Source organism: Agromyces solani, assembly GCF_058349925.1.
In genome coordinates this window covers 112,857-335,935 of sequence record NZ_JBYRER010000001.1, presented here as the reverse complement: position 1 = coordinate 335,935, position 223,079 = coordinate 112,857, and the positions used below count along the sequence as shown (strand labels likewise).

The 223,079-nt window shown below is 72.6% G+C and carries 211 protein-coding genes and 2 pseudogenes (1 of these 213 only partly in view); 102 read left to right on the top strand and 111 right to left on the bottom strand.

Features of this window, described 5'->3' with window-relative positions:
- The 3 genes from AC3RJ7_RS01625 to AC3RJ7_RS01615 form a co-directional block, all read left to right on the top strand.
- Positions 1–96, top strand: partial view of an alpha/beta hydrolase family protein gene (locus AC3RJ7_RS01625; RefSeq protein ID WP_491454113.1) — the final stretch only. Its footprint begins 630 nt before the window's first position; only the last 96 of its 726 coding nucleotides appear in the window; the start codon falls outside the window, past its left edge; the stop codon is at positions 94–96.
- 81 nt (positions 97–177) lie between these two features.
- A complete protein-coding gene (locus tag AC3RJ7_RS01620; RefSeq protein ID WP_491454112.1) occupies positions 178–1,779 on the top strand; it encodes a molybdopterin-dependent oxidoreductase in 1,602 nt (533 codons plus the stop codon).
- Between the two features lie 292 nt (positions 1,780–2,071).
- On the top strand, positions 2,072–2,662 hold the full coding sequence (locus tag AC3RJ7_RS01615; RefSeq protein WP_491454111.1) for a hypothetical protein: 591 nt from the start codon (positions 2,072–2,074) through the stop codon (positions 2,660–2,662).
- On the opposite strand, the gene AC3RJ7_RS01610 is transcribed toward AC3RJ7_RS01615, so the two are convergent.
- Together AC3RJ7_RS01610 and AC3RJ7_RS01605 are read right to left on the bottom strand one after the other, a co-directional pair.
- A complete protein-coding gene (locus AC3RJ7_RS01610; RefSeq protein ID WP_491454110.1) occupies positions 2,659–4,386 on the bottom strand; it encodes an amidase in 1,728 nt (575 codons plus the stop codon). The genes AC3RJ7_RS01615 and AC3RJ7_RS01610 overlap by 4 nt on opposite strands.
- Positions 4,383–5,417, bottom strand: a complete 1,035-nt coding sequence (locus AC3RJ7_RS01605) for an agmatine deiminase family protein (RefSeq protein ID WP_491454109.1) — start codon at positions 5,415–5,417, stop codon at positions 4,383–4,385. The genes AC3RJ7_RS01610 and AC3RJ7_RS01605 overlap by 4 nt, the downstream gene beginning before the upstream one ends.
- A 116-nt stretch (positions 5,418–5,533) precedes the next feature.
- Between AC3RJ7_RS01605 and AC3RJ7_RS01600 the strand changes: the two genes are divergently transcribed.
- A complete protein-coding gene (locus AC3RJ7_RS01600; RefSeq protein ID WP_491454108.1) occupies positions 5,534–6,172 on the top strand; it encodes a TetR/AcrR family transcriptional regulator in 639 nt (212 codons plus the stop codon).
- Between the two features lie 32 nt (positions 6,173–6,204).
- On the opposite strand, the gene AC3RJ7_RS01595 is transcribed toward AC3RJ7_RS01600, so the two are convergent.
- The gene (locus tag AC3RJ7_RS01595) at positions 6,205–6,600 is read right to left on the bottom strand and encodes an MmcQ/YjbR family DNA-binding protein (protein ID WP_491454107.1); all 396 of its coding nucleotides are present in this window, start codon (positions 6,598–6,600) and stop codon (positions 6,205–6,207) included.
- Between the two features lie 144 nt (positions 6,601–6,744).
- On the opposite strand from AC3RJ7_RS01595, the gene AC3RJ7_RS01590 reads away from it, so the two are divergent.
- Positions 6,745–10,425 carry a TM0106 family RecB-like putative nuclease gene (locus AC3RJ7_RS01590; RefSeq protein WP_491454106.1) on the top strand — a complete coding sequence of 1,227 codons (3,681 nt, stop codon included), beginning with the start codon at positions 6,745–6,747 and terminating at the stop codon, positions 10,423–10,425.
- A gap of 112 nt (positions 10,426–10,537) precedes the next feature.
- Here the strand turns inward: AC3RJ7_RS01590 and AC3RJ7_RS01585 are convergent, their stop codons facing one another.
- The gene (locus tag AC3RJ7_RS01585; RefSeq protein WP_491454105.1) at positions 10,538–10,996 is read right to left on the bottom strand and encodes a PPOX class F420-dependent oxidoreductase; all 459 of its coding nucleotides are present in this window, start codon (positions 10,994–10,996) and stop codon (positions 10,538–10,540) included.
- A gap of 162 nt (positions 10,997–11,158) precedes the next feature.
- On the opposite strand from AC3RJ7_RS01585, the gene AC3RJ7_RS01580 reads away from it, so the two are divergent.
- The 6 genes from AC3RJ7_RS01580 (at position 11,159) to AC3RJ7_RS01555 (ending at position 16,023) form a co-directional block, all read left to right on the top strand.
- Positions 11,159–11,392 (top strand): glutaredoxin family protein, encoded by a 234-nt coding sequence (locus AC3RJ7_RS01580; protein ID WP_491455208.1) that lies wholly within the window; start codon positions 11,159–11,161, stop codon positions 11,390–11,392.
- A 107-nt stretch (positions 11,393–11,499) separates the two neighbouring features.
- Positions 11,500–14,355 carry a helix-turn-helix transcriptional regulator gene (locus tag AC3RJ7_RS01575; RefSeq protein ID WP_491454104.1) on the top strand — a complete coding sequence of 952 codons (2,856 nt, stop codon included), beginning with the start codon at positions 11,500–11,502 and terminating at the stop codon, positions 14,353–14,355.
- Between the two features lie 97 nt (positions 14,356–14,452).
- Complete coding sequence (locus AC3RJ7_RS01570) at positions 14,453–14,776, top strand: hypothetical protein (RefSeq protein WP_491454103.1); 324 nt, start codon at positions 14,453–14,455, stop codon at positions 14,774–14,776.
- Positions 14,773–14,925 carry a hypothetical protein gene (locus tag AC3RJ7_RS01565; RefSeq protein WP_491454102.1) on the top strand — a complete coding sequence of 51 codons (153 nt, stop codon included), beginning with the start codon at positions 14,773–14,775 and terminating at the stop codon, positions 14,923–14,925. The genes AC3RJ7_RS01570 and AC3RJ7_RS01565 overlap by 4 nt, the downstream gene beginning before the upstream one ends.
- Positions 14,909–15,331 carry a PIN domain-containing protein gene (locus AC3RJ7_RS01560; protein WP_491454101.1) on the top strand — a complete coding sequence of 141 codons (423 nt, stop codon included), beginning with the start codon at positions 14,909–14,911 and terminating at the stop codon, positions 15,329–15,331. The genes AC3RJ7_RS01565 and AC3RJ7_RS01560 overlap by 17 nt, the downstream gene beginning before the upstream one ends.
- 98 nt (positions 15,332–15,429) lie before the next feature.
- Entirely contained in the window at positions 15,430–16,023 is a 594-nt protein-coding gene (locus tag AC3RJ7_RS01555) for a hypothetical protein (protein WP_491454100.1), read from the top strand.
- On the opposite strand, the gene AC3RJ7_RS01550 is transcribed toward AC3RJ7_RS01555, so the two are convergent.
- Positions 15,948–16,952 carry an LLM class F420-dependent oxidoreductase gene (locus AC3RJ7_RS01550; protein ID WP_491454099.1) on the bottom strand — a complete coding sequence of 335 codons (1,005 nt, stop codon included), beginning with the start codon at positions 16,950–16,952 and terminating at the stop codon, positions 15,948–15,950. The genes AC3RJ7_RS01555 and AC3RJ7_RS01550 overlap by 76 nt on opposite strands.
- Positions 16,953–17,047: 95 nt before the next feature.
- Between AC3RJ7_RS01550 and AC3RJ7_RS01545 the strand changes: the two genes are divergently transcribed.
- Entirely contained in the window at positions 17,048–17,392 is a 345-nt protein-coding gene (locus AC3RJ7_RS01545; protein ID WP_491454098.1) for a hypothetical protein, read from the top strand.
- 168 nt (positions 17,393–17,560) lie between these two features.
- Here the strand turns inward: AC3RJ7_RS01545 and AC3RJ7_RS01540 are convergent, their stop codons facing one another.
- Positions 17,561–18,763, bottom strand: coding sequence for a baeRF11 domain-containing protein (locus AC3RJ7_RS01540; RefSeq protein WP_491454097.1), 1,203 nt, complete (start codon positions 18,761–18,763; stop codon positions 17,561–17,563).
- 114 nt (positions 18,764–18,877) lie between these two features.
- The gene (locus tag AC3RJ7_RS01535) at positions 18,878–20,347 is read right to left on the bottom strand and encodes an FAD-binding oxidoreductase (protein ID WP_491454096.1); all 1,470 of its coding nucleotides are present in this window, start codon (positions 20,345–20,347) and stop codon (positions 18,878–18,880) included.
- Between the two features lie 305 nt (positions 20,348–20,652).
- Between AC3RJ7_RS01535 and AC3RJ7_RS01530 the strand changes: the two genes are divergently transcribed.
- Positions 20,653–21,702 (top strand): LLM class flavin-dependent oxidoreductase, encoded by a 1,050-nt coding sequence (locus AC3RJ7_RS01530; protein ID WP_491454095.1) that lies wholly within the window; start codon positions 20,653–20,655, stop codon positions 21,700–21,702.
- Positions 21,703–21,708: 6 nt separating this feature from the next.
- On the opposite strand, the gene AC3RJ7_RS01525 is transcribed toward AC3RJ7_RS01530, so the two are convergent.
- Positions 21,709–22,125 carry a transferase gene (locus tag AC3RJ7_RS01525; protein WP_491454094.1) on the bottom strand — a complete coding sequence of 139 codons (417 nt, stop codon included), beginning with the start codon at positions 22,123–22,125 and terminating at the stop codon, positions 21,709–21,711.
- A gap of 132 nt (positions 22,126–22,257) precedes the next feature.
- Here AC3RJ7_RS01525 and AC3RJ7_RS01520 point away from each other — a divergent pair, with 132 nt between their 5' ends.
- Both AC3RJ7_RS01520 and AC3RJ7_RS01515 read left to right on the top strand, forming a co-directional pair.
- Positions 22,258–24,024, top strand: a complete 1,767-nt coding sequence (locus tag AC3RJ7_RS01520) for an ABC transporter ATP-binding protein (RefSeq protein WP_491454093.1) — start codon at positions 22,258–22,260, stop codon at positions 24,022–24,024.
- Complete coding sequence (locus tag AC3RJ7_RS01515; protein WP_491454092.1) at positions 24,021–24,875, top strand: energy-coupling factor transporter transmembrane component T; 855 nt, start codon at positions 24,021–24,023, stop codon at positions 24,873–24,875. The genes AC3RJ7_RS01520 and AC3RJ7_RS01515 overlap by 4 nt, the downstream gene beginning before the upstream one ends.
- A gap of 179 nt (positions 24,876–25,054) precedes the next feature.
- Here the strand turns inward: AC3RJ7_RS01515 and AC3RJ7_RS01510 are convergent, their stop codons facing one another.
- Positions 25,055–26,023: an FKBP-type peptidyl-prolyl cis-trans isomerase gene (locus tag AC3RJ7_RS01510; RefSeq protein WP_491454091.1), complete on the bottom strand. Its 969-nt coding sequence runs from the start codon at positions 26,021–26,023 to the stop codon at positions 25,055–25,057.
- A 117-nt stretch (positions 26,024–26,140) separates the two neighbouring features.
- Between AC3RJ7_RS01510 and AC3RJ7_RS01505 the strand changes: the two genes are divergently transcribed.
- On the top strand, positions 26,141–26,941 hold the full coding sequence (locus AC3RJ7_RS01505) for a class I SAM-dependent methyltransferase (RefSeq protein WP_491454090.1): 801 nt from the start codon (positions 26,141–26,143) through the stop codon (positions 26,939–26,941).
- Between the two features lie 107 nt (positions 26,942–27,048).
- On the opposite strand, the gene AC3RJ7_RS01500 is transcribed toward AC3RJ7_RS01505, so the two are convergent.
- Positions 27,049–27,924 carry a sulfurtransferase gene (locus tag AC3RJ7_RS01500; RefSeq protein ID WP_491454089.1) on the bottom strand — a complete coding sequence of 292 codons (876 nt, stop codon included), beginning with the start codon at positions 27,922–27,924 and terminating at the stop codon, positions 27,049–27,051.
- A 165-nt stretch (positions 27,925–28,089) separates the two neighbouring features.
- Positions 28,090–29,064, bottom strand: coding sequence for an SMP-30/gluconolactonase/LRE family protein (locus tag AC3RJ7_RS01495; RefSeq protein WP_491454088.1), 975 nt, complete (start codon positions 29,062–29,064; stop codon positions 28,090–28,092).
- A 167-nt stretch (positions 29,065–29,231) separates the two neighbouring features.
- Between AC3RJ7_RS01495 and AC3RJ7_RS01490 the strand changes: the two genes are divergently transcribed.
- The 8 genes from AC3RJ7_RS01490 to mnhG all read left to right on the top strand — a co-directional run bounded on the left by AC3RJ7_RS01490 (position 29,232) and on the right by mnhG (position 37,772).
- Positions 29,232–30,515 carry a sensor histidine kinase gene (locus AC3RJ7_RS01490; protein ID WP_491454087.1) on the top strand — a complete coding sequence of 428 codons (1,284 nt, stop codon included), beginning with the start codon at positions 29,232–29,234 and terminating at the stop codon, positions 30,513–30,515.
- Entirely contained in the window at positions 30,512–31,168 is a 657-nt protein-coding gene (locus tag AC3RJ7_RS01485; protein WP_491454086.1) for a response regulator, read from the top strand. The genes AC3RJ7_RS01490 and AC3RJ7_RS01485 overlap by 4 nt, the downstream gene beginning before the upstream one ends.
- 96 nt (positions 31,169–31,264) lie before the next feature.
- A complete protein-coding gene (locus tag AC3RJ7_RS01480) occupies positions 31,265–34,357 on the top strand; it encodes a Na+/H+ antiporter subunit A (RefSeq protein ID WP_491454085.1) in 3,093 nt (1,030 codons plus the stop codon).
- Positions 34,354–34,884, top strand: coding sequence for a sodium:proton antiporter (locus AC3RJ7_RS01475; RefSeq protein WP_491454084.1), 531 nt, complete (start codon positions 34,354–34,356; stop codon positions 34,882–34,884). Before AC3RJ7_RS01480 ends, AC3RJ7_RS01475 begins: the two co-directional genes overlap by 4 nt.
- Positions 34,881–36,479 carry a Na+/H+ antiporter subunit D gene (locus AC3RJ7_RS01470; protein WP_491454083.1) on the top strand — a complete coding sequence of 533 codons (1,599 nt, stop codon included), beginning with the start codon at positions 34,881–34,883 and terminating at the stop codon, positions 36,477–36,479. Before AC3RJ7_RS01475 ends, AC3RJ7_RS01470 begins: the two co-directional genes overlap by 4 nt.
- Positions 36,476–37,150, top strand: coding sequence for a Na+/H+ antiporter subunit E (locus AC3RJ7_RS01465; protein ID WP_491454082.1), 675 nt, complete (start codon positions 36,476–36,478; stop codon positions 37,148–37,150). Before AC3RJ7_RS01470 ends, AC3RJ7_RS01465 begins: the two co-directional genes overlap by 4 nt.
- Complete coding sequence (locus tag AC3RJ7_RS01460; protein ID WP_491454081.1) at positions 37,147–37,419, top strand: MrpF/PhaF family protein; 273 nt, start codon at positions 37,147–37,149, stop codon at positions 37,417–37,419. Before AC3RJ7_RS01465 ends, AC3RJ7_RS01460 begins: the two co-directional genes overlap by 4 nt.
- Positions 37,416–37,772 carry a monovalent cation/H(+) antiporter subunit G gene (gene mnhG, locus AC3RJ7_RS01455; RefSeq protein WP_491454080.1) on the top strand — a complete coding sequence of 119 codons (357 nt, stop codon included), beginning with the start codon at positions 37,416–37,418 and terminating at the stop codon, positions 37,770–37,772. The genes AC3RJ7_RS01460 and mnhG overlap by 4 nt, the downstream gene beginning before the upstream one ends.
- 5 nt (positions 37,773–37,777) lie before the next feature.
- Here the strand turns inward: mnhG and AC3RJ7_RS01450 are convergent, their stop codons facing one another.
- From AC3RJ7_RS01450 to paaA, 11 genes are all read right to left on the bottom strand, one after another.
- Complete coding sequence (locus AC3RJ7_RS01450) at positions 37,778–37,900, bottom strand: hypothetical protein (RefSeq protein WP_491454079.1); 123 nt, start codon at positions 37,898–37,900, stop codon at positions 37,778–37,780.
- Positions 37,901–38,048: 148 nt separating this feature from the next.
- On the bottom strand, positions 38,049–38,546 hold the full coding sequence (locus tag AC3RJ7_RS01445; protein WP_491454078.1) for a hypothetical protein: 498 nt from the start codon (positions 38,544–38,546) through the stop codon (positions 38,049–38,051).
- Entirely contained in the window at positions 38,543–40,195 is a 1,653-nt protein-coding gene (locus AC3RJ7_RS01440; RefSeq protein ID WP_491454077.1) for a hypothetical protein, read from the bottom strand. Before AC3RJ7_RS01440 ends, AC3RJ7_RS01445 begins: the two co-directional genes overlap by 4 nt.
- 125 nt (positions 40,196–40,320) lie before the next feature.
- Complete coding sequence (locus AC3RJ7_RS01435) at positions 40,321–40,596, bottom strand: hypothetical protein (RefSeq protein ID WP_491454076.1); 276 nt, start codon at positions 40,594–40,596, stop codon at positions 40,321–40,323.
- A gap of 170 nt (positions 40,597–40,766) precedes the next feature.
- Complete coding sequence (locus tag AC3RJ7_RS01430; protein WP_491454075.1) at positions 40,767–43,952, bottom strand: NPCBM/NEW2 domain-containing protein; 3,186 nt, start codon at positions 43,950–43,952, stop codon at positions 40,767–40,769.
- A gap of 240 nt (positions 43,953–44,192) precedes the next feature.
- A complete protein-coding gene (locus AC3RJ7_RS01425; protein WP_491454074.1) occupies positions 44,193–44,984 on the bottom strand; it encodes an enoyl-CoA hydratase/isomerase family protein in 792 nt (263 codons plus the stop codon).
- A 138-nt stretch (positions 44,985–45,122) separates the two neighbouring features.
- Positions 45,123–46,232, bottom strand: coding sequence for a 1,2-phenylacetyl-CoA epoxidase subunit PaaE (gene paaE, locus AC3RJ7_RS01420; protein WP_491454073.1), 1,110 nt, complete (start codon positions 46,230–46,232; stop codon positions 45,123–45,125).
- 146 nt (positions 46,233–46,378) lie between these two features.
- Positions 46,379–46,882, bottom strand: a complete 504-nt coding sequence (gene paaD, locus AC3RJ7_RS01415) for a 1,2-phenylacetyl-CoA epoxidase subunit PaaD (protein WP_491454072.1) — start codon at positions 46,880–46,882, stop codon at positions 46,379–46,381.
- Positions 46,883–46,914: 32 nt separating this feature from the next.
- Complete coding sequence (gene paaC, locus AC3RJ7_RS01410; protein WP_491454071.1) at positions 46,915–47,811, bottom strand: 1,2-phenylacetyl-CoA epoxidase subunit PaaC; 897 nt, start codon at positions 47,809–47,811, stop codon at positions 46,915–46,917.
- Positions 47,808–48,113: a 1,2-phenylacetyl-CoA epoxidase subunit PaaB gene (gene paaB / locus AC3RJ7_RS01405; protein ID WP_231429794.1), complete on the bottom strand. Its 306-nt coding sequence runs from the start codon at positions 48,111–48,113 to the stop codon at positions 47,808–47,810. Before paaB ends, paaC begins: the two co-directional genes overlap by 4 nt.
- Positions 48,113–49,096 (bottom strand): 1,2-phenylacetyl-CoA epoxidase subunit PaaA, encoded by a 984-nt coding sequence (gene paaA / locus AC3RJ7_RS01400; protein ID WP_491454070.1) that lies wholly within the window; start codon positions 49,094–49,096, stop codon positions 48,113–48,115. Before paaA ends, paaB begins: the two co-directional genes overlap by 1 nt.
- Before the next feature lie 147 nt (positions 49,097–49,243).
- On the opposite strand from paaA, the gene paaI reads away from it, so the two are divergent.
- The 4 genes from paaI to AC3RJ7_RS01380 all read left to right on the top strand — a co-directional run bounded on the left by paaI (position 49,244) and on the right by AC3RJ7_RS01380 (position 52,208).
- Positions 49,244–49,675, top strand: a complete 432-nt coding sequence (gene paaI / locus AC3RJ7_RS01395) for a hydroxyphenylacetyl-CoA thioesterase PaaI (protein ID WP_491454069.1) — start codon at positions 49,244–49,246, stop codon at positions 49,673–49,675.
- Positions 49,676–49,750: 75 nt separating this feature from the next.
- Positions 49,751–51,052, top strand: a complete 1,302-nt coding sequence (paaK, locus tag AC3RJ7_RS01390) for a phenylacetate--CoA ligase PaaK (RefSeq protein ID WP_491455207.1) — start codon at positions 49,751–49,753, stop codon at positions 51,050–51,052.
- 104 nt (positions 51,053–51,156) lie between these two features.
- Positions 51,157–51,786, top strand: a complete 630-nt coding sequence (locus tag AC3RJ7_RS01385; RefSeq protein WP_491454068.1) for a TetR/AcrR family transcriptional regulator — start codon at positions 51,157–51,159, stop codon at positions 51,784–51,786.
- Positions 51,787–51,833: 47 nt separating this feature from the next.
- Positions 51,834–52,208: a SpoIIAA family protein gene (locus tag AC3RJ7_RS01380; RefSeq protein WP_491454067.1), complete on the top strand. Its 375-nt coding sequence runs from the start codon at positions 51,834–51,836 to the stop codon at positions 52,206–52,208.
- 33 nt (positions 52,209–52,241) lie between these two features.
- Here AC3RJ7_RS01380 and AC3RJ7_RS01375 read toward each other — a convergent pair whose 3' ends face one another.
- The 7 genes from AC3RJ7_RS01375 to AC3RJ7_RS01345 all read right to left on the bottom strand — a co-directional run bounded on the left by AC3RJ7_RS01375 (position 52,242) and on the right by AC3RJ7_RS01345 (position 59,687).
- Positions 52,242–52,469 carry a hypothetical protein gene (locus tag AC3RJ7_RS01375; RefSeq protein WP_491454066.1) on the bottom strand — a complete coding sequence of 76 codons (228 nt, stop codon included), beginning with the start codon at positions 52,467–52,469 and terminating at the stop codon, positions 52,242–52,244.
- A gap of 91 nt (positions 52,470–52,560) precedes the next feature.
- Positions 52,561–53,010: a DUF2871 domain-containing protein gene (locus AC3RJ7_RS01370; RefSeq protein WP_491454065.1), complete on the bottom strand. Its 450-nt coding sequence runs from the start codon at positions 53,008–53,010 to the stop codon at positions 52,561–52,563.
- Between the two features lie 155 nt (positions 53,011–53,165).
- Positions 53,166–55,253 carry a phenylacetic acid degradation bifunctional protein PaaZ gene (gene paaZ, locus AC3RJ7_RS01365; RefSeq protein ID WP_491454064.1) on the bottom strand — a complete coding sequence of 696 codons (2,088 nt, stop codon included), beginning with the start codon at positions 55,251–55,253 and terminating at the stop codon, positions 53,166–53,168.
- Positions 55,254–55,327: 74 nt separating this feature from the next.
- The gene (locus AC3RJ7_RS01360; RefSeq protein ID WP_491454063.1) at positions 55,328–56,221 is read right to left on the bottom strand and encodes a 3-hydroxyacyl-CoA dehydrogenase family protein; all 894 of its coding nucleotides are present in this window, start codon (positions 56,219–56,221) and stop codon (positions 55,328–55,330) included.
- Positions 56,218–56,979, bottom strand: coding sequence for an enoyl-CoA hydratase/isomerase family protein (locus AC3RJ7_RS01355; RefSeq protein ID WP_491454062.1), 762 nt, complete (start codon positions 56,977–56,979; stop codon positions 56,218–56,220). The genes AC3RJ7_RS01360 and AC3RJ7_RS01355 overlap by 4 nt, the downstream gene beginning before the upstream one ends.
- Positions 56,979–58,172 (bottom strand): thiolase family protein, encoded by a 1,194-nt coding sequence (locus AC3RJ7_RS01350; protein WP_491454061.1) that lies wholly within the window; start codon positions 58,170–58,172, stop codon positions 56,979–56,981. Before AC3RJ7_RS01350 ends, AC3RJ7_RS01355 begins: the two co-directional genes overlap by 1 nt.
- Before the next feature lie 198 nt (positions 58,173–58,370).
- Complete coding sequence (locus AC3RJ7_RS01345; RefSeq protein WP_491454060.1) at positions 58,371–59,687, bottom strand: MFS transporter; 1,317 nt, start codon at positions 59,685–59,687, stop codon at positions 58,371–58,373.
- A 166-nt stretch (positions 59,688–59,853) separates the two neighbouring features.
- Here AC3RJ7_RS01345 and AC3RJ7_RS01340 point away from each other — a divergent pair, with 166 nt between their 5' ends.
- Positions 59,854–61,983 (top strand): RecQ family ATP-dependent DNA helicase, encoded by a 2,130-nt coding sequence (locus tag AC3RJ7_RS01340; protein ID WP_491454059.1) that lies wholly within the window; start codon positions 59,854–59,856, stop codon positions 61,981–61,983.
- 6 nt (positions 61,984–61,989) lie between these two features.
- Here the strand turns inward: AC3RJ7_RS01340 and AC3RJ7_RS01335 are convergent, their stop codons facing one another.
- Positions 61,990–62,745: a hypothetical protein gene (locus AC3RJ7_RS01335; RefSeq protein ID WP_491454058.1), complete on the bottom strand. Its 756-nt coding sequence runs from the start codon at positions 62,743–62,745 to the stop codon at positions 61,990–61,992.
- A 95-nt stretch (positions 62,746–62,840) separates the two neighbouring features.
- Entirely contained in the window at positions 62,841–64,883 is a 2,043-nt protein-coding gene (locus AC3RJ7_RS01330) for a DEAD/DEAH box helicase (protein ID WP_491454057.1), read from the bottom strand.
- Positions 64,884–65,152: 269 nt separating this feature from the next.
- Between AC3RJ7_RS01330 and AC3RJ7_RS01325 the strand changes: the two genes are divergently transcribed.
- Together AC3RJ7_RS01325 and AC3RJ7_RS01320 are read left to right on the top strand one after the other, a co-directional pair.
- Positions 65,153–65,683 (top strand): GNAT family N-acetyltransferase, encoded by a 531-nt coding sequence (locus AC3RJ7_RS01325; protein ID WP_491454056.1) that lies wholly within the window; start codon positions 65,153–65,155, stop codon positions 65,681–65,683.
- Positions 65,684–65,778: 95 nt separating this feature from the next.
- Positions 65,779–66,906: a hypothetical protein gene (locus tag AC3RJ7_RS01320; RefSeq protein ID WP_491454055.1), complete on the top strand. Its 1,128-nt coding sequence runs from the start codon at positions 65,779–65,781 to the stop codon at positions 66,904–66,906.
- Between the two features lie 98 nt (positions 66,907–67,004).
- Here AC3RJ7_RS01320 and AC3RJ7_RS01315 read toward each other — a convergent pair whose 3' ends face one another.
- Genes AC3RJ7_RS01315 through AC3RJ7_RS01290 form a run of 6 tightly spaced genes read right to left on the bottom strand, consistent with a single transcriptional unit; the run spans position 67,005 to position 73,923 of the window.
- Positions 67,005–68,639, bottom strand: coding sequence for an ABC transporter substrate-binding protein (locus AC3RJ7_RS01315; RefSeq protein WP_491454054.1), 1,635 nt, complete (start codon positions 68,637–68,639; stop codon positions 67,005–67,007).
- Positions 68,640–68,677: 38 nt separating this feature from the next.
- Positions 68,678–69,496 carry an ABC transporter ATP-binding protein gene (locus AC3RJ7_RS01310; protein WP_491454053.1) on the bottom strand — a complete coding sequence of 273 codons (819 nt, stop codon included), beginning with the start codon at positions 69,494–69,496 and terminating at the stop codon, positions 68,678–68,680.
- A complete protein-coding gene (locus tag AC3RJ7_RS01305) occupies positions 69,493–70,455 on the bottom strand; it encodes an ABC transporter ATP-binding protein (RefSeq protein WP_491454052.1) in 963 nt (320 codons plus the stop codon). The genes AC3RJ7_RS01310 and AC3RJ7_RS01305 overlap by 4 nt, the downstream gene beginning before the upstream one ends.
- Complete coding sequence (locus AC3RJ7_RS01300) at positions 70,452–71,330, bottom strand: ABC transporter permease (RefSeq protein WP_491454051.1); 879 nt, start codon at positions 71,328–71,330, stop codon at positions 70,452–70,454. The genes AC3RJ7_RS01305 and AC3RJ7_RS01300 overlap by 4 nt, the downstream gene beginning before the upstream one ends.
- Positions 71,327–72,283, bottom strand: a complete 957-nt coding sequence (locus tag AC3RJ7_RS01295) for an ABC transporter permease (RefSeq protein WP_491454050.1) — start codon at positions 72,281–72,283, stop codon at positions 71,327–71,329. Before AC3RJ7_RS01295 ends, AC3RJ7_RS01300 begins: the two co-directional genes overlap by 4 nt.
- Complete coding sequence (locus tag AC3RJ7_RS01290; protein WP_491454049.1) at positions 72,280–73,923, bottom strand: ABC transporter substrate-binding protein; 1,644 nt, start codon at positions 73,921–73,923, stop codon at positions 72,280–72,282. Before AC3RJ7_RS01290 ends, AC3RJ7_RS01295 begins: the two co-directional genes overlap by 4 nt.
- A gap of 256 nt (positions 73,924–74,179) precedes the next feature.
- Here AC3RJ7_RS01290 and AC3RJ7_RS01285 point away from each other — a divergent pair, with 256 nt between their 5' ends.
- The 12 genes and pseudogenes from AC3RJ7_RS01285 to AC3RJ7_RS01230 all read left to right on the top strand — a co-directional run.
- Complete coding sequence (locus AC3RJ7_RS01285; protein WP_491454048.1) at positions 74,180–74,872, top strand: pyroglutamyl-peptidase I; 693 nt, start codon at positions 74,180–74,182, stop codon at positions 74,870–74,872.
- A gap of 7 nt (positions 74,873–74,879) precedes the next feature.
- Positions 74,880–76,163 (top strand): amidohydrolase family protein, encoded by a 1,284-nt coding sequence (locus AC3RJ7_RS01280; RefSeq protein ID WP_491454047.1) that lies wholly within the window; start codon positions 74,880–74,882, stop codon positions 76,161–76,163.
- The gene (locus AC3RJ7_RS01275; RefSeq protein WP_491454046.1) at positions 76,160–77,611 is read left to right on the top strand and encodes a dihydroorotase; all 1,452 of its coding nucleotides are present in this window, start codon (positions 76,160–76,162) and stop codon (positions 77,609–77,611) included. The genes AC3RJ7_RS01280 and AC3RJ7_RS01275 overlap by 4 nt, the downstream gene beginning before the upstream one ends.
- Positions 77,608–78,666: an aminopeptidase gene (locus AC3RJ7_RS01270; protein WP_491454045.1), complete on the top strand. Its 1,059-nt coding sequence runs from the start codon at positions 77,608–77,610 to the stop codon at positions 78,664–78,666. Before AC3RJ7_RS01275 ends, AC3RJ7_RS01270 begins: the two co-directional genes overlap by 4 nt.
- On the top strand, positions 78,663–79,427 hold the full coding sequence (gene allE / locus AC3RJ7_RS01265; RefSeq protein WP_491454044.1) for a (S)-ureidoglycine aminohydrolase: 765 nt from the start codon (positions 78,663–78,665) through the stop codon (positions 79,425–79,427). Before AC3RJ7_RS01270 ends, allE begins: the two co-directional genes overlap by 4 nt.
- Positions 79,414–80,706 (top strand): amidohydrolase family protein, encoded by a 1,293-nt coding sequence (locus AC3RJ7_RS01260; RefSeq protein WP_491454043.1) that lies wholly within the window; start codon positions 79,414–79,416, stop codon positions 80,704–80,706. Before allE ends, AC3RJ7_RS01260 begins: the two co-directional genes overlap by 14 nt.
- Positions 80,707–80,742: 36 nt before the next feature.
- Positions 80,743–81,771, top strand: a complete 1,029-nt coding sequence (locus tag AC3RJ7_RS01255; RefSeq protein ID WP_491454042.1) for a LacI family DNA-binding transcriptional regulator — start codon at positions 80,743–80,745, stop codon at positions 81,769–81,771.
- Positions 81,772–81,876: 105 nt separating this feature from the next.
- Positions 81,877–82,908 carry an alpha/beta hydrolase gene (locus tag AC3RJ7_RS01250; protein WP_491454041.1) on the top strand — a complete coding sequence of 344 codons (1,032 nt, stop codon included), beginning with the start codon at positions 81,877–81,879 and terminating at the stop codon, positions 82,906–82,908.
- A gap of 62 nt (positions 82,909–82,970) precedes the next feature.
- Entirely contained in the window at positions 82,971–83,951 is a 981-nt protein-coding gene (locus tag AC3RJ7_RS01245; protein ID WP_491454040.1) for a YihY/virulence factor BrkB family protein, read from the top strand.
- A gap of 122 nt (positions 83,952–84,073) precedes the next feature.
- Positions 84,074–85,327: a sensor histidine kinase gene (locus tag AC3RJ7_RS01240; RefSeq protein WP_491454039.1), complete on the top strand. Its 1,254-nt coding sequence runs from the start codon at positions 84,074–84,076 to the stop codon at positions 85,325–85,327.
- A complete protein-coding gene (locus tag AC3RJ7_RS01235; RefSeq protein WP_491454038.1) occupies positions 85,324–85,998 on the top strand; it encodes a response regulator in 675 nt (224 codons plus the stop codon). The genes AC3RJ7_RS01240 and AC3RJ7_RS01235 overlap by 4 nt, the downstream gene beginning before the upstream one ends.
- Before the next feature lie 81 nt (positions 85,999–86,079).
- A pseudogene (locus AC3RJ7_RS01230) lies at positions 86,080–87,174 on the top strand (acyltransferase family protein); the annotation flags it as partial.
- Positions 87,175–87,468: 294 nt separating this feature from the next.
- Here the strand turns inward: AC3RJ7_RS01230 and AC3RJ7_RS01225 are convergent.
- Positions 87,469–87,945 (bottom strand): hypothetical protein, encoded by a 477-nt coding sequence (locus AC3RJ7_RS01225; protein ID WP_491454037.1) that lies wholly within the window; start codon positions 87,943–87,945, stop codon positions 87,469–87,471.
- A 165-nt stretch (positions 87,946–88,110) separates the two neighbouring features.
- Positions 88,111–89,181 (bottom strand): YeiH family protein, encoded by a 1,071-nt coding sequence (locus AC3RJ7_RS01220; protein ID WP_491454036.1) that lies wholly within the window; start codon positions 89,179–89,181, stop codon positions 88,111–88,113.
- 71 nt (positions 89,182–89,252) lie between these two features.
- Here AC3RJ7_RS01220 and AC3RJ7_RS01215 point away from each other — a divergent pair, with 71 nt between their 5' ends.
- A complete protein-coding gene (locus tag AC3RJ7_RS01215) occupies positions 89,253–90,257 on the top strand; it encodes a LysR family transcriptional regulator (protein ID WP_491454035.1) in 1,005 nt (334 codons plus the stop codon).
- A 40-nt stretch (positions 90,258–90,297) separates the two neighbouring features.
- Here the strand turns inward: AC3RJ7_RS01215 and AC3RJ7_RS01210 are convergent, their stop codons facing one another.
- Both AC3RJ7_RS01210 and AC3RJ7_RS01205 read right to left on the bottom strand, forming a co-directional pair.
- Complete coding sequence (locus AC3RJ7_RS01210; RefSeq protein ID WP_491454034.1) at positions 90,298–91,095, bottom strand: ABC transporter permease; 798 nt, start codon at positions 91,093–91,095, stop codon at positions 90,298–90,300.
- Entirely contained in the window at positions 91,092–91,808 is a 717-nt protein-coding gene (locus AC3RJ7_RS01205) for an ABC transporter ATP-binding protein (RefSeq protein ID WP_491454033.1), read from the bottom strand. Before AC3RJ7_RS01205 ends, AC3RJ7_RS01210 begins: the two co-directional genes overlap by 4 nt.
- A gap of 95 nt (positions 91,809–91,903) precedes the next feature.
- On the opposite strand from AC3RJ7_RS01205, the gene AC3RJ7_RS01200 reads away from it, so the two are divergent.
- Positions 91,904–92,464, top strand: coding sequence for a helix-turn-helix domain-containing protein (locus AC3RJ7_RS01200; protein ID WP_491454032.1), 561 nt, complete (start codon positions 91,904–91,906; stop codon positions 92,462–92,464).
- Between the two features lie 21 nt (positions 92,465–92,485).
- Here AC3RJ7_RS01200 and AC3RJ7_RS01195 read toward each other — a convergent pair whose 3' ends face one another.
- A complete protein-coding gene (locus AC3RJ7_RS01195) occupies positions 92,486–93,160 on the bottom strand; it encodes a hypothetical protein (protein WP_491454031.1) in 675 nt (224 codons plus the stop codon).
- A 151-nt stretch (positions 93,161–93,311) separates the two neighbouring features.
- On the opposite strand from AC3RJ7_RS01195, the gene AC3RJ7_RS01190 reads away from it, so the two are divergent.
- Positions 93,312–93,917 carry an antibiotic biosynthesis monooxygenase gene (locus AC3RJ7_RS01190; RefSeq protein ID WP_491454030.1) on the top strand — a complete coding sequence of 202 codons (606 nt, stop codon included), beginning with the start codon at positions 93,312–93,314 and terminating at the stop codon, positions 93,915–93,917.
- 143 nt (positions 93,918–94,060) lie between these two features.
- Here the strand turns inward: AC3RJ7_RS01190 and AC3RJ7_RS01185 are convergent, their stop codons facing one another.
- Both AC3RJ7_RS01185 and AC3RJ7_RS01180 read right to left on the bottom strand, forming a co-directional pair.
- Complete coding sequence (locus AC3RJ7_RS01185; RefSeq protein ID WP_491454029.1) at positions 94,061–94,489, bottom strand: cupin domain-containing protein; 429 nt, start codon at positions 94,487–94,489, stop codon at positions 94,061–94,063.
- A gap of 111 nt (positions 94,490–94,600) precedes the next feature.
- A complete protein-coding gene (locus tag AC3RJ7_RS01180) occupies positions 94,601–98,437 on the bottom strand; it encodes a putative Ig domain-containing protein (RefSeq protein ID WP_491454028.1) in 3,837 nt (1,278 codons plus the stop codon).
- 74 nt (positions 98,438–98,511) lie between these two features.
- Here AC3RJ7_RS01180 and AC3RJ7_RS01175 point away from each other — a divergent pair, with 74 nt between their 5' ends.
- Positions 98,512–100,449, top strand: coding sequence for a LuxR C-terminal-related transcriptional regulator (locus tag AC3RJ7_RS01175; RefSeq protein ID WP_491454027.1), 1,938 nt, complete (start codon positions 98,512–98,514; stop codon positions 100,447–100,449).
- A 119-nt stretch (positions 100,450–100,568) separates the two neighbouring features.
- Here the strand turns inward: AC3RJ7_RS01175 and AC3RJ7_RS01170 are convergent, their stop codons facing one another.
- A complete protein-coding gene (locus AC3RJ7_RS01170) occupies positions 100,569–101,345 on the bottom strand; it encodes an IclR family transcriptional regulator (protein ID WP_491454026.1) in 777 nt (258 codons plus the stop codon).
- Between the two features lie 84 nt (positions 101,346–101,429).
- Here AC3RJ7_RS01170 and hutH point away from each other — a divergent pair, with 84 nt between their 5' ends.
- Both hutH and AC3RJ7_RS01160 read left to right on the top strand, forming a co-directional pair.
- Entirely contained in the window at positions 101,430–102,992 is a 1,563-nt protein-coding gene (hutH, locus tag AC3RJ7_RS01165) for a histidine ammonia-lyase (protein WP_491454025.1), read from the top strand.
- A 269-nt stretch (positions 102,993–103,261) separates the two neighbouring features.
- The gene (locus AC3RJ7_RS01160; RefSeq protein ID WP_491454024.1) at positions 103,262–104,857 is read left to right on the top strand and encodes a M23 family metallopeptidase; all 1,596 of its coding nucleotides are present in this window, start codon (positions 103,262–103,264) and stop codon (positions 104,855–104,857) included.
- 77 nt (positions 104,858–104,934) lie between these two features.
- Here the strand turns inward: AC3RJ7_RS01160 and AC3RJ7_RS01155 are convergent, their stop codons facing one another.
- Entirely contained in the window at positions 104,935–107,145 is a 2,211-nt protein-coding gene (locus AC3RJ7_RS01155; protein WP_491454023.1) for a winged helix-turn-helix domain-containing protein, read from the bottom strand.
- Between the two features lie 98 nt (positions 107,146–107,243).
- On the opposite strand from AC3RJ7_RS01155, the gene AC3RJ7_RS01150 reads away from it, so the two are divergent.
- The 3 genes from AC3RJ7_RS01150 to AC3RJ7_RS01140 are packed head-to-tail and all read left to right on the top strand — an operon-like array spanning position 107,244 to position 108,888.
- A complete protein-coding gene (locus tag AC3RJ7_RS01150) occupies positions 107,244–108,053 on the top strand; it encodes a CPBP family intramembrane glutamic endopeptidase (RefSeq protein WP_491454022.1) in 810 nt (269 codons plus the stop codon).
- Positions 108,050–108,673, top strand: a complete 624-nt coding sequence (locus AC3RJ7_RS01145; protein WP_491454021.1) for a CPBP family glutamic-type intramembrane protease — start codon at positions 108,050–108,052, stop codon at positions 108,671–108,673. The genes AC3RJ7_RS01150 and AC3RJ7_RS01145 overlap by 4 nt, the downstream gene beginning before the upstream one ends.
- Entirely contained in the window at positions 108,556–108,888 is a 333-nt protein-coding gene (locus AC3RJ7_RS01140; protein WP_491455206.1) for a CPBP family glutamic-type intramembrane protease, read from the top strand. The genes AC3RJ7_RS01145 and AC3RJ7_RS01140 overlap by 118 nt, the downstream gene beginning before the upstream one ends.
- 125 nt (positions 108,889–109,013) lie before the next feature.
- Here the strand turns inward: AC3RJ7_RS01140 and AC3RJ7_RS01135 are convergent, their stop codons facing one another.
- The 5 genes from AC3RJ7_RS01135 to AC3RJ7_RS01115 are packed head-to-tail and all read right to left on the bottom strand — an operon-like array spanning position 109,014 to position 113,237.
- Positions 109,014–110,336, bottom strand: a complete 1,323-nt coding sequence (locus tag AC3RJ7_RS01135; protein ID WP_491454020.1) for an ABC transporter permease — start codon at positions 110,334–110,336, stop codon at positions 109,014–109,016.
- Entirely contained in the window at positions 110,333–110,992 is a 660-nt protein-coding gene (locus tag AC3RJ7_RS01130) for an ABC transporter ATP-binding protein (RefSeq protein ID WP_491454019.1), read from the bottom strand. The genes AC3RJ7_RS01135 and AC3RJ7_RS01130 overlap by 4 nt, the downstream gene beginning before the upstream one ends.
- A complete protein-coding gene (locus AC3RJ7_RS01125; protein WP_491454018.1) occupies positions 110,989–112,050 on the bottom strand; it encodes an efflux RND transporter periplasmic adaptor subunit in 1,062 nt (353 codons plus the stop codon). Before AC3RJ7_RS01125 ends, AC3RJ7_RS01130 begins: the two co-directional genes overlap by 4 nt.
- A complete protein-coding gene (locus AC3RJ7_RS01120; RefSeq protein ID WP_491454017.1) occupies positions 112,047–112,646 on the bottom strand; it encodes a hypothetical protein in 600 nt (199 codons plus the stop codon). Before AC3RJ7_RS01120 ends, AC3RJ7_RS01125 begins: the two co-directional genes overlap by 4 nt.
- Before the next feature lie 24 nt (positions 112,647–112,670).
- Positions 112,671–113,237: a hypothetical protein gene (locus AC3RJ7_RS01115; RefSeq protein WP_491454016.1), complete on the bottom strand. Its 567-nt coding sequence runs from the start codon at positions 113,235–113,237 to the stop codon at positions 112,671–112,673.
- Positions 113,238–113,364: 127 nt separating this feature from the next.
- On the opposite strand from AC3RJ7_RS01115, the gene AC3RJ7_RS01110 reads away from it, so the two are divergent.
- The 4 genes from AC3RJ7_RS01110 to hutI all read left to right on the top strand — a co-directional run bounded on the left by AC3RJ7_RS01110 (position 113,365) and on the right by hutI (position 118,426).
- On the top strand, positions 113,365–114,021 hold the full coding sequence (locus AC3RJ7_RS01110) for a response regulator transcription factor (protein ID WP_491454015.1): 657 nt from the start codon (positions 113,365–113,367) through the stop codon (positions 114,019–114,021).
- On the top strand, positions 114,018–115,286 hold the full coding sequence (locus AC3RJ7_RS01105; RefSeq protein WP_491454014.1) for a sensor histidine kinase: 1,269 nt from the start codon (positions 114,018–114,020) through the stop codon (positions 115,284–115,286). Before AC3RJ7_RS01110 ends, AC3RJ7_RS01105 begins: the two co-directional genes overlap by 4 nt.
- Before the next feature lie 70 nt (positions 115,287–115,356).
- Complete coding sequence (gene hutU, locus AC3RJ7_RS01100) at positions 115,357–117,078, top strand: urocanate hydratase (RefSeq protein WP_491454013.1); 1,722 nt, start codon at positions 115,357–115,359, stop codon at positions 117,076–117,078.
- A 124-nt stretch (positions 117,079–117,202) separates the two neighbouring features.
- A complete protein-coding gene (gene hutI, locus AC3RJ7_RS01095) occupies positions 117,203–118,426 on the top strand; it encodes an imidazolonepropionase (RefSeq protein ID WP_491454012.1) in 1,224 nt (407 codons plus the stop codon).
- 86 nt (positions 118,427–118,512) lie between these two features.
- Here hutI and AC3RJ7_RS01090 read toward each other — a convergent pair whose 3' ends face one another.
- The 4 genes from AC3RJ7_RS01090 to AC3RJ7_RS01075 all read right to left on the bottom strand — a co-directional run bounded on the left by AC3RJ7_RS01090 (position 118,513) and on the right by AC3RJ7_RS01075 (position 121,628).
- On the bottom strand, positions 118,513–119,007 hold the full coding sequence (locus AC3RJ7_RS01090; protein ID WP_491454011.1) for a SixA phosphatase family protein: 495 nt from the start codon (positions 119,005–119,007) through the stop codon (positions 118,513–118,515).
- 189 nt (positions 119,008–119,196) lie between these two features.
- Entirely contained in the window at positions 119,197–120,129 is a 933-nt protein-coding gene (locus tag AC3RJ7_RS01085) for an arginase family protein (RefSeq protein WP_491454010.1), read from the bottom strand.
- 82 nt (positions 120,130–120,211) lie between these two features.
- Entirely contained in the window at positions 120,212–121,219 is a 1,008-nt protein-coding gene (locus AC3RJ7_RS01080; protein ID WP_491454009.1) for an NAD-dependent epimerase/dehydratase family protein, read from the bottom strand.
- Between the two features lie 139 nt (positions 121,220–121,358).
- A complete protein-coding gene (locus AC3RJ7_RS01075; RefSeq protein WP_491455250.1) occupies positions 121,359–121,628 on the bottom strand; it encodes a hypothetical protein in 270 nt (89 codons plus the stop codon).
- Between AC3RJ7_RS01075 and AC3RJ7_RS01070 the strand changes: the two genes are divergently transcribed.
- Positions 121,518–123,671 carry a copper-translocating P-type ATPase gene (locus AC3RJ7_RS01070; RefSeq protein ID WP_491455205.1) on the top strand — a complete coding sequence of 718 codons (2,154 nt, stop codon included), beginning with the start codon at positions 121,518–121,520 and terminating at the stop codon, positions 123,669–123,671. The genes AC3RJ7_RS01075 and AC3RJ7_RS01070 overlap by 111 nt on opposite strands.
- Positions 123,672–123,863: 192 nt before the next feature.
- Here AC3RJ7_RS01070 and AC3RJ7_RS01065 read toward each other — a convergent pair whose 3' ends face one another.
- The 3 genes from AC3RJ7_RS01065 to mobA are packed head-to-tail and all read right to left on the bottom strand — an operon-like array spanning position 123,864 to position 125,904.
- Positions 123,864–125,024: a molybdopterin molybdotransferase MoeA gene (locus AC3RJ7_RS01065; RefSeq protein WP_491454008.1), complete on the bottom strand. Its 1,161-nt coding sequence runs from the start codon at positions 125,022–125,024 to the stop codon at positions 123,864–123,866.
- On the bottom strand, positions 125,024–125,293 hold the full coding sequence (locus tag AC3RJ7_RS01060; RefSeq protein ID WP_491454007.1) for a DUF6457 domain-containing protein: 270 nt from the start codon (positions 125,291–125,293) through the stop codon (positions 125,024–125,026). Before AC3RJ7_RS01060 ends, AC3RJ7_RS01065 begins: the two co-directional genes overlap by 1 nt.
- On the bottom strand, positions 125,290–125,904 hold the full coding sequence (gene mobA, locus AC3RJ7_RS01055) for a molybdenum cofactor guanylyltransferase (protein ID WP_491454006.1): 615 nt from the start codon (positions 125,902–125,904) through the stop codon (positions 125,290–125,292). The genes AC3RJ7_RS01060 and mobA overlap by 4 nt, the downstream gene beginning before the upstream one ends.
- A 139-nt stretch (positions 125,905–126,043) precedes the next feature.
- On the opposite strand from mobA, the gene fdhD reads away from it, so the two are divergent.
- Positions 126,044–126,970, top strand: a complete 927-nt coding sequence (fdhD, locus tag AC3RJ7_RS01050; protein WP_491454005.1) for a formate dehydrogenase accessory sulfurtransferase FdhD — start codon at positions 126,044–126,046, stop codon at positions 126,968–126,970.
- Between the two features lie 2 nt (positions 126,971–126,972).
- Positions 126,973–129,336 (top strand): FdhF/YdeP family oxidoreductase, encoded by a 2,364-nt coding sequence (locus AC3RJ7_RS01045; RefSeq protein WP_491454004.1) that lies wholly within the window; start codon positions 126,973–126,975, stop codon positions 129,334–129,336.
- Between the two features lie 12 nt (positions 129,337–129,348).
- Here the strand turns inward: AC3RJ7_RS01045 and AC3RJ7_RS01040 are convergent, their stop codons facing one another.
- Positions 129,349–129,711 carry a heavy-metal-associated domain-containing protein gene (locus AC3RJ7_RS01040; protein WP_491454003.1) on the bottom strand — a complete coding sequence of 121 codons (363 nt, stop codon included), beginning with the start codon at positions 129,709–129,711 and terminating at the stop codon, positions 129,349–129,351.
- A gap of 200 nt (positions 129,712–129,911) precedes the next feature.
- On the opposite strand from AC3RJ7_RS01040, the gene AC3RJ7_RS01035 reads away from it, so the two are divergent.
- Together AC3RJ7_RS01035 and AC3RJ7_RS01030 are read left to right on the top strand one after the other, a co-directional pair.
- Positions 129,912–130,346 (top strand): YciI family protein, encoded by a 435-nt coding sequence (locus tag AC3RJ7_RS01035; RefSeq protein ID WP_491426490.1) that lies wholly within the window; start codon positions 129,912–129,914, stop codon positions 130,344–130,346.
- Positions 130,339–131,754, top strand: a complete 1,416-nt coding sequence (locus AC3RJ7_RS01030) for an RNA polymerase sigma factor (RefSeq protein WP_491454002.1) — start codon at positions 130,339–130,341, stop codon at positions 131,752–131,754. Before AC3RJ7_RS01035 ends, AC3RJ7_RS01030 begins: the two co-directional genes overlap by 8 nt.
- Positions 131,755–131,830: 76 nt before the next feature.
- On the opposite strand, the gene AC3RJ7_RS01025 is transcribed toward AC3RJ7_RS01030, so the two are convergent.
- On the bottom strand, positions 131,831–135,274 hold the full coding sequence (locus tag AC3RJ7_RS01025) for an efflux RND transporter permease subunit (RefSeq protein ID WP_491454001.1): 3,444 nt from the start codon (positions 135,272–135,274) through the stop codon (positions 131,831–131,833).
- Positions 135,275–135,410: 136 nt separating this feature from the next.
- Between AC3RJ7_RS01025 and AC3RJ7_RS01020 the strand changes: the two genes are divergently transcribed.
- Both AC3RJ7_RS01020 and AC3RJ7_RS01015 read left to right on the top strand, forming a co-directional pair.
- A complete protein-coding gene (locus tag AC3RJ7_RS01020) occupies positions 135,411–136,520 on the top strand; it encodes a hypothetical protein (protein ID WP_491454000.1) in 1,110 nt (369 codons plus the stop codon).
- Between the two features lie 101 nt (positions 136,521–136,621).
- Positions 136,622–138,172 carry a chaplin family protein gene (locus AC3RJ7_RS01015; protein WP_491453999.1) on the top strand — a complete coding sequence of 517 codons (1,551 nt, stop codon included), beginning with the start codon at positions 136,622–136,624 and terminating at the stop codon, positions 138,170–138,172.
- A gap of 279 nt (positions 138,173–138,451) precedes the next feature.
- Here the strand turns inward: AC3RJ7_RS01015 and AC3RJ7_RS01010 are convergent, their stop codons facing one another.
- Complete coding sequence (locus AC3RJ7_RS01010; protein ID WP_491453998.1) at positions 138,452–140,806, bottom strand: esterase-like activity of phytase family protein; 2,355 nt, start codon at positions 140,804–140,806, stop codon at positions 138,452–138,454.
- 208 nt (positions 140,807–141,014) lie between these two features.
- Positions 141,015–142,460 carry a MocR-like transcription factor YczR gene (gene yczR / locus AC3RJ7_RS01005; RefSeq protein WP_491453997.1) on the bottom strand — a complete coding sequence of 482 codons (1,446 nt, stop codon included), beginning with the start codon at positions 142,458–142,460 and terminating at the stop codon, positions 141,015–141,017.
- Between the two features lie 62 nt (positions 142,461–142,522).
- Between yczR and yczE the strand changes: the two genes are divergently transcribed.
- The gene (gene yczE / locus AC3RJ7_RS01000; RefSeq protein WP_491453996.1) at positions 142,523–143,170 is read left to right on the top strand and encodes a membrane protein YczE; all 648 of its coding nucleotides are present in this window, start codon (positions 142,523–142,525) and stop codon (positions 143,168–143,170) included.
- A 50-nt stretch (positions 143,171–143,220) separates the two neighbouring features.
- Here the strand turns inward: yczE and AC3RJ7_RS00995 are convergent, their stop codons facing one another.
- Positions 143,221–143,979: a MerR family transcriptional regulator gene (locus tag AC3RJ7_RS00995; RefSeq protein WP_491453995.1), complete on the bottom strand. Its 759-nt coding sequence runs from the start codon at positions 143,977–143,979 to the stop codon at positions 143,221–143,223.
- A 220-nt stretch (positions 143,980–144,199) separates the two neighbouring features.
- Here AC3RJ7_RS00995 and AC3RJ7_RS00990 point away from each other — a divergent pair, with 220 nt between their 5' ends.
- The 5 genes from AC3RJ7_RS00990 (at position 144,200) to crcB (ending at position 147,199) form a co-directional block, all read left to right on the top strand.
- Positions 144,200–145,111 (top strand): DUF4097 family beta strand repeat-containing protein, encoded by a 912-nt coding sequence (locus tag AC3RJ7_RS00990; RefSeq protein WP_491453994.1) that lies wholly within the window; start codon positions 144,200–144,202, stop codon positions 145,109–145,111.
- Positions 145,108–145,743, top strand: a complete 636-nt coding sequence (locus tag AC3RJ7_RS00985; protein WP_491453993.1) for a PadR family transcriptional regulator — start codon at positions 145,108–145,110, stop codon at positions 145,741–145,743. Before AC3RJ7_RS00990 ends, AC3RJ7_RS00985 begins: the two co-directional genes overlap by 4 nt.
- 125 nt (positions 145,744–145,868) lie before the next feature.
- On the top strand, positions 145,869–146,378 hold the full coding sequence (locus AC3RJ7_RS00980; protein WP_491453992.1) for a GNAT family N-acetyltransferase: 510 nt from the start codon (positions 145,869–145,871) through the stop codon (positions 146,376–146,378).
- A 9-nt stretch (positions 146,379–146,387) separates the two neighbouring features.
- Positions 146,388–146,822: a fluoride efflux transporter FluC gene (locus tag AC3RJ7_RS00975; RefSeq protein ID WP_491453991.1), complete on the top strand. Its 435-nt coding sequence runs from the start codon at positions 146,388–146,390 to the stop codon at positions 146,820–146,822.
- Positions 146,819–147,199, top strand: coding sequence for a fluoride efflux transporter CrcB (crcB, locus tag AC3RJ7_RS00970; protein ID WP_491453990.1), 381 nt, complete (start codon positions 146,819–146,821; stop codon positions 147,197–147,199). The genes AC3RJ7_RS00975 and crcB overlap by 4 nt, the downstream gene beginning before the upstream one ends.
- Before the next feature lie 51 nt (positions 147,200–147,250).
- Here crcB and AC3RJ7_RS00965 read toward each other — a convergent pair whose 3' ends face one another.
- The 4 genes from AC3RJ7_RS00965 to AC3RJ7_RS00950 form a co-directional block, all read right to left on the bottom strand.
- Positions 147,251–148,489 carry a Dyp-type peroxidase gene (locus AC3RJ7_RS00965; RefSeq protein ID WP_491453989.1) on the bottom strand — a complete coding sequence of 413 codons (1,239 nt, stop codon included), beginning with the start codon at positions 148,487–148,489 and terminating at the stop codon, positions 147,251–147,253.
- On the bottom strand, positions 148,489–149,022 hold the full coding sequence (locus AC3RJ7_RS00960; RefSeq protein ID WP_491453988.1) for a copper chaperone PCu(A)C: 534 nt from the start codon (positions 149,020–149,022) through the stop codon (positions 148,489–148,491). The genes AC3RJ7_RS00965 and AC3RJ7_RS00960 overlap by 1 nt, the downstream gene beginning before the upstream one ends.
- A gap of 19 nt (positions 149,023–149,041) precedes the next feature.
- Positions 149,042–149,728 (bottom strand): copper resistance CopC family protein, encoded by a 687-nt coding sequence (locus tag AC3RJ7_RS00955; protein WP_491453987.1) that lies wholly within the window; start codon positions 149,726–149,728, stop codon positions 149,042–149,044.
- Between the two features lie 103 nt (positions 149,729–149,831).
- Positions 149,832–150,443: a hypothetical protein gene (locus tag AC3RJ7_RS00950; protein ID WP_491453986.1), complete on the bottom strand. Its 612-nt coding sequence runs from the start codon at positions 150,441–150,443 to the stop codon at positions 149,832–149,834.
- Positions 150,444–150,534: 91 nt separating this feature from the next.
- Here AC3RJ7_RS00950 and AC3RJ7_RS00945 point away from each other — a divergent pair, with 91 nt between their 5' ends.
- The gene (locus tag AC3RJ7_RS00945) at positions 150,535–152,670 is read left to right on the top strand and encodes an APC family permease (protein ID WP_491453985.1); all 2,136 of its coding nucleotides are present in this window, start codon (positions 150,535–150,537) and stop codon (positions 152,668–152,670) included.
- Positions 152,671–152,702: 32 nt separating this feature from the next.
- On the top strand, positions 152,703–153,140 hold the full coding sequence (locus tag AC3RJ7_RS00940; RefSeq protein WP_491453984.1) for a DUF1801 domain-containing protein: 438 nt from the start codon (positions 152,703–152,705) through the stop codon (positions 153,138–153,140).
- Here AC3RJ7_RS00940 and AC3RJ7_RS00935 read toward each other — a convergent pair.
- Positions 153,137–154,312, bottom strand: coding sequence for an NAD(P)-binding domain-containing protein (locus AC3RJ7_RS00935; protein WP_491453983.1), 1,176 nt, complete (start codon positions 154,310–154,312; stop codon positions 153,137–153,139). The two genes, AC3RJ7_RS00940 and AC3RJ7_RS00935, sit on opposite strands and share 4 nt — an antisense overlap.
- A gap of 181 nt (positions 154,313–154,493) precedes the next feature.
- Here AC3RJ7_RS00935 and AC3RJ7_RS00930 point away from each other — a divergent pair, with 181 nt between their 5' ends.
- Positions 154,494–154,718: a DUF3073 domain-containing protein gene (locus AC3RJ7_RS00930; protein WP_491453982.1), complete on the top strand. Its 225-nt coding sequence runs from the start codon at positions 154,494–154,496 to the stop codon at positions 154,716–154,718.
- A gap of 127 nt (positions 154,719–154,845) precedes the next feature.
- Here AC3RJ7_RS00930 and AC3RJ7_RS00925 read toward each other — a convergent pair whose 3' ends face one another.
- Entirely contained in the window at positions 154,846–155,604 is a 759-nt protein-coding gene (locus AC3RJ7_RS00925; protein ID WP_491453981.1) for an LLM class flavin-dependent oxidoreductase, read from the bottom strand.
- Between the two features lie 14 nt (positions 155,605–155,618).
- A complete protein-coding gene (gene purM / locus AC3RJ7_RS00920) occupies positions 155,619–156,725 on the bottom strand; it encodes a phosphoribosylformylglycinamidine cyclo-ligase (protein WP_491453980.1) in 1,107 nt (368 codons plus the stop codon).
- Between the two features lie 90 nt (positions 156,726–156,815).
- Between purM and AC3RJ7_RS00915 the strand changes: the two genes are divergently transcribed.
- Positions 156,816–157,400 carry a zinc-binding alcohol dehydrogenase gene (locus tag AC3RJ7_RS00915; RefSeq protein WP_491453979.1) on the top strand — a complete coding sequence of 195 codons (585 nt, stop codon included), beginning with the start codon at positions 156,816–156,818 and terminating at the stop codon, positions 157,398–157,400.
- Positions 157,401–157,424: 24 nt separating this feature from the next.
- Complete coding sequence (locus AC3RJ7_RS00910; RefSeq protein WP_491453978.1) at positions 157,425–157,859, top strand: PaaI family thioesterase; 435 nt, start codon at positions 157,425–157,427, stop codon at positions 157,857–157,859.
- Positions 157,860–157,957: 98 nt separating this feature from the next.
- On the opposite strand, the gene AC3RJ7_RS00905 is transcribed toward AC3RJ7_RS00910, so the two are convergent.
- The 6 genes from AC3RJ7_RS00905 to AC3RJ7_RS00880 are packed head-to-tail and all read right to left on the bottom strand — an operon-like array spanning position 157,958 to position 164,892.
- Positions 157,958–159,643, bottom strand: coding sequence for a thiamine pyrophosphate-binding protein (locus AC3RJ7_RS00905; protein WP_491453977.1), 1,686 nt, complete (start codon positions 159,641–159,643; stop codon positions 157,958–157,960).
- Positions 159,640–161,388 (bottom strand): amidohydrolase, encoded by a 1,749-nt coding sequence (locus AC3RJ7_RS00900; protein WP_491453976.1) that lies wholly within the window; start codon positions 161,386–161,388, stop codon positions 159,640–159,642. Before AC3RJ7_RS00900 ends, AC3RJ7_RS00905 begins: the two co-directional genes overlap by 4 nt.
- Before the next feature lie 42 nt (positions 161,389–161,430).
- Complete coding sequence (locus tag AC3RJ7_RS00895) at positions 161,431–162,441, bottom strand: C-terminal binding protein (protein WP_491453975.1); 1,011 nt, start codon at positions 162,439–162,441, stop codon at positions 161,431–161,433.
- Positions 162,431–163,207 carry an amino acid ABC transporter ATP-binding protein gene (locus tag AC3RJ7_RS00890; protein WP_491453974.1) on the bottom strand — a complete coding sequence of 259 codons (777 nt, stop codon included), beginning with the start codon at positions 163,205–163,207 and terminating at the stop codon, positions 162,431–162,433. The genes AC3RJ7_RS00895 and AC3RJ7_RS00890 overlap by 11 nt, the downstream gene beginning before the upstream one ends.
- On the bottom strand, positions 163,204–163,989 hold the full coding sequence (locus AC3RJ7_RS00885; protein WP_491453973.1) for an amino acid ABC transporter permease: 786 nt from the start codon (positions 163,987–163,989) through the stop codon (positions 163,204–163,206). The genes AC3RJ7_RS00890 and AC3RJ7_RS00885 overlap by 4 nt, the downstream gene beginning before the upstream one ends.
- Positions 163,990–164,043: 54 nt before the next feature.
- A complete protein-coding gene (locus AC3RJ7_RS00880; RefSeq protein WP_491453972.1) occupies positions 164,044–164,892 on the bottom strand; it encodes a transporter substrate-binding domain-containing protein in 849 nt (282 codons plus the stop codon).
- A 211-nt stretch (positions 164,893–165,103) separates the two neighbouring features.
- Here AC3RJ7_RS00880 and AC3RJ7_RS00875 point away from each other — a divergent pair, with 211 nt between their 5' ends.
- On the top strand, positions 165,104–166,030 hold the full coding sequence (locus tag AC3RJ7_RS00875) for an Lrp/AsnC family transcriptional regulator (protein WP_491453971.1): 927 nt from the start codon (positions 165,104–165,106) through the stop codon (positions 166,028–166,030).
- Positions 166,031–166,081: 51 nt separating this feature from the next.
- Here AC3RJ7_RS00875 and pdxR read toward each other — a convergent pair whose 3' ends face one another.
- On the bottom strand, positions 166,082–167,476 hold the full coding sequence (pdxR, locus tag AC3RJ7_RS00870) for a MocR-like pyridoxine biosynthesis transcription factor PdxR (RefSeq protein WP_491453970.1): 1,395 nt from the start codon (positions 167,474–167,476) through the stop codon (positions 166,082–166,084).
- Positions 167,477–167,550: 74 nt separating this feature from the next.
- On the opposite strand from pdxR, the gene AC3RJ7_RS00865 reads away from it, so the two are divergent.
- Positions 167,551–168,060: a carboxymuconolactone decarboxylase family protein gene (locus AC3RJ7_RS00865; protein WP_491453969.1), complete on the top strand. Its 510-nt coding sequence runs from the start codon at positions 167,551–167,553 to the stop codon at positions 168,058–168,060.
- Positions 168,061–168,160: 100 nt separating this feature from the next.
- Entirely contained in the window at positions 168,161–169,618 is a 1,458-nt protein-coding gene (gene purF / locus AC3RJ7_RS00860; protein ID WP_491453968.1) for an amidophosphoribosyltransferase, read from the top strand.
- Positions 169,619–169,704: 86 nt separating this feature from the next.
- Here the strand turns inward: purF and AC3RJ7_RS00855 are convergent, their stop codons facing one another.
- Positions 169,705–170,061 (bottom strand): potassium transporter Trk, encoded by a 357-nt coding sequence (locus tag AC3RJ7_RS00855; RefSeq protein ID WP_491453967.1) that lies wholly within the window; start codon positions 170,059–170,061, stop codon positions 169,705–169,707.
- A 41-nt stretch (positions 170,062–170,102) separates the two neighbouring features.
- Positions 170,103–170,495 carry a sterol carrier family protein gene (locus AC3RJ7_RS00850; RefSeq protein WP_491453966.1) on the bottom strand — a complete coding sequence of 131 codons (393 nt, stop codon included), beginning with the start codon at positions 170,493–170,495 and terminating at the stop codon, positions 170,103–170,105.
- Positions 170,496–170,536: 41 nt separating this feature from the next.
- Between AC3RJ7_RS00850 and purD the strand changes: the two genes are divergently transcribed.
- From purD to AC3RJ7_RS00830, 4 genes are all read left to right on the top strand, one after another.
- Entirely contained in the window at positions 170,537–171,880 is a 1,344-nt protein-coding gene (gene purD / locus AC3RJ7_RS00845) for a phosphoribosylamine--glycine ligase (protein WP_491453965.1), read from the top strand.
- A 30-nt stretch (positions 171,881–171,910) separates the two neighbouring features.
- The gene (locus AC3RJ7_RS00840; protein WP_491453964.1) at positions 171,911–172,861 is read left to right on the top strand and encodes a phosphoribosylaminoimidazolesuccinocarboxamide synthase; all 951 of its coding nucleotides are present in this window, start codon (positions 171,911–171,913) and stop codon (positions 172,859–172,861) included.
- A 122-nt stretch (positions 172,862–172,983) separates the two neighbouring features.
- On the top strand, positions 172,984–173,403 hold the full coding sequence (locus tag AC3RJ7_RS00835) for a helix-turn-helix transcriptional regulator (RefSeq protein WP_491453963.1): 420 nt from the start codon (positions 172,984–172,986) through the stop codon (positions 173,401–173,403).
- A 10-nt stretch (positions 173,404–173,413) separates the two neighbouring features.
- Positions 173,414–173,827 (top strand): VOC family protein, encoded by a 414-nt coding sequence (locus tag AC3RJ7_RS00830; RefSeq protein ID WP_491453962.1) that lies wholly within the window; start codon positions 173,414–173,416, stop codon positions 173,825–173,827.
- A gap of 75 nt (positions 173,828–173,902) precedes the next feature.
- Here the strand turns inward: AC3RJ7_RS00830 and AC3RJ7_RS00825 are convergent, their stop codons facing one another.
- Genes AC3RJ7_RS00825 through AC3RJ7_RS00815 form a run of 3 tightly spaced genes read right to left on the bottom strand, consistent with a single transcriptional unit; the run spans position 173,903 to position 176,312 of the window.
- Complete coding sequence (locus AC3RJ7_RS00825) at positions 173,903–174,823, bottom strand: dihydrodipicolinate synthase family protein (protein WP_491453961.1); 921 nt, start codon at positions 174,821–174,823, stop codon at positions 173,903–173,905.
- A complete protein-coding gene (locus AC3RJ7_RS00820; RefSeq protein ID WP_491453960.1) occupies positions 174,820–175,710 on the bottom strand; it encodes an EamA family transporter in 891 nt (296 codons plus the stop codon). Before AC3RJ7_RS00820 ends, AC3RJ7_RS00825 begins: the two co-directional genes overlap by 4 nt.
- Positions 175,707–176,312 carry a helix-turn-helix domain-containing protein gene (locus AC3RJ7_RS00815; protein WP_491453959.1) on the bottom strand — a complete coding sequence of 202 codons (606 nt, stop codon included), beginning with the start codon at positions 176,310–176,312 and terminating at the stop codon, positions 175,707–175,709. The genes AC3RJ7_RS00820 and AC3RJ7_RS00815 overlap by 4 nt, the downstream gene beginning before the upstream one ends.
- Before the next feature lie 125 nt (positions 176,313–176,437).
- On the opposite strand from AC3RJ7_RS00815, the gene AC3RJ7_RS00810 reads away from it, so the two are divergent.
- On the top strand, positions 176,438–177,280 hold the full coding sequence (locus AC3RJ7_RS00810; protein WP_491455204.1) for a VOC family protein: 843 nt from the start codon (positions 176,438–176,440) through the stop codon (positions 177,278–177,280).
- A gap of 368 nt (positions 177,281–177,648) precedes the next feature.
- Here the strand turns inward: AC3RJ7_RS00810 and AC3RJ7_RS00805 are convergent, their stop codons facing one another.
- Together AC3RJ7_RS00805 and AC3RJ7_RS00800 are read right to left on the bottom strand one after the other, a co-directional pair.
- Positions 177,649–178,095, bottom strand: coding sequence for a hypothetical protein (locus tag AC3RJ7_RS00805; protein ID WP_491453958.1), 447 nt, complete (start codon positions 178,093–178,095; stop codon positions 177,649–177,651).
- A 150-nt stretch (positions 178,096–178,245) separates the two neighbouring features.
- Positions 178,246–178,635, bottom strand: a complete 390-nt coding sequence (locus AC3RJ7_RS00800; protein ID WP_491453957.1) for a DUF4190 domain-containing protein — start codon at positions 178,633–178,635, stop codon at positions 178,246–178,248.
- Positions 178,636–178,838: 203 nt separating this feature from the next.
- Here AC3RJ7_RS00800 and AC3RJ7_RS00795 point away from each other — a divergent pair, with 203 nt between their 5' ends.
- On the top strand, positions 178,839–179,537 hold the full coding sequence (locus AC3RJ7_RS00795; protein ID WP_491453956.1) for an MOSC domain-containing protein: 699 nt from the start codon (positions 178,839–178,841) through the stop codon (positions 179,535–179,537).
- Between the two features lie 75 nt (positions 179,538–179,612).
- Here the strand turns inward: AC3RJ7_RS00795 and AC3RJ7_RS00790 are convergent, their stop codons facing one another.
- Positions 179,613–180,269 (bottom strand): TetR/AcrR family transcriptional regulator, encoded by a 657-nt coding sequence (locus AC3RJ7_RS00790; RefSeq protein ID WP_491453955.1) that lies wholly within the window; start codon positions 180,267–180,269, stop codon positions 179,613–179,615.
- Between the two features lie 287 nt (positions 180,270–180,556).
- On the opposite strand from AC3RJ7_RS00790, the gene kynA reads away from it, so the two are divergent.
- The 4 genes from kynA (at position 180,557) to AC3RJ7_RS00770 (ending at position 184,325) form a co-directional block, all read left to right on the top strand.
- On the top strand, positions 180,557–181,435 hold the full coding sequence (kynA, locus tag AC3RJ7_RS00785; RefSeq protein ID WP_491453954.1) for a tryptophan 2,3-dioxygenase: 879 nt from the start codon (positions 180,557–180,559) through the stop codon (positions 181,433–181,435).
- A 3-nt stretch (positions 181,436–181,438) separates the two neighbouring features.
- Positions 181,439–182,452 (top strand): amidohydrolase family protein, encoded by a 1,014-nt coding sequence (locus AC3RJ7_RS00780; RefSeq protein ID WP_491453953.1) that lies wholly within the window; start codon positions 181,439–181,441, stop codon positions 182,450–182,452.
- A gap of 32 nt (positions 182,453–182,484) precedes the next feature.
- On the top strand, positions 182,485–183,708 hold the full coding sequence (locus tag AC3RJ7_RS00775) for a kynureninase (RefSeq protein WP_491455203.1): 1,224 nt from the start codon (positions 182,485–182,487) through the stop codon (positions 183,706–183,708).
- A gap of 221 nt (positions 183,709–183,929) precedes the next feature.
- A complete protein-coding gene (locus AC3RJ7_RS00770; RefSeq protein ID WP_491453952.1) occupies positions 183,930–184,325 on the top strand; it encodes a hypothetical protein in 396 nt (131 codons plus the stop codon).
- Between the two features lie 52 nt (positions 184,326–184,377).
- Here the strand turns inward: AC3RJ7_RS00770 and AC3RJ7_RS00765 are convergent, their stop codons facing one another.
- A complete protein-coding gene (locus AC3RJ7_RS00765; protein ID WP_491453951.1) occupies positions 184,378–184,794 on the bottom strand; it encodes a DUF1304 family protein in 417 nt (138 codons plus the stop codon).
- A 142-nt stretch (positions 184,795–184,936) separates the two neighbouring features.
- On the opposite strand from AC3RJ7_RS00765, the pseudogene purS reads away from it, so the two are divergent.
- From purS to AC3RJ7_RS00740, 5 genes and pseudogenes are all read left to right on the top strand, one after another.
- Positions 184,937–185,170: pseudogene (gene purS / locus AC3RJ7_RS00760) on the top strand (phosphoribosylformylglycinamidine synthase subunit PurS); the annotation flags it as partial.
- 113 nt (positions 185,171–185,283) lie between these two features.
- Positions 185,284–185,982 carry a phosphoribosylformylglycinamidine synthase subunit PurQ gene (purQ, locus tag AC3RJ7_RS00755; protein WP_491453950.1) on the top strand — a complete coding sequence of 233 codons (699 nt, stop codon included), beginning with the start codon at positions 185,284–185,286 and terminating at the stop codon, positions 185,980–185,982.
- A 748-nt stretch (positions 185,983–186,730) separates the two neighbouring features.
- Positions 186,731–187,396: a hypothetical protein gene (locus AC3RJ7_RS00750; protein WP_491453949.1), complete on the top strand. Its 666-nt coding sequence runs from the start codon at positions 186,731–186,733 to the stop codon at positions 187,394–187,396.
- Entirely contained in the window at positions 187,393–187,656 is a 264-nt protein-coding gene (locus AC3RJ7_RS00745) for a DUF559 domain-containing protein (protein WP_491453948.1), read from the top strand. Before AC3RJ7_RS00750 ends, AC3RJ7_RS00745 begins: the two co-directional genes overlap by 4 nt.
- 376 nt (positions 187,657–188,032) lie before the next feature.
- A complete protein-coding gene (locus AC3RJ7_RS00740) occupies positions 188,033–188,548 on the top strand; it encodes a tetratricopeptide repeat protein (protein ID WP_491453947.1) in 516 nt (171 codons plus the stop codon).
- Between the two features lie 16 nt (positions 188,549–188,564).
- Here the strand turns inward: AC3RJ7_RS00740 and AC3RJ7_RS00735 are convergent, their stop codons facing one another.
- Positions 188,565–189,050 carry a hypothetical protein gene (locus AC3RJ7_RS00735; protein WP_491453946.1) on the bottom strand — a complete coding sequence of 162 codons (486 nt, stop codon included), beginning with the start codon at positions 189,048–189,050 and terminating at the stop codon, positions 188,565–188,567.
- Between the two features lie 46 nt (positions 189,051–189,096).
- Entirely contained in the window at positions 189,097–189,831 is a 735-nt protein-coding gene (locus tag AC3RJ7_RS00730) for a flavodoxin family protein (RefSeq protein ID WP_491453945.1), read from the bottom strand.
- 142 nt (positions 189,832–189,973) lie between these two features.
- On the opposite strand from AC3RJ7_RS00730, the gene AC3RJ7_RS00725 reads away from it, so the two are divergent.
- A complete protein-coding gene (locus tag AC3RJ7_RS00725) occupies positions 189,974–190,519 on the top strand; it encodes an OsmC family protein (protein WP_491453944.1) in 546 nt (181 codons plus the stop codon).
- Positions 190,520–190,582: 63 nt separating this feature from the next.
- Here AC3RJ7_RS00725 and AC3RJ7_RS00720 read toward each other — a convergent pair whose 3' ends face one another.
- Genes AC3RJ7_RS00720 through AC3RJ7_RS00710 form a run of 3 tightly spaced genes read right to left on the bottom strand, consistent with a single transcriptional unit; the run spans position 190,583 to position 195,049 of the window.
- Positions 190,583–192,232, bottom strand: coding sequence for a GMC oxidoreductase (locus tag AC3RJ7_RS00720; RefSeq protein ID WP_491453943.1), 1,650 nt, complete (start codon positions 192,230–192,232; stop codon positions 190,583–190,585).
- On the bottom strand, positions 192,229–193,242 hold the full coding sequence (locus tag AC3RJ7_RS00715; protein ID WP_491453942.1) for a diacylglycerol kinase: 1,014 nt from the start codon (positions 193,240–193,242) through the stop codon (positions 192,229–192,231). The genes AC3RJ7_RS00720 and AC3RJ7_RS00715 overlap by 4 nt, the downstream gene beginning before the upstream one ends.
- A gap of 1 nt (position 193,243) precedes the next feature.
- Positions 193,244–195,049, bottom strand: a complete 1,806-nt coding sequence (locus AC3RJ7_RS00710) for an FAD-binding oxidoreductase (RefSeq protein ID WP_491453941.1) — start codon at positions 195,047–195,049, stop codon at positions 193,244–193,246.
- 20 nt (positions 195,050–195,069) lie between these two features.
- Here AC3RJ7_RS00710 and AC3RJ7_RS00705 point away from each other — a divergent pair, with 20 nt between their 5' ends.
- Together AC3RJ7_RS00705 and AC3RJ7_RS00700 are read left to right on the top strand one after the other, a co-directional pair.
- Complete coding sequence (locus AC3RJ7_RS00705) at positions 195,070–195,666, top strand: TetR/AcrR family transcriptional regulator (protein WP_491453940.1); 597 nt, start codon at positions 195,070–195,072, stop codon at positions 195,664–195,666.
- 56 nt (positions 195,667–195,722) lie between these two features.
- Positions 195,723–197,291 (top strand): glycerol-3-phosphate dehydrogenase/oxidase, encoded by a 1,569-nt coding sequence (locus AC3RJ7_RS00700; RefSeq protein ID WP_491453939.1) that lies wholly within the window; start codon positions 195,723–195,725, stop codon positions 197,289–197,291.
- 99 nt (positions 197,292–197,390) lie between these two features.
- On the opposite strand, the gene AC3RJ7_RS00695 is transcribed toward AC3RJ7_RS00700, so the two are convergent.
- Together AC3RJ7_RS00695 and AC3RJ7_RS00690 are read right to left on the bottom strand one after the other, a co-directional pair.
- Positions 197,391–198,860 (bottom strand): catalase, encoded by a 1,470-nt coding sequence (locus AC3RJ7_RS00695; RefSeq protein WP_491453938.1) that lies wholly within the window; start codon positions 198,858–198,860, stop codon positions 197,391–197,393.
- Positions 198,861–198,996: 136 nt separating this feature from the next.
- Entirely contained in the window at positions 198,997–199,425 is a 429-nt protein-coding gene (locus AC3RJ7_RS00690; RefSeq protein WP_491453937.1) for a Fur family transcriptional regulator, read from the bottom strand.
- Between the two features lie 137 nt (positions 199,426–199,562).
- On the opposite strand from AC3RJ7_RS00690, the gene AC3RJ7_RS00685 reads away from it, so the two are divergent.
- Positions 199,563–201,161 (top strand): AMP-binding protein, encoded by a 1,599-nt coding sequence (locus AC3RJ7_RS00685; protein WP_491453936.1) that lies wholly within the window; start codon positions 199,563–199,565, stop codon positions 201,159–201,161.
- Positions 201,162–201,164: 3 nt separating this feature from the next.
- Here AC3RJ7_RS00685 and AC3RJ7_RS00680 read toward each other — a convergent pair whose 3' ends face one another.
- Complete coding sequence (locus tag AC3RJ7_RS00680) at positions 201,165–201,698, bottom strand: adenine phosphoribosyltransferase (RefSeq protein WP_491453935.1); 534 nt, start codon at positions 201,696–201,698, stop codon at positions 201,165–201,167.
- A 117-nt stretch (positions 201,699–201,815) separates the two neighbouring features.
- Between AC3RJ7_RS00680 and AC3RJ7_RS00675 the strand changes: the two genes are divergently transcribed.
- Together AC3RJ7_RS00675 and AC3RJ7_RS00670 are read left to right on the top strand one after the other, a co-directional pair.
- Positions 201,816–202,328: a DUF3817 domain-containing protein gene (locus AC3RJ7_RS00675; RefSeq protein WP_491453934.1), complete on the top strand. Its 513-nt coding sequence runs from the start codon at positions 201,816–201,818 to the stop codon at positions 202,326–202,328.
- Between the two features lie 137 nt (positions 202,329–202,465).
- On the top strand, positions 202,466–203,290 hold the full coding sequence (locus AC3RJ7_RS00670; protein WP_491453933.1) for a shikimate 5-dehydrogenase: 825 nt from the start codon (positions 202,466–202,468) through the stop codon (positions 203,288–203,290).
- Positions 203,291–203,454: 164 nt separating this feature from the next.
- On the opposite strand, the gene AC3RJ7_RS00665 is transcribed toward AC3RJ7_RS00670, so the two are convergent.
- Complete coding sequence (locus AC3RJ7_RS00665; RefSeq protein ID WP_491453932.1) at positions 203,455–204,654, bottom strand: MFS transporter; 1,200 nt, start codon at positions 204,652–204,654, stop codon at positions 203,455–203,457.
- Between the two features lie 273 nt (positions 204,655–204,927).
- Here AC3RJ7_RS00665 and purL point away from each other — a divergent pair, with 273 nt between their 5' ends.
- From purL to AC3RJ7_RS00650, 3 genes are read left to right on the top strand one after another with little or no spacing between them, the layout of a single operon-like run.
- Positions 204,928–207,261: a phosphoribosylformylglycinamidine synthase subunit PurL gene (gene purL / locus AC3RJ7_RS00660; RefSeq protein WP_491453931.1), complete on the top strand. Its 2,334-nt coding sequence runs from the start codon at positions 204,928–204,930 to the stop codon at positions 207,259–207,261.
- A 43-nt stretch (positions 207,262–207,304) separates the two neighbouring features.
- Positions 207,305–207,823: an NUDIX hydrolase gene (locus tag AC3RJ7_RS00655; protein WP_491453930.1), complete on the top strand. Its 519-nt coding sequence runs from the start codon at positions 207,305–207,307 to the stop codon at positions 207,821–207,823.
- The gene (locus tag AC3RJ7_RS00650; RefSeq protein WP_491453929.1) at positions 207,810–208,217 is read left to right on the top strand and encodes a hypothetical protein; all 408 of its coding nucleotides are present in this window, start codon (positions 207,810–207,812) and stop codon (positions 208,215–208,217) included. The genes AC3RJ7_RS00655 and AC3RJ7_RS00650 overlap by 14 nt, the downstream gene beginning before the upstream one ends.
- Positions 208,218–208,274: 57 nt before the next feature.
- Here the strand turns inward: AC3RJ7_RS00650 and erm are convergent, their stop codons facing one another.
- From erm to AC3RJ7_RS00595, 11 genes are all read right to left on the bottom strand, one after another.
- Entirely contained in the window at positions 208,275–209,042 is a 768-nt protein-coding gene (erm, locus tag AC3RJ7_RS00645; RefSeq protein ID WP_491453928.1) for a 23S ribosomal RNA methyltransferase Erm, read from the bottom strand.
- Positions 209,043–209,240: 198 nt separating this feature from the next.
- Positions 209,241–209,783, bottom strand: a complete 543-nt coding sequence (locus AC3RJ7_RS00640) for a hypothetical protein (protein WP_491453927.1) — start codon at positions 209,781–209,783, stop codon at positions 209,241–209,243.
- Positions 209,784–209,835: 52 nt separating this feature from the next.
- Complete coding sequence (locus AC3RJ7_RS00635) at positions 209,836–211,002, bottom strand: alcohol dehydrogenase catalytic domain-containing protein (RefSeq protein ID WP_491453926.1); 1,167 nt, start codon at positions 211,000–211,002, stop codon at positions 209,836–209,838.
- Between the two features lie 11 nt (positions 211,003–211,013).
- On the bottom strand, positions 211,014–211,814 hold the full coding sequence (locus tag AC3RJ7_RS00630; protein WP_491453925.1) for a phosphonatase-like hydrolase: 801 nt from the start codon (positions 211,812–211,814) through the stop codon (positions 211,014–211,016).
- Positions 211,811–213,091, bottom strand: a complete 1,281-nt coding sequence (locus AC3RJ7_RS00625) for a TIGR03364 family FAD-dependent oxidoreductase (RefSeq protein ID WP_491453924.1) — start codon at positions 213,089–213,091, stop codon at positions 211,811–211,813. Before AC3RJ7_RS00625 ends, AC3RJ7_RS00630 begins: the two co-directional genes overlap by 4 nt.
- Positions 213,088–214,761, bottom strand: coding sequence for a phosphonate ABC transporter, permease protein PhnE (phnE, locus tag AC3RJ7_RS00620; RefSeq protein ID WP_491453923.1), 1,674 nt, complete (start codon positions 214,759–214,761; stop codon positions 213,088–213,090). The genes AC3RJ7_RS00625 and phnE overlap by 4 nt, the downstream gene beginning before the upstream one ends.
- A complete protein-coding gene (gene phnC, locus AC3RJ7_RS00615; RefSeq protein ID WP_491453922.1) occupies positions 214,758–215,621 on the bottom strand; it encodes a phosphonate ABC transporter ATP-binding protein in 864 nt (287 codons plus the stop codon). The genes phnE and phnC overlap by 4 nt, the downstream gene beginning before the upstream one ends.
- Before the next feature lie 42 nt (positions 215,622–215,663).
- A complete protein-coding gene (locus AC3RJ7_RS00610; RefSeq protein ID WP_491453921.1) occupies positions 215,664–216,590 on the bottom strand; it encodes a phosphate/phosphite/phosphonate ABC transporter substrate-binding protein in 927 nt (308 codons plus the stop codon).
- A 190-nt stretch (positions 216,591–216,780) separates the two neighbouring features.
- Complete coding sequence (locus AC3RJ7_RS00605; RefSeq protein WP_491453920.1) at positions 216,781–216,984, bottom strand: hypothetical protein; 204 nt, start codon at positions 216,982–216,984, stop codon at positions 216,781–216,783.
- A complete protein-coding gene (locus AC3RJ7_RS00600; protein ID WP_491453919.1) occupies positions 216,981–217,919 on the bottom strand; it encodes an SDR family NAD(P)-dependent oxidoreductase in 939 nt (312 codons plus the stop codon). Before AC3RJ7_RS00600 ends, AC3RJ7_RS00605 begins: the two co-directional genes overlap by 4 nt.
- Positions 217,920–217,932: 13 nt before the next feature.
- On the bottom strand, positions 217,933–218,265 hold the full coding sequence (locus AC3RJ7_RS00595) for a chorismate mutase (protein ID WP_491453918.1): 333 nt from the start codon (positions 218,263–218,265) through the stop codon (positions 217,933–217,935).
- A gap of 118 nt (positions 218,266–218,383) precedes the next feature.
- On the opposite strand from AC3RJ7_RS00595, the gene AC3RJ7_RS00590 reads away from it, so the two are divergent.
- Positions 218,384–218,575, top strand: a complete 192-nt coding sequence (locus tag AC3RJ7_RS00590; RefSeq protein WP_491453917.1) for a hypothetical protein — start codon at positions 218,384–218,386, stop codon at positions 218,573–218,575.
- A 37-nt stretch (positions 218,576–218,612) separates the two neighbouring features.
- On the opposite strand, the gene AC3RJ7_RS00585 is transcribed toward AC3RJ7_RS00590, so the two are convergent.
- The 5 genes from AC3RJ7_RS00585 to AC3RJ7_RS00565 all read right to left on the bottom strand — a co-directional run bounded on the left by AC3RJ7_RS00585 (position 218,613) and on the right by AC3RJ7_RS00565 (position 222,775).
- Complete coding sequence (locus AC3RJ7_RS00585; protein WP_491453916.1) at positions 218,613–219,941, bottom strand: FtsX-like permease family protein; 1,329 nt, start codon at positions 219,939–219,941, stop codon at positions 218,613–218,615.
- Positions 219,938–220,651, bottom strand: a complete 714-nt coding sequence (locus tag AC3RJ7_RS00580) for an ABC transporter ATP-binding protein (protein WP_491453915.1) — start codon at positions 220,649–220,651, stop codon at positions 219,938–219,940. The genes AC3RJ7_RS00585 and AC3RJ7_RS00580 overlap by 4 nt, the downstream gene beginning before the upstream one ends.
- A 95-nt stretch (positions 220,652–220,746) precedes the next feature.
- Positions 220,747–221,508, bottom strand: coding sequence for a hypothetical protein (locus AC3RJ7_RS00575; protein WP_491453914.1), 762 nt, complete (start codon positions 221,506–221,508; stop codon positions 220,747–220,749).
- Positions 221,505–222,410: an ABC transporter ATP-binding protein gene (locus AC3RJ7_RS00570; protein ID WP_491453913.1), complete on the bottom strand. Its 906-nt coding sequence runs from the start codon at positions 222,408–222,410 to the stop codon at positions 221,505–221,507. Before AC3RJ7_RS00570 ends, AC3RJ7_RS00575 begins: the two co-directional genes overlap by 4 nt.
- On the bottom strand, positions 222,407–222,775 hold the full coding sequence (locus AC3RJ7_RS00565; protein ID WP_491453912.1) for a GntR family transcriptional regulator: 369 nt from the start codon (positions 222,773–222,775) through the stop codon (positions 222,407–222,409). Before AC3RJ7_RS00565 ends, AC3RJ7_RS00570 begins: the two co-directional genes overlap by 4 nt.
- Positions 222,776–223,079: the final 304 nt, after the last annotated feature.

Sequence of the window (223,079 nt, the reverse complement as noted above, 5' to 3'; positions counted from 1 at the left end):
CCCGCCGCCGAGATCGGAGCGTCGCTGGCACCGCGGGCCGCGGCCTTCGTGCGGGCGAACACGCCGAACGCCCGACCGCGCGTCGAAGTGCCCTGACGACCGCCGCCGGGTCTTACGGTTCGTGAACGTCGCCCCGCGGGGGCGGCGCTCGAGGGCCGCCGAGCGTACGCTGGCGCCATGGCGAGCTCGCGCACCGTGTGGCCGTCGGCGCTCGCGGGTGCAGCGGCGGCGGTGTTCGGGGCGGGCCTCGGCGAGCTCGTGGCCGCCGTCGTCGCGCCCGAGTCGGGCCCGGTCGTGGTCGTCGGGGCGGCGCTCATCGACTTCGCGCCGTCGTGGGCGAAGGACACGGCGATCGCCCTGTTCGGCACGGCCGACAAGGTCGCGCTCGTCACCGGCATCGTGCTCGTGCTCCTCGCCGCCGCGTGCGCGGCGGGGGTGCTCGAGGCGCGCCGGCCCCCGTGGGGCAGCGCGGTGTTCGCCGTGTTCGGCATCGCCGGGGCGGTCGCCGCCGCGACCCGCGCGAACGCCCCGATGCTCGCGGTCGTTCCGTCGCTCGTCGCCGGCGGGGCGGCGATCCTCGCGTTGCGGGTGCTGGTTCGCAGGCTCGCCCCGACGCCCGACTCGGGCCGCGGGCAACCGGATTCCGAGACGTCGCCGCGCTCGCCGTCGACCCTCGCGGAGGAGCACTCGCCCGACGTCCCGTCGACCCGCGCGACGCGCCGCGCGTTCCTCGGGTGGGCGGGCGGCGCCACGGTGATCGGCGTGCTCGCGGCCCTCGGCGGGGCGGCGATCCAGGCCGGCGGCCGAGCCGTGAACGCGGTGCGCCAGGCGATCCGGCTCCCGACGCCGACGACCACGGCATCGATCCCGGCGGGCGCCGAACTCGGCATCGACGGGCTCGCCCCGGTCGTCACGCCGAACGGCCGCTTCTATCGCATCGACACCGCGCTCGCGGTGCCCGTGCTCGACCCGGCCGACTGGAGGTTGCGCGTGCACGGCATGGTCGAGCACGAGTTCGAGCTGACCTGGGACGAGCTGCTCGCGCTCCCCCTCGAGGAGAGCGTGACGACGCTCGCGTGCGTGTCGAACCCGGTCGGCGGCGACCTCATCGGCAACGCCGTATGGCTCGGCTACCCGATCCGCGAGCTCCTGGCCCGCGCAGGCCCGCTCGCCGACGCCGACATGGTGCTGTCGCGCAGCTCCGACGGGTTCACCGCGTCGACGCCGATCGAGGTGCTGCAGGACGAGCGCGACGCGATCCTCGCGGTCGGCATGAACGGCGAACCATTGCCGGTCGAGCACGGATTCCCGGTGCGGATGGTGGTACCCGGCCTCTACGGGTACGTCTCGGCCACGAAGTGGGTCGTCGACCTGCAGGTGACGCGCTTCGACCGGGCGCGCGCCTATTGGACCGACCGCGGCTGGAGCGACCACGGCCCCATCAAGCTCTCGTCGCGCATCGACGTGCCGCGACGCGGCCAGTCGGTCGAGGCGGGCGACGTCATCGTCGCCGGCGTCGCCTGGCACCAGCACACGGGCATCGAGGGCGTCGAGGTGCAGGTCGACGACGGCCCATGGCGCCCGGCCGAACTCGCCACGGCGATCTCGGCCGACACGTGGGTGCAGTGGCGGTTCGAATGGCCGGATGCCTCGGCCGGAAGCCACACGCTCCGCGTGCGCGCGACCGGCGCGGACGGCGAGGTGCAGACCGCCGAAGAGCGCCCGGTCGTGCCCGATGGTGCCACGGGCCTCCACGAGATCACCGTCGATGTGCGCTGACCCCCGCACGACCGCCCCGACTTCTCCTCCACCCCTCCTCCACAGGCTCCCATCCCCTCGGTCGGTCCTCCACGGGTGCGAATCTCACTCCGCGGTGAACTCGCGCTGGGAGTATCGCTCTCCAGAGGGCGACCACATGACCACACGACCACACCCCGCCCGACCACATGACCACACGACCACACCCCGCCCGACCACATGACCACACGACCACACCGTCCACGGAGGGAAACGCTCCGTGCGACCGTCGGCCGACGGCCTGCCGCGGCGGCTCCGACCCGAGGAGGATGGGTTGACGACGTACTCGATCCGCGTCGATGAGCCGACGCACCGGGCGATCACCGACCTGGCGTACCTGCTCGACGCCACGAAGCGCTACGTCATGGCCGATGCGATCGCCGAGTACGCCGAACGGCGCGGGTCGGTGGTGCGGATCGACGGACGGGTGACGTTCGACGAGCTTCCGGTCGCCGACCGCCTCGTGCTTCGCCGCGATGAGCTGATCCGCGTGTTCGCGAAGCGCGAGGCGACCGACATCAGGCTCATCCACTTGGGCGACGCCGCCGAGCTCGGATCGACCGGAGCCGACGACGCGCGTGACGCGGGCAACGACGACGAGGACGAGGACGAGGACGAGGACGATGGACTCTGGGTTCCGCCGCGGCCGCTCGAACTGCTCGTCACCACGGCGCTGCATCGCGGCAGTGGTGAGGCGTACGCGCTCGAGCGCATCGCGTCGCAGTTGCTCCGCACGCGTGTGCACGTCGAGTCGGCGACCCGACTCGAACTCTTCGACCAGCAGGCGCTCGAGCGCGCCCGAGCGAACTCGACGCCCCTCGCCGAATGGGCGAGGAGCGCCGAGCCCGAGGCATCCCCTCGCTAGGGGAGCCGGGGCGTGCGAGGCGGCGTCGTACGTCGCGACCCCGTCGCCTCGAAGGCGGCGGCGAGCGCGAGCAGCGCCGTGTCGTCGTAGGCGCGGCCCGCGAAGGTGAGCCCCACGGGCATGCCGATGTCGGCCATCGTGCCCATCGGCACCGTCACGGTCGGGATGCCGAGGTGACGCGGCACGAGGTTGCCGTTCGCGACCCAGACGCCGTTGCGCCAGCCGAGGTCGGCGGAGGCCTCGTTCACGTCCATGTCGGCGGGACCGACGTCGGCCACCGCCGGGAACACGACGGCGTCGAGGCCGAGTCCGTCCATCCACTCCTCGAGATCGATGCGCCGGGTCTTCTCGAGGCCGAGCACGCCCGATTCGAGGTGCGGGATCTCGGTGAACGACGCGTACGGGTGCTCGCGCACCTGCGCCGGGTACTCGGCGATGTCGTCGTCGAAGCCGGTGTAGCGATCGGGCAGCGCACCGGGCGGCTGCGGGAAGATCGTCGCGCCGTCCACCTCGGTCAGCGTCGAGAGCGCGGGGTCGCCGTTGGCCTGGAGGAAGTCCTCCCACGCCCACGCCGACAGGTCGACGATCTCGGACTTCAGGAACGCCTCGCTCACGAATCCGCGGGTCTTCACCGTGGTCGCGCCGGGCCGATCGCCCTCGTAGTTCGATACGACGGGGAAGGCGACGTCGATGACCTCGGCGCCCGCGGCCTCGAGGTCGCGGCGCGCCGCCTGCCAGAGCGCGATGATCGACGCTCGCGTCTCGATGCGCTGACCCGTCGGCCCGCCGATGCCGACGTGGTCGCCCTCGCCCGCGGCGTGATCGGCGTTGATGTACATCGACGGGATGCCGATGCGCTTGCCCTTGAGCGTCGCATCCGCGGCGCGGAGATCGGTCGGCGCGAGCGCCGGATACGACGCCGGACGCACCTCCGACGACGCCGGGATCTTCACCCACGGCTGCGCGCGCCAGAAGTCGCCGCGCGTCTCGGGGTCGTCGACGACGATCACGTCGAGCAGCTCGAACAGGTCGGCCATGGTGCGGGTGTGCGGCACGACGACGTCCATCGTCGGCACGAGCGGCCAGTTGCCGCGCACCGAGATGACGCCGCGCGACGGCGTGTAGGCGCACAGCGCGTTGTTCGACGCCGGGGCCCGGCCGCTCGACCAGGTCTCCTCGCCGAGGCCGAAGGCGCCGAACGATGCGGCGGTCGCGGTGCCCGAGCCGTTCGACGAGCCGGAGCCGAACGCACTCGTCAGCCACTCGGCGTTGTACGGGCTCTCGGCGCGGCCGTAGACGCCGCGCTGCATGCCGCCGTTCGCCATCGGGGGCATGTTCGTGAGCCCGATGAGCACGGCGCCGCCGGCCCGCAGCCGCTCGATCGTGAACGCGTCGCGCTGCGCGACGAGGTGCTCGAACGCGGGCGAGCCGGCCGCCGCGGTCAGCCCCTTCGCGAGGTAACTGTCCTTGGCGGTGTACGGGATGCCGTCGAGCGGACCCAGCGTCTCGCCGCGCGCACGGCGCTCGTCGGACGCTCGGGCCTCCGCCGCGGCATCCGGGTTCATGACGACCATGGCATTGAGCGCGGTCTCGGTACCCGGCGCATCGTAGGCCGCGATGCGAGCGAGGTACGCGTCGAGCAGCTCGACCGAGGTCGTCTCGCCCGCCTCGAGCGCGGCGCGCAGGCGCTCGATCGGCGCCTCGACGACATCGAAGCCGCTCATCGGGCCACCACCGGCTGCTGCTGGGTGATGCAGTGGATGCCCCCGCCTCGGGCGAAGATGTCGCGCGAGTCGACCGTCACGGCCCGCCGCCCGGGGTAGGCGGCCTCGAGGATCTCGCGAGCCGCGGCATCCGCCCGCTCCTCGCCGAAGCCGCACGCGATGATGCCGTCGTTCACGACCAGGTGGTTGACGTAGCTGTAGTCGACGAAGCCCTCCTCGTCGCGGAGGGTCTCGGGAGCGGGGAGGTCGACGATCTCGAAGCGCCGGCCCGCGGCATCCGTCGCCTGCTCGAGCACCGAGCGCAGTTCGCGCGTGACCTCGAAGTCGGGGTGCTCGGGGTTCTGCTGCGCGTGCAGCAGCAGCTTGCCGGGCGAGGTGATCGTGGCGACGATGTCGACGTGGCCGTTCGTGCCGAACTCGTCGTAGTCGCGGGTGAGGCCGCGGGGCAGCCAGACGACCTTGGTCGCCCCGATGGTGCGGGCGAGCTCGGCCTCGACGCGGGCCTTGTCGGCGTAGGGGTTGCGGCGCGGGTCGAGCTGCACGGTCTCGGTGACGAGCACGGTGCCCTCGCCGTCGACGTGGATGCCGCCGCCCTCGTTCACGAGCACGCTCGACACGAGTTCCGCGCCGACGAGCGGGGCGACGACCCGGGCGATCTCGGCCGACTTGCGCCACTCCGCCCACTCGGGAGCGCCCCAGCCGTTGAAGGTCCAGTCGACCGCGCCGAGCACGCCGGGGCGCTCGTCGTCGACGACGAAGGTGGGGCCGAAGTCGCGCATCCAGAACTCGTCGAGCGGGGCCTCGACGATCTCGATCTCCGAGCTCAGCATGCGCTTCGCGCGCTCGATCTCGGTCGGGTCGACGACCATCGTCACGGGCTCGAACTCGGCGACGGCGTGGGCGACGGCCGTCCACGCGGCGTAGCCGTTCTCGCGCTCGGCCGCCTCCTCGCCGAGGGTGAAGCCCTCGCGGGGGAACGCCATCCAGGTGCGCTCGTGCGGTGCGGTCTCACTGGGCATGCGCCAGGCCATGCGTGTCTCCCCTTCGAGATGTTCGTCGGATTCGCTCGCGAACCGGTCTGCACCGGATCGGGACTTTATTGACCAAATGATCAATACTGCTGCGAGATTACCTATGATGGGTGATCATGTCAACGCCGACCCGACCACGAGCCGCCCGCAAGTCGCCCGACGAGCGCACCCGCGACATCGTCGAGGCCGCCCGCGGGCTCGCGCTCGAAGAGGGGCTCGCGGCCGTCACCCTCCGCGCCGTCGCCGCCCGCGCCGGCGTCGCCCCCGCCCTCGTCGCCCACTACGTGCCGAGCATGGAGTCGCTCATCGCGAGCACCTTCTCGACCGTCGTCGGCGCCGAGATCGCCGAGGTCGAGGCGCTCGTGGGCACACTCGACGACCCCCGCGCGCAGCTCGGCGGGCTCATCCGCACCGTGCTCGACGGCACCCGCGACGACGTCACCGTGATCTGGGTCGAGGCGTGGGCGCTCGGCCGTCGCAGCGAGAGCCTCGCCCGCGCGGTACGCGAGCAGATGGACGCCTGGCAGTCGGTGCTGCAGGGGGTCATCGAGGCCGGCGTGCGCTCCGGCGACTTCGAGACGACGGATGCCTCGGGCGTCGCCTGGCAGCTCCTCGGCATGGTCGACGGACTGAACGCCCAGGCGCTCGTGCGCTGGGGCGACACGGCGCATCGCGGCGAACTGACCGCGCACGCCGTCGAGGGCATGCTCGGGCTGCCCCGCGGCGCGCTCGTTGAGCCTCCGTCGGTCGAGTAGGCGCGCAGCGCCGTATCGAGACCACGCCCGCTCTACTCGGCCGGCTTCTCCGCGAGCCGCTCCCGCGCGAGCTTCGGCGGCGCCATGATGAGCCACGCCTCCTCGACGAGCTCGGCGAGCCGCTCGTCGCCGATGCGGTCGAGCCGCGCGAGGATCGCCGGCCACCCGTCGAAGTGCGGGATCGTGAAGAACACGTCGGCGTCCTCGTCGATGAGCGCGAGCTTCTCGTGCTCGTCCTCGACGCGCGCGCCCAGGATCGGACCCGGCTGCCCGTCGAGGCCCAGGTGCTCCAGATCGGTCTTGCGCAGCGGCCGCTCCCACACGAAGCCCTTGCCGTGCACGCGCCACATCGCGCACCCGCGGCTCGGGGTCTCGGTCGTGTCGGGCAGCGCGAGCGCGAGGCTGCGCAGCAGCTCCCAGTCGGCCATGGGCGACACCCTACGCCGCGGCATCGGTCGCGGCATCCCTCGCGCTGAACTCGCTCGGCCGGCCCGTCGGGACGGACCCGCCGACGCGGTCCCGATGTCGCAGGCTGCCGATACCGTGGGAGCACGGCCGGCGAGAGGAGCACGATGTACCTGCTGAACGGCATCGTCGTGACGAGCGCGAGCGACCTCAAGAAGGCGAGCGACTGCGAGTTCGCCTTCCTGCGCGAGCTCGACGTGAAGCTCGGCCGCGACACGCTGTTCGCCCCGCTCGACGACCCGATGCTGCGCCGCGCGGGCGAGCTCGGCGACGCGCACGAGCTGCGGGTGCTCGACCGGTACCGGGCCGAGTTCGGGTCGGGCGTCGTCGAGATCGAGCGTCCCGACGTGCGAGACGCCGAGGCCGTCGCCGCGGCCGCGGCGGCGACGATCGCGGCCTTCGAGGCCGGTGCGCCGGTCGTGTTCCAGGCGACGTTCTCCGACGAGCCCCTCCCCGGGCAGGGCTTCATCGGTTTCGCCGACTTCATCGTGCGACAGCCCGACGGCCACTACCGGGTGCAGGACTCGAAGCTCGCCCGGCACGCACGCGTCACCGCCCTGCTGCAGCTCGCCGCCTACGCCGAGCAGCTCACGAGGCTCGGCGTGCCGCTCGACGACACCGTCGAACTGCTGCTCGGCGACGGCTCGGTGAGCGCGCACCGGCTCGACGACATCCTGCCCGTGTACCGCGAGCGCGTCGCCCGCCTGCACCGCATCGTCGCCGACCGCGTGGCCGACACCGGCCCGGTCGGCTGGGGCGACCCGCTCTACGGCCAGGACGGCCGGTGCCCGACGTGCGAACTCGAGGTGCAGGCGAACCGCGACGTGCTCATGGTCGGCGGGCTGCGCGTCACGCAGCGCGAGCCGCTCGCGGCGGCCGGCATCACGACGATCGACGCGCTCGCGTCGTCGCACGACGCGGTGCCGCACGTCATGGAGGCGACGCTCGACAACCTGCGCGCGCAGGCCCGCCTGCAGCTGCGCGCCGAGGTCGAGGCGGCCGAGGCCGTCGCGTCGGGCGCCTGGCGCGAGGGCGACCCGCCGCTGCCACCGCCCGTCGGCGTGCGCGATGCCAGAGCGATCGCGGCGATTCCCGTGCCGAGCCCGGGCGATCTCTTCTTCGACTTCGAGGGCGACCCGCTCTACACCGAGGGCGACGGCACGAAGTGGAACCTCGACTACCTCTGGGGCATGGTCGACAACTCCGAGACCTATACGGCGTTCTGGGCCCACTCGTTCGCCGAGGAGCGCGTGGCGCTCATGCGCTTCCTCGAGTTCGTGAAGCTGCGCCGGCAGGTGCACCCCGACCTGCACATCTTCCATTACGCGAGCTACGAGCGGACGCACCTCACGTCGATCGCCGCCCGGCACGGCGTGGGCGAGGCCGAGGTCGACCAGTTGCTCGCCGACGGCGTGCTCGTCGACCTCTACCCGATCGTGAAGCGGGCGGTGCGCGTCGGCAGCCGGTCGTATTCGATCAAGAAGCTCGAGCCGCTCTACATGGGCGCAGAGCTGCGAGAGGCCGACGTGAAGTCGGGCGCCGACTCGATCACGGAGTACGTGCGCGCGGGCGAGCTGCACGCGCTCGCCCTCGCACACGACGATCAGGATGCCGCGGCCGAGGCCGCCCGCATCCTCGCCGACCTCGCCGACTACAACCGCTACGACTGCGTGTCGACGCTGCGCCTGCGCGACTGGCTGCTCGCGGTCGGCGCGCGAGAGGGCGTCCGGCCCGTCGCCGCCGCGCTCCTCGCCGACCGCTCAGAGGGCAAGATCTACGAGGCGTCGCCGCTCGCGCTGCAGCTCAAGTCGCTCGTGCGCGACCGCGAGGAGCGGGCCGAGCGCACGCTCGCCACCGTCGGCGGCACGACGTCGGTCGGCGCCGCACGCCGCGATGCCGACACCGAGGCCCTGGCACTCGCCTCGGCGGCGATCGACTATCACGCCCGCGAGGCGAAGAGCTTCTGGTGGTCCCACTACCTGCGCTGCGACCAGCCCCTCGAGAGCTGGGAGGAGCACCGCGACGTGCTCGTCGTCGACCCGGCCCGCTCCCGCGCCGTCGGCAAGTGGTACGAAGAGCCGCGATGGAACAGCGCGCGCCGCGAGCTGCAGCTCGACGGGCGGATCGCCCCCGGTTCCCGGTTCAGCGTGGGCGGCGACGTCTTCCTGCTCTACGACTGGCCGGCGCCGTTCCCGTCGCAGTCGACCAGGCCCGGCCAGCGCGCGTGGTCGAACGCGACCGTCGTCGAGGTGACCGACGCCGGCGTCCGCGTCGAGGAGCGCGGCCACCCCGGCATCACGTGGGAGGCGCTGCCGCTCGCGATCGCCCCGGGCGCCCCGCCCCGCGCCGATGCGCTGCGCGACGCGATCGCCGAATGGGCCACGCCGATCCCCGGTCGCGCGCCCGAACTCCCGCTCGACCCGGCGATGGACATCCTGCGCCGGCGACCGCCGCGGGCGATCGGCGGCCTCGCACCGCTCGACGCCGAGCACGACTACCAGGCCGCCGTCGTCGAGTCGGTTCGGCGTCTCGAACGCTCGTACCTCGCGGTGCAGGGCCCGCCCGGAACCGGCAAGACCTATCTCGCCGCTCACGTGATCGCGACGCTCGTGCGCGATCACGGCTGGCGCATCGGCGTCGTCGCACAGTCGCACTCGGTCGTCGAGAATGTGCTCGACTCGGTCGTCGACACCGCCGGGCTCGATAGGGGTCTCGTCGCGAAGCACCTGAAAGAGGCGGGCGAGGCCGACCGGCACGGCTTCACCGCGCTCGGGCGGAAGGACGACGTCGCCGCGTTCGCGGCCGACCGTCCCGGCGGCTACGTCATCGGCGGCACCGCGTGGGACTTCTGCAACGTCCGCCGCATCCCGCGGGGTTCGCTCGACCTGCTCGTCATCGACGAGGCCGGGCAGTTCTCGCTCGCGTCGACGATCGCGGTGTCGGTCTCGGCGAAGCGACTGCTGCTGCTCGGCGATCCGCAGCAGCTCCCGCAGGTGAGCCAGGCCCTCCACCCCGAGCCCGTGAACGCCTCGGCGCTCGGCTGGGTCGCCGACGGCCACGACGTGCTGCCGCCCGAGTACGGCTACTTCCTCGCCGAGAGCCGGCGCATGCACCCGGCCGTCGCCGCCCCGGTGTCGCAGCTCTCGTACGAGGGCGAGCTCCGCTCGCACCCGGTCGCCGCGAGTCGCTCGCTCGACGGCGTCGCGCCGGGGGTCACGCCGATCCCCGTCGAACACGAGGGCAATTCGACCTTCTCCCCCGAAGAGGCCGAGTCGGTCGTGCATCTCGTGCGCTCGCTCGTCGGCCGCGACTGGACCGACGCGAGCGACTCGCCGAGCGGACCGGTCGCCTCGTCGCCCCGACCGCTCGGACAGCGCGACCTCATCGTCGTGACCCCGTACAACGCCCAGCTCGGCACCGTGCGCGAGGCGCTCGACGGCGCCGGCTTCACCGACGTGCCCGTCGGCACGGTCGACAAGTTCCAGGGGCAAGAGGCGGTGGTCGCGATCGTCTCGCTCGCCGCCTCCTCGGCCGCCTCGGCACCGCGCGGACTCGAGTTCCTGCTGCTGAAGAACCGGCTCAACGTCGCGATCTCGCGCGCCAAGTGGGCGGCGTACCTCGTCTACTCGCCCGGGCTGCTCGAGGGGCTCCCGCATCGGGCCGAGGGCGTCGCCCAGCTCAGCGCGTTCATGCGCCTCGTCGGCGCCTTCGACGCACCTCGGCCCTCCAGCGGTCCGATCGGAACCGAGCCGAACGCCCTGGTCGCCGAACCGAGCCCGGCGCACTGAGCCGGCGCGCTGAGGCCGGCGCAGCCGAGGCGCGCGGCCGACGGGCGAGTCCGTTCAGACCGCCCGGCCGGTAACCGGCCCGGGCCGCCCGGCTCACGCCGCCGATCGCCGATCAGTCCCCGAAGTCGAGGCGGGTTCCGCCGAGCCGCTCGGGGCGGAGTCGGATGACGACTCGCCCCTCGGCCACCGCGGCGTCGAAGAAATCGCTCGGGTCCGCGGGCCGAGCGGCCTCCGGCACGAGCGCGAGCAGCTCCCGCCCGACCGCATCGCCCGGCACGACGGTCGGCGCCGACACCTCGGCGAGGCCCTCGACCGCGGCGAACGACCAGTGGTCGTCGGCCGAGACGTGCAGCGTCGCCCGCGGGTCGCGCTTCAGGTGCGTCGCCTTCAGCCGTGTGCTCGTCGTCGAGAAGCGGGCGATGCGCTCGGTCGCGTCCCAGCCGTAGAGCATCGTCGTGAGGTGGGGCTGCCCGTCGCGCTTGAGGGTGGCGAGCACGCCGAAGCTCTGCGCGGCGAGCAGGTCGGAGGCTTCGGTCTCGGTGAGCGGCACGGGTCCGGCGTTCTTCGTCATGTCAGGCCGAACCGGGTTCGACCTGGCGGCATTCCGTCGATGACGGTCGAAGTCGCAAAACCGCCATCGATCCGTCCGAGCGCACGCTCGGGAATAACCCGGAGGGTTCCTGCGTAGGGTATCCACGTGACTTCCTCCGCAACCCACCCCGACCGCATCACCATGTACGGCGCCGCCTGGTGCGGCGACTGCCGCCGTTCGAAGCGACTGCTCGACACCCGCGGCGTCGACTACGAGTACGTCGACCTCGAGGTGGACATCGAGGCCGCCGACGTCGCGAAGTCGATCTCGGGTCGCACGAACATCCCCGTCGTGGTGTTCCCCGACGGCACCCACTTCACCGAGCCGACCGACGCCGAGCTCGGCGCGAAGCTCGACGAGACGCTCGCCGCGTAGCCGACTCCGTTTCAGGCCGTTCCGGCCCGAGGCATCCCTCGACTTGGGGGTATCACCGGCGCGGGGATCGCTCGACCTCCGGGTGAGCCCCGTGGAACACTGGCCCCATGCCTCGCGACGCACGTCGTCTGCATGGGCGAGAACGCGAACTGGCCGCGATCACTCGAGAACTCGATGCCGCGATCGGCGGTGCCACGCGCATCCTCGTGCTGCACGGCGAAGCCGGCATCGGCAAGACCGCCCTGATGGAGGCGGCCGCCGACTCGGTGTCGGACCGCGCCGACGTGCTCACCGCGCGGAACCTGCCGCTCTCGACCCGGATGCCCAACCTCGCGGTACGCCGATTGCTCGCGCAGGCGGAGGCCAGGCAGGCGCCGCGCCCGGGCGCACAGCCGCCGCTTCCGATCCGACTCGATGCGGCGATCGGCCGGCTGACGGCGAACCGCCCGGTCGTGATCACGGTCGACGACCTGCAGTGGGCCGACGCGGCCACCCTCGACGCGCTGATGTTCCTCGCCGGCGGAACGGACGACCGCCCGCTCGCGATCATCACGACCGTCCGCTCGGGTGCCGGTCGCGAGCTCGATCGGTGGCGCGCCGACCTCCTCCGGATGCCGGCGTCGCGGTCGATCGAGGTCGGCCCCCTCGATCGCCTCGGGATGCACGAGCTGATCGCCGCACTGATCGGGGAGCCGCCGCACGACGCCCTCGTCCGCGACGTGCTCGCCCGCACCGGCGGCAACCCCTACCACGCGCGACTGCTCGTCGAGGGCGTCGCCCCGGCGGCACTCGCCGCCCCTGCGACGACGACGCCGGCGACCTCGGGCGACCTCGGCACCGCGCTGCTGCAGACCTGGTCGACGCTGCCCGAGCGCACGCGCGAGCTGACGATCCTGCTCGCGATCCACGGCACGCCGATCCGGCTGAGCGGACTCGAGGTCCTCGACCCCGACTCGTCCGACGTCGAGCACGGCCTCCGGCCCGCGCTCGCGACGCACGTGCTCGACGAAGACGGGCAGGGCCGCGTCTGGTTCCACCATCCGTTGATCGCCGAACTGCTCGTCGCCTCGGTACCCGAGCCCGAGATCCGGGCGCGGCACGACGAGATCGCGCGGGCCATCGGCCGCCTGATCGAGGTCGACGGCGAGTCGCCCGAGCGTCTCGTCAACCTGGCCGATCATCTCGTGGCCGCCGGTGACGCCGCCGCGGGCTTCGAGGCGAGCAGACGTGCCATCGTCGCCGTGCGAGGCACCGACGACGCCGCGACGGCCCTTCGGCTGGTCCGCCGCTGCGTCGAGCTCGATGACGCGCACCCCGGCCTCGCGAGCGACCGCCCCGCGATGCTCGCAGAGTGGGCCGCCGCAGCGGCCGACGCGGAGTCCGACCACGACGAGTACGCCGCCGTCGACGAGCTGCTCGCCCTGACCGGCGCCGATGACCCGCTCCGTCGCGCTGAGCTGCTGCTGCATCGACGGCGACTCCAGTCGCGTCTCGGCGGCGAACTCGTCACCACCGCCGGCGCTCGCGAGGTCCTCGCACTCACGGCGCACGCGCCCGACAGTCGGGAGCACGCACTCGCGCTCTGCGAACTCGCGCACGCCGAGATCATCGAGGGCGATCCGCAGGCCGTCGAGCACGCCGGACGAGCCCTCGAGTCGGCCCGCCGGCTCGGCGATCCCGAGGCGACGGCCTACGCCACGGCCGTCGCGGCACAGCTCGCCGCGGCGACCCGCGACCACGACGCGGCGACCCGGCTGGCCGAGTCGACCTTCGCCGTCGCCATGCCCGCGCACCAGTTCGAAGCGGTGATGCTCGCCGCGCTCTGGGAGGCGTACTCGATGCCCGGCTACCGCACGGCGGCGGAACGGCTGCGCGAGCTGCGTCATCGACTCACGGCGGCCGGCGCACCGCGCCTGACCATCGCCGCGCTCGCCTGCACCGAAGCCGCCGGATGGTCGACGATCGCCGAGACGGCGGCCGCGCGGGATGCCCTCCGGATCGTGCGCGCCGAGGATGCGCCGGAGTACCTCGAGCTCGCGATGCGTTCCGTGTCGGCGAGGGTCGCCGCGCTTCGCGGGCGGGTCGAGGAGGCGGAGGCGCACCTGCACCGAGCCCGTGAACGATTCGCCGCGCCACCGGCGTGGGCGACACTCGAGCTCGCGGTCGCCCAGGCGATGTCGAGCCTCGCCGCCGGGGACACCGCCCGTGCGCTCGCCGCGCTGATGCCCGTGATCGAGGCCGGTCCGCACGGCAGGTGTTCGGAATGGCTCGTCCCCCTCGCGGCGCGCGCACTCGCCGACGAGGCGACCAGGGCGCGCGATGCGGGCACCGAGCGGACGGTCGCGCTCGACGCGCTCGACGCACTCGAGGCGGCTCACCCGCACGTCATCCGGCAGACGATGGGCGTCTCGTACGCCACTGACCTGCACGCGCTCGACGCGCTCTACGCCGCAGAACGGGCGCGGGCCCGCGGCATCCCCGACAGCCTCGATCTCTGGGCGGAAGCGGCCGATGGCGCGGCCGCCGCGGACCTCGCCTGGGAGGAGGCGTACGCGAGCCGGCGTGGTGCCGAGCAGGGGCTCGTCGACGGCGGCGACCGACGCCGGGTCGCCGTCGCGCTGCTGCGCCGCGGAGCCGGGATCGCGCAACGGATCGAGGCCGACGCCCTCGCGGCCGAGTTCGACACCCTCGCCGCGTGGGCGCGGATCGACCTGCACGCATCCGGTTCCGTACGCACCGGCATCGAAGGCGGGACGGGCCGGGTGGCCGGGATCGAGCTCACCGGCCGGGAGCGCGAACTGCTGCCGCTCCTCGTCGACGGGCGCACCTACGCCGAGATCGCCGACCTGCTGACGATCAGCGAGAAGACCGTGAGCTCGCACGTCTCGAACCTGCTGCGCAAGACGGGCGCCGCGAATCGCGTCGACCTCGCCCGCATGGCGCGCGGGGCGGGCGCGATCTGAGGGGTGCGGACCCTCGATCTGAGGGGTCTCGCCGGATGCCGCGCCGCCACGGCGTGCCTACCGTGAGCGCGTACGCACCGCCGGAAGGGGCACGCTCATGTCGTTCATCAGGAATGGATCGATCGTCGCCGTCGTCGCGGCCTCCGTGGCCCTCGCGGGCTGCGCCGGCAGCGGGTCGGGCGCCGGCGCGAACGCCGGCACCGCGGATCTCGCCGGCGAGCTGCACCAGACGCGCGCGGTGCGGGCGTCGGCCGCGGACGACGTCCAGGCGGCTCCCGACCGCGCCGCGTGGGACGAGCACCGCGGGGTCACCGCCTTCGTCGCGCCCGATCGCGCCGCGTGGGACGAGCACCGCGGGGTCACCGCCTTCGTCGCCCCGGACCGCGCCGCGTGGGACCAGCACCGAGGCGTCTCCCGGTGAGACGGCGCACCGGCCCGACTCCGACGACCGTCGAGCCCGATCCCGTCGATCGCCTCGTCGAACAGCACGGTCGGCTCGTCATCGATGCGCCGGGGCCCGCCCTCACGAGCGACGAGATCCGCGAGCTGCGCCGTGGCGAACCGCGCTGACACCCGCCTGCTGCTCGACACGAGCGCGGCCGTCGCGCTCGTGCTCACCGGGCACGACGCGCACGCCGCCGTCACCGCCCGGGTCGGACGCACGCGCCTCGGCCTCGCCGGCAATGCGGCGCTCGAGACCTACTCGGTGCTCACGCGGCTGCCCGACGGACGACGACTCTCGCCGTCCGACGCGGCGCGGGTCATCGCGGTCGACTTCCCGGCGAGTCATCAGCTCGACGCCGCGGTCGCGGCCACGGCGGTCGGCCGGCTCGCCGAGGCCGGCGTCGCCGGCGGCGAGGTGTACGACGGCCTCGTCGCCCTCGCCGCGATCGACGCCGGGTCGCCGCTCCTGACGTGCGACCTGCGCGCGCTGGCCACCTACGCGGCACTCGGCGCCGACGTCGAGTTCGTGTGAGGATCGGGCCGCCGTCTGTTCGGTTCGCGTAACAAACGCGCGCGAGCGCCCCGGGCCGCGTACAACGGAGACATGCCTTCGACCACGCGGTGCCACGCATGACGCTCACTCGTCTGCTGCCGACGCTGCGGCGCTCGATCCCCGATCCGATCGCGCCCGAGCACTGGCCGGCCGGCACCCGCGTGACGACGACCGACGTCATCGTCGGCGGGATGTCTATGCTGCGACTCGCCGACCGCGACGGCACCCCGCTCGCACACCTCGTTCCGGGCCCCGGAGGCACCGCTTCGGTCGTCGCCGGTCCGCCGCGCCATCACGGCGTCGCGATCGCCGCGGTGCGGGCGGTGACGCGCACGGCGGGGCGGCTCGACGTCGAGGTCGACGCCGAGTTCGGGCCGCATCGACCGGTCTGGGCCGAGGCCCGCCTCATCGGCCGGGCGTCGAGCGCACGGGTCGCGACCGTCACGGCACGGTCGGCTTCGGGCGCCTGGCGCGAGCCGGCCGCGTTCGAACTGCCGGGCGACCTCGCCCCGGGCGACCTCGTCGCCCTGCCGATCGAGGCCTTCCCGGTCGTCGGCCGCGCCGATTGCGAGGCGGCGATGAACCCGCGGCGCGCTCAGCGCAGCGCCGGTGCGACCTCCGCGGCGAACAGCTCGAGCCCTGAGCGGTCGTACGCCGCCTCCGGCGCGTAGAGGATCGCGTAGTCGAGTCCCACCGCGCGCCGTTCCTCGAGCTTCGCGACGACCTCGTCGGGGGTTCCGACGAGCGCACCGGGTGCCGCGACGTAGTAGTCGTGCACGGCCTTCGCGGCGCCCTCGGCGCCGAGGTGCGGCACGTAGCGCTCTTCGATGCGGGCGAGTCGCGCCGCGACATCCGCCTTCGACGAGCCGATGACGGTGTTGAAGTTCATCGAGCGGGTGATCTCCGAGGCATCCCGCCCGATGGCGGCGCAGTGCCCGCGCAGCACCTCGTCCTTGTGGGCGAACTCCTCGAGCGTGCCCGTGAAGTTCGTGTACGACGCATACTTGGCCGCGATCTTGAGGGTGACCTGCTCACCGCCGCCGGCGACCCAGATCGGGATGCCTCCGGCCTGCGCCGGCCGCGGCTGCACGATCGCACCGTCGACCCGGTAGTAGCGCCCGTCGAGGGTCGCCTGCCCGGTCGTCCAGGCCTGGCGCATGATGTCGACGCCCTCGCGCAGGCGCCCGAGCCGCTCGGGCACGGGCGGGAAGCCGTAGCCGTAGGCGCGCCACTCGTGCTCGTACCAGCCGCCGCCGATGCCCATCTCGACACGACCGCCCGAGATGAGGTCGGTCGTCGCGGCGACCTTCGCGAGGTAGGCGGGGTTGCGGTAGCTCATGCAGGTGCACATCTGGCCGAGGCGCACGCGCGAGGTCGAGGCGGCGAACGCCGCCATCAGGGACCACGCCTCGTGGGTCGCCTCGGTCGGCGACGGCACGGGCGTCGTGTGGAAGTGGTCGTACACCCAGATCGACTCGAACGGCGAGTCGGCCGCGTCGGCGAAATCGGCCAGGCCGCTCATCACCGCCCAGTGCTCGGCGGGCTCGATGCCCACGAGGTCGAAGCGCCAGCCCTGGGGTACGAACATTCCGAATCGCATTCCGTCAGCCTATGAGGATCTCCGGGCCGTCCCGTGCCCGTGATTCAGCGTCAGCACTGAGGCCGGGGTCCGGGCGGGGGCGTACCGTCGGCGCAATGAACGGTCAGCTCCACTGCGATTACTCGGTCGCCGACTTCGACGCCACGGTCGTCGAGACCTGCGACGCGCGCCTCATCCGCGTGACCGGCCACGGGCTCGCCCCGAGCCACGGCTGGCACCTCGACCTCGTCGCCGCGAATCCCGGCGTCGTCGCCCACCCCGAGAGCCTCTGGCTGGAGCTCCGCGAGACCGCACCCGGCGAACTCCGACCGCGCGTGCTCACCGAGGTTCCGGTCGAGGCCATCATCGAGGACTCCCGCGCCCAGGAGATCATCATCCGCTTCCGCTGGCGCGAGGGGTTCCGGCTGGCTCTGCGCGAACGCGTGCCCGCGTTCCGCTGAGCGCGTGCATCGTTTCAGGAAACAGTCGCCTGCTCAGGACGATCCGAGCGATTCCGTCCTGACCAAGCGACTATCTCCTGAATCGGTGGGGTGCGGCGAGCCACGACGACGGATGCCTCGGGGCCGGCCCCGAGGCATCCGTCATGTCGTTCGAGCTCGCGTGGAGCGTCAGGCGAGCGCGAACCTGAGCTCGGCGACCGCGGGGCCCGACCACACGGTGCCGTCGAGGTCGTCGCTGCGGACCGTGACGACCTTGCCGCCCTTCGCGATGACGAGCAGGGCGAGCTGCGGGAGCAGGTCGCCCGCGCGCGTGCCGTCGGCGAGCGCCTCGCCCTCGCCGTTGCCGCTCGCGAACTCGATCGCGCCCGACTCGCGGTCGAGCGTGCCGTTCACCGAGGTCGTGAAGTCGAACCACAACGTCTCGACGGCACCGTCGGCGGCCTCGCGGCCGATCGCGGCGAGGTCGCGTTCGATGCGGCCGGCCGTGCCCTCCGAGAGCTGGCGCAGCGACTGCTCGGCCTCGCGCACGTTGAGCGCGCCGAGCTGCTGGCGCACCGCCTCGTCGACCTCGGCGGCGCCGAGCCGGTCGGGCGATCCGGGCACGGCGATGACGCGCCGCGAGTTGCGCGTGTTCGCGAGGAACAGGCTGAGCAGCGGTTCTGCGGCGAAGACGAAGACGGGCACGCGCTCATCGGGATCGCGGGCGAGCAGTTCGCGCCGGGCGATCTCGATGACGCGCTTCGAGTACTGGTCGAGCAGCGTCTTGCGCCCCTCGTCGCCGACGAGGCGGCTCGCCCCGCCCTGCCCGGGCACGCCGCCGCGGGTCGCGCCGCGCGGGCGCTCCTCACCGGGTTCGCGGTTCGTGGCCTCATCGAGGTTCGCGGCGCCCGACTGATCGATCTCGAGCTTGACCGCACGGTCGGTCGGGGTGGCGTGCCACACGCACCACTCGTGCGCCGAGAGGGTGATGGCGAACGCCTCCTGGTCCTGGCTCGGGGCGCGCAGCAGCTGGCCGAGCGTGAAGTGCGAGCCGACGTGCCAGGCGTCGTCGAGCCGGTTCGGCAGCACGAAGACCTCGCTGAAGCCGGGTGCGACGAAGATCGCGATCGAGCGGGCGAGCCCGCCCCAGAGTCGTTGGTCGCGCACGATGGCATCGCGCTCGTCGCGCAGCGCGGCGAGTTCGCCGGATGTGGCGCCGGCCTGCTTGATCTGGTCGATGGCCTCGTCGAAGGCGCTCTTCACGGCGACCTCGGCCCGCTCGCGTTCGCTCACGACGGGCGAGGTGGCCGCATAGATCGTGATCGCGGGGTGATGCGCCCCGGCGAGCACTGCGAAATCGGATGTGGTGGGCAGTTCGTAGTGGACGGTCATTCGTTCCTCCCCCGAGTCCGCGCGACGACGATGTCGCTCGCACCCAGCCTATGAAGGCATGGGCGCGAGCGACACCCCAAACTGCGAGTCGGGAACGAATGGCGCTCCAGCGGCTCAGCCCACCGGGTGGTTCGACCGGATCAGTCGCGTCGGGTCGACGGCGCGCTTGATCGCGCGCAGCCGGGCGAGACGACCGTCGGCACCGCCGAAGATGCGCTCGGGGTCGCGGCGGTGCTCGGCGAAGTTGAGGTAGTCCTGCGCGGCGCGCCACGGCTCCATCGACGAGAGCAGGCGTCCGAGCGAACGGGCGATCGCCTCGTCGGCGCCCGGCACGGCCATCGCGCCGGTGAAGAGGAGGTAACCCGCATCGAAGCCCGCGGTCGCGCCGGGCGTCGGGAGGCCGAGATCCGCCGCGCGCTGCACCGCCGCGTCGGGCTCGAGCATGCCGCCGAGGTGGCGGATCTCGGTGGTCATCATGGCCGTGCCCGACCCGGCGCCGACCGCACCGACGAAGGCGCGCACCGCGTCGGGCGTCAACTCGCGCAGCGTCATGCCGTCGCCGCGGCCGGGCACGGGCCCGGGCGGGTCCATGTGCAGGGCGAGGAGCTCGGCGGGCGCCTGCGGGTGCACCGTGTCGAGTTCGGGGCCGAGCGCGCGCAGCGGCTGCAGCAGGGCGTCGGTGCGGGCGCGGTCCTCGAGCACGACGGCCTCGACCACGACGATCGAACGGCCGGCGAGGAACGGCGGCAGCTCGGGCAGCGGCGGCAGGTGCAGGATGCGCACGACGCTCTGCACCGAGTCGGGCACCCTCCGCGTCCATTCGGCCCAGACGGCGGCGACCTCGTCGGCCCGCTCGGCGGACCAGAGCAGCATGCCCGCCATGACCTCCGCGATCGGGAAGAGGCGGAACTCCATCGCGGTCACGACGCCGAAGTCGCCGCCGCCGCCGCGCACCGCCCAGAACAGGTCGGCATCGTGCTCGTCGTCGACGCGACGGTGCCGGCCGTCGGCGGTCACGAGTTCGACGGCGAGCACCTGGTTCGCGGCGAGGCCGTGCGAGCGGGCGAGCCAGCTCACGCCGCCGCCGAGGGTGTACCCGACCACGCCGACGTCGTGCGACGAGCCGGCGAGCGCGGCGAGGCCGTGCGGCGCCGCGGCCGCGACGACGTCGCCCCAGAGGGCTCCGGCCTCGACACGGGCGATGCGCCGTTCGGCGTCGACGTGCACGTCGCGCAGTTCGTGGGTGCGCAGGAGGATCGCGTCGGCGAGGCCGTGGTCGGCGGCGAGCGGTCCGGCGTTGTGGCCGGTGCCCTGCGGCGCGACGGCGAGGCCGTAGCGTCCGGCGAGCTCGACGGTGCGGGCGATGTCGGCGGTCGACCGGGCGATCACGACGGCGGCCGGGCGCTGGTCGACGTCGAGGTTCCAGGCGGTGCGGGCGTCGTCCCAGTCGGGCTCGCCGGGCAGCACGAGGCGGCCGTCGAGCGTCGAGTCGAGGCGGGCGAGGGCCTCGCGCAGCGAGAGGGCGAGGTCGTCGACGGCGTCCTCGATGAGGAGTTCGCCGGTCGGGGGCACAGGGGTGTTCACGGATGGTTCCTTTCGGTGTGCGTTTCGCGGGCCGGCCTCTCGGTTCCTGGGAACCGGCCCGGCGGCCGCACCGATGGATGCAGCACTCGCGACGAGAACCCATCCAATTCCTCGCGGCGGCTCCGGTCGCCCGTGCTGTCCCTCCGATCGCATCAGGGGTTTCCCTCAGTCGGTCGCTCGAGTAGGGCGAAGCGCGTATCGAGATCACCGGCGTCGCGTCATCGGTGGTCTCGATACGCTTCGCTACTCGACCGACCGGCCCGCGCCCAGGAATACGGGATGCCTCGTGCCGGTTGCCGAAGGGGATGGACATCTCACCGCGCCTCTCGGTTCTCGACCTCGTTCCCGTCCGCACCGACCAGACGAGCGCAGGCGCCGTCGCGGCATCCCTTCGCCTGGCGCAGCTGGCCGACCGGCTCGGCTTCACCCGCTACTGGTTCGCCGAGCACCACAACATGCCGGCCGTCGCATCGACGACGCCACCCGTGCTCATCGCATCGATCGCTGCACGCACCGAGCGGATCCGGGTGGGGTCGGGCGGCGTCATGCTGCCGAACCACGCGCCGCTCGTCGTCGCCGAGCAGTTCGCCGCGCTCGAGGCGCTCTCGCCCGGCCGCATCGACCTCGGCATCGGACGCGCGCCCGGCAGCGACCCGGTCATCACGCAGTTGCTGCGGGTCTCGGGGCCGACGGCCGACGTCGACCGGTTCCCCGACCACGTCGCCGACATCCTCTCGCTGCTCTCCCCCGACGGCGCGACCCTGCGCCTCACGAGCGGACGCGAGTACCCGATCCAGGCGACGCCCGCCGCGACCGCGGTGCCGACGCTGTGGCTGCTCGGCTCGAGCGACTACTCGGCGAAGCTCGCGGCCGAGCTCGGCCTGCCCTACGTCTTCGCGAACCACTTCTCGGGCGACGGGCTCGAGCGGGCGCTCGAGCTCTACCGCACCGAGTACCGGCCGAGTGAGGCGCACCCCGCGCCCGAGACGTTCCTGACCCTGAACGCCTCGGTCGCGCGCACCGTCGAGGAGGCGCGCGAGCGGGCGCTGCCCCAGCTGCGCTCGATGGCGCGGCTGCGGCTCAACCGCCCGATGCGTCCGCTCGAGACGGTCGACGAGGCACTCGCGGCGCCCGCCGATTCCGACGCCGAGGGCGTCATCGCCGCGATGGAGCGACGCTGGGTGATCGCGGATGCCTCGGGCGCGGCGTCGCAGGTCAGGGCGCTGGCCGATCGCCACGGCATCGACGAGGTCATGATCGCGCCGATCGCGGGCTCGTACGCCGCCGACCCGGCCGACGCGACGCCCGGCCGCGAGCAGACCCTCGAACTGCTCGCGGGGGCGCTCGCCGCGTAGCGCGACTCAGGCCGCGAGGCCGAGCCGGCGCAGGTCCTGCGTCGTCGCGCGGTACTCCTCGCCGTCGGCGACGACGGTCTCGCGCGGCACTCGCGCGGCGTTGTGCACCTTCGCGCCCGCGCCGACGGTGACGTACGGCCCGAGCACGGCACTGCGGCCGACGACCGCACCGCGGCCCACGCGCGCGTTCACGCCGACGACGGCGCGCTCGGCGATGATCGCATTGCTCTCGATCCATGCTCGAGGGCCGATCTGGGCGCCCCGCTGCACCTCGGCGCCGGGATCGACGTAGGCCGTCGGGTCGACGAACGCGGTCGGGTCGACCTTGGCGGTCGTGGCCACGAGGCCCCGGCCGTTCACGTGCTTGCGATAGCGACGCAGGATCCCGGCTTCGTCCTCGAACTCGACATAGCTGATGCCCACGTTCTCCTCCTCCCGGCGTGGAGGCTCCACCTGCCGGACATCAGTACAACATCAGGCCTGATCGGGGTATTCCCGGCGCGGAACCCGGGCGAGCCGACCGGCCCCATCGGCACAAGTTAGGCTGTCCTAAGCATGCCCGGATCCCCTGTTCTCGAGCTCGACCGCGTGAGCATCCGCCACGAGGGCGCCGAGCGGCCGACCCCCGCCGAGGTCTCGTTCGACGTCGCCCCGGGCGAGGTCGTGCTCGTGCTCGGGCCGAGCGGCTGCGGCAAGTCGACCCTCGCGCTCGCCCTCGACGGGCTCGTGCCGCACGCCGTTCCCGCCGAGCTCGGAGGCACGGTGCGCATCGCGGGCCTCGACAGCCGCGACCACCCCGTCGGCGTGCTCAGCGAGCACGTCGCCATGGTCTTCCAGGATCCCGACGCGCAGGTCGTCACCGGCAGCGTGCTCGACGAGGTCTGCTTCGCGCCCGAGAACCAGCTCGTCGAGGCATCCGACGTGCTCGCCCGGGCCGAGCGCGCACTCAAGCTCGTCGGCCTGTGGGACCGTCGCGCCGAGAACCCCGACGCCCTCTCGGGCGGCGGACGGCAGCGGCTCGCGATCGCGTGCGCCCTCGCGATGGCGGCACCGGTGCTCGTGCTCGACGAGCCGACCGCGAACCTCGACCCCGCCGGCATCGACGAGGTCTACGCCGTGCTCCGCGAGCTCGCCGACGACGAGCACGCGATCGTGCTCGTCGAGCACAACCTCGACGCAGCCGTGGACCTCGTCGACCGGGTGCTCGTGCTCGACGCCGAGGGCCGGCTCGTCATCGACGGCCCGGCGCGCCACATCCTCCGCGAGCGGGCCGACGAGCTCGCCGCGCTCGGCGTGTGGCTGCCCGTGTCGACGCTCGCCGCGATGCGGCTGCGCGACGCGGGCCTCCCGATCGGCTCGCTGCCGCTGACTCCGGCCGAGCTCGGCGCCGCCCTCGACGCGCTGCCCTCGCTGCCGGCGCCCCTCAGCGAGTCGTCGCCCGTGCGCTCGACCGCGCTCGAGCCGGCCCCGTCGCTCGCGCCGACCGGCAGCACGCCCGCACAGACGGGGCCGGCGATCCGGGCGCGCGGCCTGTCGGTTCGTCGGGGCGGACGCCGCGGCCCGGTCGTCGTCGCCGACGTCGACCTCGAGGTCGCACGGGGCGAGTTCCTCGCGATCGTCGGCACGAACGGAGCGGGCAAGACGAGCCTGCTTCAGGCGCTCGCCGGGGTGATCCCGGCGCCGCGCGGCACCGTCGACGTGCTCGGCATCGACCCCGCACGCTCCGACGCGCGCGAGCGTGCGATGCGCATCGGCTTCGTCTTCCAGAACCCCGAGCACCAGTTCGTGGCGCCGACGGTGCGCGAGGAGCTCGAGCAGGGGCTCCGGCTGCAGGGCCTCGGCGACGAGGCGGTCGTCGAGGCTCGCGACCGGATGCTTCGCCGGTTCGGCCTCGAGTCGCTCGCCGAGCAGCATCCGTTCCTGCTGTCGGGCGGGCAGAAGCGCCGGCTCTCGGTCGGCACGGCGCTCGTGGCCGGTGCTCCGGTGCTCGCCCTCGACGAACCCACGTTCGGGCAGGATCGCGCCCGCGCCGCCGAGCTCCTCGACATGCTGCGCACCCTCAACGACGAGGGCACGACGGTGCTCGTCGTCACGCACGACCTGCAGCTCGTCGCCGACTACGCCACCCGGCTCGCGGTGATGGCCGGCGGGCGCCTCGTCGGCGTCGGCGCGACGGCCGAGGTGCTCGCGGGGCCGCTCATCGAGCACTCGGGGCTTCGGCATCCGCCGCTCGCGCGCGCGACCCGTGGCCTCGAACGGCACCCCGAGTGGCACGGGGTGACGCGCATGTCGCAACTGCCCGTCGCGGCGGGCGTCTCGTGAGCGCGCCCGTGCAGCCGTCGACCGGCGGCACGGCGACGATCGCCGCCGCAACCGGCCCGGCAGGGGGCACGTCCGCCCGCCGCGGCCCGCTCGCCGCGCTCAACCCGCTCGCGAAGCTCGCCGCGCCGCTGCCCGCGATGATCGTCGTGGTGTTCAGCCGCGACCTGGCGCTGCCTCTCGCGTTCATCGCGCTCGCCCTCGTGGTGCTGCTCGCCGGCGCGCGCCTCTCCTCCGGGCTCGTCATCGCGCTCGTCGTCGGCACGCCGATCGCCGCACTCGTGCTCGGCGTGAGCTTCGGCGTCTGGGTCGACCCGTCGAGCGTCGCCGGCGACCCCCGGTCGACCGTGGTGCTCTTCGGCGTCGGCGACTGGAGCTTCACGCTCGCCGCCTACCTCGTGGGCCTCGCGACCGCCCTGCGGGTGCTCGCGGTGCTGATGCTGTCGCTCATCGCCGGACTCACGTCGACCGGCACCGACTTCGTGCGCGCCGCGGTGCAGAACCTGCGCGTGCCGTACCGCATCGGGTACACGGCGCTCGCCGCCCTGCGGTTCGTGCCGCGGTTCGGGCACGAGCTCGAGATCATCCGGGCGGCGCATCGCGTCCGCGGCACCGTGGCCGGGCGCGGCCCGATCGCGGCGGTGCGGCGGGCGCTCGGAACGGCGGTGCCGCTGCTCGCGTCGGCGATCCGGCATGCCGAGCGGGTCGCCCTCGCCATGGATGCCCGCGCCTTCGGCGCCCACCGCACCCGCACCGAGCGGCACCTCATGCCGTGGCGGGTGCGCGACACGGTCTTCGTGGTGGGGTTCGTCGCCGCGAGCGCGCTCATCGTGTGGGCGACGCTCGGGCGCTGACGCAGCGGGCGACGACCGCGTTTCAGGAGAACGCGCGCTCGTCAGGACGATTTCGCGTATTCCGTCCTGACGAGCGCACGTTTTCCTGAATCGATGCGTGCGGGTGCGGATGCCACGCCCGGCGGCGGCCGGGGACGACGAAGGGGGTCGGGCGAAGCCCGACCCCCTTCGTCAGCCGCCTACTGGCCGGCGGGCGCGGTGTCCTGGATCTCGATGAGGAAGACGAGCGTCTGCCCACCGAGCTCGTGCGCCTCCGCGTCGGTGCCGTACGCATACTCCGGCGGGATCGTCACGATGAGCTTCGTGCCGACCTTCTGGCCGACGAGGGCCGCGCTGAAGCCCTGGATCACGCCGTCGGTCGTGAACGTCGCCGGCTCGCCGCGCGTGTAGCTCTGGTCGAAGATCTCGCCCGTGTCCCAGCTGATGCCCTGGTAGTGCACGGTGACGCTGTCACCGTCGCCCACCGTGGCGCCGTCGCCCTCTTCGAGCACCTTGACCTGCAGCTCGGGCGACGGGTCGGTCTTCGGCAGCGTCACGGTCGGCGCCTCGCCCTCGGCGCCCCACTTCACCTCGGGGACGTTCTCGGTCCACTCGGCGGGCTTCAGCGGCTGCTGCACCTCGACGACGTCGACGACGATGACGACGCTCTCGCCGGGCTCGATGCCGACCGACTCGTTGCCCGTGTCGCCGTAGAGGGTCGAGGCGGGCGCGACGGTGACGGTGCGCGACCCGACCGGCACGCAGTCGATGCCGGCGAGGAACGCCTCGTAGAGCGTCTCGTCGCCCGCGGTGATCGTCGCGGGCTGCGAGAAGAGCTGCTCGCCGTCGGTGCCCGAGAAGGTCGTGACGACCGCGTTGATCTTCTGGCCCGACTCGGTGGTCTCGCCATCGCCCTCGATGGCGATGGTGCGCTGCAGCTCCTCGGCCTCGACCGGGGTGGAGAACTCGGCGGTCGGCGCCTCCGAGAACTCGCCCTCGACCTTGACGCTGTCGCTCAGGTCGCCCGAGGGCACATCCATGCACGCGGCGGCTTCGGCGGTGGGGGTTTCGGATGCCTCGGGGCCGGCGCTGCCCGCGCAGCCGGCGAGGAGCAGGGCGGCCGAGGTGGCGAGCGCGATGGGCGCGCCGCGGCGCAGGGCACGATTCATGAGGGAGGACTCTCGTTTCGGTCGAAGACGTGGTGCTGTGGCATCCCAGTCTGCACTGTTCGGCTTTCTCTTTCCTGAATTCCCGGAAATCGGGCCGATCAAGGCCAGAATGGGCCCATGGGGGATACGACGAGCGAGCCTGATTTCGTCGGGGGGTTCGCGGCGGGGGCCGCATCCTTCGCCGAACTCGACGAGGCGGTCTGGAATCCGATCTCGACCGCGACGCTGGCGCGCACGCGGCCGATGTTCGACGAGCTCGTGCTCGACGCGTGCTCGGGCGACGGTGCGTCTGCGCTGCCGACGGCCGAGCTCGTCGGCCCGGGCGGGCTCGTCGACGCCGTCGACCTCGCGGAGGGACTCGTCGAGATCGCGCGGGAGCGCGCGGGCGACCGGCTGCCGCATCTGCGCCTGCACGTCGCGGATGCCACCACGTGGGAACCGACCGGTTACGACCTCGTGCAGTGCGTGCTCGGGATCTTCTTCTTCGAGGACGTCGAGGCCGGCACGCAGCACCTCATCGAACGAGCCAAACCGGGTGGGCGGGTCGCGGTCACGGTCTGGGCGCGCGGAGCGCTCGAACCGCTGCCGGAGGTGCTCGCCGCCGCGCTCGGGACCGAACTGCCCGACGACGCCTCCCCCTCGCTCGCGTCGATCGACACGCCCGGAGGCCTCGCCCGCTGGTTGACCGAGCTCGGCCTCACCGGAGTGCGTGCCGACCTCGCCCGTCGTCACGTGCCGCTCACGCCCGAGTTCGCGTGGTCGTTCGTGATGGGCACGGGGCTGCGGGCCTTCGTCGACGGGCTCGACGACGGCGAGCTCGATGGGGTGCGCGGGCGATTCCTCACGGGGCTCACCGAGCGCGGCGTCGACACGCTCGACCTCACGACGCTCATCGCAGTCGGTCACCGGCCGGCGTAGCGCCCGACGCGGAGCGGCGCCGCATCCTCGAGCAGGAAGAACCGACCTGCACCGCCGTATGCGCGGGCGCAGGCCGGATTCTCCTGTTCAAGCGGGGGACGGCGGTGCTACCCGAGCGACGCGGGCTCGTCGCCCGTCGCGACCGGCCGCGTCCCGTCGTTCGACCACTGGCTCCAGGAGCCCGGGTACAGCGCGGCGTCGACCCCGGCGATCGCGAGCGCCGCGACGGCGTGGGCGGCCGTGACCCCCGAGCCGCAGTACGCGGCGACCTGCACCCCGTCTGCCGAGACCGGCACCCCGATCGCGGCGAACCGCTCGCGCAACGCCTCGGCGGGCAGGAACCGCCCGTCGGCGTCGAGGCTTCCTCCGCTCGGTGCCGACCGCGCCCCCGGGATGTGACCGGCCCGCGGGTCGATGGGCTCGACCTCGCCGCGATACCGCTCGACGGCACGCGCGTCGAGCAGCACACCGTGCTGCGGGAACGCGGCCGCGCCGTCGATGTCGATCATCGGCATGCCGCCGAAGTGCGCGGTCGCGTCGCCGGGTTCGGGAGCGACATCCCCGGTCTCGAGCGGCAGCCCGGCCGCCCGCCACGCCGCGAGCGCGCCGTCGAGCATGCGCACGTCGGCGACGCCGGCGTGGCGCAGCAGCCACCAGGCGCGGGCGGCCGACTGGTTGCCCAGGTCGTCGGTCGCGACGACGGTGTCGCCGTCGCGCAGGCCCCACCGCCGCATCGCCCGGGTGAAGGCGGCCTCGCTCGGCAGCGGATGCCGCCCCTCGCCCACCAGGTCGTGGTCGGCGAGCTCCCCGTCGAGGTCGACGTAGACCGCGCCCGGGATGTGTCCGGCCCGGTACGCGTCGGTGCCGTCGGGCCGGGCGAGCGACCAGCGCACGTCGAGCACGACCGTGCGGGTGTCGCCGCGGCCGGCGCGTTCCGCGTCGAGGCGTTCGGCGAGCTCGTCGGCGGAGATGAGGATCGGCATGCGTCCATCCTCGCAAGACTCCGGGAACGTCGACGACGGATGCCCCGGGCATGAGCCCGGGGCATCCGTCATGTTCTTCAAGTCGTGGTCTCGATACGGCGCTTCGCGCCCGGGTTTCGATACGGCGCTGCGCGCCTACTCAACCCACCGCTCGACCGACGAGGTTCAGGCGAAGGGGTTCGTGATGACCTCGTAGGGGGCCTCGACCTGGCCGTCGCCGAACTCGCTGTCGACGTAGAGGGTGCGGCCGTGCAGCGACTTGGCGGTCGTGAGCACGCGGCTCGGGTCGGTCGCGACGTCGCTCACGAAGCGCGCGGCCCGGCCGTCGGCCGAGATGCGGAGGGTCGTGATCGCCTTCGAGAAGTTGCGCACGACCGTGAGCCGGTTGCCCTCGCGGACGAGGCCGTCGGCGTTGAACAGGTCGGCGCCCGGGGTCGCGATCTCGGTGACGGTGCCGTCGAAGCCGAAGCGGAACAGCTTGCCGACGTTGCCCTGGGCGACGACGAACGCGCTCCGGTCGGCCGTCAGCACGATGCCGCCGAGGTTGAAGCCCGCGACGCGCTCGACCGTGCCGGTCGCGTCGGCCCACAGCTCCGCGCCCCACTGGCCGTCGGCGTCCTGCGCGACGCGGAAGACCTGCGGATCGTTGGAGTTCGTGAAGTACGCGGCGCCGTCGGCGCCGATCGCGACGTCGTTGAGGAACGCGTCGGCGGTGCCGGGCACGCGGAGTGCGGCGAGCAGGTCGCCCTCGGGCGAGTACACCCACAGGTCGGGGCGGCCGGTGCCGATGCCGTTCGGGCCGCCGGCGACGAAGACGTTGCCGTCACGGTCGACCGTGATGCCGCGAGCCGTGTAGCGGCCGTCCGTGCCGTTGCCGGCCAGCCACTCCTCGGTGGCCGACGAGCGCACGTCGCCGCGGTGGATCTCGCCACCGGTGACCTCGCTGACGTAGAAGGCACCGCTGCGCTCGTCGGCGCCGATGCCCTCGAAGCGGCTGCCCTCGGCGTCGCCGTTGAGGGTATACGTGCCGGGGCGACCGTGGTCGCCGTCCTGGGCGAAGGCCGGGGCGGCGCCCGTCGTGACGATGGTGGTCAGGGTCGCGGCGGCGAGCAGGCCGGCGATGGTGGTCGTGTGCTTCATGGAATCTCCTCCTGGTGAAGTCCGGTTCGGTCCGGGTCCGGTCCGGCGGGAACCGGGTGATTCCACTCCACCGCAGCTTTCGCAGCGGAGCGTCGGGCATCCGGCTGGAATCGAATAGCCGATCGGATGATGCCCGCCTCCACCGACGGTCCGTAGGCTGTGCGGTCATGGACCACGAGAAGCAGGAGGCGGACCGGCCGGCGGCCGACGGCATGCGCGGCATCCTCGCGCCCGTGGCCCGGTTCGACCGCTGGCTCCACCTCGTGCTGCTCGTGCTGCTCGTCGTGTGCGCGGCCCGCTACGTCGAACGGCACGGGCTCGCCCCGGAGACGGCGGCCGTGCTGGCGGGCGCCGCGGCGCTCGGCGTCGTCGCCTCGCTGCGACCGGTGCTCCCCCGTCGTGGCGCTTGGCCGACGGTCTGGGTGGTGGCCGTCGTCGTGCTGTGGATGGCGCTGACCCTCGCCGCCCCCTCATTCGCCTGGTGCGCGGTGCCGCTCGCGTTCGCGGTGCTGCGCGTCATCCCGTTCGGGCCCGCGGTCGCGGTCGTCGTCGTGATGACCGTCGTCGTGAGCGTCGCGTGGTCGCGCATCGACGAGGGCATCGACCTCACGGTGATCGTCGGGCCGGCGGGCATCGCGATCGCGACGGTCATCGCCTACCGTGCGCTCGAACGCGAGTCGGCCGAGCGCCAGCGCCTGCTCGACGAGCTGACCGAGGCGCAAGACGAACTGGCCGACGCCGAGCGCCGGGCGGGCGCCCTCGCCGAGCGCACCCGGCTCTCGCGCGAGATCCACGACTCGGTGGGCCAGCAGCTCTCGAGCATCAACCTGCTGCTGCAGGCCGCCGAGCAGGACTGGGCGGCTCGGCCCGAGTCCGCCCGCGGACACGTGCGCACGGCCGCCGCGACCGCACGCGAAGGGCTCGACGAGGTGCGCCGCGTCGTGCGCGACCTCGCGCCGGCCGCGCTCGAGGGCGGCAGCGCCGACGCGCTGCCCGACGCGATCCAGCGCCTGGTCGCGGATGCCTCCGCCACGGGCGGCGAGCCTGCGCTCTCGTTCCACCGCCACGGCGATGCCCGCGCCGTGCCCGCACCCGTCGCCGGCGCTCTCCTCCGCAGTGCGACGGGTGCGCTCGCCAACGCGCTCGAGCACGCCCGCGCGCGGCGCGTCGTCGTGAGCCTCACCTATCAGCCCGACGAGGTGCGCCTCGACGTGCGCGACGACGGCGTCGGGTTCGACGTGGCCTCGAGCCGGCGCGCCGGCGACCGGGGCGAGCGAGGCCACGGCCTGCGGGGCCTCCGCGAGCGGGCCGAGGAGCTCGGGGGGCGCGCCGAGATCGAGAGCGCGCCCGGCGAGGGCACGACCGTGTCGGTATCGTTCCCCCTGTCCGCCGGTTCGCGGGGCACGGATGCCTCGGCCGCGGGCGACGCCGGAGAGCAGGTGACATCGTGAACGAGGCATCCCACGTATCGCCGGCCGATGCCGTGCGCATCATCCTCGTCGACGACCACCCGGTCGTGCGGGCCGGCCTCGCCGCCCTGCTGGGCGGCAAGGAGGGGTTCGAGGTGGTCGCCGAGGGCGGCGACAGCGACGAGGCCGTCGCGAAGGCCCGCGCCTACCGACCCGACGTCGTGCTCATGGACCTCAACCTCGGCGCGGGCCCCGGCGGCGTCGAGACGACGGCCCGGCTGCGCGCGCTCGACGAACCGCCCGCCGTGCTCGTGCTGACGACGTACGACACCGAGGCCGACATCATCCGCGCCCTCGAGGCGGGCGCGGGCGGCTACCTGCTCAAGGACGCCCCGCCGACCGAGCTCTTCGCCGGCATCCGCGCGGTCGCCCGCGGCGAGACCGTGCTCGCCCCGTCGGTCGCCGCGACCCTCGTGCGCCGTGCCGCAGCCCCCGGGCCGGTCGTCACCGAGCGCGAGGTCGAGGTGCTCGAGCTGCTCGCCGAAGGCCTCGGCAACAAGGAGCTCGCGCGCGAGCTGCTCGTCTCGGAGGCGACCGTGAAGTCGCACCTCTCGCACATCTACGCGAAGCTCGGCGTCGACACCCGCGCAGGCGCCGTCGCGGCCGCGATCGAACGGCGCATCATCCGGCGCTAGGAAATGCCGGCTTTTCGAGCTTCATCCGGCTTTAGCCAGCAGAGATAAAGCATGAAAGAGTAGAAGCCGGACGATTGCGCGGCGTGAGGAGGGTGGATGATCTTCAGCCTCGTCGCCTTCGGCGTGCTGTCGCTGCTCGCCCCGATGCTGACGAGGCTCGTCGGCCGCCGGGTCTTCCTCGTGCTGGCCGCGCTGCCCGCGGCCGTGTTCGCCTGGTTGCTCACGCTCGTTCCCGCGGTCGTCGCCGGTGACGTCGTCGTCGAGTCGGTCGAGTGGATCCCGACCCTCGACATCTCCCTGACCTTCCGCCTCGACGCGCTCGCCATGCTGCTCGCGCTCATCGTCACCGGCATCGGCGCGCTCGTGCTCGTCTACTGCACCTGGTACTTCGGCGACGACGAGCCGGCGCTCGGCCGGTTCGCCGCGCTCCTGCTCGCCTTCGCCGGGGTCATGTTCGGGCTCGTCACGGCCGACGACGTGTTCATCCTGTTCACGTTCTGGGAGGCGACGAGCGTGCTCTCGTACCTCCTGATCGGCCACTACACGGGCCGCAAGGAGAGCCGCGGTGCCGCCCTGCAGGCGCTCACCGTGACGACGTTCGGCGGTCTCAGCATGCTCGTCGGCCTCGTCATCCTCTCGGTCGCGGGCGGGAGCACGAGCCTCGCCGAACTCATCGCGAACCCCGTCACGGGCCCGGCCGGCGAATGGGCGATCGCGCTCGTCCTCGTCGGGGCGATCTCGAAGAGCGCGCTCGTGCCGTTCCACTTCTGGTTGCCCGCCGCGATGGCTGCGCCGACGCCGGTGTCGGCGTACCTGCACGCCGCGGCGATGGTGAAGGCGGGCGTCTACCTCGTCGCCCGGCTCGCGCCCGGCTACGCGGAACTCGACGTGTGGCATCCCATCGTCATCGGGCTCGGCGCGCTGACGATGCTCGTCGGCGGCTGGCGCGCCCTTCGGCAGTACGACCTCAAGCTCCTGCTCGCGTACGGCACGGTCAGCCAGCTCGGATTCCTCGTCATGGTCACGGGGTTCGGCACGCGCGACGCGGCGCTCGCCGGCCTCGCCCTGCTGCTCGCGCACGCCCTGTTCAAGGCGACGCTGTTCCTCGTCGTCGGCATCGTCGACCACGCCGCCGGCACCCGCGACTGGCGGAAGCTCTCGGGCGTCGGCCGCCGCATGCCCGTGATCGCGACGATCGCGTTCGTCGCCGCCGCGTCGATGGCCGGCCTGCCGCCGCTCATCGGCTTCGTCGCGAAGGAGGCGGTCTTCACCGCCGAGCTCGACGCGGCGCTCGCGGGCGACACGTGGGGCTGGGTCGCCCTCGCCGCCGCGTTCGTCGGCTCGGTGCTCACGGTCGCCTACACGGTGCGGTTCGTCTGGGGCGTGTTCTTCACGAAGGCGGATGTCGCGCCCACTCCCCTGCACCGCGAGAACCCGGCCATCGCCATCGCCCCGGCGCTGCTCGCCGCGGCGTCGTTCGTCACCGCGTTCACGATCGTGTTCATCGAGCCGCTGCTCGCGGTCTACGCCGACACGCTGCCGGGTGCGAACGACTACCACCTCGCGCTCTGGCACGGGCTCGAGCCGGCCATCTGGCTCTCGGCCGCCGTCTTCGCGATCGCGGGCCTGCTCGTCTGGGGGCGTCGGCGCGTCGCGCGCATGCAGGCGTCGCTGCCGCCCGCGATCGACTCGGCTCGCGGTTACCTGCGCATCGTCTCGGCCGTCGATCGCGCGGCCGCGTGGGTGACGACCGCGTTCCAGGTGCGCGGACTCGCGGGCTACCTCGCGATCACCATGGTCGTCTTCATCGCAGGCCTCGGAACCGCCGCGTTGCTGAACAGCACCTGGCCCGACGGGGTGCGGCTCTGGGACTACCCGGCGCAGCCGTTCATCGCGTTCATCATGGCCGTCGCGGCGATCACAGCCGCGATGATCCGCCGCAGGATGACGTCGGTGCTGCTCGTGAGCGTCACCGGGTACGGACTCGTGCTCCTCTTCGGCATGTCGGGCGCGCCCGACCTCGCGCTCACCCAGGCGCTCGTCGAGACGATCACGATCGTCGTCTTCGTGCTCGTGCTGCGCCGGCTGCCGAAGCAGAGCGCCGTGCACCCGACGGCCCTCGGCCGCGCGAGCCGCGCGATCATCGGCGTGCTCGCCGGCCTCGTCATGGCCGTCATCGGCCTCGTCGCACTCGGCGCCCGCATCGAGCCGACCATCGCCGACGGGCTGCCGGCGCTCGCCCTCGAGGCGCACGGCAAGAACATCGTCAACGTCATGCTCGTCGACATCCGCGCGTGGGACACGCTCGGCGAGATCTCCGTGCTCGTCGCCGTCGCGACGGGCGTCGCGAGCCTCATCTTCGTCTCGGGCCGCACCGGCGGCGCACCGCGCCTCGACGAGCCCGACCGCCGCAACCGTCTGCAACCGGTGCTCGAGCCGGCGTCGAGCATCCGGGCGGCGAAGCCGCGTCTCGCCGACGTCGACGACGAGACGGATGCCGCGGCCGAGGCGGCCTCGAACCGGCAGACGTGGCTCCTCGCCGGGCGCACGCTGTCGCCGCGCAACCGCTCGATCCTCATCGAGGTGCTCGTGCGGCTGCTGTTCCACCCCGCGATCATCGTCTCGGTATACCTACTCTTCGTCGGCCACAACGCGCCCGGCGGCGGCTTCGCCGGAGGCCTCCTCGCGGGCCTCGCGCTCGTCGCCCGGTACCTCGCGGGCGGCCGCTACGAGCTCGGCGAGGCGGCGCCCGTCGATGCGGGCCGGCTGCTCGGCACCGGCCTGCTGCTCGCGGCCGGCACCGCGGCATCCTCGCTGTTCTTCGGACTCACGGTGTTCGAGTCGTCGTGGTTCGAAGCCGACGTTCCGGTGCTCGGCCACCTCTCGATCGGCACCTCGACGTTGTTCGACATCGGCGTGTACCTCGTCGTCGTCGGGCTCGTGCTCGACATCCTCCGTTCGCTCGGCGCCGAGGTCGACCGCCAGGAAGAGGAGTCGGAGGCGGCCGACGACGAGAGTCGGTCGAGTCTCGGGTCGAGTCTCGACGAAGGAGCGGATCGAGACCACGACGATGCGAGTGGTCTCGATACGGCGCTGCGCGCCTACTCGACCGACTCCACCCGCGCCTACTCGACCGACTCCACCCGCGCCTACTCGACCACCGGTGAAGACGAAGGGGGCAGCGCATGACCGCCTCGCTCACGCTCGTGCTCCTCATGGCGGTCCTCTTCGGCGCCGGCATCGCCGTGATGCTCGAGCGCAGCCTCACGCGCGTGCTCATCGGGTTCCTGCTCGTCGGCAACGCCGTGAACATCCTCATGTACCTCATGAGCGGCGCGCCAGGGCTCGCCCCGATCCTCGGCCAGGGCGTCGACGAGGGCGAGATCTCCGATCCCCTGCCGCAGGCCTTCGTGCTCACGGCGATCGTGATCAACCTCGGCATCACGGCGTTCATGCTCGCCCTCATCTACCGGTCCTGGTGGCTGGCCCAGCTCGGCGCGAAGGGCGACCTCGTCGACGACGAGGCCGAGCTCGCCGAGGACGCCGAGGAGGCGGCCGATCTCATCCGCTCCTCGGCCGCCGACGACGAGGCGATCCAGTCGCTCATCGACGCGAGCGACGAGGAGTTCGACGAGGTCGTCGCCGGCATCGACGAAGAAGAACTCGAGCGCGAGGCATCCGCCCGTGACCGCGACGACGAGGGGAGCCGCCCGTGACCGCGACGCTCGTGCCCCTCGTCGTGCTGCTGCCGCTCATCGGAGCGGCGGTCGCGCTCATCCTCGGCCGGCACCGGCGCGCGCAGATGGCCGTCGGCGTCACCGTGCTCGCGGCCGTGACGGTGATCGCCGCGGTGCTGCTCGCGCAGGTCGACCAGGCCGGTCCCGCCGTCGTCTACATCGGCGCGTGGGACGCCCCGTGGGGCATCACGCTCGTCGTCGACCGGCTCGCGGCGATCATGCTCGTGATCTCGGCGATCATGCTGCTCGTCGTGCTCGTGTACTCGGTCGGCCAGGGCATCGCCGACCAGCACCGCGAGACGCCGGTGTCGATCTTCCACCCGACGTACCTGATCCTCGCCGCGGGCGTGTTCGACGCGTTCATCGCGGGCGACCTGTTCAACCTCTACGTCGGCTTCGAGATCCTGCTGTCGGCGAGTTACGTGCTCCTGACGCTCGGCGGCACGGGCGAGCGCATCCGCTCGGGCGTGACGTACATCATCACGAGCCTCGTCTCGTCGCTGTTCTTCCTCAGCGCGATCGCGCTCATCTACGGCGCGACGGGCACCGCGAACATCGCGCAGCTCTCGGTGCGCCTCGCCGAGCTGCCGCAGGACGTGCAGCTCATCCTGCACCTGCTGCTGCTCGTGGCCTTCGGCATCAAGGCCGCCGTCTTCCCGCTGTCGTTCTGGCTGCCCGACTCGTACCCGACCGCGCCCGCCCCGGTGACCGCGGTGTTCGCGGGCCTCCTCACGAAGGTCGGCGTGTACGCGATCATCCGCACCGAGACGGTGCTCTTCCCCGAGAACGACCTGTCGACGCTCTTCATCGTCATCGGCGGGCTCACGATGTTCATCGGCATCCTCGGCGCGCTCACGCAGGCCGACATCAAGCGACTGCTCTCGTTCACGCTCGTGAGCCACATCGGCTACATGATCTTCGGCATCGGCCTGTCGAGCGTGATCGGACTGACCGCCACAATCTACTACGTCGTGCACCACATCACGGTGCAGACGACGCTGTTCCTCACGACCGGGCTCATCGAGCGCTTCGGCGGCGCGACGTCGATCAACCGGCTCGCGGGGCTCCTCAAGGCCTCGCCGCTCCTCGCGATCCTGTTCTTCATCCCGGCGATGAATCTCGGCGGCATCCCGCCGTTCTCGGGGTTCCTGGGCAAGGTCGGCCTGTTCGTCGCGGGCGCGCAGGGCGCCGGCGCCGCACCCGGCACGGATGCCTCGGCCGCACCCGACTGGCTCATCTGGATCGTGATCGCGGCCGGCGCCGCGACCTCGCTCATCACCCTGTACGCACTCACCCGGTTCTGGAACATGGCGTTCTGGCGCCGCCGCGACGAGCTCGAGGGGTACGAATCGGCGCTGCTCGGTTCGGTGCTCGAGGCGCCCGAGGGTGCGACCGTCACCGCCACGCGCACGACGCCCGTGCTGATGGTCGTCGCGACGGCCACGCTCGTCGCGGTCACCGTGTGCCTCACCGTGTTCGCGGGCCTGCTCTTCGAGGTCGCCGGCCGCGCGGCCGAGGGACTCGGCGACCCGTCGGTCTACGTCTCGATCGTGTTCCCCGGAGGCGTGCGATGAGCCACACGAACGAGCCCGTGTCGCGCTGGCGGTCGGTCTGGCGGCAACTGCCGCTGCTCGTCGGTCTGCTCGTGCTGTGGCTGCTGCTGTGGGACCACATCGACGTCCTCAGCATCGTGACCGGCGTCATCCTCGCGATCGCCGTGACGCGGGTGCTCTACCTGCCGCCCGTGCTGCTCAGCGGGCGCTTCAACCCGTGGCGCGGACTGCTGCTCGGTCTCCGCATGATGGTCGACGTCGTGTACGCGTCGCTGCAGGTCGCGGTGCTCGCCATCTCGCCGTGGTGGAAGCCGATGAACTCGATCATCGCCGTGCAGCTGCACACCCGCTCCGACCTCGTGACGACGCTCACGGCCGAGGCCATCTCGGTCGTGCCCGGCACGGTCGTCGTCGACATCGACCGCGAGCGCGGCCTGCTCTACCTGCACGCGCTCGGCACCCGCACGCAGGCCGACATCGACCGCACCCGGCGCCAGGTGCTCGGCACCGAGGAACGCATCGTGCTCGCGATCGGCACCCGCGAGCAGGCCGAGGTCGTGCGCGCCGAGCGGCGCGCCCGTCGGAACGGCGACCGCCGGTCGAGTAGCGACGCGTATCGAGACCACGGCCCCGCGAACGACGCCGGCCACGAGGCATCCCGCCCGCAGGATTCGAACGGAGGCACCCGATGACCTTCCTCACCCTCGTCGCGATCGCCGCCGGCGTCATGTTCGGCATCGGCGCGATCGCCGCGGTCGTGCGCATCATCAAGGGCCCGTCGATCCTCGACCGGGCGCTCGCGACCGACGTGCTGCTCGCGATCGCGATGTGCGCGCTCGGCGCCGAGATGGCGATCAACCGGCACACCGACACGCTCGTGGTGCTGCTCATCCTCGCGATGTTCGCGGTCGTCGGGTCGATCTCGATCGCCCGGTTCATGGCGAAGCAGGATGCCTCGTGAGCGGCGCAGATCTCATCGTCGGGCTGCTCATCCTCGTGAGCGCCTTCCTCTCGATGGCGGCCGGGCTCGGCATCGTCCGGTTCCCCGACGTGCTCACCCGGCTCCACGCCGCGACGAAGCCGCAGGTGCTCGGCCTCGCGACCGTGCTGCTCGCGATCGCGCTGCGCGCGCCCACCTGGGGCGTGATCTCGACCGTCATCGTGATCATGACGTTCCAGCTGCTCACGCAGCCGATGACGGCGCACATGCTCGGCCGCTCGGCCTACCGCACCGACCACGTGCGCCGCGACCTGCTCATCGAGGACGACCTCGGCCGCGACATCGCCGAGCACGAGGAGCACCCGGCGGGTTGAGGCGCCTAACCGACCCCCGCAGCGGCGATGCGGGGTGCGATCATGACGACGATCAGGATGCCGAGGAAGGCGAGGACTGGGATCCAGAAGGCGGGCTCCCCGACGGCGAGTCGTCGGATCGCGAACACGAATCCGAGCACTCCGACGACGAGGGGAACGAAGATGGCGAACAGCGCTCCGAAGGCGACGAGTCCCGGATTGCACGACGAATAGCAGGACGAGGCCCCGAGGATCAGCTCCGCTCGGATGCGATTCGGTTGTGGGATTCGTGCGTATTCATTCCGCGTGTTCCGGGGGCTGACTGCAGCGGGCGAAGGAGATGATCCTGATGTGCGGGGTGCCGTCCACGTCTTCGTCCGCCCAGACCGACAGGAGTTCGGACTGGGGATCGCCGTTCAGCCGAACGGCGAAGCGTCGCTCACTGTCGATGAAGCCGGGATCTTCGACGAAACCAACCTCGGCGACTGCTTCGCGGAGCGCGACGACATCGCGTTCGACTGTGGTGGGATCCTCGAGGTAGACGAGCCACCGGCCGGTGAAGCGCTTCCCGCCGTTGCATGATACGTATCCCGCCGGAATGGGATCCTCGACGTGGTCGACGCTGCCCTCCGGCAGCAGATCGACGATCGTCTGCATCTGATCGCGAGTCTCGTCACGCGCGGCCTCGAACGTGGGCAGGCTGGTGCATCCAGCCATGGTGAGCAGGAGGAGGAGGGCACCCCCGAAGCCGGCGAGGCCTCTGACCGGGCGAAACGAATCGGCGCGCACGATCACCCTGCATCCTCGATGTGGGCGAGTACAGAGTTCAGCACTTGGTCATTGTCCGTCGAAGAGATGATCTGGTTGTGATGCGCGACCGAGTCGCTCGCCGACCAGATTCCGCCGACGAGTCCGCCCGAGAGCAGCCTCCACAGTTCATTCTCGGCGACGATGCCGCTTTCGCGAACTTCGAGTGCTCCTCCGGATTCCGGGGAGACCTGGTAGCCCAGCCCGTCGATGACGGGGAGCGGGACGTTCACGCCGTAGAAGAGCTTGTTGATGTCGTCTTCGGCCGCGTACACGTAGTACTCCGTCTCGGGGTTCGCCTCCCACCCCGACCTCATGCCGATGGGAGCCAAGAGGACCCGGGTGTCGAACACAACCGACTTCTCCGCCTCACCGGCAGGCGCGGAGCCGTAACTGTGCTCGACACTGACGACGGGGAGGCTGCCGATGCTCGTCGCATCGAGACCGTGGTGGAACGCCGCGTAGTCGGCCCCGATGTCGTCGGCGGAGACGTTCAGCTGCGGCCCGTTCCAGCCCAACTCGTCGAGCTGCGGGAAGGTCCCGTCCTTGAAGACGAAGCCGAGCAGGTCGCCTCCGCTGTTCGCAACCTGCCAGGCGCAGAACTCCTGCTGGGAGCCCGAGCGGTACGGATTGCTCGGGTCCACCAAGCCGGCGTACATCAGCTCGAGGCTCGCATTCGTCCCCGGCATGAACGACATGACCCGTCGGGCGGTGGTCGGGTCGCCGATCATCTCGATGATGCGGTCGTTCTCGGGCTGGTAGAGGTAGAGCTGGATGTCGCCGGAGACGACCTGCTCGAGGTACGCGATCTGCTTCTCGAGGAGCGCACGATCCTCGTTCCGACCGCCGTGCGGGACCCTGCCGCGCAGCTCGCCCCGTCCTTCCAACGCAGCCAATCGCTCCCGCGACTCCGCAAGGATCGTCGCCGCATTCCGCCGATTGGCGGCCACTCGCACGAGGATGGGAAGGCCGTTGAGCGCACCCACGAGCGCGGGCGCGCTCGCGTAGAGCGTTGCGCGCTGGTCGCCGTCGAGCGACCCCCACCATTCGGCGACGGTCGCCGGATCGTTCCGCTCTGCCTCGGCGAGCAGTTCGGGATGGCTTTCGAACAGGACCTTCAGCTCGGTCTCCGACAGGCGCGCCAATCGGTCGAGCAGCGCCCGGCCGGAGGGCGCGGTGCCGGTCCCGCCGAACCCCCACAGACCGCCGACGACATCGCTCGACTGCAGCGCGGCGGCGGTGCGACGGTCGAGGTCCTCGCGATCGGTCACGAGTCGGCTCCATCGCGCGGAGAGCTCGGCCTGCCGCTCTTCGGCTCGACCGATACGCCACTGGACATCGTCGCGGATGCGCTCCCAGCCGGCGTAGAGCGACGGATCCTTCATCATGAGCGCTTCGTCGGAGGAAGCCTGCTCGAGTTCGACCTGAAGACCCACGAGCTCGTCGTCGTTCGCCTGCCGATCGCGTTCGATCGACGTCTGGCGGACGCGCAACGCCGCGAGTTCGTCGGCATAGCCGTCGAGGATCTTGCTCTGCTCGCGCCAGCCGTCGGCGAGGAGGCGCAACTCGGGCACCGCCGCGCCGACCCTCGCAGTGAACACCGCCTTCGCGCCACCGGCCCACACGTCGTCGGCCACGCTCTCGGTCCCTGCGACACGGCGCCGCGATTCGCCCGCATCGATTGCTGCATCGGACTGCGCACCAGCGATCTCGCGGATGCCTCCTGGCACGCCCGCCGCCGGGTCCTCCCAACTCCACGCCATCAGACGCCGCCCGCGATCGCCGCGTCGAGCTCGGCGAAGTCGTCGATCGCGCGAGTGGGGTGCGCCGCCAGTTCGAGCACCGTTCGCTCGACGACCGCACGCCGCACCTCGAGCAGCGACACCGTCTCCGCGAGGGCGGATTCGACGATCGGTGATCCGAATACCGCGCCGTTGCAGTCGGCGACCTCGCGACGCCGCTCGATGAGTTCGGCCGCGCCCTCGAGGTCGACGGTCAGTTCGGTGAGCGCGGAACGCTCGATCGTCAGGTCCGCCACAGTCCCCCCAGCTTCGACGCACGTGAGCGAAAGCATATCGATCACCGGCGGCACTGCGACGAGTCGTCCACAGCCGGGGCGATTCGGTTCGAATCCCGGAGCGACGAGGCAGCACGCGAACCGGGCCGGAGGTGAGCACGAGCTCACCTCCGGCCTTCATCGGGTGACGGCTACCGCAACGAACCGATTCGAGCTTCGGCCCAGTCCGCGTGGTCGCTGTTGTTGCTGCCATCGGCGTCGGTCACGCGAAGGGTCAGCTCCCGCACGCCGAGCACGTCGAGCTCGATCGCTTCTGCCGGCGATGTCGCACGCATGACGCCGCTGTCGTAGACGACGTCGCCGTCGGCGAGCACCTGGAACACGACGGAGGCCGGCGACTGGTCCGACGAGCCATCGTCGACGCCGACGACGGCCGAGAACGACGCATCGGTCGGGGCGAGGGCGAAGACGATCTCGCTGTTCGCGTGCGTTCCGAGGCCCTTCTCGAACGATTGGCCCTGGATTCGGAGCGTGCCGCCGCTCACCGAGCGGTCGCGACCGATAGTGCCCCACCCGGTCGTCGCCGATACCCAGTCACGGTCGCTGAGGTACGACACCACCACCTCGGGCGCGCTCACCTCGTCGACCGCGGTCGCGGGGCCGGTGCCGAGCTCGTTCGCACCGGCGACCAGATAGCGGAACGGCCCGCCCGAGGCATCGGTGTCGACGAAGGACGCCCCCCCGATGCCTGAGGCGAGCTCCACGAAATCGTCCGAACCCACCGGGGCGCGCCAGACGACGCGGCTCACTGCGTCGGCCGAGGGATCCCACAGCACGACCACCTGGTCGCCCGAGCGGTAGGCCTCGACGCCGGTCGGCGCAGCGGGCAGCTCGGTCGGTTCAGTACGGAACGAACGGGTCTCGCTCGCGGACATGTGCTGCCCGGTGGCCGAGTTCACCGCCGTTACCGTCCAGAAGTATCCGCGACCGGCCTCGAGGTCCTGCGTCAACCGAAGCGAGTGACCGCGCACCGTCTTCTCGGCGACGAGGTCGGACAGTGCGCGGTCGCGAGCGACGACGACCCGGTACTCGTCGGCGTTCTCCGACGGCGTCCAGTCGAGCTTGGGCGCCGTGGCGACGCGAACCGCTGCGTCGGCTGGTGCGGAGAGCTGGAACTCGGCGGGGTGGGTGAGGATGGTGTCGCCGTGCTGCTCGTCGCCGAGCGGCACCTGCGCCTGGAACTCGATGGTGGCGCCGACGGGGACGTCGACGGTCAGTTCGCTGACGGCCCGGCCGTTGACGTGGCGCAGTTCGGGCTTCGACTTCTCGCCGTCGACGACGATCCACTTCCAGCCGCCGTCGAAGCGCACGGTCGTCGCCAGCGACTCGGGCCCGCTCTCGTGGGTGACCGCCGTCGTCGTGCGCCCCTCGTGACGCACCCCGAACTCGTGCTCGCCGACCGCAACGTGCCCGAGCTCGAGCCACGGCAGCGCCTCGGGCAGGTGGGACTCCACCGTCACCGCATGCTCGGGTGCATTCGGCACGACGCCGGCAAGACCTTCGACGGTCTGCGAGACGAGGGTGAAGCTCGTCTCGGGATAGTCGCCGTTGACCCCCTGCTGCGAAACGACGTGGGGCTCGTGCAGGTGAGAGACGATGTCCTGCATCCAGGCGTACGCCTCGGCGTCGTGGCCGTACTCGAACAACGCATCCGGCACGTACGTGAGCGCCTCGATGTTGTCGGGGCGGTCCTCGGCGAACATCCGGTCGAGGTAGGGCAGGAAATCGTGACTGCGCTTGGAATCGGGGTCGATGATGTTCTTGATGGCCTCGAACGCGCTCGGCTCGCGCCCGAATCCGAGCACGGGCTCGCCCTCGCCGTTGCGCGCCCGCACGTACTCCGCCTGTTCGGCCGTGACGCCCCACTCCTCGTTGAAGTACCGCTGCAGCTCGTCGGCCTTCCCCGTGAACTCCTCGGCGAGGTCCGCCTCACCCTTGGCCAGGGCCATCGAGGCAAAGGCGCGGAAGGCGGCGTACTGCGAGGCGATGCCGTCGCCCGCTTCGATCGCCTCGACGCCGGGGCGCTCGTCGTAGCTCGCGGCCCCCGAGAAGATGCCCCGGCCGGTGCCCTCGGCGACGCCGTTCGGAAGGCGCGAGTCGTGCAGGGCGACGAAGTCGGTCACCGCCTTCGAGTAGTACTGCCAGAGCACGGGGTCGTCGAGGTAGTCGGCGTCGCCGGTCCACCGGTACTGCTCGGCCGCCTCTTCGACGAGTTCGAACACGGCGGGCACCTCGCGCACGAAGTTCTCGTCGCTCTTGTAGTCGATCGTGTACGGGCTGCCGTCGAAGTTGAGCGCCCAGAGCGGGTACCACTTGCGGGATTCGTTCGCCGTCGCCGCGAACGCCGAGAGCATCGACTTGTTCTCGGCACCGAGGCCGAGCAGGTGGGCGCCGCTCGCCTGGTGCACGAAGTCCCGCGAGTAGAACGCGGTGCGGTGCGCGTAGCCCGCCCAGTACGACGGGATGTAGTCGACCCGGGTCGGGCCCGGCGTGCCGCCGTTGACATTGACGGGACCCGACTTGCCGGTCTGCACGTGCTGGAGTGCACGCCATTTCGACCAGTTGAACGCGTCGACGAGTGCCGCGTCGGAGCTGCCGATCACGATGTTCTTGGGCTCCTGCACGACGTTGACCGTCCATCGCGTCTCGCCTCCCTCCCGGTCGCGCAGCACGAACTCGACCGGCTGCGTGTAGTCGATCGGCTCGGTCGGGTCGGGGAGCATCCGGGCGCCGTCGGCGAGCTCGACGATGGCCGCGAGCGCGGAGCGGTCGCGATCGTAGGGCACCTGCAGGGTGATCGTTCGCGCCTCCTCGTCGATCGCGGTCGGTCCCTGCTGGCCGGCGATCGCGAACGCGTCGAGCACGCGCGTGTCGCGGTGCACGCCGACATCGTCGATGTTCGTCCAGCCGGCCCCGCCGGTGAAGTAGATCTCGACCTCGGCGCCGGCCGCCAGTTCGACCGCGGGCAGGCGATAGAGACGGTACCCGGCTGCGCTCGGCAGGTCGAGCGACGCGATGACTCCGGTCTCGTCGCGGAGCCCGAAGCTGCCGCCGGCGCCACCTGTCGCGACCCACGCCTCGGCCAGGTAGCTGCCCGAGGTCGTCGCCGCGAGCGGCTGCGAGATCGAGTTCTCGGCGCCGTCATCGAGGTAGGCGAGCATCGAGCCGGAATGCGGGTTGTTCGTCGCGGTGCCTGCGCCGCCGGTGAACTCCCACGCCTGGGAGCCGCTCTCGAATCCGCCGTTCGCGAGCAGCGAGGGCTCGGCCGCGGCCACCGGGGCGCTGCCGAGCGCGACGGTCGCCGCGGTGACGGCCACCGCGGTAAGCGCGGCGACGCTCGCGCGGCGCCCGCCGCTCGGCCGACCACGTGCGAAGCTGCGACGACGAGATGAACGATCGGGTCGTGCCGGCATTGACTCTCCTTCGAGTTGATGGCCTGCTGATTTACAACTAGCTCTTGCAAACTTGCAGCAAAATTGCCGTTGCAGAGTACCAGAGGGTCGCTCTCGAAGGAAAGGGTGTGCCGGGAAAGCCGGGCTGATCGCCCGCGGAGAACCTCAGCCGCGCCCGGTGAACTCGGGCTTGCGCTTCTCCTGGAAGGCGGCGAAGCCCTCGCGGTAGTCGGCCGTGTCGCAGAGCGCGGCCTGGGCGCGGTTCTCCTCGGACATCGAGGCCCAGAGGCCGAGCCGGTCGTCGCGCAGCGACGCGACGAGCATCTTCGAGGCGACGAACGCCTGGGTCGCTCCGGTCGCGGCGGCCCGGGCCGCCGTGCGGGTGGCATCCAGCACCTCGTCGGCGGCGAAGACCCGACTGAACAGGCCCGAGGCGACCGCCTCGTCGCCCGTCATGAGACGGCCGGTGACGATGAGGTCCATGGTCTTGTGCGCGCCGAGCCGCTCGACGAAGAGGGCGTGGCCGCCCGAGTCGAGGGTCGCGCCGAGGTTCGCGAACGGCGAGCCGATCTTCGCGGTGTCGGCGACGTAGACGATGTCGCTCGCGATGAGGAGGCCGAGGCCGACGCCGAGGCACGCGCCGTGCGCGACGGCGAACGTCGGCACCGGCAGGCCCGCCATCGTGTGCAGCAGCGGCTCGACCCGACCGCCGAGGTAGCCGAGCACGTCGTCCTCACGCGGGTCGACGCCGGAGATGTCGCGGCCGGCGCAGAACGCCCGCCCCTCGCCGCGCAGCACGAGCGCGCGAAGTTCGCCGGCCTCGGCGAGCCGCTGCGCCTCGGCGTAGGCGGCCGCGAGCTCGCCGAGCGCCTGCTCGTCGAGCGCGTTGAGCTTGTCGGGGGCGTTCAGCACGACCTCGCCGACCCGGGTCGACCCGTCGACCGTGAACTCGATCATCGCTGCTCCACTTCTTCGTGATGCCGTCGCCGAATGTCGCCGTTCGTACCGAGCCGGCCCGTTGGCGCGGCGACACTCTGCGCGAACGGCGACACTCGGCGGGCGAGGCGGGCGGTACGGGCGAACCGGGCCGCGCCGCTACACGTCATAGTCGACCACGACGCGCTCGGACTTCGGGTGCGACTGGCACGTGAGCACATATCCGCGCTCGAGCTCGTCGGGTTCGAGCGCGTAGTTCTCGGTCATGTTCACGCTGCCCTCGACGACCCGCGCGCGGCACGTGCCGCAGACGCCGCCCGCGCACGCGAAGGGCACGTCGGGGCGCACCCGCAGGGCCGCGTTGAGGATCGACTCGTTCGCCGACACGGGGCTCTCGACCGTCGACGACTGGCCGTCGAGCGTGAACTCGATCGCGACCGTCTCCTCGCCCTGCTGCACGACGACGGGGCGGCCGTGCCGCGGCTCGACCTGGTCGGCGTCGGTCGTGAATAGCTCGTAGCGCACGTGCTTGGTCGGCACGCCGCGCTCGGCGAGCGTGTCGCGGGCGAGCTGCACGAGCTCGAACGGCCCGCACAGGAACCACTCGTCGACCGTCTCGGGGCGGATCAGCACGTCGAGCATCGTGCCGAGCTTCTCCGCGTCGATGCGGCCCGACAGCAGCGGAGCGGTGCGCTGCTCGCGCGAGAGCACGTGGTGCAGCGCGAGCCGCGACGGGTAGCGGTCTTTCAGCTCGGCCAGCTCTTCGAGGAACATCACGTCGAGCGTCGACCGGTTCGTGTAGACGAGCTCGAACTCGGATGTCTCGGAGCGGGCGAGCACCGCGTGGGCGAGTGCCATCAGCGGCGTGATGCCGGAACCGGCCGCGATGCCGACGACGTGCTTGCCGTCGAGCGCGTCGAGCGTCGACGTGAACGTGCCCTGCGGGCTCATCACGTCGAGCGTGTCGCCGGCCTTGAGCTCGGAGTTCGCCCACGTCGAGAAGACGCCGCCGAGGTCGCGCTTGATCGCGACCGAGAGGCTGCCCCGCTCGGGCGGGCGGCAGATCGAGTAGCTCCGCCGGCGCTCGTAGCCCTCGAGCTCCTTGCGGAGCGCGACGTACTGGCCGGGCAGGTACGAGTACTCGTCGGCGAGGTCGTCAGGCACCGCGAAGGTGACCTCGACCGAGTCGCCCGTGAGCGGGCGCACCTCGGCGACCTCGAGCGTGTGGAAGCGCGCGCGTCGGCGCTTGGGGACGTGTTCGCCTCCCACGGTCGACGCGAGGAACGCCTCGGCGACCGATTCAACGCCGGTCGGTCGAGTAGCCGACGAAGGAGGCGTATCGAGACCATCCGCCGTGGTCTCGATACGGCGCTGCGCGCCTGCTCGACCGACTGAGCCGAGGTTCTTCGCCGCCATCAGAGCACCTTGAAGTAGTCGAAGGGCTCGAGGCAGTCGCGGCACTCGTAGAGCGCCTTGCACGACGTCGAGCCGAAGCGGGCGAGCTCGCGGGTGTTGAGCGAGTCGCAGCGGGGGCACTTCACGGCGAGCTGCACGCGCACCGGTCCGGCGTCACGGGCGGCCGCCGTGCCCGTCGGGGCCTGGATGCCGTAGCGACGCAGCTTCTCCTTGCCCGCCTCACTCATCCAGTCGGTCGTCCAGGCGGGCGCGAGCACGAGCTCGACGCGCACGTCGTCGTAGCCGGCGTGCGTGAGCGCGAGCAGCACGTCGTCGCGGATCGCGTCCATCGCGGGGCATCCGCTGTACGTCGGGGTGATCCGCACGCGCACCACGCCGTCGTCGCCGACCTCGACCGAGCGCAGCACGCCGAGGTCCTCGATCGTGAGCACGGGGATCTCGGGGTCGGTCACCGTCGCGGCGACCGCCCAGGCACGGTCGCGAGACGCGTCGGCGCTTCGCATCGGCGCTCGTCGACCGGCGGTGGTCGTCGCCGTCACCACGACGCACCTCGATGCTGCCGGGCGAGCACCTGCATCTCGGCGAGCAGCGGCCCGAGCCGTTCGGTGTGCGATCCGTGCCGGCCGCCGCCCGAGGCGATGTACGCGGTGCGACCCGTCGGACGCTCGAGCTCGGCCTCGGCGAAGACCGCGTCGACCGCTGCCTCGAACGCCGGCCGCAGCGACGACGGCAGCACCGCGATGCCCTCGGCGGCGAGGCGCTCGACGAGGTCGTCGTCGGCGAAGAGCTCGTCGACGTACGGCCAGGTGACGGTGATGCCGTCGATCATGCGCCGACGCGACTCGTCGGTGCCGCCGGCCAGCCGCAGCGTCCACTGCACGGCGTGGTCGCGGTGGTAGTCGACCTCCTTCACGGCCTTCGCGGCGATCGCGGCGAGTGTCGGGTCGGTCGACTCGGTGAGCGCCGCGTACAGCTCGAACCAGTAGAGGGATGCCACGAGCTGTCGCGCGATCGTGCAGGCGAAGTCGCCGTTCGGCTGCTCGAAGAGCCACGCGTTGCGCCACTCGGGCTCGTCGCGCCAGTAGGCGAGGTCGTCTTCGCTGCGGCCGGTGGCGGTGCCCGCGTGGTGCAGCAGCGAGCGGGCGTGTCCGAGCAGGTCGAGCCCGATGTTACCGAGCGCCACGTCCTCTTCGAGTTCTGGGGCGCGGGTGATCCACATGCCGAGCTGCTGGGCGTTGACGAGGGCGTCGTCGCCGAGCCGTAGCGCGTACTCGGCGACCTCGGGCGAGGCGACGCGGGCGGTGCCGTCGTCGGCCTGGCCGGCGAGCTCGTCGGCGAGCGCGAGCCGGTCGACGGTGACGTCGCCGTGGGCGGTCTCGTGCGGCGTGGTCTCGATACGCTCCGCTACTCGACCGACGTTGTGCTCACTCACAGGTGCTTCACCCCCTCGCTCTTCGTGTAGTACACGGCGTGCCGGTAGTTCTTGCCCGCTGGGCTCTCGAAGAAGGCGCCCTTCGCGTCGGGGTCGCTTGTCGTGATCGCCACGGCGGGAACGACCCAGATCGAGACGCCCTCGTTGCGGCGCGTGTAGAGGTCGCGCGCGTTTCGCACGGCCATGTCGGCGTCGGGCGCGTGCAGCGAGCCGACGTGCACGTGACTCAGGCCGCGGTTGGCGCGCACGAAGACCTCCCACAGGGGCCAGGCCTCGGTACCGGTCTCACCGGGAGTCGACATCACGCCACCGCCTTCTGCTTCAGGGCCTGCTTGCGGGCGTACTCGGCTGCGGCCTCGCGCACCCAGGCGCCCTCCTCGTGGGCCTCGCGGCGCCGGCGCAGCCGCTCGGCGTTCGCGGGGCCGCGGCCGGCGAGCACCTCGTTGAACTCGGTCCAGTCGATCTCGCTCATGTCGTAGGCCTGCGTCTCCTCGTTCCAGGCGAGGTTCGGGTCGGGCAGCGTGACGCCGAGCACCTCGGCCTGCGGCACGAGCATGCCGACGAAGCGCTGGCGCAGCTCGTCGTTCGAGAACCGCTTGATGTTCCACGCCATCGACTGCGCCGAGTTCGGCGACTGGTCGTCGGGCGGACCGAACATCTGCAGGCTCGGCCAGTACCAGCGGTTCACCGCGTCCTGCGCCATCTGCCGCTGCGCCTCGGTGCCCTGCATGAGCTCGAGCAGGATCTCGAAGCCCTGCCGCTGATGGAACGACTCCTCCTTGCAGATGCGCACCATCGCCCGGCCGTAGGGCCCGTACGAGGCGCGGCACAGCGGCACCTGGTTGCAGATCGCGGCGCCGTCGACGAGCCAGCCGATCGCTCCCATGTCGGCCCAGGTCGGCGTCGTGTAGTTGAAGATCGACGAGTAGCGCGCGCGGCCCTCGATGAGCTGCTGCATCATCTCCTCCCGCCCGATGCCGAGCGTCTGCGCGGCCGAGTAGAGGTAGAGCCCGTGGCCGGCCTCGTCTTGCACCTTGGCCATCAGGATGGCCTTGCGCTTGAGGCTCGGCGCCCGGGTGATCCAGTTCGACTCGGGCTGCATGCCGATGATCTCGGAGTGCGCGTGCTGCGAGATCTGGCGGATGAGGGTCTTGCGGTACGCCTCGGGCATCCAGTCGCGGGGCTCGATGCGCGAGTCGGCGGCGATGATCGCGTCGAACGCGGCCTGGCCGTCGGCATCGGTCGCCTCCCCGGTCACCGGGCGGAGGTCTGCTGGTGCGGTCATCATCGACTCCTGGGGTCTGCGGCGGTCGGCGCCGATCGGGCCGCGGCGCGTGCCGAGGCATCCCGATATTACCAACCGATCGTTCAGTTAGTATATATTCGTTCTCGGCGCCGCCACAACGACGCCAGACTCGATGAGGAGTACGAGATGACGGATGCCGCGACCGACGCATCGGCCGACGCCGAGGGGATCAACCGCGAGATGATGCGACGCGATCGCGCCGCGGCCTGGCTCGGCCTCGTCGTCGAACGCGACGAACCCGGCCACGCCGTCGTGAGCATGGTCGTGCGCGAGGAGATGACGAACGGCTTCGACATCACCCACGGCGGGCTCGTCTTCGCCCTCGCCGACACCGCCTTCGCCATCTCGTGCAACGAAGACGACCGGGTCACGGTCGCCGCCGGTGCCGACATCACCTTCCTCAAGTCGACCCGCGCGGGCCAGAAGCTCACCGCGACCGCCGTGCGACGCACCCGATCCGGGCGCACCGGCCTCTATGACGTCTCGGTCGTCGACGAGCACGGCGACGCGGTCGCCGAGTTCCGCGGCCGGTCGATCTCCACGAACCGCACGTTCTGACCTCACTCCCCACTTCCAGGAGCCACCGTGTCGACGACGACCAACTCCCCCAGCACCGTCCCCTCCGTCTCGGGCCTGCGTCCGCCGGCGCCCGACGACCTCGACCCCGAGGAGCGCCTGAGCCGCGCCGAGATCGAGGCGCTGCAGCTCGAGCGCCTGCAGCGGACCGTCGCGCACGCCTACGAGCACGTGCCGCTCTACACGCGCAAGTTCGACGAGGCCGGGGTGCACCCGCGCGACATCCGCACCCTCGCCGATGTCGCGAAGCTGCCGTTCACGACCAAGGCCGACCTGCGCGAGACCTACCCGTTCGGCATGTTCGCCGTGCCCATGTCGGAGGTCGCGCGCATCCACGCCTCGAGCGGCACGACCGGCCGGCCGACGGTCGTCGGCTACACGAAGGGCGACCTCGAGCGGTGGGGCTCGCTCGTCGCGCGGTCGCTGCGCGCGAGCGGCATCCGCCCCGGCATGAAGGTGCACAACGCCTACGGCTACGGGCTCTTCACCGGCGGGCTCGGCGCGCACGCGGGTATCGAGGCGCTCGGCGCCACCGTCATCCCGATGTCGGGCGGCCAGACGGCCCGGCAGGTGCAGCTCATCATCGACTTCGAGCCCGACGCGATCCTCTGCACGCCGAGCTACCTGCTCACGATCGCCGACGCGATGGCCGAGCAGGGCATCGACCCGCGCTCGACGTCGCTCAAGGTCGCCGTGCTCGGCGCCGAGCCGTGGACGAACGAGATGCGCCGAGAGCTCGAGGAGCGCCTCGGGCTCGATGCGCTCGACATCTACGGCCTCAGCGAGGTCATGGGTCCCGGCGTCGGCAACGAGTGCCTCGAGACGAAGGACGGCCCGCACCTCTGGGAGGACCACTTCCTGCCCGAGATCATCGACGGCGACACCGGCGCGGTGCTCGCCGACGGCGAGATGGGCGAGCTCGTGTTCACGTCGCTCACGAAGGAGGCGTTCCCGGTCATCCGGTACCGCACCCGCGACCTCACGCGCCTGCTGCCCGGCACCGCCCGCCCCGGCATGCGCCGCATGGAGAAGATCACCGGACGCAACGACGACATGATCATCCTGCGCGGGGTGAACCTCTTCCCGACGCAGATCGAGGAGCTCGTGCTCGGCATCGAGCAGCTCACGCCGCACTTCGTGCTCGAGCTCTCGAAGGAGGGCCGGATGGACGCGCTGAAGGTGCGCATCGAACGACACCCCGACCTCTCGGTCGAGACGTGCCAGGCCGCCGCGGTCGTGCTCGCGCAGCGCATCAAGGTGCACGTCGGCTCGACCGTCGCGGTGCAGCTCGAGGAGCCTGGCACGCTGCCCCGCAGCGAGGGCAAGTACAAGCGGGTCTACGACCTGCGCAACGGGTGACAACCCTGCCGGTCGAGCGCCGGGTCGAGTGGGCGCGCCAGCGCCGTATCGAGACCTAGGCGCGCCAGCGCCGTATCGAGGCCCGACCTGAGAGACTGGGGGCGATGAGCGAGAACGGAAACCTGCGACGGGGCCGGCCCGGCTACGACCGGCAGGGCATCCTCGACGTCGCCGTCGCCGCGTTCAACGAGTTCGGGTACGACGCGACCTCGATGGGCGTGCTCGCCGAACGGCTCGGCCTCTCGAAGTCGGCGATCTACCACCACTTCGCGTCGAAGGACGAGATCCTCGACCAGGCGCTCGACGCCGCGCTCGGCGGGCTCGAGGGCGTCGTCGACGAGAGCGATGCCGAGGGCGGCCGTGCCGCCGACCGGCTCGACCGGGTGCTGCGCGGCGCCGTGCACGTGCTCGTCGCCGAGCTGCCGTCGGTCACGCTGCTGCTGCGCGTGCGCGGCAACACCGACGTCGAGCGTCGCGCGCTCGCCCGGCGACGCGACTTCGACAAGCGGGTCACGGCGATCGTCGCCGAGGCGCAGGCCGAGGGCACGCTGCGCAGCGACATCGACGCGAGCGTCGTCTCGCGCCTCGCCTTCGGCATGATCAACTCGATCGTCGAGTGGTACCGCCCGGGCGGCCGCGAGAACGCCGACCGCCTCGCCGACGACGTCATCGCGATCGCGCTCGACGGTCTGCGCATGCCGACCGAGAACCGGGTCGACCAGCTGCTGCGCTGAACGGGGCCGGCGGTCGCGCCGGCTCCTCACGATGAAGGGGGAACCACATGCTCGAACCGCTCGCCGACCTGCCGGCCGGGGTGCTCGGGTTCCGAGCCGTCGGCACGATCGAGGCGTCCGACTACCGCGAGGTGCTCGACCCCGCGATCGACGCCGTGCTCGCCGAGGGCCGCAAGCTCGACCTCGTCTTCGTGATGGGCTCCGAGTTCGACCGGTTCTCGTTCGGAGCGATGCTCGAGGACGCGAAGCTCATCGGCCGGCCTCTGTCGGCCTGGCACCGTGCCGCGTTCGTGACCGACCACGATGTGCTCGCCGGCATCGCCACGGCCTTCGGTGGGCTCGTACCCGGCGAGTTCAAGGTGTTCCCGCTCGCCCGGGAGGCCGACGCGATCGCGTGGGTCGCGGCGGCCGTCGAGGCGTAAGGCCTCACCGACCCGCCGGCACGGTGCGGAGTCTCACGCCGTCGCGGTGCGCGCCGGACGGGCGGCCACCGCGGACCGGTGCCACCAGCCCCGGCGAACGGTGCGGACCGCCCCGGTCGCCGATCCGCCGCCCTCGGCGAGACGCTCGGCGATGACGCGACGCCGCTCGAGCTCACGGGCGAGGCGCGCGTCGGCCTCGGCGTTCAAGTGCGGGAACGTGGTCTCCGAGATGTACATGGTGTCGACTCCTTCGGTCGACACTCAGCCTCCGCCCTGAGGTGGCGGCGAGACATCCGGAGATCGCCTTAATTCCTGCCGGGGCCGGCACTGAGGTGCCGCCCCGGACCCCGACTCAGCTCGCCGCGGTGACGGATGCCTCGGGCTCGACCTTCTTCGCAGCCGTGATGCCCTTGCGCAGCGCCATCAGGAGCAGCACGAGCCCCGCCGTGACGATGATGTGGCCGAGGCCCGCGACGCCCGCGATCGCGGCGTTCGACTCCTCGCCGAGCACCGTGAGGGAGCCGTGCCAGACCATCATCGCGCTCGTCAGCAGCACGCCCGCGTTGTAGACCCAGAAGAACCAGCCGAACAGCGGGCTCGCGCTCAGGGTGAACGACTTCTCGAGCGCGAGCACGATGAGCATCATCAGCAGGCCGAGGGCGAGCAGGTGCGTGTGCACGACCGAGAGCTGCGTCGGCGCGCCCTCGACCCAGTCGTTCGCCTTCGTGAACTCGCGGTAGAACAGGCCCGAGCCGAGCCCGAGCACGACGTAGACGACGGCGGCGGTGAAGAGACGGTTCATGGATGTCGCTCCTTCTGTTCGCGCCCAGGTCGGCGCGTTCGCGGGTCGCGCCCGGTCGGCGCGGTCGCGCCCAGTCTGGCGCAGGTGAACCGGTCTCCGCATCGTTCGAAGGTTCGACACGGAGGCTCGACGGAATCCGGCCGACGTACCGGGGGCTACGCGGGCTGCCGCTCCTTCGCGACGAGCGTGAGCACGTCGTAGGTGGCCACGAGCTCGTCGTCCTGGTTCTTCAGCACCGCGTCCCAGCGCACCTCGCCGTACTCGTCGGTCTCGCGCGGCGAGATCTGCTTCGCCGTGAGCTCGACGCGGATCTCGTCGCCGGGCGACACGGGCGTGATGAAGCGCAGGTTCTCGAGGCCGTAGTTCGCGAGCACGGGGCCGGGCTCGGGGTCGACGAAGAGGCCCGCCGCCCACGACACGAGCAGATACCCGTGCGCAACCCGGCCGGGGAAGAACGGGTTCGCGGCCGCCGCCTCCTCGTTCATGTGGGCGTAGAACGTGTCACCCGTGAAGTTCGCGAAGGTCTCGATGTCGTCGAGGGTCACGACGCGCGGCGCCGAGGCCACCTGGTCGCCGATCCGCAGCTCGGCGAGCGACTTGCGGAAGGGGTGCGGCTCCCCGGTCGCCTGGTACGGCCGCGCCGAAGCGCCCTGGTGCCAGACACCGGTGAGCGCGGTGAGCATCTCGGGCGAGCCCTGCACGGCGGTGCGCTGCATGTGGTGCAGCACGGCGCGGATGCCGCCGAGCTCCTCGCCGCCGCCGGCCCGGCCCGGGCCGCCGTGCACGAGGTTCGGCAGCGGCGAGCCGTGCCCCGTCGAGGTGCGCGCGTCGTCGCGGTCGAGGAACAGCACGCGGCCGTTGTACGCCGCGATGCCCGACGCGAGCGCGACGGCGACCTCGGGGTCGTGCGTCGCGACGCTCGTCACGAGCGACCCTCCGCCCTTCGCCACGAGCTCGGCGGCCTCGCCGAGCGAGCCGTAGCCGACGATCGACGACACCGGTCCGAACGCCTCGACCTCGTGCAGCGCCTCCGACGAGGCATCCGCGAACCGCAGCAGCACCGGCGCGACGAACGCGCCGTCGGCGGCCTCGCCCCGCGAGCCGTCGGCGAGGGTGACGGTCGGCGCGCTCGTCGAACCGACGACGACCTCGCCGCCGGCCTGTTCGAGGCGGCCGACCTGGCGCAGCACCTCGTCGCGCTGCTCGAGCGAGGCGAGGGGGCCCATCGTGACACCCTCGGCGCGCGGGTCGCCGACGACGACGCGCTCGGCGATGCGTGCCCGCACCGCGTCGATGACGGCGTCGACGGATCCCTCGGGAACGATCGCCCGGCGGATGGCCGTGCACTTCTGCCCGGCCTTCGTCGTCATCTCGACGACGAGCTGCTTCACGTAGGCGTCGAACTCGGGCGTGCCGGCGACGGCGTCGGTGCCGAGCACCGAGGCGTTGATCGAATCGGTCTCGCTCGTGAAGCGCACGCCGCCCGTCTGCACGGCGTCGTGGGCGCGCAGCCGCTCGGCCGTCGACGCCGAGCCGGTGAAGCCGACGAGGTCGCCGAGGCGCAGCTCGTCGAAGAGCGTCGGCACGCTGCCCGACACGAGCTGCAGCGAGCCGTCGGGCAGCAGGCGCGACTCGACGAGGATGCGCACCATGTGCTCGGCGAGGTAGCCGGTCGGGGTCGCGGGCTTCACGACCGTTGGCATGCCGGCGAGGAATGCCGGCGCGAACTTCTCGAGCGAGCCCCACACCGGGAAGTTGAAGGCGTTGATCTGCACGGCGACGCCGGGAAGCCGCGTGTAGATATGCCGCCCGAGGAATGAACCGTCCTTCGAGAGCGGTTCGACCGCTCCGTCGACGTAGACCTTCGCGTTCGGCATCTCGCGGCGGCCCTTGCCCGAGTAGGTGAAGAGCACGCCGATGCCGCCGTCGATATCGACCCACGAGTCCTGCTTCGTCGCGCCGGTGCGGCTCGAGAGCTCGTACAGCTCGCCCTTGCGCTCGGTGAGCGCGAGCGCCATCTGCTTGAGGAGCACCGCGCGCTGGTGGAAGGTCAGCTCGCCGAGGCTCGCCTGCCCGACCGTGCGCCCGTACTCGAGCGCTGCGCCGAGGTCGAGGCCCTCGGTCGACACCCGGGCGACGACCTCGCCCGTCGAGGCGTCGCGCACCTCGGTCGCCCGCTCGGCGGCCTCGGCGGCGGGCGTCCACCACTCGCCGCGGACGTAGCTCGGCAGCATCTCGGTCATCGTGTTCCTTCCGATCGTCGTCGTTCGGGTCGTGGCTGCGCCGCCGGCGGCGGGCAGTCGCACGTGCGCGCCGCTCACGAGGCATCCCACCGGTAGAAGCCCTCGCCCGTCTTGCGGCCGAGCTTGCCCTCGGCGACCAGGCGGCGCAGCAGGGCGGGCGGTTCGAATCGGTCGCCGAGCGTCTCGGCGAGGTACTCGGCGATGCCGAGCCGCACGTCGAGGCCGACGAGGTCGGTGAGCTTCAGCGGACCCACCGGGTGCTTGTACCCGAGCGTCATCGCGGCGTCGATGTCCTCCGCCGAGGCGACTCCGGCCTCGAGCATGCGGATGGCCTCGAGCCCGAGGGCGACGCCGAGGCGCGATGACGCGAAGCCCGGGGCGTCGGCCACGACGATCGGCGTCTTGCCGATCGCGCGCACCCAGCCGCGCGCCTCGTCGACGAGCGAGGGGTCGGATGCCTCGCCGCGGACGAGCTCGACGAGGGTCGACGCCGGCACGGGGTTGAAGAAGTGCATGCCGATGAACCGGTTCGGCCGCTCGAGCAGTGCGGCGAGCTGGGCGATCGAGATCGACGACGTGTTGGAGGCGAGCGCGGCCCCCGGCGCGAGCACGGTCTCGACCCGGGTGAGCGCATCGATCTTCAGTTCGAGGTCCTCGGGCACCGCCTCGACGACGAGATCGCAGCCCGCGAAGGCGCCGACGTCGGTGCTCGTCGCGAACCGCGCGGCGTAGGCGGCGGCATCCTCGTCGGCGGTGCCGCGCGCGATCGAGGCGTCGACCGACTCGAGCACGCGCGTCGAGGCGCCGGCCGCGGCGTCGGCGTCGCGCTCGACGACCGTGACGCGCGACCCCGCGAGGAGGAACGCGTGCGCGATGCCGGCGCCCATGCGGCCGCCGCCGAGCACGCCGACGGCGGTCGGTGCGCCGGTGACGGTCGTCGCGGAGCGCGGCGTCTCTGAGTCGGTCACTTCTTCCTCTTCTCCAGGAACTCGGTCATGCGCCGCATCTTCTCGGGGCTCTCGAAGAGCACCGCCTGCTCGTCGAGGTCGACGGCGGGGTGGGCCGAGCGCGGCGCACGGAACACGCGCTTGGTCGCCATCGTCGCGGCGCGGTCGTTGCGGGCGATGCGGTCGGCGATCTCGTGCGCGGCGGCGATCAGTTCGGCCGCCGGGTGCACCGAGGTGACGAGCCCGATGGAGAGCGCCTCGGCGGCGTCGATCGTGCGACCGGTCAGCAGCAGTTCGGCGGCGCGGGCGTCGCCCACGATCTCCTTGAGCCGCCAGCTCGCGCCGGCCGCGGCGATGATGCCGAGGCCGGTCTCGGGGTTGCCGATCTTGAGCGACGGGGTCGCGAGGCGGATGTCGGCGGCGTAGGCGAGTTCGGCGCCGCCGCCGAGCGCGTAGCCGTCGAGCGCCGCGATGACGGGCATCGGCAGGTCGGCGATGCGGATGAACGCGTTCGCGTTGATGCCGCGCCTGGCGTCGTGGGCACGCCGGTCGCGCAGCTGCGCGATGTCGGCCCCCGAAGCGAAGACGCCGCCCGCTCCCGTGATGATGAGGATGCGCGGGTCGGCCTCGAGCTCGGCGCACAGCGCGTGCAGGGCGTCGATCGTCGCCTGATCGATCGCGTTGCGCTTCTCAGGGCGGTCGAGGGCCGCGACGACGCGGTCGTGGAGCCGCTCGATGCGCAGGGGAGCGGCGGGCGCCGCGGGGCCGGTGGCGGCCATCACACGCGCTCCACGATGAGGGCCGAACCCTGGCCGACGCCGACGCACATGGTCGCGAGGCCGTAGCGCGATCCCTCGCGCTCCATGCGGCCGAGGAGGGTCACGACGAGGCGCGAACCGCTCGACCCGAGCGGGTGCCCGAGCGCGATGGCGCCGCCGTCGGCGTTGACGATCGCGTCGTCGAGGCCGAGCCGGCGGATACAGGCGATCGACTGCGTCGCGAACGCCTCGTTGAGTTCGATCGAGCCGATGTCGTCGAGGTCGATGCCCGAGCGCTCGAGGGCCTTCTCGGTCGCCGGCACGGGGCCGAGGCCCATGATCTCGGGGGCGATGCCCGCGCTCGTGCCGACGACGATGCGCGCCCGAGGCGTGAGCCCGTAGCGCTCGACCGCGGCGCCGCTCGCGACGACGATCGCCGAGGCGCCGTCGTTGAGCGAGCTCGAGTTGCCGGCGGTCACGACCTCGCCGCCCGGCACCACGGGGCGCAGCCGCGCGAGCGCCTCGAGCGTCGAGTCGGGGCGCGGACCCTCGTCGACGAGGACGTCGCCGCGGTGCGTCGGCACACCGACGATCTCGGCCTCGAACCGGCCGGCGGCGATCGCCGCGGCGGCCCGCTGCTGCGAGCGCAGCGCGAAGGCGTCGGCCTCGGCGCGCGTGATGCCGTCGACGCGGGCGACCTCTTCGGCGGTCTCGGGCATCGAGAACGTCGCCTTGTCACGGGCGACGAGCTCGGGGTTCGGGAAGCGCCAGCCGATCGACGTGTCGTAGGCGGCGCCCGGCTTCGCCCACGCCGAGCTCGGCTTCTGCTGCACCCAGGGCGCCCGCGTCATCGACTCGACCCCGCCGGCGACGATGAGGTCGGCATCGCCGGCCCGGATCGCCTGGGCCGCCATGGTGATCGCCGACATGCCCGAGGCGCACAGCCGGTTGACGGTGACGCCCGGCACCTCGTCGGGCAGGCCCGCGAGCAGCACGGCCATGCGGGCGACGTTGCGGTTGTCCTCACCCGCCTGGTTCGCGGCACCGAGGATCACCTCGTCGATCTCCGCGGCCTCACCGGGCGCGAGCCCCGAGCGTCGCACGGCCTCGCCGACGACGAGCGCGGCCAGGTCGTCGGGGCGGACGGTCGCGAGGGCGCCGCCGTAGCGGCCGACGGGCGTGCGCGCCCCTCCGACGAGATAGGCCTCGGCCATGCGCTCTCTCCTGACTGCGTTGTCCGACGGGGCACCGTGAGCACGGTATCGCCCGGTCGAATTCCTGACCGAGCGTTCGGGAAGTAATTATGGCACGTCACGGCAGTCGCCGCGACATCCCACCCGCCGAAGCCGGCCGAGAACGACGGATGCCTCGGGGCGGCGTGCACCCCGAGGCATCCCTGCGCATCGAAACGATCAGTGGAGCAGGTCGACGTCCTTCGTCTCCTTCACGAGCGAGACGCCGATGAGCGAGATCACGGCGGCGATCGCGATGTAGACGCCGATCGTCCACGAGGCGTGGAACTGGTTCATGAGCGCCTCGGCGATCATCGGGGCGAAGGCGCCGCCGAGGATCGCTCCGAGGGCGTAGCCGATGGAGACGCCCGAGTAGCGCACGTTCGCGGGGAACATCTCGGCGTAGAGCGCGGCCTGCGGACCGTACGAGAGGCCGAGCCCGAACGTCATCACGAAGAGGGCGACGAAGTACCAGAGGATCTCGCCGGTGTCGATGAGGAACCACATCGGCACGGCCCAGAGCGCGAGGAACACGTAGCCGATCTGGAACGTGCGCACGCGCCCGAGCCGGTCGGAGATGCGGCCGCCCCAGAGCGTGAAGATCAGCCAGCCGAACGAGGCGAGCGTCGTCGCGAGGAGCACGGACGGACGGTCCATGCCGAGCACCGCCACCGCGTAGGTGGCGAAGTAGGCGATGAGCAGGTAGCCGGCGGCGTTGTTCGCGATGAAGATGACGGCCGAGAGCACGACCTGCTTCGTGTTCTTGCGGAACAGCTGGCCGAGCGGGGCGGACGACTCCTCGCGGCGGCGCAGCAGCTCCTCGAACACGGGGCTCTCCTCGACGGCGCGCCGGATGACGTAGCCGACGATGATCAGCACGATCGAGAGCAGGAACGGGATGCGCCAGCCCCACGCCATGAACGCCTCGGGCGACATCGAGCTCGTGAGCACCCAGAGCGTGAAGGTCGCGAGGATCATGCCGACCGGCACGCCGATCTGCGGGAAGGCGCCGAAGAAGCCGCGCTTCGCGTTCGGCGCGTGCTCGACGGCCATGAGGGCGGCACCGCCCCACTCGCCGCCCGCCGAGAAGCCCTGCAGGATGCGGAGGAGGATCAGCAGGATGGGGGCGGCGATGCCGATCGCCGCGTAGGTCGGCAGGAGGCCGATGAGCGCGGTCGACAGGCCCATCATCACGAGCGTGAAGACGAGCATCTTCTTGCGGCCGATCTTGTCGCCGAGCCGGCCGGCGACGATCGCGCCGAGCGGACGGAACAGGAACGAGATGCCGATCGTCGCGAACGAGAGCACCTGGGCGAGGCCCGGATTCGATTCGGCGACGGGGGCGAGGAAGAGCGGCGCGAGCACGAGGCCGGCGGCCTGCGCGTAGATGAAGAAGTCGTACCACTCGATCGAGGTGCCGACGAGGGTGCCGGCGAGGACCTTGCGTTCTTCGGCCGTGATGCTTCCGGCCCGGGGGCGGTCGGTGACAGCGGTCATGCGAACTCCGTTGTTCTGGGGGCGGGCGGGGCGCGGTTCGAGATGACTGGGACGTGCCGTGCTCGGACCGCATTTCCTGACCGATTGTTCGGTCGGGAATCCAGAGCGTACCGCATCCGGTCGCCCGTGCGGAAGGCTGTCAGCGGCATCGGGCAGGCTGGAGGTCATGACCGACCTCCGCCCGTCCGCCCTCGATGCCCTGCGCGAACTCGTCGGCCGCGACGACGCGGACTTCCACGACGGCCAGTTCGAGGCGATCGAGGCGCTCGTCGAGGGGCGCCGGCGCGCCCTCGTCGTGCAGCGCACCGGCTGGGGCAAGTCGGCCGTCTACTTCGTCGCGACGCTGCTGCAGCGCCGGGCGGGCGCAGGCCCGACCCTGCTCGTCTCGCCGCTCATCGCCCTCATGCGCGACCAGATCGCCGCCGCCGAGCGCGCGGGCGTGCGCGCCGTGGCGATCAACTCGACGAACGCCCACGAGTGGCGCGACGTCGAACAGCAGCTCGCCGCCGACGAGGTCGACGTGCTGCTCGTCTCGCCCGAGCGGCTCAACAACCCCTCCTTCCGCGAGACGCAGCTGCCCGCCCTCGTCGACCGCATCGGGCTGCTCGTCGTCGACGAAGCGCACTGCATCAGCGACTGGGGGCACGACTTCCGCCCCGACTACCGGCGCCTCCGCGAGCTCATCGCGCGCATGCCGGCCGACGTGCCGGTGCTCGCGACGACCGCGACGGCGAACAGCCGCGTCGTCGCCGATGTGGCCGAGCAGCTGGGGGCGACCGCAGCGGGGCTCGTGGTCCCGGGTGACGGGGCGGATGCCTCGGCCGACGTGCTCACGATCCGCGGTCCGCTCGCCCGCGCCTCGCTGCGGCTCGGCGTGCTGCGCCTGCCCGACTCGCCGAGCCGGCTCGCGTGGCTCCTGAACCACCTCGACGAGCTGCCGGGCTCGGGCATCATCTACACGCTGACGGTCGCCGCGGCGAACGACACCGCCCGGCTGCTGCGCGAGCACGGTCACGCCGTGCGGGCGTACACCGGCCAGACCGACCCCGACGAGCGCGCCGAGTCCGAGGCAATGCTGAAGCGCAACGAGGTCAAGGCGCTCATCGCGACGAGCGCACTCGGCATGGGCTTCGACAAGCCCGACCTCGGCTTCGTGCTGCACCTCGGCGCCCCGTCGTCGCCGGTCGCCTACTACCAGCAGGTCGGCCGCGCCGGCCGCGCGACCGAGTCGGCCGACGTGCTGCTCATGCCGGGTACCGAAGATCCCGACATCTGGCACTACTTCGCGACGGCGTCGATGCCCGACGAGGAGCGGGCGGGCCGGGTCATCTCGGCCCTCTCCCCCGACCGGCCCACCTCGACGCCGGCGCTCGAGGCCATGGTCGACATCCGGCGCACGCCGCTCGAGCTCCTGCTCAAGGTGCTCGACGTCGACGGGGCCGTGCAACGCGTGCAGGGCGGCTGGGTCGCGACGGGCGAGCCGTGGGTCTACGACGGCGAGCGCTACCGGCGCATCGCCGCCGAGCGCCTCGCCGAGCAGCAGCACATGCTCGAGTACGAGACGACCGACGGCTGCCGCATGGAGTTCCTGCAGCGCTCGCTCGACGACGACACGGCGACGCCGTGCGGCCGCTGCGACAACTGCGCGGGCGCCTGGTACGCGTCGAGCATCGGCGGCGAGGCATCCGCAGCGGCTCGCGGTGCCCTCGACCGCGTCGGCGTGCCGATCGAGCCGCGGGCGCAGTGGCCGACGGGCGCCGACCGGCTGGGCGTCCCGGTCAAGGGACGCATCTCCCCCGACGAGCGCGCCGCCGAGGGGCGCGCGCTCGCGCGGCTCACCGACCTCGGCTGGGGCGGCACGCTGCGCGAGCTCTTCGCCGCGGGCGCGGTCGACGCGCCGGTGCCGCCGCGCGTGCTCGACGGCTGCGTGCGCGTGCTCGCCGAGTGGGGCTGGGCCGAACGGCCCGTCGCGGTCGTCGCGATGCCCTCGCGCTCGAGGCCGCAGCTCGTGGACTCGCTCGCCCGCGGCATCGCCGACATCGGACGACTCCCCTACCTCGGCGCGCTCGAGCTCGTCGACGGCGGTCCGACGGGGCAACCCGGTGGCAACAGCGCGTTCCGCCTCGCCGGCGTGTGGGGGCGGTTCTCCGCGGCCGGGCTCGATGTGCCGGCCGGACCGGTGCTGCTCGTCGACGACCAGGTCGACAGCCGCTGGACCCTCACGGTCGCCGCGCGCGAGCTGCGCGCGGCCGGGGCGACCGAGGTACTGCCCTTCGCGCTCGCGGTCCGGGGTTAGCCGGCCTCAGCCCTCCGACGGCGCCTCCGTGTCGGCGGGCGCCTCGGTGCCGGTCGGCTCGTCGCTCGCGGCGGGCGGCTCCGTCGGAGCGGGCGACGGCGTCGACGGCGGGCCGAAGAGCCGCCACGATCCCGCCGCGCACTCGTAGAACTGCACCGTCGCGGTGTCGATGTAGACGTCGCCGTTCGTCGTGCACGTGTCGGCCGCGGGGGCGCCGACGCCGAGCAGCACCTGGGTGCCCGGCGTTCCGGCCTCGCCCTGCTCGCCCTGCTCCCCCTGTTCGCCCTGTGCTCCGGTCGCGCCGGTCTTCCCGGTGGCGCCCGTGAGGTTCTCGGCGGCGGATTCGCGGATGTTGCCGACGAGGGTCCACTCGCCGTCCTCGAAGAGGTACACGTCGGAGGTCGTGATGTCGATGTAGACGTCGCCGTCGTAGCCCTTGCCCGCCTCGGGAACGCCGCTGCCGGCGCGAACGGCCGACCCGGCGGGCAGGATCTCCTCGAGCGCCTCCTCGTAGGCGGTCTCGTCGACGGTCGCGGTCGGCGTGGGCGTCGGAGCCGCCTCGGGCGTGCCGCCTCGCGCGAGCCACGAGCCGAGGAAGGCCGCGACGAACGACAGCACGACGATGATGACGCCGAACCAGATGAGCATGGTCCGGCTCACGGCCGGCTGGGCCGCGGTTGCGGCGGCCCCGGGGGGTGCCGGCGTTCCGGGATCCGGCCGGCCGGCGGGTGGAGCGGGCTGCGGGTTCTGCTCGTCGGTCATGCGGGTGCGCCTCCCCATCGCGCTCCCGCCCGAGCCCCGACGGCCGTGCCGGGGAGTCGCGTCGCGCTCATGCTAGCGGCGCGACTCCCGCAGGCTCAGGAGGCGGACGCGTCGGTCGCCGTGTCGGCCACGCGACCGACCTCGACGAGCACGGCGTCGCCGAGGCGCACGTCCTCGAAGTCGACCTCGATCTCGGCGCGGCCGAGCATCTCGCTCAGGCGGCGCTGGCGGTTGCGCGGGATGAGGGTGACGACGCGGCCGGCCTTGCCGGCACGGCCCGTGCGGCCGGCACGGTGCAGGTACGTCTTGTACTCGTCGGGCGCATCGGCCTGGATCACGAGGTCGATGTCGTCGACGTGGATGCCTCGTGCCGCGACATCCGTCGCGACGAGCACGTCGACCCGGCCGCTCGTGAGCTGCTGCAGGTTGCGGGTTCGGCGCGACTGGTTCAGGTCGCCGTGGAGGGCGACCGCGCGGATGCCGGCGTCTTCGAGGTGGTCGGTGAGGTCCTCGGCGAAGGCCCGCGTGCGACTGAAGACGAGCGTCTTGCCCTCGCGGTTCGCGAGCTCGGCGACGATGTCGCGCTTGTCGCGGTTGTCGATGACGAAGACGCGGTGGTCGATCGTCGACGAGGCCTGGTCCTCACCGGCGACCTCGTGCACGGCGGGGTCGACGAGGAACTCGTCGACGAGCGCGGCGACGCCCGTGTCGAGGGTCGCCGAGAACAGCAGCTTCTGGCCGCCGGGCGCGGTGCGGCGGATGATGCGCTGCACGGGCTCGAGGAAGCCGAGGTCGCACATGTGGTCGGCCTCGTCGAGCACGGTGATGACGACCTCGGAGAGGTCGAGGCGGCCCTGCTCGATGAGGTCCTCGATGCGGCCCGGGGTGCCGATCACGATGTCGACGCCGCGCTGCAGCGCACCGACCTGGCGCCCCTGGGGCACGCCGCCGTAGATCTGGGTGGTGAACAGGCCCACGCTCTGCGCGATCGGCTGCACGGTGCGGTCGATCTGCAGGGCGAGCTCACGGGTCGGCGCGAGGATGAGCGCGCGGGGCTTGCGGCCCATCTGGCGGCGGCCGCCGGACTTGCCCGACGCGGCCCAGAGCTGCATGAGCCGCTCGACCGCGGGGGCGCCGAAGGCGATCGTCTTGCCCGAGCCCGTGCGTCCGCGGCCGAGCACGTCGCGCCCCTCGAGCACGACGGGGATCGTGGCGGCCTGGATCGGGAACGGCGAGACGGCGCCGAGCTCGTCGAGCGTGCGCACGACGTTGCCGCCGAGACCGAGGTCGGCGAAGGTCACGCCCTCGACGGCGTCGGCCGTGATGGCCTCGGCGGCCAGGCGCTCGAGCACGACGTCGTCGTTCGGCGAGAAGCGGGGGGCCTCGTCGCGGGCGGGGAAGAAGTTCGAGGGCCGGCGCTCGGAGTCGCGGAAGCCGGGACGGTCGAACTCGCGGCGGGGGCCGCGGTCGTTGCGGTCGTACGAACGAGCGGGGCGCTCGTCACGGTCGAACCGGCGCGGCGCACGGTCGTCGCGATCGAACGAACGGGCCGGGCGCTCGTCACGGTCGAACCGGCGCGGCGCACGGTCGTCACGATCGAACGAACGGGCCGGGCGCTCGTCACGGTCGAACCGGCGCGGCGCACGCTCATCACGGTCGTACCGGCGAGGGCCGCGGTGGTCGCGGTCGAACGAACGCGGCGCGCGGTCGTCGCGATCGAAGGACCGGGCGGGACGGTCGTCGCGGTCGCGACGGGGCGCGCGGTCATCGCGGTCGTACGAGCGGGCGGGACGGTCGTCGCGACCGTTCCGGTCGTACGAGCGGGCCGGGCGATCCTCGCGGTAGTGCGGACGTGCGGGGCGGTCGCCGTGCTCGCGTCGAGGCGCACGGTCGTCGCGGAACCCGCCGCGCTCGTCGCGACCGGGGCGGTCGGCGCGGTGCGGCGTCCGGCCCGATGCGACGCGCTCTTCGCGCGACCAGCGCTCCTTGCGGGGCGCCTCCTCCTCGGGGCGGTACCCGCGATGGCCGGGACTGCGAGAACCGGCCTTCTGCGCGCCGCGGCCCTTGCCGCCCTTCGCGTACGACGGGTCGAAATTGGCGGCCGGTCGGCCGCCCTTCGGCTTCTTGTTCTTGGGCATGGTGTGACTTCCTGGGTTGTACGACAGGTACATGGCGGCGTCGCTGCGAGCGCAGCACGCCGAGAACCCGGAACATCGTCGACCGGGGCCGTTCACATACGGTGACTATCCGCGGCCGGACGCCGCAGAACCGGCCCTTCTGACTCACAAACCCATCCGCGCGAACGCGGTGTCAAGAACCGACCCGTCGAGGATACCGGAAATCGGCTGGGAAACCCCCGTGCAGACCGCGAAACCTGCGCGAAACGCGCGCCGCCTACGCTCGGGCCATGCCGACCGAACGAGTCCGCCCCGAAGCATCCGTCGTGATCGCGATCGAACCGCCTCGCCAACCCGAGGTCGAGCGACTGCTCGAGGGCAGCACCGAGTACTCGCGCAGCCTGTACCCACCCGAAGCGTGTTTCCTGCTCGACGTCGCCCAGCTCGAGCGGCCGGAGGTGCGCCTGTACGTCGCGCGCGACGCGGAGGGCACGGCGGTCGGCATCGCGGCCCTCGTCGACGACGAGCCGTCGAACGCGGCGGCTGCGGCGTCAGCGGGGTCGCCGGCGCGCGGGGAGCTCAAGCGGATGTTCGTCGACCCGGCCGGGCGCGGGCTCGGCGTCGCCGGCGCCCTCCTCGCCCGCATCGAGTCCGACGCGGCCGAGCGCGGCATCGGCGAGATCGTGCTCGAGACGGGGCCGCGGCACCTGCCCGCCCTCGCGCTGTACGAGAAGCACGGCTACCGGCGCATCGAGCAGTTCGGCCAGTACGTCGGCGAGGAGTTCAGCGTGTGCCTGGCGAAGGACCTCGCGCCGGCCTGAGCACTGCCGGGCGGGCGAATGAGCAATCGCTACCCATCCGCGCGGGAGGCGCCGCGGGCCATCGTGGGACCAGACCCCGCGAAAGGACCCGCACCATGCTCCGCCTCCTCTCCGCCGTCGGGCTCGGCGTCGCCGTCGGCGGCCTGATCGGCTCGATCGTCACCGGCGACCCCCGCTACTCGATGCTGTGGGGCATCGCCCTCACGGTCGGCCTGCTCGCGGGCACCGCTTCGATCTTCACGACGAGCCGTCGGGCCGTCGCCGTCGCGACCGATCCGACGGGCGAACTCGCCCTTGCACGGGTGGAGCGGATCCGGCGGACGAGCATGACCGTGAACGACCAGCCGCAGTGCGAGTTCGTGCTCACCGTCGCACCCCGCCACCGCGCCGCGTACACGACCGTGCACCGCGAGATCGTCGACCTCGTCGCGTTGCCGCGACTGCAGCCCGGCTCCGTCGTCGTGGTGCGCCGGCCGGTCGAGGCGAAGGCGAACGTCGTGCTCGAGCTCGAACCTCCCGACGACTGGGAGCGGCTGCGCGAGGCCGAGCGACTGCGCACGGGCACCGACCGGACGATCCCGCTCGCCGCAGCCGCGCCGGCGTGGCCGAGCGAGCCCGAGACCCTGCTCGGCATTCCGAAGGTTCGGTCGAACCCCGTGCACACCGTCGTGTTCGTCGCGGTGCTCCTCGTCGCCGCCGCCGCGACGCTCGTGCCCGCGTACGCCACGATCGGCCGGACGGTCACCGCGATCGCCTCGGGCGACCCGGCAGCCGCGGGCGTCGTCGAGGGCGACCGCCACGAGGAGATCGTCGAAGCGCTCGTGCGCGAGGTCGGCGGGCCGCAGTTCACGAGCGTCGCGTTCTACGACGGCTACGCGCTCGCGACCGCGCCGTCGTCGCCGGGGGCGCTCACGATCGACGACTACCAGTACCGCTACGACCGCACCGAGCACCAGGGTCCCGAGCTCATCCAGCCCGATGATCCGGAGGGATCGCTCTTCGACGTCTCGACGGTCGACTTCTCGCAGGTCCGCGAGCTCATCGCCGCGGCGGAGGCGGAGAGCGGAATCACCGACCCCGACTCGGTCATCGTGATCTTCGAGCGCGCGATGGCGGCCGACGAGACCGGCGAGCGGCCGGTGCAGGCGATGGTGCTGCTCGACTCGCCCTACGACGACGCGACCGTGATCTTCGACGCGACCACGGGAGAGCTGCGCGCGTGAGCCGGCCGCCCCGCCCGGACTTCCCGGCCCGGAACGGCGCGCATGAGCCGGGCCGCGACCTCGCGGTCGCGGCCCGGCTCCCCGTTTCACGCTTCAGCTCATTCGCCTCCGATCGTCGCGACCCATGGGTAGGTGAGCTGCACCGCCGCGGTCGGCGCCCCGGTCAGCCCCTCGCCGAGGAACACCGCGTTGTACGGGGTGTAGATCGGCAGCCACGTCGGGTCGTCGACCGCGATCTGCTGCGCGGCGATGAGCGCGGCGGCGCGGGCGTCGGCGTCGGCGGTCGCCCGCGACGCGTCGAGGTCGGCGTCGAAGTCGGCGTTCGACCACCCGGCGAGATTGAAGAAGTTGTCGCTCTCGAGGTACTGGTAGATCTGCGTCGGGTCCGGGAAGTCCGTCTGCCACAGCGAGAAGATGAGGTCGATGCCGTCGCGCGCCCCGGCGTCGCTGTAGAGCGCGTTGTAGCCGTCGGCCGGCAGCGACGTGAGCTCGGCCTCGAGGCCGATCGCCTGCGCGGCGCGCTGCACCTCTGCGCCGATGATCGGCATCTCGGCCTGCGAGTTCGTCACCGCGATCGTGATCGGCTCGCTCGGCGCTCCGGCCTCCTCGACGAGCTGCTTCGCCTCCTCGATGCCGCCGCGGGCGTCGGCGATGCCCTGGTACGCCTGCTCGAAGTCGTCACGGGCGAAGCCCCAGGTGCCGGGCGACGCTGGTGCCGCGAGCGGGTCGGCGGCGCCGCCGACCGCGGCCTGGATGATGCCCTGCTGGTCGATGCTGAGCGCGAGCGCCCGGCGGATGCGCGGGTCGGCGAGCGGCCCGGTGAGGTCGGTCACCATGCCCACGTAGCTGCCCGAGGTGCGCCCGAAGGCGAGCGTGCCCGCACCGCTCGATCCGAGGCGGGCGTAGCCCGAGGCCGGCACGCCCCAGGTGCCGTCGGTCTCGCCCGAGAGCAGGGCGTTCACGCGGGCCGCGGGGTCGCGCACGAACGAGAACTCGACGGCCTTCACGAGCGAGGGCAGCGAGTCGTCCCAGTAGCCGTCGAAGCGCTCGAGCGCGATGCCCTCGCCGGCCCGCCACGACGCCAGCTCGTACGGCCCGGTGCAGTCGACCTCGGAGCCGGGCCCTCCGAAGTCCTCGCCCTGCGCCTCGGTCGAAGCGCGGCCCACGATGCGGCCGGCGCCCGTCGCGAGCGCCTGCGGGAGGGTCTGGTCGGGCGCGGTCAGCGTGATCGTGACCTCGTCGGGCGAGGTCGCGACGATGTCGGCGACGTTCGCGTACACGGCGGTGTGGAACGAGCCGAGCTCGTCGCTGCGGGCGCGATCCAGGCTGTATACGACGTCGTCGGCCGTGAGCGGCGCACCGCTGTGGAAGGTCACGCCGGGTCGCAGGGTGTAGACGAGCGTCAACGGGTCGGGCTGCTCGACCGATTCGGCGAGCGCGGGCTCGATCTCGAAGTCGGGCGAGATGCGCATGAGGCTCTCGCAGACGTTCGAGAGCACCTCCATCGGCGGGAAGTCGTTCGGGTAGATCGGGTCGAGCGAGCTCGGCTCGGCGTAGAGCGCCCAGTCGAGCCGGTCGACCTCGCTCGTGGGGGCGGGCAGTGCGTCGGTGAGCTCGGGCTTCTCGTCCTTCGACGAGGTCGGCTCTGAGGCGGTGCAGCCGACGAGCAGGGCCGCGACGGCGATCGCCGCGACACCTCCTGCGGCTCGGAACGGGCGGTGGGACATCGACATCGATCTCTCCAGGTGGGGGAAGCGGCGCGACCGTGCGGTCACGCGGATTGGCGGAGGAAACTGCGGCGATCGCTGGAGACCCGGTCGGGGTCCCAGCCGGGTCTGGGCACGCTGCTGAGGAGCAGGCGCGTGTACGCGTGCTGCGGGTCGCGCAGCACGCGCTCGGTCGTTCCCGACTCGACCACCTCGCCGCGGAACATGACGATGAGTTCCTCGGTGACCGATCGGACGACCTCCAGGTCGTGGCTGACGAACAGGATGGCGACCCCGGTCTCGGCGCGGATGCGCGCGAGCAGCTTGAGGATCTGCGCCTGCACCGAGACGTCGAGCGCGCTCGTGGCCTCGTCGAGGAGCACGAGCCTGGGCGACGCGGCGAGCGCCCGGGCGATCGCGACCCGCTGGCGCTGTCCGCCGGAGAGGTCGCGCGGCATCGCCGTGCGGGCGCGCTCCGGCAGGTCGACCTGGTCGAGCAGCTCGCGGCGCCGTGCGGTGCGGGCGGCGCCGCGCAGTCCGGTGTGCAGCGCGATGATCTCGTCGATCGTCTCCTCGGGCGTCTGCCGCGGATCGAGGCTCTGGTACGGGTCCTGGAAGACCATCTGCATGATGCCCGCGCGGGCGTGCCTCGCCCTGCGGCTCGATCGCGCCTCGAGCGGTTCGCCGGCGACGACGATGCGCCCCGAGTCGGGCTGCTCGATGCCGGTGATGAGGCGCGAGAGCGTCGTCTTGCCCGAGCCCGATTCGCCGACGACGCCGAGCGCGCCGCCTTCGGCGAGTGCGAAGCTCACGTCGCGCACGGCCTGCACGCGCCCCTGGTCGTAGCTCTTCGAGAGCGATTCGACGGCGAGGATGTCGCTCATCGGGCGTCTCCCATCGGTTCGGATGCCTCGGCGCGGGTCTCGGCGGGCAGGTACGGGTCGGCCGGCATCGGCGAGCCGTCCAGCATGGATGCCTCGGCGGAGGCCTGCCACGCGGCGTCGAGCGCGAGTCGCGAGGGCATCGCCGCCAGGAGCTTGCGCGTGTACGGGTGCTGGGGGCGCTCGAAGGCGTCGAGGGCGGGACCATGCTCGACGACCCGGCCGGTCTGCATGACGTGGATGCGGTCGCAGCTCGCCGCGGCGAGGTCGAGGTCGTGCGTCACGAACACGATCGCGAGCCCGCGCTCCTCGCGGAGGCGGCGCAGGAGGCCCATGATCTCGGCCTGCGTCGTGACGTCGAGCGCGGTCGTCGACTCGTCGGCGAGCAGCAGCCGCGGCTCGGTCGAGAGGGCCGAGGCGATCATCACGCGCTGCAGCATGCCGCCCGACAGCTCGTGCGGATAGCGCCCCGCGAGCACGTCGGCGTCGGGCAGGCCCACCTCGTCGAGCAGGCCCAGCACCTTCTCGTGCGCCCGGCGCTTGTCCCAGCCGCGCGTGTGCCGCAGCCCGTCGGCCACGAAGGCGCCGATGCGCTGGTACGGGTTCACGTGCGCCCGCGGGTCCTGGAAGATCATCGCGGCGTGCTCGCGCCGGACGGCGAGCACGGTCGCCCGATCGGCGCCGACGACCTCGCGGCCGTCGACCCGGATCGATCCCGTGACCCTCGAGCCGTGCGGCTGCAGGCCGACGACGGCGCGCAGCGTCATCGACTTGCCGGAGCCCGACTCGCCGACGAGGCCCACGATCTCCCCGGCGCCGCACGACAGCGAGACGCCGTCGAGGATGCGGTCGGACCGCTCCCGGTTCGCGATGTCGAGGCCCAGGTCCTCGATGCGGAGCACGTCGCCCGAGGCATCCCCCTCGGGTGCCGGCGCCGCCTGGGCGCCCAGCGAGCCGATCATGCGCTGGTCCTCCTCACGCGCTCTGCGATGCCCTCGCCCAGCAGGCTGAAGCTGACGACGGCGATGACGATGACGATGCCGGGTGCGAGCGCGGGGGCCGGCGAACCCTGGATGAGCGCGGCCTGGCCGGCCGCGACCATCGCGCCCCAGTCGGCCTCGGGCGGCTGCACGCCGAATCCGAGGAACGAGAGGCCGGCGAGGTCGATCATCGCGTAGCCGAAGCAGAGCGTGGCCTGTGCGAGCACGAACGGCGCGATGTTCGGCACGAGGTGCAGCGACGTGATGCGCCACGCCGACATGCCCTGGAGTTCGAGCGCCTTGACGTACGGCGTCTCGCGTTCGGCGAGGGCGACGCTGCGCGTCGTGCGCGCCATGTACGGGATGTAGGCGATGGCGAGCGCGAACACCGTCGCGCCGAGGCCGGGGCCGAAGACCGCGACGATGAGGATGGCGAGCAGCACGCCGGGGAAGGCGAACAGGATCTCGACGATCCGGGAGAGGGTGCCGTCGACCCAGCCGCCGCGCCAGGCCGACACGACGCCGACCGTCACGCCGACGAGGGTCGACCCGATGACGACCCCGAGCGGGCCGAGCAGTGAGATGCGGGCGCCCCAGATGATCCGGGAGAGCACGTCGCGGCCGGCCTCGTCGGTGCCGAGCGGGTGCGCGAGGGACGGCGGCTGCAGGGCGTCGATGAGCGACACCTGGTTCGGGTCGTAGGGTGCGAGGATCGGGGCGAAGATCGCGACGAGCACGAGCACGGCGAGCGCGATGACCGCCGCGACCGTCAGGCCGTCGCCGCGGTGGCGGATCGCGAGCCAGGACCGGCGGGTCAGCAGGTGGGTCGACCGGGTCTCGGTCGTGGGCAGCGTCATCGCGCACCGCCCTTCGCACGGGCCCGGGGTTCGAGCAGCGGGTACAGCAGGTCGACGATGAGGTTCGAGACGACGAACACCGCGACGATGATGAGGATGACCGCCTGCACGACGGGGAAGTCCTTGACGTTGACCGCCTGCACGAGCAGCGACCCGATGCCGTTGAGGCCGAACACCGTCTCGACGATCGTGGTCGTGACGAGCAGGCCCGAGATGACGAGGCCGGCGAGGGTGACGACCGGCACGATGCCGCCGCGGAACGCCTGCCCCCAGATCACCCGGTTCGAGGAGAACCCGCGCACCCGCGCGGTCTCGACGTACTCCTTGCGGAGCGCGCCGATCATGGAGGTCCGCGTCGTCCGGAGCACGAGCGCGGCCGACGAGAGGGCGAGCGCGATCGCGGGCAGCGTCAGGTGCCAGATGCGGTCGAGGAACCCGGTCCCCGCGCCGAACGCGGGGAACCAGCCGAGCGTGACCGCGAAGAGGGAGGTGAGCGCCATCGCGACGACGAACGACGGGGTCGCCATCGCGACGGTGCCTGCGACGATCGCGGTGCCGTCGACGGCACCGCGCTTCACGGCCGCGAGCACCCCGACGAGCACGCCCACGACGAGGATGACGACCGCGGCGTAGACCACGAGCATCGACGTCGTCGGGACGCGGCTCGCGATGAGCTCGGCGACGGGCTGGCGGAACTGGATCGACAGCCCGAAGTCGCCGTGCAGCACACCGCCGAGCCACAGCAGGTACTGGGTCAGGAACGGCTCGTCGAGGTGGTACTGGTCGCGGATCGCCTGGAGGGTCTCCGCGGTGACCGAGTTGCCGCGCACGAGGAACGACTCGGGCGAGCCCGGTGCGAGGTACATCGCACCGAACACGATGAACGAGGTGGCGACGAGCACGAGCAGGAGCGACGCGAGCCGTCTCGCCGCCGCCGGCATCCAGGTGCTCATCCGGCTGCGCCGATCATCGCCGCCCACGGCGAGTGGAGCTGCACGTAGGAGGCCGGGGCCCCGGTCGCGCGAGCGTTCAGGAACATCGTGTTGTACGGCGCGTACAGCGGGATCCAGAGGGTCTCGTCGACGACGATCCGCTGCGCATCGATGATCGACTGCGCGCGCTCGGCAGGGTCGGAGTGCGCGCCCGCGGCGGCGATCAGCTCGTCGTACTCGGGGTCGGAGAACCCGAAGAAGTTGTAGAAGTTCCCCGTCTCGAAGTAGCGGTACATCTGCAGGGGGTCGGCGAAGTCGGTGCCCCAGCCGGTGAGGTAGAGGTCGATGCCCTTGCGCGACTCGGGGTCCGTGTAGACCGCGTAGTACTGGTCGACGGGAATCGACTTCAGCTCGACGTCGAGGCCGATCTTCTCGGCGGCCGACTGGATCTCGGCGCCGATCACGGGCGTCTGGGCCTCGGCCGTGGTCGTGGCGAGCACGATCGGCTCGGCGGGCGCGTCCGTCGTCGCGAGCAGCTCCTTCGCGCCGTCGATGTCGAGGGTCGCGCTGTCGATGTCGTCCCAAGCGGCCTGGAACGCCTCGCGTTCGTAGCCCCACGTGCCGGGCACGGCAGGCGCGCGCTGCTCCCGGCCCGCGCCCTGGATCGCGACGTCGATGATCGCCTGCCGGTCGATCACCATCGACAGGGCCTCGCGGACGACCGGGTCGGCGAGCGGGCCCGTCGGGTCCATCACGATGGCGTTGTAGCCCTGCGTGCTCGGCCCGTAGTAGACGGACCCGACGCCCGACGACGCGAGCCGGTCGATCGAGGCGGGCGCGACCTCCCACGTGCCGTCGAGCGAGCCCGAGAGGAGGCCGTTCACGACCGCGGCCGGGTCGCGCACGATGTCGAACTCGACCGTCTCGGTCTTCGCCCGCAGCGACTCGTCGAAGTAGTCGTCGTCGCGCACGAGGGTGATCGACTGCCCCGACGCCCATTCCGAGAACTCGTACGGGCCCGCGCAGTTGACGCCGCCCTGCGGCGTGCCGTACTCGTCGCCGAGCGCCTCGACCGTCGCCGCGCTCTCGACGATGCCCGCCGGGCTCGACATGTAGGCGTTGAACAGCTCGTCGGGCGCCGAGAGCTTCACGGTGACCTCGAGCGGCCCCGTCGCCTCGATCGAGGCGACGTTCGCGAACGCCCCCGACCAGAACGAGCCGGCCTCGGGGTCGAGGTGGCGTCGCAGGCTGAACACGACGTCGTCGGCGGTGAGCGGCGTGCCGTCGTGGAAGGCGACGCCGTCGTGGAGACGGTAGACCCAGGTCGTCGGGTCGGGGTGGTCGAACGACTCGGCGAGCGCGGGCTCGAGCGTGAGGTCTGGCGCGAGCCGCAGCAGCCCCTCGCAGACGTTGGCGAGGATCGATCCGGTCGAGTTGTCGGCGTTGTAGATCCAGTCGAGCGAGGCGGGCTCGCTCGAGACCGCCCAGGCGATGCGGTCGAGCTCGCCCGTCGGCTCGGGCGTCAGCTCGACGACCTCGACCGACGACGACGAGGACGCCTCGTCGCTCGCGGCCGGGGGCGTGCAGCCGGTGAGCGCGAAGAGCGCCACCGCGCCTCCGGCGATCATGGCGTTGCGTGCGGTCGTTGCGGTGCGCCTCATCACTGCTCCTCACTCCATCGTGGGTCGGTGCTCGCGACGGCACCGGGTCGCGGAGGGGGCACCGCGCTTTGGGATACCACTCGGCCGTCTGCCGATGAGTAAACACGGACCGTTCGGGACTGTCAAGGGAATGTAACGTTCTTTTTCCGAGAAGTAACGTTCCATTTCTGGGGCGAATGGGCTACCGTGACATCGGCGACGGGATGGTCGGGGCTCCCACCGGCCCGTCGCGACGCACTTGCGAAGGAGCATGACAGTGAGCGAACCGTGGATCCTGATCACGGGCAACGGCGCATTCGGCGACACCGCCGAGCGCGTCGACCTGCACTACCCGGTGAACCCGAGCGGCCGGCTGGCCGTCGACCTCGACGGCGAGGTCATCGCGGGCCACCGCGTGGTGGGTCGCAGCCTCGACTGGCGGCTGCACCCCCGCGAGGCGCTCGCGCCGCTGCTCGACGCCGCGACCGACCGCCCGCCCGCGATCGTCATCTCGACCGGGGTGTTCTCCGGCCGCACGACCGTCACGGTCGAGCGCACGGCGGTGAACGTGCAGGACTTCCAGTTCGCCGATGACGACGGCTGGCGGCCCGCGGGCGAGCCCGTCGAGGCATCCGGCCCCACCGCCTACCTCGCGACCCTGCCCATCAAAGCGATGACGCACGCGATGCGCGACCGCGGCGTTCCCGCCCTCGTGTCGAACTCGGCGTCGACGCACGGCTGCAACGCGATCATGTACACGGCGCTGCACCTCATCGCCGAGCGCGAACTGCCGACGCGCGCGGGCTTCATCCACCTGCCCGACACCCCCGAGCACGTGGCCCGGGTGGGCAGCAACGGGCCGAGCATGGACCTCCGGCTGCAGGCGGAGGCGCTGCGCGTCGCCGCCGAAGCCGCGATCGAGCACGCCGACGGCGACCTCGACGTGCCCGCGAACGAATGGGAGTGGTGAACCGCGCATGACCTCGCTCACCATCAGGGACGCCTCCATCCACGGCCTCGACGGCCGGCACGACGTCGTCGTCCGCGACGGCCGCGTCGCGCGCATCGACCCCGCGGGCGCGGAAGGGGATCCCGCGCCCGCGGCACCTCTCGGCAGCGCCCCGGGCGCCCCGGTGCTCGACGCCCGGGGCGGGCTGCTCTCGCGCGCCTTCGTCGAGCCGCACCTGCACCCCGACAAGTCCTTCAGCCTCTCCGAGCTCGATCCGGCCGAGGCATCCCGGCTCGATCACTTCACGCGCGCCGCCCGCATCAAGGCGGGCTTCACGCCCGATCGCGTGGCCGACCGCGCTCGGCGCGCGTTCGAGCTCGCCGCGTCGAACGGCGTGACCCGGCTGCGCGCCAACATCGACATCGACTCGATCGCGGGACTCCGCGGATTCGAGGGCGTCATGCGGGCGCGCGACGAGGTCGCCCCGATCCTCGACGTCGACGTCGTCGCCTTCCCGCAGGAGGGCCTCGCCCGCGACCCCGGTGCGGTCGGGCTGCTGCGTGAAGCGCTGCGCCAGGGCGCGCACCTCATCGGCGGCTGGCCGAACGTCGAGGAGGGCGACGATGCGCAGCGCGCCCACGTCGCCACCGTCTTCGACCTCGCCGAGGAGTTCGGCGTCGACGTCGACATCCACGCCGACTGCTGGCTCGACCCGCGCGAGCGCATGCTCGAGGTCATCGCCGACGAGACCATCGCCCGCGGGTTCCAGGGACGGGTGCTCGCGAGCCACTGCTGCGGCCTCGAGCGCTACTCCGACGACGACGCGCGCCGGGTCGCCGACCGGGTCGCCGAGGCCGACGTGCGCGTCGCGATCATCCCGCTCAACCTCGTCGACGGCGGGCCGCGCGGACTCTCGCGGCCGCACCTGCTGCGGCGCGCGGGCGCCGAGGTGATCGTCGGCAGCGACAACCTCAACGATGGCTGGTACCCGCTCGGCACGCAGAACCCGCTCGACCGCGCGTACATGGCGCTCGTCGGCGGCGGCTTCGCCGACGACGAGGTCGACGACGTCTGGCACATGGTCGCGGGCGGTGCGGCGCACGCGCTCGACGACCCGACGAGGGCGGATGCCTCCGCCGCCGCGGCGACCGACGTCCGCGTCGGCATGACGGCCGACCTCGTGCTGTTCGCCGCGCGCGACCGCGCCGAGGCGCTCCGCCGTCCGGGCGGGGCGCTCACCACGATCAAGGGCGGCCGGGTGGTCGCCCGGCGCACGGTCGATGAGCGCGTCGCGCAGGGGGCGCTCGCATGACCGACCCGGACACCCTCGACCCCGACCTCGCACTCCGCGGCGAGCGCGTGCTCGTCGACGGCGAGCTCGTCCCGGCGACCGTGCTCGTGCACGAGGGTCGCATCGTCGCGATCGTGCCGGGCACCGCGCCCTCGGCGTCCGCGGGGGCCGCCCAGGTGATCGACGCCGGCGACGACGTCGTCGCACCCGGCTTCGTCGACCTGCACGTGCACTTCGACAACCCCGCCGTCGACCTGGCCGACGACTTCCGCGTCGGCACCGCGAACTCGGCGCTCGGCGGCTGCACCTTCGTCGTCGAGCACCCCTTCTCGACTCCGCCGACGACGACCGCCGAGCGCTACGCCGCCAAGCGCCGGCTCGCCGCGACCGGCGCGCTCGTCGACTTCGGCCTGTGGGGCGCGCTCACGGGGCCCGGGCTCGGTGAGCTCGCCGGCCAGCGGGCGCTCGGCGCGCCGGGCTTCAAGGCGTTCCTGCCCGAGAACGACATGGGCTATCCCTCGGCGAGCGACGACGACCTTCGGGCCGGTCTCGCCGACACGGCGCAGGAGGGCGGCGTCGTGCTCGTGCACGCCGAGGACCGCGCGGGCCTCCGGGCCGGCATCGACCGCGAACGTGCGGCCGGCCGCACCGGCTACGCCGCCGTGCTCTCGGCCCGCGCCGCCGAGCTCGAGCTCGAGGCGGTGCGCCGCGTGCTCGAGCTCGCCGAGCGGACCGGCGGCGCCGTGCACTTCGTGCACCTCTCGCTGCCGGACGCGGTGGACCTCGTGACCGCCGCGCGCGACCGCGGCGTGCGAGCGAGCTGCGAGGCGACGACCCACCACCTGCTGCTCGACCGCGACGACTTCCTGCGCATCGGCTGGCGAGCCCTCTGCGCGCCGCCCCTGCGCCCGCGCGCCGACGTCGACGGGCTCTGGCGGCGCCTGCGCGCCGGCGCGATCGACGCGGTCGTCTCCGACCACTGCGCCTACTCGCTCGCCGACAAGGCGCCCGCCGACAACGACGCGCTCGACGGCCCGTTCGGCATCCAGGGCGCGCGGGAGTTCGCGCCCGTCTTCCTCGACGAGGCGCTGCGACGCGGGTGGTCGCTGCCCGAGGCGCTCGCGTTCGTGACGAGCCGGCCCGCCGACCGCTGCGGGATCGCCCCGCGCAAGGGACGCATCCGGGTCGGCGCCGACGCCGACTTCGTGCTGCTGCAGGTCGGCGCACCCGAACCGGTCGACGCCGAGCGGCAGTTCGGCCCCGACCGCTGGTCGCCGTACCACGGGCGGCCGTGCGCCGTGCAGGTGCGCTCGACGATCGTTCGCGGCGAGACCGTCGTGCGCGACGGCCGACTCGTCCACGGCGGCGGCGACGGCGACGGCCGGGGATGCTTCGTGCCGCTCGTGCTCGCACCGCCGGTGCGGTCCGCCGAGCCGGCCCGGCCGGCCGTCGCCGGAGGCATCCGATGACCGTCCCGATCTCGCGGGCCGACCTCGCCCGCGGCGCCGACGAACTCGTGCGCGCCTGCCTCGCCGTCACGGGCGAGGATCGCGTGCTCGTGCTCACCGACCGGGCGACGCTCGGCCTCGCGCAGCACGTCGTGCATGCGGCATCCGCCATCGCGCCCGCCTCGGTGCGCCTCGTCGGCGACCTCGACGCCGACTACCCGGCCGCGTTCGACGCGATCTCGCAGGCCCTCGACGAGGTGCGACCGACCGTCACCGTGTTCGCCGCCCGCGACGGCGACGACCGGCTCGCGTGGGATCCGCGCTTCTGGGCCCGGCTCGGCGACCTCGGCGCCCGGCACGCGCAGATGCCGGCGCTCGACGAGGCGAGCCTCGGCGTCGGCATGGCGACCGACTACCGCGAGGTCGCCCGGTTCAGCGAGCGGGTGCGCGACCTCGTCACCGGCGCCCGTGCCGTCGAGGTGCGCAACCGCCTCGGCACCGCCATCCGCTTCGAGCTCGACCCGCGACGACCGTGGACCGCCTTCACCGGGCTGTACCACGCGGCCGGCGACGGCGGGCGCCTGCCGCAGGGCGAGGTGTTCTGCTCCCCCGTCGCCGCCGACGGCCTCATCGCGGCCTCCGTGGTCGGGTACCCGTTCAACGCCGAGACGGGCCTGCTCGCCGAACCGGTTCGCTTCGAGGTCGCCGACGGCCGCCTCGTGCGGCTCGACCATGCCGACGCCGCACTCGCGACGCGACTGCGCGAGTGGTTCGGTCGCGACGAGCACGCGGCCCGCGTCGGCGAGTTCGCGATCGGCACCAACCGGGCGTGCACCTCGCTCACCGGCAACCTGCTCTTCGACGAGAACGTGCCCGGCTGCCACATCGCGTTCGGGCATCCCTTCGGCGAGTACACGGGGGCGCACTGGCACTCCGACGTGCACGTCGACCTCGTCGTCGACCGGCCGACGATCACCCTCGACGGTCGGGCGCTCATCGTCGACGGCCGCTACGCCGATCCGCTTCCCGCGCACCCCGCCACCCCTTCCCCCTCACTCGAACGGAGCCCCGCGTGACGACGACGTACCGCAACGACCACCTGAGCGCGAGCCGCGGCCGCGTCGGCGGCCGCTACTACCTGATGACCCCCGACACGATGGTCGAGAACACGCTGCCCGGGCTGCCCGAGTACGCGGCCGTCGTGCTCGCGGCGCCGCAGGGCGGGCCTGCGCGGTTCGGGCAGTACCTGCTCACCCTCGAGGCCGGCGCGGCGAGCACCCTGCCGCAGGGCGCGGGCTTCGAGAACTTCCTCTTCGTGGTCGAGGGCTCGGTGTCGGTCGCCGCCCCGGAGGAGGGCGCGGAGTGGACGCTCGCCGACGGCGGGTACCTCTTCCTCCCCGAGGGCCTCACCTTCTCGATCGCCGCGATCGCCGACTCGCGGGTGCTCTGGGTGAAGAAGCGGTACGTCGCGGTCGACGGCGTCGCCTCGCCGCCGGTCGTGACCGGTCGCCTCGCCGATGTCACGGGCACCGATGACGAGTTCATCGACGGCAGCTGGGGGCAGCTGCTGCCCGGCGACGAGCGCTTCGACCTGGCGATGAACATCATGCGCTTCCAGGGCGGCGCCCGGTTCCGCATGGTCGAGATCCACCACCAGGAGCACGGGCTCCACCTGCTCGAGGGCGGCGGCGTCTACCACCTCGACGGCGACCACGTCGACGTGCAGCAGGGCGACTTCATCTACATGGCGCCGTACTGCACGCAGGCGTTCACCGCGACGGGTCCGGGGCCGTCGGCCTACCTGCTCTACAAGGACGTGAACCGTGACGGCTTCTGACCTGCACCCGAGCACCGAGACGCCGGGGGATGCCTCGGCCGACCTCGTCGTCATCGCCGGGCGGATCGACGGGGCGGGCGGCGAGCCCGTCGACCTCGTCGTGCGCGACGGACGTTTCAGTGCGATCGGCCCCGGCGCGGCCGACGGCGTCGTCGCGGCCGCGCGCATCGACGCGGCGGGCGGCCTCGTGACCTCCCCGTTCGCCGAACCGCACAGCCACCCCGACAAGGTGTACAGCCGCGCGCGCATCGCCGAGCTCGGCCTGCCGACGAGCGGCCCGCGCGAGGTCTTCATGCAGCGCCAGCGCGACCTCAAGGCGGCGTTCACGCTCGACGACGTGACGGAGCGCGCCTCCCGGTTCCTGCGCGACTGCGCCGTCGAGGGCGTCGGCGTCGTGGCCGGCCAGGCCGACATCGACTCGGTGACGGGCCTCGTCTCCGTCGAGGGCGTGCTCGCCGCACGCGACGCCTGCGCCGGCCTCGTCGAGACGGTCGTCACCGCCTTCCCGCAGGAGGGCCTCGTCGGCGACGCGCGCGCGTACGACCTCGTCGCCGAGGCGCTCGCGATGGGCGCCGACCGGGTGGGCGGCTGGCCGAACAACGAGGCCGACGACGCGGCGCGCCTCGAGCACCTGCGCCGCGTGTTCGTGCTCGCCGAGCGGTTCGGCGTGCCGATCGACATCAACATCGACTACTTCACCGATCCCTCCGAGCGCCTGCTCGAACCCCTCGCCGAGCTCACGATCGCGCACGGCATGCACGGGCTCGTGAACGCGAACCACGTCGGCGCCCTCGAGACCTACTCCGACGCCGACGCGGCGCGGGTCATCGAGAAGGTCGCCGCGGCGGGCATCTCGATCACGGTCTGCCCATCGAACCTGCAGGGCTCGTACCCGTACCGCGGCGTCTCGCGGCCGAACGAACTGCTCGACGCGGGCGTGAACGTGACGATCGGCACCGGCAACCACGAGGACAACTGGGAGGGCCTCGGCACCCTCGACCCGCTCGAGCGGGCGCGGTTCGCGTGGCATGCGCTGCCCCTCGCCGACCGGTCGGGCGAGGGCGTCGACGACGCCTGGGCGATGGTCACGACCGCGGCGCGCACGGCGATCGGCCGGCCGGCCGCGCCGCTCGCGGTCGGGGAGGATGCCTCGTTCACGGTGATCGCGGCGACCGACCGCCTGCACGCCCTGCGCAACGAGGCGGGCTCCCGGCACGCCGTGCGGCACGGGGCGATCGTGGCGTCCCGCCGGGTCGCGACCGAGCTCGTCTACAGTTGAGCACGTTCACCGCGCGCGCCGCGGAGGGAGAGGTCGATGCCGGAGCTTGAACCGACGGCGGCGAAGCGCGTCACGATCCACGACGTCGCGCGAGAACTCGGGCTCTCGACGAGCACGGTGTCGGCGGCCCTCAACGGCAGCGGCAAGCTGCGCGAGTCGACCCGCGAACGGGTGCGCCGTGCGGCGAAGGAGCTCGGCTACCGTCCGAGTCGCGCGGCGCTCGCCTTCCGGCTCGGCCGCACCGGCACGATCGCCCTCGCTCTGCCGACGGTCGACGAGGGCGCCGTGCCCATGCTCGACCTCGACTTCTACATGACGGCCGCCCGCGCGGCGGCGACGGCGGCGTTCGAGGCGGGCTACGCGCTGACGCTCACCCCGCCGACGATGCGCGGCGAGGACGGCTGGCGCCTGCTCGGCGCCGACGGGGTCGTGCTCTGCGACCCCTTCCGCGACGACGAGCGGCTCGACGCGCTCGAGCGGCTCGGCACCCCGGTCGTCACCGTCGAGCGGGATGCCGCCCGCCCCGATCGCCCCCACGCCGTGACGAGCGACCACGCCGCGAACCTGCGCACGCTGCTCGACCACCTGCACGGCCAGGGGGCGCGCAGGATCGCGCTGATCGGCGCCGATGCGAGCTGGTCGTGGGCGGAGGAGAGCCTCGCGGCCTACCGCGCCTGGACGACCGAGCACGGCGTTCCCGCGCTGGCGCGCACCGTGCCGCTCGACGAGGCCCGCAACGACCCGTACGACACGACGCTCGCGCTGCTGCGCGACGACCGGCCCGACGCGATCATCGCCACGGCCGAGCAATACCGAGAGGGCGTGCTGCGGGCCTGCCGCGACACGGAGGTCCGCATCCCCGAGGACGTGCTCGTCGCGGTCGGCATCGACAGCCCCGGGTCCGAGCGCACCGATCCCCCGCTCACCGCGATCGACCTGCAGCCCGAGCTGCAGGCGAAGCTCGCGGTGGCGATGCTGCTGCGGCTCATCGACGGCGAGGAGGTCGACGGCCCGGTGCTCTCCGACGCGGTCCTCCGCGTGCGGGCGAGCACGCGGCGCGACTGAATCTCCGCGCAGTCCTCGTCCTCGCCGTCGCCCCCGCCCGGCAAGCGTTTCCAGATCCGCCGATCGTGGGTTAGCATCGCTCCACCCCTGAACCCGGAGCCCGGTGTGACCTCGACCCGACGCACAGGCGGCTCCGGCATCCGCCACAAGCGGGCCGCAGTGGCCGCCGCGGCCGTGACGGCCGCCCTCGTGGGCATCGTCGCGCTCTCGGGCTTCCACCAGCAGCTGCGCGAGATCGACCCGCCGGGGTCGAACACGGCGAGCGAGGTCGTCGGCGATGAGATCGTCGGCATCCGCACGTTCACGGCGCCCGAGGGGCTGCGCGTCGACGCCGACCTCGAGTACGGCGCCCGCGAGGACGGCACGCTGCTCACCCTCGACGTGTGCCGGCCCGCCGAGCCGAGCGCCGAGACCGCGCCCGGCGCCGAAGCGCTGCTGCCGACGGTCGTCTCCGTCCACGGCGGCAGCTGGACCCGCGGCGACAAGGCCAACCCCGACTGGCGCAATGTCTGCCTGTGGCTCGCGAGCGAGGGCTTCGTCGGCGTCTCGGTGAACTACCGGCTCGTGCCCGACACGGTCTTCCCCGGGGCGATCGACGACGTCGCCCTCGCCGTCGAATGGCTGCGTGCGCCCGAGCAGGTCGAGCGCTTCGGCATCGACCCGTCTCGCATCGGTGCGTTCGGCGGTTCGGCGGGCGGCAACCTCGCTGCGCTGCTCGGCACGAGGGGCGACGGCGCGCTCGACACGGGTTCGCGCGTCGCCGCGGTCGTCGAGCTCTCCGGGCCGGTCGGCCTCGGCTCTACCGTGCTCGATGCCGACGAGGCATCCCCGTGGCTGCGCCGCATCATCGCCGACTACCTGGGGTGCGAACCGCGCGGCGCCGATGCGCTGTGCCCGCAGGCCATGGAGGCCTCGCCGGCGATGCACGTCGATCCGAGCGACCCGCCCGTGTTCATCGGCCACGCCGAGCACGAGATCGTGCCGCTCGGCCAGTCGACACGGCTCGCCGCGGTGCTCGAAGCGGCCGGCGTGCCCGTCGAGCTCGCGGTCGTGCCGGGCGGCGAGCACTCGATCGGCATCCTCGACGAGGCGCTGCGGGTGCGGGTCTCGGCGTTCCTGCACGCGCACCTGGGCTGACGGCGCAACCCCCTCCCCGGGCGGTCGGCCGCATCGTAGGCTCGGACCCGATCGGAGGCCGCATGCCCGACTCCCCCGTGCAGCTCTCGCGCGACGACTGGCGCGTCATCCTCAAGCGCACCGTGCATGAGTACCGCATCAACCAGGTGCAGGACATCGCCGCCGCGCTGACCTTCTACGCCGTGCTCGCGGCGCTGCCCGCGGTGCTCGCCGCGCTCGCCGCGATCGGGGTGTTCGGCAGCGCGGAACGCGTCGTCGCCCTCGGCCTCAGCGTCGGCGAGGAGCTCGGCGGCGCCGAGCTGGTCGACGCGGTGCGGGCACCGCTCGAAGAGCTGCTGGATGCCTCGCACGCGGGCCTCGCGCTCGCGACGGGCCTCGTCGCCGCGCTGTGGGCGACCTCGGGGTACGTCGGTGCGCTCGGACGGGGGCTCAACCGCATCTACGGCGTCGAGGAGGGACGCCCCTTCTGGGCGATGCGCCCGGCGATGCTCGCGGTCTCGGCCGCGGTGCTGCTGCTCGCGGCCATCGCCGCCGTCCTCCTCGTCGTCACGGGGCCCATCGCCGAGGCGACCGCGCGAGCGCTCGGACTCGACGAGGGCGTGGCCTTCTGGTGGGACCTCGGGAAGGTGCCGCTGCTCGCGGCCATCGGGGTCCTCGCCATCGCCCTGCTCTGCTGGGCGGCGCCGAACGTTCGGCGCCGGCACCTGCGCTGGTTCAGCGTCGGGGCGACCGGGGCGCTCCTCGTCTGGGTCGCGGTGAGCGCGCTGTTCGCCCTGTACGCGTTCGGGCTGGGCACCTTCTCGCGCACCTACGGCGCGCTCGGCGGGGCGATCGCGTTCCTGCTGTGGGTGTGGCTGTCGAACCTCGCGCTGCTCTTCGGCGCGGTGCTCGACACGGAGGTCGAGCGGGCGCGGCAGCTCCGCGCGGGCGTGATCGCCGAGGAGCGGGTGCAACTGCCGCTCCGCGACGACCGCCTGATCGTGAAGAACCGCGACCAGCGACTCGACGACATGCGGGAGTCGCGGCACATGCGCCTCGAGTGAGGCCGGACCGCCGGTCGGCGCGCACCGCTCGGGCCGCCCCGGTCCCCTACCGACGTACCGCTGCGGAACGGCTCCGCGGAGGGATGTGCGCTCCGATCGGCCATGACAGGCTGGCTGGCATCATGAACCTCTCCCTGTCCGCCCGGTCCGGCGGCGCGACCGCGCCGACCGACGCCGATCGGCGCTTCCGCGCGTGGGCCTGGGTCGCGACATCCGCGCTCGCCCTCGTGCTCTTCGCCGTCTCGGTGCCGCTCGCCGCGACGATCTACGGGGTGCACCTGCTCGGCGCCCTCGCGACGTGCGCCGCACTCGCGGGGTCGGTGCCGCTCGCGATGCGGTTCCCGAAGACGGCGGCGGCCGTCTCGATCGCCGCCATCCTCGTCTTCGCCCTGCTCTCGTGGGGTTCCGAGGGGGCGCCGTGGCCCTGGCCGGTCACGACGATCATCGGCCAGACCGCCCTCCTGCTCGTACTCGGCATGAACGGAATGGGCTGGCTCGGCATGTTCGTCGTCTGGCTCGCGGGCGTCGTCGTCACCGCCCCGTTCGCGTTCGTCGACGCCGGTGCGACCGCGAACCAGATCGCCGCGGCGAGCCTCACCGTGGTCGCGCTGCCGGTCGCGCTGCTGATCGCGCAGCGGCGGGTGATCGCGGGCGAGCTGTTCCGCGAGCGGGCGGTCTCGGCGGCCGAACAGCAGCGGCGGGTGCTCGTGGAGGAGCGGAACCGCATCGCCCGCGAGCTCCACGACGTCGTCGCGCACGGACTGTCGATCATCCGCGTGCAGGCGACGAGCGCGCCGTACCGCGTCGACGGGCTGAACGACGCGGCGCGCACCGAGTTCGCCGAGATCGCCGAGTCGGCGCGCGTCGCCATGACCGAGATGCGGCAGCTGCTCGGCGTGCTGCGCAGCTCGGAGGCGGGCGCCGAGACGGCGCCGCAGCCCGGCCTCGACGACCTGCCCGCCCTCGTGGCCTCGGTCGAGCGGGGCGGGGTGCCCGTGACGCTCGAGCTCGGCGACGGGCTGCCGACGGGCGGGCTCGCGGCGACGGCCGCGTTCCGCATCGTGCAGGAGGCGCTGAGCAACGTCGTCCGCCACGCACCGGGAGCGTCGACCCACGTGTCGATCGAGGTGCTCGCCGACGAGCTCGTCGTCGGCGTCGAGAACGAGGCGCCGCTAGTGCCGGCCGGAACCGGTCCGGCCGCCGACGGCACCGATTCCGGCTCCGAGCCCGCGGGCGCCCGCGGCGGGCACGGACTCGTCGGCATCGACGAGCGCGCCGCCCTCCTCGGCGGGCGCGCCGAGCACGGCCGTCGCCCGGGCGGCGGCTACCGTGTACTCGCGACCCTTCCGCTCGGGTCCGATGGAGGCGCGTGGTGACGATCTCGGTGCTCATCGCCGACGACCAGGCGATGGTGCGCGCCGGATTCGCCGCCGTGCTCGGCGCACAGCCCGGCATCGACGTCGTCGGCCAGGCCGCCGACGGCCGCGAGGCGGTGGCGCTCGCCCACGAGCTGCGTCCCGACGTCGTCGTCATGGACGTGCGCATGCCGCAGCAGAACGGCATCGAGGCGACGCGCGCGCTGCAGTCGCCGCCGCGCAGTTCCGACTACCTGCCGAAGGTGCTCATGCTCACGACGTTCGACATCGACGAGTACGTCTACGACGCACTGCGGGCGGGTGCGAGCGGGTTCCTGCTGAAGGATGCCACGCCCGAAGAGCTCGTGGCCGCCGTGCGCGTCGTCGCCGGCGGCGACGCGTTGCTCGCGCCGAGCGTGACCCGGCGGCTGATCGAGGACTTCGCCCGGTCGGGGCCGCCGCCGAAGCCCGCGGCCAACCGACTGTCGGCGCTCACCGATCGCGAGCTCGAGGTGCTCACGCTCGTGGGCCGGGGCCTGTCGAACACCGAGATCGCGTCGGCGCTCTTCATCGCCGAGCAGACCGTGAAGACGCACGTCTCGAAGATCCTGCAGAAGCTCGGCCTGCGCGACCGCGTGCACGCCGTCGTGCTCGCCTACGACACGGGCCTCGTCACCCCCTCCGCCGGCTGAGCCGCACCTACGCCGGTAGGGTCCGCAAACGGCTCCCGCGGGTGATGTCCGAGCCGCAACCGCGTCCATAGCCTGCGGCGCATGACCGACACGCTCGAACGCCAGCCGCCCGCGAGACCCGCCCGCCCCGAGGCATCCACCCGCCCGCGAACCGGCGTGCGCCGCGATGTGAGCGTCGACGCGGTCCGCGTGGTGCTGCTCGGCATGGTGTTCGCGCTGCACGCGATGATGGTCGGCGTCGGCGTCGGCCCCGACGGCCCCGTGCTCGAGAACGCGCTCGAGCAGCAGGCGTGGTTCGGGCCGGTCAGCTGGGTCGTGCAGATCATGCCGCTCTTCTTCGTCGTCGGCGGGTTCGCGAGCGTCACGCACTGGCGGTCGATGCGTGCCCGCGGCGCGACCGCCGCCGAGTACGTGCGGGCGAGGATCGAACGCCTCGTCCGACCGGCGATGGTCCTGGTCGCGGTCGTCGCGGGTTCGCTCGTCGCGCTCTCGCTCTCGGGCCTGCCCGCCGAGCTCGTCGGCATCGCGGGCTACCGTATCGGCCAGCCGCTGTGGTTCCTGGGGGTCTACCTCGCGGTGTCGGCGCTCGTGCCGGTCATGGTGCGGGCGCACGAGCGCGCCCCCGTGCTCGCGCCGCTCGCGCTGCTCGCGGGGGTGGTCGCGGTCGACGTCGTGCGGCTCTCGACCGGAGTCGACCCGGTCGGCTTCCTCAACCTGCTGCTCGTGTGGCTGCTCGTGCAGCAGCTCGGATTCCACCTGGCCGACGGCGCACTGGACGGGCTCGCGCGCCCGACGCTCGTGGGCGTCGCCGTCGCGTCGCTCGCCCTCCTCGGGGTGCTCACGGTCGCCGGCCCCTACCCGGTCGACATGCTCGTGAACCTCAACCCGCCGACCGTGTGCCTCGTGGTGCTCGGCGTCGCGCAGCTCGCGCTCTTCCAGCTCGCGCGCCCCCGCATCCGGGCGTGGGTCGAGCACCGGGATGCCTCAGGGCCGATCGCCTTCGTCGGCGAACGCGCGATGACCGTCTACCTCTGGCACCTGCCCGTGCTCGTCGGGCTCGCGGGCCTCGCCCTCACGGCGAACGCGGCGGTCGGGCTGCCGCTGCCCGACCCTCTGAGCCTCGGCTGGTGGGCGAGCCGGCCGCTCTGGCTCGCGGTCGCGGCGGCGGTCGTGGCGCCGGTCGTACTGGTGCTCGCGCGGTTCGAACGGGCCGGCGCCGGCGGGCGTTCCGGCGCGGGCGGGCGTTCCGGCGGCGTCCGGCGTGCCGGCGCGGTCCGGCGTGCCGGCGGCGCTCGTGCGGTTCCCGGGAGCGGGTCGACGGCGATCGCGGCGGCGTGCGCCGTCGCCGGGGTGGCGGTGCTGCTCGTCGCCGGATTCGGTCCCGTGCCGGCGATCGCGTCGCTCGCGCTCCTCGGCTTCGCCCGCTGGGCCCCGGGTCGCCCGGGCCGCCCGGGCCGGCGGGTCCGGGCGTCAGGCGGTGGCGGTGGCCGCCCGTCGCCAGAGGCGGACGGCGGAGTTCAGGTAGAACACGACGAGCGCGGCGCCGACCACGATCGGCACCACGACGGCGACGGCGTCGGCCGGCGGGAGGTACGGGAGGAACGCCATCGTGCGCGACCCGCCCCAGACGACGCCGAAGGCGTGGTAGGCGGCGAGCGCGAAGCTCGCCGGATGACGGTACGTCGCCTGCCACCACGGCCGGGGCGGATCCATGGGCTCGCCCTCGGCCCGGAGGCACCTGGCGAGCATCACCCACCAGCCGAGGTTGACGAGCGCGCCGAGCGTCGCGACGAACGGGTTCGACCCGGCCGTCGCCGTGACGACGGCGTAGACGACGACCCCCGTGACGAGCACGAAGGGCACTTTGAGCCGGGCACGTCGCACGCGCAGCGGACGCAGCTGGAACTCGGGACCCTCGGGGGTGAGCGGGGGCAGTCGGTCGGGCATGGATCGGCTTCCGGTCGTCGGTTCGGGCGGCGGCGCAGGGGCTCGGTCGGGCGTGCGGCCCGGTGCGGAGCCGTCGGGACATCTTCGATCATGAGCGGCCCGATGTCGAACCGGCGGCCCGTCGCCGCAGTCGTCGCCGAGGCCGGCCGCGACCGCGGCGAGCGCTCAGCCGACGAGCAGCACGCCGCCGAGCGCGATGCCCGCGACGAGGAGGGTCGATGCCCCGGCGAGCACGAAGGGCTTCACGCCGACCCGGCGGAACATGCTGAACCGCACCCCGGCGCCGAGCGCGAACATGGCCGCAGACAGCAGCACCGTCTGGGCGACGCCGGCGCCCACGACGACCTGGGGCGGCACGAGGCCGAGCGACCGGATCGCCACCATGGCGACGAAGCCGACGACGAACAGCGGCACGAGCGGCGGCAGCCTGCCGCCGCGTCCGCCCGAGGCATCCCCGCCCGCCCTCGCGAGCGCGCGGCGCCGCTGCAGGCCGATGACCGCCATGACGGGCGCGAGCATGAGCACGCGCGCGAGCTTCACGACGACCGCGACGCCGAGCGCGGTGCCGCCGAGGGCGCCGCCGATCGCGACCACCTGCGCGACCTCGTGCACCGAGCCGCCCGCCCACATGCCGGCCTCGTCGGCGTCGAGGCCGATGAGGCCCGCGACGAACGGCACGATCGGGATCATGAGCGTGCCGAAGATCACGACGAGCGCGACGGCGGTGACGACCTCCTCCTCGTCGGCGTCGACGACGCCGTCGACTGCGGCGACGGCGGCCGCGCCGCAGATGGAGAAGCCGCACGCGATGAGCAGGCGCTGCGTGGCGCCGATGCCGAGCCACCTGCCGATGAGCAGCGTCGCGGCGATGCCGCCGACCACGATCGCGATGACCACGACGACCATGCCGGGCCCCAGCGCGAGGATGTCCCCGACGACGAGCTGCAGGCCGAGCAGCACGATGCCGAGGCGCAGCAGCGGCTTCGCCGCGAACGCGATGCCGGGCTCGAGGCGGGCCGGCAGTCGCACGGTGTTGCGCATCACGACGCCCACGACGATCGCGACGAGGAGCGCGCTGATCGTGGGCAGCAGGAGGGTGACCGCGAGGGCGAGACCGGCGACGACGGCGCACAGCGCGAGGCCGGGGGCGAGCACCCCGACGCGGGCGCCGAAGCGGCCGGCGAGGCCACGCCGCGGGGCGGGGGCCGTGCGCGGAGCAGGAGTGGGGCGATACATCTCCTCCACGGTCGCAGCCGCCCCGGCACCGCGGTAGCCGCGATTCCGGCATCGAGGCATATCATTCCGATATGCCGACTCGCTGGCCGGACCTCGCCGTGCTCGAACTGCTGGCGGCCATCGGCGAGCACGGCAGCCTCGGCGCGGCGGCCCGGGCCGTCGGGATGGCGCAGCCGAACGCGAGCCGCGCCATCACGAACCTCGAACGCAACCTCGGGCTGTCACTCGTCGAGCGGCACCCGCGCGGCTCGCGACTGACCGCCGACGGCGTCGTCGTCGCCGGCTACGCGGCGAGGCTCGTCGAGGGGGCGGGCGAACTGCTCGCGGCAGCGACCGCGATGCGCGAGCGCCACGCGGCGCGACTCGAGCTCGCGGCGAGCCTCACCGTGGCGGAGTACCTGCTGCCCGCCTGGCTCGCCGGGCTGCGCGCCGAGCTGCCCGAGGTCGACGTGCGGGTGCGCGTCGAGAACTCGACGCAGGTCTTCGCGCTGCTGGCCGCCCGCGAGGTCGAGCTCGGCTTCGTCGAGTCGCCGATCGTGGCGCGCGGGCTGCACACCCGTACCGTCGCGACCGATCGGCTCGTCGTCGTGGTCGCCCCGAGCCATCCCTGGGCCGGGCGCCCGCACATCACGCCCGACGAACTCGCCGCGACGCCGCTCGTCACGCGCGAGGCCGGCTCGGGCACCCGGTCCACGCTCGCCGAAGCGCTGGGCGTGGGCCTGAACGTCGTGGCCGACGGGTCGGGTGCCGGGCTCCCCACCGCGCGCGGCGCCACAACGCCGGAGGCCGTCGGCGCTTCGCGCGGCGTGGCCGTACCGCGCCCGCTCGGGGCAGTCGAGCTCGCCCCGCCCGCGATGGTGCTCTCGAGCAACGCGGCCGTCCTCGTCTCCTCCGCCGCGGGCGCCGGCCCGGCCGTGCTGAGCGAACTCGCCGTCGCCCCGTGGATCTCCCGCGGCGAACTCGTCGAGGTGCCCGTCGACGGGCTCGACCTCGGTCGGCGCCTCCGGGCCGTGTGGCGCGCGGGCGAGCCGCTCTCGGCGCCCGCGGCGGCGCTGCTGGCACGACTGCGAAGCTGAGCCCGGAACGGAGCGTCCCGGCGCGAGGGCGGGGAGCCGATCACCGCACGTCGCGACGGAGCGGCACGGCGACCGCGATGACGGCGGCGACGGCCGCGTACCCGAGCAGCACGATCGCGCCCGCGGCCGGCGAGATCGCGACCGGCATCGAGATGGGGATCTGCTCGCCGATCGCATCGGTCAGGAACGTGAAGTCGGTCAGTGCCGCCGTCGCGCCGCCGGGCAGGAACGGATGGATGACGTTCACCCCGGGAATGAGCAGCAGCACGTGCTCGAGGAAGTAGAAGTAGCCGAGCACGACACCGACGGCGACGAGCTGCTGGCGCGCCAGCGCGCCGATCGCCACGCCGAGCACCGCGTAGACCGCGGCCGTCAGGGCGAGCTGGCCCAGCATCACGGCGAGCGCACCGGCGGGGACGCCGAGCGCGACGTCGAGCACGGTGGCACTGCCGAGGAGCGCCAGCGCGGTTCCGATCGCGGCGACGACGCCGTAGGCGAGACCCAGTCCGCCGAACACGATGAGCTTCGCGATGAGGACCCGGCCGCGGCGCGGCACCGCCAGGAAGGTCGTGCCGATCGTGCGGTGGCGGTACTCTCCGGTCACGGCGATGGTGCCGATGAGCGCGGGCACGAACAACAGCAGTCCGCCCATGCCGACCACCAGGCCGACCCCCTCCGGCGTCTCGATGCCGGGCAGGGGCGGGTTGGCGTTCCCGGGCCCCGCGAGGGCGAGCAGCGCGGTGAAGCCGAGGCCGCAGCCGAGCGCGGTGAGCAGGCCAGCGACGGGCAGGCGGGTCGCGAGCAGCTTGGCGAGTTCGCCGCGAACGAGGTCGATCACGAGAGCACCTCCGTGGTGTGGGCGAGGAAGGCCGCCTCGAGGCTCGAGGCGGAACCGGTGAAGTCGGCGAGCGGCCCGGACCAGGCGACGCGTCCTCGGTCGATGAGGACGAGGTCGTCGATGCCGTGCTGCAGCTCGGTCAGCACGTGGCTCGAGAGCAGCACGGTGCCGCCGCGGCCGGCGAAGGCCCGGAGGAACTCGCGCAGCCAGACGATGCCGGCGGGATCGAGGCCGTTCGACGGCTCGTCGAGCACGAGCACCGAGGGATCTCCGAGCAGCGCCGTCGCGAGCGCGAGCCGACGGCGCATGCCGGTCGAGTACCCGCGGATGCGTCGATCGAGGTAGTCGGTGATTCCGGTGGCGTCGGCGACCTCGTCGAGCCGACCGCGCGGGTGGCCGCCGAGCGCGGCGTACGCCCGCAGGTGGCCGCGCCCGGTCATCGACGGGTGCGCACCGGCCGCGTCGAGCACGGCGCCGACCGTTCCGGTCGGGTCGCCGAGGTCGCGGTAGGCGGCTCCGCCGATGCGGGCCGTGCCCGCGTCGGGCCGGCTGAGGCCGAGCAGCATGGCGAGGGTCGTCGACTTGCCGGCGCCGTTCGGGCCGAGGAAGCCGGTGACGCGGCCCGGCGCGGCCCGGAAGGTCGCGTCGCGGACCGCTTCGACCTCGCCGAACCGCTTCGACAACCCCGTGACCTCGATCGCGTGGGAGTTCATGTGGGAAATCCTTCGGTGGGATACTTCGTATGGAGAGTGAGAATGTTCTACTTATGCGAATGTTCTCATGCTGAGAGTAATGGGAAGGAGCGACCGTGCGCAAGGGCTCGCCGATCGCCGACGTCGTCATGCACCCGGTCCGGCTTCGGATCGTCCAGCAGCTCGGCGAGGGGCGGCGGGTGACGACGTCCGACCTGCGGGGTGCGCTTCCCGACATCGCGCAGGCGACGCTCTACCGCCACATCGCCGCGCTCGTCGACGCCGGGATCATCGCGGTCGTCGACGAACGCCGCGTCCGCGGTGCCGTCGAGCGGACCTTCGCCCTCGGCGATCGCATGGCCCACGTCGACCACGACGAGCTCCGCGAGATGGGCGATCGCGAGCTGCAGCAGTCGTTCCTCACCTTCCTCGCGCACCTCGGCGAGGACTTCGACCGCGCGTCGACGGGCCCCGACTTCCGCGAGTACCTCGGCTTCGGACAGGTGCGACTCCACGTGGGCGCCGACGACCTCGCGCGCATCCAGGCCGGCCTCGGCGAGCTGCTCGCCCCCTACCTGGCTCCCCAGACGGATGTCGAGGGCGGGGACTCGGGCCGGCGCACCGTGATGCTCTCGACCGTGCTCATGCCCGATCCGGCCGATCAGCCCGCGCCGTAGCCCACGCCGCCCGGCAGGGACTCACCCGGCCGCGAAGGCGGCGATCGCCGGGTAGGCGGGGATGAGCGCGAGCGCCGCGCCGGCGAGCACCGCGACGACGTAGAGCGCCGGGTGGATGCGGCGCAGCCCGCCCGCGGTCCGTCCCGTCGACTCGGGTTCCGGCGTGAACGGCGGCGCCGTGCGCGTCGAGCGCACCCGCTCGTCGCGCTGCGCGAGCTGCACCCATTCGTCGGGCGGGTCCATGACGATCGAGACGGGCGACGGCGCGGCATCCTGCATCGCGACGACGACGACGCACTCGGGCTGGAGTCGCGGGATCTCGACGAGGTCGACGAGCCGTCGCGTGCGCACCTCGAACGGGCCGCCGAACCGCGGCACGACGACGAGGTCGAGATCGCAGATCGGCTGGTCGTTGATCATCGTGCCGGTGCGGCTGATCGCCCGTACGCGCGCGAGCGCGAGGCGCCCCTCCGCCTCGGCGCGTTGCAGCTCCTCGGGCGTCGACGGCCCCGCGAGCGCACCCACGACCCCGGCGCCCGCCAGGCTTCGGACGACGAGCACGATCGGCCCGAGCACGCTGAGCGCGATGACGCACGGGATGAACATCGCGGTCCACGCGTCGTCGCCCGAGACCGCCCAGGCGACCGCGCTGGCGATCACGGCGCCGAACAGCGCGAAACAGAGGAGTCGGATCACGCGACCACGTTATCGGCGGGCACCCCGCTCACCCGGCGCACGACACGATCCCGAAACATCCTCGAACTACACTCGACTACCGGCGCGACCGCACCCCGTCGCCGCCGCCCCACTCCATCTCACCCGGCCAGAAGCCCCGCGAGGAACCAGCATGCCCGAACCCATCACCGTGTCGATCCGACGCGAGGTCGACCCGTCGCACATCTCCGAGGCGACCGCCTGGGTGCAGACGGGCGTCAACCTCGCGCACAAGTACCCGGGCTTCCTCGGCTCGGGCTGGGTGCGCGCGGGCGAGGGCTCGCAGGTCTGGCACATGCTCTACCGGTTCGCGAGCGAGGAGACCCTCGAGGCCTGGGAGCGCTCGGCCGAACGCGCGTGGTGGCTCTCGATGGGCGAGGGCTTCGTGCGCAGCGAGCGGTCGAAGCGCCGCACCGGCATCGAGGGCTGGTTCGACGACCCCGCGACCGGGTCGATCCCCGCGACGGATGCCACGGGGTCGGTCGACCCCGAGGCATCCATGCCGTTCGCACCGCCGCGCTGGAAGCAGGCGGTCGCCATCTGGCTCGGGTTCTTCCCGGTGAACCTCGCCTTCTCGTACCTCGTCGCCCCCGTGCCGGGCTTCGACGCGCTGCCGATCTGGCTGCGCTCGCTCGTGTCGACGCTCATCCTGACGCCGATCATGACCTACTGGGTGCTGCCGTGGGTCACCCGCAGGCTGCACCCCTGGCTGCACCGGCAGCGCCCGTCGGTCGAGTAGCGCGAAGCGCCCGTCGGTCGAGCAGCGCGAAGCGCCCGTCGGTCGAGTAGCGCGAAGCGCCCGTCGGTCGAGTAGCGCGAAGCGCGTATCGAGACCACGGGTTCACCGCACTCCCGCTGCGCTCCGCGCTTCGACCGACGAGGTCACCAGGGCATCGGCTTCTCGGGCAGCCGTGCCGAGTCGTCGGGCATGCGGGGCAGCTCCGAGCCGCCGGCGCGGATGCAGAGCCAGCGCAGCTGCTCGGTGCCGTCGGGCGCGCAGCGCCACGTGCGCGCGACGTCCTGGCCGACCCGCACCACCGTGCCGGGCCCGACCTCGACGACCTCGTCGTCGAGCCCCATCTGCCCGCGCCCCGAGATGAACACGTACAGCTCCTCGATGCGTGCGTGCGTGTGCCAGTAGCCCGCCTCTTCACCCGGTTCGAGCGCGTTCGCGGTGAGCCCGATGAATTGCATCTCGAGGTCGTGGTCGACGACCCGCCGCCCGTCGCGCGAGCTGTCGGGGCGGAAGCCGCCGTAGTGCGAGCGCCATTCGTCGAGCGCGCCGATCTCGAGTACCTCGTATGCCGTCATATCCGCCACGCTACCGAGCCCGCGCGCCCGGCGAGTCGCCGAAAAGCGTCCCTCCTCGTCGATTTCACGACACTTTTCGGCGACTCGCCGCGTCGGTTCAGCAGATGCCGCTCAGCGTCGCCGGTTCACGACCTCCGTGGTGAGCGCCGTCAGGTTGTCGACGGTGTCGATCTCGTCGGCGACGGGCACCGCCGTGACGTCCGTCGTGACCGAGCCGGGCCTCGCGATGATCCGCACGTCGAGCTCGAGGGCAGCGACTGCGCCGACCGCGAGGTCGTCCTCGCGGGTGCAGGTCACGACCTGGCGCGCGCTCGTGCAGCTCCATCCGGCGCTCGCGAGGCCGAGGAACCGGAGCCCCGGGTCGAGTGTCGTCCTGACGACGACGGGCGCCGCGGCCACGGCATCACCCGCGTTCTCGACGGAGACGGTGTACCGCGCGGTCTGCCCCGTGACGAGGCGGCCGACCGAGAGTCCGACCTCGAGGTCGGGCCGCGGCTTCGGGGCGAGGACGAGCTCGAGCGCGATCGAGTCGGTGCCCCCGAGCGCGTCGGTGACGTGCAGCACGACCTCGGTCGTGCCCTCCACCGCCGTCGAGCCGGTGATCGCGCCGGTCGACGCGTCGAGCGCGAGTCCGTCGGGCAGCCCGTCGGCCGACCAGGCGAACGGGGCGAGCCCCCCGCCGGCCTCGGCGAGCGCCTCGTACGGCAGCGTCGCCGTGCCGTGCGGCAGCTCGGTCGTGGTGATCGCGACCGCCGGGTGCACGGTGAACGAAAGTGTCGCGTCCGCGGAGCCGAGCGCGTTCGTCGCCGTCATGGGCGTCTCGGTGGTGCCCGCCCCGGTCGGTGTACCGGCCACCTCGCCGGTCGCGGCGTCGAACGAGAGCCCGTCGGGCAGCGCGCCGACCGAGATCGCGGGCGCGGGCACGCCCTCGGCACTCAGCGTGCGGGTGAAGGGCACGCCGACCTCGGCGGCGGCATCCGCGTCGTCGATCACCGGGACGCTGCCGTACAGGACCGTCGCCGAGCCCAGGCCGGTGACCGACCCCGAGGCGACGGAGTACGTGACCTCGCCGATCTCGTCGGACGTGACCGAGACGCTCGCGACGCCGTCGGCGTCGGTCGTCGCGGTGTGTCCGCCCGGCGACACCGTGACGGGCGCACCGGCGAAGGGCTCGCCGAGCTCGTCGAGCAGGGTGATCGACAGGTCGACCTGCGACCCGGCGAGCACGGTGCTCGACGCCGGCTCGACGGTCGCGCTCGTCGCGACCGGGAAGCGGATCGGCGTCACGCCGCTCACGGCCTCGTCGAAATTCGTGTCGCCGAGGTACCGCACGGCGAGCGAGTTGACGAACTTCAGCCCGACGTCGGTCAGGGTCGCGTTGCCGGCCGAGTCGACCGTCACGGGCGGCGCGAGCGGGGCGAGCGAGTTCCCCTCGAGGAACTGCACCGTGCCGGTCGGCACGCCGCGGGAGCCGTCGGACGCCTGCACCTTCGCGGTCAGCGTCACGGGCGTGTCGGGGCTCGGGTAGGTCGATCCCGAGGTGAGCGTCACGACCGGCGTGGCCTTCACGATCGCGAGGTCGAGCGTCTGGCTCGTCCCGCCGACGAACTTCTCGTCGCCGTAGTACACGGCGGTCACCTCGTGGGTGCTTCCCGTCGCCATGCCGGTCGTCGGCAGCATGACCGCGGGGGCGTACGCGACGTTGTCACCCCACGTCCAGGGGCATCCGCCGCCGGTGAAGCACGGCTCGAGGTAGTTCTGCGTGACCTTCACGGGGTCGCCGAGGGGACGCCCGTCGACGTAGAACTGCACCGCACCGGCGGGACTGGTGCACCCGAGCTCACCGGTCTGCTGGTTCCACGTGCACTGCGTGCCTTGCACCTTGAGCGGGCTGATCGCGGCCCACACCTGCCGGGTGCCGCCGTAGGGAACGTCGCCGGCGGGCCACGTCTTCACGGTCACGGTCGTCTTCTGCGCCGCGAGCACGGGATAGGTCTCGGCGGTCGTGTTGCCTTGCGCGTCGGCCACCTCGAGGTAGACCTGCACATTGCCCGCGTATTGCGAAGATGCCGTCACCGCGGACCCGATGTACTGACGGCCGGCGACGACCCACCTGTAGCTGAAGGGCGGCGGGCCGAAGGTGGCCTCGGCGGTGGCCGACAGGGGGAACGGCTCACCGGCGACCACCCGGGCGGGCACGACCGCGCTCACCTCCGGCCCGGCCGCACCGGCGGCGACGATGCGCGCCGAGGCCTTCGTGCCGTCGGGCTGCACGTACCGCAGCGTGTCGGTCAGGCAGGTCGGCGTCGCTCCGGCCGCCGGTGCGGTGGCGCACCTGCCGAGGTCGGCGCTGTCGAGCGACGAGATCGCGAACATCGGCTGCCCGTCGACCAGCACCCGCTCGGCGACCATGCCCGCGCCCTCCCAGTCGCGGTAGTAGAGCCGCAGGGTCTGCAGGGTCGCCCCAGCCGTCGTGGGCGCGCCGACGTTCTCGGGCAGATTGCCGTCGTACTTCGTCACGACGAACCAGCCGTCGCCCGAGGGCCGGGTGAGTTCGTTGAGCGAGAACGGGGCCGGCGAGTCGAGCGGGTTCACCGTGTAGATCGTGTCGGCGAAGTCGCCCGAGGTCACTCCGTCGGCCTCCGTCGAGACCCAGAAACTGGCATCCGTCGGCGCGGGGGCCGCCGGGTCGGGGGCGTTCGCGCACGGGAAGGCCGAGTAGGGGTTCCAGTCGTTCTCGAGCTGGCAGTCGTAGTCGACGTCGATCTGCGTGGTCGAGACGAACGTCGTCATCAGCGCGCCGACGCCCGATTCCTTCGCGGCCACCGTGGCGAGGTCGGGTGCGGTGGCCTTCGCGTCCGCGAGCGCCTTCTTCAGCGTGATCGGGATCTGCTGGTGCTCGTAGATCGTCCACGACTCGAGCCCGATCGTGACGAGGGCGGTGATGATCGTGCCGACGACGAACGCGACGGCACCCGCACGGATCACGCCCGCCGACGCCCGTGCGGCGGTCTGGGCGCCCTTCAGAACCTCTTTGGTCACGTCGGCACCGGCCTTGAAGAACGTGCGCGCCGAGTACGGGAAGACCTTGGTGAACAGGGTGCCCGAGGTCTGGGCGACGGGTACCGCCGCATACGCTCTCGCGGCCGCCGTCGCGACGCCGGTCGCCACCATCGTCGCGGCGAGCCCGATGCCGACCGACGACTCCATCGCGAGGTTCGGGAACACCGGGTCCTCCCACAGGTTCTCCTGCGAGAGATAGCGCCCCCACTGCTCGAACTGCTCGACCGTCGGCCACGGCACCGGGCAGCCGGTCGGCCCGAGCATGCAGGCCACCGTGGTGCCGCTCGAGTCCTGGCACTGCGGCAGCAGGCTCGGGTCGTAGACGCCGCCGAACTCACCGGTGCCCTCCTCGAGCGCTTTCGGCGGGTGGAAGTCGCAGTACCCGCCGCCGCCGGGCAGGCGCGGCACGGGATCGAGCGAGATCGTCTCGAGGGTGAGGCCCGACCACTCGAGGTACTGGTCGAGCGCGGCCTGGGCCTGATCGACGAGCTGCTGCTGGTAGACCCCTTGGAACCACTCGTAGACGAGCGCCTCGCCCGCCGTCCGCTCGGCGGCCGGCTTCGAGATGATGCCCAGCAGGTTCATGAACTCCTGCGAGCGCACGGCGTCGCGCGCCCACGCCCGCACGGCGTTCGCGTCACCGTCGGGCAGCGAGTGCGTGTCGAGCACGTCCTGGATCGCCTGGTTCTCGAAGTCCTCGACGGCCTGGTAGTACTTCGTCGGCAGGTCGCGCAGGATGCCGCTCTCGGTGTTGGCGATGATCGGCGGCACCAGGTCGCTGGCCTGCGGCGGCAGCGCCGACGCGATCGAGGCGGGGGCGAGGCCGACGCCGGCGAGGAGGGCGATCGCAGCGACGATCGCGAGCAGACGACGCTTGGGGCTCATGACCCAACGCAACTGCGCGCACCCCTACCCGGCAATCGGGCGTTTGCCCTATCTTTGGGGCAGGGGTGTTGAGGATGCCTCGACTGACCGGCGACGCCGCGGCGACGCTCTTCGTCGCGACGGCGACCGCGAGCGGCCGCGGGGTCGACGCCGACGCAGACGTCGCCGACATCCGCACGCTGTGCGAGCTGCTCGAGTGCTGGCCACCGGCCGTCGAGCTCGCGGCGCACCGCACTGCGGTGCTGTCGCTGCCCGACCTCATCGGCGCCCTGCGCGACCGCCCGGTGGCCGAGGTGCTCGACTCGCGCGGCCTCGACCCCGACGGGGCGACCGTCCGCGCCACCGTCGCCGCCTCGCTCGCCGACCTGCGCGGGACCGAGCTCGGCCTCGCCGAGCGACTCGCCGGCTTCGTCGACTGGTGCACGCTCGCCGAACTCTCCGACGCCATCCCCGCCGGGTATCTCGGCGAACTCCCGGCACTCGTCGATCGTGACCTCGTCGACGTCGACCGTGCGGCGCCCGAGACGCTGTTCCGCCTCCGGCGGCCGCATCGCGAGCTGCTCGAGGAACGCGGCGTCGGCCCGAGCGCCGACCATCTCGCCTCGCTGCGCACCTGCGCGCGGAATGCGTCGGCCGCGCTCGTGATCGGCCTCGCCGACGACGCGTCGGCCGAGCATTGGCACGCGGTGCTCGCCCGTCGTGAGCGCGACCTCCGGGCAGCCGCCTGGCGACTCGCCGACGACGCCGATGCGACGCTCGTCGCCGACCCGGCGACGGGAGCCGGTGAACTGGCACTCGCCCTGTCGATGCACAGTGCCGAGTACGGCGGCCTGAACACCGACGGCGGCCTGCTCGACCAGGTCGTCGCGAGCATGGACTGGGACGCGACCGGTGACGAGGACGCTCCCCTGCGACTGCTGCTCCTCCTCGAGGCGTACCGTCTCCGCCGCCGCTTCGAGTCCGTCGATCCGGGCACCGACGCCGATGCGATCGCCGCCGACCTGCGGGCGCTCGTCACCGCCGCATCGGAGCTCGGCGACGTCGACGTCGGCCTCGAGTGCCTGTCGCAGTCCGTCGGCTCGGCGAGGACGATCGGGCATCTCGACCAGGCCCGCGGGCACGCCGAGCAGGCGATCGCGCTCGCGACGCGGCACGGCCGCCCGATCGCGCTCGCGCACTTCGAGCTGCTCGCCGCGATGATCGCCCATGTCGAGGCCCGCTTCGACGAGGCGGGGCGACTCGCCGCTCGCGCGTACAGCGTGGCACGCCGCCACGACCTGCTGCTGCCGGCGGTGCAGTCGGCGCTCATGTTCCATCAGCTGCCCGCCGGCACCGCGCACGTTCCGGAGATCCGGCCGTCCGCGCACGACATCGCACTCCTCGTCGACCGACTGCCGCGCCGACGGTCGCTGCTCGGCATCGCCTACGGCGTCGCGGCCCAGTGCCTCCTCGAGCACGATCCCGCGACCGCTGCGCGCACCACGGCCGCGGGCCTGCGCGCCGCCTCGGCGATCGGCCTGCCCGCGGGACTCGGCATCGGCGTGATGCTGACCGCCGTGATCGCGGCCTCGGGCGGCCGGCTGCAGCTCGCCGCCCGGCTGCACGGCGCGATCGCCGATCACGCCGACCTGGTGCGGCGCGCGATCATCGGCGCCAACCGCGCGCTCTACGACGCCACCATCGAGCAGGTGCGCACCGCGCTCGGCGACGAGGCGTTCACCCGCGCGTGCGGCGAGGGGGCGGCCTGGAACTGGGCGCGCATCACGACGGAGTCGCTGGACTTCGCTGACGCGACAGCGAACCCGCAGCCGCTCGAGCAGACCCTGCTCACCCCGCGGCAGCTCGAGATCCTCGTGCTGCTCGCCGCGGGCATGAGCAACAAGGAGATCTCCGAACGGCTCGTCGTCGCGCCGAAGACGACGATGCACCACACCTCCAACATCTACCGTCGCCTCGGGGTGCGCGGTCGCGGCGAGGCCGTCGCCTGGGGCCGCCGGGCCGGGCTCATCTGACGCCGACCGACCGTCCGGCGCCCCCTCACTCGCCACTCAGTCGCCAGAAGATGCGCTTCGCGCCGCGATTCCCGACACTTTCTGGCGACTCGCGAATTCGGAGGGGTCGAACGACCGGCTCAGCGCACGGCACCGATGCGGCGCGACAGCTCGCCCGCCGCAGCGCGCACGGCGGCGGTGATCTCGTCGGCGCGGTCCGCGGCATCCGAGTCGGCCCGGTAGGTGACCGCGATCGCGGCGGCGGGCCAGCCGACGTGGTCGAGCACCGCGACGCCGACCGAGGCGAGCCCCTCGGTGACCTCGCCGTCCTCGCCGGCGAACCCCGCCTCGCGCACGCCGTGCAGCACCTGCTTGAGCAGCGAGTAGCGCCACTTGCCGGATGCCTCGGGGTCGCCGCGCCACGCGAACGCGGCCCGGTCGGGGTAGAGCGCGCGCAGCTGCGCGGGCGGCAGCGCGGCGAGCATCGCCCGCCCGGTCGCGGTGAGGTGCGCGGGCAGGCGCACCCCGACGTCGGTCACGAGCGACGGGCGGCGGGGCGCGCGCTCCTCGACGAGGTAGAGCACGTCGCGGCCGTGCAGCACGGCGAGGTGGCCGCTCTCGCCGATGCGGTCGACGAGCGACGCGACGAGCGGTCCGCCGAGCCGGGCGAGGGGCTGCTGCCGGCTGAAGCCGCTCGACAGCTCGAACGCGGCGATGCCGAGCCCGTAGCGCCGGTCCTCGGGCAGGTGCACGACGAAGCCCCGCTCCTGCATGACGGCGAGCAGGTGGTAGACGGTCGAGCGAGGCAGCTCGAGCGCCTGGGCGATGGTCGCGGCGGGCACCGGGCCGCGCTGCGACGCCAGGTGCGCGAGGATCGCGAGCGTCTGGTCGGCGGCCGGCACCTTCGAAGTCGCCATGCGGCAAGCGTAGCGTCCGGGATGCCAGACAGCCACCCTCGATCGGGCCTCCCGCACGCGGCATCCCCGTTGTGAAATATGAGCATGACCAGCAACGCGACTTCGACCCCCACCGCCGTCACCGTCGGCATCGCCGGCCTGAGCATCGACGACGTCGTCGCGGTCGCTCGCCACGACGCCCCGGTCGTGCTCGACCCCGCCGCCCTCGCCGAGGTGGCCGCGAGCCGCGAGATCATCGACGGCCTCGCCGCCGACCCGAACCCCCACTACGGCATCTCGACGGGCTTCGGCGCCCTCGCCACGACCTTCATCGCGGAGGACCGCCGCGCCCAGCTGCAGGCGAGCCTCGTGCGTTCGCACGCCGCCGGCTCGGGCGCCGAGGTCGAGCGCGAGGTCGTGCGCGCCCTCATGCTGCTTCGCCTCTCGACCCTCATGACCGGGCGCACGGGCGTGCGCCGCGAGACGGCCGAGACCTACGCGGCGATCCTCAACGCCGGCATCACCCCCGTCGTGCGCGAGTACGGCTCGCTCGGCTGCTCGGGCGACCTCGCCCCGCTCGCCCACTGCGCGCTCGTCGCCATGGGCGAGGGCGACGTGCGCGACGCCGCGGGCGAGCTGACGGATGCCGCGACCGCGCTCTCGGCGGCGGGCATCACGCCGGTCCGCCTCGGTGAGAAGGAGGGCCTCGCCCTCATCAACGGCACCGACGGCATGCTCGGCATGCTCGCGCTCGCCATCACCGACCTGCAGATGCTGCTCACGACGGCCGACATCTCGGCCTCGATGAGCGTCGAGGGCCTCATGGGCACCGACGCCGTCTTCGCGGCCGACCTGCAGGCGCTCCGCCCGCAGCGCGGCCAGGCGATCTCGGCTTCGAACTTCCGCAAGCTCCTCGCGGACTCGCCGATCATCCACTCGCACAAGGGCCCCGAGGACGGCCGCGTTCAGGACGCCTACTCGCTGCGCTGCGCGCCGATCGTGCACGGCGCCGCGCGCGACACCGTCGCCCACGCGATCTCGGTCGCCGAGGCCGAGCTCGCGAGCGCGGTCGACAATCCCGTGCTCACGAAGGACGGACGCGTCGAGTCGAACGGCAACTTCCACGGCGCCCCGGTCGCGTACGTGCTCGACTTCCTGGCGGTCGCGGCGGCGGATGTCGCGTCGATGAGCGAGCGCCGCACCGACCGCTTCCTCGACCGCGCCCGCAACCAGGGCCTGCCGCCGTTCCTCGCGCACGAGGTCGGCGTCGACTCGGGCCTGATGATCGCGCAGTACACCGCCGCGGGCATCGTGTCGGAGATGAAGCGCCTCGCCGTGCCGTCGTCGGTCGACTCGATCCCGTCGTCGGCCATGCAGGAGGACCACGTCTCGATGGGCTGGGCGGCCGCGCGCAAGCTGCGCCGCGCCGTCGACGGCCTCGCCCGCGTGCTCGCGATCGAGGTGCTGACCGCCGCTCGCGGCCTCGCCCTGCGCGCCCCGCTCGAGCCCGGCGCCCCGACCGGCGCGGTCGTCGCGCTCACCGAGTCGCTCGGCGCGGGCCCCGGCCCCGACCGCTTCCTCTCGCCCGAGATCGAGGCGATCGCCGGCGCCGTCGCCGAGGGTCGGGTCGTGGCCGAGGCCGCCGCGGTCACCGGGCCGCTCGCCTGATCCGAGGCCGGCCGCACCGACGAGGGGCCTGCACGATCGCACCTGCTCCCGGTGCGACCGTGCCGGCCCCTCTCCCGTTCTCGAGGCCCGTTTCCGGCCCGTACGGGCCTCCGAACCGCCTGCGCGCGGGCGCGTGCAAGCCCGGAATCGGGTACGAACTCTCCCCCGAAGAGGGCACGCATCCTGTGAACGGATCGGTTGTGCCTCACCCGACCGGGTGCGAGACTGGGTTTCGTCGGCCCCGAAACCGGCAACCGAACGGAACCCCTATGCCCCACCGCTTCGCCTTGAACCAGCACGACCCGCTGAGCACGCGACGTACGCGCCCCAGCGGGACGGCGATCGCGGCCGCCGCGGTCGCGGTACTGATCGGCGTGGGGGGCATGACGCCGGCGGTGGCCGAAGAGGTGGCACCGGTCGAGACCACCACGACCACCGAATCGACGACGACCGACAGCACGGGCGCGACCGAGGCGACCGGCGACGCGACCGGCACGACCGACGGCCCCACCGATCCGGCCGCCGCCGAGGGCGAGCCGCCGCCGCCGACCGACGGGGGCACGACCGACGGCGGCACGACCGGCGATGACGGCTCCACGACCGAGGAGCCGACCGAGACGCCGACGCCGTCGCCCGAGCCGACACCCGAACCGACGCCCGAGCCCACGCCGAGCCCGAGTCCTTCACCGAGCCCGAGCCCCAGCCCGTCGCCGAGCCCGTCTCCCAGCCCGAGTCCGTCGCCCCAGCCGACCGACACGCCTGAGCCGACCCAGGCTCCCGAGCCGACGGGCACCCCGCAGCCGACCTCGCCGGCCGCCGGCGGGCCGGCCTCCGCACCGAGCGCACCGGTCGTCCTGATCGGCGACGGACCGTTCGCACGCATCGCCAGCAATGTCGACTCGAACGTCGGCTCGTTGCTGAAGGCGCGGGCGAAGCTCGACCGGGCGATCGCCGACCTGCGCGTCGCCGAGGCCGAACTGGCCGGTGTCCGTTCGACCCGCGAGGTCGCCCGGGGCATCGCCGAGCGCATGCAGTCGCTCGCCGACCAGGCCCGCACCCGTGCCGACACGGCGGCCGCCGTCTACGTCGCCGCGTCGAAGAGCGGCGATGCGTCGCTCAATTCGATGGAGGCCGCCTTCGGCTCCGGCCACGACCTGCTCGCCGGCCTCGCCGGTGTCGCCCGCGTCAACGCGATCGCCGGCGACGCCGATCAGCTCCTCGAGATCACCGCCGAGCGCGACGCCGAGGCGGAGGCCGCCCAGCAGCGCGCCGACGAGGCCTGGGCCGACGCCGACGCGATCGACGTCGCGGCGGCCGAGCGCAAGGTCGCGAAGGCCGAAGGCGCGGTCACCGCGGCACGGGCCGCGCTCTCGGGCCTGAAGACGCGCGTCGCATCGACGAGCGTCGCCTTCCTCGAGACGCTGCCGACCGATTCGGGTCAGCTCAGCGACCAGGGCTGGTCGAACCCGGTCACGGCGCGCATCACCGACGGCTTCGGGCCCCGCCCCGACAAGCCGCTCGCGGGGGTCAACGACTTCCATCGCGGCACCGACCTCGCGACGGGCTGCCGCAACCCCGTCTTCGCGGCGACGAGCGGCACGGTCGTCGAGGCCCGCACCAACGGCACGTACGGCAACTGGATCCTCATCGACCACGGCTCGGGCATCTCGACCGGGTATGCGCACCTGATCGACGGCGGCATCCTCGTGAAGCCCGGCGAGCAGGTCGATGCCGGCGAGCTCATCGGCGCCGTCGGTTCGACCGGTGCATCGACCGGGTGCCACCTGCACTTCGAGGTCCGCATCGACGGCAGCGCGATCGACGCCGTGCCGTTCATGGCCGCGCGCGGCATCGAGCTCGGCTGACGCCCGACGCACCGCCGCGGGGCGATGACGGGCCACCGGCCGGGCGCGTGTGGCGTGTTCGCTGCTGCGGCCTCCGCTCAGGCGATGAGACCCGCGCGACGGGCCGCCGCGACCGCATCGGCCCGCGTGGTGACGCCGAGCTTGCGGTGGATCGATTTGACGTGACTGCGGACGGTGTTGGTCGAGACGAACAGTTCCGATCCGATCTCCGCCGCGCTCAGCGCGCTCGGCAGCAGCATCAGCACCTCGAGCTCGCGGCGGCTCAGGGCCTCGCGATCGCCCGCGACGCTGCGACGGGTGCTCGAGATCGCCCGGAGCTGTGCGATGCGCGCCGGCAGGGCACCGGGGTCGGCGAGTCCGACACCGAGCTCTTCCGCGCGATTGAGCGACACGGCGGCCTCGGCGGTGCGGCCGAGCGCGAGCTCGGCACGCGCGAGCTCGACGAGCAGGTGTGGGACGACCAGCACCGAGTCGCCCTGTTGGCGAGCGGTCTCGAGTGCGTCGACGGCGGTCGCGCGCCCCGCGACCGCGTCGCCCGATTCGGTGAGGTGCCTTGCGAGCGCCTGCTCGGCGGGCAGGTACACGGGGTCGGGACCGATCTTGAACGCCGCCCGTGCCTGCACGCTTCGCTCGACCTGCTCCGCGGCCGCGACACGATCCCCGAGCTCGAAGAGGCAGAGGGCGCGGTAGGCGGGAACGAAGAGCCGCAGCGGGCGCGCGAGCGGCCCGACGCGTTCGACGTCGTCGAGCAGCTCGAGCGCTTCCACGCACTGGCCTTCGAGATACCGCATCGAGGCCGTTCGCATCGCGACGAGCGGCATGAGCGGGCTCGACGCGTCGTACGCCGCGAGGAATCGCTCCCCCGCCCGCCGAGCCGCACCGACGTCGCCGAAGCAGGCCATCGAATGCACGAAGTCCTCGACGTCGTCCCAATTGCGGAACCCCTCGACCGGCCTGCCGGCGGCCGCGAGCCGGCCGCGAGCAAGCGCCCGGTCGCGCCGGGCGGCATCGCCGGCCGTCGACGTCGCCCATGCCTCGTAGAACGCGAGCCGGGGGTCGCGGTCGAGCGCCGATTCGGGGATGCGGTCGAGCCAACTGAGCCCGAGCGATTGGCGCGGCACGATGGTGGTGCTGCGCACGTTCGCGAGGATGTCGGCGATGGTGTCGTAGTCGTCGGCCCCGAGAAGGTGGTGGATGGTGGCGGCGAGGTCGTGCTCGCGCTCGAAGGCGGCGAAGGCCCGGCGATGCAGCTCGCGGCGCAGAATCGGATCCTCGCGCTCGAGCTCGGCGGCGAGCCGCTCGCGCACGAGGTGGTGCAGCCGCCACCACCGGCCCTCGTCGTCGAGGTTCGCGATGAGTCCGGTGCGCTCGGCCACCTCCATGGCGAGCGGCCACGCGCGTTCGTCGCGCACGACCTCGCGCACCGCCGCGGCGTCGAACCGCTCGAACACCGCGAGCCTCCGCAGCAGCGCCTGATCCTCGGGCGAACTCCCCGCGAGCCCTTCGCGGACGAGCGCGTCGAGGCCGCGGTCGTCGGGGCGCTGCGCGCCGATGCCGGCGAGCGGTACGCCCCGTGCGAGGGCCGAGCCGACGAGCGAGACGGCGGCGGGCCAGCCGTCGGTGGCCTCGAGGACGCCCGCGCCGTCGCGCTCCGAGAGCTCGAGCCCGTACCCGTCGCGCAGCAGGCCGGTGGTCTGCCGGTCGTCGAGCCGCAGCTCGTCCACGCCGATCTCGAGGGCCCGCCCGCGTGCCCGGAGCCGGTCGACCGCCGGCAGTGCGAGCGGCGTCCGCATCGCGACGATCGTCGTGAGGTTCTCGGGCGCGCGGGCGATGAACCAGTCGAGGCTCGCGACGGTGTCCTCGTGCGCGAGCAGGTGCGCGTCGTCGAGCACGAGCGCCCAGTCCGTGCCCGACACCGCGAACGCATCGATCAGCGGCACGATCGCGCTCGCGCGCGCTCCGCCGATACCGGATGCCTCGGGTGTTCGCCCGCTCCAGAGCCCGGCGCCGGAGGCCGCAGCCGTGATCGCCGCCCAGAGCCCGGCGGGGTCGTCATCGTCGTCGTCGAGGCTCACCCAGATGTGCCCGAGCGGGCGTCCGCCCCCGGGGCCGTCGAGACGCCGGGTCGCCTCGATCCACTGCGCGGCTGCCGTCGTCTTCCCGTATCCGGCGGGTGCCCGCACCACGATCACCGTGGGCCGCTCGCCGCTCCGGCGCGCGAACAGGTCGGGTCTCGCGATCGCTCGCGGCCCAGGCGTCGGCGGGCGGAACTTCGTGGCCGGAAACATCGCCTCACATTCTCGCCCAGGGATTCACCCAGGTGAATTCCGCGACACCGCCGCTCTCCGACGGCGGTCGGACCCCCTCGATCCAATACGTTCGGACCATGACCTCCCCGCACCCGGCACCAGCTCTCCGCGTACGCCCCCGAGTCTGGATCGGTCTCGCGATCTGGCTCGGCTACGTCATCGTCGTGTTCGTCGTCGGCAAGCTCTCGGGCGTGCCCTACGACGAGCTCGGCCGAGACGGCGGCACGCTCTTCCTCGGCGCAGGTCTGATGCTCATCGTCGGCGCGATCCTGCTCGCGATCACGGCGAGCCTGCTCGGCTGGTGGCGGCCCGCGCTCTTCGACCGCAAGCACAGCGCACGCTGGCCGATCTTCGTGCCCGCGATCATGGCGGTCGCCCTCGTCATCAACCTCGCGAGCACCGACTGGGGCTCGTACGACCTCGGCTTCTTCGCCGCGTCGATCGTGCTGCTGCTCGTCGGCTTCACCGAGGAGATGGCGACGCGCGGCCTGCTGCTCGTGGGCCTGCGCAGCCGGCTCGCGGAGGGCTGGGTGTGGTTCATCAGCTCGGCGGCGTTCGCCCTCATGCACTTCACGAACGCCCTCTCGGGCCAGGACCTCGGGCTCACGACGACGCAGGTCGGCATGGCGTTCCTCGGCGGCACGGTGTTCTACATCCTGCGGCGCACGACCGGCACCCTGATCTGGGCGATGGTGCTGCACGGTCTCTGGGACTTCTCCACCTTCGCCGTCGGGCACGGCACGCCGGGCCCGCTCGCGGCCCTCGGCGGCACCGTCAACCTGATCGCCGGCGTGCTCGGCCTCATCGTCGTCGCCTTCGTGATCCGCGGCGCCGACGAGCGCACCGATGTGCCGCGCCTCGCTCCGAACGCGGCGAGCCTCGCATGAGCACCGCCGAGCCGACCCGGTCGCCGTGGCGGCGGTTCTGGGAGCGGGGCGGCTGGTGGCGGTCGCTGCTCGCCGTGGTCGCGTACTACGCGCTCTACCAGGGCGGCTCGTTCCTCTTCGTCCCCCTGCTCGCCGGCATCGACGATCCCGCGATGAAGGTCTTCGTCGGTACGGCCCTTCCGATCGCGCTCGGCGGCGTGATCCTCGTGGTGTTCGCGCTGTCGCTCGGCTGGCTGCGCGAACTGTTCGGCCCGCAGCCGATCAACGGCCGCGGCTGGATGTGGATCGCGGTCGTCGTCGTGCTGCTCTTCAACGTTCTCCGGTTCGCGACCGTCGACTACGCCGAGGCGGGGGCCGGCATGGTGGTCGCGTGGCTCGTCGCGGGACTGTTCGTCGGCTTCGCCGAGGAGACGCTCACGCGCGGCGTCGTGGTGAACCTCATGCGCAGGCACGGGTACCGTGAGATCGCGGTCGCGCTGGTCTCCGCGGCGCTCTCGCCGCGCTGCACTCGGGCAACCTGCTCTCGGGGCAGTCGCCGCTCGCGACGGGCCTGCAGCTCGTGTACACGTTCGCCTTCGGCATCTGCATGTACCTGGCCCTGCGCGTCACGGGCAGCCTGATCTGGCCGATCCTGCTGCACGCGACGACCGACCCGTCGATCTTCCTGCAGACCCTGTACCCGGCCGACGGCCCGCTCACCGCGATCGCGGCGCAGGGCAACATCGCGGTGATCGTCACCGGCCTCGTGCTGCTCATCTTCATCCGCGGCAAGGTCGGCCAGAACACGGCGGGCGCGGGCCTCGTCGAGCCGGGCACGGCCCTCCCGGGCCGCTGACCGCTCGGGGATGCCGCGGCTGCGGTCGCAGCGTCCCACAGCCGCACACCCCGACAGCCCCCGAGCCGACGCGGCCCGGGGGCTGTTCTCATCCCGCACGCCGGCCCCCGCCGACGGCGAGGCCTTCACGCCGTCGCGAGCGCCTCGGTCGGTGAGAGGCGCGAGGCGCGGATCGCCGGGTAGAGCCCCGCGACCACGCCGACGACGACCGTCGCGAGCAGTCCACCCGCGGTGGCCCAGATCGGCACCAGCGTCGGCCAGCCCTGCAGCAGCGAGTACGCGGTCGTCGCGACGACGCCGACGATCACGCCGACCGCCCCGCCGACGAGGGCGAGCAGCAACGACTCGGTGAGGAACTGCGCCCGGATGTGTCCGCGCGTCGCGCCGAGCGATCGACGCAGGCCGATCTCGCCGCGGCGCTCGAGCACCGAGATCACCATCGTGTTCGCGACCCCGACCCCGCCCACGAGCAGCGCCACGGCGCCGAGCCCGACGAGCAGGCCCGTGAACGCCTGGTCGGCCGCCGCGCGCGCGGCGAGCGCGTCGGACGGGCGCGAGACCTGCACCTCGTTGGGGCTCGTCGGGTTCGCGGTCGCGGCGAGCACGCCCCGCACGGCGTCGACGGCGTCCTCGTCGGTGCGCACGGTGACGGCGGTCGGGTGACCGTCGAAGCCGAGCAGCGACTCGGCGATCGGCCAGCCGATGAGGGCGGCGGTGTCGAGCTCGGTCGCGAGCGGCACGGGCGCGAGGATGCCCGCGACCGTGAACCACTCGTCGCCGATGCGCACCCGCACATCGGCACCGGCGCGGTCGATGCCGAGCAGCTCGGCCGCGGTAGCGCCGAGGACGACCACGGGGTACCGCTCGGTCGCCGCGTTGAGCCAGCTGCCGTCGGCGAGCTCGGCGCCGACGGTCTCGGGCATGTCGAGGTCGACCGCGTAGGTGGCGATGCCGCCCGACTCGTTGGGGTCGATGAACTCGTTGCGGTACACCTTGGCGTCGACGGTGCCGAGTGCCGACACGTCGGTGACCGGGCCGATCCGTTCGATCATCGCGGGCGCCTCGTCGGGCAGCGTCGCCTGCTCGCCGAAGAGGTCGTTGCCGGGCGCGACCGCGAGCAGGTTCGTGCCGAGCCGGTCGAGCTGCCGTTCGAGCTCGGCTCGGCTCGAGCTCGAGATGCCGACCACGGCGATCATCGCGGCGATGCCGATCGCGATGCCGAGCGCCGAGAGCACGACGCGGAGCGGCCGGGCGCGCAGGCCGGCCCCGCCGACGCGCAGCACGTCGGTCGTGCGCAGCCGCGCGGGGGCGGGCAGCGCAGGGGGCGCGGAAACCGCGAGCGAACCGGGCACGGCCGCCGAACCGGATGCCTCCGGCGAGTCGGGCCCCGCGGTCGCCTGCGACCATCCGGCCGACCCGGTCGCCTCGTTCGCGCGGTCCCCGTTCACGGCCGCACCTCCCCGTCGCGGAGCGCGATGCGTCGCCGAGCCCGGGCTGCGATGTCATGGTCGTGCGTGATCACGACGACCGTCGTGCCGTCGCGGTTGAGCCCGTCGAGCAGGCCCATCACCTCGCCGCCGGAGACCGAGTCGAGGTTTCCCGTCGGCTCGTCGGCGAGCACGAGGCCGGGTCGCCCGGCGATCGCCCGGGCGACGGCGACGCGCTGGCGCTCGCCGCCCGAGAGCTCGTGCGGGCGATGTCGCAGCCGGTGCCCGAGGCCGACCCGCTCGAGCGCCTCGCCCGCGAGCTCCCGTCGGCGAGCGCCGGCGACGCCCTGGTAGAGCAGGCCCTCGGCGACGTTGTCGATCGCCGGCACCCCGGCCGCGAGGTGGAACTGCTGGAACACGAAGCCGATGCGCTGCGCGCGAAGTCCCGACAACTGCCGGTCGGAGAGCCGCGCGGTGTCGTACCCGTCGACCCGCACGACCCCGGTCGTCGGCCGGTCGAGCGTGCCGATGAGCTGCAGCAGGGTCGACTTGCCCGACCCCGACGGGCCGACGATGGCGGCGAACTCCCCCTCGTCGATCGAGAGGCTGGCATCGCGCAGGGCGGTGACGCCGTCGTACGACTTGCCGACGCCCTCGAGCTCGACGATCGCGCTCATGACGCGACCACCACCACGTCGCCCTCGGCGAGCCCAGCGCCCGAGACCTCGACCCGGCCGTCGGCGAACAGCCCGGTCTCGACGCCGACGAGCTCGGAGTCGTCCCCGTGCACGACCTCGACCGCGTAGCCGCCCTCGGCGAGCGCGAGCAGCGCCGTCACGGGCACGGTCAGCACGTCCTCGCGGGTCTCCGCCGTGAACGACACCTCGGCGGTGGAACCGCCCGCGGCGCTCACGGCGCCGGGGTCGTCGGGGGTGGCGGTCACCCGCAGCACGGTCGTGTCGCCGTTGCCCATCGGCGGGTCCTCGCCGGGGATCACGACCGTCTCGACGGCGGTGACCGTGGCGGGGAACGTCGATCCGTCGGGCAGGGCGACCTCGACCGCCGCGCCGACCACCGCGTACGAGGCATCCGTCTCATCGAGGTCGACCTGCACGACGCGGTCGGTGCTCGCGGTCGTGAGCACCTCGCCGCCCGCGCGGTCGCCGACCGCGGCGGCGACCGACGTGACCTGCGCCGATCCGCCCGCGTAGTGGATCCGGGCGGGGTCGACCGTGCCCGTCTCGTCGACGCCGAGCGCCTCCTGCCAGTCCTCGACGGCCGAGGCGGTCGCCCACGTGTAGTCCTCGTCGACGTCGAAGCCCGTGTAGCCGAGTGCCGCGAGGTTCTCCTCGAACTGGCGCACGTCGGCACCCGACGTTCCGGGTGCGAGCACCCGGTAGGCGGGCATCGAGCCGACGAGCAGGACGACGGGGGCGTCGTCGAGGCGGTAGAGCTGCTCGCCGCGGTCGATCACGGCGCCGGCCGCGGGCAGCCACGTGAGCGTGCCGCCCTCCGCGCGGAGCGTGGTCTCCCCCGCGTTCGCGAGCTCGCCCGACTCGGTCGTCGTCGCGACGAGGTCGCCCCGCTCGACCTCGGCGATCTCGGGCGTCGCCGGCGCGGGTTGCTCGGCGGCGGGAGCGAATCCGAACCCGTTCGCGGCCGCGGCGGTCACCCCGATGCCTGCGACGGCGACCACCCCGAGCCCGATCCAGCCGAGGCGGGCGCGCGCATTCACGATGCGCTGCTTTCGCTCGTCGACGACCCGCCGTCCTCGCCCTTCGGCTTCGGCATGAGCTCCCCGCACGTCTCCTGCGCCTCGCGGAACTCGTCGCTCCCGGGGTCGAATCCCATGTCCGAGTCGATCCGGATGCCGCCGTCGGCGCTCGGGTCGGGGAAGCCCTCGATGCCCTCGTCGCGCATGCACTCGGAGAACTCGCGCATCTGGGCGAGCTGCTCGGCGCTCGGCTTCGGCATCTCGCCGCCGTTCGGCATGAACTCCTTGCACGCGTCCATCGCGGCGTCGACCTCGTCGGGGTCGGTGCCGTCGGGGATCGCGATGGCGAACCCGCCGTCGTCCTGGTCGGGGTCGGGCATGTCGATGCCGTGCTCGCGCATGCACTCGGCGAACGCGACAGGGTCGCCGTCGCCGCCCTCCCCGGTACCGCCGCCCCCGTCGCCGCCTCCAGGTGGCGCGGACTGCCGGGCCTGCGGGTCGCCGTCGAGCGAGGCGACGCCGTCGCCCGCCGTGGGCGTGCAGCCCGCGAGGGCGAGGGCCGTGAGCAGGGCGATGACGGCCGAGAGGGATGACTCCCGCCGATGCGTTCGGAACATGTCGTGTCCTTCCGTGAGGGTGCGTCAGCGGTCGCTGCGCACGCAGGCCGCCTGGGCGGCGAGGTAGTCGGGGTCGGTCGGATCGATCGGACTCCCCGGGGGGATGTCGATGACGCCGTCGGGCCTCGGATCGGGGTAGTCCGCGACGCCCTCGGCGCGCATGCATTCGGCGAGGTCGCGCAGGCGCGCGAGCTGCTCCGGGTCGTTCTCGGCAGGCGCGCCGCCACCCGGCATGAACCGGGCGCAGGCGCCGAGCGCCTCGTCGACCTCGTCGAGCGGCACACCCTCGGGGTACTGGTACGTGAACGAGTTCCCCTCCTGGGTGGGCATCGCGATCGGGACCCCCTGTTCGGCCATGCAGGCGCTGAGGCCGCGCGGGTCGCCGTCGAGGTCGGCGGCCGGCTCGGTGCTCGCGGCGACGCCCGAGGCCGGTCCGGCCGAGGCATCCCCATCGGCGAGCGAGGCGATCGACGGCGGCCCGTCGGCCGCGCATCCGGTGAGGAGCAGCGCGGCGACGACGAGCGCGCCGACCAGCGGCGTGCTCGTCGCGGTCGACGTCCTCGTCGTCGCGAAGCGGTCGGGGCGGGGCATCCGAGGTCCTTCCGTCGGCGGGGCCGCTACGGCCCCGACTCGTCCCAGCACACCCGAGGCGCCGTTTCCCGGTCGTGATCGTGCCCGCTAACGCCCCGGTAACGCGCCGAACGGCGACAATGGGCAGATGCGCATCCTGGTCGCGGAGGACGAGCCGCTGCTCGCCGACGCCGTCGCCGAGTGGCTGCGGAACGCCGCGCACGCGGTCGACGTGGTCGGCGACGGCGGCAGCGCGCTCGAGCGCGTCGACGTCAACGACTACGACCTCGTCGTGCTCGACCGCGACCTGCCCGTCGTGCACGGCGACGACGTGTGCCGGCACATCGCGGCCTCCGACCTGCCAACGCGGGTGCTCATGCTCACCGCGGCCGGCACGGTCGACGACCGGGTCGCCGGACTCGCGATGGGTGCCGACGACTACCTGCCGAAGCCGTTCGCCTTCGCCGAGCTCGGCGCGCGGGTCGAGGCGCTCGGCCGTCGCTCGCGCCCGGCCGTGCCGCCCGTGCTCGAGCGCGCCGGCGTGCGGGTCGACACCCACCACCGCGAGGTCGTCTGCCACGGCCGGTACGTACCCCTCTCGAAGAAGGAGTTCGCCGTGCTCGTCGAGCTGCTGCGCGCCGAGGGCGCATTCGTCTCGGCCGAGCAGCTGCTCGAGAAGGCGTGGGACGAGAACATCGACCCGTTCACGGGCGTCGTGCGCATCACGATCCTGAAGCTGCGCCGCAAGCTCGGCGATCCCTCGATCATCGAGACCGAGGCCGGCGTGGGGTATCGCATCCGATGAGGGGATTCCGGCTCACCCTGCGCGCACGGCTGACGGTCGTGTACGGGGCGCTGTTCCTCGTGGCGGGCATCGTCATGCTCGTGCTCACCTGGGCCCTCGTGCAGCAGCGCATCGTGGGCGACACGTCCATCGTGAGCACGTCGATCTGCTGCACCGCGCCCGGCGAGCCGGTCCCCTCGTTCGACCCGGCCGCGCCGATGCCGCCCGGCGCGGCCGACGAGGGCTACCAGTACACCGTCAAGCTCGTGAGCGCCGCCCGCGACGAGGCGCTCGGCGCGCTCATCACGCAGGGCGCGATCGCCGTCGTCGTGGTCGGCGCGATCGCCGCCTGGATGGGCTGGCTCCTCGCCGGGCGCATGCTGCGCCCCCTGTCGACCATCACCGCGACGGCGAAGCGCATCGCCGACGCGCCCGACGCCGACCGTCGCATGCACGAGCGCATCCACCTCACCGGCCCGCGCGACGAGGTCACCGAGCTCGCCGACACGTTCGACGGCATGCTCGCGCGCCTCGACACGGCGTTCGACGCCCAGCGCCGGTTCATCGCGAACGCGTCGCACGAGCTGCGCACGCCGCTCACCCTCAACCGGGCGCTCATCGAGGTCGCGTCCGAGCGGCCCGACGCGTCGCCCGACCTGAAGCTGCTCGGCGAGACGCTGCTCGAGGTGAACGCACGGCACGAGCGGCTCATCGACGGGTTGCTGCTGCTCGCCCGTTCCGAGCGCGAGCTCGGCGAGCGGCGCTTCGTCGATCTCGCGGACGTCGCCGAGCACGTGGTCGACGAGGCGAAGGCGCGAGCCGGCAGTGCCCCCACGGCGGTCGCCGGTTCCGGCGCGAGCGGCCCGTCGACGTCCGCCCCGTCCATCGACGTCACCGCCGACGAGGCACCGACCGCGGGCGACCCCGTGCTGCTCGAGCAACTCGTGCGCAACCTCGTCGACAACGCGCTGCGGCACAACCTCGCCTCCGGCGGCCGGGTGCGGGTGACCACGCGAACGGATGCCTCGGGCCGGGCACTCCTCGAGGTCGCGAACTCCGGCCGGGTCATCGCCCCGTACGAGCTCGGCACGCTGGTCGAGCCCTTCCGCCGGCTCGAGGGCGAGCGCACGGGCGCGGGGCCGGCGACGGGCGCGGGGCTCGGCCTCTCGATCGTGCGCGCCATCGTCGAGGCGCACGACGGCGAGATGGCACTCGTGGCGCCGCCCGAGGGCGGGCTCGTCGTGACCGTGCTGCTGCCCGGCGAGCCCTACGCCACCACGCGCTAGTTCTGGGATCCCAGACGCCCGGCCCGCGGCATCCATTGTCGGGGTGCCGCCCGTGCGCGACCATCGAATCATGACCGACGCAACGACCACCACGCGCACCGTCCGCGCGCCTCGCGGCACCGAGCTCTCCGCGAAGAGCTGGCAGACCGAGGCGCCGCTGCGCATGCTCATGAACAACCTCGACCCCGAGGTCGCCGAACACCCCGAAGACCTCGTCGTCTACGGCGGAACGGGCAAGGCCGCCCGCAACTGGGAGGCGTTCGACGCCATCACGAAGACCCTCGAGCGCCTCGAGGCCGACGAGACCCTGCTCGTGCAGTCGGGCAAGCCCGTCGGCGTCTTCCGCACCAACGTGTGGGCGCCCCGCGTGCTCATCGCCAACTCGAACCTCGTCGGCGACTGGGCGACCTGGCCCGAGTTCCGCCGCCTCGAGGCCGAGGGCCTCACGATGTACGGCCAGATGACCGCCGGCTCGTGGATCTACATCGGCTCGCAGGGCATCCTGCAGGGCACCTACGAGACCTTCGCCGCCGTGGGCAACAAGCTCATCGCCGAGGGTCGCGGCAGCTCGCTCGGCACGCCGCGCGAGGGCGAGGGCCCGCTCGCCGGCACGCTCACCCTCACCGGCGGCTGCGGTGGCATGGGCGGCGCCCAGCCGCTCGCCGTCACCCTGAACGACGGCGCCTGCCTCATCGTCGACGTCGACGAGACCCGCCTCCGCCGCCGCGCCGGCAAGCGCTACCTCGACGAGGTCGAGACCGATCTCGACACCGCGATCGCCAAGGTCCTCAAGGCCAAGGAGGAGCGCCGCGGCTGGTCGGTCGGCTACGTGGGCAACGCCGCCGAGGTGTTCCCCGAGATCCTCCGCCGTCACCGCGCCGGCGAGCTGACCGTCGATGTCGTCACCGACCAGACGAGCGCGCACGACCCGCTCGCCTACCTGCCCGAGGGCATCTCGGTCGACGAGTGGAAGCAGGCCGCGGCCGACGACCCCGAGGGCTTCACGAAGAAGGCCCAGAAGTCGATGGCGCACCACGTGCAGGCCATGGTCGAGTTCCAGGACGAGGGCGCCGAGGTCTTCGACTACGGCAACTCGATCCGCGACGAGGCGCGCAAGGGCGGCTACGACCGCGCGTTCGAGTTCCCCGGCTTCGTGCCGGCGTACATCCGCCCGCTGTTCTGCGAGGGCCTCGGGCCGTTCCGCTGGGTGGCGCTCTCGGGCGACCCCGAGGACATCCGCGTCACCGACGAGGCCATCAAGGAGCTCTTCCCCGAGAACGCCCACCTGCACAAGTGGCTCGACGCCGCGCAGGAGCGCGTGGAGTTCGAGGGCCTGCCCGCCCGCATCTGCTGGCTCGGCTACGGCGAGCGCCACAAGGCCGGCCTGCTGTTCAACAAGCTCGTCGCCGAGGGCAAGGTGAAGGCGCCGATCGTCATCGGCCGCGACCACCTCGACTCGGGCTCGGTCGCCTCGCCGTACCGCGAGACCGAGGCCATGAAGGACGGCTCCGACGCGATCGCCGACTGGCCGCTGCTCAACGCGCTCACCGCGGCGTCGTCGGGCGCGACCTGGGTGTCGATCCACCACGGCGGCGGCGTCGGCATCGGCCGTTCGATCCACGCCGGCCAGGTCTCCGTGGCCGACGGCACCGAGCTCGCCGCGGCGAAGCTCACGGCGCTGCTCACGAACGACCCGGGCATGGGCGTGATCCGTCACGTCGACGCGGGCTACGAGCGGGCGGTCGAGGTCGCGCGCGAGCGCGGCGTCGACGTGCCGATGCTCGAGGGCTGAGCGCGCTCCCGCCCCTCCCCCATCGAGTGGGCACTCATCGTCCGGATTCGCAGCGATTTCGGACGACGGGTGCCCACTCGATTTGCAACACTCGACTCAGCACCACGATCGAAAGGCGAACAGGATGCCTCGCGCCACCCTCATCACGAACATCGGCGAGCTCGTCACGAACGACGAGCAGCCCGGCCGCGAGGGCGGTCCCCTCGGCATCGTGCGCGACGCCGCCGTGCTCGTCGAGGACGGCACGGTGAAGTGGGTCGGCGCCGCCGCCGAGGCCTCCGCGCACACCCCCGAGACGGGCGCCGAGATCGTCGACGCGGGTCACCGCGCCGTCATCCCCGGTTTCGTCGACAGCCACACGCACCTCGTGTTCGGCGGCGACCGCGCCGAGGAGTTCGCCGCGCGCATGGCGGGCCGCCGCTACGAGGCGGGCGGCATCCGCTCGACCGTCGCCGCCACCCGCGCCGCGACCGACGACGAGCTGCGGGCCCGCCTCGCGGGCTTCGTCGCCGAGCTGCACGCGCAGGGCACGACGACGTTCGAGATCAAGTCGGGCTACGGCCTGAGCGTCGCCGACGAGGAGCGCCTCGTGCGCCTCGCCCGCGAAGTCACCGATGAGGTCACCTTCCTCGGCGCGCACGTCGTGCCGTTCGAGTTCCGCGAGGACCCGCGCTTCGAGGGCGACCCGACCGCGGCGGGCGACGCGTACGTCGACGTCGTCATCGGCGAGATGCTCGACGCCTGCGCCCCGTACTCGCGCTGGGTCGACGCGTTCTGCGAGCGCGGCGCGTTCTCCCCCGAGCAGTCGCGTCGCGTGCTCGAGGCCGGCCGCGACGCCGGTCTCGGCATCCGCGTGCACGGCAACCAGCTCGGCGAGGGCGGCGGCGTGCGCCTCGCGGTCGAGCTGGGCGCGGCCTCGGTCGACCACTGCACGTTCCTGAGCGACGAGGATGTCGCGGCGCTCGCCGGCTCCGACACGGTCGCGACCCTCCTCCCGGGCGTCGAGTTCTCGACCCGGCAGCCCTACCCCGACGCGCGGCGGCTCATCGAGGCCGGCGTCACCGTCGCCCTCGCGAGCGACTGCAACCCGGGCTCGTGCTTCACGAGCTCCATGCCGTTCTGCATCGCGGTCGCGGTGCGCGACATGAACATGACCCCGGCCGAGGCGCTCTGGGCCTCGACCGCCGCGGGCGCGAAGGCGCTTCGCCGTACCGATGTCGGCGCGCTCCGCCCCGGAATGCGCGCCGACCTCGTCGAGCTCGACGCGCCGAGCTACCTGCACCTCGCCTACCGGCCGGGTGTGCCGCTCGTGCGCCGCGTCTGGGCGGCGGGCACCACGGTCGCCTGAGCGGGCCGGCCCGCCCGCCTCTCGCCCGCCCGCCTCGCGTCTGGGGGAGACGACCCCGCGTCGTGATGTCGCACACCTCAGCGACGTCAGCGAACCTTGCCCTTGGGGGTGTCGACCGCCACGAGGTCGCCGGTGCCCTCGATGAGCTCGGCCCAGGAGTCGACGTCGACGCGGCATTCGACGACAGCGCACGTCGGCAGCTCGACCCATTCGCCGGTGAGCTCGCCGACGGCGTCGCTCATGCCCGGATTGTGCCCGACGAGCATCGCCGTATCGATGGCGTCGTCGAGCCCCGAGGCGACGTGCAGGATGCGCGATGCGGTCGCCCCGTAGAGCCGGTCCTCCTCGACGACGTGGTCGTCACCGATGCCGAGGGTGCGCGCCAGGAGCCGCGCCGTGCTGCGGGCGCGCACCGCCGTGCTCGTCACGATCCGGTCGGGGCCGACGCCCCGTTCCGCGAGCCGGTGCCCCATCGCGGGGGCGTCGCGCAGGCCGCGTTCGTTGAGCGGGCGGTCGTGGTCGTCGAGCCCCGGGTCTCCCCAGTCCGACTTGGCGTGCCGCACGAGGTAGAGCGTCTTCATGGCCCCAGCGTGGCACTGCCGGGCGCGGGCCACCAGTCCCCGGCCCCGTCCTCGCTCGATTCAGGAGAGAGGACGCTGCTCAGGACGGAGTCCGCCGACGCGTCCTGAGCCGCGCGCGTTTTCCTGAATCGAGGGCGAGCCGTCGGTCCGATCCCCGGGAAGACCGCGCTTCGGAGCAGGGGACGGCGTTCAGCGCGAGGCGACGCCCGCGAGGAACTCGAGCACGCACAGCGCCGTGAGTCGCACCGTGCGGCCGTCGGGCGCATCGGCGGTCGCGTCGACCTCGGCGAGGTCGGCGCTGACGACGCGCGGGTCGCGGCCGGCGGCGCGCACGAGCGCGCGGAGCTCCCACGCGGCGAGCCCGCCGGGCATCGAGGCCGGGCATCCGGGGACGACCGCGCGGTCGCACGCGTCGACGTCGATGTCGAAATGCACGGGGCCGCCGGCGGCCCCCGCGATCTCGAGCGCCTCGCCCATGACGTCGGCCGGGCGACGGCCGTGCAGCTCGTCGCGGTGGACCACGGTGATGCCGAGCTCGGCCGCCCGGCGCGCGTACACGGCCGAGTTCGCGAAGTCGGCGATGCCGATCTGCACGATGCGCCGCGGGTCGAGACCCGCCTCGATGAGTCGGCGCACGGGCGAGCCGTTCGAGACGCCCTCGCGCAGGTCGTAGTGCGCGTCGATCGTGATGAGGCCGGCGGTGTCGAGCCGGTCGCCGTAGGCGCCGAGCGCGGTCGCGACGGTCACCGAGTTGTCGCCGCCGAGCGCCATGACGGTCTCGGCGCGCTCGAGCAGCTCGGCGACGCGGGCGCGCGTGCGCGCCTCGCCCTCGGGGCCGTCGGGCTCGACGATGTCGCCGGCGTCGACGACGAGCTGCTCGCCGAGGTCGATCGCGTCGCGGCCCGCCTCGCGGGCGGGCACGAGCGCGGGACTGTACCGGCGCAGCGCCTGCCGCACGGCCGCGGGCGTCGCGTGCGCGTTCGTCGGCGAGAGCGAGGTGCGCCAGGCCGGCACCCCGAGCAGGGCCAGGCGGGCGGATGCCTCGGCCGCGAGCGACTCGGGCGCGGGCCAGTCTCCCGCGCGGGGCCAGAGGGGATCGTTCGAGAGTGCGACGTCGGCCATGCCCCAACGCTACGAGTCGACGGCGCGCCCGCCCAGTACCCGCCGTGGCTCGACGTCTGCGATCCCAGACGAATGGCCGCCGCTACTCGACCGGCGGAAGCTCGGCGGCTCGCAACGCGGCGACGAGCTCGCGCTCGCGGCCGGCACTCAGCCCGGCGCCGCGGGGGCGGTCGAGCCCCTGCTCGCGCTCCCACTCGAGCAGGTCGGCGAGCGTCTCGCCGACCGGGCGCAGGCGCAATCCCTCCGCCCGGGCAGCGGCGTTCGAGCGGTCCTGGAACGCCGCCCACGTCGGGTCGACGATCCAGAGCGGCAGCGACTCGTCGCCCGACCACTCGGCGACCCCCTGCTGCTCGAGCCATGCGCCCGGCGCGGGCAGCACCTCGCCGCGGTGGCCGCCGACCGCACGGGACGCGTCGAGGAACGCGCCGAACGTCGAGCGATCGCCGACGGCGTTGAACGCACCGGTCAGGCCGCGTTCGACCGAGTCGACGGTCCAGCCGACGAGGTCGCGCACGTCGATGAACTGCGCCGAGGCATCCCGGATGTCGGGCACGAGCATCGGCTCGTCGTCGCGAGCGGCGCGCGCCACCCAGTAGCCGGTGCGGCCTGAGGCGTCGCCGGGGCCGCCGATGAGCCCGGGCCGGATGACGAGGAGCCGATCGCCGAGGGCCTCGCGGTACGCCTGCTCGATCGCCGACTTCGCCTCCCCGTAGGTCTCGGGCGTCGACTCGTCGGACTCGAGGGGCGCCATCAGCTCGGCCGTCTCGCCGGCGCCGGGCTCGTCGTGGCGCGCGTAGACGTTGCCCGACGAGATGAAGGTCCAGTGCCGGGCGCGCGGCGCGAGCGCGGCAGCCGCACGGCGGGCGAAGCCGGGCTGGCGGGTGACGTCGATGACGGCGTCCCAGTCGGTGTCGCCGAGTCCGTCGTACGCGTCGGGCTGCGACCGGTCGCCGACGACGAGCCGCGCCCCGGGCGCGACCTCGCCGGCTTCGCCGCGCGCGAGGCACGTCACCGCGTGTCCGCGCCGGAGCGCTTCGCGCGCGAGCTCACGTCCGAGCCACTGGGTTCCACCGAGGATCAGGATCTGCATGTCGTCATCACAGCAGAGCCCGCGCGGTGGGCGCCATCATGTTCGCCGAGCGCGGATGCGCACGGATGCGGAATAGTGGGGATCGGGTCGCGGTTCCCCCTTGCAGATACCCCCTAGGGGTATTAACCTGAGGGGACGATCACAGGAGGACGCGATGGGCGCCGGCCAGAACGAGACGCACACCGAGCACGACATGCACGCCGGCCACGACATGCACGCCGGCCACGACCTGCACGCGGGCCACGACCACTCGCAGCACGCCGCGCAGCCAGGCCATGCCACCACGGCGGACCACGACATGCACGCCGGTCACGACATGCACGCCGGTCACGCCATGCACGCCGGTCACGACATGCACGCCGGGCACGGCGCGAACACCGAGGCGACGCACGACGCGCACGATATGCACGCCGGCCACGACATGTCGGGCCACGCGGGTCACGGCGGCCACGGCGACCACGTCGGCCAGTTCCGCCGCCTGTTCTGGATCATGCTCGTCATCGCGATCCCGACGATCGCGTTCAGCCCGATGTTCGCGTCGATCCTCGGCTACTCGCTGCCCGACAACCCGATCGTCCCGTGGATCTCCCCCGTGCTCGGCACGGTCATGTACTTCTGGGGCGGCAAGCCGTTCCTCACGGGCGCCTGGTCGGAGCTCAAGGCCCGCAAGCCCGGCATGATGCTGCTCATCGGCCTCGCGATCACGGTCGCGTACTTCGCGAGCCTCGCCGCGAGCCTCATGCTCGTGAGCCACCACCTCGACTTCTGGTGGGAGCTCGCGCTCCTCATCGTGATCATGCTCCTCGGCCACTGGATCGAGATGCGCTCGATCATGCAGGCCTCGAGCGCGCTCGACGCCCTCGCCGCCCTCCTGCCCGACGAGGCCGAGCGCGTGATCGAGGGCGGCGAGGCATCCGGTGAGATCGAGAAGGTCGCCCCGAGCGACCTCGGGGTCGGCGACCTCGTGATCGTGCGTCCCGGCGGCCGCGTGCCGGCCGACGGCGAGGTCGTCGACGGCACCGCCGCGATCGACGAGTCGATGATCACGGGCGAGTCGGCCACGGTGAGCCGCGGCCCCGGCGACCACGTCGTCGCGGGCACGGTCGCGACCGACACCGCGATCCGCGTGCGGGTCGGCGCAGTCGGCGACGACACCGCCCTCGCGGGCATCCAGCGCCTCGTCGCGCAGGCGCCGGCCTCGAGCTCGCACGCGCAGCGCCTCGCCGACCGCGCCGCCGGCTGGCTGTTCTGGTTCGCGCTCGGCGCCGCCGTCATCACGGCGATCACGTGGACCCTGCTCGGCGACCCCGACGACGCCGTCGTCCGCACCATCACGGTGCTCGTGATCGCGTGCCCCCACGCCCTCGGCCTCGCCATTCCGCTCGTCGTGCAGATCGCGACCGAGCGCGCGGCCCGCGGCGGCGTGCTCGTGACCGACCGTCTCGCCCTCGAGACGATGCGCACGGTCGGCGCGGTGCTCTTCGACAAGACGGGCACCCTCACGAAGGGCGAGCCGGCCGTGACGGATGCCGCGGCGGCACCCGGCTTCGACCTCGAGGCCGTGCTGGCCGATGCGGCTGCCGCCGAGTCCGACTCGGAGCACCCGCTCGCGAAGGCGATCGTCGCCGAGGCATCCCACCGCGGACTGCACGTGCACGGCGCGACCGGGTTCGCGGCGTCGGCCGCGATCGGCGTCAGCGCGAACGTCGGCGGGCGCACCGTGCAGGTCGGCGGCCCCGGGCTGCTGCGGCAGGAGGGGCTCGACTCGCTCGAGGCATCCACGCCGTGGGCCGAGGCCGGCGCGACCGTGCTGCACGTCGTGATCGACGGCACCGTCGCGGGGGCGATCGCCCTCGCCGACGAGATCCGGCCCGAGTCGCGCGAGGCGGTCGAGGCGCTGCACGCGCTCGGCGTGCAGGTCGTGATGATCACGGGCGACGCCGAGCCCGTCGCCCGCACCGTCGCCGCCGAGCTCGGCATCGACCGGGTCTACGCGGGCGTCCGCCCCGAGGACAAGTCGGCCAAGGTGCAGGAGCTCCAGCGCGAGGGTCTCAGCGTCGCGATGGTCGGCGACGGCGTGAACGACGCGCCGGCGCTCGCCCAGGCCGACGTCGGCATCGCGATCGGCGCCGGCACCGACGTCGCGATCGCCTCGGCCGGGGTGATCCTCGCGTCGAGCGACCCGCGCTCGGTGCTCTCGGTGATCGAGCTGTCGCGGGCGAGCTACCGCAAGATGAGCCAGAACCTCTGGTGGGCCGCCGGCTACAACCTCGTGTCGGTGCCGCTCGCGGCGGGCATCCTGGCCCCGATCGGGTTCGTGATGCCGATGTCGGTCGGCGCGATCCTGATGAGCCTCTCGACGGTCATCGTCGCGGCGAACGCGCAGCTGCTGCGCCGTCTCGACCTGCGCCCCGAGGCCTCGACGCGCGCGGTGCTCGAGCGCACGCGCTGAGCCGGCGGCGCCCAGCCGCGCGTCCTCACCGACCCGCCGTCCGACTCCTCGGGCGGCGGGTCGGCCGTCGCTGCGCAGGCAGCGCAGGCAGCTGCAGGCACGTTCCGACGGGACCCGGCGTGTCGCGGGCGCAGGCCGGCGTGTCTCGCGATTCTGCCTGCACTGCGGCTGCGCGGAGCAGGCGATCGAGCGTCACCAGGGCAGGCGAAGGGCGAGGGCGGATGCCTCGGCGGCGACGCCGGTCGACGGCACGACGGCGATCGCGTCGGCGTCGGCGAGTCCGCGCATCATGCCCGTGCCGAGATGCGCGGCCGGTTCGGCGCGGCCGTCGCGGATCACGACCGGCACGAGGCGGGTCGCACCCGGCACGCCGTCGACCGTCTCGGCGACGACCACCTCGGTCGTCGCCTCCGCGCGGCCGGTCATGGCGGCGAGGAGCGGACCGCCGACCGCCAGGAGTCCGAGCATCGCGGCGAGCGGGTTGCCGGGCAGGCCGAGCACGAGCCGGTCGGGCGTGCGCGCGAGGAAGGTCGGCCCGCCGGGCCGGATCGCGACCGACGGCACGAGCCACTCGGCATCCAGCCGGTCGACGGCGGCACGCACGAAGTCGACGCCCGACCCGCCCGTGCCGCCTGTCGTCACCACGACGTCGGCGGGGTCGAAGGTGATCGCCGCCTCGGTCGCATCGACGTCGTCGGCCACGCGGTGCACGCCGACCACCTCGGCGCCGAGCGCGGCGATGATCGCCGGCAGGGTCGCACTGAAGCTGTCGCGCACGTGACCCGGTGCGGGGACTCCCGATTCGACGACCTCGTCTCCCGTCAGCACGAGCGACACCCTCGGCCGCCGTCGCACGCTCAGCCGGTCGGCGCCCGTCGCCGCGGCGAGGGCGATGCGCGGCGGCGTCAGCACGACGCCGTCGGGCAGCAGGATCTCGCCGTCGGTCGCTTCCGCGCCGGCGAGCCGGAGGTGGCGCCGGCCTGCGACATCCTCACGCCCGACCTCGCCGACCGACTCGAGCCGGCCGTCGACGACTCGGCCCGCCTCCGATCGCAGCACCGCCTCGGCACCGGCGGGAACGAGCCCGCCGGTCACGATGACGACGGCCTCGCCGTCCGCGAGTTCCGCGGCGGAGTCGCCGCCGGCATCGCGCTCGACGAGACGCCACGGCCCCGCACCCCGCACGGCCCAGCCGTCCATCGCCGAGGACGTGTAGTGCGGCAGCGGGATCGGCGTGGCGAGGGCGCCCGCGAGCACGCGCCCGATCGCGACGTGCAGCGGCACCTCCTCGACCGGCGGGGCCGCCGCAGCGACCGCGGCCCGCGACCGCGCCGTCTCGAGGTCGAGGCGCATCACGACGAGGCGAGCCGGCGCACGCGTTCGAGCGCGTCGCGCGCGGCAGCTTCTGGGTCGACGCCGCGCGCGGCCGCGAGGCCCGCGGCGTAGCCCGCGAGATACGTCGTCACGGGCGCGGCCGGTCGCACGATCGCGTGCGCGGCGACCCCGGCGACGCCGAGCACGGCGTTCACGTCGAGCGGGGCGTCGGGGAGGTCGAGCTCGGCACGCACCCGGTCGGCCCACTCCTCGAGCGTGCGGTCGAGGTCGTCGTCGTTCGCGGTCATGGGGTCTCCCCTCGGGTCGCGCCGACGGCACTCGCGTCGGCCCAGGTGTCCACATCCATCGTGGCAGCGTTCGGTACCGGCAGGTCGGTGAACCCCAGCGGCGCGAGGAGCGCCCGCATCGACGCTCCATCGAGCGGGCGGCGCGCCGCGAGCTCGGCGATCGCGCGTTCGAGCGACGCTCGCCGAACGAGGCAGAGCAGGTGCTGGGCGCGTCCGTCGGCGTCGACGGCGCGCACGCCGTCGACGCCGGTGCGCACGCCCGCCTCGAGCTCGACGACGAGCCCCGGCACCGCGTCGGCCGCGTAGGGCAGGTCACCCGCGAGCAGCAGCACCGCAGAGGCATCCGAATCGAGGGCGGCGACCCCCGCCGCGACGGCCGCGGCCGGGCCGCCGAACGGCGGATCCTCGCGCACGACCCGCACCTCGGCGGGCAGGACCGAGCGTCCGGGCTCGCCGACGACGACGATCGCACGCGCCGCGGCGACGCCCGTCGCCGCGGCCACCGCCCGCTCGAGCAGGGTGCGCCCGTCGACGACCAGATCGCCCTTGGCGATGCCGCCGAGCCGCGAGGCGCGGCCGCCCATGAGCACCACGGCGCCGATCTCGACCATGCGTTCATGCTAGGCAGGCGGGCGGGCGCGCGACGACGCATCCGGGCGACGACGGCATCTCGATCGGCGATGCCGGGCATCTGAATCGGTGGACGCACGGCGCTTTGCGGGGGCGACCGATCCTGCTACCAAGGAGGGTATGGGCAGGATCACCGCGAGGAAGCGGGTCGTACGCGTCACCGTCGGCCGGTCGTCGCCGGTGAGCCGCCGCGACGACCTGCTCGCCGTCGAAGAGCCGCTCGAGATCCGCGTGGGCGGTTCGCCGCTCGCCGTCACGATGCGCACGCCGGGCCACGACGTCGACCTCGCGATCGGCTACCTCGTCTCCGAGGGTGTCGTCGTTCGCGGCGACGACGTCGCGGGCGCTATCCACTGCGCGGGCGCCGACGGCGAAAACACCTACAACGTGCTCGACGTGACGCTCGCCGCGGGCGTCGCCCCGCCGCACGCTTCGGTGCATCGCGACCTGCTCATGACGAGCGCGTGCGGCGTGTGCGGCAAGGCGAGCATCGACGCCGTCCGCACCCGGTCGGCGTTCGCCGTCGACGACGACCCCGTGCGCATCGCCCCCGAGCTGCTCGTCGCCCTGCCCGGCCGGCTCCGCGCCGCGCAGGACGTGTTCGACAAGACCGGCGGCCTCCACGCCGCGGCCCTCTTCGACGGGCGCACGGGCGAGCTGCTCGTCGTGCGCGAAGACGTCGGGCGCCACAACGCCGTCGACAAGGTCATCGGCTGGGCCGCCCGCGAGGGCATGCTGCCGCTGCGCGGCATGGTGCTGCAGGTGTCGGGCCGGGCGAGCTTCGAGCTCGTGCAGAAGGCGAGCATGGCGGGCGTCCCCGTGCTCTCGGCCGTGTCCGCGCCCTCGTCGCTCGCGGTCGAGCTCGCGAACGAGGCGGGCCTCACCCTGCTCGGCTTCGTGCGCGACCCGTCGCTGGTCGCCTACTCGAGGGCCGACCGGTTGGTCGACCCCGTCCAGACCACGCGAACGGATGCCTCGGCCGAGGCCGACCGCGCCACCGCGCCCGCCGAACCCGCCCGCGACCCCGCATCATCACGACCGAGGTGACCGTGAACGACCAGCCCGCACCCGCCCGACCCGTGGTCGACCCCTACCCCGATCTCGAGGTCGGCCCGAAGGAGGACGCGGCGGTCGGCATGCCCGCGATCATGCACGCGATGCTGCCCGCGCTCGACGACATGGGCGTGGGCCGCACGGCGAAGCTGTCGCTCAAGATCAACCAGGACGGCGGCTTCGACTGCATGAGCTGCGCCTGGGCCGACCCGAACGAGCACCGGCACAAGCTCGAGTTCTGCGAGAACGGCATGAAGGCCGTCACGTGGGAAGCGACGCCCGTCACGGTGCCGACCTCGTTCTGGGCCGACAACTCGCTCACGTCGCTCCTCGACAAGAGCGAGTACTGGCTCGGGCAGCAGGGCCGGCTCGTCGAGCCGGTCTACAAGGCCGCGGGCTCCGACCACTACGAGCCGATCTCGTGGGAGGCCGCGTTCGCGCTCGTCGGCGAGCGGCTCAACGCGCTCGAGAGCCCCGACCGGGCCGCCTTCTACACGAGCGGCCGGGTGTCGAACGAGGCCGCGTTCCTCTACCAGCTGTTCGTGCGCGCGCTCGGCACGAACAACCTGCCCGACTGCTCGAACATGTGCCACGAGTCATCCGGCACCGCCCTCACCGCGTCGATCGGCGTCGGCAAGGCGACCGTCGTGTACGACGACTTCGAGCAGGCCGACCTCATCATCGTGATGGGGCAGAACCCGGGCACGAACCACCCGCGCATGCTCGGCGCGCTCGAGGCGCAGAAGCGGCGCGGCGGTCGCATCGTCGCGGTGAACGTGCTGCCCGAGGCCGGGCTCATCCGCTACAAGAACCCGCAGCGGCCGCGCGGCATCGTCGGCAAGGGCACGAAGCTCGCCGACCAGTTCATCCAGATCCGGTCGGGCGGTGACATGGCGCTGCTGCAGGCGGTCTCGAAGCGGGTGCTCGACGCCGAGGATGCCGCGCCCGGAACCGTGCTCGACCACGAGTTCCTCGCGGCGCACACCGAGGGGCTCGACGCGTTCCGCGAGCATCTCGCGGGCCTCGACGAGGCCGAGGTGCTGCTCGCCACGGGCATCACGCCGCAGGAGATCGACGAACTCGCCGACGCGTACCTCGCCGCCGACCGCGTGATCGTCACCTGGGCGATGGGCCTCACCCAGCAGAAGAAGTCGGTCGACACGATCAAGGAGGTCGTGAACCTCCTGCTGCTGCGTGGCAACATGGGCAAGCCCGGAGCGGGCGCGGCGCCGATCCGCGGACACAGCAACGTGCAGGGCGACCGCACGATGGGCATCTGGGAGCAGATGCCCGAGCGGTTCCTCGCCGCGCTCGAGGCCGAGTTCGGCTTCCCGGTGCCGCGCGCGCACGGCCGCGACGCGCTGCGCACCGTCCAGGGCCTGCGCGACGGCGAGATCGACGTGTTCATCTCGATGGCCGGCAACTTCGTCGCCGCGATCTCCGACACGGATGCCTCGGAGCAGGCGATGCGCAAGGCGAAGCTCACCGTGCAGGTGTCGACGAAGCTCAACCGCTCGCACGTCGTCACGGGCGAGGAGGCGCTCATCCTGCCGGTGCTCGGCCGCACCGAGATCGACCTGCAGGGCGGGGTGCCGCAGTTCGTCTCGGTCGAGGACACCGTGTGCTCGGTGCACGGCAGCCACGGGGCGATCCCGCCCGTCGCGCCGGGATTGCTCTCCGAGGTCGCGGTCGTGTGCCGCATGGCCGAGGCGACGTTCGGCTCGGGGACTGCGGACGGCTCCGCCGGTCGAGTAGCGCGGAGCGCGTATCGAGACCCCGCCGTCGCGTCGATCCCCTGGGCCGACTTCGAGCGCGACTACGACCTCATCCGCGAGCGCATCTCACGGGTCGTGCCCGGCTTCGAGCACTTCAACGACGACGTGCGGCGCAAGAACGGCTTCGAACTGCCGATCTCACCGCGCGTGCGGCGCTTCGACACCCCGAGCGGCAAGGCGCAGATCACGGTCAACGAGCTCGAGCACCTCGAGCGGCCCGCCGGTCGGCTCATTCTGCAGACGCTGCGCTCGCACGACCAGTTCAACACGACGATCTACAGCCTCGACGACCGCTACCGCGGCATCAAGAAGGGGCGCGACGTGGTGTTCGTGCACCCCGACGACCTCGCCGAGCTCGGTCTCGCCGACGGACAGCGCGTCGACGTCGTGAGCGAGTGGCCCGGCCAGCCCGACCGGGTGCTGCCCGGCCAGCGCCTCGTCGCCTACCCGACGGCGAGGGGCTGCGCCGCCGCCTACTACCCCGAGGCGAACGTGCTCGTGCCCCTCGAGAGCGCCGCCGACGGCAGCAACACCCCCGTGTCCAAGGCCGTCATCGTGCGCCTCGAACCCGTCGCCGTCCCCTGACCGGCGCGCGGCTCAGCGCGCGACGACCTCGTAGCCGGCCTCCTCGACGGCGGCGGCGACCGCGGCGTCGGCGAGCGGCGCGGTGCTGCGCACGGTGACGGTCGAGACGCCGCCCGCGACGAGCGCGACCTCTACCGCCTCGACGCCCTCGATGCCGGCGAGCTCGGCGCTGACGTGGTTGACGCAGTTGCCGCAGGTCATGCCGGCGACGGCGTAATCGGCGCTCACGAGTCCGTCGAACTCGGCCGTTGCGGTCGACACGGTCGTCGCGTCGGGGATCGCGCAGCACGAACACGACGCATCCGCTGCCTCACCGGTCAGCTGGAGCTCGGTGGCGCCCTCGGGCACGGTCATGGCGGCCTGGCTGTGGGTCATGTCGGTCATCCTCTCCTCGTCTTTAGAACTATACCCCGGTTGGGTATGTCTCGCAAGCGACCGAGCGCCTCTGCCAACATGAACGAAGAATCTCGAAGATTTTCCACCGCCGTGTCGATCCGGTGCCCACCCTGTTCGACGCATGGGTGAGGCGGGCACTTCGGCCAGTCCTCGACACCGATCCGAACAAGGAGAACACCGTGAAGTACATGCTGATCATGCGATCGAACGACGCCGCCGTCGAGGCCTACGAGCAGCTCGACTTCAACGAGGTCATCGCCGCGATGGGCGCCTACAACGAGTCGCTCATCAAGGCCGGCGTGCTGCTCGCCGGCGAAGGCCTGACCGACGCCAAGGAGGGCTTCGTCGTCGACTTCGACTCGACCCCGCCCGTCGTCACCGACGGCCCCTACGGCGAGACGAAGGAGCTCTTCAACGGCTTCTGGATCATCCAGGCCTCGAGCCCCGAAGAGGCCGCCGAATGGGCCAAGCGCTGCCCGCTCGGGCCGGGCGCGAAGCTCGAGGTGCGTCGCGTGACCGAGCTCGAGGACTTCCCGCAGGACAACGAGTGGATCCAGAAGGAGGCCGGCTGGCGCGCAGAGGCCGAGGGCCGGCTGGGCACGGCGGGTGCGTGACCGCGTCATGAGCGAGACGGATGCCTCGGGCTCGGCCGGCTCGGCGCACGCCGACGCCGACCGGGCCCGGCATTCCGGCGCCGGCGCGGCCGGTCCCGCCGAAGCCGGCGCGGCCGGTCCCGCCGAAGCCGACCGCGCCCGGCGGGCGGTCGCCGCGGTCTGGCGCATCGAGTCGGCCCGCATCGTCGCGACCCTCGCCCGCTTCACGGGTGACGTCGGCCAGGCCGAGGACCTGGCGCAGGAGGCGCTCGTCGAGGCGCTGAGGCAGTGGCCCGACGAGGGCGTTCCGCGCAACCCCGGCGCGTGGCTCACGGCGGTCGCGAAGCGGCGGGCCATCGACGGATGGCGCCGGCGCGAACGGCTCGACGAGCGCTACGCCGCGATGGCCCGCGACCTCGAGCAGCGGGGCGGCGAGGCATCCGACACCTTCTGGGACCCGGACACGATCGACGACGACGTGCTGCGCCTCGTGTTCGTCTCGTGCCACCCCGTGCTCTCGCGCGAGGCGCAGATCGCGCTGACGCTGCGCATCGTCGGCGGCCTCTCGAGCGAGGAGATCGCGCGCGCGTTCCTCGTGCCGACCGCGACGATCCAGCAGCGCATCGTGCGGGCGAAGAAGACGCTCGCGGCCGCGAACGTGCCGTTCGCGGTGCCCGAGCCTGCCGAGTACCCCGAGCGGCTCGCGTCGGTGCTGCACGTGCTCTACCTGATCTTCAACGAGGGCTACCTGCCCGCGTCGGGCGAGGAATGGCTGCGACCGGACGTCTCGGCCGAGGCCCTGCGGCTCGCCCGCATCGTGGCCGGGCTCATGCCCCGCGAGCCCGAGGCCCAGTCGCTCGTCGCGCTCATGGAGTTCACCGCCGCCCGCTTCCCGGCGCGCACCGCGCGCGACGGAAGCGCGATCCCGCTCGACAAGCAGGACCGCGCGCGCTGGGACCGCGCGCAGATCGCCCGCGGGCGGGCCGCACTCGACCGGGCCGATCGGATCGGCCGCGGGCGCGGCGCCTACGGCCTGCAGGCCGCGATCGCCGGCTGCCACGCGGTGGCCCCCTCGGCCGAGGAGACCGACTGGGCGCAGATCGTCGTGCTCTACGAGGCGCTCGGCCGCATCGCGCCCTCCCCCGTGGTCGACCTCAACCGCGCCGCCGCGATCGCGATGGCGACGGGTCCCGCGTCGGCGCTGCGGGTCGTCGACGAGCTCGTCGCGAACGGCCGGCTCGCCGGCTACCCGCCGCTGCCCGCGGTGCGCGGCGAGCTGCTCGCCCGGCTCGGTCGCACCGTCGAGGCGCGCGCTGAGCTCGAGACCGCCGCCCGGCTCACGGGCAACGAGCGCGAGCGCGACGCGCTGCTCGCGCGCATCGCGGAGCTCGGCGAACCTTCTCCGCCGGTCGAGCGGTGGGTTGAGTAGGCGCGAAGCGCCGTATCGAAACCCAGCGCCCGACGGAGGAGGACGCGTATCGAGACCAGCCGTCCGCCGAGCTCGATCAGGCGGTGGTCTCGACGGAGCGTTCGGGCGCTGCGCCTTCACCCGCCGCCTTCGCCGCCTTCTTCGCACGCCGGCGCTCGCGCCCGCCCTCGACGAGGTCGTAGAGCACGGGCAGCACGACGAGCGTGAGCAGCGTCGACGAGAGCAGGCCGCCGATGACGACGATCGCGAGCGGCTGCGAGATGAACCCGCCGTGCCCGGTGATGCCGAGCGCCATCGGCAGCAGCGCGAAGATCGTGGCGAGCGCGGTCATGAGGATCGGCCGCAGACGACGCGAGGCGCCGTGCACGAGCGCATCGCGAACGTGCATGCCGCGGTCGCGGTACTGGTTGACGAGGTCGACGAGCACGATCGCGTTCGTCACGACGATGCCGACGAGCATGAGCACGCCGACGAGCGAGGCGACGCCGAGCGGGATGCCGGTGATCACCTGCAGGGCGATCGCACCCGTCGCGGCGAAGGGCACCGAGACGAGCAGCAGCAGCGGCTGCAGCAGCGAGCGGAACGTCGCCACCATGACGATGTAGACGATCAGGATCGCCGCGAGCAGGGCGAGGCCGAGCTGCGAGAACGACTCCTGCTGGTCGGCGGTGACCCCGCCGAGCGAGGCCGTCGTGCCCTCGGGCAGGTCGACGGTGTTCACCGCGGCCTGCACCTCGCCCGACGCCGTGCCGAGGTCGTCGCCCGCCGGCGTGGCCGCCACGGTCGCGCTGCGCAGCCCCTGCACCGTCGTGACCGAGGCCGGTCCGTCGACCTGCTCGACGGTCGCGAGCGTGTCGAGGCGCACGACGCCGCTCGGCGTCGGCACCTCGACCGCCGACAGCTCCTCGACCGTGACCGGCGGGTTCTCGGTCGCGAGGTAGATCGTGAGGGTCTTCTCGTCGATCACGACCGAACCGGCGCTCTGCGGCTGCATGGCGCTCGACACGAAGCCGCCGAGCGCGACCTCCGAGTAGCCCGCCGCCGCGGCATCCGCCCGGTCCACCTCGACCGCCACGTAGGGGCGCGATTCCGACAGGTTCGACGTGACCTGCGAGACCGAGTCGACGCCGTCGAGCTCGTCGACGACCGCGTCGGTCGCGGCCTGCAGGTCCTCCGCGTTCGAAGCCGTGATGTCGACCTCGATGTCGTTCGAGGCGCCGAAGCCGCTCGACGCGGCGAGCGAGACCTCGCCGACCTGGTCGGCGTCGAGCCCGTCGAGCTCGTCGCGCACCTCGGCCTGGAGGGCGTCCTGGTCGGCGCCGTCGTCGGTCGTGACCGAGTACGTCACGGTCGCACCGCCGCCGCCGAAGGCCGCCGCGAGCGGGTTCGAGCCGGTGCCGATCGAGGTCTGCACCGTCTCGACGCCCTCGGTGTCGCGCAGCACTTGCTCGACGGGCTTCGAGGCCTCGTCCATCGCGTCGAGGCTCGTGCCGACCGGCAGCTCCTGGGTGACGCGGAAGGTGTTCTGCCCCGACGACCCGAGGAAGTTGGTCTTCATGAGCGGCGTCATCGCGACGGTGCCGGCGAGCACGAGCACGGCGATGATGATCGTGACGACGCCGTGCTTGAGCGTCCACGCGATGATCGGCAGGTAGCCGCGCTGCAGTCGCGACGGGTGCTCGAGCTCGTCGACGACGGGGTGGGCCACCGACGGGGATGCCTCGGCGGGAGCCACCGCGGTCGCCGTCGCGCCCGCCGGGCGAGACACGGGCAGACCCGTGGCGCCGCTCTCGTCGCGCAGCTCGGGCGCGAGCCACACGTCGTCGACGAATGCGGCGGCGGCCTCCTCGGCCTCGAGCTCGGCCTCGTCGGCCGCGAGCTCGGCCGGGGTCTCGTCGGCCTTCGCCGGCTTGTGCAGCTTCGCGGGCTTCAGGAACCAGTACGCGAGCACCGGCACGATCGTGAGCGAGACGAGCAGCGACGCGAGCAGCGCGATCGTGACGGTCAGCGAGAAGGGCCGGAACAACTCGCCGGTCACGCCCTCGACGAGCGCGATCGGCAGGAACACGGCGACCGTCGTGATCGTCGACGCGGTGATCGCGCCGGCGACCTCGCGGACGGCGCGCACGATGGTCGACGCCTTGTCGGTGCCTTCGACGAGGTGCCGCTTGATGTTCTCGATGACGACGATGGAGTCGTCGACGACGCGTCCGATGGCGATCGTGAGCGCGCCGAGCGTGAGGATGTTGAGCGTGTAGCCGGCGACCTGCAGGCCGATGAACGTGATGAGCACCGAGGTCGGGATCGAGATCGCGGTGACGAGGGTCGCCCGAACCGACATGAGGAAGACCAGGATCACGATCACGGCGAACGCGAGGCCGAGCATGCCCTCGGTCGCGAGCGACTCGATCGACTGCTCGATGTACGGCGCCTGGTCGAAGACGACGGTGAAGGTCGCGCCGGGGTTCGTCGTGTCGAGCGAGGCCTCGAGGTCGGGCAGCAGCGCCGTCACCGCGTTCGACACCTCGACGGTGTTCGCGGCGGGGAGCTTCGTGACCGAGATGGTGAGGGCGGGTTCGCCGTTCACGCGCGAGATGCTCGTCACGGGGTTGTCGGTGAGCGCGACGGTCGCGACATCCTCGATGGTCGCCGAGACGGGCACGCGCACGACGGCCGCCGCCTCGGTGCCGTCGGTCGGCGTCTCGTCGCCCTCGACGGGCGGCGTCGTCGTTCCGTCGTCGAACCCGGACTCGGGCTCGACGGGGACCTGCACCTCGGTCGCGCCCAGCACGGGCAGCGCGGCGATCTCGTCGACGCCGCCGATGCGGGTGCCGGTCTGCACCGCGTACGTCGAGTCGCCCTCGGTGATCGTGCCGGCCGGCACGAGCAGGCCGTTCTGGGCGAGCGCGTCGCGGATCGCCTGCTGGGTGATGCCGTAGGCCGCGAGCTGCTCGGGGTCGGGCGTGATGGTCACCCGCTGGCCGATCTCGCCGACGAGGGTCGCATCGCGGACGCCGTCGACGTCGGTGATCTCGCTGAGCGTGGTGCGCTCGATCTCGTCGGAGAGCGCGCTCACGTCGTCGACGCCGGTGACCGCGATCTGCAGCACGGGGAAGTCGTCGAGCGAGAGGGCGATGACCTGCGGGTCGACGTCGTCGGGCAGCTGGTTCTGGATCCGGTTGACGGCCGAGAGCAGCTTCTGCTCGGCGAAGGCGAGGTCGGTGCCGTACGTGAAGCTCGCCGTCACCCGGCTGAGCCCGGTCGAACTCGTGGTCGAGGTCGACTCGAGTCCGGTGATGCCCTGGATGGCCGTCTCGATCGGCGTCGACACGTCGGTGTTCACGATGTCGGGCGAGGCGCCCGGGTAGCTCGTGACGATCGAGAGCTGCGGGAACTCGATCGAAGGCGCGAGCTCCTGCTTGAGGCTCGTGAGCGAGATGCCGCCGAAGATCGCGACCACGATCGTGACGAGCGCGATGAGCGCGCGGTTCTTCATGCTGAGCGCGGCGAGCAGGTGCATTGCTCGATTCTCGCAGGCGCATGCGACGGGAATGTCACCGGGTGCCGAATTCTCGGTGCGCGGTTGACCCCCGTTCGGGGGTGGTCGGGGTCCCGGCGTTCCGGCTAGGGTTTGGCTCAACGTGTGAGGTGGGGGCATGGTCACAGCCGAGGCGACACGGCAGCTGCCGTCGCTTCGCCGTGCGCTGATCCGCTACGGCGGCCTCGGCCTGCTCCTCTCGGCCGTGTGGCTCGCGTTGACGCTCTTCTCGAGCGCGTCCGACGCCTCGGCCGAGGAGTCCGAGCCGAGCGGGCTGCTCGGCGACGTGACCTCGCTCGTGGGCGGCCTGACCGGCACGACCGGTGCGGTGGGCGACACGCTCGGCGACGTCGTCGACACCGTCGTCGAGCCCGTGAACACGCTCGTCGATCCTGTCGTCGAGGTCGCACCCGACCCCGTCGCGGACGTGGTGGAGACCACCGTTCCGACGGTCGTCGACACCGTCACCGACACCACGAATGACGTGGTCAGCACCGGAAACGGCACCGTCGGGTCGGTCGTGAACGAGGTCACCGGCACCGTCACCGAAGTCGCCGGCGGCGACACCGTCGGCTCGATCACGAGCCCGGTGACGGGCGCGGTCGACGAGCTCGTCGGCTCGCTGCCGATCGTCGGCGGAGTGCTCGGCGACGACACGGTCGGCGGCATCGTCGACCCCGTGGTCGGCACCGTCGACGACGCCCTCGGCACCGTCGTCGGCACGCCCGGCGACCTCCCGACCGGCGGCAGCGGCGTGCTGCCCGAGATCCCCACGATCCCCGTGCTCCCGGGCGACGGCGGCACCGACGGTCCCGGTCTCCCGGGCGTTCCCGGCGGCGAGCTGCCCCTGATCCCGGCCCTCCCCGTCGAGCCGGTCGCCCCGGTCGTATCCGCCTCGGGCGGCTCTTCGAGCTCCGGCGGCTCATCGGGCTCCGGCGCCTCGGCATGGTTCTCCGAGACACTCGCCGCCGCGGGCGCCGTGCTTCCCGCCGACGGCTGGGCGCCGCCGGGCGGTCATGCGCCCGCAGTCTCGCCGCCCGCCGGCGGTTCCGGCGGTGCGGGTGCCGCTTCGGGCGCGGCGGGCTCGACCTCCGGCGGAGCCGCGAGCGTCGCCGACACGGCGTTCGCCGCCCTCGAACTCGACGCGCTCGCGTCACTCGTGCTCAACTCGGTCGACGACGAGCTGCCGTCGTCGCCGGTCTACGACACCGACTCCACCCCTGACTGACCGGGGGCCGGTCCGCTCGCACGCGCCTGCGTGCACCCGCGGACACGGTCATCGCTCCCTGCCCGGGAGCGACATTTCCCATCAGTCAGGAGGACTGGATCATGAAGAGATTTGCTCTGAGGGCGCTGTACGCGACCCTCTTCGCCGGGGGGCTCACGCTCCTCGGGGCCGGCGTCGCCCACGCCGAGACGAACGGCGACGACGGCATCGCATCGGGGACCCAGGCCGGGATCTCGATCGACCTCCCCGTGACGATCGGCGGCAACGCGATCTCACTCATCGGCGACTCGTCGTCATCGGATGCCACGACGGAGGTCTCGACGGATGACGCCGAGCCCGTCGCCGTCACCTCGGGCGACGACGGCATCGGCTCGGGCAGCCAGGCGCTCATCGACGTCGACATCCCGGTGACCGTGAGCGGCAACGCCGTCTCGGTCGTCGGCGACTCCTCGTCGGAGGACGCGACCACCGCAGTCGCGACCGACGACGGAGCGGGCGACGCGGGCACCGCGGAGACGAGCGGCGACGACTCGCTGCTCGGCGGCACCCAGGGACTCGTGGACGTCGACGTGCCCGTCACGGTCGGCGGCAACGCGATCTCGGTCATCGGCGACTCCTCGTCGGAGGACGCGACCACCGCTGTCGCGACCGATGTCGCGGAGGCCGACGCCGGCTCGGGCGATGCGACCACGTCGGGCGATGACAGCCTGCTCGGCGGCACCCAGATCCTCGGCGACCTCGACCTGCCGATCACGATCGGCGGCAACGCGGTCTCGGTCATCGGCGACTCGTCGTCGAGCGATGCCGTGACCGAAGTGGCCACGGGCGGCGCTGGCTCGGCCGATGCGACCACGTCGGGCGAGGACAGCCTGCTCGGCGGCACCCAGATCCTCGGCGACCTCGACCTGCCGATCACGATCGGCGGCAACGCCGTCTCGGTCATCGGCGACTCCTCGTCGTCGGACGCGACCACCGCGGTGCTGACGGGGGGCGCCGGCTCGGGCGACGCGACCACGTCCGGGGAGGACTCGATCCTCGGCGGCACGCAGGTGCTGCCGTCGCTCGTCGCACCGATCACGATCGGCGGCAACGCGATCTCGGTCATCGGCGACTCGACGTCGAACGATGCCGAGACGGTCGTACTGCCGGGAACCGGGGGCGGTTCTGCCTCGACGGGTGGTGACGGCAGCCTGCTCGGGGGAACACAGCTGCTGCCCGGCCTGTCGCTTCCCATCACGATCGGCGGCAACGCGATCTCGGTGATCGGCGACAGCGAGACGGACGGGTCGACGACCATCGTCGACCCGGCGGATCCCACGGACCCGACGGACCCGACGGACCCGACGGACCCGACGGACCCGACCGACCCGACCGACCCGACCGACCCGACCGACCCGACCGACCCGACGGACCCGACGGACCCGACGGACCCGACCGACCCGACGGAGCCCGGTGACGGTTCGGACGGCGGCCCGGACGGCTCGACGCCCGCGTCCGACGGTGACGCGGTGATCGCTGCCGGCGACGACGCACTCGCGTCGACCGGCGTCGACGCCTCGGGCCTCGGCCTCGCGGCGCTCGCGCTCGTGGCCGGCCTCGTGCTCGTCGGTCTGCGTCGGTTCACCCTGCGGCGGTCGGTGCACCGCCGCTGACGGGTCATCCCGGCGCCGCCCTGCCGGCGCCGGGGCCGACCGGCCCAGCGGGTCGTGCCGGTCGACAGGCTCCGTGCCGCAGACCCGTGCGGCACGGCCGGCCGCGCTGTCCATGGCGCGGCCGGGTCGGGGCGGCGTGTGTTCGCTGCGCACGCCGCCCCGCACCCTCATGGACGCACGAAGGGAACTCATCGGGGGAAAGCGATGAACACGACGGCGGCCCGAGCCGTGAGGCCCGGGCCGCCGTCACCCGCGCGATGCGGGTCGGAGTGATGCCGGTCAGAACACGTCGGACGCGGCACCCAGACGGAGGAACACGGTCTCGCCCGTGGCATCCTTCAGGCCGTCGTTGTCGGTGACGGCGTAGACCTGGCCGTCCGCGCCGATCGTGAGGCCCTCGAGCTTCTCCTGGGTCCAGCCGTTGCCGGAGCGCAGCGCGGGCAGCACGTCCACGGCGACCGACTTCTCGAGCACGGGCAGCGCGCCCGGCGCACCGACGCCCGTCACACCCGTGGCGCCGCCGACCTCGACCGTGGTGACGCGCTTGACCGCAGCTGCCGGGCCGTTGAGCTTGTCGCGCTCGATGACGGCGAGCGTGTCGCCGTCGACGGCTGTGATCTCCGACAGGCCGAGCCAGTCGCCGGCGGCCGAGGTCTGCTCGAGTCGGTAGCCGAACCACGTCCACGTCTTCGTCGCCGTGTCGTACCGGCCGATGCGCGTGACCCCCTCGCCGTCGATCGGTCCGGCCGCGCCGGCGGGGTCGGTCCACAACGGGCGCTGCAGCGCAGCCCAGACGATCTCGGCGCCCGAGGCGTCGGTCATGGCGGTGACGCCCTCGAAGCCCCACTTGCCGACGTGCGCGGCGATGTCGGCCGGCAGCGCGACCGTCTCGACGATCGCACCCGACGCGTCGGTGCGCACGAGCGAGTTCGCGGCGCCCGTCGCGCCCTCGTTCGCGAGCCAGAATCCGCCCTGCGGGCGCGCGAAGACGCCCTCGACGTCGAGCGCCTGCGCGGCGCCGCCCTTCGTCACGACGAGCCGGTCGGTGATGCGCGCGGGTTCGGCCGCGACATCCACGGCGAAGATCGTCGAGGGGTTCAGCGCGTTGTCGCTCGCCGCGTAGATCGCCGACGCGTCGCCGGGCTTGGCCGACAGCGCGCCGAGCGCGAGCCAGCCGATCGCCCGCCCGTTCGCGTCGTCGTCGCTCACGATCGACGGCTGCGCCGCCGCCTCGTCGCCGAGCCGGTACACGTTGACGCTCGCGCGCACCGAGACGGACGCATCGTCGGTCTCGCTCGACACGACGAGCAGGTCGCGCGACGGCACGGGCAGGATGCCCTCGGGGCCGTTCGTCGAGAACAGGGTCTGCACGAAGCGCGGCGAGGCGGGGTCGGCGAGGTCGTAGACGGCGACGAAGTTCGAACGCTCGCTCGCGACGAACGCGTACCGGGTGCCGCCGATCGTCGCGATCGCGAGTCCCTCGGGCTCGGGGCCCTTCTTGCCGGCGCGGTCGTCGTTGTAGAGGCCGCGCGAGATCGCGAGCTGTTCGAACGAGGCGCCCGCGTCCCAGACGACCTCGCCCGTGCGCACGTCGAAGACCGACCAACCGCGGGTGCCGCCGCGCAGGTCGCCCTCGTTCGCGGTCGCGACGTGGCGGTCGTCGACCCACGCGATGGAGTCGGGCTCGCGCGGGACGTCGGTGATCGCGCCGGTCGCGTCGATCTTCTTGTCCTTCTTGACGTCGAAGCCCGAAGCGGTCACGGTACCGGCCGAGAACGCCCCGGTGACCCGGCGCTTCGCGACGTCGACGAGCGCGACGGCGTTGTTCTCCTGCAGGGTGACGGCGAGCTCGCCCGACGGCGAGAACGCGACGTACTCGGGCTCGGGGTCGGTCGGGGCGTACACCCCGGCCGCGGCGAAGGCGGCCGACGCCCACTTGTCGTCGAAGTGCACGGGCTGCGCCTTCCAGCTCGAGGGCTTGGCCGGCGTGAGCTTCACGGTCTGCACGAATCCGCCCGGCGCCTGCGGGAGTCCGCCCTCGACGCCGTCGACCTCGAGGTCCTCGTCGCGCTGGTTCTCGATCGCGATCGCGGCGGTCTTGCGGTCGGGCGAGATCGAGATCGAGTCGGGCTGGCCGCCGAGGTCGATCGAGGCGAGCCGCTCGCGGGTCGACAGGTCGAGCACGTCGAGCCGGCCGCGCGGGTTCGGGAAGTCGCCGCCGGTCTCGTCGATCACGACGAGCACGCGGTCGCCGACGATCGCGACCGAGGTGGGCTGGTCGTCGGCATGGCCGAGCTCGGCGAGCTCGACGGTGCCGGTGCCGACGGGCTGCTCGGGGTCGGTGATGTCGAGGAACCCGATGCGCTTGCCGAGCGCGTCGGTGTAGACGACCGTGCGGCCGTCCTCGGAGACCGCCGAGATCTCGGCGACGGTCGCGGCGGCGGGGTCGACGCCGGCCGGGGCGTTCTGGAAGACGGGGTAGGTCGCGGTGCGCGAGAACGCGGGACCGCTGGTCTCGGTGCGGTCGGCCTCGGAGGTGGAGGCTGCGGCGACGGCCGGTGCGGCGAGCGCGCACCCGGCGATGACGGATGCCACGGCGAATGCGGCGAGGGAGAGCGGGCGGCGTGCGGGCATGGGTGCTCCTGGGGTCGGGTATGCGATCGCGCCCAGAGTCCCGCCGGCGCCTGTCGACGCGGTTCCGCACCGGTGACGCGCTCGTGACCGGCGGGTGAACCCCCGGTGCCCGTTCGTGGTTCACGGGCGGAGCGGCGTGTCGCCCCGGCGCATGCGGCGGAACCGGGGGCGACGCGCCTCCGTACCCGAATCGCGCACGAATGAACGGCTAGACGACGGCCGGCAGGAGCCCCGCGTCGGCGGCGGCGAGGCCCGGCATCGATTCCCAGGCGCGTCGCAGCGCGAGCACGGCGGCCTCGGTCTCGGCCGCGGACTGGCAGATCGGCACCCGCAGGAATCGCTCGAACGCCCCGTCGATGCCGAAACGGGGACCCGCCGCGATGAGCAGGCCGTGCGTGCGCGCGGCGAGCGCGAGCTGCGAGCTGACGGGGGCTCCGAGGCCGATCCACGTGGCGATGCCGCCGTCGATGTGCGGCACGTGCCAGTCGGGGAACGCCTCGGCGACGAGCGCCTCCACGAGATCGCGGCCCGCCCGGAGCTCGGCCCGTCGCAGCTCGAGGATCTCGTCCATCCGCCCGAGCAGCCGCGTCGCCATGATCTGCTCGAGGATCGGCGTGCCGAGGTCGCCCGGCAGGCGGGCGGCGAGCAGCCGACGGATGAGCGCGGGCTCGCCGCGGATCCAGCCGATGCGCATGCCGCCCCAGACCGTCTTGCCGAGCGACCCGATGAGCACGGCCGTGCCGACGGGCCCGTACGCGGCGAGCGGCAGCGGTGCGTGGTCGCGGTCGATGTCGAGCTCGGCGGTGGTCTCGTCGGCGATCACGACGGTGCCCTGGCGGGCGGCGACGTCGAGCAGGCGGGTCCGCGCGCCGGCGTCGAGGCTGCGGCCGGTCGGATTCTGGAAGTCGGGCATGAGGTACGCCGTCGACGGGTTGGTGCGGGCGAATGCGCGCTCGAGCGCTTCGACCTCGTCGGCGCCGTCGGCCTCGTCGCGCGGCGCGACCGGCACGGGGACGAGCCGGGCCCCGGCGAGCTGCAGCGCCTCGTACGCGTGCGGGTACGTCGGCGCCTCGATCACGGCGCGGTCGCCGCGGCCGACGAGCACGCGCGCGAGCAGGCCGATCGCGTGCTGCGCCCCGATCGTCACCATGATCTGCGCGGGCGAGGTCGGCAGTCCCCGGGCGGCGTACCGGTCGGCGATGGCCTGCCGCAGGGCGGGCATGCCGATCGGGTCGAACCCCGAGTCGCCGAGGTGGGCGGGCAGTTCGTCGGCCGCGTCGCGGGCCACGTCGGCGAGCCACGGCAGCGCGGGCGGCGCGGCCTTCGACAGGTCGAGGTGCGTGGGCGCCGGGGGCACCGGCAGCACCGCGGGAGCACCGGGGATGCGGGCGACGCTGCCCGACCCGCGCAGGCTCCGCAGGAAGCCCTGCTCCCGGAGGTGCCGGTAGGCGGCGGTCACGGTGGTGCGGCTGAGGCCGAGCCGCTCGGCGAGCTCGCGCTCCGCCGGCAGCCGGGTGTCGACACTCACCCTGCCGTCGAGCACGAGCAGCCGCACCCGGTCGGCGAGCGCGAGGTAGGCGGCGCCGGGTACGCCGCCCCGCCAGTCTCCGAGGAGGTTCTGCAGGGCACGGGCACTCAGCGAGGCATCCGACATAATGCCACTTCAGACGAATTGGCTATAGATGTCAAGGCCAATCATCGAATTGGATGGATGCCATGGCCCGCCGCATCCCCCAACTCCTCATCGGACTCGTGCTCTACGGCATCGCCGACGCGATGATGATCCGCGCGGCCCTCGGCGTCGACCCGTGGACGGTGTTCGCGCAGGGCCTGTCGCAGGTCACGGGCATCGGCATCGGCTGGCTCACGAACATCATCGGCGCGCTCGTGCTGCTGCTCTGGATCCCGCTGCGCCAGAAGCCGGGCGCCGGCACCGTGCTCAACATCCTGCTGATCGGCCCGAGCATCGAGCTCGGCCTCTGGCTCATCCAGACCCCGCCGGAGCTGTGGCAGCGCATCCTGCTGTTCACGGGCGGCCTGCTGCTGCTCGCGGTCGCGAGCGGCCTCTACATCGGCAGCCGGTTCGGCCCGGGGCCGCGCGACGGCCTGATGACCGGTATCCACGCCCGCACGGGCTGGCCGATCTGGGTCGGGCGCACCATCGTCGAGGTGACCGTGCTCGCGGTCGGCTGGCTGCTCGGCGGCGACGTCGGCGTCGGCACCGTCGCGTTCGCGCTGCTGATCGGACCGCTCTGCGGCTTCACGCTGCCGTTCTTCCGGGTGCCCGAGCGGGCGCGGGCGCCCCGCGCCGACGCCGTCGGCACGGGCACCGCCGCGACCCCCGTTCCGGCCGCGGCGGAATAGACGGCTGCGGCCTCCGTGGCCGGGACACCTCGGAGGCCGCAGCGAATCCGCTAGAGCTCGCGCTCGGCGTAGGCCCGCAGCGCGTCGCGCACGAACTCGGCACCGGCCTGGCCGCCGTAGTTCACGCCGAAGCGCGGGTCGGCCACGTACATCTCGCCGAGGCCGATGACGTACGCCTTGACGTCGCCGCCGGGCACCGCCGCGGGCGTGCCGGGAATGCCGGTCAGCCACTCGACGTGGCGCTTCGCGAGCGCCTGCCCCTCGGGGCCGTCGGGCGCCGCGCCCGACTCCGCCGCCGCGATCCAGTCGCGGCCGAGCGCCTCGGCGCGGGCCTTCCACTCGCGCTGCCCGGCCTCGCCGAGGCCGCGCCACCAGCGATCGCCGCTCGCGTACGCCTCCTTGCCCCAGCGCTCCTCGACCTCCTCCTTGTACCGGGTGTGGTCGAAGCCGTCGAACATCTCGTCTGCCATGAGTCGTTCACCTCCTTCCAATGCCTCGATGGTCTTCTCGACCGACGCGATCTGCCGCGCCAGCCGGCCCTGCTCCTGCCGCAGCCACGCGAGGTGCGCACCGAGGGCGTGCGCCTCGTCGGCGTCGCCCTCCAGCACTTCGGCGATGGCCGGCAGCCCGAGCCCGAGCTCTCGGAGCAGCAGGATGCGCTGCAGCCGCACGAGCGCGCGCTGGTCGTAATGGCGGTAGCCGTTGCCGGCCACGCGGCTCGGCGCGAGCAACCCGATGTCGTCGTAGTGACGCAGCGTGCGGCTCGTCGTGCCGGCGAGCTTCGCGATCTCCTGGATCGACCAGTCCATGTCGCATACTCCTTCCACGTTCCGGTCTGTTGGTCGTGCACCGTGTCCGGCACGTGTTCCACGGTAGAACTTGACGTAACGTCAAGGTCAAGCGCAGAGCATTGCGTTTCTGAGAAACGCGATATATCGTGTTGGTCGTAAGTCGCGATATATCGCGATCTCCATGATTTTCAGAGCGGGATGCCGCGCGGCATCCCGCCCGCACCAGAAGGAGCACGACATGACGATCGAGAAGTGGGTCATCACCCCCGGTGAGTCGCGGGTCATCGACCTCGAGCTCGTCCGGAAGCTCAAGGTCAGCCTCATCGGCGGCAAGGTCGACCTCATCGCCCACGACGAGCCGGGCGCGCGCATCGAGGTCTCGAGCGTGACCGGCAAGGACCTGCTCGTCACGATCGACGGCGACGCGCTCGAGGTCGACCACCCGCAGCTTCGCTGGGACAACTTCATCGACGCCTTCAAGGGCTGGGCGAACAACGCGAAGGCCGAGGTGTCGATCCTCGCGCCGCGCACCGTCCTCCTGAAGCTCGGGGTCGTTTCGGGCGACGCGCTCGTCTCCGGCTTCGACGGCGACGCGAAGCTCAGCACCGTGTCGGGCGAGCTCGTCGTCGACGACCACGACGGCGACCTCGAGCTCTCGACCGTTTCGGGCGACCTCTCGGTCGGCAACCACTCGGGCCGGGTCACCGCGCATTCGGTGTCGGGCGACATCATCGCCACCGGCACGATCACGGTCTTCAACGCCGACACCGTCGCGGGCAACATGATCGTCGATGCGCACGGCACGCCAAGCCGCATCGATACGAACACCGTCTCCGGCGACCTCACCGTGCGGTTCGACGCCGGCGCCGGCGCGCGTTACCGCGTGAACACCGTCGGCGGCACCGTGCTCATCGACGACGTCACCATGAAGGGCGTGCTCGGCAAGGGCTTCGAGCGCGTGACGGGCGAACTCGCCGGGCGCTGGCTCGACTTCGGCGCCAACAGCGTCTCGGGGTCGATCTCTGTCATGCGACGCGAACCCGCCACTCGGGATGCCTCCGGCGGAGCCGACGGTGCCGCGAGCGACGCGAGTGCGGGCGACGGCGGCGACGCCGAGGCATCCCGCACCGAGGTCGGGGGCGCCGCGTGACCCCGCCCGTCTTCGCCCACGGCAGCCTGCGGCTCTACCTGCTGGCGCTCCTCGACGAGCGGCCGCGGCACGGGTACGAGCTCATCCAGGCGATGTCCGACCGGTTCGGCGGCACCTACTCCCCGAGTGCCGGCACGATCTACCCGCGCCTCTCGAAGCTCGAGGAGGAGGGGCTCGTCACGAAGACGAGCGACGGCCGCAAGTCGGTCTACGAGATCACCGATGCGGGCCGCGCCGAGCTCGAGGCCCGGCGCCCCGAGCTCGACGCGATCGAGGACGAAGTCACCGACTCGATCCGCCGTCTCGCCGACGGCGTGCGCGCCGAGGTCAACGACGCGATGCGCGCCCTGCGGGCCGAGCTCGCGAGCGCCGCCCGCGACGCCAAGCGATCGGCGAAGACCGCGGCGAAGGAGACCGCCGAGAGCGCCCGATCGGCGACCGTCGATGCCCAGGTGGAGTCGCGGCGGGCACTCCACGAGGCCGAGCTCGTGATCAGCGAGTTCCGCCGGCAGGTGCGCACCGATCTCCGCACCAGGGTGCAGACCGCCGACCTGCCCTCCGAGACGGTGACGCTCCTGAAGGCGCGGCTCGAGCAGGTGCGGGCCGACGTGCTCGCGACGCTCGACCGCTGACCGCGTTCGGCCGGCGTCCCCGTCCCTGCGCCTGTTCCGCGTTCCTCCCGTTCATCCGATTCCACGGGCTTCGGAGGAACGGGAGGAGATCGCGCGATGTCGGAGGCGGGTGGTTCGATGAAGGAATGGTCGACGTCGAAGTGCATCCGTGGTCGGAGGGCGACCTCGAGCTGCTCCGGCGGGCGAACACGCCCGAGCTGATGGACTGGGTCGGCGGCGTCGAGACCGACGAGCAGGTCGTCGCCCGGCACGCCCGCTACCTCGCGCTCGCGCGCGACGGCACCGGGCAGCAGTTCCGCATCACGATCCCCGGCCACCCCGAGGGCGTCGGCCTCGTCGGCTACTGGCGGCACGAGTGGCACGGCGAACCCGCGCTCGAGAGCGGCTGGTCGGTCGAGTCCGAGTACCGCGGGCAGGGCATCGCGCCCGCCGCGGTCATCGCCATGCTCGAGCACGCCCGCGCCGCCGGCGAGACGCTGCCCGTGCACGCGTACCCGAGCGTCGACAACCCGGCGTCGAACGCGGTCTGCCGCAAGGCCGGGTTCACGCTGCTCGGTGAAGAGGACTTCGAGACCGCCGGCGGCGTGCTGCGCACGAACGACTGGGTGGCGTACCTCGCCGACGGTGCGGCGTAGCCTGCAGTGGTGCGCGCGTCCCAGCTCATCACCGTCGGCGCGGTCGCCGTCGGCGGCCTCATCGGAACCGGCCTCCGCCTCGCCTTCGACCTCGCGTTCGCCCCCGCGCCCGACGAGTTCCCCGTCGAGACCCTCGTCATCAACCTCGTCGGCGCCTTCACGCTCGGCTGGCTCGTCGGCGGACTCTGGACGAGGCCGGCCACCCCCACGTGGCTCAAGGCCGGACTCGGCTCGGGCGTGCTCGGCTCGTTCACGACGCTCTCGGCGGTGATGGCCGCGGTCGTCGTGCTGACCGGCGAGGGCGAGTTCTGGCTCGGCGCCGGCTACCTCGCCGCGTCGGTCGTCGGCGGGCTCGGCCTCGCGGCGCTCGGGCTCGAACTCGGGTCGCACCTCGCGCACCGCCCGATGCCGCACGAGATCAGCGACGCCGGAGAGACCCTGTGACCGGCACGCTCAGCCCGATCGTCGTGGCGGCGGTGCTCGCAGCGGGGGCGGTGGGCGCCGTCCTGCGGTACGCCCTCTCCCGCGCCTTTCCCGTGCGCCCCGGGCACCTCCCGGGCGGCATCCTCATCGTCAACGTCGTCGGCTCAGGCATCGCCGGCGCACTCATCGGCCTCGCCGAGCGGGCCGCCCTCGACGGCGACCTCCGACTCATCCTCGTGACCGGATTCTGCGGCGGGCTCACGACGTTCAGCACGTGGAGCGTCGAGACCATCGAGCTCCTGACGGGCGGCCGCCGGCGCGCCGCGATCCTCAACGTCGTCGTGACACTCGTGCTCGGCCTGGCCGCGGCGGCGGGCATGTACCTCGCCGTCCGGTGATCGACGGCGGATGCCGCGGACGGGGTTCGGCCGCGGCATCCACCGCACCGCTCAGATCAGGGTGTCGCCCACGTAGCCGCCGGAGCGGCAGCCCGGCGGGACGGCGAAGACCGCCGACCCGATCGGCGTCGTCCACTCGTTGAGCAGGTCGAGCTCGTCGAGCCGCCGCTGGATCGGCACGAACTGCCGGTCGACGTCCGCCTGGTACGACGCGAACAACAGCCCCGCGTCGGAGATCGCGCCGTCGGCGGGCGACTCGTCGTAGTTGTACCCGCGGCGGAAGATCCGCTCCCCCGGGACGTCGCTTCGCGACCGGCGCAGGTGCGAGAAGTCCGGGATGACGGGAAACCCGACCGGAGTGAGCGCCTCGAAGTCGGGCTCGTCGTGTTCGCGGGCGCCGGTGAGCGGAGCCCCGCTGCCGAGGCGCCGGCCGACCGCCGCCTCCCTCCCCGGACGATCGACGCGATCCCACCCGTCGAGGTCCATCGCGATGCGGCGCAGCACCAGCGAGGTCCCGCCCGCCAGCCAGGCGGGATCGCCGGGCGACCAGACGAGCTCGTCGAAGTCGTCGCTGCCGGGCACCGGGTTGACGGTGCCGTCGAGCTGCCCGAAGAGATTGCGCATGGTCGTTCCGGATGCCTCGGACCCTGCCGCCCGGCGGAATCCGTGCTGCATCCAGCGCACCGTGGCGAACGAGCGCGCGTCCTTGAGCAGCATGCGAGCGGCGTGGGCGAGCGTCACGGGGTCGTCGGCGCCCAGGTGCAGCAGCAGGTCGCCGCCGCTCCACTCCGGCCGCAGCCGGTCGATGCCGAACGGCGGCAGCGGCCGCAGCCAGTCGGGCGCGGCACCGCCCGCCCGCTCGACGAGTCCGGCGCCGAAGCCGAACGTCACGGTGAGCCGCGCGGGCACGAGCGCGAGCTCGGGCTCGGTGTCGGCGAGCGGTGCGGTGCCCTGCGTGACGCGCGCGGCGTCGTCGCTCAGCACCCGCAGCATGCGCCGCAGTGCGGCGGCGTCCACGTCGGGTCGCAGGTCGAGGGCGATGAAGCGGGCGTGGGCTTGCGGCACGGTCTCGATGCCGGCCTGATGCGCGCCGTGGAAGGGCACGAGCGCGTCGCCGACCGCGGTCGCGCTCGACCCCGTCGCTCGGGCCGCCGCCTCGTCACCGCCGGCGAGCTCGCCCGCGATCGCCTGACCGCCGAGCACCGCCGCCGCCCCGGCTCCGGCCGCGGCGGCACCCCCGAGGAGGAGGTGCCGCCGCGAGAACCCGGAGCCGCCGGGTTCGCCGGCCATCAGTCCGACCCGTGCCCGTCGTCGTACTGCTCGTTCGCACCGGCGTAGTCCTTGACGGGCGCGGTGATGTCGAGCGTCGACCCGTCGTCGAACTCGAGGGTCACCGTGACCTCGTCACCGGCGAGCAGCGGCCCGCCGAGCCCCATCAGCATGACGTGGTCGCCGCCGGGTTCGAGCGCGAGCTCGTCACCCGCGGCGACGGCGAACCCGCCCTCCTTCTCGCGCATCTGCATCGCGCCGTCGGATTCGACCGTCTCGTGCAGCTCGGCGGTCTCGGCGGCATCGGTGGCCGCGCCGACGAGCACGACGTCCCGCTCGCCGTCGTTGACGACCTCGCCGAACAGTGCGGTCATGCCGTCGTCGGCGGCCTTGACCCAGGCCTCCTCGACATCGATCGACGCGGCGGCCTCGGCCGCCCGCGTCGGTCCGGCCTCCGCCTCGGCGCCGATCGGGCCGTCGGAGGCGCATCCCGACAGGAGGAGCAGCGCGGCCAGGGCCGTTCCGAGGGCAGGGGTGATCGCGGTGGTACGCATGTCGATCGTTCCCCGCCGCTCAGGCGTCGGTGTCGTCGCCCGAGCCCGAGCCCGTTCCGGCACCCGGGCCGGCGGCCTTGCGGCGCGCACCCACGATGATCGCGACGATGAGCGCGATGACGCCGAGCCCGCCCACGACGAATCCGGCGATCGCCCAGCCGTCGGGGCCGCTCTCCGCGGTGTCGTCGGCGTCGGCCTCGTCGGCGTGGTCGCCCTCGTCGCCGTGGTCGCCGTGGTCGTCCTCGTCGGCGGCCGGGGCGTCGTGCGGCGCCTCCTCGGTCCACGTGCCGGTCGCGTCGGCGCCCACGCCGAAGTCGATCGTCCCCTCGATCGGGTGTCCGTCGCTCGACACGGCACGCCAGCGCACCTGGTACTCGCCCTCGAGGTCGGAAGGCAGGGTCGCGGTGACCGTCGGTCCATCGATCGCGGGCTCGCCGACCTCGACGTCCTCACCGTGGTGGTCGACGACCTCGATCGCCGTGCCGACCTCGATGATGTCGTTCGAGAACTGCAGCGAGATCTCGGCGGGCGAGGTCTCGAGCACCTGGCCGTTCTCGGGGCTGGAGGCGACGAGCTCGTCGTGGGCGAAGGCGGCGGTGCCGCCCGTCAGCGCGAGGGCGCCGGCGAAGGTCAGTGCGGTCGACGCGACGACGGCGGCGCGAAATCGGGTCGGGGTCGTGCGGCGGGCGATGGCGGTGGTGTTCATTCGGGAGTCCTTCTCCTCATGCTCCGGACGGCATGCCTCGGCGCGTCGAACGCGGGCGCGAGGCATCCGGAGTCTTCGTGTGTTCCGCCCGAGGGCGGAGGATTCAAGCGAAGGCGGAGCGAAGGGGCGGCCCGCGGTAGCGGAGTGCGGCGAAGCGCAACCGGGACCGCAGCGCCGGCGGCACGAACACGGAGAGGTCGAGCGCACGCGCGGCGACGACCGGCGCCGGCTCGCCGGCACGGCCCGTGAGCACGAGCACGAACCGGCGGGTCGCGGCGGAGAACGCCGCCCAGACCGTGCGCTCGAAGGCGAGGAGGTAGACGATCGTGACGACCGCGGCCAGCGCGTGCCCGATGAGCATCGCTCCGCCGTGGCCGGCGTGCGCGACCGTCGAGGCGCCTGCGCTCTCGACGAAGGCCATCGTCGCGTGGTGGCCGGTGCCGCTGACCACGAACTCCCCCGACGCCGGGCCCGACCCGACGCCGAAGAGCAGGTGGAACGCGCCTTGGCTCACGCCCACGGCGAGCGCGGTGCGCACGGGCGACGTGCGCCGGCCGACGAAGGCGACCGAGGCGCCGAGCGCGACGAACGCGGCGAGCGCGAGGCCCACCGAACCGGGCGCCTCACCGCCGGCGACACCGTGCGAGAACGCCGCGAGGAAGAGGGCCACCGAGGCCGTGGCGGCGCCGCGCGCGAGCTGCGTCGCACGATTCACGTCGGGGCTCCCGGTCTCGAAGTAGGAAAAGCGCAACAACTCTAGCAAGCCCGGCTTGACTTGCGTACGCGCGGGTGTAGTGTCGACCGCCGTGACGAATGACGCAGGCGAACCGCCCGCCGAACTGAAGTCGCCGAAGCACTGGATCATCGGCGACCCCCTTCCCACGGAGAAGCTCGAGGGGCAGCTGCTCCCGAAGCGCATCGCGCTGCCCGTGTTCGCGAGCGACGCACTGTCGTCGGTCGCCTACGCGCCGCAGGAGCTCCTCATGGTGCTGACGGTCGGCGGCCTGGCGTTCCTGACCTTCGCGCCGTGGGTCGCGGCGGTCGTCGTCCTGCTCATGGCCACGGTCGCACTGAGCTACCGCCAGCTGATCCGCGCCTACCCGTCGGGGGGCGGCGACTACGAGGTCGCGCACAAGAACCTCGGTGAGAAGGCCGGACTCGTCGTCGCGTCGGCCCTGCTCGTCGACTACGTCATGACGGTCGTCGTCTCGGTCGCCGCGGGCGTCGACAACATCATCTCCGCGTTCCCCGTGCTCAACCCGTTCCGGGTCGAGCTCGCCGTCGTCTTCGTCATCATCCTCGCGGCGATCAACCTGCGCGGCGTGAGCGAGTCGGGCAAGGCCTTCGCCGTGCCGACCTACTTCTTCGCCGCGACCGTGCTGCTGCTCATCGGCACGGGGCTCGTGCAGATCGCGATGGGCAACCCGCCCGTCGCCGAGTCGTCGCAGTACGCCGTCGAGGGCGAAGACCTGACGCAGGCCGCGATCATCCTGCTGCTCCTTCGCTCCTTCGCGAGCGGCTGTTCGGCGCTCACGGGCGTCGAGGCCGTCGCGAACGGCGTGCCCGCGTTCCGCGCACCGAAGATCCGCAACGCGCAGAAGACGCTCTCGCTCATGGTCGGGCTCGCGATCGTGATGTTCATCGGCCTCACGACCCTCGCCCTCGTCTCCGGCGTGCACTACGCCGAGGACCCGTGCGACCTCATCGGCTGGAACGACTGCGAGACCGCACCGCAGCCGAGCCTCATCGCGCAGATCGCCGCCGCCGTGTTCGGCAACGACTCGATCCTCTTCTTCGTCGTCCAGGCGGCCGCCGCCCTCGTGCTGCTGCTCGCGGCCAACACCGCGTTCAACGGCTTCCCCCTGCTCGGGTCGGTGCTGGCCCGCGACGGGTACGCGCCGAAGTCGCTCTCGACCCGCGGCGACCGGCTCATCTACTCGAACGGCGTGATCATCCTCGGCCTCGCCGCGACGATCATCCTCGTCGTCTTCCAGGCGAACCTGACGCTGCTCATCCAGCTCTACATCATCGGCGTGTTCGTGTCGTTCACCCTCGGCCAGACGGGCATGGTCCGGCACTGGATCGGCCTGCTCCGCGCCGGCCGGGGCGGCGGCGCCAAGGCCGGCGCACCCGCATCGTCCGCGAAGGCGGGTCGATCGGGCCGTCCGGGCCCGGCCGACGACGACCACCGGCCGATGAGCCGCGGGGCGATCATCCGCTCGCTGTGCATCAACACGTTCGGCGCGACCCTGACCGCGGTCGTCCTCGTCGTCGTCACGATCACGAAGTTCACCCACGGCGCGTGGATGGTCTTCCTGATGATGCCGATCCTGTTCATCCTCATGATGGGCGTGCACCGGTACTACCGCGACGTCGAGAAGGAGGTCGAGGTCGACCCGACCACGACGTTCGGCGCCTCGGGCGACCACGCGATCGTGCTCGTCGGCCGCATGCAGAAGCCGACCCTGAAGGCGCTCGACTACGCCATCGCGGCGAAGCACGACTCGCTCGAGGCCGTGCACGTCTCGCTCGACGAGGCGCAGACCAAGCAGCTGAAGAAGGAATGGGTGAAGATGAACATCCACGTCAAGCTGCGCATCCTGCAGTCGCCGTACCGCGACCTCAGCCACCCGCTCATCCAGTACATCAAGCAGCATCGCGAGGAGCACGGCTCCGAGGTGGTGACGGTGTACATGCCGCAGTTCATCGTCGGCCACTGGTGGGAGAACATCCTGCACAACCACAAGGCGCGGCGCATCCGGCAGAAGCTCATGCTCGTGCACGGCGTGACGGTCGCGCTCGTGCCGTGGCTGCTCGACTCGTCCGACCTGATCTACGGCCGCCGGTCGCGCCCGCTGCCCGGCCAGGACCGCCGCGGCGAGCCGGTGCGCCCCGTGCCGCGCCGCCCGCTCGCCGAGCCGACGACCAAGCGCGGCCGGTAGTCGGCGTGGGAGCGAGCGAGTAGGCTCCCCGCATGGCGACAGGGCGAACGGATGTCCCGGTGGAGGTCTTCCTCGATTCGGTGACGCACCGCGAGCGACGGCGCGACGCCGACACGCTGCTCGCCCTGATGGAGCGGGTGACCGGCGAGACGGCGTACATGTGGGGCCCGTCGATGGTCGGGTTCGGCGAGTACCACTACCGGTACGCGAGCGGGCGCGAGGGCGATGCCCCGGCCGCCGCGTTCTCGCCCCGTAAGGCGGCATCGACGGTGTACCTGGCGACGGGCATCACGGCGCACCCCGAACTGCTCGAGCGGCTCGGTCCGCACACCACCGGGGCAGGATGCCTCTACCTGAAGGATCTCGACGACGTCGACCTCGACGTGCTCGAGGCGCTCGTCCGCGAGTCGTACGAGGCCGTCACCTCGGGCGTCTACGGCCTGCGCGCCCGCGACGGCGGCAGCGCCTAGAGCATCGCCATGATCTGGCGGGCGATCATGCGGCCCGCCCGGTTCGCGCCGATCGTCGACGCCTGCGGACCGTAGCCCGCGAGGAACACGCGCGGATCGCTCCACGCCGCCCCCTGCCCGACGGTCACGCCGCCCGACTTCTCGCGCAGCTTCAGCGGTGCGAGGTGGCGGAGCTCGGGCCGGAACCCCGTCGCCCAGATGATCGCGTCGGCGCGCGCCGACCCCTGCTGCTCGCCGTCCCAGACGACCCGGTCGCCCTCGATGCGGTCGAACATGGGCCGCGCGACGAGCAGGCCGCGATCGATGCCCGCGGCGATGCGGCGGCTCTTCGGCACGCCCGTTCCGCTCACGATCGACGGCAGCGCCCGGCCCGAACGCGCCGCCTCGTCCTGCATGGCGACGGCGGCCGACGCACCCTCGAGGTCGAGCTCCTGCCGGTCGACCCAGTCGATCGGGCGGCGCGAGACCCAGGTGAGCCCCGCTGCGACATCCTCGAGCTCGAGCATGAAGCCGATCGCGCTCGTGCCGCCGCCGACGACGACGACGTGCTGGTCGCGGAAGTCCTCGGCATCGGTGAAGTCGGAGGTGTGCAGGTGGCGTCCCTCGAACTCGCCCATGCCCGGGTAGAAGGGCACGAACGGCGACCCCCACGTTCCGGTCGCGTTGACGAGGAACTGGGTCGCGAGCTCGTGCTGCGGCACCTCGGGCGCGGTCTTCGCCTCGAACGTCTTGCGTCGCCGGCCGAAGAGGCCGCGCACCTTGAGCTCCTCGATGGGCTGCGGGCTCAGGTCTTCGTAGCGCACGAGCAGATCGGCGCCGGCGTTCGTCACCGAGCGCACGTTCATGGGGCGCCGCACGCGGAGGTCGAAGCGCTCCTCGAAGCGGCCGTAGTAGTCGGCGACGACCTCCTTCGCCGGCAGGGCCCGGTCGGCGGTGTCGAAGCTGAGCCCGAGTTCGGCCATGCCCGGCAGGTCGTTCACGCGGTGCGCGGTGCCGAGGCGCAACGACGACCAGCGATGCTGCCATGCGCCGCCGGGGCCCGGCGCGCGATCGAGCATCACGAAGTCCTCCCCCGCGACGAGCTCGAAGCGACGCAGGTAGTACGCGACCGAGAGCCCGGCTTGGCCGGCCCCGATCACGACCACCTTCACGCGTTCGGGGTTCGTCGTCACCCGACCATCTCAGCACGCCTTGCTGAGTGCTCGCAGCAAGGTGAACCCGTGCAACGGCCCGGGCTGTGGAGACCGGCGATCGGGGCGTTCGGCGGTGCTAAACTGGCGGCTGGACGAATTTCTCAAGTGAGCGCCGGGTGAAGACCATCCCACCCGGCCAGATGTCGTAAGGGGGTCACGCATGGGGCGCGGCCGTCAGAAAGCCAAGCACACCAAGGTCGCTCGGGAGCTGAAGTACTTCAGCCCGAACACCGACTACAACGCGCTTGAGCGCGAGCTCACCGGCTCGCAGCATGACGAGTACAGCGATGAGGCGTCGAAGTGGGCGGAGTACGCCGACGACGACGACAAGTACGCTGACGACGACACCTACGCCGACGACGAGCAGCGCGAACAGCGCGCCTGATCGTCGCTCGTCGAGAACGCTCCCCGCGATCCTCCGCCGCTCCCGCTGAGCGGGTCCCGGCCTTCGGCGTCCGCGTCGGGCACGATGCCGCGCCGAGCACGTCGGCCACGACGCGGGGCCGCGCCCGTCAGGCCGAGCGCACCCACTCGGCGGTCGTCTCGACGAAGCGCTCGAGCTCGTCGAGCGCGTTCGACGGCGTGATCGCGCGGAGCACGAGTTCGTCGACGGTTCCCTCGTACGCCGTGAGCGCCGCGGCGTCGCGGATCGTCGCGTCGATCGCGGCGAAGCCGAGCCGCGCGAAGTTCGCGGCGTACGCGGGGTAACGGTCGTAGGCGGCCGCCTCGCGCTCGAGCGCGGGCCCGGCCGCCGGGTCGACCGTCGTGCGCGTGTAGAGCACGCCGCGAACCGGGCGATCGCCGGCGGCCTCGTGGAGTTCGGCGGTCGTCGCGGCCGCGGCCGCCGGAGTGAGCCAGTTGAAGAGCGCGCCGTCACCGCGTTCTGCCGCGAGCCGCCGCATCTTCGGGCCGAGGGCGCCGACGATGAGCTCAGCCGCGGTCGCGTCGCGCAGGGCCGCGAGCCCGTCTTCGACGAGTCCGAGCGGTTTGGCGGCGCGCCCCGACCCGACGCCGAGCGCGAGCCTCCCGGCGGGGATGCCGTCGAGCCCGAGCGTGCCGACCGGCCGGCGGTCGAGCGGGATGACCCCGGTCGCGAGCCCGATCCGGTCGGTGACCGCCGCCGCGGTGCGCAGGCCGTCGAGCGAGTCGCCGCCCGGCAGGTCGTTGATCCACAGCGCGTGGAACCCGAGCCGCTCGATGCGCGGCGCGAGCGCGCGCACGGTCTCGAGCGGCGTGAGGCTCGTGATGCCGATCGAGACGGGCGTGCGCACGGCGTGGGCCCCGCTCAGCCCGCGTAACCGCCCACGAGGCGCACCGCGCCGCCGTCGACCCCCTTCGCGCCCTGCTCCCATCCGGCGCCCGCGGGCACGCCGCCGACGCCGACCGTGCCGACCTGCCACGCCGGCAGGCCGAGGCGGTCGAGTTCGGCGATCACGGATGCCGCGGCGTCCTGCCCGACGACGGCGAAGAATCCGATGCCGAGGTTCCAGGTGCCCTCGGTCGACTCGAGCGTCGTGCCGGCGAGTTCGTTGAGCACGCGGAACACGGGGGCGGGCGACCACGTCGAGCGGTCGACCTCGGCGAAGGAGCCGCGCGGCAGCACGCGGGCGAGGTTCGCGGCGATGCCGCCGCCGGTGACGTGCGAGAGCGAGTGCACGGCGTCGCCGTGCGGGCCCGCGAGCAGTTCGACGAGCTGGCCCGAGTAGAGGCGCGTCGGCTCGAGGAGCGCCTCGCCCCACGACGTGCCGAGCTCTGCCGAGGCATCCGTGTAGGTGATGCCCTTGCCCGCGAGGATGTGGCGCACGAGCGAGAAGCCGTTGGAGTGCAGGCCGCTCGACGCGATCGCGATGACGGCGTCGCCCGACCGCACCTTCTCGGCGCCGAGCGCCTTGTCGGCCTCGACGACGCCGACCGCCGCGCCGGCGACGTCGTAGTCGTCGGCGCCCATGAGCCCGGGGTGCTCGGCGGTCTCGCCGCCGACGAGGGCCGTGCCGGTCTCGGCGCACGCCCGCGCGATTCCGGTGACGATCGAGGCGATGCGGTCGGGCACGACCTTGCCGCACGCGATGTAGTCGGTCATGAAGAGCGGCTTCGCGCCGACCACGACGATGTCGTCGACGACCATGCCCACCAGGTCTTGACCGATGGTGTCGTGCTTGTCGAGCGCCTGGGCGATCGCGATCTTCGTGCCGACGCCGTCGGTCGAGGTCGCGAGCAGCGGGCGCGCGTAGTCCTTCGCGAAGGAGAGGTCGTAGAGGCCGGCGAAGCCGCCGACCCCGCCGAGCACGTTGGGCCCGTGGGTCTTGGCGACCGCCTCCTTCATGAGTTCGACGGCGAGGTCGCCGGCTGCGGTGTCGACTCCGGCAGCGGCGTAGGACGAGTTCGCGCTCACGAGTCAAGGGTACCGGGCCGAGTCGCTGCCGCCGACGGGCATGGGCGCGCGTAGAATTCGGGTATGCAGCCTGGGGCGGCACCATCTTGGGTGATCCGTGAGAATGCGAGTCGCCCGGTCCTCCTCGCCCTCTATCTGCGCGAGGTGCTCGCGATCTCCTCCCCCGTCGAGCTGCCCCGGCTCCGCGACGTCGGCCCGGTGGGCGAACGGCTGGAGATCGACGAGCACGACCTGCTCGAGCGGCAGTGGCGCGCGTGGTGGGCGATGACGGTCGAGCCCGAGGCGCACCCGTCGCCCGTGCCGCTCGAACTCGTCGAGGCGTTCGACACCGACGTCGCCCTGCCGGTGTCCGGCGCCGAGGTGCTCGCCCGCGCGATCGTTCCGCACGCCGAGGCCGCCCGGTCGTGGACCGAGTGGGCGCACGACACGTACCGCAACGTCTCGGCCGCACGACGCGGCGACTCGTACCGCGCGTACGCCGGCACGATCGCCGAGCACGAGCGCGAGGTCGGCCGCCGCGCGCACTCGTTCGAGCTCAACGTCGAGGTGCTGCCGCTCGCGGGCCTCGGCGTGTGGTGGATCGGCGCGATGAGCGTCGCGGTCACCGACTCCCTGCGATCGGATGCGTCGGCCTTCGACGACGCGATCCACCCGATCATCGCCGAGCTGGCGTGAGCGGGCCGTGACAGACTCGAGCGCATGAGCATCTGGTTCGGAGAGCCCTCCATCGAGTGGGCGAACTCCCGCAGCGGCGGCACCGCGATCCACACCCTCGGCATCGAGATGACCGAGCTCACCGACGAGTCACTGAAGGGCCGCATGCCCGTCGACGGCCGCACCCGCCAGCCCGGCGGCGTGCTGCACGGCGGGGCGTCCGTCGTGCTCGCCGAGACCCTCGCGAGCTGGGCCGCGAGCATGACGGTCGACCCCGCGCAGTTCTACTGCGTCGGCATGGAGATCAACGCGAACCATCTGCGCCCCATCGCCGAGGGCTGGGTCTACGGCGAGGCGCGCCCCATCACCCGCGGTCGCACGACGCAGGTCTGGGACATCCGCATCACCCAGGAGGACGGCAAGCTCGTCTGCATCTCGCGGTGCACGATGGCGGTGCTGCCGAAGCCGTCGGAGTACTGAGGGCGGTCGCGCGCAGCGCCCTCCGGGCGTCGGGGTCTCGCCCGTCCGGCCTTCCGGCCTTCCGGCCTTCCGGCCTTCCGGCCTTCCGGCCGCGACGGTCAGTCGGATGCCTCGTCGAACAGTCGCAGCGGGACGTGCACGAGGCTCACACCCGGCTCGGCGATCGCGCGCGCGACGACGTCGCCGACCTCGTCGCGGCTCGTCACCCGATGCCCGCGCGCCCCGAAGGCGTCGGCGAGCGCGGCCCAGTCGGGCTGGGCGAGCCGCACGCCGATGGGCGCGATCCCCCGGTCGGCCTCGTTCTGCTCGATCTCTCGATACCCGCCGTTGTCGACGCACACGACGGCGAGGTCGAGCCCCTGCTCGACGGCGGTCGCGAACTCCTGCACCGAGAACATGAGCGCCCCGTCTCCGAGCACGCTCACGACCGGTCGGCGCGGATCGGCGACGCGGGCACCGATCGCGGCGGGCAGGCCGTAGCCGAGGGTCGCATAGGCGGCCATGTAGAGGAAGGCGTGCGGACGGGTGCTGCGCACCGTGCTCGCCGTGCCGAGGTACGTGATCTGCGACGAGTCGCCCGACACGATCGCGTCGTGCGGGATCGCGGCGGCGATCGCCGTGGCCGCGTCGTGCGTCACCGGGGCGAACGAACGCGCCTCGACGACGCACTCGGCGCGCACGGCGTCGAGATCGGCCCAGGATGGCTCGTTCCCGCGTCCGGCGACGGACCCCGGGCCGAGCGCGTCGACGAGCCTCGCGAGCACGTCCTCGGCGTGGCCGACGAGGCCCAGGTCGGCCGGGAGGTTCTTGTCGAGCTGGCTCGCGAGCACGTCGATGCGGACGACCGTGCCCTCGGGGGCGATGACCCCGCCCCAGAGCTCCGCCTCGCCGAGCTTCGCCCCGACGACGAGCAGCGCGTCGGCGGCGTTGACGACCCGGCGGGCCGCCTCGAGCCGCAGCTCGGCACCGACCGCGAGCGGATGGCGCTCGTCGAGGGCGCCCTTGCCGTTCAGCGTCGTCACGACGGGTGCGCCGAGGCGTTCGGCGAGGGTGCGCAGGGGGCCGGTGGCGCGGGTCGAGCCGCCGCCGGCCACGATGACCGGGCGTTCGGCCGTGCCGAGCACCGCGGCCGCCGCGGCGATGAGCCCTGCGTCGCCCACGGGCCCGCCGGGGGCGGGCCGGGGCGCGAGCAGGTGCTCGTCGAGGTCGCACGCGGCTTCGAGCACGTCGAGCGGGATCTCGATGTGCACGGGCCGCGGCCGCCCCGTTCGGAACAACTCGAAGGCGTCGTGCACGGCCGCCACGGCCGCCTCGGCCGAATCCACGCGACGGCTCCACTCGGCGATCGCGCCGGCCGCACCGGTCGCGTCCTTGGTCTCGTGCAGGGTGCCGACATCGGCGAACTCGGCACCGCGCGCGACGCCGGGCGACAGCACGACGAGCGGTCGCGACTCGCAGTAGGCCGTGCCGATCGCCGAGAGCGCGTTGAGCAGGCCCGGCCCCGACGTCGTGATGACGACGCCGGGCAGCCCGGTCTGCTGCGACCAGCCGTCGGCGGCGTACCCGGCGCCCTGCTCGTGGCGGCTCGTCACCGCCCGCATGCCGAGCCTCGGCAGGTGCCGGTAGAACTCGAGGTTGTGCGTTCCGGGGATGCCGAAGACGGTGTCGACGCCGTAGCCCCTGAGGGCCGTGAGCACGGCGAGCCCCGCGTTCTCGACGGCGACCCCCGCGGCGTCGGCGGCCGCGCGCTCGAGGTCGGGCACGGCCTGCAGCACGGCGCTCACCGGGCGACCGCCGTCTCGAACGACGCCGTCGCGCCGGCGACGGGCAGGTCGTCGGTCGCGGGCGCGGCGGTGCCCGCCCGGTGGCGGAGGATGCCGTCGACCCACGTCTCGCGAACCCGGATGGACCCGATGCGCTCAGCCTCGACCTCGAACGGATCGGCGTCGAGCACCGCGAAGTCGGCCCGCTTGCCCGGTTCGAGGCTGCCGAGGTCGTCTTCGCGCCCGATCGAGCGCGCCCCCTCGATGGTGTGCCCGCGGAGTGCGGTGAGCCGGTCGATCACGAGGTCGTCGGGGCCGAGGCGGTGGCCGCGGCGCGTCACCCGGGTGACCGCCGCCTGCACGGCCTCGAGCGGGCGCGGTTCGGCGACGGGGGCGTCGGAGCTGATGGTCACGGGCACACCTGCCCGCACGAACTCGCCGAGCGGGTTGAACCGCTCGCCGGGGGTGCCGATCGCCTGTTCGACGCCCTCACCCCAGTTGTAGTAGTGCTGCGGTTGGTTGACCGGGCGGATCCCGGCACGCGACATCCGCGCGATCTGCTCGGGGGTCGGCAGTCCGCAGTGCTCGATGCGGTGGCGGGCGTCGTCGTCGGGCCGATCGGCCTGCACGGCCTCGATCGTCGAGACGACCATCTCGATCGCGGTCGGCGACTGCGCGTGCGTCGCCGTCTGCAGGCCGGCGGCATGTGCTCGTCCGACGAGCTCGCGGTACTCGTCGGGCTCGTGGTAGAGCTGGCCGGTCCGGCAGGGGTCGCCCACGTAGCCCTCGGGGAAGTAGGCCGTCCAACCGCCGAGCGTGCCGTCGGCGTAGAGCTTGACGCCCGCGAAGCTCAGCTGCGCGTTGCCGAACTGGCCGTTGAGCCCCAGTTCGAGCACGTCGTCGAGCAGGTGCGACAGCGCGTACATCGAGACGCGCACGTCGAGGGCGCCCGCCTCGGCCACGCGCAGGTAGTTGTCGAACTCGCGCTTGGACACCTGGGCGTCGCCGATCGCGGTGACGCCGCCCTCGAGGAAGTTGCGCTGCGCCGCGGCGAACTGGCGCAGGTGCTCGGCCGGCTCGTCGCCGAGGTGGAAGTTCGGGCCGTGGTGCCCGATCTTCACGCCCGAGACGCCGGTGAGCACGTTGCACGCGGCGTCCGACAGCTCGCCCGTGAGCTCGCCGTCGGCGTCGCGGAAGAACTCGCCGCCCTCGGGGTTCGGGGTGTCGCGCGTGATGCCGTTGACCTCGAAGGTGCGGCTGTTCACGACGCCGCCGTGGCCCGACGCGTTCATGAGGTACACCTCGCGATCGGTCGCGACCTCGTCGAGTTCGAACCGGGTGGGGTGGCGGCGTTCCGCGAGGTTGCGCTGCTCGTAGCCGTAGCCGCGCACGGGGTGCCCCGCCGGCATCGCGTCGGCGGCCGCCCTGAGCAGGGCGACGATCTCGGGGATGCTCGACGCCTTGGCGGGACTGCAGTCGACCCAGCTCATCATCTGGCCGAGCATGAGCGGATGCGCATGCGCGTCGACGAAGCCGGGCACGACGACCGCGTCGCCGAGGTCGTGGCGGTGCGGTTCGGCGGTCGCGAACCCGGTCGCGGCCGCGGTGCACTCCTCGAGGGTTCCGACGGCGGCGATGCGGCCGTCGACGACGAGCATCGCCTGGGCGGTGCTGGCCGCGTCGTCGAGGGTGTGGATGCGGCGTGCGGTGATGATCGCGGGCGTGAGCGCGTCGAGGGGACGGTCGAAGGTGGCGAGCTTGCGCATGGTGGACTCCCGGTGGTGCTGATCAGGGGTGGACGGCGCCGGTCAGTGCGCGGCGACGGCGGCCGCGGGCGCGTTGACCGGGCTGACCGGTCGGCCGGCAGCGGCCCATTCGATGACGTTGGCCGCCTGGCGCGCCGTGTACTCCCGGCCGGTGCGGTCGGAGCGGTACGCGATGTGCGGCGTGAGCACGACCCTGGGGTGCGTGCGGAAGGGGTGGTCGGGGGCGGGGGGCTCGGTCGCGAGCACGTCGAGGCCGGCGCCCGCGAGGCGGCCCGCCTCGAGCGCGGCGAGCAGGGCGGGCTCGTCGACGAGACCGCCGCGGCTGACGTTCACGAGGACGGCACCGGGCACGAGCCTCGCGAGGAACGCGTCGTCGACCAGTCCCGCGGTCTCGTCGGTCAGGGGCAGGTGCAGCGAGACGACGTTCGAGCGGCCGAGCAGTTCGTCGAGGCCGACCCGACGGATGCCCTCCGCCGCGAGCGCGGCACGGGTCTCGCGGTCGTCGGGCAGCACGGGGTCGGTGCCCAGGATCTCGCCGAACATCGGCCGCGCGAACTCGGCGAGGCGGCGGCCGATGCGACCGAGGCCGACGATGCCGAGCACCGATTCCGTCGTGGCCGGCGGGGCGGGGTCGGTGTCGTCGTCGAGCCGCCAGCCGCCCGCTCCCACGACGTGCTGCGCACGGGCGACGCCGCGAGCCGCGAGGGCGAGGGCGAGGGCGTGGGCCGCGACCTCGTCGGTCGCCGCCCCGAGCACGTTCGCGACCCAGATGCCGCGTTCCGAGGCCGTGTCGACGTCGACCATGTCGACGCCCATCGACAGGGTCGCGATGAGCTTCAGCCGCGGCATCCGCTCGATCATCTCGGCCGTGATCGGGGCGTACCCGACCAGGAGGGCGTCGGCGTCGGCCGCGGCCTCGACGATCTCGTCGGGGTCGCGCGTCTCGAGCCTCGCCACCTCGAAGCCGGCCCCCTCGAGCGTCGCGATGGCAGCGGCGGGGTCGAGGTCGTCGGTGTCGGTGTAGACGGCGCGCAGGGGTCGCTCAGTGGACATGGCTCAGGAACCGCTTCGTGCGCTCGTGCTTGGGGTCGTCGAAGAACGCGTCGGGCGAGGCCTGCTCGACGATGACGCCCGAGTCGAACAGGGTGACCTCGTCGGCCGCGCGGCGTGCGAACCGCACCTCGTGCGTGACGACGATCATCGTCATGCCCTCGTTCGCGAGCTGCTCCATCACCTCGAGCACCTCGCCGACGAGCTCGGGGTCGAGCGCGCTGGTCGGCTCGTCGAACAGCATCACCTGGGGGCTCAGCACGAGGGCGCGCGCGATCGCGACGCGCTGCTGCTGGCCGCCCGAGAGCTCCGACGGGTAGTGACCGTCGCGGTCGGCGAGGCCGACCCTGGTGAGCATCGCGTACGCCGTCTCGCGGGCCGCGGCGCGATCGACCTTCTGCACCTGCGTGAGGCCCACCATGACGTTCTCGAGCGCGGTCATGTGCGGGAAGAGGTTGAACCGCTGGAAGACCATGCCGATCTGGCGCCGCTCGACCGCGAGCTTGCGCTCGTGATGGTGCCGGAGCCGGCCGTCGTGCTCGGTCGAGCCGATGCGGTGGCCGTCGAGCAGGATGCCGCCCCGATCGGCCGGCTCGAGCAACGCCATGAGGCGCAGCATCGTGGACTTGCCCGAGCCGCTCGGGCCGAGCACGGCCTTCACCTGGCCCTTCGCCACGTCGAACTCGACGCCCTTCAGGACCTCGACGCCCGCGTACGACTTGTGCAGGTCGCGCACCTCGAGGGTGGGCGGCGTGACTGCGGCGCTCATGCGCGCACCTCCTTCTCGTCGCCCTCGATGCGCTCGGCCTCGACGGCGGCGATGGCGATCGTGTCGGTCGGCGCGACGACCCGGCGGAACCGGCGACGCGAGGGTCGCGAGGTCCAGGCGTAGCGACGCTCGACGCGGCTCTGGATGAACGTGATGATCGTCACGATGACGAGGTAGTAGATGATCGCGACGGCGTAGTACTCCGCGTAGCGGAACGTGATGTTCACGCCGACCTGCGCGGTCGTCAGCAGCTCGCGCAGCGAGATGACCGAGGCGAGCGACGAGTACTTGATGAGGCCGATGAACTCGTTGCCCGTCGGCGGGAGCGCGACGCGGATGGCCTGCGGCAGGATCACCTTGCGCATGACCATCGCGGGCTTCATGCCGAGCGCCCGGCCGGCGAGCGACTGGCCCTCGTCGACGCTCGCGAGCGCCGAGCGGATGATCTCGGCCATGAAGGCCGCCTCGACGAGGCCGAGGCCCACCGACGCGGCGATGAACGGCGAGTACCAGTCGGCCTGCAGGAACGGCAGCAGCTGCGGAAGGGCGTTCCACATGATGAGCAGCACGAGCAGGGCGGGGATCGCACGGAAGAACCAGGTGTAGGCGGCCGACGGGCCGCGGTACCAGGCGTTCGGCGAGGTGCGGCCGAGGGCGACGAAGAAGCCGACGACGGTCGCGATGACGAGGGCGACCGCGGCGACCGCGATCGAGAGCAGGGCGCCCCAGAGGTAGGCGGGGTTGACGAGCTGCTCGAAGAAGATGGCGGGATCGAAGATCATGGCGAGTCCTCCGGGGTCGGGGCGCTTCAGCGCCCCGACCGGATCGGGTGGGTTCTAGTAGACGTCGACGATCGTCGGCTCGAGCTCGTACTTCTCGGCGAGCTCGGCGAGCGTGCCCGCGTCGTAGAGCGACTTCAGGGTGTCGGCGACGGGCTGCGACAGCTCGGAGCCCTTCTTGGTGAAGACGCCGAACGTCGTGTCGGGCGGGAAGATCTCGCCCGCGGCGAGCTCGAGCTCGCCCTTGTTCTGCGACACCATGTAGGCGGCGCCGACGTTCGTCTCGATGAGCGCGTCGGCCTTGCCGTTCAGCACTGCGAGCACGGTCTCGGAGACCTTCGGGTACTCCTGGACCTCGATGGCGTCGGCACCGTCGGCCGTGCAGTCCTCGGAGGCCTGCTTGATGGCCGCCGCGTTGGCGGAGGCCGCCTGCGCGACGACGGTGAGCCCGCAGAGGTCCTCGATCGACTCGAGCGTCGCCGCGATCTCGGGCGGCGCGATGATCGCGGGACCGGCGTTCATGATGGGCGAGGCGTCGGCGACCTGCAGGCGCTCCTCGCTCATGTACAGGCCGCTCAGCAGGATGTCGCACTTGCCCGACTGGAGCGCGGGCATGAGGCCGTCGAAGGCGGTGACCTCGAAGTCGATGTCGACGCCCCACTCCTCGGCGATGGCCCGCGCCGCGTCGGCGTCGAAGCCGACGATCTCGCCGTCGGAGCCGTTCTCGTAGTACTCGAGCGGCGCGTACTCGGGGTCGATGCAGTTGACGAGCTTCGAGCCGTCGGCGAGGCCCGCGGGGGCGTCGCCCGAGGCGGCCGAGCCGCCGCCGTCGGAGGAGGAGCACGCGGCCAGCAGGCCGATCGTGGTCAGCGCGGCCGCGGTCGCGGCCAGGGTGCGGTGGTTCATGCGATCTCCATTGAAAGCAGGGGCGGGGGTTCCGGGGACGATTCTGACCACCACGTTCAGCGATGTCAAGCGCATGTTTTCTGCGAAAGTGACGTTTGAACGCAGATTTGAACGCACCGGTTCGCAGTTCTCGCGCATGAGTCGGTCTCTTCGTCGAATTCGACACAGAATCGTCATGCGAGGTGCGCACAATTGCGCTACGGTTTTCCGCATGGATCAGCTCACCGAACAGGCGATCTCGATGCTGCGCCGCGACGGTCGCGCCTCGTACAGCGAACTCGCGCGACGGCTCGGCACGACGCGGGCGAACATCGCGCGGCGGCTCTCGCCGCTGTTCGAGTCGGGCCGGCTGAACGTCGTCGCGGCGCTCCACCCGAGCCTGTTCGGCCTCGACGTGCTCGCCCGTCTCGGCGTCCGCGCCGAGGGGCCGATCGACCCGCTCGTCGAGGCGATCCGGGCGCTCGACGCCCCCGCCTTCATCTCCGAGATCTCGGGCGGCACGCAGATCGTGATCGAGATGCACCTCGCCGACCTCGACGAGCTGCGCCGCGACGTCACCACGATCCGGTCGATGCCCGGCGTCGTCGACGTCGACGTGCTCATCTACGAGCGACTGATCCACAGCTTCTTCCTGCTCGGCGGCGAGCCCACGATCGGGCCCGACGAGATCGACGAGATCGACCTGCGCCTCATGGAGCTGCTGCAGCTCGACGGGCGCCTCGGCTTCGCCGAGCTGGGCGACGCCGTCGGGCTCTCGCTCAGCGGCTGCCGCGCCCGCGTCCAGCGACTGGTGGACTCCGGGGCGATGCGCATCGGCGCGATCATGCAGCGCGACGACGCGCACGACGCGGGGCTCATGTTCGGGTTCGGGTTCTCGTCGGCGGGCGACCGCGACGAGCTCATCGCCCTCCTGCGGGCGCACCCCGGCACCGACTTCCTGGCCAGCGCGATCGGGCGGTACGAGCTGCTCGCGACGGTCGTGTTCACCTCGGTCCGCGAGTTCCGCGAGCTCCTCGAGGCCGTGCGCGCGGTCGCGGGGGTCGGGGTCGTCGAGCAATGGCTGCACATCCGCGTGCGCGAGGAGCGCTACCACCACAGCCTTCGGCGCATCCGCCACGCGCGGGCCTCGCTCGGCTGAGCCGGCCGCACCACCGCGAGCGGGATGCCTCGGCCCGGGCCGCCGCGTGATTCAGCCCCTCGCGGGCGCGGCAGGACGCACGGCCTCGACCGAAGCGATCACCGCCGCGATGGCGCGATCGAACCGATGCTCGGGCGGGGCCCCGTAGCCGACGACCATGGTCGGCGGACGGGAGGCGGCGGTCGCGGCATCCGCGGCGTACGAGGCGAGCCCGCCGTAGCGCAGGCCGATCGCGGCGGCCGCGCGTTCGACGGCCGACTCGGCGATGCCGGGCGGCAGTTCGAGCAGGCAGTGCAGGCCCGCCTCGAGCCCGGTCACCCGCGCCCCGGGAAGGCCGTCGGCGACGAGCCGTTCGAGTCGCTCTCGTCGCGCCCGGTAGCGCAGGCGAGCGCCGCGCACCGCGCGGTCGTAGTCGCCGGCCGCGACGAGCGCGGCGAGCGCGAGTTGCGACAGCGCGTCGGTCGCCGCGCCGCTCAGCCGGCGTTGTTCGAGCACCGCGTCGCGCAGCGATGACGGCACGACGCCCCAGCCGATCCCGAGCGCGGGCGCGAGCGCCTTGCTGGCCGTCCCGCCGTAGACGGTCCGCGCGGGGTCGAGCGCCTGGAAGGCCCCGATCGCCCGGCCGTCGAAGCGGAATTCGCCGTCGTAGTCGTCTTCGATCACGATCGCACCGGAGTCGCGCGCCCATTCGGCGAGCGCCGACCGTCGAGCCGCCGAGAGCGGCACCCCGGTCGGGAACTGGTGCGCGGGCGTCACGAGCGCGGCGTCGACGGCGACACCGGCGAGCCGGTCGACGACGAGTCCGTCGGCGTCGACCGGGATCGGCACGGGCTCGAGCCCGGCTGCGGCGAGCACGTCGCGGTGCGACGCGTGGCCGTAGGCCTCGACGGCGATGCGCCGACCGCCCCGGGCGGCGACGGCCCTCGCGACGAGGGAGAGCAGGTCGCCGAATCCGTGCGTGACGACGACGTCGTCGGCGCCGCCCACGACCCCGCGCGTACGCGCCAGGTACTCGGCGAGCGCGGCGCGCAGTTCGGTCGTGCCGTCGAGCGCGCCGTACGCGAAGGCCGCCGCGGGCGCCGAGGCGAGCGACCGCGCCACGGCGCGACCCCACGCCGAGCGGGCGAAGGCCGAGGCATCCGGCAGGCCGCCGCGCAGGTCGAGGTCGAACCGGGTCGATCGATCGATGCGCGCGCCCGGAGCGGGTTCCGGCACCTCGCGCACCCAGGTGCCCGAGCCGACCCGCGCTTCGAGCCGCCCCTCGCCGACGAGACGGGCGTACACCTCGGCGACGCTGTTGCGGGCGAGGCCGAGGTCGGCGGCGAGTGCACGACTCGGCGGCAGTCGCGTGCCTGGCGCGAGTCGCCCGTCGGTGACGGCCGCGCGGAGGGCGCTCTCGAGCGACGCGACCTTGCGCCGCGGGTCGAGCTCGAGGTGGAGATCCAATCCGGAATTGGCCCAGTCGCGTGCCATGCCATTGGACGTTACCAGCGGGAGCGGCGCTCCGTACCGTGAGAGCCATGACCACGATCACCGCAGAAGCCGCCCCTCCCGCCACCCCCGTCGCCCCGACCCGCCGTCTCGACCTCGACGGGGTGGCCCCCGCGTTCGTGCGTTCCGTGAGCGCGCTCGACGACGCGGCCGAGGCGGAGGCCGACCGCGCCGGAATCGAGAAGGGCCTGCGCGAACTCGTGCGCCTCCGCGCCTCGCAGCTCAACGGCTGCTCGTACTGCGTCGACCTGCACTCGCGCGACGCCGCCTCGGCCGGCGAGCCCGTGCAACGGCTCTACGCGGTCGCCGTCTGGCGCGAGTCGAACTTCTTCACGGCGCGCGAGCGCGCGGCGTTCGCGCTCGTCGATTCCGTCACCCGCCTGTCGGAGACCCACGTTCCCGACGAGACGTGGGCCGAGGCATCCGCCGCCTTCACCGACGACGAGCTGGCGGCACTGCTCGCCCTCATCGTCTCGGTGAATGCGTGGAACGAACTCGCGGTCTCGACGCGCGGATGGCGGCCCAAGCTGCGCATCTGAGCAGGCCGTCCGACCCGGCGGGCTCACCCGCGCAATGTGGGAGAATCGACGAGGCCGATTCCGGCCGTTCACCACACCCCCACGAGGAGCCATCGCTCGCATGTGCGGCATCGTCGGCATCGTCTCCACCGAGCCCGTCAACCAGCAGATCTACGACAGCCTGCTGCTCCTGCAGCACCGCGGCCAGGACTCGACGGGCATCGCGACCGCCGACGGCCCCGTCTTCCACATGGCGAAGGCGCGCGGCCAGGTGCGCGAGGCGTTCCGCACCCGCGACATGCGGTCGCTCATCGGCAACATGGGCCTCGGTCACGTGCGGTACACGACGAAGGGCGCCGCCGAACGCGAAGAAGAGGCGCAGCCGTTCTACGTGAACGCGCCGTACGGCATCATCCTCGTGCACAACGGCAACCTCACGAACACCCGTGAGCTCTCGAACGACCTGTTCTCGATCGACCGCCGCCACGTCAACTCGACGAGCGACACCGAGATGCTGCTCAACGTGCTCGCGACCGAGCTGCAGGGGCAGATCAAGGGCCTCGAGCTCGACCCCGACCAGATCTTCGAAGCCGTCGCCCAGGTGCACGAGCGCGTCGAGGGCTCGTACGCGGTGATCTCGATGATCGCCGGCTACGGCCTGCTCGCGTTCCGCGACCCGTTCGGCATCCGCCCCCTCATCCTCGGCAAGCGGGTGACCGAGTCCGGCAAGGACGAGTGGATCGTCGCGAGCGAATCGCTCGTGCTCGAGAACGGCGACTACGAGATCGTGCGCGACGTCGAGCCCGGCGAGGCGGTCTTCATCACCCTCGACGGCGAGATGATCTCGCGCCAGTGCGCGAAGAACCCGACCCTCGTGCCGTGCTCGTTCGAGTACGTGTACCTCGCCCGGCCCGACTCGGTCATGAACGGCATCTCGGTCTACGAGTCGCGCCTGCGCATGGGCGACCGCCTCGCCGGCACCGTCGCGACGCACATGCCCCTCGGCGACATCGACGTCGTGATGCCGATCCCCGACTCGTCGCGCCCGTCCGCGATGCAGGTCGCGCAGAAGCTCGGCATCGAGTACCGCGAGGGCTTCTACAAGAACCGCTACGTCGGCCGCACCTTCATCATGCCCGGCCAGGCCGAGCGCAAGCGCTCGGTGCGCCAGAAGCTCAACGCGATGGGCACCGAGTTCCGCGGCAAGAACATCCTCATCGTCGACGACTCGATCGTGCGCGGCACGACGTCGCAGCAGATCGTGCAGATGGCCCGCGACGCCGGCGCCAACAAGGTGACCTTCGCCTCGGCCGCGCCGCCCGTGCGCTACCCGCACGTGTACGGCATCAACATGCCGAGCCGGCAGGAGCTCATCGCGCACGGCCGCAAGATCCCCGAGATCGCGGCCGAGCTCGGCGCCGACCACATGATCTACCAGGAGGTCGCCGACCTCCAGGCCGCGATCACCGAGGGCACCTCGATCGACCGGCTCGACCTCTCGTGCTTCACGGGCGAGTACGTCACCGGCACCGTCACCGAGGAGTACCTCGGCTGGGTGGAGCGCACGCAGCTCAGCTGATCGCGTCGATCGCCGCGGTCGGCCGATCGCGGCGGGCAGCCGCCGCGGTCGGGCAGCCGCCGCGGTCGGGCAGCCGCCGCAGGCGGTCAGTCGACGCGGTGCGTCTCGTCGTGCTCGGCGACGGCGCGGGTCGCGCGGCGCGACATCGCCCGGTCGACGACGAGGGCCACGAGCGCTCCGAGCGCGACGCCGAACGCGACGCCGCCGAGCAGCAGGAACCCGAACACCTGCCCCTGGTTGTAGGTGAAGTCCTCTTCGAGGCGCTGGGCGAGCTCCGCCTCGGTCGGGGCGAACGCGAACGAGAGCACGAAGGCGACGATCGCGCCGAGGATCGCGCCCGCGACCATGAAGGCGCCGTAGCGCGGCGACCGCCGCACGACGACCTCGTCGCGGGTCGCCTCGGTCTCGTACCGGGGCTCGGGCTGCTCGTGGATGTCGCTCACCCTTCCATTGTCGCCCACCGGAGGCCGGGCGGCGGCCGAGTTCAGACGACCGGCACGAGCCCCTCGAGGTCGGCCCGCTGCCCCGACGCGTGCACCTTGCCCGACTCGCGCGCGTCGGCCCACGACCGGCCTCCGGTCGCGAGCTCCAGCCAGGTCGCGGCGTCGGTCTCGATGACGTTGGGCGGCGTTCCGCGCGTGTGCTTCGGGCCCTCGACGCACTGCACGGCGGCGTACGGCGGCACGCGCACCTCGAGCGTGCCGCCCGGTGCCCGCTCGGCGAGCAGCTGCAGCGAGTACCGCACCGCCAGGGCGAGCGTCGAACGGTCGACCGAGGATGCCGCGGCCGAGACCTCCTCGCCCCGCTGTTCCGCGATCGCGACGATCGCCGCGATCGCCGCCCGCCCGATGTCGTCGCCGATCCTCGCCCGTGCCATGACCCCATTCTCGCAAGGGGTGCATCGGGTAGCCTGATCCGGTGAAGATCCTCGTCCTCGGCTCGGGCGCGCGCGAGCACGCCATCATCCTCGCGCTGCTCGATGAGGAGGCCGGTCACGAGATCACGGCGGCCCCCGGCAACGCCGGCATCGCGGCCTCGCCGACCTCGTCGGCGCGCGGCAGCGTCACGACCGTCGCGCTCGACGCGACCGACGCGGCGCTCGTCACCGGGTACGCCGCCGACAACGGCATCGAGCTCGTGGTCGTCGGCCCCGAGGCGCCGCTCGTCGCGGGCGTCGCCGACGCGCTTCGCGCCCGAGGCGTCCCCGTGTTCGGCCCCGGCAGGCAGGCCGCCGCGCTCGAGGGCTCGAAGACCTTCGCGAAGCGCATCATGGAGGCCGCGAACGTGCCGACCGGCCGCGCGACCCTCGCCACCACCCTCGACGAGGTCGCCGCGACGCTCGACGAGTTCGGCGCCCCGCACGTCGTCAAGGCCGACGGCCTCGCCGCCGGCAAGGGCGTGCTCGTCACCGACGACCGCGAGGCCGCGCTCGCCCATGCCGAGCACTACCTGCAGCAGGGTCCCGTGCTCGTCGAGGAGTTCCTCGACGGCCAGGAGGTCTCGCTCTTCCTCCTCTCCGACGGCGAGCACGTGCTGCCGCTCTCGCCCGCGCAGGACTACAAGCGCCTGCGCGACGGCGACCAGGGCCCGAACACGGGCGGCATGGGCGCCTACTCGCCCCTCCCCTGGCTCGGCGACGCCGTCGACGGTCGCGGCGGTCGCTTCGGCAGCGAGCAGGCGTTCGTCGACGAGGTGATCGAGACCATCGCGCTGCCGACGGTGCGCCGGCTCGCGTCCGAGGGGACGCCGTTCATCGGCCTGCTGTACGCGGGCCTGATCCTGACGAGCCGCGGCATCCGCGTCATCGAGTTCAACGCCCGCTTCGGCGACCCCGAGACCCAGGTCGTGCTGCCGCGCCTCGAGACCCCGCTGTCGGGCCTCCTGCTCGCGGCCGCGACCGGCGGACTCGGTTCGCTCGAGCGCCCGGTGTTCCGCGACCAGGCCGCCGTGACCGTGGTGCTCGCGAGCGAGGGCTACCCCGAGTCGCCCGAGACCGGTCGGGTCATCGAGGGGCTCGACGCCGCGGCATCCGTGCCCGGTGTGCACCTCGCCCACGCCGCGACCGCGGTGGGCGCGCTCGCCGACGACGCCGAGCCGGGCGCCGAGGCCCCGCTGCTCGCGACCGGCGGCCGCGTGCTCAACGTCGTCGCCCTCGGCGACGGCTTCGCCGACGCCCGTCGCCGCGCCTACGAGGCGCTCGGCCAGGTGCGGCTCGAGGGCGGCCAGTACCGCACCGACATCGCGGCGCGCGTCGCCGAGTGACCGCGACGCCGCTCGAAGCGAGGAGATGAGATGACCGACACGGGTGAACTCGCCGGCTGGACCCACGTCTACTCGGGCAAGGTGCGCGACCTGTACGTGCCGTCGAAGCTCATGACCGACGACGACAGCTGGACCGGCGACCCGCTCGCGACCTCGCCCGTCGTGCTCGTCGTCGCGAGCGACCGGGTGAGCGCGTTCGATCACCTGCTCGAGCCGGCGATCCCCGGCAAGGGCGCGATGCTGACGGCGCTCACGCACTGGTGGTTCGACGAGCTGCCCGAGGTGCCCAACCACCTCGCCCACCCGCTCGACGACCGTCTCGAAGCGCTCGAGCTGCCCGAGGTGCCGGCCGATGTCGCCGACCGGGCGACGCTGTGCCGCACGCTCGACATGTTCCCGATCGAGTGCGTCGTGCGCGGGTACCTGACCGGCTCGGGCTACAAGGAGTACCGCGAGACGGGCGCGATCGGCGGCATCGAGCTGCCCGCCGGCCTCTCCGACGGCGACCGCCTGCCCGAGCCGATCTACACCCCGGCATGGAAGGCCCCGCTCGGCGAGCACGACGAGAACATCACGTACGAGCGCACGATCGAGCTCGTCGGCGAGGTCGTCGCCGCGCAGTTGCGCGAGCTCTCGCTCGAGGTCTTCGCGAAGGCGCAGACGATCGCCGAGCAGCGCGGGCTCATCCTCGCCGACACGAAGTTCGAGTTCGGCGCCGACCGGGCGACGGGCATCGTCACCCTCGCCGACGAGGTGCTCACGAGCGATTCGAGCCGGTACTGGGATGCCGCGGCCTACACCGCCGGCACGACCCCGGCCGAGCGCCTCGCGAGCTTCGACAAGCAGATCGTGCGCAACTGGCTCGCGGCGAACTGGGACCAGCAGGGTCGCCCGCCCGCGCTGCCCGACGAGATCGTCGCGCAGACCGCCGCCCGCTACCGCGAGCTGCTCGATCGGCTGCGCACCCCGCACGCGGATTGAGACCGACCATGGTCGAGGAGCACCGCCGACGGTGACGCGCCCTACGCTGGTCGAGTAGCGCCGCCTGAGGCGACGTGTATCGAAACCACTGCACCGCCGACACGGGAGGTGAGCCCGCCCCGATGAACCTCGACGACCTGCGCCGCCTGCGCCGCGCCCGCGACACGATGGACCGCGACTACGAGCAGCCGCTCGACGTCGAGGCGCTCGCGAAGGTCGCGCTCATGTCGGCAGGGCACTTCTCGCGCAGCTTCCGCGAGGCGTACGGCGAGACGCCGTACAGCTACCTCATGACGCGTCGCATCGAGCGCGCGAAGGCGCTGCTGCGGCGCGGCGACCTCAGCGTCACCGAGGTGTGCTTCGCGGTCGGCTGTACCTCGCTCGGCTCGTTCAGCACGCGGTTCACCGAACTCGTCGGCGAGACCCCGAGCGCGTACCGCGGCCGGTCGCACGACGTCGCGGCGCCGATCCCCGCGTGCATCGTGAAGATCCGCACGCGACCCGTCAGGAATGGAGAAGCGAGCGGCTCCGCCCCTCGGTAGCGTCGGGGTCATGGACATCTCACTCTCACAGTGCTTCATCGCGGTCGACGACCACGACACCGCGATTCCCTTCTACCGCGACGTGCTCGGCCTCGAGGTGCGCAACGACATCGCCTACGAGGGGATGCGCTGGGTCACCGTGGGCTCGCCGTCGCAGCCCGACGTCAACATCGTGCTCGAGCCGCCGATCGCCGACCCCAACGCCACCCAGTCCGACAAGGATGCCGCGAACCAGCTGCTCGCGAAGGGCCTGCTGCGCGGCGTCAACTTCACGACGCCCGACGTCGACGCGACGTTCGAGTCGATCCGCGCCGCGGGCGCCGAGGTGCTGCAGGAGCCGATGGACCAGTTCTACGGCGTGCGCGACTGCGCCTTCCGCGACCCCGCGGGCAACATGCTGCGCTTCAGCCAGCCGGCCGCGTGACCACGTCGGTCGAGTAGGCGCGCAGCGCCGTATCGAGACCACGCCCCCCGCTGGCCTCGATACGCTCCTTCGTCGCTACTCGACCGACCGGTCGAGACCGAGGTGCTCGACGAGCTCGGCGACGCGCGTCCGCTGCTCGGCGTCGAGGCCGAGGATGGGGCGCGGCAGGCACCGGTCGGGCGCGAGCCCGAGCTGCTCGGCGATCGCCGCGACGACGCGCAGGCTGCCGCCGAACTCGGCGAAGAGCTTCCACAGCGGGTCGAGCCGTGCCGACTCCGCGAGCGCCTCGTCGGCCCTCCCGGCCTGCACCGCGCGGGTGATCCGCAGCGCCGGCTCCGGCAGCGTGCCGCCGATGACCGAGTACCAGACGTCGCATCCGGCTGCGAGACCGGTCGCGGCGTAGGCGTCGCCCGAGATGCCGATCGTGACGTGCGGCGGCACGACCGCCCGGATCGCGGCGACCCGGTCGCGCATCGCCTCGACGTCGAGCGGCATGCCGGGGATCTTGATCGACGCGACGCCCGGCAGCTCGGCGAGCCGCGCGTAGAGCGACGTCGTGAACGTGAAGTGCGTCGTGCCGGGGTTGTCGTAGACGATGACCGGCAGGTCGGTGCTCGACGTGACCTCGCGGAACAGCCCGACCACGTCGTCGTGCGTGAGCGGCTGGTACGTCATCGGTGCGAGCAGCAGCCCTCGGGCGCCCGCCGCCTCGGCGTTGCGCACGTTCGCGAGCACGTCGGAGGTGCGCAGCGCGCCGACCCCGACGACGACGGGGGTCTCGCCCGCGTGCTCGACCGCGAGCCGGGCGATGCGGGCACGCTCGTCGGTCGAGAGGTAGGCGTACGACCCGGTCGAGCCGAGCGCCGTGATGGTGTCGACCCCTGCGGTGGCGAGCCGCCCGACGAGCCCGGCGAACGCCCGTTCGTCGACTGCGTCGTCGCTGATCGGCGTCAGCGGAAAGGCGCTCAGCCCGGTGAAGATCGAGTCGGTCGTCATACGCGTTCCTCCAGCGGTGCGAGATCGGGGTCGTCGGTGGGTCGATGGCGGATGCCTCCGCGCTGCGCGCCGGCTCCCGCGAGCACGACGAGCACGATGCCGGCGACCTGCGCCCACGACGGGATCTGCGAGAGCACGATGACGCCGATCAGCACGCCGATGGCGGGCTCCAGCGCCATGAGCGTGCCGAAGGCGGTGTGGGTCATGCGTCGGAGCGCGAGCATCTCGAGGCCGAACGGGATCACCGGGGCGAGCAGTGCGATGCCCGCCGCGACGAGGAGCACCCGCCAGTCGAGCTCGCCGACCACCTGCGGGACGCCGATGACGGCGGTCACGACCGCGGCGATGGGGATCGTGATCGAGAGGCCGCTGACCCCGGCGAACCGATCGCCGACGCGCTGCGTCAGCAGGATGTACAGGCCCCAACCGGCACCCGCGAGCACGGCGAAGCCGACGCCGATGAGGTCGACCCGGCCGTGCCACGGCTCGGTGAGCAGCACGACGCCGGCGAGCGCGAGCACCGGCCAGGCGAGCATGCGACGGCTGTGGCTGCGGATCGCGGCCACGGCGAGCGGGCCGAGGAACTCGATCGCGACCGCGGTGCCGAGCGGGATGCGCTCGATCGCCGCGAGGAACGCGACCATCATGACGCCGGTGGCGACGCCGAGCCCGAGGAGCGGCAGCACGTCGACCCGGCGGATCCGCCGGATCGGCGGTCGCGCGATGACGATGAAGAAGATGCCGCCGAACGCGAGGCGAAGCCAGGCGGTGCCGCCCGCACCGAGCTGCTCGACGAGCGGCACGGAGAGCGCCGCGCCCGCTTGGATGAGCAGCATCGAGGCCACCGCCATCGTCCACGGCGGAATCCGGTCGCTCGCGCGGCTCACGAGCGCGCCTCCCGGTGCGACGACCCGACGCCGAACTCGAACACCGCGAGCGAGAAGCGGGCGGTGACGGTCGACCGGTTGGCGTAGGCGTGGTCGACGTCGCCCGAGAAGGTCAGGGCGTCGCCCGCGACGAGCGAATGCGTGACGCCGGCGACCTCGATCACGACCTCGCCCTCGATCACATGCAGTAGCTCGCGCGTGCCCGCGGAGTGCGCCTCGCTCGCATGGCGCTCACCCGACTCGAGGGTCCAGTCCCAGAGCTCGACCACGTCGGGCGAGTCGATGCCGGCGACGAGTACGCCGCGACCGCCCTGCTCGCCCGACCAGAGGACGGCGCCCTCGCCCCGCCGGGTGACCTCGACGAGCCCGGATGCCTCGGACCGCGCATGCACGAGAGCGGGCAGGCGCACGTCGAGCGCGTCGGCGAGCCGCAGCAGCGTGCCGATGCTCGGGTTGACCGCGCCCTGCTCGACATTGACGATCATGCGACGGCTCACTCCGGCCTCGGCGGCGAGGCGGTCGAGGGTCCAGTCGCGCGCCTGCCGCCGCTCGCGCACCCGCCGCCCGATCGCGAGCGCGAGCGTCTCGGTCTCCCCGTCCATGAGTGCATGATAGTGCACTAGCTCTCGACGCCGGAATGGATTCGACGAGGCATCCGTTAGTATTAGTTGTGCTTACAACCAATGGGGCGCCCGAAGGCGCCGGACTGCTCGCCGCCGACACCGGCATGGGTGCCGTCACCCTGCGCGTCGCCGACCTCGACGGCATGATCCGCTACTACCGCGACGGCGTCACGCTCGAGCTGCTCAGCCACGACGGCCCTGTGGCCGTGCTCGGCCGCGGCACGACCCCGATCGTGATCCTGCAGCACGCGCCCGAGCTCAAGCACGCGTCGCCGCGCGACGCGGGGCTCTTCCACACCGCGATCCTCTTCGACACCCGCGAGGCGCTCGCGACGGCGATCGCGTCGGTCGCGACCCGGTACCCCGGCACGTTCACCGGCAGCGCCGACCATCTCGTGAGCGAGGCGTTCTACTTCACCGACCCCGAGGGCAACGGCGTCGAGTTGTACTTCGACCGCGACCGCTCGACGTGGAGCTGGGTGCACGGCACCGTCGAGATGGCGACCATCTACCTCGACCCGAACGGCTACCTGCGCGACCACCTCGGCGAGACCGGCACCGCTGCGGTCGGCTCGGGCGAGAAGCTCGGCGATGCGGTCGTCGGGCACGTGCACCTCTCCGTCGGGGATGTCGCGAGCGCGCGCGAGTTCTACGTCGACCGGGTCGGCTTCGAGACCACCGCGACCATGGGCGACCAGGCGCTGTTCGTCTCGGCAGGCGGATACCACCACCACATGGCGATGAACACGTGGAACAGCCGCGGCGCAGGCAAGCGCGGCCTCGCCCTCGGTCTCGGCAAGGTCGAGATCGTCGTGCCCACCGCCGACGACCTCGGCGAACTCGGCGAGCGCATGGCGCACTACCGCGTGGGCACTCGCGACGACGGCCGCACGCTCTCGTTCGACGACCCGTGGGCGAACCTCGTCGAGGTGCGCGCGGCGGAGTAGGCGGCAACGAGCCGGCGTGATCAGTCGATGCCGATCTCGACGGACCTGATCTGTCACATCAGTCGCTCACGCCGTCCCTCTGACGTCTCGCCGAGGCGCACTGCTCGCGGATTCACCTCGTCGAGCTGAAGCTCGCGCCGCATGCCGTACGAGCCAGCATGATCACGGCGATCCCGGAGAAGATCCAAGGCCCGGGTCCGAGCCATCCCTCAGCGCCGGCACCGACCGCAATGGTGAGCAGCAGGAGCCCCCAGATGCCGAGCGAGGTCCATCGGGCCGCTGCCCCGATCTTCGGAACACGTCGCCATCGGCCTCCAACCGCCGGCGGGAAGTGGCGGCCGGCGGCAGGGGACACCAGCCCCTTCATCTCAATCCGAGCGCGGGATCGCGGATGCACGCGACCTCACCTCCCGGATGCTCGAGAAGACCGCGTCGGCCTCCCAGAAAGGCATTGGTCGAACGCCTCCGCGCTTGTATGGAATGAATGAGACGACGCGCGCACCTTCGGCATCGTCGGCGTCGATCACTACCTGGGCCGTCGTGTCGTGAAAGGTCGACGTCAGCTTCGCCACGTCGCGCCAAGCCACTCGCTCAGCCGCCCCGACGCGTTCGTACACCCATATCCCGTGTGCGTCGACGGCCACGACGACCGCACGCGGCTCCTGGTCGCGCAACGAACCGCTCGCGCAGAACACGACCGCGGAAGAATCCCCCGCCAGGAGTTCTCGGCGGCGAGTTCGCATCCAGCGCCGGCTGAGGAAGGGCAGTACGACGAAATCGGCGATGCCGAGTCCGAGCACCGTGAAGGTGAGCACATCCCACCCTGGGGCCCCAGGCGTGCGCGTGATGAGTTGGAGCGCCGGGATCACGACCATAGTGGTCGCCAGCAGTAGCAACGGCCTTCGCCACGAACTCACCACCGCCTCCCTCCCAAGGCGACCGCGGAGCGCTCCCTTCTTCGGGGCTCACCCGGCAAGCAGGAATATCCCGATCAGCCACGACAGCACGCCGAGCACGACCGCGGCGATGCCGAGCACGAAGGCCGCCGTCGCGACCCCGCGGCCGGGACGACCGGGCTCCATGTGTCCGCGCGCAGCGCTGCCGAGAACGAGCGCGAGGAACCCGAGCGCGACCGCGATCATCGCCACGAACGGCGAGACGAGCACGCCGGCGATTCCGGCGATGAGCGCGACGATGCGACCGCCACCGGTCGCCCACTTCTGCTCGACCGGCCGGCCCTCGGGGCCCGTGACGGGCGCCTGCGCGGCGAGGTTGCGTGCCGCGTCATCGATCGGGCCGGCTACCTCGGGCTGCGGCTGCTGCTCGGGCGTGGCCGCATTGGTGTCAGACGTCAATTCGCTGCTCCATTCGATTGCACTTCGTCGTGCCCCCGCGGCGAAGGTAAGGGACCACAACCAATGCGACCAATACCCCACAAATGGGGGTATTGGATCGGGAACCTTCGGCGCGCTGCCGGACATGCACATGGGCCGGGATCGCCGATGATCGACCGCCTTCACGCCGCCGCCGGGGCGTCGCGCACGGATAGGCTGACCCGATGACCCTCCCGCTGCGCTCGATCCGTCGGTACCCCGTGAAGGCCATGGGCGGCGAGGCGCTGACCGAGGTGCAGCTCGACGCACGAGGCATCCCCGGCGACCGCGGGTTCGCCGTCGCCGATGACGACGGCAAGTTCGCGTCGGGCAAGAACACGCGGCGGTTCCGGCGACGCGATGCGGTGTTCGCGTACGCGGCGTCGACGATGGCGGATGGCTCGGTGCGCGTGCAGCGCGAGGCATCCATGTGGCTCGTGGGCGAACCCGAGCTCGACGCCGACCTCACCGAGCTCATGGGCGCGAACGTGCGCGTCATCCCCGAGGGGGACGTCTCGATGCAGGACGGCGGGCAGATCTCGATCGTCGGCACCGCGTCGCTAGCCTGGTGCGCCGAGCACTTCGGCATCGACGCCGACCCGCGGCGGCTGCGCGTCAACCTCGTCGTCGAGACCGACGAGCCGTTCGTCGAGGAGACGTGGCTCGGGCAGGAGATCGCCGTCGGCGACGCGCGGCTGCGGGTCGTCGAGCGCATCGAGCGCTGCCGAACCGTGGATGTCGCGCAGGACGGGACGAGCGCCGACGGGCGGCTGCTGAAGCCGTTGACGAAGGCGCGGGAGATGTCGCTCGCGGTGTACGCGGATGTCGTGGTGCCGGGGGCGATCCGCGTGGGCGACGGGGTCGGGGTCGTCGCGGCGGGGTGAGGCTGCTCGGGGCGTGGTCTCGATACGCGCCCTCCTTCGTCGGGCGCTACTCGACCGACGAGAGCCCGTCGGGCGCTACTCGACCGACGGGGGCAGCTTCGGGCCCTTCGCGTGGGACATGTCGTGGAAGGCCTCGAACGCCTGACCCGGCACCGGCATCGGGGTGATGCCGGGTCGGGCACGCAGGCCGTCGAGCACGATCGTGAGCTGACGACGCCAGAACGGCAGGTACCCGCCGCCGTACTGGCCGAGCGAGCCGAGCATGTCGACGAGGATGCTGAGGTCGACCGCGGTGACGTCGTCGCGCAGCGCGCCCTCGGCCTGGGCGCGCTCGATCATGCCGTTCACGAGCGGCTCGAACGCGATGCCGGGCTTGTACGACGGGTCGAGCTCGGCGACCCGGCGCATCACCGCGGGCAGGTAGGGCGAATCCGCGACCCACCCTCCGAGTCGCTCGATGTAGAGCTCGACCGAACGCCAGCCGGTCTCGGCACCGAGGATCTCGGGGGCGAAGTCGTGCAGTTCGGCGACCGCGTGGTCGTAGAGCTCGCGCACGAGCGCATCGCGATTCGGGAAGTGCCGGTACACGGTGCCGGCGCCGACCCCCGCGCGCACCGCGAGCTCGTCGAGGGGCGCGTCGATGCCGCGCTCGGCGAACAGCCGCCGGGCTTCGGCGAGCAGGCGTTCGTGATTGCGCCGTGCGTCGCGGCGCGACGAGGTCGACGAAGTCATCGGATTCACTGTACGCGGATTCGTGACGTATCATTCGGAGAGTCGTCTCCGTTTACCCGAAGAACGGGACGGCACTCCTTCACGGGGGAGTGGAGGACAACCGCGCGGCGGGCGAGCCGGGAGATTACGGCGAGCGCCCGTCGCGTCGGTTCGGGGGTCGACCGGGTGGTCTCGATACGCTCCTTCGTCGCTACTCGACCGACCTGGTGGTGGGTTTCGTCGCTCCTCGACCGACCGGGGGTGGGCTTCGTCGCTCCTCGACCGACCGGCGCGCTTAGTCTTGATGCGTGACTGAACACGATGGCGCGGGCACCGGCGTCGCAGCGAACACCCGGACGATCGAGGCCACGGTCGTCACCGATTTCAGTGATCGCATGAGCTACGGCGGTTACCTCGACCTGCCGACCCTCCTGAGCGCGCAGCGGCCGATCTCGCAGCCCGAGCACCACGACGAGCTGCTGTTCATCATCCAGCACCAGACCACCGAGCTGTGGCTAAAGCTCGTGCTGCACGAGCTCGAGACCGCGCGCGACCTGCTGCGCGCCGACGAGCTCGGCCGGGCGCTCAAGTGCATCGCGCGGGTGAAGCACATCCAGAAGACCCTCACCGAGCAGTGGTCGGTGCTCGCGACGCTCACCCCGACCGAGTACGCGCAGTTCCGGGGGGTGCTCGGCAACGCCAGCGGGTTCCAGTCGTTCCAGTACCGCGCGGTCGAGTTCGTGCTCGGCAACAAGAACGCGAAGATGCTGCAGATCTTCGAGTCGGATGCCGCGGCCACCGCCCTGCTGCGCCACGCGCTCGAGTCGCCGAGCCTGTACGACGAGTTCCTCCGGTTGCTCGCGCGGGCGGGCTACCCGATCCCGGCGAGCGTGCTCGAGCGCGACGTCACCCTCGCCTGGACCTTCACCCCCGAGCTCGTGCCCGTCTTCGCCGAGATCTACGGCAACACCGACGAGCACTGGTCGGCCTACGAGACCTGCGAGGAGCTCGTCGACCTGGAGGACAACTTCCAGCTCTGGCGATTCCGGCACCTGAAGACCGTCGAACGCATCATCGGCTCGAAGACCGGCACGGGCGGGTCGAGCGGCGCCCCCTTCCTCAAGCGCGCGCTCGAGCTCACGTTCTTCCCCGAGCTGTACGCCGTCCGCACCGAGATCCCCGGCTGACCCATGGGCGACGCGCAGGAACGACTCGGCCGGGCGGTCCGGCGCTCGCTGAACGGCGCGCACCCGGGCGAGGTCGGCGTCGCGCTGCCGGCGTTCATCGACCACCACGTGCACGTCGAGCTGACGCGCCCCGAGCGTGCGGTCGCCGGCGGCATCGCGGGCATCGTCGACCTCGGGGCGAACCCCGCGGTCGTCGCGGGTCGGGCGGCGCGCGACGGGCTTCCCGTCGTGCGTTACGCCGGGGCGTTCCTCACCGCCGTCGGCGGCTATCCCTCCGACCGGTCGTGGTGCCCCCAGGGCAGCGTGCGAGAGCTGCCGCCCGTCGAGGCCGGCATCGACCACACCGCCCTGCCCGGTTCGATCGAGGCCGCCGTCGACGAGCAGCACGCGTTCGGGGCATCCGTCGTGAAGGTCGTGCTCAACGCCGACGCGGGTCCCGTCTTCGACCGCCCCACGCTCGACGCGATCATCGCCGCCGCGCACGCGCGCGGCCTGCCGGTCGCGGTGCACGCCGAGGGCGCCGGCTGCGCCGAGCTCGCGATCGAGGCGGGCGCCGACGCCCTCGTGCACACGCCGTGGACCGAGCGGCTCGACGACGCCCTCATCGCGCGTGCCGTCGCCGGCGATCAGGCGTGGATCTCGACCCTGGCGATCCACGCCCGCGACTTCGGCGACGACTCCCCCGAGCTCACGTGCGCGATCGACAACCTCGCGCGCTTCCGCACGGCCGGCGGCCGCGTGCTGTACGGCACCGACCTCGGCAACGGCGACCTGCCCATCGGGGTGAACGCTGTCGAGCTCGCCCTGCTCGAACGGGCGGGGCTCGAGGCATCCGACCTCGTCGACGCCCTGACCGACCCGTGGCCGCTCGCCCACCGCGCCGACTGGGGCCTCGACGGCATCGCGATGTTCGTCGCGGCCGCCGACCCCGCCCTGCCGGGCGTCTCCCCCGAAACCCCGCCCGACCGGCTGGCGACCGCGTGCGTCGTTCCCGCCGAAGACCTGGAGTACCTGTGACCCTCGACCAGCACCTCGCCTTCGCCCGCCGGATGGACCGCGCCGACGGCCTCGCCCACTACCGCAAGCGGTTCGTCGGCGCCGAGACCGACCTCGTCTACTTCGACGGGAACTCGCTCGGCCGTCCGCCCGTCTCGGCCGTCGAGCGCGTGGAGCGGTTCCTGCGGGAGGACTGGGGCGGTCGCCTCATCCGCGGCTGGGACGAGGCCTGGCTGCAGCTGCCGACCGAGATCGGCGACCGCATCGGCAGAGCCGTCATCGAGGCGAAGGCGGGCCAGACCGTCATCGGCGACTCGACGACCGTGCTGCTGTACAAGCTCGCCCGCGCCGCCGTCGACGCGCAGCTCGCGCGCGACCCCCACCGACGCGAGATCGTGATCGACACCGACAACTTCCCGACCGACCGGTACATCGTCGACGGCATCGCCCGCGAGAAGGGCATGCGGCTGCGCTGGATCGACGTCGACACCTCGTCGGGCGTGACGCCCGAGCAGCTCGCCGAGGCCGTCGGCCCCGAGACCGCGCTCGTCGTCGTCTCGCACGTCGCCTACCGGTCGGCCTACCTCGCCGATGCGCCCGAGCTCACCCGCATCGCGCACGACGCCGGTGCGCTCATCCTCTGGGACCTCTGCCACTCGGCGGGATCGGTCGAGGTGAAGGCCGACGCCTGGGGCTTCGACCTCGCCGTCGGATGCACCTACAAGTACCTCAACGGCGGCCCCGGCTCGCCCGCGTTCGCCTACGTGCGCGACGACCTGCAGGGCGTGCTCGAGCAGCCGATCCAGGGCTGGTGGGGCAACACCGACATGTTCATGATGGGGCCTTCGTACGAGCCGGTCCCCGACATCCGCCGCTTCACGAGCGGCACCGCCCCGATCGTCGGAATGCTCGCGATGGAGGAGACCCTCGCGATGATCGAGGAGGCCGGGATGCCTGCGCTCCGCGAGAAGTCGGTCGCCCTGACCGAGTTCGCGATCTCGCTCGCCGACGAGTGGCTCGCGCCGCTCGGCGTGACCCTCGCCTCGCCCGTCGACGCCGAGGAGCGCGGCGGCCACGTCACCCTGCACCACGACGCGATGCGCGAGGTCACCGCCCGCCTGTGGCAACGCGACGTGATTCCCGACTACCGCGACCCGGGCGGCCTGCGCATCGGCCTCTCGCCGCTCTCGACGAGCTTCGAAGAGGTGCACCGCGGGCTCGACCTCACGCGCGAGGCGCTGCGCGAGGTGCTCGCCGAGCGGGCCGGGCTGGCGTAGGCGCGCTCGCTCAGCAGCTCGACGCGGCGAGCGCGCGGGTTCGCGACGAGCGCGTGTCGGCCGACTCGCTCGCTCGTCGCTTGCGCGCTCGCTCGCCGCGCTCGGTCTCACCCTCGGCGGCGATACCAAGCCGCGACGGCCGCGGCAACCCCCTCGCCCGATTCGGGCCGCTCCGAGCCCGCGAGCGTACGATGGCGCATCATCTCGCGAAGGGAGACCCCATGTCCGGAACCGAGAGAGACCTCGACGAGGCGGTCGTCGCCGCCCGTCGCGCCGCCGAGCATGCGGCCGAGCGTGCGGCCGACCGCGCGAGCGACCTGGCGGGAGACCTGGCCGAAGAGGCGGACGAACGCCTGGACGACGTGAGCGACCAGGTCGAGCACGTCGCCGACGCCGTCGGCGACGTGCTTCGAGACGTCCGCGAGACCGCCACCGGGGCCATCGAGACGATCGGCGCCCAGGCGAGCGCCGCGGCCGGTGAGGCTCGCGAGGTGATCGACGACGGCGTCGCGTACGTCAAGGCGCGCTACCGCGAGCACCCCGCGACCGTCATCGCGATCGGGGCGGCCGTGATCGTCGGCATCTGCCTCGTGGTGAAGGCGCTCGCTCGGCGCTGAGCGCGCACGTGGATGCCTCGGCCGGGTCGAATCGGCCGAGGCATCCGCTTCGTCACATCGCTGCGGCCGTTGCCGCCGGCGCGCGGCGGCGGTCGCCGACGACGATCGCGAGGATGACGGCGAGCGCGATCCCGAACTCGAACACCGCCGAGAGCCAGAGCTCGGGGGCCGTGATCACGAGCGAGACGCCGAGCACGAGGTGCATCGCGCTGATCGTCAGGATGATCGCGCGACCCGCGATCTCGTTCGCCCGGTGCACGAGCACGAGTGCGACGACGATCGCGGCGCCCATGAGCATGTTGTAGACGCCCACGTTGCGGGTCCACAGTGCGACGGCGTCGTACTCGTCGGGATCGATGAGGAAGATCGGGTACAGCTCGGGGCTGCGGAAGAAGAACGACTCCAGGACGCCGATGCTGATGAGCGTCAGCGCCTCGAGGGCGGCGAGCACCTGTGCGACGGGATTCATGATCGGATTCTCGTCGCCCGACGCGACCGCCGCATCGGGGCCCGCCCCGCCCCGGGGGTGCGGACAGCCCGCACCCGGGAGGCCGTCGACCGCAGGCTAGAATCGAGGCATCCACACCCTCGACACCGGACGGAGAACCGCGGTGCCCACCATCGTCGTCGACGTGATGCCCAAGGCCGAACTGCTCGACCCCCAGGGGAAGGCCGTCGCCGGCGCCCTCGCCCGCACGGGCCACACCGGATTCAGCGGCGTGCGCATCGGCAAGCGCTTCGAACTCACCGTCGACGGACCGGTCGACGACGCGCTGCGCGCCGACGTGCAGCGCATCGCCGAGGAGATCCTCTCGAACCAGGTCATCGAAGACGTCGTGGGCATCCACTACGAGGTGACCAACGTCGAGCTCGCCGAAGAGGCGGCCGAGGCCGGCACGGTCGCGGGCGACGGCTTCGGCGCGCCGGCCGGCGAGACCCACTGAACGGCGGGGCTCGCATGCGTATCGGCGTCATCACCTTCCCCGGCTCGCTCGACGACCGCGACGCGCAGCGCGCGGTTCGGCTCGCGGGCGGCGAGCCCGTCGCGCTCTGGCACGGCTCGCACGACCTCGAGGGCGTCGACGGGCTCATCCTTCCCGGCGGCTTCAGCTACGGCGACTACCTGCGCTGCGGCGCGATCGCCTCGCTCTCGCCGATCATGACCGAGGTCGTCGACGCGGCGAACGCCGGCATGCCGGTGCTCGGCATCTGCAACGGCTTCCAGATGCTCACCGAGGCGGGCCTGCTCGAGGGCGGGCTCATCCGCAACGACCACGGCTCGTTCATCTGCCGCGACCAGGTGCTCACGGTCGAGAACGCGTCGACCGACTGGACTTCGGAGTTCGAGGCCGGCCAGCAGATCACGATCCCGCTGAAGAACGGCGAGGGCGGGTTCATCGCCTCCGACGAGACGCTCGACCGGCTCGAGGGCGAGGGCCGCGTGGTCTTCCGCTACGTCGACGTGAACCCGAACGGGTCGCTGCGCGACATCGCGGGCATCTCGAACGCGCGCGGCAACGTCGTCGGCCTCATGCCCCACCCCGAGCACGCGGTCGAGCCGGGCTTCGGCCCCGACACCGCGGCCGCGATGCGTTCGGGCGTCGACGGGCTCGGCTTCTTCACGAGCGTCGTCAAGCGCGCCCTCGTCGAGGCGTAAACCCCGCGCGGTCGCGGCCGCGCGGCCCTGCGCGACCGCGCTGCAATGAGCTGCGAGCGCCGCGGCGCGCCGCGCCGCGCCGAGTCGAGTCGAGTCGAGTCGCCAAAAGGTGCTGTCCTGCGCGAGCCGAAGCGCACTTCTCGGCGACTCGGCGCCGTCTCGCGCGACTTCGCGCGCACCGGGTCCCCGATCCAGGCGACTCCGCTCGCCGAGTCGCCAGAAGATGCTGCTGCACGGGCCGCGAAGCGCACTTTTCGGCGACTCGCCGCCGTCTCGCGCGACTTCGCGCGCACCGGACCCCCGACCCAGGCATCTCCGCTCACCGAGTCGCCAGAAGATGCTGCTGCACGGGCGGCGAAGCGCACCTTTCGGCGACACGGCGCCATCTCGCGCGACTTCGCGTGCACCGGGTCCCCGATCCAGGCGACTCCGCTCGCCGAGTCGCCAGAAGATGCTGCTGCACGGGCCGCGAAGCGCACTTTTCGGCGACTCGCCGCCATCTCGCGCGACTTCGCGCGCACCGGACCCCCGACCCAGGCATCTCCGCTCACCGAGTCGCCAGAAGATGCTGCTGCACGGGCCGCGAAGCGCACTTTTCGGCGACACGGCGCCTCGACCCGACCCGACCCGCCCGAGCCGCCCGACTCGGCCCGACCCGACCCGCCCGACCCGATCAGGCCCGGCACCGCCACAGCGCACCTGTGGATGACGGGCGACGCCCGCACGGCAGGTGCGCCAGAGTGTCGGGATGCCCCGCGTGCCCATCCCCGACGAGCTGGGCCGGCGCGCCTTCACGACGGCGGAGGGCCTCCGCGCGGGCCTCGGTGCGGGCCGCCTCCGCGGGCCCGACCTGCTGCGCCCCTTCCACGGAGTTCGGGCGCTGACCGAGGCATCCGATATCGTGGCGCACTGCCGCACCTATCTGCCGCGACTGCAGCCCGGGCAGTTCTTCAGCCACGACACGGCCGCACGGCTGTGGGGCGTTCCGATGCCGGCGAGGTTCGACCCGAGCGCGCCGCTGCACGTCTCCGTGTTCGCCCCGCAGCGACCGCCGCGAACGCGCGGCGTGATCGGACACGAACTCCGGCCCGACGGCGCGGCGATCGTCGTGCGCGACGGGCTCCCGGTCGCCGGCCCGGTCGCGACCTGGCTGCGACTCTCGACCCACCTCGCACTCGACGACCTCGTCGCCGCCGGTGATCACCTCGTGCTCGACCCGGTGGTGCTCGATCCGTACGACCCGCGCCCGTTCGCGCCGCTCGACGAGCTGCGTCATGCGGCGCTGGGGTTCCGCGGTCGCGGCAACCGGCTCGCGGTCGAGGCCGCCGGCCTCGTCAGGGTCGGCGCCGAGTCGCGGCCAGAAACGCTCCTCCGCCTGCTCCTCGTCCGCGCGGGCTTCCCGAACCGCTCGTGAATCACGTGGTCACGACCGCCGACGGCCGCTTCATCGCCCGGGTCGACCTCGCGTATCCCGATCTGCGCATCGCCATCGAGTACGACGGCGACCATCACCGCACGAGCATCCGGCAGTACGAGCGCGACATCGCCCGGTTCGACCGGTTGCACGAGGCCGGATGGCTCGTGGTGCGAGTCCGATCGCACGGCCTCTTCCGCGACCCGGACGAGACGGTCGCTCGGGTCGCGCGAGCGCTCGCCGACGCCCGCCGGCGCTGAGCGCGGAATCCGGGTGGGCCGTCCCCGACGCCGCGCCGCCCGCACGCGAGTCGCCAAAATGTGCGGCTCGGCGCCACGCGAACAGCACCTTTCGGCGACTCGCCGTCCGGGCGGGTGGGTGCGCGCGCCGCGTCCCGGCGGGTGGGCGCGCCCGCGCGCGTCGGGCGGGTGGGTGCGCGTCGGGCGGGTGGGTGCGCGTCGGGCGGGTGGGTGCGCGCGCCGCGTGCGGGCGGGTGGGTGCGCCGCCGCGTCCGGGCGCGAGCCCGGGCGAGTGGGCGCCGCGCGCGAGTCGCCAGGAACTGCGCTTCAGGTCGGCGCGAGCCGCACTTTTCGGCGAGTCGATGAGCGCGAAGCGAGGGTGCGGCAGACTGGCCGGATGCCTCGCCCCACGCCGCCCGCACTCAGCGCCCGACTCGCCGAGATCTTCTCGGCGCGCGACCGGGCGAACATGCAGCCCACCATCGATGCGTTCCTCGAGGTGCTCGCCGAGCATCCCGATGAGCCCGAGGTGCTCTACGAGGTCGGCGGCGCCTACGACACGGCGGGCGAGGAGCAGACCGCGGCCGGCTACTACGAGCGGGCGATGGCCGCGGGCCTCGACGGCGACGCGCTGCGCCGGTGCCTGCTGCAGTACGGCAGCACGCTGCGCAACCTCGGCCGGCTCGACGAGTCGCTCGCGGTGCTCGAGCGCGCCCGCGCCCGGTTCCCCGACGCCGACTCGCTGAAGGTGTGGCACGCGACGAGCCTGCACGAGGCGGGCCGGCCCGACGCCGCGTTCGCGATCATGCTCGAGCTCGTGGCCGACCGGGTGCGCACCGACGAACTGCTGCGCTACGAGGCGGCGCTCCGCGGCAATGCGGCGTTCCTCGCCGAGCGCGACCGCCGGGGCTGACCTGCGGTCGCGGGGCTCACTCCTCGATGACGGTCTGCCAGACGGCCAGCGCGTCGTCGACCCGGCACGCTACGGGTACCGCGTCGGCCTCGACATAGCCTCCCCCGCCGCGAATCGCGTCGCCGACCCGCACCGCGCCGAGTCCCGGCACCTCGGCGCTCCGCCCGTCGGGGGCGAGGCGCGTGCCGAACGGGAACTGCAGCGGGTGCACGACGTCGCCGCCGTCGAGCACGAGGCAACCCTCGGAGGTCAGGGTGACCGTTCCGGCGACGATCGCGTGCATCACCGCTTCGGGTTCCGCAGCCGCGGCGAGCAGGGTCGTCCCGCCCGCCTCCTGAACCGGCCCGGCGTCGTCGCCGCCCGCCCCCGCGCTCCCGGTCGACCCGGCGGGCTCGTCGCCCGGCGCCGCGCTCTCGGCCGGCCCGACGGCGTCGCCGCCCGTGCCGGTGCACCCCGCCAGGAGCAGCGCGAGCGCGGCGACGGCGCAGCCGGCCGCTCTCATCGCGTCATCCCGTCCGACCACCACTGCGCCTATTCGACCGCGCCGCTCACCGGTACTCGGGGTTCTCGTCGTACGGGTTGACCTCGAAGCCGTAGTGCTCCCCCGCGTTCCATTCGGCGCGGATGTTGCCGCCGACGGGGAACCCGCCCGCGTTCTTCAGGAGTCTCGCGAGGTGCAGCAGGTTGTACGTCATGAACGTCGTGTTGCGGTTGGTGAAGTCGTTCTCGGGCCCGCCCGAGCCGGGGTCGAGGTAGCTCGGGCCGGGGCCGGCCTCGCCGATCCAGCCGGCGTCGGCGCCCGGGGGGATCGTGTAGCCGACGTGCTGCAGGCTGTACAGGATGTTCTGGGCGCAGTGCTTGATGCCGTCCTCGTTGCCGGTGATGACCGCCCCGCCGACCTTGCCGTAGTACACGTACTGGCCCCGGTCGTTGAAGAGCCCGCTCATCGCGTAGATGCGCTCGATGAATTTCTTCGTGATCGAGGAGTTGTCGCCGAGCCAGATCGGTCCGCCCACCACGAGGATGTCGGCGGCCTCGAGGAGGGGCCACACCTCGTCGGGCCAGGCGTCGTGCTCCCAGCCGTGCTCGCGCATGTCGGGGTAGACGCCGGTCGCGACATCCAGGTCGACGAATCGCAGGGTGTCGACGTGCACGTCGTGCTCGCGCATGAGTGCGATGCTCGCGTCCATGAGCCCCTGGGTGTTGCTCACCTCGGGACTTCGCTTGAGCGTGCAGTTGACGAAGAGGGCTCGCAGGTCGCTGAAATCCGGCAGCTCGGCCATGCGCGCGATGCTACTCGCGTGCCGGCGCCGCCGACAGGTGGTCGCGGATGCGCGAGCTGGTCCGTTTCTCCGTGTGACCGTGCATTTCGGGGCGTGACGGCGGGGCTCACGAGGGGTCGAGCTCCGCACCTACGCTCGCGGCATGACCCTCATCGACGATTCCCCCGCCACGACCGATCTCGCCGCCGACCGTTCCGCCCGCCTCACCGAGGCCGGCACCGCGTGGAGCGAGCGCATCGCCGCCGCTCCGAGCTCGGCGCAGCTCTCGTACCGCGTCTCGGGCCGTGCCACGGGCTCGGTCGCGACCGAGATCACCGCGGGCAAGCACCGCTTCCTCGTGGACGAGCCGGCTGCGCTCGCGGGAGACGACCTCGCCGCGAGCCCGGTCGAGTTCGCCCTCGGCGCACTCATCTCGTGCCAGGTCGTGGTCTACCGCCTGTACGCGCAGGCGCTCGGCATCGCGCTCGACGACGTCGAGATCGACGCCGAGGGCGACCTCGACGTGCGCAAGCTCTTCGGCATCGACGAGTCGGGCCGCGCCGGGTTCTCGGCGGTACGCCTGCACGTGAAGCTGCGCGGCCCCGAGTCGGCCGAACGGTACGCCGAACTCCAGGCCGCGGTCGACGCGCACTGCCCGGTGCTCGATCTCTTCCAGAATCCGGTGCCGACGACGGTGTCGCTGGTCTGATCACATGGTTCGGGGCCCGTGCGTCGCGCACGGGCCCCGGTCGTGGCATCCGGGGGCCGAAGCTCACCCTGCGACGCGCTTCCGCAGCTCCTCCTGCGTCGGCCGGTCGTCGGCCGCGCTGCGGCGCGGCCAGTGCGACAGGGCCCGCTCGGCCATCGCGGTGATCGTGAGCGAGGGGTTCACCCCGGGGTTCGCAGGCATCGCGGCCCCATCGACGACGTGCAGCCCGGGGTAGCCCCAGACCCGGTGGTACGGGTCGACGACGCCGCGCTCGGGCGATCCCGACACGACCGCGCCGCCGAGGAAGTGCGCCGTCAGCGGGATGCCGAACACCTCGGGCCACGAGCCGCGGGCCTCGGTGTGCACGCCGCCCGCCGCCTGCATGCGCGCGGCGATCGCCTGCGCCGCGAGGTGGGCGCCGGGCAGGTGGCTCGGATTGGGCTCGCCCTCGCCCTGCGCGCTCGTGAGCACCCGGCGCCCGAAGCGACGCCGCAGCGAGAGGGTGAGCGAGTTGTCGGCGGTCTGCATGACCAGGGCGATGATGCCGCGCTCGCTCCAGCGCCGCAGGGACCCGAGCCTGAGTGCGGTGAGGGGATGCCGCAGCGCGCCGCCGATCAGGGCGCCGAGCCGCGCCCCGATCGACCGGTCGCCCGGCACGAGCCCCGTCGCGAGCGCACCCATGAGGTTCGACCCGGGCCCGTACCGCACGTTCTCCACGTGGGTGCGTTCGTCGACGTGGAAGGAGGTCGTGATCGCGACGCCGCGGGCGAGCTCGAGCCCCTCCGGCACCGACACCGCGACGGCGCCGTCGAGCGCCTCGGAGTTCGTGCGGGTGAGCCGGCCGAGCGCGTCGGAGAGCCCCGGCAACGCCCCCGAGTCCTTCATGCGGTGCAGCAGTTGTTGCGTGCCCCACGTCCCGGCGGCGAACACCACCTGCTCGGCGCTCGCGGTGCGGCGGTCTCGGCCGAACCACGCGCCGCTGCGCGCGGTCGTGACGTCGTAGCCGCCGCCCGCCCTCGGCCGCACGTCGACGACGGTGCGCAGCGGCTCGATCGCGGCGCCCAGCCGCTCGGCGAGGGCGAGGTAGTTCTTCGCGAGCGTGTTCTTCGCACCGACGCGGCAGCCGACCATGCAGTTGCCGCAGAGCGTGCAGCCCGTGCGGTCGGGGCCCTCGCCGTTGAAGAACGGGTCGGGCACGGTCTCGCCCGGAGCGCCGAAGAACACCCCGACGGGCGCCCGCCGGAACGTGCCGCCGACACCGAGGTCGTTCGCGGCGCCCTCCATGATGCGCTCGACGGGCCCGGTGTGCGGATACTCCTCGACGACGCCGAGCATGCGCTTCGCGGTCGCGTAATGCGGTGCGAGCTCGGCGCGCCAGTCGGCGAGCGCGGCCCACTGCGGGTCGGCGAAGAACGCGGGACCTGGTTCGTAGAGCGTGTTGGCGTAGTTGAGCGATCCCCCGCCGACGCCCGCGCCGGCGAGGATCATGACGTGCGGCAGCCGATGGATCCGCTGCACCCCGAAGCAGCCGAGCGCGGGCGCCCAGAGGTAGCGGCGCACGTTCCACGAGGTCTTCGCGAAGTCGTCGTCGGCGAAGCGGCGGCCGGCTTCGTAGACGTGCACGCGGTAGCCCTTCGCCGAGAGGCGGAGCGCCGCGACCGACCCGCCGAAGCCCGAGCCGACGATGACGACGTCGTGATCGAACCCGGTCATGCGGATGCCTCGGGGTCGGCCGTGCTCGCCGGCGCCTGGGCTTCGGGCGCCTGGGCTTCGGGCGCCTGGGCTTCGGGGGCCTCGGCCTCGGGGGCTCGGGCGTCGGTCGTCTCCGGCACGAGCACCGTGAGCGCGTCGCGGACGACGCGGATCCGCACCCGCCCGGAGCCGATGCGCTCGCCGTCGGCGTAGACGAGGAGTCCGGGGGCGTCGACCTCGACCTCGGCCCCGCGAGCGGTGGTCACCTCGGGGCGGTCGACATGGGTGCCGCGCAGCAGCAGCGGGAAGAGCCGCACGAGCTTCGCACGCCCGAGCGGTCCGACGTGGGTGACGTCGAGCAGCCCGTCGGCGGGGTCGGCGGCCGGGCACACGGGCATGCCGCCGCCGTAGCTGCGCGTGCTGCCGACGGCGATGAGCGTGCCGGGTGCGGCGGTGCGCGGGGCGCCGTCCACGGCGAACTCGAACGGCACCGGTCGGAGACGGGCGAGCTCGATGAGCAGCGCCAGGTAGTAGCGGGCCCGGCCGCGGGGCCAGCGCAGCAGGTTGGTGCGCTCCGCGACGTTCGCGTCGAACCCGAGCGCGGCGACGGTGAGGAAGCGGGTGGTGCCCGACGCGGATTCGACCTCGCCGATGTCGATCGTCCGCGGCGAGCCGTGCACGGCCAGCGCGGCGGCCGCCGCCGCGGCCTCGGGGCCGCCGAAGGGCAGCCCAAGGGCGCGGGCGAGGTCGTTGCCGGTGCCCGCGGGCACGAGCGCGATCGGCACCCCCGAACCGACCACCGCGTCGAGCACCGACGAGAGGGTGCCGTCGCCGCCGACGACCACGAGCGCCCGCGGACGGCCGACGACGGCCTCACGGGCGAGCCGGCGGGTGTCGTCGACCGAGTCGCCGGCGAAGACCTGCACCCGGGCGTCGAGCTCCTGGAGGCGTTCGACGGCGCGGGCGGCCGCATCGGCGCCACGGCCGCGGCCCGAGCTCGGATTCACGAGCACGGCGATGTGACCGGTCATGTCAGCGGCTCCCGGGTTCGGAACGGGCGGCAGCGACGGCCGGCGCTGGGGCGGCCGGTGGGGCAACGGTCGGCGCGGCGGTCGGCGCGGCAGCTGTCGACGCGGCAGTCGCCGCCTCGGCGACGACGAGCGCGCCGGGGTTCATGACGCCGGTCGGGTCGAGCTCGGCCTTCACCGCGCGGAGCAGGCGCACGCCCACCGGCCCGATCTCGCGTTCGAGCCAGGCCGCATGATCGCGGCCCACGCCGTGGTGGTGGCTGATGGTGCCGCCGCCCGCGAGGATCGCGTCGTTCGCGGCGGACTTCACCGGCTGCCAGGCGGCCAGCTGGTCGCCCTTCACGCCTGCGATGATCGTGAAGTAGAGGGCGGCGCCGGTCGGGTAGACGTGCGACACGTGGCACAGCACGAGCGACTTGGCGTGCTGTGCCGAGAAGCCGTCGGTGATGGCCGCGGTGACCTCGCGCTTGAGCCGTGCGAGATTCGACCAGGTCGTCGCGGTCTCGAGGGTCTCGCAGAAGACGCCATGGTCGAGCAGCGCGTCGCGCAGGTAGGGGGCGTTGAAGCGCCCGTGCACCCATTCCTCCGCGGCATCCGGGCCGGTGGACGTGCCGCCCGCCTCGCGCAGCACCTTCGCCGTGCGCGCCTGCCGTTCGGCGGCGAGCTCGGCGTCGCCCTCGAAGACGGTGACCGCGCTCGCACCCTTCGCGAGCGCCTTGCCGATGCGCCCGACCTGGGCGAGTGCGATCCCCGTTTCGGCCTCGTCGGAGAGCCGGATGACGGTGGGTCCGGTGCCGAGCTGTGCGACCCGGCGCAGGGCGTCGACGCCGGTCGCGAAGTCGGGGAAGGTCCATGCCTCGCTGAGGCGCACCGCAGGCAGGGGGTGCACTCGCAGCCGCACCTCGGTGATGATGCCGAATGCGCCCTCCGAACCGAGGAACAGCCGCAGCAGGTCGGGTCCGGCGGCCGAGCCGGGGGCCCGGCCGAGTTCGAGCTCGCCGGTCGGGGTCGCGATGCGGAGTCCGGTCACCATCGCGTCGAACCGGCCGTTGCCGGCCGAGTTCTGGCCCGACGAGCGGGCGGCGGCGAAACCGCCGAGGGTCGCGTACCTGAAGCTCTGCGGGAAGTGGCCGAGCTCGAAACCCTTCGCGCCCAGCAGCGCTTCGGCCTCCGGACCGGTCGTTCCGGCCAGCAGCACGGCCTCGCCGCTCGTCTCGTCGAGGGAGACGAGCCCCGTCAGCCGCCGCAGATCGACGGCGACGACCGCGCGGTGCGCGCCGCGCTCGGGGTCGAGCCCGCCGACGACGCTCGTGCCGCCGCCGAAGGGCACGACCGCGAGGTCGCGCTCGCCGGCGACGCCGAGCAGCCGGGCGACCTCGTCGTGGTCGGCGGGGCTCACCACGCCGTCGGGTGCGTCTTGGCGGCGTGCGCGACGGCGCAGCAGGTCGGGGGTCGACCGGCCGCCCGAGTGCCGGATGCGCGCCTCGTCGTCGAGTGCGAGGTGCGCGTCGCCGACGATCGCGGCGAGCGCGGCACGATCGTCGTCGCCGAGACGCGACGCGGCGAGCTCGACGTCGTCGAGTGCGACGGCCGGCTCGGGCTTCTGCACGCGCCCGAGCACCATCGGCAGCAGGGCGCGCACCGCGAGCGGAAGCTCCTTCGCCTTCGCGGGGTCTCCCCAACCGTTCCACCGCATCGGGGCGGGCACCTCGCGGGGTCTCACCGTGTCAGCCCCTTGGCCGTCCCACCGCATCGGGGCGGATGCCTCGGGACCGGGCGGAACGGGGGCAGTGCCGTCTTCATCGACCATGCGTTACAGTGTGACACATCATGGAAGATCGTCAAGCGCTCGAGGTCGACCGTCCCGTCTGGGACGAGACCGAGACGCGCATGCTCGACGCGGCGGCCGAGCTGATCTCCGCTCGCGGCGTGGGCGGGGTCACCGTCGCCGAGGTCGCTCGCAACGCCGGCGTGAGCCGTCCGACGGTCTACCGCCGGTGGGCGAGCGCCGACGAGATCGTCCGGGCGGCCCTCGTGCGGGCGACCGTGGCGCTCATCGAGCAGTTCCCCGAGCCCGCGACCTCTCGCGACGAGATCGTGCGCGACGTGCTGCGGTTCGCCGACCTGTTCCGCGCCGACCCGCTCTACGGCCGGCTCCTCGAACGCGAGCCCGAGGTCTTCACCCGCTACACGCTGCAGCGCATCGGCACGAGCCAGCGCGTCATCCTGCGGTGGATCTCGGCCGCGATCGCCGAGGCCCAGCGCGGCGGCACCGTGCGCGAGGGCGCGCCCGGCGACCTCGCGGTCATGCTGCTGCTCATCGCCCAGTCGGCGATCCTCTCGCACGACACCGTCTCCGCCCTCATCGACGAGCCGCATTGGAGCAACGAACTTTGGCATGCCCTCGACGGACACCTGCGTCCCTGACCCGATCCGCATCCGGCCCCGCACCGGCGCCCGAGCACCCGTCTGCGCTCGACGCGGTGCGGCGAGCGCGTGCGCTCGACGAGCTCGCCCACCGCACCGAGCCCGTCGACCTGCTCGTCATCGGCGGCGGGGTCACGGGCACCGGCGTCGCCCTCGACGCCGCGAGCCGCGGGCTGTCGGTGGTGCTCGCCGAGGCGCACGACCTCGCATTCGGCACGAGCCGGTGGAGCTCGAAGCTCGTGCACGGCGGCCTGCGCTACCTCGCGACGGGCGACGTCGCGGTCGCCCGCGAGAGCGCCGTCGAGCGGCACCTGCTCATGACGCGCGTCGCTCCGCACCTCGTGCGCAGCCTGCCGCAGCTGCTGCCGTTCACCCCCTCGGTCTCGGCGAAGCAGCGCACGACGGGCCGCGTCGGGCTCGCGCTCGGCGACGGCCTGCGCATGCTCGCGCGGACGCCCGCGAGCGTGCTCGCCCACCCGCGCCAGGTCGGTCGCGACGAGGCGCTGCGGCTCGCACCGGCGCTGCGGCGCGAGGGCCTGCGGGGCGGCATGCTCTCGCACGACGGGCAGCTCGTCGACGACGCCCGGCTCGTCGTCGCCCTCGCCCGCACCGCGGCCGCGTACGGTGCGACAGTCCTCACCAGGGTGCGGGTGTCGGATGCCGCGGCCGACGGGGCGACCCTCGCCGACGCCGTCACGGGCGGATCGCTGCGCGTGCGCGCCCGGGTCGTCGTGAACGCCGCCGGCGTCTGGGCCGGCGAGCTCGACCCCGGCATCCGCATGCGTCCGAGCCGCGGCACCCACCTCGTGCTCGACGCCGCCGCGCTCGGCCACCCGGCGGCCGCCCTCACCGTGCCGCACCCCGGTTCGGTCAGCCGCTTCGTCTTCGCCCTGCCGCAGCAGCTCGGCCGGGTCGTCGTCGGGCTCACCGACGAGGAGGCGCCCGGTCCGATCCCCGACGTGCCGCAACCGCACGACGACGAGATCGACTTCCTGCTGCGCACGCTCTCGTCGGCGCTCGAGCGGCCCCTCGGCCGCGGCGACGTCCTCGGCGCCTTCGCGGGCCTGCGCCCCCTCATCGACACGGGTGCCGGCGACGGCGGCACCGCCGACATCTCGCGCCGGCACCACGTCGCCGTGTCGGACACCGGCCTCGTCAACGTGCTCGGCGGCAAGCTCACGACGTACCGCGCGATGGCCCGCGACGCGGTCGACCTCGCCTGCCGGCACGCAGGCCTGCCCGACCATGGATGCCGCACGGCCGAGCTCGCGCTCGTCGGCGCGCCGGGCTCGGCGGTGCCGTTCGCCGCGGCCGGCGCCGGAGACGTGTCGACCCGACGGGCGGCCGTCGACGTCGGCGGTGCGCCCGCCTCGCTCACGGCGCGCTTCGGCGCCGAGGCATCCACGGTGCTCGCCCTCGCCCGCTGCGACCGGCCCGCCGCCCCCGTCGCCGACGGGATCGACGTCACGCGCGCCGAGATCGAGTTCGCGGTGCGCGCCGAGGGCGCGCTCGACGTCGACGACGTGCTCGACCGCCGCACCCGCATCGGCCTCGTCGCCGCCGATCGCGAGCGCGCGCACGACGCGGTCGCCGAGCTCGTCGCCGCGGCCGCCTCCCGGCCCTGACCGCCGGTCGAGTAGACGCGCAGCGCCCCCACGCACGACGAAGCGGATGCCTCGGGGCCGGCCCCGAGGCATCCGCCATCGTGTTCGCAGTGACGCGGGTTACGCGGCCGCGCCGTCCTCGGCGGCCGTGGCATACGCGGCGCGCAGCGCCCCGCCGAGCCCCGCGTCGACGTTCGTCCAGTACTGGAAGAAGCGCTCGCGGATCTCGTCGATCGTGATCGCCTGGGCCTGGCCGAGCAGGGTCGCCTGCAGGCGCTCCTTCGCGTCGGCCGAGTAGACGTCGCGGTAGAGCGTGCCGGCCTGGCCGAAGTCGCTGTCGTCGGCGCGCAGCGTGTACGCGGTGCGCACGAGCTCGCCGTCGCCCTCCCACGAGCCCTCGCCGGCGGCTTCGGCAGAAGCGCTCGGCCCGCCGAACGAGTTCGGCGCGTAGACCGGCACCGACGGCGCGTTGTAGTGGTGGCGCTGCGCGCCGTCCTGCGAGTAGTTCGCGACGGGTGCGGCGTGCGGCGCGTTCACGGGCAGCTGGTTGTAGTTCGTGCCCACCCGGTAGCGCTGCGCGTCGGGGTAGCTGAAGACGCGCGCCATGAGCATCTTGTCGGGGCTGATGCCGATGCCCGGCACCGTGTTCGCGGGCGAGAACGCCGCCTGCTCGATCTCCGCGAAGAAGTTCTGCGGGTTGCGGTCGAGCGTGAGCACGCCGACCTCGATGAGGGGGTAGTCGGCATGCGGCCACACCTTCGTGAGGTCGAACGGGTTGAACCGGTAGGCCTTCGCCTCCTCGTACGGCATGACCTGCACGAACAGGTCCCACTGCGGGAACTCGCCGCGGTCGATCGCGTCGTACAGGTCGCGGCGGTAGTGGTCGGCGTCCGCCCCGGCGATCGCCTCGGCGGTCGCCGCGTCGAGGTGCAGGTCGCCCTGCCGCGAGCGGAAGTGGTACTTCACCCAGAACCGCTCGCCCTCGGCGTTGATCCACTGGTAGGTGTGCGAGCCGAAGCCGTGCATCTCGCGCCACGACTTCGGCAGGCCGCGGTCGCCCATGAGGTAGGTCACCTGGTGCGCCGACTCGGGCGAGAGGGTCCAGAAGTCCCACTGCATGTCGGCGTCGCGCAGGCCCGAGCCCGGCAGGCGCTTCTGCGAGTGGATGAAGTCGGGGAACTTGATGGCATCGCGGATGAAGAACACCGGGGTGTTGTTGCCGACGAGGTCGTAGTTGCCCTCGGGAGTGTAGAACTTCAGCGAGAAGCCGCGCACGTCGCGCCAGGTGTCGGGCGAGCCCTGCTCGCCGGCGACCGACGAGAAGCGCAGCAGCGTCTCGACCTCGGCACCCGGCTGGAAGAGGGCCGCGCGGGTGTAGTGCGAGACGTCCGCCGTGGCCCGGAAGCGGCCGAACGCGCCGCCGCCCTTCGCGTGCACGATGCGCTCGGGGATGCGCTCGCGGTTGAACTGCGCGAGCTTCTCGACGAGGTAGCGGTCGTGCAGCACCGTCGCGCCGTCGGCGCCGACGGTGAGCGAGTGCGCGTCGCTCGCGACGGGCGTGCCGGTCTGGGTGGTCGTGTGGTTCGTCATGCGTTCGTCCTTCTGGTCGGTTGGCGTGCGGGTGACGATGCCGCGGCAGGGCGCGGCGACGAGCGCGCGCCCGAGGGCGCACGGTCGCCTTCCGCCGGGTAGGGCCGGCGGAAGCGGTGGGGTCGGATGCCGCGGGCTAGGCCGCCGGCTCCGATCGGCAGTTCGCGCAGAGGCCCCAGAAGGTGACCTCGGCGGTGTGGATCGCGAAGCCGCCCGCGTCGCTCGGTTCGAGGCAGGGCGGTTCGCCGACGACGCAGTCGACGTCGGCGACGATGTGGCAGCTCGTGCAGACGAGGTGGTGGTGGTTGTCGCCCGCGCGCCCCTCGTAGAGGGCGGGCGACCCGGCCGGCTCGATGCGGCGCACGAGCCCCGCGCCCGTGAGCGCGGCGAGCACGCCGTAGACCGCCTGCAGCGACGTCGTCGGCAGGTCGCCGCGCACGCGCTCGAACACCGTCTCTGCGTCGAGGTGACCGGGGCTCGAGAGCACGTCGAGCACGGCCGCGCGCGGCGCGGTGGCTTTCAGGCCGGCCGCACGCAACCGCTCGGAAGCCGTCGTCGAGGTCATGCCCTCACGCTAGCAGTTGTCTTGAATCATTCAAAACAACACACGGGCACTTCCGCTCACGCGCACCGTGAAGCAGGATGAGTGCCACGCCCGGTCGACGACGACCGGCGCGCACGAACGTGATCGAAGGAGATCGCATGGCCACGAGCACCCGCCCCGAGATCGACATCCCGAACGCATCGGTCTTCGACTACCTCTTCGGCGAGCTCGACGAGGCGCGGCTCGATGCGGTCGCCCTCATCGACGGCACGAGCGGGCAGGAGACGACCTACCGACAGCTCATCGGCCGTATCGAGCTCTTCGCCGGGGCGCTCGCGACGCGCGGGGTCGGCGTGGGCGACACCGTCGCGGTGCTGTGCCCGAACGTGCCCGCGTTCGCGATCGTGTTCCACGGCATCCTTCGGGCGGGTGCGACGGCGACGACGATCAACTCGCTGTACACCCCGGCCGAGATCGAGAACCAGCTGCGCGACGCCGGGGCCCGCTGGATCGTCACCGTGAGCCCGTTGCTGCCCGGCGCGGTCGCCGCGGCCGAGCGCCTCGTCATCCCCGACGAGCAGATCATCGTGCTCGACGGCGCCCCGGGGCATCCCTCGCTCACCGACCTCCTCGGCGAAGGCCGACCCGCTCCCGAGGTGAGCTTCGACCCCGCGACCCACCTCGCCGTGCTGCCGTACTCGTCGGGCACGACCGGGCGCCCCAAGGGGGTCATGCTCACCCACCGCAACCTCGTCGCGAACGTCGCGCAGTGCCAGGACTCGATCGACCTGCACGACGACGACCGCGTGCTCGCCGTGCTGCCGTTCTTCCACATCTACGGCATGACGGTGCTGCTCAACTTCGCGATCCGCCAGCGCGCGAGCCTCGTGACGATGCCGAAGTTCGACCTCGTCGAGTTCCTGCGCGTCGTGAGCGAGCACCGCACGACGTGGGTGTTCATCGCCCCGCCCATCGCGGTCGCCCTCGCGAAGCATCCGCTCGTCGACCAGTACGACCTGTCGAGCGTGAAGGTCGTGTTCTCGGGGGCAGCGCCGCTCGACGGCGCCCTCGCCGAGCTCGTCGCCGAACGCCTCGACTGCACGGTCTGCCAGGGCTACGGAATGACCGAGACGAGCCCGGTGACGCACGTCATCCCCGTCGAGCGCCCCGACCTCGACCGCTCGACCATCGGGCTGCTGCTCGCGAACACCGAGGCGCGCATCGTCGACGTCGAGACCGGCGAGGATGTCGCGGTGCCGGGTTCGCCCGACGAGGCGAGCGAACCCGGCGAGATCTGGATCAGGGGCCCGCAGGTCATGGCCGGGTACCTCGGCCGGCCCGACGCGACCGCCGAGATGCTCGACGCCGACGGCTGGCTGCACACGGGCGACATCGCGACCGTGACCGCCGACGGCGTCTACCGCATCGTCGACCGGCTGAAGGAGCTCATCAAGTACAAGGGCTACCAGGTCGCGCCGGCCGTGCTCGAGGCCGTGCTGCTCGAGCACCCGGCGATCGCCGACGCCGCCGTCATCGGCGTGCTCGACGACGACGGGCAGGAGGTGCCGAAGGCGTTCGTGGTGCTGCAGCAGGGCGCCTCGCTCGACGCCTCCGGGGTCATGGAGCACGTCGCCGCCCACGTCGCCCCGCACGAGAAGGTGCGCGTCGTCGAGTTCATCGAGCAGGTGCCGAAGTCGGCGTCGGGCAAGATCCTGCGCAAGGACCTGCGGGCGCGCGAGGCCGCGGCGACCGCCTGACGCTCAGTACTGCAGCAGGCTGAAGACCTCGAGGTCCGACGGCAGGGCGGCGCGCCCGCCCAGGTCGGCGAGCTCGATCGCGACCGAGACGCCCGCCACGCGCCATCCGGCCCGTTCGATCAGTCGTGCCGCGGCGCCCACGGTGCCGCCCGTCGCGAGCACGTCATCGACGACGAGCACCCGGGTGCCGGGCGGCAGCTCGCCCTCGTGCACCTCGAGCGCGGCCGAGCCGTACTCGAGCGCGTACTCCTCGGTCAGCACGGCGCGGGGCAGCTTGCCCGCCTTGCGCACCGGCAGCACGCCGACCCCGGCCGCGACCGACGCGGCCGCCGCGAGCAGGAACCCGCGCGCCTCGACGCCGGCGAGCACGTCGAACGTGCCCGCGAAGGGCTCGGTGAGCGCCTCGGCGAGCGCGTGGAACGCCTCGCCGTCGGCGAAGACCGGCGTGAGGTCGCGGAACAGCACGCCCGGCTCGGGGAAGTCGGGGATGACGGCGAGGCGCGACTCGACGAGGGCACGGGTATCCGGCTGGTTCACCGTGGCAGCCTACTCCGGCAGGCCCGGGCGAACCGACTTCAAACCTTCGACGGATGCCGCGAGCCATCCGGCCTTGCGAACATGGAAGCATCCCCCGATGTCTGGAGACTCGACCGCATGACCACCTCACCCGCCACGAGCGCCACCCCCGCCGTCACCGCCCCGACGAGTCCGCTCACGCCGAAGCGGCTCTACCGCTGGCTCGCGTTCGCCGAGGTCGTGACGTGGACGATCCTCATCGTCGCGATGATCCTCAAGTACGCGGCGGGCATCGAGTGGGCGGTGCTCGTGGGCGGCTCGATCCACGGGTTCGTGTTCCTCGCGTATGCGTTCCAGTCGGTGCTCGTGGGCGTCAACCAGCGCTGGAACGTCGGCCGCATCGCGTTCGCCGTGCTCACCGCGATCGTGCCCTACGCCACCGTGCCGTTCGACCTGTGGCTCGTGCGCAAGGGCCACCTCGAGGGCGACTGGCGCTTCGAGGCGACCGACCACCCCGCCGACGGCAACTGGGTGAACCGCCTCCTGCGCTGGTTCCTCGCCCGCCCGCTGCTGCTCACGGTCGTCGCGGTCGTCGGCATCGCCGCGCTGTTCGCCGTGCTGCTCATGATCGGCCCGCCCAAGGTCGGCTGACCCCGCCGCGCCCGCCGCGCCCCGCCCCGCCAAGGTTCGCCAGTTGCCAGAAAGTGCTGCTCGCCGAGCGTCGAGGAGCACTTTTCGGCGACTCGCGTCGTGTCGACCGGTCGTGCCGACCGGAGGAAGATGGACGCATGCCCATCCTCAACAAGGACATGCAGGTCTGCATCTCCCTCGCCGGCCGCCCGTCGAACCTCGGCACGCGCTTCCACAACTACCTCTACGACGAGCTCGGCCTGAACTTCATGTACAAGGCGTTCACGACCGACGACATCGAGGGCGCGGTGCGCGGCATCCGGGCGCTCGGCTTCCGCGGCGCGAGCATCTCGATGCCGTTCAAGGAGGCGGTCATCCCCCTCATCGACGTCGTCGAGCCCTCGGCCGCGGCGATCGAGTCGGTGAACACGATCGTCAACGACGGCGGGGTGCTGACCGGGTCGAACACCGACTTCGAGGCGATCGCGCAGCTCATCGCCGACCACGAGCTCGACCCCTCGCTGCGCGTGCTCGTGCGCGGATCGGGCGGCATGGCGAAGGCCGTCGTCGCCGCGTTCCGCGACGCGGGCTTCGCGCACGTCACGGTGCTCGCCCGCAACCCCGAGCTCGGCCCGGCGCTCGCCGCGCAGTACGGCTACGAGTGGACCGCCGACGACCCCGCGCCGGGCACCGCCGACGTCATCGTGAACGTCACCCCGCTGGGCATGCAGGGGGCGGATGCCTCGGCGCTCGCCTTCTCGGAGGAGCACATCGCCGCGGCATCCGTCGTGTTCGACGTCGTGGCGTTCCCGGCCGAGACGCCGCTCATCGTCGCCGCGCGTGCCGCGGGCAAGACCGTGATCTCGGGCGCCGAGGTGCACGCGCTGCAGGCGGCGCGGCAGTTCGAGCGCTACACGGGCGTGTCGATCACGCGCGAGCAGATCGCGGCGGCCGCCGCGTTCTCGCGCGAATCCGCTGGCTGAGGAGCACGGCTCCAACCATCGCCCGCAATCCCCATCGTCGAGAGTGCACTCCCCGGCGAGCGACCCCGCACCGCGGCATCCCCATCGTCGAAAGTGCACTCGCCGCCCACGAACAGGGCGACCAGTGCACTCTCGATGAGACGAGCGCGATGCCTGCACGCGCGTCAGCGGTGCACGCGGTTGACGAGCGCCGTCCACACGAGCGCGGTCGTCGAGCAGACGAGCAGGGCGACGAACACCCAGGGCAGCGCCGGGAGCCCGATCACGCCGTAGAGGGCAGCGCCGAGCAGCGCACCGCCGCCGATCCCCGTGTTGAAGGCGGTCGTGTAGAACGAGGCGGCGGCGTCGCGGATCTTCGCCGACGCCGAGTGCAGCAGTCGCGTGTTGAGCATCGTCGGCAGCGCGCCGAACGCCGTGCCCCAGAGCAGGAAGCTCGCGATGCCGACCCCCGGCACCTCGGGGAACGCGGCGAGCCCCGCCGCGCCGAGTCCGGTGCCGACCATCGCGACGACGAGCCCCAAGGTCGGGCGGCGTCCGAGCACCGCGCCCGCGAGCACGAGGCCGACCGCACCGGCGATGCCGTAGGCGAGCAGCATCGGACTAATGGCGCTCGACGGCAGGCCCATGACGTCGGTCATGTAGGGCGCGATGTACGTGTAGAAGGTGTACATGCCGATCATGGTGACAGCCGTGATGAGGCACACCACGATGACGGGCACGAACGTCGGGTCCTTGCGGATGCGGACCGGCGCGGCATCCGCCTCGCCCGCATGATGCCGCACGGGCGGCAGGAACCGCTGCACGAGCAGCGCGCCGACGAGGGTCAGCACGCCGACGGAGGCGAACGCGAGCCGCCAGCCGAACGCCTGCCCGAGTGCGGTGCCGAGCGGCACGCCGAGCACGAACGCCGCCGAACCGCCGGCGACCGTGATCGACACGGCGCGGGCGAGCTGCTCCTTGGGCACGAGGTGCCCCGCGTACGCGCCGACGACCGACCAGAAGAGGCCGTGGGCCGCACCGCCGAGCACGCGGGTCGCGACGACCGTCGGGTAGTTCGGCGCGACCGCGGTGAGCAGGCAGCTGAGCGCGAGCACGCCGAGCGTCAGCACGATGAGGGTGCGCCGGGGCACGCGCCTCGTGAGGGCGGCGAGCGGAACGGTGAGCACGACGACGGTCGCGGCGAACACCGTGACCAGTACGCCGATGAGGGGCTCGCCGACGTTCAGCCCGCTGCTCATGTCGGGCAGGAGGCCGGTCGGGAGCATCTCGATCGTGACCGAGAGGAACACGGCCGCGGCGAGCACGACGAGCCCGAGCCACGGGAACGGCGGCGCGGGATGCACCGAGGGAACGGAAGAGGTCATGTGACGTGCCTGAACGTACGTCGCTCGTGGGGCGCGGCGGGGCTCCGCGAGTGCGCGAACGGCCACGAGGACTGCGCGCCGATGTGCGCGCCCAGGGCCGACGAGGATGCGACGACCGTGGTCCATCTTACGGGAGGGGTGCTCGAGGGGTCTCGATACGCTTCGCTACCCGACCGACCCGGCCTGCTCACCTGAGCACGGCCGGTAGACTGGCACGGTCAGGCATCCGCCCCGCGGCATCCGCTCGCCGCCGTTCTCTGGAGCTCGCCACTCGTGACCACCGAAACCCCCGCCACCATCGCTGCACCCACGACCCCGGTGCTCGACACCGTCGAGGTCGCGGCCGCGACGCCCGAGAAGGAGCAGCCGTACGCCGCGCTGGGCCTGAAGCCCGACGAGTACGAGCGCATCCGCAACATCCTCGGCCGCCGTCCCACGAGCGCCGAGCTCGCGATGTACTCCGTCATGTGGAGCGAGCACTGCTCGTACAAGTCGTCGAAGATCTACCTGCGCCAGTTCGGCAAGAAGGTCACGCCCGACATGAAGAAGAACCTCATGGTCGGCATGGGCGAGAACGCCGGCGTGCTCGACATCGGCGAGGGCTGGGCCGTCACCTTCAAGATCGAGTCGCACAACCACCCGAGCTACATCGAGCCGTTCCAGGGCGCCGCGACCGGCGTCGGCGGCATCGTGCGCGACATCATCTCGATGGGCGCCCGCCCGGTCGCCGTCATGGACGCGCTGCGCTTCGGCGACATCTCGCACCCCGACACCGCGCGCGTCGTGCACGGCGTCGTGAGCGGCATCAGCTTCTACGGCAACTGCCTCGGCCTGCCGAACATCGGCGGCGAGACCTGGTTCGACTCGACCTACCAGGCGAACCCGCTCGTCAACGCCCTCGCGGTCGGCGTGCTGCGGCACGAAGACCTGCACCTCGCGAACGCCAAGGGCCAGGGCAACAAGGTCGTGCTCTTCGGCGCCCGCACGGGCGGCGACGGCATCGGCGGCGCGTCGATCCTCGCCTCCGACACCTTCGCCGAGGGCGGCCCGACCAAGCGCCCCGCCGTGCAGGTCGGCGACCCCTTCGCCGAGAAGGTGCTCATCGAGTGCTGCCTCGAGCTGTTCCAGCAGGATCTCGTCGAGGGCATCCAGGACCTGGGTGCGGCCGGCATCTCGTGCGCGACGAGCGAGCTGGCGTCGAACGGCGACGGCGGCATGTCGATCGTGCTCGACGACGTGCTGCTGCGCGACCCCACGCTCACGCCCGAGGAGATCCTCATGAGCGAGAGCCAGGAGCGCATGATGGCGATCGTGAAGCCCGAGAAGCTCGAGGGCTTCCTGAAGGTCGTCGAGAAGTGGGACGTCGAGACGAGCGTGCTCGGCGAGGTCACCGACACCGGCCGCCTGAGCATCATGTGGCACGGCCAGGAGATCGTGAACGTCGACCCGCGCACCGTCGCCGTCGACGGCCCCGTCTACGAGCGCCCCGTCGCCTATCCGACGTGGATCGACGCCCTGCAGGCCGACACGGCCGCGAAGCTCGACCGCCCGGCCACCCCCGAGGAGATCCGCGAGCAGTTCCTGAAGCTCGTGGGCTCGGCGAACCAGGCGGATGCCGCGTGGGTGACGAACCAGTACGACAAGTACGTGCTCGGCAACACGGCCCTGAGCTACCCGGATGACGCGGGCATGGTGCGCGTCGATGAGGAGTCGGGCCTCGGCGTCTCGGTCGCGACCGACGCGAACGGCCGCTACTCGCAGCTCGACCCGCGCCAGGGCGCGAAGCTCGCCCTCGCCGAGGCGTACCGCAACGTCGCCGTGACCGGCGCCGTGCCCATGGGCGTCAGCGACTGCCTCAACTTCGGTTCGCCCGAGAACCCCGAGGTCATGTGGCAGTTCTCGGAGACCGTGGAGGGCCTGAGCGACGGCTGCCTCGAGCTCGGCATTCCGGTCACGGGCGGCAACGTCAGCTTCTACAACCAGACCGGCGACGTGCCGATCCACCCGACGCCCGTCATCGCGGTGCTCGGCGTGATCGACGACGTCGCCCGCCGCATCCCGAGCGGCTGGCAGGACGACGGCCACAACATCTACCTCCTCGGCGACACGAAGGCCGAGCTCGACGGCTCGGCCTGGGCCGGCGTCGTGCACGACCACCTCGGCGGCCGCCCGCCGGCCGTCGACCTCGCCGCCGAGAAGACGCTCGCCGAGCTGCTCTCGGCCGCGACGATCGAGGGCCTCATCGACTCGGCGCACGACCTCTCCGACGGCGGCCTCGCGATCGCCCTCGCCGAGGCGGTCTCGCGCTTCGGCGTCGGCGCCCGGGTGTTCCTCGGCGAGGTGCTCGCCGACGGCGACCTCGACCTCGCGACCGCGCTGTTCAGCGAGTCGACCGGCCGTGTGATCGTCACGGTCCCCCGCGAGGACGACGTCAAGTTCCGCGGGCTCTGCGAGGGCCGGGGCTACCCGGTGCGCCGCATCGGCGTGACCGACGCGGCCTCGCAGTCGCTCGAGGTGCAGGACGCGTTCACCGTCTCCGTCGACGAGCTGCGCGGCGTCAACCGCGCCCCGCTCGCCGACGCGTTCGGGCCGGTCGTCGGCTACTGACGACGACTCGCGGTCGAGCGACGAAGGAGCGGATCGAGACCCCATGACCGAGACCGAGCACTACACCGACGCGTACGCGTCGACGCACGGGCGCTTCACGGTCGTGCCGGCCGCGTACGTGCTGCTCCGTCGCGGCGACGAGGTGCTGCTGCAGCTGCGCCGCGGCACGGGGTACTACGACGAGCACTGGGCGTTCGGCGCGGCCGGCCACGTCGAGGCCGGCGAGTCGCTGCCGACGGGCGCCGCGCGCGAGGCGCTCGAGGAGCTCGGCGTCGAGGTCGCCCCCGGCGCCCTCGAACTGCTCACCCTCATGCACCGCACCGACGGCTCGGGCCGTCCGATCGAGCAGCGCTTCGACGTGTTCTTCCAGGTGCGCGAATGGTCGGGCGAGCCCCGCATCATCGAGACGCAGAAGGCGGCGGCGCTCGAGTGGTTCGCCCTCGACGCCCTGCCCGAGCCCGTCGTGCCGCACGAGCGCCAGGTGCTCGAGGCACTGCGCGACGCACGGCTCGCACCGGTCAGCGTGTTCGGATTCCCGGAGGCGGCGCATGCAGGGCAGTGACCTCGCGTTCATGGCCATGGTGGCGGGCGGCGCGATCGTCTTCTTCGCCGTGATCATCCTCATCGGCGTGATCATGCGCGCCGTGAAGGCCCCGCGCGGCCAGCGCATGCGCGAGGCGTTCGGCCCGTTCGCCGGCGCCGGAGAGAAGTACCAGGAGCTCCACACCGGCCAGGAGGGTCTGCGCGACTCGATCATGCGCACCGTCCAGGAGCAGAGCCAGCAGGGCGGCGATCGCGGAGACTCCGGCGACCGCGACCCCGCGGCCGCGGGGTCCCCGGCCGCAGAGACGGACGGCACCGGCGACGGCACCGACATCGATGGCGGGGATGCCTCCGGCGGAGCCGGCACCGCCTCCGGCGGGCCCGACAGCCCGCCCGGGCAGCCGAAGCCCTGACGGTCGCCCCGGTCGGCGCCACGTCGAACCACGCTCGGTCGAGCACGAACGATGCGCTCAGCCGCTGTGCGCCCACAGGTCCGCCCACTCCTCGGGCGCGAGGTCTCTCGGTCGTCGCCGCCCGAGCGCGCGGATCCGCCCCTCGAACACGCCGGCCATCCAGGCCTGGTAGTCGCGTCTCCGCCGGCCCGGCACGAGCGGTCGCTCCCGCCGGCGGATCGTGAACAGTCCGCCGTCGACCGACGGCGCCGGGCGGAACGCCGCACGCGGCACCCGTCCCTCGAGCTCGAACTCGTACCAGGGCGCCCACTGCACGGTCAGACGGCTCGTGCCGCCCACCCCGCACCGGCGGCGGGCGGCCTCCCACTGGGTGAGCAGCACCGCGTCGGTCCAGCCCCGCTGGGCGAGCAGCATCCGCAGCATGGCCGTCGTGACGTGGAACGGGATGTTGCCGACGACGACGTGCGCCGCCGAGGGGTAGCGCCAGTCGAGGGCGTCGGCGGTGACGACGCGGGCGCGCCGACCGAGTCGCGAACGCAGCGCCTCGGCCCGGGCCGGGTCGATCTCGAGTGCCGTCAGCGGACGTTCGAGCGCCGCGAGCGGCTGCGTGAGCGCACCTCCTCCGGCGCCGAGTTCGACGATGGGACCGTCGGTCGCGTCGACGAGTTCGACGATGCGTCGGACCACCCGGCGGTCGACGAGGAAGTTCTGGCCGAGCTCATGCCGACCGCCGACCGGCGCGTCGTCGCGGGATCGCGAACGGGCCGGCCGGCGAGCGGATGAACGGGAATGGAAGGAAGACGAGAATGATCGATGGGTGCGCACTGCAGCTCCGCTGGCGAGAGATCCGGGCAGCCGGGCACGCCGAACGTGCGCCGGCCAGGGTCACTGGGCCGAGGCGAAGGGTCGCGGGTGAAGGCCGACGCTCCGCCTCAGGCGGTGCGGGGCCGAATCACGAGCGCGGCGGAGTTGCATGACACGGTCGAGGAGCCTAGCAGGAGGTCACGGCGGGCGACCAGCGCCTCACGTGCCCGACGGCGGCGAGACGAGCAGTTCCACGCGGTCGGCGAGGTAGCGCGCGGCATCGGCGAGCGCGTCGGGCTGGGTCGGGTTCCACCGCACGTAGACCGCGCCGCCCTGCACGACGAACGGCCCGGATGCCCCGGTGCGGGCGAGCTCGTCGAGGTCGACGGGCGTCGTGTCGAAGTCGACGGTCTCGCCCGCGGTGATGCCGCCCCGCACCGCCGCGGCCTGCCAGGCCCGGTGCTCCGCGACGCTGTCGGCGAGCACGCTGCGGCGGGCCGGCAGCTCGGAACGCACGACGTGCCCCGTCGCGTGCGCCGCACCGTCGGGCGCGACGAGCAGCACCCCGAGCCGCCACACCCGGCCGAGCTGCGCCATGCGCGGCGCCCGCGCGACGCCGAGGACACGTCGCGGTTCGACGAGCTCGGCGAGCACCTCGCTGCGTGCGCCACCCTCGGCGAGCCGTGCGGCCGCCGCCTCGAGCTCCCCCCGCAGCCGGGCGACCGCCTCGCCCGCGGACTCGGGCCCCGAAGCATCCGTCATGCCTCAATGCTGCCGCGTCCGATTCGCCCGCGCCATCCCGCTGAGCTATGCGTCAGGGGTGCGGCGGGACCCGCCGGCCCGGCGCGACGCCGACCCGCACGTACTCCCCCGTCGCGGCCTCGGCGAGCGCCTGGTCGAGCTCGGCGAGCGCGTGCGTGACACCGACGAGCTCGTCGAGCGGCAGCGACATCCACGATCGCTCGAGGAAGGCGACCGCCCGCTCGAGCTGGGCACCCGTGTAGTTGTGCACGCCCGTGATCGTGACGAGCCCTCGCACGAGCCGCTCGGGATCGAGCCGGAGCTCGCCGCCGGGCGACACGCTGCCGACGAGCACCACGACGCCGCCGACGCCGACCTCGCCGACGGCGGTCCGGACGGCGGGGTCGGCGCCCGACGCCTCGATCGCGACGAGCAGCTCGGGGATGCCTCGTGCCGCGAGCTGCTCGAGCGCCGCGTCGAGGTGATCGGCGTCGCCGCGGCGGGCGCGCGGATCGACCGCGATCGCACCGAGTCGGCGAACGAGCGCCCGCCGCGAGGCATCCGGTTCGGAGACGACGACCTCGGCGCCCGCCTCCCGCGCGATCGCGGCGACGCTCAGCCCGATCATGCCGCCGCCCGTGACGAGCACGGCGGCGCCCGCGAGCGGGACGTGCGCGGCGGCGGAGTCGAGCGCGGCGACCGCGGTCGCCGTCGCGCACGAGGCCGGAGCCGCGACGAGCGCCGGCAGCTGCTCGGTCACCCGCACGATCGCGGTCCCCGCCCTGAGCTGGACGTGGGTGGCGAAGCCGCCAGACAGCTCCCAGCCGCGGTGCACCCTCTCGTGCCCGTATTTGGCGAGGGCGCGGCACTTCTGCTCGAGCCCGCGGCGGCACCGATCGCAGTCGCCGCAGCTCACCGCGACCGACCAGACGACGCGATCGCCGAGCTCGAGCGGCGAACCGTCGGCTCGCACGGCGCCGTCGCCGACCGCGACGACGCGGCCGACCTGTTCATGCCCGAGCACGAGCGGCGCGGGCGCCGGCCGGTCGCCGCGAACGGTGTGCACGTCGGAGCCGCAGATCGTCGCGAGCTCCACCTCGACGAGCGCCTCGCCCGGCGACAACCGCACGCCGGGCGCCGCCAGCGCCTCATGGGGCCGGCCCGGTTCGTACCAGACCATCGCGACCGGGGCGGGTCGCAGCAGCAGGTCGGGCCCCGCGACACGCACGACGGTGTGCACCCGCAGCCCCCTTACTCGCCGTGCAGGCCGAGCAGCGCCGGCAGGTCGGCGACGCTGGCGATGACCGCGTCGGCGCCGGCGGCTTCGAGCGAATCGCGATCGTGCGCCCCGCTGAGCACGCCGACGACGAGCCCGGCGCCGGCGGCGACGCCCGACTCGATGTCGCTGACCGTGTCGCCGACGACGACCATCGCGTCGACCGAGCTCGTCTCGGTGCGCAGCAGCGCGGTGAGCGGCAGGTCGGGGTGCGGGCGTCCGCGTCCCGCATCCGCGGGCGAGAGGGCGAGGTCGGCGAGGCCGTGCCAGTCGAGCGCGTCGAGGATCGCGTCGCGGGTCGCGGGCGAGAAGCCCGTCGTGAGCGCGACCGAGGCGCCCGCCTCGCGCAGCCGCTCGATCACGCGGGCGGCGCCGGGGATCTCGGTGACCCCTTCGCGCTCGACGAGTTCGGCGTAGGCGCCCTCGAACTCGGCGTTGGCGTGCTGGGCGGCGTCCTCGTCGCCGTCGGCGAGCACGCGGAAGACCTCGATCTTCGACTGCCCCATCGTGTCGCGCACGTATTGCAGCGCCTCGTCGAAGTCGTCACCCGCGGCGATGATGCCGCTGCGCTCGGCGGCGAGCGCGAACGCGCGCTCCACGATGCCGTCGTCGACGACGGTCGTTCCGGCCATGTCGAGCACGATGAGCTCGATCTCGCCGTCCTCGTCGTCGAGGTCGTCGGGGTCGGCGAGCTCTGCGGCTTCGTCGAGCTCGGCGAGCTCGTCGTCGGTCTCGGCGGGGAGGTCGGGGCGGATGTCGCGGGTGTCGGTGGTCATGATCGGCCTTCCTGGGAGGTGGTCTGGGTCGCGGCGGGAGGTCTCGGGGCCCCGTCGGTCGAGGGGCGCGAAGCGCCTGTCGAGACCAGGGGATGCCGCGGCGCACGCGCGCTCGGCGCGGATCCGCCGTCGAGTGCTCGGCCGACGACGTGCTCGGCGAGTCCGAGCCCGCACGTCATGCCGATGCCGGTGGTCGCGGCGGCGACGTGCACGCCGGGCTCGAGGCGCTCGGCGAGGAACTCGTCGGGGCCCGAGGCGTAGACGCCCTGCCAGCGCTCGATGACGCGCGGTCGCCCGACGCCGAAGAGGTCGGCGGTCACCTCCAGCAGCGCCTCGAACGCCGACTCCCCCTGGAACGGCGCGACGGTCGCCCCGCGATAATGGGTGTCGCCGACGATGAGCGACCCGTCGGGCAGCTGCGTGTACATCTGGTTGAGGTCGAGCGCCGCGAGGTCGGGCCGCTCGGCGTGCAGGCGTTCGCGAAGCCGGACCGCCGCGTCGGTCGCGGCGAAGGCGCCGTAGCGCACGAGCGACCAGCCCGTCAGCAGCGGCGCCGCGAGCGGTGCCCGCAGGCCCGCCGACACCCGCAGCATGTCGAGTCCGCAGCGCACGATGCCGCGCGCCTCGGCGAGCTCGGGGTGGAGCAGGTCGAGGTCGTGGTTCACCGCGATGACCACGTCTCCGGCGTCGATCGGTCCGCGGCTCGTCTCGACGCGCACGGTTCCGCCCGAGGTTCCGGCCCCCTCCACGCGGGCGACGTTCGTGCGGCGTCGGAACTCGACGCCCGCCGCCTCGAGGTGCGCCGCGATCGCGCCGAGCGCCTGACGCGGGTTCGCCTGCAGGTCCCGCGGCAGGAAGGCCCCGCCCACGAGGCTGCCGGGCGCGACCGGCATCCGCCGCTCGGCCTCGACGGCGTCGAGCAGTTCGACCTCGTCGCCGCGGAGCGCCGCGAGCTCGGCGAGCACCTCGGTCTCGTCGTCGCGCCGGGCGGCGACGAGCGTGCCCGATTCGCGCAGCCAGACGTTCGCGTCGCGGGCGAGTCCGAGCCAGATCTCGCGCGAGGCGAGCGCGAACTCGCGGGCCTGCGCGTGCTGCGGGGTGAAGCACAGGTGCCCGAAGTTGCGGACGGACGCGCCGGTCGGCTCGCTGCCGCGCTCGATCACGACGACGCGCTGTCCGCGCCGGTGCGCCGCGAGGGCCGCGCCGAGGCCGACGATGCCGGACCCGACGACGGCGACGTCGAACGTGTTCGGTGCGGCGACCGCCCCGCGGCTCATCGGAACACCCGCCGCATCCACATCGCGACGCCCTCGACGACGAGCACCGTCACGAGGATCATCAGCACGATCGCCGTGACCAGCTGGTAGTTCGAACCCTGCCCGGCGTTGAGCAGGTAGTAGCCGATCCCGCCGCCGCCGACGATGCCGAGGATGGTCGCCGCTCGGACGTTCGTGTCGAGCAGGTAGAACCCGTGGCCGATGAGCGCCGGGGTCCCCTGCGGCAGCGTCGCCGAGGCGTACACCTGCGACCGGGAGGCGCCGGTCGCGTGCAACGCCCGCTCGGGACCGGCCTTCACCTCCTCGAACGAGTCGGCGATGAGCTTTCCGGCCAGGCCGATGCCGCCGAACGCGAGCGCGAGCGTGCCGGCCTGCGCCCCGAGCCCCGTGATCACGATGAGCACGATCGCGAGGATCACCTCGGGCACGCCGCGGATGACGACGAGGAGGAATCGCATCGAGGTGCGCACGGTGCCGTTCGGGGCGACGTTGCGGGCGGCGAACGAGCCGACGACGACCGACACGACGAGCGCGAGCAGCGTCGCCGCGAGCGCGATGCCGATGGTCTGCCCCATCGCGCCGAACATCGTCGCCGCGTCGTAGTTGCCGAAGTCCGGCGGCCAGAACTGCGCGGCGATCGCGGGGATCTTCGCCCACACGGTCGCGAGGTCGCCCCATTGGATGTCGCAGATCGCGATGCTACCGACGACGATCGCGGCGGCGAGCCATCCCCAGACGACGTTGCGCACGCGCGCGCCCGTCCAGGGGCGTCGCAGCGCGGCATCCGGGGTCGTGGCCGTGAGCGGCCCGCCCGAAGCGCGGCCGCCCGTGAGCATCGCCTTGCGCACCGCGCTCGAGACGACCTCCATGACGACGCAGAGCGCGAACATGACGATCGCGATGCCGAGGCCGAGCGAGTAGTTCAGCGACTTGAACGCGAACGACATCTCGAGACCGAGCCCGGCGACGCCGACGTAGCCGAGCACGACCGAGCCGCGCAGGTTGATGTCGTTGCGGTGCAGCACCGTCGCGACCCACGACGGCAGCACCTGCGGCAGGATGCCGCTCGTGAACTCCTGCCACTTCGACCCGCCGGCCGCCCGGACGGCGAGCCGCGGCCCCTCGTCGATCTGCTCGATAGCGTCGGCGAACAGCTTCGAGATCATGCCGACCGAGTGGATGCCGATCGCGAGGATGCCCGGCAGGGTCCCGAGCGAGAAGACGAGCACGAACACCATGGCGAGCACGACGTCGGGCACGGCGCGGGTGAAGACGCCGATGAAGCGGCCGAGCGCGCGCCAGCCCGGCCCCGGCGTCGTGTTCGCGGCCGACAGGTAGGCGACGGGCACCGAGATGAGGGCGGCGAGCAGCGTGCCGCAGAGCACGAGGCCGACCGTGAGCGCCGTGAGGTAGGCGAGCTCGGCGGGCTCGGGGAAGGTGATCGGGCCGACGCGGGCGAAGAATCGCTCGGCGTTGTCCCAGCTCTCGACCATGCCGGTGAGCGAGATGCCCGACTGGGCGACCGCGACGACGGCCATGCCGACGATCGCGACGAGCGTGAGGGCGGCCGCGATGCGCTCGGGGGAGACGATGCGGCGCGGCGCGCGCTCGGCGATCGAACCGTGCGGGGATGCCGCGGGGCGCTGCTCGGGGGCGAGGAGCGTGGTCATCGGCCGGCCGGTTCCGGCTCGGCGGCGCCGTCGATCCACTCGGGCACGGCCACGAGCTCGCGGTCGATCGCCTCGAGCTCGGCCGTCGCGGTCGCGACCCGGCCGTAGATCTCCATGACCTCGGTCTTCGACAGCCCCTCGGCGGGGGTGTCGAGCACGACCTCGCCGTGACGGAGGCCGACGATGCGGTCGCCCCACGAGAGGGCGAGGTCGACCTGGTGCAGGCTGCAGACGACGGTGAGGCCGGCGTCCATCGCGATCTCGCGGATGAGCGCCATGACCTGCTGGCTCGACTCGGGGTCGAGCGAGGCGACGGGCTCGTCGGCGAGGAGGATCTCGGGGTCCTGCATGAGCGCGCGGGCGATCGCGACGCGCTGCTGCTGACCGCCCGAGAGGGTGTCGGCGCGCTGGTAGGCGCGGTCGAGCAGGCCCACCCGTTCGAGGTGGGAGAGCGCGGCGAGCTTCATGCGCCGCGGGTAGCTCCAGAGCCCGAGCCGCGGTCCGCGGAGCTCGGCGAGCGCACCCGTGAGCACGTTCTCGAGCACGGTGAGCGAGGGCACGAGCTCGAACTGCTGGAAGACGAAGCCGATGCGGCTGCGCAGGGCCCGGAGGCGCCGCCCCGAGAGGCGCGGCACCTCCTGGCCGAGCACGCGCACGGAACCGGACGTCGGAGTCTCGAGGCCGTCGAGGTGCCGGAGCAGCGTCGACTTGCCCGACCCCGAGAGGCCGAGCAGCACGACGATCTCGCCCTGTGCGACCTGCAGCGCGGCGTCCCGCAGGGCGACGGTCGTGCCGAACGCCTTGGTGAGTCCTTCGACCTCGATGGCCGCGGGGCCGTCGGTGCGGGTGGTCTCGCTCATGTCCTCGTCCATTCCGTTTCCGTGCGCGTCAGTGTCCGGGTGTCAGCCCTGGCACTGCTCCGCTTCGGTCTTCTCGCAGATGTCGCGGATGGTGTCGTAGTACTCGTCGTCGACCGGCACCGTCGCGTAGAACACGCTGCGGAACGCGTCGCTGTCGGCCGACTCGACGCCCGAGGCGATGATGTCGTCGATCGTGACCTCGCCGAGGATGTCGGTGAGCTGCGACTTCAGCTCCTCGGGGAGCGTGTCGGAGACGACGATCGGCGCACCCGGCACCATGGTCTCGGCGATGATCTCGACCTTGTCGCTCTTGGCGACCTCGCTGTCCTCGGCGAAGCCCGCCTCGCACTCGACGCCCTCGCCGGTCTTCGTGACCGAGACGTCGTGCTTGCCGGCGAACACCGGGGTGACGTCGGTCTCGGGGTCGATGCCCTCCTCGAGCAGGTTGTAGCTCGGGAAGAGGTACCCCGACGTCGACGACGGGTCGACGAAGCAGACCTTCTTGCCCGCGAAGCCGGCGAGGTCGGTGATGTCGGAGCCCTTGGGCACGATGGCCTGCGAGTAGTAGCCGGGCTCCTGGCCCTCGGCGGTGACGATCGACGAGATCGGGGTGATCGCGGCGCCGTTGTTCGTCGCGGTGACGTAGGTGAAGCCCGAGAAGCTCGCGACGTCGATCTTGCCGGCGACGGCGGCCTCGATGAGCGCGGCGTAGTCGGTCGACTCGTGGTACTCGACGGTCTTGCCGGTCTCGGCGGCGATGTAGTCCATGAGCGGCTGGTAGTTCGTCTCGGTGTCGACCGAGTCGGGCACGACGCCGAAGACGAGCGTGTTCTCGTCGACCGCGAACGTCTCGTCGCCCGAGGCGTCGCCCGAGCCCTCGGAGGCGTTCGCCGAGGTGCAGGCCGCGAGGCCGACGGTGAGGAGGGCCGCTGCTGCGACGGCCGTCCAGCTCTTGGTGGTGAGTTGCATCGGAGACCTTTCGTGAACCCCGGCCCGTATCTCGGGCGCAGGCGGTGCGTTCCGATGCCTCACGGTAGGCAGTGGGCGCCAACGGCACGGGGCATCGCGGTTACCGGTCGGTGAACCGGGTGCGGCGGGTCGGCGATGGGATGTCGCCGACCCCCGCCCGCTCGCACGTGCGACGGGGACGCCGCGGCGTTCAGCGCCGCAGGCGCGAGGGACCCGACGCGGCGCCGAGGCCGACGACGACGATGCCGGCGAAGAGCCAGCCGTACCGACCCGAGACGACGCCAATCACGCCGAGCACGAGCCCGACGGCGACGAGCACGCGCGAGAGGACGAGGCGCACCTTCGGCCGCGCGAGGAACCGCGGGCGGGGCCGGTCGCCCTCGGGCGTGCTCATCCGCCGAGCGAGAACGTCGTGCCGGTCGCGCGTTCGGCGAAGCTCCAGAAGCGCTCGGCGATCGCGGGGTCGGCTGAGGTGCGCGTCGGGGTCTGCAGGACCGGCGGGCCCTTCACCGACCAGCGCGGCCCCCAGAACTGCCCGCCCTGCGCCTCGGGCGCGGTGAGCGCGTGCAGCGTGACCTCGGCGCCGCGGTGCTTCCCCTGCGCCCACGCCGCCTGCAGCGCGTCGGCGAACCGCGCGCCGGCGGTCGGCTCGTTGACCCCGGGTACGCGGGGCGTGCGACCGCTGATCGAGTAGCCCGGGTGCGCGACGAGGCTCGAGATCGGCAGCCCGGCCGAGCGCAGACGACGATCGAGTTCGAACGCGAACACCTGGGTGGCGATCTTCGACTGAGCGTAGGCGCGCCAGAAGTCGTAGCCGCGCTCGAGCTGCAGGTCGTCGACGCGGAAGGTCGAGAGGCGGCTCGACAGCGAACCGAGCGACACGATGCGGGCGCCGTCGGCGAGGTGCGGCACGAGGTCGGCGAGGAGCGCGAAGTGCCCGAGCACGTTGGTGGCGAGCACGAGCTCGTTGCCGTCGGGCGACGTGAGCCTGGCTCCCGGCGTGTGCACCATGCCCGCGTTCGCGACGACGCCGTCGAGCGGCGGGCGGTGGGCCAGCCGCCGCGACGCGGCGCGCACCGACGCGAGCGAGGCGAGGTCGACGACGAGCGGTTCGAGCGATCCCTCGACGCCGTCGGGGTTGCGCGCCATGGCCGCGGTGATGGCGGCGAGCGCCGCTTCGAGCCGTTCGGGGCTGCGGCCCGCGAGCGTGACGTGGGCGCCGGCGCCCACGAGGCGGGCCGCCGTGAAGAACCCGAGGCCGGCGTTCGCGCCCGTGACGAGGAAGCGCCGCCCCGACTGCGGTGGCAGCGGCACGGGGTACCAGTTCACGGCTCGCCCGCGATCACAGCTCGCGCTCGCCGCTGCCGTTCGCGAGCTCCTCGTGGTGCTGGATCACCTCGGCGACCACGAAGTTGAACCACTTCTCGGCGAAGGCCGGGTCGAGGTGCGCGTCCTCCGCGAGGGAGCGGAGTCGCGCGATCTGACGCTTCTCGCGATCGGGGTCGCTCGGCGGCAGCCCGTGCGCCGCCTTCAGCCGGCCGACCTGCTGCGTGAACTTGAATCGCTCGGCGAGCAGGTGGATAAGCGCCGCGTCGATGTTGTCGATGCTCGAGCGGATGCCGAGCAGCTCGCTCATCGCGGCGTCCCGGTCGTCGAAGGCGGCATCGTCAGTCATGCTTCGAGCGTACTTCGCGACGGTCGGGTCGTGCGAAGCGCGTGCAACGCGAGGTCCCCGAAACGGGCATGGCGGCGTGCTGCGCCCGGGCGTAGTTTCGGTCGTGGAGGTGGTCGCGATGGGCGAGCGGAGCGGCGGCAACAGTGCGGTGGTCGGCGGGGGCGCGATCTACGGCCTCGGCATCTTCGGGGCGTGGTTCTACTTCTTCGGCCGGGCCGACGAGTTCTGGGAGTTCGTCTGGGCGTTCTTCCAGGGGCTGTTGTGGCCCGCGTTCATGGTCTTCGACCTGTTCACCGCGCTCAACCCCTGACCGCCCGGGCGGTCGGCCCGGGCGGTCGGGGCGCGAGTCAGGATGCCGCGGCCGAGGTGCGCGCGAGCATCGGCCGGGTCGCGGCGAGGCCGAGCCACACGACGCCCATGCCCGACGCGAGCACGGCCGCGATGACGACGAGCGCGAGCGGCTGCACGATGAGCGCCGCGCCGGTGAGCGGCAGCATGACGAAGGCGGCGGTGAGCGCCGAGCCGATCGCCGTGATGCGCAGGGGCGACATGACGGCGCGCCGGCGGGCGGCGTCCATCGTCGCCTCGGGCATGCCGAGCATGTCGAGCGACCGGTAGAGGTCTCGCCGGTCGAGGATGCCGGCGGCCTGATTGACCCCGACCGAGCAGGCGACCATGAGGAACGACCCGATCACGGTGATGAGGATGCCGGTGCGGATGTCGGCGAACAGTTCGAGCGACTCGCGGTCGACCGCGGCTCCGCCGCCGGCGAGGTCGACGAACGCGAGGCCGACGCCGGCGAAGACCGCCATGAAGCTCGTCATCGCGACGCCCGACACCTGCCGCCACGCGGCCTTCGGCGACTCGAGGACGGTGCGTGCCGCGATGAGGGCGGCCGGCCGCTTGGCGCGTCGGGCCTGCCCCTTCGCCACGAGTCGGATGACCCACGGACCGACGAGGTTCAGCACCGCGAGCGTCCCGCCGAAGCCCGCCGCGAGGATCGCGATGAGCACGATCGCCGACCCGGCGACCTGCAGCGCACCCATGAGCGCGAACGACACGAGCACCACGATCGCGCCGACGACGAAGCGCAGCCACGACAGCTTGGGCGCGTCCTGCCGGGTGCGCACGCCGAGCGGCGAGATGACGACCTTGCGGAGGCCGAGCACCGCGCTCAGCACGGCGAGCGCGACGACGCCGGCCGCCACTCCGGCGAGCACCGGCCAGCCGAGCAGCACCCCGTCGATGCCGAGCGGCTCGCCGCGGAACGGCACGAGCGCGAGGGCCGGCACGATGACGAAGTAGAGCCCGATGCCGACGACGGCCCCGGCGAGCGCGAGCACCGCCGACTCGAGCACGGCGAGCGCGGACACCGTCGCGGGCGTCGCTCCGAGCAGGCGCAGCGTCGCGAGCCGGTCGTCGCGACGCCGGGCCGACAGGCGGGCGGCGGCGCCGCCGAGCGACGCGAGCGGCACCACGAGCAGCACGAGGGCGATGACGGCGAGCAACTGGTAGGTGAAGGCGATCTCGTCGGTCCAGGTCCAGAAGGTCTGCGCCCCGCCGATGACCGTGAGCAGCAGGGCCGTCACGATCGCGAACGCCGTGACGGGCAGGGCGAGCGTCGCGAGGCCCGACGATCCGGGGCGGGCGAGCAGCCAGGCGATGCGGGCGATCACGCGACGCCGCCCGAGCCCGCCGCCGGCACCCGCTCGCCGACGATCCGCCCGTCGCGCATGTCGACGATGCGCGAGCATCGCCCCGCGACATCCGCGTCGTGCGTGACGACCACGAGGGTGCGGCCCTGGCCGGTCGTCGAGTCGAGGAGCGCCTGCATCACCTCGGCGGAGGTCGCCGAGTCGAGGGCACCGGTCGGCTCGTCGGCGAACACCACCGTCGCTCCGGTCACCTGCGCGCGCGCGATCGCGACCCGCTGCGCCTGACCGCCCGAGAGCTGCCCGATGCGGCGCTCCTCGAGTCCGCCGAGCCCCAGGGCGGCGAGCCATCCCCGGCCGTACTCCTCGGCGCGCGCCCGAGGCATCCCGTTCAGCATGAGGGCCAGCGCGACGTTCTCGACCGCGGTGAGCTCGGGAACCAGGAGGCCCTGCTGGAAGACGAAGCCGAACGCCTCGCGACGCAGCCGTGAGCGCTCGCGCTCGGAGAGCCGCGTGACGTCGACGTGCCCCGCGCCCGACAGGAACGACACGGTTCCGGCGTCGGGCGGCACGATCCCGGCGAGGCAGTGCAGGAGCGTGGTCTTGCCCGATCCGGAGGCGCCCATGATCGCGAGCGACTCGCCGGTGCGAACGCGCAGGTCGACGCCGCCGAGGGCACGGGTCTGGCCGTAGGTCTTGACGAGGCCGGATGCCTCGAGCACGAAGGAACTCATGCTTCGAGCCTGCCCGGCGAGGGTGCGGCAGCGCGTCGGGCGCGAGTCTCATCTCGCGCCCGACGCGTCATCCCAGCGGATGATCCGGGGTCGGCTCAGCGGGGCGTCGCCCGGCGGATCACGAAGAACCCGACCACCGCCCAGCCCAGCGCCTTCACGAGCAGCAGGGTGAAGATCCCGACCAGGCCGATGCTCGCGAACCAGTCGAAGAGTGCGGGCCACGACTCGGTGAAGGTGAGCGTCGCGATGACGGCGAGGATGAGCGCGACACCGCCGAAGAGCAGCGTCAGCATGCCCTTCATCCGCCACCGCATGTACACCGTGGTGATGCTCGCGCCGATGAAGAGCACGAGCAACTGCAGTGCGAACGTCGAGAAGAAGTCGAGCAACCAGCCCGACTGCCCGTACCAGAGCGCGTCGAACATGCCGGCGCCGATGCCCCACCCGTTCGTCGCCTTCTCGATCTGGACGAGGGTCGCGATCGCGACCGCCATCTCGAACGAGACGAAGAGGAACATGAGGCCCGTGCCGAGCCAGTAGTCGCGGCGCGTCGCCCCGAAGCCGAGCGCGAACGGGAAGGTCGCGGCGACGGCCTGCACGCCGACGACGATCAGGTACCACTGCGGCGAGAGGACCGCCCACGAGTAGCGGAAGCCGTCGGCGTCGTCGGAGATGCCGGCGCCGCGCAGGATGAGCGCGATGACCATCGTGATCGCCCATGCGCCGCCGAGGATGAGCCACGGCACCCCGAAGAAGATCGACGGGTTGACGGTGTGCAGGCGCACGATCCGCAGGATCTCGTGCGGGCGGAATCGGGCGGTCGTCGAGGCGACGGTCGGCGTGGCGACGGCGGTCATGCCGCGACCTCCTTGTCGGTCGTGCCGACGAGGTCGGCGCCGGTGAGGTGGACGATGAGCTGCTGCAGCGAGACCGGGGCGAGCTCGAGCCCGAGCTCGGCGGCCCGTACGCGCTCGGGGTGGTCGAGCCGCCCGTCGATCGTCACCGAGGCGAGGCCTCCGAGGGCCTCGCGACCGATGACCGGGCGGTCGGCGACGAACTCGTCGACGACCGAGCGGGCGCCGGCGATGGTGGTCGCGGAACCTCGCACGTCGTCGGCGTCGCGGTCGAGCAGGATGCGGCCCTGGTCGATGAGGATGACGTGCTCGAGCAGGTTCGCGACCTCGTCGATCAGGTGCGTCGAGAGGACGATGGTGCGCGGGTGCTCGGCGTAGTCCTCGAGCAGCCGGTCGTAGAAGATGTGGCGGGCCACGGCATCGAGTCCGAGGTACGGCTCATCGAAGAACGTGAGCGGTGCCCTCGAGGCGAGGCCGACGATGACCCCGACGGCGCTCAGTTGCCCGCGGCTGAGCTTCTTCATCCGCCGCTTGAGCGGCACCCGGAAGTCGGCGATGAGACGCTCGGCGAACTCGGCGTCCCAATGCTCGAAGAACCACGGCGCCGCGGCGAAGACGTGCTTCGGCGCGAAGTCCTCGGGGTAGCGCTGCGACTCGGCGATGAAGCAGAGCCGTCGCAGCACGTCGGCATGTTCGGCCGGCCTCCGGCCGAACACCTCGAGTTCACCCGCGCTCGGGAACAGCTGACCGGTGAGCAGCTGCATGATCGTGGTCTTGCCGGCGCCGTTGCGGCCGAGCAGCCCGTAGATGCGGTGCTCCTGCAGTTCGAAGTCGACTCGGTCGACGGCGGTGAAGTCGCCGTAGCGCTTGGTGAGGCCGGTGGCGCGGGCCACGATGGCGGTCATGATGCGGTCCTCTCGGATCGGAGTGCGGCGAGCATGCCCGCCAGGTCGTCGATGTCGATGCCGAGCTTCTCGGCCTCGATGAGGAGGGGCGTGAGGTACTGCGCGCTGAACTCGGCCCGCCGACGCACGACGAGGCGTTCACGGGCGCCGGCGGTCACGAACATGCCGATCCCCCGTCGCTTCTCCACGAATCCGTCGTCGACAAGTCGGCTCACCCCTTTCAGCGCGGTGGCCGGGTTGACTCGGAGGAAGCTCGCGAATTCGTTGATCGACGGGATCTGCGACCCCTCGGGCAGGGTCCCGTCGATGATGTCGTTCTCGAGCTGTTCGGCGATCTGGATGAAGATCGGACGCGAGTCGTCCATTCCGGCCCATCTGTGCACGATGCGAACGCGCGTTCGCATGTTGGTTAGTTACTACAGTAACTAACCAACCACCCTCCCCGGGATCTGTCAACCTCTCCGTCGGTCGAGTAGGCGCGCAGCGCCGTATCGAGACCCCTCGGTCGGTCGAGTAGGCGCGCAGCGCCGTATCGAGACCACGATCCGGCGGTGGTCTCGATACGCGCTTCGCGCTACTCGACCGACCTGCCCGCGCTTCGCGCTACTCGACCGACCTGCCCGCGCTTCGCGCTACTCGACCGACCTGCCCGCGCTTCGCGCTACTCGA

Bases quoted from the DNA above. Each gene is read 5' to 3' on its own strand.
- AC3RJ7_RS01550 (WP_491454099.1), bottom strand. From the start codon at position 16,952: ATGCGATTCGGAATGTTCGTACCCCAGGGCTGGCGCTTCGACCTCGTG.
- AC3RJ7_RS01070 (WP_491455205.1), top strand. From the start codon at position 121,518: ATGCACGCCGGTCACGACATGCACGCCGGTCACGCCATGCACGCCGGT.
- paaB (WP_231429794.1), bottom strand. From the start codon at position 48,113: ATGTCGACTCCCGGTGAGACCGGTACCGAGGCCTGGCCCCTGTGGGAG.
- AC3RJ7_RS00955 (WP_491453987.1), bottom strand. From the start codon at position 149,728: ATGAACACCACCGCCATCGCCCGCCGCACGACCCCGACCCGATTTCGC.
- AC3RJ7_RS01370 (WP_491454065.1), bottom strand. From the start codon at position 53,010: ATGAACCGTCTCTTCACCGCCGCCGTCGTCTACGTCGTGCTCGGGCTC.
- AC3RJ7_RS00595 (WP_491453918.1), bottom strand. From the start codon at position 218,265: ATGACTGACGATGCCGCCTTCGACGACCGGGACGCCGCGATGAGCGAG.
- AC3RJ7_RS00995 (WP_491453995.1), bottom strand. From the start codon at position 143,979: ATGGACTGGTCGATCCAGGAGATCGCGAAGCTCGCCGGCACGACGAGC.
- AC3RJ7_RS00780 (WP_491453953.1), top strand. From the start codon at position 181,439: ATGGGCGACGCGCAGGAACGACTCGGCCGGGCGGTCCGGCGCTCGCTG.
- hutI (WP_491454012.1), top strand. From the start codon at position 117,203: ATGCCTCGCGCCACCCTCATCACGAACATCGGCGAGCTCGTCACGAAC.
- AC3RJ7_RS01180 (WP_491454028.1), bottom strand. From the start codon at position 98,437: ATGAGCCCCAAGCGTCGTCTGCTCGCGATCGTCGCTGCGATCGCCCTC.
- AC3RJ7_RS00720 (WP_491453943.1), bottom strand. From the start codon at position 192,232: ATGACCGGGTTCGATCACGACGTCGTCATCGTCGGCTCGGGCTTCGGC.
- AC3RJ7_RS00640 (WP_491453927.1), bottom strand. From the start codon at position 209,783: ATGACGGATGCTTCGGGGCCCGAGTCCGCGGGCGAGGCGGTCGCCCGG.
- AC3RJ7_RS00565 (WP_491453912.1), bottom strand. From the start codon at position 222,775: ATGGACGACTCGCGTCCGATCTTCATCCAGATCGCCGAACAGCTCGAG.
- paaI (WP_491454069.1), top strand. From the start codon at position 49,244: ATGACGGATGCCGCGACCGACGCATCGGCCGACGCCGAGGGGATCAAC.
- AC3RJ7_RS01305 (WP_491454052.1), bottom strand. From the start codon at position 70,455: ATGATCGGCTCGCTGGGCGCCCAGGCGGCGCCGGCACCCGAGGGGGAT.
- AC3RJ7_RS00810 (WP_491455204.1), top strand. From the start codon at position 176,438: ATGGGTGCCGTCACCCTGCGCGTCGCCGACCTCGACGGCATGATCCGC.
- AC3RJ7_RS01065 (WP_491454008.1), bottom strand. From the start codon at position 125,024: ATGCGCCTCGACCTCGAGACGGCGCGGTCGCGGGCCGCGGTCGCTGCG.
- AC3RJ7_RS00715 (WP_491453942.1), bottom strand. From the start codon at position 193,242: ATGACCGGTCACATCGCCGTGCTCGTGAATCCGAGCTCGGGCCGCGGC.
- AC3RJ7_RS01160 (WP_491454024.1), top strand. From the start codon at position 103,262: ATGCCCCACCGCTTCGCCTTGAACCAGCACGACCCGCTGAGCACGCGA.
- AC3RJ7_RS01385 (WP_491454068.1), top strand. From the start codon at position 51,157: ATGAGCGAGAACGGAAACCTGCGACGGGGCCGGCCCGGCTACGACCGG.
- AC3RJ7_RS01215 (WP_491454035.1), top strand. From the start codon at position 89,253: ATGCCGACTCGCTGGCCGGACCTCGCCGTGCTCGAACTGCTGGCGGCC.
- AC3RJ7_RS01600 (WP_491454108.1), top strand. From the start codon at position 5,534: ATGTCAACGCCGACCCGACCACGAGCCGCCCGCAAGTCGCCCGACGAG.
- AC3RJ7_RS01150 (WP_491454022.1), top strand. From the start codon at position 107,244: ATGACCTCCCCGCACCCGGCACCAGCTCTCCGCGTACGCCCCCGAGTC.
- AC3RJ7_RS01080 (WP_491454009.1), bottom strand. From the start codon at position 121,219: ATGCAGATCCTGATCCTCGGTGGAACCCAGTGGCTCGGACGTGAGCTC.
- AC3RJ7_RS01275 (WP_491454046.1), top strand. From the start codon at position 76,160: ATGACCGACCCGGACACCCTCGACCCCGACCTCGCACTCCGCGGCGAG.
- AC3RJ7_RS01040 (WP_491454003.1), bottom strand. From the start codon at position 129,711: ATGACCCACAGCCAGGCCGCCATGACCGTGCCCGAGGGCGCCACCGAG.
- AC3RJ7_RS00675 (WP_491453934.1), top strand. From the start codon at position 201,816: ATGACCACCTCACCCGCCACGAGCGCCACCCCCGCCGTCACCGCCCCG.
- AC3RJ7_RS01605 (WP_491454109.1), bottom strand. From the start codon at position 5,417: ATGGCCTGGCGCATGCCCAGTGAGACCGCACCGCACGAGCGCACCTGG.
- phnE (WP_491453923.1), bottom strand. From the start codon at position 214,761: ATGACCACGCTCCTCGCCCCCGAGCAGCGCCCCGCGGCATCCCCGCAC.
- AC3RJ7_RS01530 (WP_491454095.1), top strand. From the start codon at position 20,653: ATGGACATCTCACCGCGCCTCTCGGTTCTCGACCTCGTTCCCGTCCGC.
- paaD (WP_491454072.1), bottom strand. From the start codon at position 46,882: ATGCGAAGCGCCGACGCGTCTCGCGACCGTGCCTGGGCGGTCGCCGCG.
- AC3RJ7_RS00835 (WP_491453963.1), top strand. From the start codon at position 172,984: ATGAACCTCGACGACCTGCGCCGCCTGCGCCGCGCCCGCGACACGATG.
- AC3RJ7_RS01270 (WP_491454045.1), top strand. From the start codon at position 77,608: ATGACCGTCCCGATCTCGCGGGCCGACCTCGCCCGCGGCGCCGACGAA.
- AC3RJ7_RS00750 (WP_491453949.1), top strand. From the start codon at position 186,731: ATGCCCCGCGTGCCCATCCCCGACGAGCTGGGCCGGCGCGCCTTCACG.
- AC3RJ7_RS01300 (WP_491454051.1), bottom strand. From the start codon at position 71,330: ATGACGCTGCCCACGACCGAGACCCGGTCGACCCACCTGCTGACCCGC.
- AC3RJ7_RS01085 (WP_491454010.1), bottom strand. From the start codon at position 120,129: ATGGCCGACGTCGCACTCTCGAACGATCCCCTCTGGCCCCGCGCGGGA.
- AC3RJ7_RS01380 (WP_491454067.1), top strand. From the start codon at position 51,834: ATGCTCGAACCGCTCGCCGACCTGCCGGCCGGGGTGCTCGGGTTCCGA.
- AC3RJ7_RS01015 (WP_491453999.1), top strand. From the start codon at position 136,622: ATGAAGAGATTTGCTCTGAGGGCGCTGTACGCGACCCTCTTCGCCGGG.
- AC3RJ7_RS01120 (WP_491454017.1), bottom strand. From the start codon at position 112,646: ATGTTCCGAACGCATCGGCGGGAGTCATCCCTCTCGGCCGTCATCGCC.
- AC3RJ7_RS00710 (WP_491453941.1), bottom strand. From the start codon at position 195,049: ATGGTCGATGAAGACGGCACTGCCCCCGTTCCGCCCGGTCCCGAGGCA.
- AC3RJ7_RS00580 (WP_491453915.1), bottom strand. From the start codon at position 220,651: ATGAGTTCCTTCGTGCTCGAGGCATCCGGCCTCGTCAAGACCTACGGC.
- AC3RJ7_RS01240 (WP_491454039.1), top strand. From the start codon at position 84,074: ATGAACCTCTCCCTGTCCGCCCGGTCCGGCGGCGCGACCGCGCCGACC.
- AC3RJ7_RS00990 (WP_491453994.1), top strand. From the start codon at position 144,200: ATGACGATCGAGAAGTGGGTCATCACCCCCGGTGAGTCGCGGGTCATC.
- AC3RJ7_RS01145 (WP_491454021.1), top strand. From the start codon at position 108,050: ATGAGCACCGCCGAGCCGACCCGGTCGCCGTGGCGGCGGTTCTGGGAG.
- hutH (WP_491454025.1), top strand. From the start codon at position 101,430: ATGACCAGCAACGCGACTTCGACCCCCACCGCCGTCACCGTCGGCATC.
- AC3RJ7_RS01620 (WP_491454112.1), top strand. From the start codon at position 178: ATGGCGAGCTCGCGCACCGTGTGGCCGTCGGCGCTCGCGGGTGCAGCG.
- AC3RJ7_RS01580 (WP_491455208.1), top strand. From the start codon at position 11,159: ATGTACGGCGCCGCCTGGTGCGGCGACTGCCGCCGTTCGAAGCGACTG.
- purQ (WP_491453950.1), top strand. From the start codon at position 185,284: ATGCGTATCGGCGTCATCACCTTCCCCGGCTCGCTCGACGACCGCGAC.
- AC3RJ7_RS00625 (WP_491453924.1), bottom strand. From the start codon at position 213,091: ATGAGCCGCGGGGCGGTCGCCGCACCGAACACGTTCGACGTCGCCGTC.
- AC3RJ7_RS00665 (WP_491453932.1), bottom strand. From the start codon at position 204,654: ATGACCTCTTCCGTTCCCTCGGTGCATCCCGCGCCGCCGTTCCCGTGG.
- AC3RJ7_RS00865 (WP_491453969.1), top strand. From the start codon at position 167,551: ATGACCACGATCACCGCAGAAGCCGCCCCTCCCGCCACCCCCGTCGCC.
- AC3RJ7_RS01520 (WP_491454093.1), top strand. From the start codon at position 22,258: ATGCCCGGATCCCCTGTTCTCGAGCTCGACCGCGTGAGCATCCGCCAC.
- AC3RJ7_RS01330 (WP_491454057.1), bottom strand. From the start codon at position 64,883: ATGCCCAAGAACAAGAAGCCGAAGGGCGGCCGACCGGCCGCCAATTTC.
- AC3RJ7_RS01610 (WP_491454110.1), bottom strand. From the start codon at position 4,386: ATGAGCGGCTTCGATGTCGTCGAGGCGCCGATCGAGCGCCTGCGCGCC.
- AC3RJ7_RS00830 (WP_491453962.1), top strand. From the start codon at position 173,414: ATGGACATCTCACTCTCACAGTGCTTCATCGCGGTCGACGACCACGAC.
- AC3RJ7_RS01110 (WP_491454015.1), top strand. From the start codon at position 113,365: ATGCGCATCCTGGTCGCGGAGGACGAGCCGCTGCTCGCCGACGCCGTC.
- AC3RJ7_RS01295 (WP_491454050.1), bottom strand. From the start codon at position 72,283: ATGAGCACCTGGATGCCGGCGGCGGCGAGACGGCTCGCGTCGCTCCTG.
- AC3RJ7_RS01310 (WP_491454053.1), bottom strand. From the start codon at position 69,496: ATGAGCGACATCCTCGCCGTCGAATCGCTCTCGAAGAGCTACGACCAG.
- AC3RJ7_RS00825 (WP_491453961.1), bottom strand. From the start codon at position 174,823: ATGACGACCGACTCGATCTTCACCGGGCTGAGCGCCTTTCCGCTGACG.
- AC3RJ7_RS01495 (WP_491454088.1), bottom strand. From the start codon at position 29,064: ATGAAGCACACGACCACCATCGCCGGCCTGCTCGCCGCCGCGACCCTG.
- AC3RJ7_RS00815 (WP_491453959.1), bottom strand. From the start codon at position 176,312: ATGGACGGGGAGACCGAGACGCTCGCGCTCGCGATCGGGCGGCGGGTG.
- AC3RJ7_RS00740 (WP_491453947.1), top strand. From the start codon at position 188,033: ATGCCTCGCCCCACGCCGCCCGCACTCAGCGCCCGACTCGCCGAGATC.
- AC3RJ7_RS01590 (WP_491454106.1), top strand. From the start codon at position 6,745: ATGTACCTGCTGAACGGCATCGTCGTGACGAGCGCGAGCGACCTCAAG.
- AC3RJ7_RS01315 (WP_491454054.1), bottom strand. From the start codon at position 68,639: ATGTCGATGTCCCACCGCCCGTTCCGAGCCGCAGGAGGTGTCGCGGCG.
- AC3RJ7_RS00735 (WP_491453946.1), bottom strand. From the start codon at position 189,050: ATGAGAGCGGCCGGCTGCGCCGTCGCCGCGCTCGCGCTGCTCCTGGCG.
- AC3RJ7_RS01545 (WP_491454098.1), top strand. From the start codon at position 17,048: ATGAACGGTCAGCTCCACTGCGATTACTCGGTCGCCGACTTCGACGCC.
- AC3RJ7_RS01245 (WP_491454040.1), top strand. From the start codon at position 82,971: ATGCCCGACTCCCCCGTGCAGCTCTCGCGCGACGACTGGCGCGTCATC.
- AC3RJ7_RS00605 (WP_491453920.1), bottom strand. From the start codon at position 216,984: ATGAGCACGCCCGAGGGCGACCGGCCCCGCCCGCGGTTCCTCGCGCGG.
- AC3RJ7_RS00630 (WP_491453925.1), bottom strand. From the start codon at position 211,814: ATGACCACCGACACCCGCGACATCCGCCCCGACCTCCCCGCCGAGACC.
- AC3RJ7_RS01340 (WP_491454059.1), top strand. From the start codon at position 59,854: ATGACCGACCTCCGCCCGTCCGCCCTCGATGCCCTGCGCGAACTCGTC.
- AC3RJ7_RS00775 (WP_491455203.1), top strand. From the start codon at position 182,485: ATGGACCGCGCCGACGGCCTCGCCCACTACCGCAAGCGGTTCGTCGGC.
- AC3RJ7_RS00965 (WP_491453989.1), bottom strand. From the start codon at position 148,489: ATGGCCGGCGAACCCGGCGGCTCCGGGTTCTCGCGGCGGCACCTCCTC.
- mobA (WP_491454006.1), bottom strand. From the start codon at position 125,904: ATGGTCGAGATCGGCGCCGTGGTGCTCATGGGCGGCCGCGCCTCGCGG.
- yczE (WP_491453996.1), top strand. From the start codon at position 142,523: ATGGCCCGCCGCATCCCCCAACTCCTCATCGGACTCGTGCTCTACGGC.
- AC3RJ7_RS01115 (WP_491454016.1), bottom strand. From the start codon at position 113,237: ATGCCCCGCCCCGACCGCTTCGCGACGACGAGGACGTCGACCGCGACG.
- AC3RJ7_RS01475 (WP_491454084.1), top strand. From the start codon at position 34,354: ATGACCGCCTCGCTCACGCTCGTGCTCCTCATGGCGGTCCTCTTCGGC.
- AC3RJ7_RS01480 (WP_491454085.1), top strand. From the start codon at position 31,265: ATGATCTTCAGCCTCGTCGCCTTCGGCGTGCTGTCGCTGCTCGCCCCG.
- AC3RJ7_RS01155 (WP_491454023.1), bottom strand. From the start codon at position 107,145: ATGTTTCCGGCCACGAAGTTCCGCCCGCCGACGCCTGGGCCGCGAGCG.
- AC3RJ7_RS00885 (WP_491453973.1), bottom strand. From the start codon at position 163,989: ATGATCTTCGATCCCGCCATCTTCTTCGAGCAGCTCGTCAACCCCGCC.
- phnC (WP_491453922.1), bottom strand. From the start codon at position 215,621: ATGAGCGAGACCACCCGCACCGACGGCCCCGCGGCCATCGAGGTCGAA.
- AC3RJ7_RS01130 (WP_491454019.1), bottom strand. From the start codon at position 110,992: ATGAGCGCGATCGTCGAGCTCGAGGGCGTCGGCAAGTCGTACGACGGC.
- AC3RJ7_RS00730 (WP_491453945.1), bottom strand. From the start codon at position 189,831: ATGGCCGAGCTGCCGGATTTCAGCGACCTGCGAGCCCTCTTCGTCAAC.
- AC3RJ7_RS00765 (WP_491453951.1), bottom strand. From the start codon at position 184,794: ATGAATCCCGTCGCACAGGTGCTCGCCGCCCTCGAGGCGCTGACGCTC.
- AC3RJ7_RS00840 (WP_491453964.1), top strand. From the start codon at position 171,911: ATGACCGACACGGGTGAACTCGCCGGCTGGACCCACGTCTACTCGGGC.
- AC3RJ7_RS01425 (WP_491454074.1), bottom strand. From the start codon at position 44,984: ATGATCGAGTTCACGGTCGACGGGTCGACCCGGGTCGGCGAGGTCGTG.
- AC3RJ7_RS01345 (WP_491454060.1), bottom strand. From the start codon at position 59,687: ATGACCGCTGTCACCGACCGCCCCCGGGCCGGAAGCATCACGGCCGAA.
- purF (WP_491453968.1), top strand. From the start codon at position 168,161: ATGTGCGGCATCGTCGGCATCGTCTCCACCGAGCCCGTCAACCAGCAG.
- AC3RJ7_RS01220 (WP_491454036.1), bottom strand. From the start codon at position 89,181: ATGTATCGCCCCACTCCTGCTCCGCGCACGGCCCCCGCCCCGCGGCGT.
- AC3RJ7_RS01170 (WP_491454026.1), bottom strand. From the start codon at position 101,345: ATGGCGACTTCGAAGGTGCCGGCCGCCGACCAGACGCTCGCGATCCTC.
- AC3RJ7_RS00940 (WP_491453984.1), top strand. From the start codon at position 152,703: ATGGCGACAGGGCGAACGGATGTCCCGGTGGAGGTCTTCCTCGATTCG.
- AC3RJ7_RS01185 (WP_491454029.1), bottom strand. From the start codon at position 94,489: ATGACGGCATACGAGGTACTCGAGATCGGCGCGCTCGACGAATGGCGC.
- paaZ (WP_491454064.1), bottom strand. From the start codon at position 55,253: ATGACCGAGATGCTGCCGAGCTACGTCCGCGGCGAGTGGTGGACGCCC.
- AC3RJ7_RS00690 (WP_491453937.1), bottom strand. From the start codon at position 199,425: ATGACCTCGACGACGGCTTCCGAGCGGTTGCGTGCGGCCGGCCTGAAA.
- AC3RJ7_RS00725 (WP_491453944.1), top strand. From the start codon at position 189,974: ATGACCCTCATCGACGATTCCCCCGCCACGACCGATCTCGCCGCCGAC.
- hutU (WP_491454013.1), top strand. From the start codon at position 115,357: ATGACCGACGCAACGACCACCACGCGCACCGTCCGCGCGCCTCGCGGC.
- AC3RJ7_RS01500 (WP_491454089.1), bottom strand. From the start codon at position 27,924: ATGCCGATCCTCATCTCCGCCGACGAGCTCGCCGAACGCCTCGACGCG.
- AC3RJ7_RS00880 (WP_491453972.1), bottom strand. From the start codon at position 164,892: ATGAACCACCGCACCCTGGCCGCGACCGCGGCCGCGCTGACCACGATC.
- AC3RJ7_RS00670 (WP_491453933.1), top strand. From the start codon at position 202,466: ATGCCCATCCTCAACAAGGACATGCAGGTCTGCATCTCCCTCGCCGGC.
- AC3RJ7_RS00705 (WP_491453940.1), top strand. From the start codon at position 195,070: ATGGAAGATCGTCAAGCGCTCGAGGTCGACCGTCCCGTCTGGGACGAG.
- paaA (WP_491454070.1), bottom strand. From the start codon at position 49,096: ATGACCGCACCAGCAGACCTCCGCCCGGTGACCGGGGAGGCGACCGAT.
- AC3RJ7_RS01280 (WP_491454047.1), top strand. From the start codon at position 74,880: ATGACCTCGCTCACCATCAGGGACGCCTCCATCCACGGCCTCGACGGC.
- AC3RJ7_RS00930 (WP_491453982.1), top strand. From the start codon at position 154,494: ATGGGGCGCGGCCGTCAGAAAGCCAAGCACACCAAGGTCGCTCGGGAG.
- AC3RJ7_RS00790 (WP_491453955.1), bottom strand. From the start codon at position 180,269: ATGACTTCGTCGACCTCGTCGCGCCGCGACGCACGGCGCAATCACGAA.
- AC3RJ7_RS01060 (WP_491454007.1), bottom strand. From the start codon at position 125,293: ATGACCGCGAACGACGACGACCTCGACCGCACGCTCGAGGAGTGGGCC.
- AC3RJ7_RS00570 (WP_491453913.1), bottom strand. From the start codon at position 222,410: ATGACCGCCATCGTGGCCCGCGCCACCGGCCTCACCAAGCGCTACGGC.
- AC3RJ7_RS00795 (WP_491453956.1), top strand. From the start codon at position 178,839: ATGACCCTCCCGCTGCGCTCGATCCGTCGGTACCCCGTGAAGGCCATG.
- AC3RJ7_RS01465 (WP_491454082.1), top strand. From the start codon at position 36,476: ATGAGCCACACGAACGAGCCCGTGTCGCGCTGGCGGTCGGTCTGGCGG.
- AC3RJ7_RS00575 (WP_491453914.1), bottom strand. From the start codon at position 221,508: ATGACCGCCGTCGCCACGCCGACCGTCGCCTCGACGACCGCCCGATTC.
- AC3RJ7_RS01010 (WP_491453998.1), bottom strand. From the start codon at position 140,806: ATGCCCGCACGCCGCCCGCTCTCCCTCGCCGCATTCGCCGTGGCATCC.
- AC3RJ7_RS00685 (WP_491453936.1), top strand. From the start codon at position 199,563: ATGGCCACGAGCACCCGCCCCGAGATCGACATCCCGAACGCATCGGTC.
- AC3RJ7_RS01320 (WP_491454055.1), top strand. From the start codon at position 65,779: ATGCTCCGCCTCCTCTCCGCCGTCGGGCTCGGCGTCGCCGTCGGCGGC.
- AC3RJ7_RS00590 (WP_491453917.1), top strand. From the start codon at position 218,384: ATGGGCGAGCGGAGCGGCGGCAACAGTGCGGTGGTCGGCGGGGGCGCG.
- AC3RJ7_RS01290 (WP_491454049.1), bottom strand. From the start codon at position 73,923: ATGAGGCGCACCGCAACGACCGCACGCAACGCCATGATCGCCGGAGGC.
- AC3RJ7_RS01490 (WP_491454087.1), top strand. From the start codon at position 29,232: ATGGACCACGAGAAGCAGGAGGCGGACCGGCCGGCGGCCGACGGCATG.
- AC3RJ7_RS01575 (WP_491454104.1), top strand. From the start codon at position 11,500: ATGCCTCGCGACGCACGTCGTCTGCATGGGCGAGAACGCGAACTGGCC.
- AC3RJ7_RS00650 (WP_491453929.1), top strand. From the start codon at position 207,810: ATGCAGGGCAGTGACCTCGCGTTCATGGCCATGGTGGCGGGCGGCGCG.
- AC3RJ7_RS01090 (WP_491454011.1), bottom strand. From the start codon at position 119,007: ATGAAGACGCTCTACCTCGTGCGGCACGCCAAGTCGGACTGGGGAGAC.
- AC3RJ7_RS01175 (WP_491454027.1), top strand. From the start codon at position 98,512: ATGCCTCGACTGACCGGCGACGCCGCGGCGACGCTCTTCGTCGCGACG.
- fdhD (WP_491454005.1), top strand. From the start codon at position 126,044: ATGGGCAGGATCACCGCGAGGAAGCGGGTCGTACGCGTCACCGTCGGC.
- AC3RJ7_RS00960 (WP_491453988.1), bottom strand. From the start codon at position 149,022: ATGCGTACCACCGCGATCACCCCTGCCCTCGGAACGGCCCTGGCCGCG.
- AC3RJ7_RS01595 (WP_491454107.1), bottom strand. From the start codon at position 6,600: ATGGCCGACTGGGAGCTGCTGCGCAGCCTCGCGCTCGCGCTGCCCGAC.
- AC3RJ7_RS01540 (WP_491454097.1), bottom strand. From the start codon at position 18,763: ATGACCGTCCACTACGAACTGCCCACCACATCCGATTTCGCAGTGCTC.
- AC3RJ7_RS01205 (WP_491454033.1), bottom strand. From the start codon at position 91,808: ATGAACTCCCACGCGATCGAGGTCACGGGGTTGTCGAAGCGGTTCGGC.
- AC3RJ7_RS01190 (WP_491454030.1), top strand. From the start codon at position 93,312: ATGCCCGAACCCATCACCGTGTCGATCCGACGCGAGGTCGACCCGTCG.
- AC3RJ7_RS01505 (WP_491454090.1), top strand. From the start codon at position 26,141: ATGGGGGATACGACGAGCGAGCCTGATTTCGTCGGGGGGTTCGCGGCG.
- AC3RJ7_RS00655 (WP_491453930.1), top strand. From the start codon at position 207,305: ATGACCGAGACCGAGCACTACACCGACGCGTACGCGTCGACGCACGGG.
- AC3RJ7_RS01350 (WP_491454061.1), bottom strand. From the start codon at position 58,172: ATGGCCGAGGCCTATCTCGTCGGAGGGGCGCGCACGCCCGTCGGCCGC.
- AC3RJ7_RS01335 (WP_491454058.1), bottom strand. From the start codon at position 62,745: ATGACCGACGAGCAGAACCCGCAGCCCGCTCCACCCGCCGGCCGGCCG.
- AC3RJ7_RS01570 (WP_491454103.1), top strand. From the start codon at position 14,453: ATGTCGTTCATCAGGAATGGATCGATCGTCGCCGTCGTCGCGGCCTCC.
- AC3RJ7_RS01555 (WP_491454100.1), top strand. From the start codon at position 15,430: ATGACGCTCACTCGTCTGCTGCCGACGCTGCGGCGCTCGATCCCCGAT.
- AC3RJ7_RS00695 (WP_491453938.1), bottom strand. From the start codon at position 198,860: ATGACGAACCACACGACCACCCAGACCGGCACGCCCGTCGCGAGCGAC.
- AC3RJ7_RS01105 (WP_491454014.1), top strand. From the start codon at position 114,018: ATGAGGGGATTCCGGCTCACCCTGCGCGCACGGCTGACGGTCGTGTAC.
- AC3RJ7_RS00850 (WP_491453966.1), bottom strand. From the start codon at position 170,495: ATGGCACGGGCGAGGATCGGCGACGACATCGGGCGGGCGGCGATCGCG.
- AC3RJ7_RS01225 (WP_491454037.1), bottom strand. From the start codon at position 87,945: ATGCCCGACCGACTGCCCCCGCTCACCCCCGAGGGTCCCGAGTTCCAG.
- AC3RJ7_RS00910 (WP_491453978.1), top strand. From the start codon at position 157,425: ATGAGCATCTGGTTCGGAGAGCCCTCCATCGAGTGGGCGAACTCCCGC.
- AC3RJ7_RS01325 (WP_491454056.1), top strand. From the start codon at position 65,153: ATGCCGACCGAACGAGTCCGCCCCGAAGCATCCGTCGTGATCGCGATC.
- AC3RJ7_RS01020 (WP_491454000.1), top strand. From the start codon at position 135,411: ATGGTCACAGCCGAGGCGACACGGCAGCTGCCGTCGCTTCGCCGTGCG.
- AC3RJ7_RS01025 (WP_491454001.1), bottom strand. From the start codon at position 135,274: ATGCACCTGCTCGCCGCGCTCAGCATGAAGAACCGCGCGCTCATCGCG.
- AC3RJ7_RS00900 (WP_491453976.1), bottom strand. From the start codon at position 161,388: ATGCGCAAGCTCGCCACCTTCGACCGTCCCCTCGACGCGCTCACGCCC.
- AC3RJ7_RS00875 (WP_491453971.1), top strand. From the start codon at position 165,104: ATGGATCAGCTCACCGAACAGGCGATCTCGATGCTGCGCCGCGACGGT.
- AC3RJ7_RS01585 (WP_491454105.1), bottom strand. From the start codon at position 10,996: ATGACGAAGAACGCCGGACCCGTGCCGCTCACCGAGACCGAAGCCTCC.
- AC3RJ7_RS00610 (WP_491453921.1), bottom strand. From the start codon at position 216,590: ATGCAACTCACCACCAAGAGCTGGACGGCCGTCGCAGCAGCGGCCCTC.
- AC3RJ7_RS01255 (WP_491454042.1), top strand. From the start codon at position 80,743: ATGCCGGAGCTTGAACCGACGGCGGCGAAGCGCGTCACGATCCACGAC.
- AC3RJ7_RS00895 (WP_491453975.1), bottom strand. From the start codon at position 162,441: ATGTCCACTGAGCGACCCCTGCGCGCCGTCTACACCGACACCGACGAC.
- AC3RJ7_RS01510 (WP_491454091.1), bottom strand. From the start codon at position 26,023: ATGAATCGTGCCCTGCGCCGCGGCGCGCCCATCGCGCTCGCCACCTCG.
- AC3RJ7_RS01460 (WP_491454081.1), top strand. From the start codon at position 37,147: ATGACCTTCCTCACCCTCGTCGCGATCGCCGCCGGCGTCATGTTCGGC.
- AC3RJ7_RS00980 (WP_491453992.1), top strand. From the start codon at position 145,869: ATGGTCGACGTCGAAGTGCATCCGTGGTCGGAGGGCGACCTCGAGCTG.
- yczR (WP_491453997.1), bottom strand. From the start codon at position 142,460: ATGTCGGATGCCTCGCTGAGTGCCCGTGCCCTGCAGAACCTCCTCGGA.
- AC3RJ7_RS01355 (WP_491454062.1), bottom strand. From the start codon at position 56,979: ATGGCCGCCACCGGCCCCGCGGCGCCCGCCGCTCCCCTGCGCATCGAG.
- AC3RJ7_RS00770 (WP_491453952.1), top strand. From the start codon at position 183,930: ATGTCCGGAACCGAGAGAGACCTCGACGAGGCGGTCGTCGCCGCCCGT.
- AC3RJ7_RS00890 (WP_491453974.1), bottom strand. From the start codon at position 163,207: ATGAGCGCCGCAGTCACGCCGCCCACCCTCGAGGTGCGCGACCTGCAC.